Source organism: Pseudomonas sp. D3-27, from assembly GCF_051132165.1.
Classification (GTDB): domain Bacteria; phylum Pseudomonadota; class Gammaproteobacteria; order Pseudomonadales; family Pseudomonadaceae; genus Aquipseudomonas.
On record NZ_CP071667.1, the window covers coordinates 57,672 to 288,357 of the forward strand.

The following is a 230,686-nucleotide window of genomic DNA, read 5'->3' on the forward strand; positions in this document are numbered from 1 at the left end:
CAGAAATTGCCACATCTAAACCACCTTCGTGATTACATTTCTGTCAGCTTGGCCGCGTGCCCAATCGTTCAGCAGTTTTTATGATCCATCGCTTTGGCTTTGCTTTCAGCGACAGGCGGTTGAGCGCTCTGCGTTTGAGCTACTTGGTACGATTCCATCGAATTCGTCCTGGCCACTTCCATACGTGCGAAAGTCCGGTCACCGCCGCCTTCAGCCATGGCCAGAGTGGAAACAGTCAGCGCTGCGACGACGAACAAGGTTTTGATGGTGTTCATATGGGCTATCTCAGGTGTGTGAAAATATCCCCTCTGAATCACATCATGGATTGGACTCTTTGGGGGTGAGCAATAGGCTCAGTTGGACTATAAGAGACATCCCCTGTCAGGAAGCTTAGGCCAAGATTACAGTTGTGTCAGTTTGGGATATTTTTCTTGATCGAATATGAGATTGAAGTGTAATCATTGCTTGGTTTTCGTTAGCTCTTACGGAGGCGATGCTTTTAGGTCTCTGCATTAAAATTAATAGAAGACTTGTATGCGCTGCTGCAAGCTGAGTGTCGATGAGCAAAAAGATAGTAATACCACCGAGGGTAATTAATTGTGAGTATTAATTTTGAGAAAGCATTAGGCTTCGCAGAAAGAGCGTTAGTTTATCGCGGCCAAAGAGCTGAGATCTTGAGTAACAATATCGCCAACGCTGACACTCCGAACTTCAAAGCCCAGGACTTGGATTTTTCTGCTGTGCTCGCCAGCCAAACAAAAGAACCTGCTACCACTGCGTTTTCTTTGAAAACAACAAACGCAAAGCATTTTCTTAAGAAAGAATCGGCAGTGGCTGTGTACGGGCGCGACTTGCTTTACAGCACACCGGCTCAACCTGCCTTGGACCAAAATACTGTCGATCAGCAGGTCGAGGTCGCAAAATACACGGAAAACGCGATACGTTTCGATGCCGCTTTTACTCGGTTAAATGGAGCATTCAAGGGTTTGCTCAAAGCTCTGCGCGGTGACTAGCAGCGTAGGCGCATGCGAGCCAACTTTGGCCGATACAGCGGCTCAGGTACTTTCGGATTCAAAGGTATTCACCTCCAGACGACGCTCTACTCAGGAACAGGAGTCTCCGTTCAACGGCTGATCTTGGAAGGAAAACCAACCGCCTCCACAGCTTTACGAAGCTGTTCCGCGTTTTCGCTACTTTCAACACTCACCTTCCCGGTTGATCGATCGACGGAGACCGTAGCGTTGTTGTCCAGTGCCTGGATCGCTCTGGTGATTTTGCCGACGCAGCTGCCGCAACCAATGCCTGATACATCTAAGACGACCATGTTAATTACCCTCGTGCTGAGCGGTGTCTTTTCCCCGCAACGACAGCATCGACGTTGACACCATGGCAAGGTCAACGATTATCTGATCAAGTTCGTGAGCGTCATCGACGCTCAGTCAATTCGACTATTCCTCAACCTCAATGCATTGAATACTACAGATGCAGAACTGACGCTCATGGCTATAGCAGCGATCATTGGCGACAGGAGGTGCCCCGTCAATGGATAGAGCAAACCAGCGGCAAGAGGTATACCCATTGAGTTGTAGAGAAAAGCGAAGCCCAAATTCTGGCGCATGTTTTTAACTGTGGCGACTGAAAGAGCTCGTGCTCGTAAGATCCCCATCAGGTCACCTTTTACCAGCGTGAGTTGCGCGCTATTCATCGCCACGTCAGTCCCCGTTCCCATGGCTATCCCGACATTTGCTCGCGCTAGGGCCGGAGCATCGTTGATCCCGTCACCCGCCATGGCCACTTTTCGCCCGTGTTGCTGTAGATCTGCCACCAGGCGCTCCTTGTCATGGGGTTTGACTTCACCGTGGACCTCTTCAATCCCCATTTCCCTGGCGACAGCCCGAGCGGTAGTAAGCCCGTCCCCAGTAGCCATGATGATTTTCACGTTGTGAGCCTTAAGCTTGGTGACGGCCTCTTTTGAGGTTGGCTTGATCGGATCTGATACGGCCAACAGTCCTGCCAATGCGCCGTCGACTGCGAGGTAGATAATACTAATGCCGTCAAGTCGCAACACCTCAGCGCGCTCTTGTAGGGAGTTGGTGCTCACGCCTGCGGCTTCCATCAACGCTGTGTTCCCCAGCTGGAGCTTTTTGCCATCGACAACGCCACTGACCCCGATACCCGAATCAGACTCAAAGGATTCGGGCTTGGTGAGCTTGATGTTCTCGGCTCGGGCGTGATCGACGATCGCATGTGCTAAAGGATGCTCGCTACCTTGATCAAGGCTGGCAGCCAAGTGAAGGACGTCGTCGGGATTGAAGGTGGGAGTGGCTTCCACGCTGTGAAACACGGGCCGTCCCTCTGTCAGGGTGCCTGTCTTGTCAACAATCAGCGTGTCGATTCTGCAAAGGCTTTCAATTGCACTGGCATCTCTGAACAAAACACCCATGCTGGCTGCCTTACCTGTCGACACCATGATCGACATAGGCGTAGCAAGTCCCAACGCACAGGGACAAGCGATGATCAGCACGGCGACAGCGTTGATTAGACCAAACACCCAACTGGGCTCAGGACCGAAAAGCCCCCAACCGATAAATGTCATTATCGCAATCGTGATAACACCCATCACGAAGTAGCCGGCAATCGAGTCGGCCATTCGTTGCATCGGCGCCTTGGAACGCTGAGCTCTCGCGACCATCTGTACGATCTGAGACAACATGGTTTCGGCACCGACCTTCTGCGCCTCCATTACCAGGCTTCCATGCGTATTAAGCGTGGCGCCGATCAGGCTATCTCCAGCTTTCTTCATTACCGGGACTGGCTCGCCAGTGAGCATCGACTCATCCACCGCACTTTCACCCTCAAGTACCGAACCATCAACTGGCACCTTTTCACCTGGTCTCACCCGTAAGTGGTCTCCCAGGTGCACATGGGTGAGAGGAATGTCTTCCTCCTGGCCACTGGCATTGATCCGACGTGCAGTTTTGGGCGAAAGGCCGAGAAGAGACTTAATGGCGGCGGAAGTTTGTGATCGGGCTTTGAGCTCAAGGATCTGGCCAAGCAACGTGAGCGAGATGATGACCGCTGCCGCTTCGAAGTAAACGCCGATACGTCCATCTTGTATGAAATTGGCGGGAAAACTTTCGGGGAAGAGCGTTGCTATGACGCTGTACAGATAAGCTGCGGCGGTGCCCAACCCAATCAGAGTCCACATGTTGGGACTGCGATTTTTAACCGAGGCCAGTCCCCTTACAAAAAAAGGCCATCCTGCCCACAAGGTCACGGGTGTCGCCAGAGCGAACTCAATCCAGTTTTGAGTCGAACCATGAAGAAGTTGTAACGAGTGACCCGCCATCGCGAGCACGGTTACGACCACGGTTAAGGGCAGCGACCACCAGAAGCGGCGATTGAAATCCCGGAGTTCAGGATTTTCTTCTTCATCAAGCGCCGGCATGACAGGCTCTAGTGCCATGCCACATTTAGGACAGTTACCGGGTCCGGTCTGCCGTATTTCAGGATGCATCGGGCACGTAAATTCAGCGCCCGTTTGTACCGCAGACTCGGGCGTTGTGCTGCCTGACTCGTCGCGCACCACGTGGCCACTGTAGCGCTCAGGGTCCGCTCGAAACTTCTCCTGGCATTTCAGGCTACAGAACCGATACGTCTGTCCCTGGTAAGTCTCAGCAAATTTACTCGACGAAGTGACTGCCATTCCACACACCGGGTCATGTAGATCAGCATCATCCCGGGAAGCAGCATGGGTGTGATTATGGTCGTGATGGCCAGATGTGGTAGGCATGTCTATTCCCCTTGTAAGGTGCTACTAGAAATGAGCATATTCAGTACAACGGTGATTTGCGGCGCCACAGTGGTGCGGTGATGTTTGCGCCCGGACCCAGGCTGAGTAAGCGTTGCTATGTTCCTTGCGACATAGCGTAGCCAACTCTTGCGTTGGGCCGGCAGAAACAGCCGACTCCGGTTTATTTCAGATCAAACTCGCCGACCATTCCCGATTGGTAATGCCCCGGCACGTTGCACGCAAACTGAAGCCCTGCACTGTCGTTGAAGGTCCAGATCAGCTCTTGGGTTGCGCCAGGCTCAATCAGGACACTGTTAGGGTCGTCATGCTCCATTGCCACCATCTTCATTCCGCCCATGCCGTGGCTCATGCCGCTCATCTTCCCGGTACCGGTAGGGCTCAGTGTTCCGTTCTCGAACATACTTGCCATTTCTTTCTGGTGTGCTACATGAGCAGCGGCTTTGCCGATGTTGAACTCATGCAGCAGCGAACCCTCGTTGTGTAGGACAAAGCGGACTGTTTCACCAGGTTTTACGTCGATGCTTTTAGGCTTGAAAAAAATGTCGCCCATCTCGACCTCTACCGTGCGGGTAACGTCAGAGGCCACACCAGGCTGGCCTATGTCGTCTTGTTCATGCCCTGCATTGGCCATAGCCGTGGCAGCGAAAAACAGGGTCATAGCTGCGATGAACGGGGTAGCGAGCGTAGTTTTCATGGTGACCTCAGGAATACGTGGGGAACATTGGCTATGCTAATGATGCTCAGCTGCCAGCTAACTGACTTGGGCATTACTTCTTTGTCAGTTTTATAAATAGATACGGCGTCCAATTGACGCCGCAACAAGATGCTGACAAGTACTTATCCAGGGGCGTTTATTGATGGTTTCCTGAAAGCATCAATTTGTGCTCGCGCTGCATCTGGCGCAAAACGTCATCGACGATTTTGTCGTGCTTCTCCATCCAGGCTAGATGCTGCTGCGGTGACATTGAGGCATCTGGGTGATCGTTGTGGAGTTGGCTCATGATGTCTCCAAGCATCTTCATGTGCTCTGCCATGTGGATGTGACGCTCTCCTTCAGGGGCTTGTTCAGCTTTCATCAACGTGGCTTCGGCCTTTTCGCGCAAACCTTCCATACGCTCAATCACACGATCTCCACCGCTTTCAGCCCACACAGAAGCCGAGACGAGTATCGAGCTTACAAAAAACAGCATTTTCAGGCGGTTCATAGGGTTAGCTCCTCATGAGGGAATCCGACTTCCATACGATTCATCGCTCAGAGGTCGGTCGAGCACCAATGAAGTGCTCATGTCTGAACCCTAGCCAGCACTCGCTGACATCTACCTGAAGCCAAGATTACTTTTCTGTCAGTTGCTGGTTGGCTGCCAGTTTTCGTTGCAGACTTCGCTTAACCATTATCTGAGAACGACCTCATGAGACTTCTTGTCGCTGAAGACGAACCAAAAATAGGTATCTATTTGCAGCAAGGGCTCAACGAGGCCGGGTTCAATGTCGACCGGTTCACGAATGGAAAAGAGGCGCTTCAGCACGCTTTGAGCGAAGCCTATGATCTGCTGATTCTCGACGTCATGATGCCGGGTTTGGATGGCTGGGAAGTCCTGCAGAAGGTTCGCGCTTCCGGGAAAGACGTCCCGGTGCTTTTTCTCACTGCCAGAGACCGCGTTGAAGACCGAGTGAAGGGACTTGAACTCGGTGCGGATGACTATCTGATCAAACCCTTCGCGTTTTCTGAATTGCTTGCTCGAGTCAGAACGTTGCTGCGTCGAGGTAGCAGCGCACCTTCGCAAACCTTTATGAAACTGGCTGACCTTGAAGTGGACCTGCTCAAGCGACGAGCCATCCGAGGAGGCAAACGCATAGACCTTACGGCCAAAGAGTTCGCGTTGCTTGAGCTTCTGCTGCGTCGTCGAGGGGAGGTGCTGCCAAAATCACTTATCGCCTCCCAGGTTTGGGATATGAACTTCGACAGCGATACCAATGTTATCGAGGTTGCAGTGAGACGGCTCAGGGCCAAGATAGACGACGATTTTGAGGTCAAGTTGATTCATACCTCAAGGGGAATGGGTTACATGCTCGATGCACCAGATTCGGAGTCGTGATGAACCGGATGTCCCTGACGACTCGTATGAGCCTGATGTTTATGCTCGCGGTAACGGCCGTGCTCACGGTCGCCGGACTCAGTTTCAATAACCTCAGCCGGCATCATTTCAAGATGCTGGATCAGCAGGCGTTGTACGAAAAACTCCATTCGACCCAGCGGATCTTGTCCGGGCTGAGCAACATCGATCAATTCAGCGAGGCTAAACCGGAGTTAGAAGCGCTGCTGGGCGCACACCGTGATTTGACTGCACTTATCATCGATGGCGACGGCAAGGTGCTGTTTGCGGATCCCGGCCCGGTCGACGTTCCGAAGGCCTTTCGCACAACCACAAACACAACCGTCTGGGAATGGCGGGAGCAAGAGCAGATGTTCCGTGGTGTGACTGCGCAATCCGTAGTGACGGGACAAGAAAAGCCATTAACTGTCATGTTGATTTTTGACGTGACGCAGCATATGTCCTTTTTCGAGACGCTCGAACGATGGTTTTGGATAGGGTTGGTGATCAGCGCATTGGTCAGTGCTGCACTCGGCTGGATGGTCGCTAGCAGTGGCATGCGGCCTATCCGCCAGGTCACACGGGTTGCTGCCTCCATGTCAGCAAAATCACTCAAGGAGCGTATTCCCCTGGCACCCGTTCCGAAAGAGCTTCAACAGATGGTGTTGTCGTTCAACGCCATGTTATCCAGGCTCGACGATGCGTTTGTCCGGTTATCCAACTTTTCGGCAGACATTGCCCACGAACTACGGACCCCCGTGAGCAACTTGATGACCCACACTGAAGTGGTGCTTTCAAGAAAAAGAAACATCGAGGACTACGAAGACAATTTGTACTCCAATCTTGATGACTTGAAGCGCATGAGCCGGATGATTGATGACATGCTTTTTCTGGCGAAGTCAGACAACGGTCTAATTACCCACGAGAACAAGCCAATAGACCTGGTGGCGGTCGTGGAAAAATTGCTTGAGTACTATCGCCTCTTGGCGGATGAACGCGGGATCGAGCTCAAGGTTTCAGGACGGGGGAGCGTGCGAGGTGATGTCCTTATGCTAGACCGGGCTATTTCAAATCTGCTCTCAAATGCGCTGCGCTATACCTATGAAGGGACGTCAATCAGTGTCGATATTCAGCACAAGGACGCGTCGGTAACGGTTGTCGTGGAAAACCATGGTCAGCCCATTGCCCCCGAACACCTTGAAAAGCTGTTTGATCGTTTTTATCGCGTGGACCCAGCGCGGCGAGAAGGAAGTCCAAGCAACGCAGGGCTAGGTCTGTCGATTACCCGATCAATTGTCGAGGCGCACAATGGCAAGATCTGGTGTACGTCAGGCGACGGAAAAACGGCTTTTCATCTTGAATTTCCGGCCGTCGATTCCACGGTTAGCTGAGCGACAAAACATTTGGGACCAACGGCGTCTTGGCGTTCTGCGTTTGCTACGCCTCTGCGAATTTGCGGAGCGAATTAACTCCCCGGTCCTGCGGTACGCTGTCTCTTTTCCAGCCCTTGCTACGCTCAACGATTAGATGCCAAAACTCGGATCAAGCTGACTGAAATGTAATCGAACAGTTTGTGATCGTGTGGCATCGTGTTCTCGCACTGTGACGTTAGGGCTAGCGAGTTTCTCCTGTTCAACTTGGCGAAGAGGACGGGGGCTCCGAGTTAATCAACAGTGGTTTTTTAACGAAATTAAAAACTAGTTCCTCCCAAAAAACCTCGAATCAACAGCGCTTGCTGTGAGGAGTCTTGCATGTCATTCCTTAAAACTACGTCCGTGGCGGTTGCAATCACTGCTGGTTTGCTTCTGAGTGCAGTGGCCCAGGCACATCCAAAACTACTTTCTTCCACTCCGGCAGAAGGCTCGGATGCGGCGGCTCCGTCGAAAATCGAACTGCATTTTTCTGAGAATCTCACCACTCAATTCTCCGGTGCAAAGCTGATCATGACCGACATGCCAGGCATGCCTAACTCACCCATGGGTGTAAAGGCCGCCGTCGCTGCTGGTGGTGATCCGAAAACGATGGTGATTACGCCGGCTGCCCCGCTGACCACCGGTACCTACAAAGTTGAATGGCGTGCAGTGTCTTCGGACACCCACCCGATCACCGGCAACTTTTCATTCAAAGTGAAATGATCCATGAGCGACTCATTAAATATCGTGGTTCGCTTTGCTCTCTATTTTGACCTGATGTTGTTATTTGGATTGGCCATATTTGGCTTGTACAGCCTCAGGGGAAAAGAGAGGGTATCGGGCACGGTCTTGAACTTTGAGTCGCTTCTTTACGGTACCTCTGTTGCAGGTGTAGCTCTGTCCCTTGCTGCGATGTTGTTGCTTGCAAAAGCAATGAGCGGTGTATCGGAGCTTATGGAGCTACATCATCACATTTTTGAAATGGTCATCATGGGCACCGATGTTGGGTTGACCTGGATGGTTCGGATAGCCGCCTTGGTGGGGGCAATTCTGGGCGTCGCGTTGAATAAACGATTTCCGACACCCAGCCTCTGGATCGTCACCGTCTGTGGAGCAATCGCGTTGGCCACGCTAGCCTGGACAGGGCATGGTGCCATGGACGAAGGCAGCCGCCGCTACTGGCATTTTCTCAGCGATATTTTCCATTTATTAGCGGCAGGTGGCTGGTTGGGTGCTCTAGCGGCCTTCGCCCTACTGCTGCGGTTGAAATCACTGAAGGGTGAAGAGGAAGCACGAATTCTTGCCCGCGTGCTGACTGGCTTTGAGTCGGCCGGCGGTGTGATCGTTGCGATCATAAGCGTAACGGGAGTCGTTAATTACCTTTTCATCGTCGGTCCCAACCTTGATGAGGTCATGCTGAGTACCTATGGTCAGTTGCTGTTTTTGAAGATCCTGCTCTTTGCTGGAATGATCGTTTTAGCCACGCTGAACCGCTTTCACTTAAGCCCGCTATTGGAGCGCTCAGTTCGCAATGGTCAATACTCTGTAGCGGTCAATGCCTTGCGCCGCAGCATGAAATTCGAATTCCTGATGGCAATCCTCATCATCTGTCTTGTCGCATGGTTAGGCACGCTAAGTCCTGAAATGGAAATGAGCGCGCAATAGAGGTTACTGGCAGCTAACCAAGAAGCCTAGAACGTGATTGTTAGCACCATTTCTACTGGCTACACTTCAGCCCATGACACGCTATCTACGGCTTTGCCTGATTTTCCTGATTAGCCTGGCGCTTCCCTTCAGCGGGATGGCGGGTGTTCAGGCGCCGACAGAGCCGTGCCCGATGCAAACCATGGGCATGGCGATGATGGACGGCATGGGCCAAGACTGCTGCCATGACATGAAAAGCCCAACCGAGCACGGTAAACCCTGTAAGCCGGGCCAGGAGTGCAAGACTGGCGGCATGCTGCAAGTCTCCATCATCAAGCCTCCGGTGACCCTGTCGAGCCCCCTCGAAGCGTCCATCTCCATAGATTCCCATCCTGTCCAAACTCCATCAGGGGTATGGCGACCTCCCCGCATTTGATTCCTGTACCACACTGAGCCTCATTCCGCGTCATGCGGGATGGCATATCTGCGCGCATGTCTCATGAGGCGCGCGGTGGATCATCACAGGAATCGTGACCATGAAATCCAAGTGCTATTGCACAGGGTGGCCCCTCGTGACCATATTGGCGGCAAGCGTACTGGCCTTGCCGAGTCTCGCTGCTGCATTGACACTCGATGAAGCTTTGCAGCTGGCTGAAAACAATGCGCCGTCGCTGACTGCACAAGATGCAAAAATTCGTGCTGCCAATAGTGCAGCCATCCCAGCCGGGGAACTACCCGATCCCAAGTTGCTGGTAGGTATACAGAACTATCCCATTGGGGGGCCGGATCGCTGGAGCATCGATCAGGACTTCATGACCATGCAAATGGTCGGCGTGAGTCAGGAAATGCCGAACAGCGCCAAACGAAAAGCCCGGATCGAGGTTGCTGATGCAGCCATTGACCGCGCTGCCGCCGAGCGTCAGGTCGAACGTCTGAAGGTTCGTCAGGCCACGGCGCTGGCCTGGATCAGCAGCTATTCCGTTGAGCGTAAAGACGCGCTGTTCCAGGACTTCTATAGGGAAAACCGCCTGCTGGCCGATACTGTCCGCGCCCAAATTGCCGGTGGCCGCGCTCAACCTGCTGATGCCGTCACGCCCAGACAAGAGGCGGCACAATTGGAAGAGCGGCAAGACGATCTCATTCGTCAAAGAGCGCAAGCCCGAGCGGCCCTGAAGCGCTGGATTGGACCAGCCGCGAACGATAAACCTCTGGGCAGCTTGCCTGAATGGCCTGTAGAAGCCTCTGGTTACTCTCATAAGGTTCAACATCACCCAGAATTGGCTGCGTTTGCACCAATGACCCGCGAAGCGCAGGCCAGGGTCCGCGAGGCCGAAGCGGAAAAGCGGTCTGATTGGAGCTGGGAAGTCGATTACCAGCATCGCGGCCGAGAGTTCGGCGACATGGTCAGCGTGCAATTTTCATGGGATCTACCGCTGTTTCCAGATTCACGACAAAACCCCAAAATTGCAGCCAAGCACGCGGAACTCAACCAGCTTGAGGCTGAGCGTGAAGTCCTTTCACGCGAGCACACCCAGCAACTAGAAGATCAGGTGGCCGACTATGAGCGCCTGAATCGCGCCGTCCATCGATCCCAGAGCAGTCTGCTCCCTTTGGCTAAAGAAAAGGTCGAGCTCACTATGGCTAGCTATCGCGCCGGCAGGGGCGATTTGAACTCCGTCGTGGCCGCTCGGCGCGAGCTTATCGAAGCCCGTCTTAGGCAGATTGATGTTGAAGAGCAGCGTGCTCTCACCAGCGCTCGCCTGTATTTCGCCTATGGGGAGTCCGCTCAATGATTTCTGGGACATGGAAAGGGTTTTTTGTTGTCAGCATCTCAATTGCTTTGGGCGTTGCCGGCGGTTACTGGTTGGCCCAGCCGAGGGTGAGCGCAGTGCCGGACGCAGCATCGGAGCAGAAGCCGGAGTCCTCAGTCGATCGCAAGGTTCTGTATTGGTACGACCCCATGTACCCACAACAGAAATTCGATAAGCCGGGTAAGTCGCCCTTCATGGACATGGAGATGGTCCCTCAGTACGCGGATAGCAAGGGGGACAGCGCCACTGTTCGCATTGATCCAAGCCTGACCCAGAATCTTGGCGTGCGACTGGCTACTGTCAGTCGAGGTGTGTTTGGTTCGAGTCTGGATGTTGTGGGTGTATTGACCTTCAACGAGCGCGACGTTGCCGTCATCCAGGCCCGTACGGCGGGTTTCGTCGAGCGTGTGTATGCCCATGCTCCTGGCGATGTGATCAAAGCCAACGCCGCCTTGGCGGATATTCTTGTCCCGGAGTGGTCTGCGGCTCAGGAGGAGTTTCTCGCACTCAAGCGTAGCGGCGATGCGGGCTTGCTGGCAGCGGCTCGCCAGCGTTTGCGGCTCACCGGGATGCCGGCGGCATCGATTGCTCAAGTAGAGCGCAGTGGCAAAGTCCACCCAAACCTGACCCTCACCAGCCCCATCAGTGGGGTGTTGCAAGAACTCGATGTGCGCGAAGGTATGACAGTGGCTGCCGGCGAAACACTGGCACGCGTGAATGGTTTGAATAACGTCTGGCTGGCTCTGGCGGTCCCGGAGACTGAATCCGGGTCGATCCAGCTGGGACAAGTGGCTGAGGCGCGTTTGCCCGCGTTCCCAGGCGTCGTGCTCAATGGCGTGGTAAGCGCGATTCTTCCAGAAACCAATCCCGATAGTCGCACCCTTCGCGTGCGCGTCGAATTGCCTAACTCGGAAGGCCGTCTCAGGCCGGGTATGACCGCACGCGTGAGCCTTAATCGCGCGATGGAGCAAAGTGTGCTGTGGGTGCCGAGCGAGGCAGTCATTCGCACCGGTCGACGTGCCTTGGTGATGCTCGCTGAAGACGCCGGTCGCTATCGTCCCGTGGAGGTGCAACTTGGGCAGGAAAACGATGGCAAGACGGCGATATTGAAAGGGTTGGAAGAGGGCCAGAAAGTGGTTAGCTCTGGCCAGTTCCTGCTCGACTCAGAGGCCAGTCTTAAGGGCATCGTTGCCAAATCAGAGGAACCTTCACCCACCAGCGCAGCCGCCGCCGGTTTGCATGAAGCGGATGGGCAAATCGTTGAGATCAACGATAAAGAAGTCACTCTCGCTCACGGCCCTTTCAAGACGTTGGGCATGCCTGGCATGACGATGACGTTCCCGCTCGCCACTCCCGCTCTGATGCAGGGCCTTAAAACGGGCGACAAGGTCCGGATAGGTGTGAATCAGACCGACGACGGATTGCGTGTTGAGCGTCTGGACAAATCAGGGGGCCAGCCATGATTGCTGCCCTTATTCGCTGGTCAGTAACCAACCGATTCCTTGTGCTACTGGCGACGCTGTTTATAACGGCCTGGGGCCTTTGGTCGGTGCAGAGCACGCCCATTGATGCGCTACCAGACTTGTCCGATGTGCAGGTGATCATCCGCACCCCTTATCCGGGACAAGCACCCCAGATTGTCGAGAACCAGGTCACCTATCCGTTGGCCACCACCATGCTCTCAGTGCCAGGTGCCAAGACGGTGCGTGGTTATTCGTTCTTCGGTGACAGCTTTGTCTATGTGCTGTTCGAAGACGGCACTGACTTGTATTGGGCTCGCTCGCGGGTGTTGGAGTACTTGAGCCAAGTACAAAGCCGCTTGCCGGCCAGCGCCAAGCCAGCGTTGGGGCCAGATGCGACAGGCGTAGGATGGATCTTCCAGTACGCGCTGGTGGATCGCACTGGCGGGCATGATCTGGCGCAGCTACGCGCACTTCAGGACTGGTTCCTCAAGTTTGAACTCAAGACCCTGCCCAATGTGGCGGAAGTGGCCACTGTGGGCGGCATGGTCAAGCAGTACCAGGTACAGCTAGATCCGCTCAAATTGGCCAGCCTTCGTATTACGCAGGCCGAGGTGAGCGAAGCGATCAGCAAGGCCAATCAGGAAACGGGTGGCGCGGTGCTGGAGATGGCAGAGACCGAGTTCATCGTGCGTGCATCCGGCTACCTGAAGACGCTCAATGATTTTCGGGCGATCCCACTCAAGCTGGGATCGGGCGGTGTGCCGGTGAACTTGGGTGATGTCGCCACGATCCAGTTGGGGCCGGAGATGCGCCGTGGCATCACCGAACTCGACGGCGAAGGCGAGACGGTTGGCGGCGTGGTGATTTTGCGCAGCGGTAAGAATGCTCGCGAGACCATTGCGGCGGTCAAAACCAAACTCGACGAACTGAAAAGCAGCCTGCCGGCCGGGGTGGAAATCGTCACCACCTACGACCGCAGCAAGCTGATCGACCGTGCTGTGGAAAATCTCAGCCACAAGCTCATCGAAGAGTTCATCGTTGTCGCATTGGTTTGCGGGATCTTTCTTTGGCACCTGCGCTCGTCCCTGGTGGCGATCATTTCCCTGCCGGTCGGTGTGCTGATGGCCTTTATTGTCATGCGCTACCAAGGGATTAACGCGAACATCATGTCCTTGGGCGGGATAGCCATCGCCATCGGCGCCATGGTCGATGCTGCTGTGGTAATGATCGAAAACGCACACAAGAAGATTGAGGCCTGGCACGTAGCCAATCCTGGTGAGGAACTGAAGGGTGAGCGTCATTGGCATGTAATGACCGAAGCAGCGACTGAAGTTGGACCAGCTCTATTCTTCTGTTTGTTGATCATCACCCTTTCGTTCATTCCGGTGTTCACCCTGCAAGCGCAAGAGGGGCGGTTGTTCGGCCCGCTGGCTTTCACCAAGACCTACGCCATGGCCGCAGCAGCAGGCTTGTCAGTGACCTTGGTGCCGGTGTTGATGGGCTATTGGATTCGAGGACGGATTCCTAGTGAAAAAAATAACCCGCTGAACCGCTGGCTCATCCGGATCTACCAGCCGGCTCTGGATGCAGTGCTTCGGCGACCGAGGGTCACGCTGCTGGTGGCGGCATTGGTGTTTTTTAGTGCGCTATGGCCAATGTCGCGCTTGGGTGGCGAGTTTCTTCCGCCTTTAAATGAAGGCGACCTGCTCTATATGCCTTCAGCGCTGCCCGGATTGTCCGCGCAGAAAGCGGCGCAGCTGCTCCAACAGACTGACCGCCTGATCAAAACCGTGCCGGAGGTCGAACATGTCTTCGGTAAAGCGGGACGTGCCGAAACTGCCACCGACCCGGCGCCGCTGGAGATGTTCGAAACCACTATCCAGTTCAAGCCGCAGGAGCAATGGCGCCCGGGCATGACTCAGGAAAAACTGGTGGAGGAGCTGGACCGAGCGGTGCGGGTTCCTGGGTTGACCAATATCTGGATACCACCGATTCGCAACCGAATCGACATGCTGGCTACGGGGATCAAAAGTCCCATTGGCGTAAAGATTGCCGGTACCAACCTGACGGAGATCGATTCCGCGACACAGGCGGTCGAGCGAGTGGCCAAGGGCGTACCCGGTGTCAGTTCGGCTCTGGCCGAGCGATTGACCGGTGGACGTTACATCGACGTGGATATCGACCGAAAAGCCGCCGCCCTATACGGACTGAATATCGCCGATGTGCAGTCAATCGTGGCCGGCGCTATCGGCGGTGAAAATGTCGGCGAGACCATTGAAGGGCTTGCACGCTTCCCTATCAACGTCCGTTACCCTCGGGAGTGGCGGGATTCGCTTGGCGCTTTGGAGCAGTTGCCAATTTACACCCCGCTAGGCAGCCAGATCACCCTTGGCACAGTGGCGAAGATCAAGGTCAACGACGGGCCGCCGATGCTCAGAAGTGAAAACGCACGGCCTTCAGGCTGGGTGTACATCGACGTGCGCGGCCGGGACATTGCCTCCGTTGTCGCCGATTTGCGCCGGCTCGTCAGCGAGCAGGTCAAGTTGCAGCCCGGCATGAGCCTGAGCTACTCAGGTCAGTTCGAATTTCTTGAGAGGGCCAACGCACGACTAAAACTGGTGGTCCCTGCCACGCTGCTGATCATCTTCGTGCTGCTTTACCTGACATTTGCCCGGTTTGACGAGGCCCTGCTGATTATGGCCACGCTGCCATTTGCCCTCACGGGCGGTGCATGGTTTCTTTATCTTTTGGGATTCAACCTGTCGGTTGCCACCGGGGTGGGCTTTATCGCCTTGGCCGGCGTTTCTGCCGAATTTGGCGTGATCATGCTGCTCTACCTGAAAAATGCCTGGGCCGAGCGTCAAGACGTCGGTGACAACACAGAACGCGGGTTAATGGCTGCGATTCGTGAAGGCGCTGTGCAGCGCGTTCGACCCAAGGCCATGACCGTGGCGGTGATTATCGCTGGTTTGTTACCTATACTTCTGGGAAGCGGTACCGGCAGCGAGGTGATGAGCCGCATTGCCGCCCCGATGATTGGCGGTATGGTCACGGCGCCCTTGCTGTCGCTGTTTGTCATTCCGGCGGCCTATCAGCTCATGCGCCGTCGAAACCTATCCGCTGAGCTTGGCAGGGACTGACGCGTAGAGAATGTACAAAAGGGGGGCTGCTTTTGCGGCTTCGTTTGAGCTGCACAGCTCGTTCTCATCAGTCCTGTTCGCGATATGTATTGAAATTAGCGAGTTTATGTCTTTTGCATAAACTCGCTAATTTCGATACATACGCTGTGGTCAGTGCCATTACCCACCAGCACTTGCCTGAAAACGAACGCTGCCACCACTGCGTTTCGATGAGCCAAGAATTCATTCTGGCTCACAGCCGACTCAACATTCGTCACCCACAGATCTCTCTTGAAATTGAGGCAAATGACCTTAATATGATCTTATCTTGCCATCATCGTTTTCAATCATGGATGTTTCTCGGGGGTAGGTCGGAATGGCAGAACAAGAAGACGCTAAGCCCGCAAGCGGGCGCTTCAACACAAATGATGAGACGAAGCGGATCGTATGGACACAGACCGCTGGTCATTGTGAACTGTGCGGTACGGATCTGACGTTCGACTATCGTGCCGGCAAGCCAATGAGATGGGGCGAAGTGGCGCATATTCTGCCCGCCAGTCCCAAAGGCCCTCGGGGACGCGCCGATCATGATGCTGAGGCGCACACAAACGATACCGCTAATCTGATGCTCCTGTGCCCAGGTTGTCATGACAAAATTGATCGTGACGCAGATGGGTATCCTGAAAATGATTTGAGTGGTTTACACCAAGCGTACCTGGAACGCATCCGACTCGCCGCAACGACCCCCGATGGTGGTAGAGCCATTCCTCTCATCGTCCAAAGTCAGCATTTTCAGACAATCAACGATATTCCCGTTCGCGATCTGTTGACTGCGATGTCCGCCGAGGGATTAACCGCCTTCGATCAAGGCATCAAAATCACTTTCCCTGCGCCCGGACCACGCGGCCGCGACACTACCTATTGGCAGAACGTCAAAGACAGCATCCACTATGAGCTGGAACAGCAACTCAAGCGTCGCGGCGGCACCTACGGCGATTCGCCTGCGCTGGCAGTAGTCGGCTTGGCCGACATCCCGGCTTTGATGATGCTGGGCCAGAGTATCGGCGACCGTTCCAAGCGCTTGCTCTTCTCCTTTCACCGCGAACATCGTTTGCGCTGGCCCGATCAGTCCGCTGAGCCGCCCGTTTATTTGTTTACACCTCCCCCCGAAGGCGACGGGCCACTGGCGCTGGTGCTTTCTATTTCTGCGCAAGTCCCAGTTCGCGACGTGACCGACGCTCTGCCCGGTGCACGTATTGCAGAGCTGGCGATCCCAGAACCAAGCTATGCGATGGTACAGAACCGTCGAGTGATTCATGCCTTTCGCGACGCACTTCAAATACGACTGAGCCAGCTTGAAGCTCTGACTCCTGACCCTATCCACGTCTTCGCCGCTATTCCTGCGGCATTGGCCATCGAGTTTGGCGCGTTGCTCACAACGCAGCATCAACATACGTACCTGATCTTCGATCGGGACAAAGAAAACCATGATCGGTTTACGCAAACACTGCAATTGGGCTCGGTGGCCCAGGAGGCTAGGTAAATGCTATTGAGCAACGAACAGACCAAGCGCAGCAGTTGGGAATATTTTCTGCTTCGCGCCGCGCGGGAGATCTCGCTGTCGGAAGCGCAGTACGAAAAAATCAATGACCGCTACTCCCAACTGGAAAAAATCCTCTCGGCTTCCGACAACCCGCTGCTCGCTGAGGCCCATATCTTCGTTCAAGGCTCGATGCGGCTGAAAACGACTATCAAGCCAATCCCCGGCGCGCCTGCGGATCTGGACACCATTGATGCGGACGCGATTATCTGGCTCCCTCACGCTCAAGGCGCTAGTGCGAAGGAAGTTCTAGAGGCGATTGAGCAGCGTTTTAGGGAAGGTTCCCGCGTTCAGGAAGAAGTTAAACAGTTACGTCGGGGCATCCGCATCGTTTATGCCGACGAAAATCCAGGCTTCCACATCGACGTCACGCCTGCCCGCGCAATCAACGGAAATGGCGAAGCAAACGGCGAGGGAAAGCTGGAGGTTCCGGATCGGGTCACAGGGTGGAAAGCAAGCAGCCCTATCCCGTACTCGAATTGGTTACAGGTTGCCTCCGCCCAGGAAATCTCTCTGGAAAGCTTGGTAGTTGCCAAAAGCCAGCGGATGCTCGATGCCGCGACACAAGATCCTTTGCCGCATTATCAGGATTACATCGATCAAGATCCCCTTCGTGCGACCATAAAGCTGCTCAAGCGGCATCGCGATGAATGGGCCATCAACACAAGGAGTGCTGATACTCGCCCCATATCTGCGGTCATCACCACCCTGGCCACTCACGCATATCTGGATGTCGTGAAGGAATCGCAGTCGAAGCCTTTGGCTCCGCTCGATGCAATTTTGGAAATCGTCCGCAGAATGCCGCAGCACATCGCGCATAGAGGTAACGATTGCTTTGTCTGCAACCCTGCCGATAACGGCGAAAACTTTGCAGAAAAGTGGAATCGACCAGGCGAAGGGCAAGGCTATCGCCAGGCATTTGCCAAGTGGCATGCGGACGCCAGTGCATCCGTATCATTGGGTTTGGAAAGTTTTGAATCCAATGATTCCTTTGCCGAGGCAGTAAAAAAGAATTTCGGTATAGCACCGGCATTCATTACAGCAGTGAACAATGAGATCCCTGCGAATTGGACCATGCCCGGTCGACCGGATGGCACTACTCGAAATTCTGCTTCGATGGGTTCGCTCTTCGGAGGGGCCAGCGGTGGCGCAACCTCTCAGTCGAGCGTAAAGCCAGTTGGACGCCTTGGCTGATCCTATTACGACGCCGTTGCAGCGCGGAATCGTCGCACTGCGAAATACCCTAGGTCAGGACGCTGCCGATGCATTGCTCCAGCCCGCACCCATGCGGGCTGACGAAGCGGCGTCCTTTTACTTTCCCTTGCCCATCGATTACACGGGGCAGGAGCGGCGACTGCGTATTGGTTTCCCCTCCAATTTTCCCCGTGGGCTTTTGCGGCTGAACGTCGAACCCTCTCCATGGCTGGTTTGGCCGCATGCCACCAGGTCGGGGCTTTGCCTTCATGGCTTTCAGGAACGCCCCATCATGGGCTCCCCGGAGGTTGTGGTAGAGGACAGCCTTGCTCGCTTGGCACAGATCGTTTCGTTGTCCAAGATGGGATCAAGCCAGGCAACGCGCGATATCGAATTTCAGAATGAGATCACTACCTACTGGTCTTTTCAGCACGGTCAGTCATTCCAGAACCTTTTACTGTTGGATCGACCTCAGGCCGCCTCGCAGTTGTTTGCACTCAGCGATCCGCGCCGGGCTGTGCCATCCGGTCAGGAAACGGTTTGGTTAGCATCGAACGTAGCTGCACTCAAAGGGCATTACCGACGGGTTGTCGGGCGTTCCACTGTCATTCGCGCGGCTGAAACTCCCGGTTTTTACGTCAAGCTTCAGACTTATCCGGATATCCGCACCCCGGATCCAGAAGATTTATTGCCGTGGCTAACGCCCCACCTTAAACCCGACGATGCCGAGCAATTGCTGGCATGGTTTGAGCAGAATGGAACGTTGGCGAGTCGATGGATTGTTCTGGAGCTTCCAGGAGGGGCAGATGCTCCAACATACTGCCTCAACGTGCGCTCGCTCGGCGTACAGCAGGAGCGGGGGGCAAAGTTTGGCCTGCGTACAGCGCGGCGCCGGCCAGCTATCGCAAATGCACATCCACCGGCGCTCGTCCGAGCAACTACCCTGGACGTGCTTGATCGAGCGTCCATTCTGTCCCGCGATATAAGCGGCACTGCGCAGCACCTTGAAAATGCTCGAGTCGTTTGTGTTGGCGTTGGCTCGTTAGGCAGCGCAGTGGCAATACAGTTGGCACGATCCGGTGTCGGCCACCTTACTCTCATCGATCCTGACACCTTGGTGTCAGCCAATCTGGGAAGGCACGTTCTGGGAGCGGATAGTCTAGGGAGACTGAAAGCTTCAGCGTTAAGGGACAAGATTCTGTTAGATCTTCCGACGACAGAATGCACCGCATATTCAACTTTTGCCGAAGTGGTAATGAGCAGCAAACCAGAAGTGTTCGATAACGCAGATCTGGTGGTGATCACGACAGCAGACTGGCAGTCGGAAGTCACTGTATGGCGAGTCAAATCCAGCGGCGCTCCTTGGGGGCTTGTACAAGCCTGGAGCGAGCCGCATACCCAAGTAGGTCATGCGCTATTTGCACCAGCCGGCACCTTTGATGGCCGTCATCTATTCACGGACGTCGGCGATTTCGTGCATAGATTCACAGAATGGCCGGGAGGAGGCGTTGTTCCGCTGCCCGCCTGTGGGGAGAGCTTCATTCCAGGCGGGTCACTGGGGATGACCAATATCGCCTCTATGGTGTCGCACACGGCCCTACGCGCATTGACTGGCAACATCGCCACTGCATCTTGGATCAGCAGCATTTACAGACCTGAAGATGTGCTGAGCCTGGGAGGCCGATACCAAGGGCCCAAACTGCCAGTGGGGGCGCAGCAAATCCTACTCGAGCGTGGATGGCCGGAAGATAAGGACGAAACGGTATGACGGATATCGCATGGCGCTGGCGATGGCCGGAGGTGAATTCCGAGCTATTGGTGTCCCAAGCTGTCGCGGACATCTTGGTTAGTCATCGGCAGGGCCTTTTTGGCGTGGAGCGAGGGGGACAGTTATTCGTCAACCCGGTTGATCCGAAAGGGTTGCTGCTGGCCTTAGCCACGGTGCCCCATCGCGCCGATCGATCAGGCTGGTCTTGGCTAGAGTTGGATGCGGAGCGGTGCCGCCAGGAGATCCAGGCTGCCAACGAACAAGGGTTACGTCTGGTAGGGTATTGGCATACGCATCCCCAGTCCGTTCCGGTGATCTCTCCAGCAGACATCGGCAGCTTCTCCAAATTCGCTGCACGTTACACGCAGGATCTGCCGCGCCCGATAGCCGTTATTGTCGGCAAGTCCGAAAAACCCGAAGGTATCAAGGCGTGGTCGTTCAGGGACGGCAGATATGTTGAGGCCACCTGGGTCAGATGAGCTTTAAGTCCGTGAGGGTGGAAGGCAGGTCAGCGTTTACCTTTACCCGCTAGCATCAGGGCGAAGAGCTCTGCCTGAAAGCGGGCATCATCCAATGCGTTATGGTTCGGCTCGCTGAGTGGCTTCAGCGCAGCGTTCATCTTGGATGATTTTGTTTCCTGCCAGCTGCAACCTACAGCGCCCATAAAGTAGGCCTTCATGTCGATAGCGGTAAAACCAAAGGGGTTAGTTTCCAAGTATTTATGAAAGTAGTAGTTGACGAATGACCAGTCAAACGGTGCATTGAGTCCTACGAAAATGACCTTTTGCCCCGTTTTACAGGACGACTTCAGCCACTTATCAAATGTCAGCATCGCCTGTTGCGGAGCGAGGCCATCGCGCTCCAGCTTCTCCAAACTCAGCCCCGATACTGCCAGCGCTTCGGGGTCGTGTTTCGGACTGTCAGGTCGTAGTTCAAGATAAATGGACGTTTCAGGTTGGGCTACAAGACAAGCTCCAATGGAAAGCAGACTGTATTCGCCTGGTATAGGCCCAGACGTCTCGACATCGACGGAAACATAAAGCTCATCAGGGTGCATTTCATATCCTTTCGTGTAGTTACCTGATCACGCTCAGGCTTAGCCATGTGAAGGTGGAAAGGCAGGTATTGCCGTTGACCCATTTTTTGCCCTTTCACTCGCTATCTGGCGTTCGAGCAGCGGCAGCGCCTGTCTGTCAGCGGAACGCCGGTTCCTTTGGTCAGCTCTGCGCCCAAGCATAATGATGTGTGTCATTCTGATGGCGGATGAGGGCCGGACGATCATGAGTGAAAACGAGCGTTGGATAGTCAAGTGCCAAAAAACTGAGGACGGTACTGGCGACATCATCATCGATCTGCCTCAAGAGTTGCTTGACCAAATGAGGTTAGGTGTTGGGGACGACCTGGAGCTAATGGTAGCGAATGGCACATTAGTGCTAACGCCCGTGCACAACGCAACATCAGTGCGGCCCATGGTTTCTGTCGTCCTGCGTCAGGATGTCTATCATGCTTATCGCATGCGTCTGGAGAGGCTTCTTCATATCTCTGTCAATGCCTCGGATCTGGACATTCACGACATGATAGTAGCTGGCTTCTCGGTCAGCCTGATCAAAATGCTTTGTGATGATGGAACCTTAAGCGACCAAGAGCGCGACAGAATCATTCAACCCAAAACGCTAAAAACAAGATTGTCAGCCAATCAGCTTTTAACGCTGCCTGAGAGCGATCGCCTTTTCCGGTTTGTACATATTACCGCCATGGCCGAGGTGATCTTCGGTGACAAAGTTAAGGCCAAACAATGGCTTTCCAAACCCAAAGCCCGCTTTTTGGGAGAAAGCCCATCGTCGTTGGTCGCTACAACTTTTGGCACACATTTAGTCGAAGAAATGCTGATTCAAGTGTCGGAGGGCATGTCATTTTGAGCTTCTCGTTCGAATCGGTTTTTTGATCGGCAGGAGGTAGTCATGAATTTGGCAGATTATATTTCAGTGCTTTCTTGTGGTGAGAAAATAGACGGATGCCAACTCACCACCCCAGATGCTGTAGCGCTCGCCCGCCTGCATTTCCCTTCCCGTGCCTATTGTCTTGTTGCTGATTGGGCGATATTGGATCTCGACGTCACAACAAGTCAGCGGAAAGCCATTACGGATAGAGAGCTGATTCCTGCTCTCGTTTACGCTTCGACCGTTATCCAAGACAGTAAAGGCCGCTTCGCACCTGGTGATTGGGTCAAAACGACACTGGGTGTTTCCTTCATCCACGACTGCTTGTTTCTAACAAAAAACACCGTTTACGTGCTGATGGGGGCCGGTCGAAGGTTGCGCACAGGTTTAGACATCGCACTGAGCCTGTGCTGAAAACTCTATTCCGAACGGGTGAGTGCCAAGTCGCGCTCGCATAGCGTTTCGGCATGAACGAACGCCGACGCTGTTGTGTCAATCTATGTTGTTACCAATCGGGTACCGTATTTGAAATGTGACGCGCGTGTGTCAGTCTATGTTGCTGTTGTGTGGATCCCGGATCATCCTACAGCCCCCGGTTTACTTGAGGGTCTGTGTCAAACTATGTTGTAGGTAACCAGCTCAATCGAGCTCAGCAGCTTCGCGGGTGGAATGTCACAAACACAATAATGGTTTCGATACCTCAAATGGACCGAAGGTTGACCCGTTTGGAAAGCTCCTCCGCCGACTCCTTGCGCTCGGAGTAGCGGTCAACCAAATAGTCCTGGCGATCGCGCAGCAGCAGCGTGAACTTCATCAGTTCTTCCATCACATCGACCAACCGATCATAGAAGGACGAGGGCTTCATACGCCCGGCATCGTCGAATTCCAGGAAGGCTTTAGGTACCGAAGACTGGTTAGGGATAGTGAACATGCGCATCCAGCGGCCTAACACTCGCAACTGATTCACTACGTTGAAGGACTGCGAACCGCCACAGACCTGTAGCACCGCCAGGGTCTTGCCTTGGGTTGGGCGCACGGACCCCATCGCCAGTGGTACCCAGTCGATCTGTGCCTTGAAAACGGCGCTCATCGAGCCGTGGCGCTCAGGCGAACACCACACCTGGCCTTCGGACCATTGCATCAGCTTACGAAGCTCAAGCACCTTTTCATGTGAGTCGGGAGCGTCATCCGGCAACGGCAGCCCGGACGGATCGAAAATGTGGACCTCGGCGCCGAGTTCCTCCAACAGGCGGGCTGCTTCCTGGACAAGAAGACGACTGAATGAGCGCTGACGGGTTGATCCATACAGTAGGAGCATGCGCGGTTTGTGAGTAGAAGGATCCTTGGGCTCCAGCCGCTCAAGCGACGGGAGATCAATCAGCTCTGATTGAATATTCGGCAGGTTGTCGTTCATTTCAGTCTCCATTGATCCAAGGATCAGAGCGAGCCGATGCGGGCTAGCTCTCCTTTCAATTCATCCGGGCTCATTTGTTGCAAAGGCAGCGCAAAGAAAGCGCGTACCCGTTCATCAATTTTCGCCACAGTGTTTTGGAAGGCTTCCTCGATCTGCGCCTCGCTCCCCGTTGCCGCAGAGGGATCGGCCAGGCCCCAATGGGCTTTGAGTGACGGGCCGAAGAAGATCGGGCAGGCCTCGCCGGCTGCGCGATCGCACACGGTAATGACGATATCGGGGGGGGCGCTTTCGAAGGCATCCGACGCCTTGCTCGAAAGACCGACAGTGGGAATACCGGCGGCTTGCAGTGTTTTCAGTGCCCGCTCATTGACCTTGCCGCTGGGAAAGCTGCCTGAACTGACGGCCTCCATACCGGAGGGTGCCAAGTGATTGAACAACGCCTCGGACAGAATGCTGCGGCAGCTGTTGTGGGTGCACATGAACAAGACTTTCATTAACCATCTCCGGTTCAAAAGCTCAGGCGGATGGCCAATGCGGCCAGGGTGGCAAGCAGGATTGGCAACGTCAGGACGATGCCGGTGCGAAAGTAATAGCCCCAGGTGATGACGATGTTCTTGCGCGCCAGCACATGCAGCCACAACAAGGTGGCGAGGCTGCCGATAGGAGTGATTTTCGGTCCCAGGTCGCAGCCGATGACGTTGGCGTAGACCATGGCCTCGCGGATGACACCGGTAGCCTCTGTGGAGTGGATCGACAGCGCCCCCACCAAAACAGTGGGCATGTTGTTCATGACCGACGAAAGACCTGCGGCCAGCAGCCCTGTCCCAAACGCCGCTCCCCACACGCCATAACCAGCGAAGACATTTAGAATTTGCGCCAGGTAATCGGTGAGGCCAGCGTTACGCATGCCATAGACCACGAGATACATGCCCAGCGAAAACACTACGACCTGCCAAGGTGCTTCTCTTAGTACCTTGCGAGTCGAAATAACGTGCCCACGGGCGGCGATCAAATAAAGAATAAACGCACAGACGGCCGCTATGGCGCTTATCGGGACGCCCAGCGGCTCGATAACGAAGAAACCGATCAGCAACAAACCCAGTACCCACCAGCCTGCAATAAACGTCGCCTTGTCGCGGATGGCTGCCTCGGGGGCCTTCAACTGATCAAGCTCATACGTACGTGGCAAATCGTTGCGAAAGAACCACAGCAGCATGACCAGGGTCGCTGCGACGCTGACCAAGTTCACCGGCACCATGACGGCAGCGTACTCGCTGAAGCCGATGTTGAAATAATCAGCGGAAACAATATTCACCAGATTGGATACGACCAAAGGCAAGCTCGCGGTATCAGCGATGAATCCCGCCGCCATGACGAACGCCAACGTAGCGGCCGGCGAAAAGCGCAGGGCCAAAAGCATCGCGATGACGATCGGAGTCAAAATCAGCGCCGCGCCGTCATTGGCGAACAGGGCCGATACCGCCGCCCCCAGCAGGATGATGAAGGCGAACAATTTACGACTGCTACCGTTGCCCCAACGGGCCACATGCAACGCCGACCACTCGAAGAATCCCGCCTCATCCAGCAACAGGCTGATGATAATGACGGCGATGAAGGTTGCAGTCGCATTCCATACGATCTGCCACACCACGGGGATATCGGACACGCTCACGACACCTGCCAGCAGCGCCACGAGAGCCCCTAGAGCGGCGCTCCAACCCACACCCAAACCTTTTGGCTGCCAGATGACGAGAACAATCGTCACCAGAAAAATCAGAAATGCGATCAGCATGAGTACTACTCTGTCAGCGGAAGAAAAGGTCAGGCACAGGCGGTCAGGCTCTGCGGCCGCTCGCCCATTTCTGCGAGACGCAGCGCATCGGTGCTCAACCATTCCTTGTTCGCATCAACAATTCCCTTGAGCATGACGCCCACCCATTCAGGCAGAGACGGGTGTAGCCGGTAATAAACCCATTGACCTTGGCGCCGGTCCATGAGGACTCCCGCTTCACGCAGTTGTGCCAGGTGTCTGGAGATCTTCGGCTGACTCACGTCCAGCGCGCAGGTGAGCTCGCATACGCAAAGCTCGCCCTCACGGGCAATCAGCAAGGTCATCCGGGCTCGGGTTTCGTCAGCAAGACACTTGAAAAGGGCGAGGGGTGTCAGGGGTTCCTGCATGTGGCCTCCTGGGAAATGCGTGGCTCATATCTGGAAACGGGAATATACGTTTATTGGAATATGCGGTAAATCAGATATTCAGCCTGTCCTAGGTCACATCTTCTGACCGACACGGCGCCCGAGTTTTTCGAGGCTCGGGGATACGAGCGCAGAGATCGCTCCCAAGCGCCGGAGGTGATTTCCAACTCCGAGGAATTCACAGCGCTCTGCCCTGCATCGGCGGTTTATATGGTGAAGGAATTTGCTGACGTGACCCTGTCATTACCAGCGCAAAGTTGCTTCAACGAACGTCAGTGAGTTCGTTCTCAAATGGCCGAAATGTCGCGCTGTACCGATCCCGAGGTTGCTGGGGCGATTTAAATCTTTTTTGTTCCATGTCTCGTCTACTCCTAGCGGCCGCGAATCAGGACGGGTTGGGACCCCCTTTGTTATGCAGGCACAAGTAGTTTTTCCAGCGATCAGAAGCCCCCAGGCTTGAGCACTAACCCCCTGAAACCCAAGGGTTTATTCTTGGGCTGGGAAAAGGTCCGGCTCGTCCTTGGGCAAACGCGCTACGGAGGGCCCTCTGATTCGCGCCTTTCCTGTTTGTCGCTTTCCTCATGGGCGAGTGAACAACTGCGTTGACAATGCCGGGCATAGGTGTTGATATTCAGTCGTACGACAACGTATGACATTAAAAAATAATAAAAACGAAAGGCGCAGTCATGGTTTCCACACTTGCAGCCCATCCATTGCAGATCGTGCCAGCCTCGGCCACTGATGCGCTGCCGCCACGCTTCGCGTCGGCGCTTGAAAACCCTTTCGCCTGCTTGCAACCACAACCCGATTCCTCCCTCGCATCCCTTTATCGACATCGTCCGTCCCGCCAGGCATCTAGCGTTGGCGCAGGCGCTGCTCGAGCCGTTTCCCCCTCACACTGAATGGCAGTATTTGGAGAACAACAATGAAGAAAAAACTCTATGCCTCACTGCTCGCGTCTTTCCTGAGCCTGACTGCCGGGACGGCGATCGCTGCCGATGCCAGCGACTGGCCAAATCGTCCGATACAGGTGGTGGTGATCGCCAACGCTGGCGGGGACACCGATTTCAACGCACGCATGATGGCCAAGTACTTCACCAAGGTCACCGGCAAGACCATGGTGGTCACCAACATGGCCGGCGGGGGCGGCACCATCGCCGCCGATGCGGTGAAGAGCGCGGCGCCCGATGGCAACACCATTCTTTTCACCCACACCGGCCAGTTGATCGTCAATGAAGTGGCGGGGCTGTCCGAAGACCGTTTCGATGCGTTTGATATCTCCTGCATCGCTGGCGTCGACAAAGGCGCGGTGTTCGTCTCGGCCAAGAGCTCGGGCATCGACAGCCTCGACCAACTGATTGAAACAGCCAAGGCCAAGCCCGGCACCATCACCTACGGCACCGAGATGGGCAACTTCTCCCACCTGCAAGGCTTGATGTTTGAAAAGCTCGCCGGCGTGAAATTGAAAATGGTGGACAGCGGCACCGTCTCGGAAAAGATCGTCGCCTTGCTGGGCAAGCGGATCGATCTGGGGGCCATCAGCTATGGTTCGGTCCAGGATTACATTTCCAGCGGCAAGATGACCGCCCTGGGCCAACCCAACGCCGAGCGCAACGCGCTGCTGGGTGACGTCAAGACGTTCAAGGAGCAAGGCGTGGACCTGGTTCTGGACAAGCCTTACGTCGTCGCGTTCCCGAAAGGCACCGACCCGGCCATCGTCAAGAAAATGGCCGACACCATGAAAAAAATCACCGAAGAACCTGAATACGCCGAAGAGCTGAAAAAGTCGTTCAAACAGCCGGTCAGTTTCCAGGGCACCGAAGAAGCCATTGCCACGTTGAACAAAACCCGCGACAGCTTCATGCAGTTCAAGGACGAGATGCGTAAGGCTAAATAATCTGCGTAGCGGCTCGGGCGCACGCCTCGCTGGCAGGCACCCGACGCCCCGTCCTTCCAAGCAAGAGGAGCCTGTATGGATTCCTATAAAAGAAACGAGCTGATCGCCGGCCTGGCCATGCTCGGCGCTGGCGTGGCTTATCTGGTGTTGACCTTGAACCTGCCACGTCGCGGGACGGTCGATGCCGCGTTTGTGCCCTGGGTGCTCGCCGTGTCGCTGTGCCTGTTGGGCGCGCTGCAATTGTGGGCTTGGCGAAAGCTGCCGAACAAAAGTGCCGAACCCGCGGAAAAACCCGAGGCGATCGATTACCCAACGGTCTTCAAATCCCTGGCGTTGGTGCTGCTGTATACAGCGCTGATGGAGCCGGTGGGTTTCGTGATCACGACTGTGCTTTATCTCTATGCCCAGTTCATCGTACTGACCCCTGCGGAACAGAAAATCAAGCACCTGCAATACGGGCTGATCGCGGTCGTCTCGTCGGTGTTGATCTTTTACATCTTCCGCCATGGCTTCGACTTGCTCCTGCCGGTCGGTTTATTGGATTTCTAGGGGACGGCCATGATTGAACTCATGCAACAAGGCTTCGGGGCCATACTCACACCCTACGTTTTCATCATCATCCTCCTTGGCGTGGCGGTGGGGATTGTCTTCGGTGCGGTGCCCGGGCTATCAGCCACCATGGCCATCGCGCTGTGTCTGCCACTGACTTATTCGATGGGGCCTGGCACGGGCCTGGCCCTGCTGGTCGCGCTGTTCGTCGGCGCCACCTCGGGAGGGTTGATATCGGCGATATTGCTCAACATACCGGGAACGCCGGCCTCCATTGCGACGACGTTCGATGGCTGGCCGTTGATGAAACAAGGCCACGGCGTCAAGGCCCTCGGGATTGGCGTGGTGTTCTCGTTCCTGGGCACGATTTTCAGCATTGCCGCGCTGATGTTCATCGCCCCGATCCTGGCTGATCTGGCGCTGAGCTTTGGCCCACACGAATATTTTTCCATTGCGATTTTCTCGCTGACGTTGATCGCTACGCTGTCCACCGGCTCCTTGGTCAAAGGGTTGTTTGCCGGTGCCCTGGGCTTTGCCTTCTCCACCGTGGGGATCGCCCCGGTCGAGGCCATCCGCCGTTTTACCTTTGATCTGCCGAGTCTCAATGGCGGCTTTGCCATGCTCACGGTCATGATCGGTATGTTCGCGGTTGCCGAAGTGCTGAAGTTCGCCGAAAGCGCACGCCTGAGCCACCGGGCCAAACCGCAGCACGTCAGCATGAAAGGCGTGAAAGGCTTTGGTTTCTCGATGAAGGAATTCGTCGGCCAGCTGCCCAATGCCACCCGTTCATCCCTGATCGGCCTGGGTATTGGCATCCTGCCCGGCATCGGTGCCGGTACGTCGAACATCGTCTCTTACATCGTTGCCAAGAAACGCTCCAAGACCCCGGAAGAGTTCGGTAAAGGCAAGATCGACGGTGTGGTGGCCAGCGAAACGGCAAACAACGCCGGTATCGGTGGGGCGATGATTCCGCTGCTGACTCTTGGCATTCCCGGCGATACCACCACAGCGGTCATGCTGGGTGGCTTCATGATCCACGGGATCCAGCCCGGGCCCCTGCTATTCATCAGCCAGGCACCGTTGGTCTACACGATCTTCGCCGCGCTGATCCTCGCTTCCGTGATGATGCTGGTGCTGGAGTTCTATGGCCTGCGCATGTTCATCAAATTGCTGGCGGTGCCCAAGCACATCCTGTTGCCGATCATCCTGGTGCTCTGCGTCGTCGGCGCCTTTGGCTTGAACAGCCGGATCTTCGACGTCTGGGCGGTGCTGCTGTTTGGCTTGCTGGGCTATGGATTCGTCAAGAGCGGTTTGCCGATCGCGCCTTTCATCATTGGCTTCATTCTCGGTCCCATGGCGGAAACCAACCTGCGCCGGGGCCTGATGTTGTCCGATGGGAATTTCAGCGGCTTCCTCGCCAACCCTATCTCGGCCGGTTTCCTGATTTTGGCCGCCGCCTCGATTTCCTGGCACCTGGTTACCGTGATCCGTCAAAAGAAAAGCGCCGCCATCGAGTTGATGCGCAGCTAGTCCAGCGCATCCATCCGCTCTCGCTGCTGCCACGCCGTCAAGCGTGGCAGCAACTGAACCGATACGCCCGGAGATCGACATGCAAGACCTGACTCACTCGCCCTCGGCCGATGATGACCGTATCGCCTGGATTCGTGTTGCTTCGGTTTTCCTGCCGCTGGCAAATCCTATCAGTGACGCCAAGGTGCTGACCGGTCGGCAAAAGCCGATGACCGAGATCGCCATGCTGTTCGTCGAAATCCAGACCAGGGATGGCCATCATGGCCTGGGATTCAGCTATTCCAAGCGCGCCGGCGGCCCCGGGCAGTTTGCCCACGCCCGGGAACTTGCCCCTGGCCTGATAGGCGAGAATCCCAGCGATATCGCCAAGCTCTGGGACAAGCTGTGCTGGGCCGGGGCTTCGGTGGGCCGCAGCGGCCTGGCGACCCAAGCGATTGGCGCCTTCGATGTGGCGCTTTGGGACCTGAAAGCGAAGCGGGCCAATCTCTCATTGGCGCGACTGCTCGGAGCCCACCGTGATTCGGTCCAGTGCTACAACACGTCCGGCGGTTTTTTGCATACGCCGCTTGAGCAATTAATGATCAATACCGACATCTCTCGAGAAAAAGGCATTGGCGGTATCAAGCTCAAGGTGGGCCAGCCGGATCAGGCGCTGGACCTGCACCGTGTCAGCACCATCCGCAAGCACCTGGGTGATGCGTTCCCGCTGATGGTCGATGCCAACCAGCAGTGGGACCGGCCCACCGCGCAACGGATGTGCCGTCAGTTGGAACAATACAACCTGGTGTGGATCGAGGAACCGCTCGATTGCTATGACGCCGAAGGTCATGCCGCCCTGGCCCAGCAATTCGACACACCGATCGCCACCGGCGAGATGCTGACCAGCGTGGCCGAGCACAGGGAATTCATAAAACTGCGCGCCGCCGATTACCTCATGCCCGATGCGCCGCGTGTCGGCGGCATCACGCCTTATCTGAAAGTCCAGGCAGCGGCTGAACAAGCGGGGCTGATGATCGCGCCACATTTTGCGATGGAGCTGCATATCCATCTAGCCGCCACCTACAGTCGCGAGCCTTGGGTCGAACATTTCGAATGGCTGGAGCCGTTATTCAACGAACGCATGGAAACCCGCGACGGAAGAATGCTGGTGCCGACCCGGCCTGGCCTTGGGCTGTCGTTGAGCGAACGTGTGGCGGGATGGACGGCGGACCAGGTTGAGATCGGGCGGCGTCCATGATCAGTTCGATGAGGAGCGCGGCATGGCGTTGAGTCCTGAGTTTATCCACAGCATCGAGCAGGTGGTGGGTGCCGCAGGCGTGGTACGGGATCCGGCGCTCATGGCCAGCTACCTGACAGACTGGCGCAACGCCTATCAAGGCCAGGCCGCGTTGGTAGTCAGGCCCGCCACCACCGAGGAGGTGGCGGCAGTGGTGCGGCTTTGCCATGACGCGAGGGTGGCGGTGGTGCCCCAGGGCGGCAATACCGGTTTATGCGGTGGCTCGATTCCGGATGCTTCCGGCACTGAGCTGGTGTTGTCCCTGACCCGGATGAAACGCATCCGCGACATCGACCTGGCCAATGAAACCGTCACGGTCGAGGCGGGGGGCATCCTGCGGCAATTGCAGGAAGCCGCCAGTGAGGCCGGGCGCCTGTTCCCATTGTCGCTGGGGGCGGAGGGCAGTTGTACGGTAGGCGGCAATCTGGCGACCAACGCGGGCGGTACAGCGGTGCTGCGCTACGGCAACATGCGCGAACTGACGCTGGGCCTGGAGGTGGTATTGCCGGACGGGCGAATCTGGAACGGCTTGCGTGGCTTGCGCAAGGACAACACCGGCTACGATCTCAAACATTGGTTCATTGGCTCGGAGGGTACGCTGGGCATCATCACGGCGGCGGTACTCAAGTTGTTCCCGGCCACCCACAGCAAGGCCACCGCCTGGGTCGCGCTGCCCTCGCCGCAGGCGGCGGTGGACTTGATCGGCCATGTCCGTGGCCTCTGCGCAGACCGTTTGACAGGCTTCGAGATGATGTCGCGCCAGAGCGTGGAGTTCGTCCTGGAACATGTTGCCGGCTGCAGCGATCCCTTGGCGGAGCCACACCCGTGGTATGCGTTGATCGAACTGCGCGACACGGTGCCCGATGCGCCGCTGGCCCAATTGCTTGAAACCGGGCTCGGCCATGCTTTCGAAAAGGCTTGGGTCCTGGATGCAGTCATCGCCAGCAATCATGCCCAGGCCGCTGCGTTGTGGGCCCTGCGCGAGGGTATCTCCGAAGCACAGAATCATGAGGGGCCCAGCCTCAAGCACGATATCAGTGTGCCGGTCAGCCAGATCCCGGCATTCATCGAGCATACCGACCGGGCCTTGCAAGACCAGTTTCCCGGCGTGCGCATTGTGTCCTACGGCCACATGGGCGACGGCAACCTGCACTACAACATCAGCAAACCGCTGGGCCACGCCGATGCCGCGTTCAAGTCGCAGGAGCAGGCGATCATGAACGTCATCTACCGGATGACCAGCTCCTACAACGGCAGCATCAGTGCCGAGCACGGGCTTGGACAAGCCAAGCCCCGGGCCGCGGCCCAGTTCAAGGACCCGCTGGAAATGGAACTGATGCGGGCCATCAAGCGCACGCTGGATCCCCTGGGGTTGATGAACCCAGGCAAAGTGTTCGCCGCTGGGCTGGAGTGACCGGGCCCGGCTCTGCTAGCCTGCCGGTTTGACACCGGACATGGAGGGTGGAATGACACAGGCCATCAGCACCAAGGATCGCGTGCGCATCAAGCACGTCGAAGTTCTCTCGGACAATTGGTACATCCTGCGCAAGACGACCTACGACTACCTCGGCCGCGATGGCCAATGGCGTGAATTGGCGCGTGAAACCTATGATCGCGGCAACGGCGCCACCATCCTGCTTTACAGCAAGGCCAAGCAAACGGTGGTGTTGACCCGGCAGTTCCGCTTCCCGGCGTTCGTCAACGGGCACGACGGCTTGCTGATCGAAACCTGCGCCGGCCTGCTGGATAACGATGATCCACAAACCTGCATCCGCAAGGAAACCCAGGAGGAAACCGGGTACATCGTCCAGGACGTGCGCAAGGTGTTCGAGGCATTCATGAGCCCGGGATCGGTGACCGAGCGCGTGCATTTTTTCGTCGGTGAATATTTCGACGAGGACAAGCAGCACGAAGGAGGAGGGCTCGAGGCCGAAGGTGAGGAGATCGAAGTATTGGAAATGCCGCTCGACCAGGCCCTGGGCATGATCGAGACGGGGGAGATCTGTGACGGCAAGACCATCATGCTGTTGCAGTACGCCAAGCTGCATCGGTTGCTCGATTGACGCCGGTTTCAGCAGTTGGCGACCCAGGCAGCCTGTTTGCTGATCTCGCCGCTGCCGAACCTTTCGCGATAGGCGGAGGGAGCCAGGCCTACCGCGTTGCGGAAGGCCGCGCGAAAACTTTCCACTGACCGGTAGCCACAGGCGTGTGCGATGCCGGCGGTGTTCTGGTCCGTGCTTTCCAGCATTTCCCTTGCCCGGTTCAGCCGTTCCTGCTGCAGCCAGACCTTGGGCGACAGGCCGGTTGTCTCAATGAAACGCCGCAAAAACGTGCGCTCGCTCATCGCCACGCGAGCCGCCATGTCGGCCACGCTCAGCGGTTGATCGAGGTTCTCGCGAATCCATTGCAGCACGCGCGTCAGCTCGTTGCGCGGTGACTTGCACACCGGCGCGACGATGAATTGCGATTGCCCGCCGGTTCGTTGCGGCGCCATGACCAGGCGCCGCGCCACCGAATTGGCGATATGCGTGCCGAAATCCCGTGCGATCAGATGCAGACAGGCGTCAATCCCGGCGGCGCTGCCGGCTGAGGTGATCAGTTGCCCCAGATCGACGTAGAGCACGTTGGGGTCGACCTTGATGCTGGGGTATCGCTCGGCCAGTTCCTGGGAGAATTGCCAATGGGTGGTCACGGTCTCGCCGTCGAGCAGCCCCGTGGCGGCGAGCACGAAGACCCCCGAGCAGATCGACAGCAAGCGTGCCCCGCGGGCGTGGGCTCGCCTAAGGGCCTGCAACAAAGCCTCTGGAGGCGGCTCGAGACGACTGCGCCAACCGGGCACGATGATGGTCTGTGCGGTTTCAAGCGCTTCCAGGCCGGCATCGACGGAAATCTGCAAGCCCCCCAGCGCGTGCATCGGGCCCTGGTCGACCGCGACGATGCGATGGGTGTACCAAGGGACGTCCAATTCTGGGCGTGGCAGCCCGAATATCTCCAGGGCGATACCGAACTCGAATACGCAAAGGCCCTCATAAACGAGGATTGCCACTGTTCCGGGATGAGCGTGCATTTGGCGTAAATTCACCGATTATTGTCGTCTGCTGCACTGTAGCGGACGATCCCATGCCCCTACAATCGCTGCCAGGCAATCAGGAAAACCAAGACGGCCGCACCCCACAAAGGTGACTGTCGCATTACCGGTACCCCACCCCATCGCGCCGGTAGAGGATTGTCACTTCCAGATTTATTCCTGCTTCTACAGAAGTTCGATAAGTGCGAGCTGCGCGAGTGTGCGCATCTGATTGATTTCTGTTAACGACGCTGCCAACGGATTTCGGCGGTGTCGAGGAGTTGTCAGTTGTAACCGGATTAACCTGGACGTTGTAAGGGAATGGACTATGTTGCTGATCCAGATTCTGTTTGTGATGTTGTCAGCAAAACTTTTGGGCGCGGTATTCAATCGCTTGGGGCAACCTCAGGTTGTTGGCGAAATGATAGCCGGCTTTGTATTGGGGCCTGTTGTACTCGGTCAGTTGTTTCCCGCCTTCCATCAGCAGCTATTTGACAGCACTGCCATTACCCAACTGAAAGTATTGAGTGAACTGGGCATCTTGTTGTTCATGTTCGTCATTGGTGCCGAGTTTCGCTTCCCTCTCAAGCAAAGCAAGACCGGCTTCAAGGCCATGGTCATCGGCGCTTTCAGCATAGTGATCCCTTTTTCCCTCGGCGCCGCGATAGCCCCTTGGCTGTTCGAGCATTTCGCCACGCCCGGAACCTCTCGGTTGGGTTTCGTCCTGTTCATCGGCACCGTGTTCTCCGTGACCGCTTTTCCAGTTCTGGCGCGGATCCTCAAGGAGCGAGGCATGCTCGGCACGCAAACAGGTGCGATTGCCTTGCTGGCTGCCGCCATGAGCGACGTGGTGGCGTGGATGTTGGTAGCAGCCGTCGCCATGGTGAATGGCCAGGACGACAACTGGATGGCCCTGGGTTTGCGAGGCGCCTGTCTGTTGTCGCTGGTGGTCTTTTCGTTCCTGGTGCTCAAGCCGTTGCTGGCGCGCTGGCTCGCCGCTGAAGGAAAACTCGCGCAACCCATGGTGCTGGTGGCGCTGCTGGCCGGAGTGATGATCTACGGCAGCCTGACCCACGCGCTGCAAGTACACGCCGTGTTCGGGGCTTTCCTGTTCGGCCTGTGCCTGCCACGGGACCAGGGCCTGCTGGACATGATCATCGAGCGGCTGGAACACGTGTCGTTGATCATATTGATGCCGTGCTTCTTCGCCCTTGCAGGTTTGAGCACAACCTCCTCGGCCTTCTCGGGCCTTGGCGTCTGGGTGCTGCTGGTGATCCTGGTGGTGGCTGTTACCGGCAAAGTGGCCGGCAGCGCCCTGGGCGCCCGGCTGGTGGGATGCTCCTGGTCCGATTCCCTGACCGTCGGGGCACTGATGAATACCCGCGGGCTGATGGAGCTGGTAGTGCTCAAGATCGGCCTGGACATGGGGATCATCGGCAGCGAGCTGTTTACCGCCCTGGTGGTGATGACCATCGTCACCACGCTGATGACCGGCCCGCTGATGAATCTGCATAACAAGAAAGTTGCGACCGGCACTCCGTCAATGGCGAGAGTGTCATCCCCCAACGGATTTGTAACACCGACCGATAACAATGGAATGGAGCGATAAATGAGCGAACAAACATCCAGCTTGGTCATTGAAGCCATGGAGCAACAACTGGCCAGGCATTTCCAGGCTATTTTGCAAGATGAAAACCGGATGAAGCAGATTCGTAATGAATTTCGCCGCGACGGTTATTTCAACTTCAAGAACTTTTCCTTTCTGCCAAAAAGAATCCTGGAAAACGTTCACACCGAAGTTCATGCCTTGCTGGATGAATATTCGGTACGTCGCGATGTTACGGTTCCTTCCACCGGTAATACTTACCGCAAGATGTACAACGTCAACCAACCAGAGATCGCCGAGGGCGGGACGTTCATCCCTGCGCTCTACCAATCGGAGTCGCTGCGCAATTTTCTCGGCAACATCGCGGGCGATGACTTGGCGTCCTGCTGGGAGCAAGAGCAATACCTGATCACCAAGCTGAGCCACCCGGGCGATACCCACGGCTGGCATTGGGGCGATTACCCCTACACCATGATCTGGATCATCGAAGCACCCGAGGACCCGGCGATCGGCGGCGTGCTGCAATGCGTGCCACACAGCGAGTGGGACAAGCAGAACCCGCAGATCTGGCAGTACATCCTCAACAACCCGATCAAGTCCTACCACCACCTCAAGGGCGATGTGTATTTCCTCAAGTCCGACACCACGTTGCACCACGTCGTGCCGATCCAACAGGAAACCACTCGGATCATCCTCAACACCTGTTGGGCAAGCGCCCATGACCGGCGAACCGACGTCGCCCACGAAAGCATTGAAGTGATCTGGGACACCAAGGCCCGGAGCACCGAAGAAGCCTGACGGCAACCGGCCGGGCGGATGGGTGTCCGCCCGGTTCATATTTCAAAATCAACGTTGCCCCCGGGGCTCAAGGAAGCAGGCCATGTCCATTACCCAAGAAACATTTCAGTCCGAAACCGCTTACGTCGTGCGCAACGAAGGTGTCGACCTGGAACTTCAATCGTTCATGGATGAGCAGATCGACTACATTCTCAAGCATCGAGCGACCGAACATCCGTTCCTCAATGCCTACGCCCAGCACGGCCTGCCGCCGGAGCAAAGCAAGGTGCTGTACCTGGAAACCCTGCATTACTTTAAGTACCTGCCGTTCTACGTGTGTGGCATTTCCACCATCACTCGTGACGAAGCGGTGCTGCGCACGATCGCGTTCAATGCCCGCGACGAACTGGGTGAAACGCACTCCCACTCCGACCTGTATCGCAAGTTCCTGCACGACAAGGGCATCAGCGAAGAGCAGATCGAAGCCTACAAGTGCTTGCCCAGCACCCAGGCCTTGAATGACGGAATTTGCGCGCTCTACAGCAAGCCGCCCCTGCAAAAGGCCCTGGGCGGATTGTTCGCCGACGAGGCGATGTCGGCCTCGATGGTTTCCAAGTACAACGATGGCCTGATCAAGGAAGGCGTCAGCGAGCGTGGACGGTTCTTCTGGACGCTGCATATGGAAGTCGAAGTCGGGCATTCCAACGCTGTGTTCAACGTCATGGAAAAGCACCTGCAAACACCGCAAGAGCGTCGCCTGTTCGCCGAAGGCATTGAACAGTACCTGCACCTGATGGAAGTGTACTGGGATGGTATCGAGCGCAAACTCAACGCCGGAGGACGTCAATGACCGCCAAGAATGAATCCGGACAAGGCGTCGCCTTCGGGCTCGGCGCCACGCTGCTCTGGGGCTCGTACCCGCTCTGGTACAAGCCGCTGGCCGGGCTCGATGCCTATCATCTGCTGTCCTGGCGGGTCGTCTTCGCCGAGCTGTTTCTCCTCGCCCTGGTACTGTTGACCGCCCGGGTAGGAACGTTGCGTTCGACCCTCAAGACGGTGCGTCCGGCGAATGTGCTGACAGTGTCGGCGGTCCTCGGGCTGTGGTGGCTGATGTACATCTACGGGATCATGACTGGGCGCGTGCTGGAGGTGGCTTTCGGCTATTTCCTCAGCCCGATCATGAGCATGGTGGTCTCGCGGGTCATCTTCAAGGAGCGCCTCACGTCATTGCAGACCTGGGCGATATTCCTGGCCGTCACTGGCGTGACGCTGATGGCGTTCGAACTGCTGAACCTGCATTCCTTCCCGTGGATCGCATTGGTCATCGGCTTCTGCTATTCCTTCTATGGCATTTTCAAGAAAAAGGTCCCGGGCGATCCGGTGGTCATCCAGACCTTGGAAATTGCCGTACTGTTGCCGTTCGCGGCGCTGTTCCTGCTGCTGGCCCAAGCCCAGGGAGTAGGGCATCAGTTCCTGCAATCGGGCACCCGCGACGTGTTGCTGATCGCGACGGGCCTGATCACGGTGCTGCCGTTGTGGTGGTACAGTCTGGCGGCCAAGCAGTTGTCGATGATCACGCTGGGCTTCTTGCAGTTTGTCCCGCCAATTTGCAACTTCCTGTTGGCGGCGTTCGTTTATGGTGAACCGGTCTCATCGTTGAAACTGGCGGCGTTTTCGTTCATCTGGCTGGCGCTTGCATTGTTCACGTTGAATTCCATTCGGGTCCAGCGTGCAGCGGCAGCCGCCAGGTTGTCCGTGCAAATGCGTACGGCATGACATACCCGCCTGCGCCGTCTACAGCGGCGCGGGTTTTTCAGGATAAGGGAATCGAAATGAAGAAAGTCGCCGTGGTGGGTTGCACCGGTGCAGTGGGCATGACCATGCTGCAATTGCTTGAAGAAACCGACTACGAAGTGGTCTGCATGGCCTCTGAGCGTTCGGCCGGCAAGCGCTTGAAGGCTGGCAATACCGAGCACCTGATCGAGCCTTTTTCGGTCGAAGGCTGCGCTTCGTGCGATATCGTCTTCCTGTGCGTTTCCGGATCGTTTGCCTTGGAATATGGCGAGCGCCTGGCTGAAAACTCTTATGTCATCGATAACTCATCGGCTTTTCGTTATCACCCAGACATTCCGCTACTGGTACCGCCGATCAATGGTCAGCGCTACAAGGGCGAAAAGCTGATCGCCAACCCCAACTGTTCCTCGGCCATTGCGCTGATGGTGCTGGGGCCGTTGCACGAAACCTTCGGGCTCGAAAGCGCGATCATTTCCACCTACCAGGCCGCCAGCGGCGCGGGGCAGCCGGCCATGCTCGAGCTGCGGGAAAAGGCCAAGGCGTTCAGCGACTACGGCGACCAGGACGGTAGCGAGAATTTCGCCCATAACCTGGCGTTCAACGTCATCCCTCAAGTCGATTCGTTCGAAGACAACGGCTACACCCGCGAAGAGATGAAAGTGGTCTGGGAGCTGCGCAAGGTCCTGGGCGAACCGGAGCTGGCCATCAGCACCACGGCGGTGCGGGTGCCGACCCTGCGCTCCCATGCCGAGAGCCTGAGCCTGCGCTTCAAGAAACCGGTGCAATCGCTGGCCCAGGTGCGCGAGTTGCTAGCGGCTGCGCCGGGCGTCGAAGTGGTGGACGAACCCCAGCAGGGCGTTTATCCAATGCCCATGACATCGACCTACAAGCATGCGGTCGAGGTTGGCCGGATTCGCTACAACCTGATCTACGGCGAACACGGCTTGGACCTGTTCATCAGCGGCGATCAGTTGCTGCGGGGCGCGGCGTTGAATGCCTTCGAGATCATGCAACTGGTCAGTGACTGATCGAACCAGGCATTGAGTGAACCTGACGCGCAACCGCCCCCCAGCGGCTGCGCGTTTTTGCTTTCAGCTGGACTGCGCCTCGCTGTCGTCCTGCATGTCATCCAGATATTCCGGTTGGTCGGTCTGGTCGGGCAGCTCGGTCACAACGCTGAAGTCGCTGATTTCGATAGCGCCCACACCATGACCCAGCAAGTGGAAAGAGAACGCCTTGCGCGGTTGCGGGTTGTCGAAATGGATGTCCATCACCAGCGGTTGATCCATGGTAACCGCCACGTCGGTGGGCAAGTCCATCGGCACGTCCTGCTCGAATTCCTTGGCCTTGAGTGAAATGTACGCGGCGTGGCCAGTGTCCACCGCGCGAATGGTCAGGCTGACGCGTGTGCGGGTGCCCTTGGGCATTTCCAGGTATTGGGCGCCGATCAGGTTGTCGGTCCAATCGTTGGAAACCTGGGCGGGCAGCGGGATTTTTTCGTTGCTGCCAAACTGGTAATGCTGGTTCAGGGGCGTCGCCAGCAGCGTTTGGTCCAGGGCGGTGGCCCGCGCGGCGATCAGCCGGGCGCGCTGGCCGCTGTATTGCCCGGCGTAAGTGGCGCGATCGGCGATGAAACCCTCGCTCTTGTAGTCACGGCAGCGTTGCAGGAAATCACATTCGGTGAAGGTGCCCTTGCCATCGTGATAGCGCAGCTTGCCGTTGGTGAACGACATGATTTCCCGGCCCGTCGCGTAGTGCCTGAACATCGAGCGGCCGGACAGGGACGTTGGCACGTCGAAACCGAAGTAATCGAGCACCGAAGCGGTCAGGTCGACATGGCCATGCACCCCTTGCTTGATTGCCGGCAAGGGCTCTGGTGCCAGAGTCAGGTTGAAACCCCAGGACGATGCCAGGCGCACGTCGTCGATGCCATGGGACTCGTCCGAGGTGATGACCACCAGGGTGTTGTCCAGATTTCCCTGGTGTTCAAGGCTCGTCAGGAAGACGTCCAGCGCGTCGTCCAGATAGCCCACAGCCGCCTGCTTGGCGGTGTCGTAGCGCTCCAGATAATCGTCCGGTGCCGAGTAGGGTTGGTGCGTGCCTACCGTCAGCAGGGTGAGCATCCACGGCTTGTCCGCTTGTTGCAGTTGCCCGACGTAATCCAGCGCGCCTTCGAAAAAGGTCTTGTCATCCTTGCCCCAGGGAAACTCCAGGTAAGCCGGTCGAGTGAACCACTCCATGCCCAGGGTCGTATCGAAGCCGATATGCGGCATGATCCGGTCCTTGGCCATGAACCGCAGCCCGGCACCTTGCAGGAAGTGGGTGGAGAATCCGTGCTTGCGCAACTGGGCGGGCAGGCAGGCCTGGTTGCGCTGGGTCTGGTTCAGCATCTCGACGCCCTTGGGCGTGCCGTTGTCGAGTTTGTCGTAATCCCCGCACAGCATCGCGTACAGGCCACGGATGGTCTGGTGGCTGTGCAGCACGTAGTCGGGCGTGTTCATCCCGCGCTCCGACCAGGCGCTGAGGCGCGGCATCAGATTCGCGTGATAGCTGCTTTGCAAAGCCTGGCGGTTGGTTTCCAGATAGGCACCCGGAATGCCTTCCAGGGCGATGATCAGCACATTGCGCGCGCGGCCCGGGGCGGCAAGCAGCTTTTGCCCCTCCAGGTCCAGGCGGGTCAGCCCTTCCATGGGGGGAAGCGGTTCCGGCGTGTTGCCCGCCAGCCACTGCTCCAGATGTTCTTGCCCGGCGGCGACGCTGGCGGTCATGAGCTGGTGGGGCAGGTTGAACAGGTTCCACTGATCCGCCTCGCTGGGGCGCCAGCTTTGAACGCCGGCATGGGCCAGCAACAGCATTGTCGGCATGGCCCAGGCGTGGCGCGGCAAGGGCGGGGCCTGGCGGCTTCGATTGGCCCACTGGACGGCCAGGCAAAGCACCAGGGCTGTCAACATGACTGCCGCGAGCCAGGGATGCGCGAAGCCGCCGCTGCTGGAGTTCTCGACGAATTGTGGGTCGGTCAGGTACTGGATGTCCGCAGGCGTTGGCATCCGCCCGACCGCGTTGACCAGCTCGATACTGGTGAGCGTCAATACACACCATGCCAGCAACACGGGCAAGGCCAGCCACCAGGGACGCCGATAGAGCAGGACGACCAGCAGGGTGCCCATGGCGATATCCGAGAGATAGCCCAGCGGGTCGGACCAGCCCAATGCGACGCGCAGTCCCATGGGGACCAAGAGGACGCATCCCGCCAAGGCGATGAGGCGCGCGAGGGGATGAGTCAGGGGGCGGTGGACAATATTCACGGAAAACGGCCTTCGGGTCTAACCAATCACACACCTTGCGGGAACGGCTCGCTCCCACAAGATTTCATTTAATGGTCATGAGTTTTTCATAACAGTGTGCTGGATGGTATCAAGCCCAGTAGCCATTGTTGGCCTATGGCCTCGCGGCTGGCTACGGTTCGCTTGCCAAGCCCCCTACAATGGCGTCCGCCGCGGCTTTTCGGCGTGTACAAAACTTGTATCAGGATTTCTCATCGGAGGATGGATGGACAGGTTCCAGGAAATGCAGGTGTTTGTCGCCGTGGCCCAGGAGTCGGGATTCTCATCGGCTGCGCGACGCCTGGGTTTGTCGGCGGCCAGCGTGACGCGCGCAGTGGCTGCGTTGGAGCAACGCATCGGTACGCCGTTGTTGGTACGGACTACACGCAACGTCTACCTGAGTGAAGCCGGCCAGCGCTTTCTCGATGACAGCCGGCGGATCCTGGGCGACCTGCAGGAAGCCGAGGATTCCGCCGCGGGCAGTCACGCCCAACCCCGCGGGCAATTGACCATCACGGCACCCGTGCTGTTCGGACAGCTGTTTGTCACGCCATTGCTGGTGGATTATCTGGGTCGCTTCTCCGAGGTCTGCGTCAACGCCTTGCTGCTCGATCGCACCGTCAGCATGGTGGAGGAGGGCATAGACGTGGCCGTGCGCATCGGCGAGCTGCCCGACAGCAGCCTGCACGCCGTACGTGTCGGTGAGGTGCGGCGGGTGGTGTGTGGCTCCCCGGATTTCTTTGCCCGCCACGACCTTCCGCGGCACCCTCAAGACCTCGAGCGGATGCCGGTGGTGTCTTCATCGGCGATCGGCCAGATCAAGAACTGGACCTTTGTCGAGGCCGGCCAGCCATTGTCCGTCCGGCCCGCGCCGCGGCTGGTGGTGACGGCCAATCAGGCCGCCATCACTGCGGCGTGCCAAGGCTTGGGGATGACGCGGGTGCTGTCTTACCAAGTGGCCGGCAACCTGGCTGCCGGTGAGCTGGAAATCGTCCTGGAGGAATTCGAGCTGCCGCCCCTGCCGATCCACGTGGTGTATCAGGGCGGGCGCAATGCGTCGGCGCGGGTGCGCAGCTTTGTCGACTTCATGGTCGGCGCGTTGCGAGAACACCCGGCCTTGAAAGGCTGACGCATTGTTTCGCCAGCAGAAATAATGGATTGCGTTTGCAGGTGATTCCACAGCGTCGGGCTTGGGCAGAAGATGGGCCATCGACGCCGTTCTGCTGATGGCGTCATCTCTGAGCGGAGTCGACCATGAACCCTATCAAGCTCTATCACTTTCCACTCTCGGGCCACGCCCACCGTGTGCAGCTGATGCTCTCGCTACTCGATCTGCCTGTGGAGATCAGCTTTGTCGACCTGGCCAAGGGCGCGCACAAACAAGCGGATTTCCTGGCGATCAACCCGTTTGGCCAGGTGCCGGCCATTGATGACAACGGCGTGGTACTGGCTGACTCCAACGCGATCCTGGTGTACCTGGCAAACAAGTACGGCCAGGGCCGTTGGCTGCCAACGGACCCGGTCGGCGCCGCTCGCGTCCAGCGCTGGTTGTCGGTAGCCGCCGGGCCACTGCATGCCGGACCGGCCACGGCGCGGCTGATCACGGTGTTCGGTGCCTCTCATAATGCCGAAGAGGTGATCGCCCGTGCCCACAGCCTGCTCAAAGTCATCGACCAAGCCCTGGCCAACAGCGCCTATCTGGTCGGCGACGCCCCGACCATTGCCGACATCGCCAGTTACAGCTACATCGCCCACGCGCCCGAGGGTAATGTTTCGTTGCAAGACTATCCCCATGTGCGCGCATGGCTGGCGCGGATCGAAGCCCTGCCTGGCTTCGTCGGGATGCCGCGTACGGCTGCGGGATTGCAGACAGAAGTCTGAGCGCCTGGCCGGTTATGGCGGGGGCAATGCCCCCGCCAGCGGTTTCTGAAGGAACCTGGAAGGGTTAATCTGCCAACCTTTCTCGGTTGGCTGCGTTTCATGACTTTTATCCACAGGCTGGCGCTGGTCTTCGCCGCGTTGTTCCTGAGCGGCTGTGACCAGCCCGCGCCTGCCGTCCTTGATCAACAGCTCTATGTCTGGCAACGCCAGTGGACGCCGGCCCACGAAGGCGCGCTGCGCCAAAGCCACGGCGATTTTTCCAGCTTGCGGGTGTTGGCGTTGCAGGCGTTTCCGGGAGCTGGCTGGAGCCGTGCGCGTATTGACCCCGCATTGCTCAAGGCTGACGGCCGACCGCTGGTTGCGGTGATTCGTCTGGACGGCCAGCTCAGATCTCTGGACCAGGACGATGTGATCGCACAGATCCAACAGTTGCTGGCCCACTGGCGGGCCCAGGGCCTGGTGCCGATGGGTGTGGAAATCGATCACGATGCGGGCACTGCACGGCTACCGGCGTACCGGACCTTTCTCACCCGGTTGCGACAAACCTTACCCACCACGCTACAGCTCAGCATCACGGCGCTGCCGGCCTGGCTCGATAGCCCCGAGTTGCCTGAATTGTTGGCGACCGTGGACAGTAGCGTCTTGCAGGTCCATGCGGTCAGCGATCCTCGCCAAGGTCTGTTCGATGCGCAACAGGCCAGGCGTTGGGCCGAACGCTGGGGCGAGATCACCGCGCGGCCGTTCTATTTGGCCTTGCCGGCGTATGGTGTCGCGCTGCTGACCCAGGAAAACGGTGCGCCCGTGGTGGAAAGCGAAGTGCCTATCGACCGGGGCGGCGAACGCCGGGAATTGCGGGCCGATCCACAACAGGTCGCCGACCTGACGGCAAAGCTGCGCGCCGAACCGCCTGGGCACCTGGCCGGAATCGTCTGGTTTCGGTTACCGCTGCCGGGAGATCGACGGGCATGGAGCCTGGCCACCCTTGGCGCGGTGGCCCGTGGCGACAGGCTCCACAGTCGTATGGCGGTGCGCATTGACGAGCAGGACGGCCTCTACGATATCTGGCTGGTGAACCAGGGCAATCTCGACAGCGCTTGGCCCCAGCGGCTGACGCTGACGGTGGGCGCATGTGACGGGGTCGATGCCCTGTCGGGTTATGCATTGCAACATACCCCCGGAGTGCTTACCTTCACGCGCATTCAGGAAGGTCGCCTGGCTGCCGGTGCCCAACGGGCGATCGGCTGGGCGCGCTGCACAAAAATTGACCAAGGAGGTTTCAATGTCTACCCGTAAGTGGCCTCGTCGCCTGCTATGCCTGAGCCTCAGCCTGCCCATGGGCCAGGCGCTGGCCTGTGGACCGGAGTTCCCCATGCGCCTGCTGGATAACCGGGCCCAATCCTTGGCGGAGTTGCCCGAAGGCAGCTTTCGTTTCGAGGTCAGCCGTCTCGGTCAGGCCATTGCGGGGCTGAAGCCAACCACGGATGCGACGCGCAACCCCGACTACAGTTATGACGATGTGGCCTCCTACGTTGAACAACGCAACAAAGCCGAACAGCTCGGCCTGACGCCACCGCAACAAGCGGTGGTAGAGCGGCTGCGAGCAGTGGGCGATGTTGAGCAGGTCGCCAGCGAAGCGGCGAACCTGCCCGCCGAGCTGCGCTTGTACGCGGTGGGCGCGGCGGCTTTCAACGCTGGCGATCACCAGCGCGCCGCCGAATCATTGCAACAATTGCTGGCGCTGCCCGCCGACGAGCGCCGCCTGCGCAGCACCTGGGCGGCCTATTCCCTGGGCCGCGCGTTGTTCGCCATGAGCACCGAGGCCGGTCGCGGCGACCCCACTATTTTGCGGGATCAGGCGCGCCAAGCCTTTCGCCAGGCCCGAGAGTTGAGCGTCGCCGGTTTCAGCGACCCGTTGGAACTGGGCGTCGCCAGTCTCGGTGAGGAGGCCAGGGTGGCCTATACCGCCGATGACTGGGACAGTGCCATCGGGCTGTACGCGACCCAGAACCTGCAGGGTTCTCCGGTCGGCTACAGCTCGTTGTTGCAGTTGGCGAGTAGCCTGAAGCTCGAATCCGACGAGCGCCTGAGGGAATTGCTCAAGACCAAAGGCGTCCAGCGCCTGGCGACGGCGTATTTGCTCAGCCGCGTCGGCTGGTGGGACGGCGAAGAGCCATCCGGCGAGAAACAACTCGTCAAGTTGCTGCAGGCCAGCGCCCGGGGCAACCTGGACGATGCGGATCGCCTGGCTGCGGTGAGTTATCAACACGGCGACTACTCCGGCGCCAAGGCTTTCGTGGATAAAGCCGCCGACACTGGGCTGGCCTGGTGGGTGCGCGCCAAACTCGCCCTGCGCGACGGAGACAAGGTTGCTGCGGCGGCGGCTTATGCCAAGGCCGCCCAGGCATTTCCGAAGGAGGAATCCTGGGGCGATCGACGCACGCCGGACTGGGACTACGAGACGGTCCAGCCCAAGTGCCGGGTCGAAGGTGAAAGCGCGATCCTAGCGTTGCAGCGTGGTGATTACCTGCAAGCGTTCGATCAGCTTTATCGCGGCGGCAACAATTATTGGTATGACGCCGCGACGGTCGCCGAGCGCGTGCTGACGGTCGATGAACTCAAGCAATACGTAGACGCCCAGGTTACGGCTCCGCCGCCATTGAGCCAGGAAGAGCGGGACAATTATGTACAACTGTCGGTGCCGGCGAAACTGCGTAACCTGCTGGGTCGTCGTCTGCTGCGCGAGGGGCGCTACGACGAAGCACCGGCGTATTTCGACAGCGTTCAGCTGCAGGTAAGTGCCGAATATTACGGGCAAATGCGCAAGGATGCCGAGTCCAAATGGTGGCCGACCGGACGCGCCAAGGCGTATTTCCTTGCGTCCACGGTAGCGCGCGACATGGGCATGCAGCTGCTCGCTTATGAGATGGCGCCGGATTACGCCAGTCTGGAAGGCAACTACAGTTTTGAACCAGTGGAACTGAAGGTTGGCCCCTTATTGTCTGAAGGCGAGGTGCAAAGGCAACAGGCCAGCGCAGCCGAACCGGACCAGCGATATCACTATCGGTTTGTCGCCACTGCATTGGCGAGTCGGGCGGCGGACAATCTACCCCATACCAGCCAGGCGTTTGCAGCGGTGCTGTGTTATGCATGGAGATACAATTCAAGCCCTGAAGAGCAGGGAGCGTTGTACCGGCGGTATATAGAGGAAGGGCCTTACGTGGAATGGGGATGGCATTTTGGGGAGTTATGTCCATTTCCGGACTTTGACAAGGCAGACAAGCGCTATGTCACGCAGGCGCTGAGTCCGATTCGCTCGGCGTTGCGGCCCTATAAAATCTGGGTGCAAGTGGGCAGCGTAGTGCTGGTTGTAGCCGTTGGGCTGGCATTGATCAGCCGTCGCCAGCGCAAGGCACGGTTGGCGGCGCGCTGATTGTGGAGGCGAGCCTGTTTGCGATGAGGCTGAGTCAGTAGGTGTGGATGAGACTGACCTGACGCCATCGCGAGCAAGCTCGCTCCCACAGGAATGCGGCGCTACATCTGCGTCGCCATTCCTTCCACATTCATCGCCGCCTGGCGCAATGCCTCCGAGCGGGTCGGGTGCGGGTGGCAGATCAGGGCGATGTCTTCGGCCGAGGCGCCGAACTCCATCGCTACGCAGTATTCGCCAATCATTTCGCTGACGCTTGGGCCAACCAGATGCACGCCGAGGATCTCGTCGGTGTGCTCATCGGCCAACACTTTGGCGAACCCTTCGGTTTCGTGATTGATCTTCGCCCGGCTGTTGGCCGTAAAAGGGAATTTCCCGACTTTGTAGGCGCGGCCCGCAGCCTTGAGCTGTTCCTCGGTCTTGCCGACGCTGGCCAGTTCCGGCCGGGTATAGATCACGTTGGGGATCAGGTCGTAATTGACCTCGCCGGCCTTGCCGGCAATCTGCTCGATGCAGGCCATGGCCTCGTCTTCGGCCTTGTGGGCGAGCATCGGCCCGGACGTGACATCGCCGATCACCCAGACACCGGGCGCCTCAGTGCGGTGGCGCTTGTTGGCGAGCAGGCCACGCGGGTCGGTCGTCAACCCGACATTTTCCAGCCCCAGCCCTTGTGTGTAAGGCCGGCGGCCAATGGCGACCAGCACGTAATCGGCGTCCAACGTCTGCGCGTTGCCGCCTGCTGCGGATTCGACCTGTAACTGCACGCCGTTGGCCGAGGACACGGCGCCAGTGACCTTGGCCCCCAGCTTGAATTGAATGCCCTGTTTCGCCAGGGCTCTCTGCAAGGTCTTGCCGGTGTCCGCATCCACACCCGGGCAGATGCGATCGAGGTATTCCACCACGGTCACTTCAGCGCCCAGGCGTCGCCAGACTGAGCCCAGTTCCAGACCAATGACCCCCGCGCCGATGACCACCAGGTGACGGGGCACTTCGCCGAGGGACAATGCGCCAGTGGAATCGAGGATGCGCCGGTTATCGACCTCTACTCCGGGCAGTGGCGTCGGCTCGGAGCCGGTGGCGATAACGATGTCCTTGGCGCCGAGTTCAACCTTGCCGCCATCGCCGCCGGTGACGCTCACCTTGCCGGGCCCATCGATATGGCCCCAACCCTTGATCCAATCGACCTTGTTTTTGCGAAACAGAAACTCGATGCCCTTGGTCAGGCCCGCCACGCTTTCGTCCTTTTGTTTCATCATCTGAGCGAGGTCGAGGGTAGGGCTGACGTTGATGCCCAGATTGGCAAATTCCGCGCCCTTGGCCGCTTCGTACAGCTCAGACGCGTGGAGCAGTGCCTTGGAGGGCATGCAACCGACGTTCAGGCAGGTGCCGCCCAGCGTTGCGCGGCCTTCGATGCAGGCGGCCTTCAAGCCCAACTGCCCGGCCCGAATCGCTGCGTTATAGCCGCCGGGACCGCCGCCCAGAATGATCACATCGTAATCGCTCATCACTGTTCTCCCGCCTCGTCCAAAAAATTATGTACGTAATATGAGCGTTTCCGGAGATTACGGTCAAGGCTAAAGTCACCAGGGCTGGCCGTGAAAAATTCAACACGGAAATTTCACAGCACCGGTTATAAAGTAACGAACGTAGCGGAGCGGTGGCGGTTTTATCCACAGCCCTGAATTTGGTTTTTCCACATGCGCTGGGATGACATGCAAGTCGATCTAGAAATCGAAGGGGCACGGGTGGCCGAGTGGCCGCGCTTTCAGCGTGCTGCGCTCCAGACACGCCGCTTGAAGCGGATCGCGTTGGCGCTGGCCGGCCTGGCGGGATTGGGCCTGGCACTGGCGTTTTTCATCGGATTGTTCTCGCCGCAATCCTTGTGGCCTGCCCTGTTGGTCAGCCAAAGCGCCGGCCTTATTGTGTTGTTGGCGGGCCTGCAATCGGCCGGGTGGGTGACGCGTTGGCGCAGCGAGGCGCTGGCGCCTGCGGTGGACAACGCACTTGTTGAAACCGAGCCGGTTGAAGACTCGGATTGGTATGAGCGGATGCTCGAGGGGATCAGCGCCCGCTGGGTCGGTCTGCTGAAGCAAATCGGGGCGCCCGCGTTGTGGCTTTCTGGTTGGGCGCTCCTGGCGTTGCTGAGCCTTGAGCAAGCCTGGAATCTAGATTTGCCTGCTGCATCGCTTGGGGTGTCGGCGAGTGTCGGGGCGGTGGTCTCGTTATTGCTGGCGTTCAGCTTGCTGGTGTTTGAACGCCAACTGGCCCAGCAACCGCCAATCGAGTGGCCGGAAGCCTTGCCATTGGCACAGCTCGCGCGGGTGGCGATCGCCGTGCTTGTCCTTGGCGCATTGTGCCTGCTGTTCGCCGCCGATACGTCGATCTGGCCGACGCGCCTGGGAGTGTTGATCGGGGTGTTGCCAGGGCTGGTCGCGGTGGAGCTGCTGTTGCGCGCCATACTCTCCTTATTCAGCCCGCGCCGCGACTCCCTCGAGCCGACGCTGATGGGTCGCAGCTTTGTCGCCGATCTGCTGCGCTGGCCGCCGCAACCGTTGCTGGTCTTGCAGCACGAGTTGCACAACCGTTTCGGCATCGACCTGCGTCAGATCTGGGCGTTCAGCTATATGCGCCGGGCATTCTTTCCTGTGCTGGCGCTGGTGGCGCTGGTGGGCTGGTCGCTCACCGGCGTGCATGAAGTGGCGTTGCAGGAGCGCGGAATCTACGAGCGATTCGGCGAGCCGGTGCAAGTCCTTGGCCCAGGCCTGCATGGGGGCCTCCCTTGGCCGTGGGGCAGGGTGCTCAAAGTGGAAAATGGTGTCGTGCATGAATTGGCGACCAGCGTTGGCGATAGCAACGCGCTTGTGCAAGCGGAACCGGCCGAAGGACCGGCGCCGGTCAACGCCAATCGGTTATGGGACGCCACGCATGTGAACGATAAATCCCAAGTCATCGCCAGCCGGCGTGCCGATAAACAAAGCTTCGAGATCGTCAACATGGATGTGCGCTTTGTATATCGCATCGGCCTGACGGATGCCGCAGCGCTTGCTGCGACGTACAACAGTGCCGATGTGCCAACGATGATCCGCAGCACGGCCAGCCGCATCCTCGTGCATGAATTCGCATCGCGCACGCTGGACGGTTTGCTGGGCGCGGACCGGGTCAGCCTGGCCGACGAAATCGGCCGTGCGGTGCAGGCTGACTTGCAATCGTTGGACAGCGGCGTTGAGATTCTTGCGACAGTGGTCGAGGCGATCCATCCTCCGGCTGGCGCGGCGAATGCCTATCACGGTGTGCAAGCGGCGCAGATCGGCGCGCAGGCATTGGTCGCCCGGGAGCGCGGCGCCGCGGCTGAACAGACCAACCAGGCGCAACTGCAAGCCAGCATCGCCCATGACCAGGCCCAAGCCACGGCGAGGGAAATCAACGCCGCCGCCGAAGCCGCGGGCCTGCGCTTCGATGCCGAACGCCAAGCCTATGCGAAGGCAGGCCACGCCTTCCTCCTTGAGCAGTACTTCAGCCAACTGAGCCATGGCCTGGACAAGGCCAATCTGCTGATTCTCGATCATCGCGTGGGCGGCAGCGGCAACGCGCCGACCCTGGATCTGCGCACTTTCCCGCTGCCGGCGGACCCTGCGTCGCCACGTAACCCTGTCCTGCCAGGAGCTGCCCATTGAGCCAGTCTTCGTCACACGACCATCACGACCACGGCCATGTTGGTCATCACCACGGGCATCATCATCACCACGGCGACCCGCAGCAGGCTGGTCCGTTTCCCTGGAGGCGCATGGGCTGGGCAACGCTGTTGGTGGTGTTTGCCATAGCGGCTGCCAGCCTGGTGCAAGTGCGCTCGGGGGAGGCCACCGTTATCACCCGTTTTGGCAACCCGGCGCGAGTGCTGCTGGAACCGGGCCTGGGCTGGCGCTGGCCGGCGCCATTCGAAGCAGCGGTCCCGGTGGATTTGCGGTTACGTACCAGCTCCAGCGGATTGCAGGATGTCGGTACTCGCGATGGGCTGCGAATCATTGTTCAGGCCTATGTCACTTGGCAGGTGCAAGCGGACCCGGAAAATGTGCAGCGTTTCATGCGGGCAGTGCAGAACCAGCCAGACGAAGCCGCACGGCAAATACGCACGTTTGTCGGCTCGGCGCTGGAAACCACGGCCGCCAGTTTCGATTTGGCGAATCTGGTCAATACCGATGCCAGCCAAGTGCGCATCGTCGATTTTGAAACCCAACTGCGTCAACAGATCGAGCAGCAACTGCTGACAACCTACGGTGTGCGGGTCTTGCAAGTGGGCATCGAGCGCCTGACTTTGCCTTCGGTAACGCTTACCGCAACCGTGGACCGCATGCGTGCCGAACGAGAAACCATCGCCACGGAGCGCACCGCCATCGGTAAGCGTGAAGCAGCACAAATTCGTTCGGCGGCTGAACGTGACGCGCGAATCATGCAAGCCGACGCCACCGTCAAAGCTGCCGAGATAGAGGCACAATCTCGCGTGGAGGCAGCGCAGATCTATGGAAGGGCCTATGCGGGTTCGCCCCAGCTTTACAATCTGCTTCGCTCGCTGGACACCTTGGAGACCATCGTCAGCCCGGGCACCAAGCTGATTCTGCGCACAGACGCGGCGCCATTCCGGGTGTTGGTGGACGGCCCTCCTTCACTGGAACCCAAGGGCGGGACCCAGCCATGAGTTTGGTTCCACGTGGAACAAACGAGCTGTCCAGTCCATGGATTCAGGCCGGACGCCTGTCGTTCCTTGCGCTTTACACGGTCACTGTCCTTGCCGCGTTGGCCTGGTTATTCGCCAACGTGCGGCAGGTTGCTCCGCAGGACCGCGCGATGGTTTTGCACTTTGGCGCACTGGATCGTGTCCAGAACGCGGGACTTTTATGGGCATGGCCTCGTCCCGTGGAACAGGTGATCCTACTGCCGGCGGCGGATCGAGTCCTGGAACGCCGCGTAGAAAATCTGCTCCGCTCGGATGCGGCGCTACAGGCCGATCGAGTGGCCAGCTTCGCTTCGCCAGTGACGGATGCCTTGGCGGGTTCTGGTTATTTATTGACCGGTGACGCCGGCGTGGTGCAGCTGGACGTGCGGGTTTTCTACAAGGTCACCGACCCTTACGCGTTCGTCCTGCAAGGCGAACATGTCTTGCCGGCCCTGGATCGGTTGGCGACCCGCAGTGCCGTGGCTCTTGCCGCAGCCCGGGACCTGGACACGATCCTGGTGGCTCGCCCCGAATTGTTGGGTAGCGATAGCCAGGCCGCGGAGCGTCGCGAGCGCCTTCGTGGCGATCTGGTGCAAGGTATCAACCGGCGACTCGCTGATCTTGCCGCGACAGGGCAGGGGTTGGGAATCGAAGTGGTGCGAGTCGACGTGCAGTCGAGCCTGCCCGGGCCTGCCGTGGGGGCTTTCAACGCAGTACTGACCGCCAGCCAGCAGGCCGACAAAGCTGTCGCCAGCGCCCGTACCGAGGCGGAAAAACAGACCCAGTCAGCCCGCCAGGAAGCCGACCGGGCCTTGCAGGTGGCCCATGCCCAGGCTGGCGAACGGCTCGCCAAAGCGTCGTCCGACACCGCTTCGGTGTTCGGCTTGGCCAAGACCCAGGGTAGCGATCCGCAGATGCCGTGGCGGCTGTACCGTGAACGCATGCCTGAAATCCTGCGTCGGGCCGGGTCGGTGACCACGGTCGATCCGAAAGACGATTCCCGCTTGATTATCCAAGGAGCCGGGCAATGACCGCTCAAGCCACTGCCGCACCGATGTTGTCTTCTGCCGAACAGCATGCAGCCGCTCGGCAGCTGACCTTGGCGATGCTCGCACTCGGTCTGCTCGCCTTGGGCCTGGCATGGCGCGGTTGGTCGCCAGGGCAAAACGGTGTCAGCCAGTTGTTGTTGGGTGCTGCCTCGTTGCTGGTAGCGGTGCCGGTAATGCGTTCCGCCTGGTACAGCTTGCGGTATCCGAGCTTGCATGGGGTCACGGATCAACTCATCGCCTTGGCAATGCTTGGGGCCTGGGCCACCGGCGATCTGCTGACGGCCGCGCTGTTGCCCATCATCATGATCTTCGGTCACGTGCTGGAAGAACGCAGTGTGATCGGCTCCCAGGAAGCCATCCACGCCCTCGGCCAGTTGACCCGAAGCCAAGGTCGCAAAGTGCAGGCCGACGGCTCGGTCATCGAAGTCGATAACGGCACGCTACGACCAGGCGATGTGGTGGAGGTTCGCGCCGGTGACAGGGTGCCTGCCGACGGGCGAGTCTTGTCCGGGCAAGCGAGCCTCGACACCGCGCCCATCACGGGCGAGTCCGTACCTGTGGAGGCGGTCGCGGGGATGGATGTGTTTGGCGGCGCGATCAACCTCGACGGTCTGCTGCGCCTGGAAGTGACGCGCATTGGCGAAGCGTCGACGCTGGGCAAAGTCATTGCCCTGATGCAAAACGCCGAGCGTTCCAAGCCGCCGATTACCCGCTTGCTCGAACGCTACGCCGGTCGTTACCTGGTGCTGGTGTTGCTGCTGGCGGCGGTGACCTGGTTTGTCACGAACGATGCCCAGGCGATGCTCGCGGTCCTGGTGGCGGCGTGTCCCTGCGCCTTGGTGCTGTCAGCGCCGGCAACGGCCATTGCCGGGATTGCGGTGGCTGCACGTCACGGGATCCTGATTCGCAGCTCGGCTTTCTTGGAGGAGCTGGCCGACCTGACTTCGCTGGTCATCGACAAGACCGGAACCTTGACCTACGGCACATTGCAACTGCAATCGATACAAGGCGCCTCGGCGGATCGCTCCGAGCTGCTGCCTTTGGCCGCCAGCCTCGGATCGGCCAGCAGTCATCCGGTCAGCCGAGCGCTGGCAGGGCAGGTGGCTGCGCAACATTATCTGCCGCTTAGCGATGTACACGAACGCCAGGGCCTGGGCGTGGTGGCCATGACCGGACGGGGCGAAGCCGCACTTGGTCGTCCCGAGTTGTTCGCCCGGCTGGGAATCGAGACGCCGGCCATTCCCGAGCATGACGGCCCAATCGCCGGCTTGGCCCTCGATGGGCAATTTCTCGCCTGGTTGCTGCTGGCCGACAGCGTCAAACCAGAAGCGCGGGCGGCCATGGCCGAGTTGCGCGAGCTTGGCCTGGGTCGCCAATTGTTGTTGACCGGAGATCGCCAAAGCGTGGCGACTGCGTTGGCGCAGCAGGTTGGTATCAACGATCTGCAAGCGCAGGCTTTGCCGGAAGACAAACTTAAACGGGTCATGGCCGAAATCGGTCACGGCTTCCGGCCGATGGTGGTGGGTGACGGGATCAACGATTCCCTGGCGCTGAAGGCCGGGGTGGTGGGGGTCGCAATAGGTGCCGGCGGGGCGGATATCGCGCTTGCGTCGGCGGATATCGTCCTGATTGGCAGTGATCTGAGGCGCCTTGGAACCTGTGTACGGTTGAGCCGGCAGTGCCGACGCACGTTGCAGGTCAATGTCATTATCGGCCTGGGCTGGACGCTCGCTATCGTTGCCTTCGCCGCATTTGGCTGGCTGGGCGCGGCGGGCGCGATGATCGCCGCGTTGCTGCACAACTTGAGCACCCTGTTGGTGCTGGGAAACGCTGGGCGTCTGCTGCGGTTCCAGGAACCGCTGTTGAGAATCTAACGAGCGAGCTGGAGCGAACTGTTGGCGGCGTCCGCAGTCACTTACGAGAGGGCACTCCTTCGCCAGCAGTCACTGCTAAAACACAGCTGGTAACAGGGCGATAGAAAAAGGCTATAAATTCGATAGCCTGCTATTTTTCTAGCATGGTCTACCCTCATTTCAGACGTCTGAAACAAGGGGGGATTTTTCATGCTCGCTCAACTTCCGCCGGCCTTACAGAATCTGCATCTACCGCTTCGTTTGCGGCTCTGGGATGGCCATGAGTTCACGCTCGGTGCCGATCCCAGCGTCACGATTGTGGTCAAGGACCCTCAAGTGGTCGCGCAATTCACCCACCCCAGCCTGGATGCACTGGGTGCAGCGTTTGTCGAAGGCAAACTCGAGCTTGAAGGCTCTATCAATGAAGTCATTCGTGTATGTGACGAGCTGAGCCAGGCCCTGGTGGACGAAGACGACAGCAACTTGCCGGTGCGTACTGTCCACGACAAGGAAACCGACGCCAAGGCGATCTCCTATCACTACGACCTGTCCAATGCGTTTTATCAGCTCTGGCTCGACAGCGACATGGTGTATTCATGCGCTTATTTCGAGACCGGCAGCGAAACCCTCGAACAAGCGCAACAAGCGAAATTCCGCCATTTGTGCCGCAAGCTGCGCCTGCAACCCGGAGACTATCTGTTGGACGTTGGCTGTGGCTGGGGCGGGTTGGCGCGTTTCGCGGCGCGGGAATTCGGAGCCAAGGTGTTTGGCATTACCCTGAGCAAGGCGCAGCTCGCCCTGGCTCGGGAGCGGGTCAAGGCTGAAGGCCTGGAAGATCAGGTGGAGCTGCAGTTGCTGGACTATCGGGACCTGCCCCAGGACGGACGTTTTGACAAAGTGGTCAGTGTCGGCATGTTCGAACACGTGGGGCACGCCAACCTGGCCCAGTACTGCAAGACGCTGTTCGGTGCCGTCCGTGAAGGCGGCTTGGTGATGAATCACGGTATCACCGCCAAGCACACCGATGGCCGTCCGGTAGGGCGCGGGGCGGGCGAATTCATCGAGAAATACGTGTTTCCCAATGGTGAGTTGCCGCATCTGTCGATGATCTCTGCCGAAATCAGCGAAGCCGGGCTGGAAATCGTCGATGTAGAAAGCCTGCGCATGCACTACGCGCGCACCCTCGATCATTGGAGCGAGCGTTTGGAGGACAACCTCGAAGCCGCGTCCAGGGAAGTACCGGAGCAGGCCTTGCGAATCTGGCGGCTGTATCTGGCGGGCTGCGCCTACGCGTTCGCCAAGGGCTGGATAAACCTGCACCAGATTCTCGCGGTCAAGGCCCATGCCGATGGCAGCCATGAATTGCCTTGGACTCGCGACGACATTTACACGCCTTAAAGAATCGGCGAAATGAGCCGGGCGATTCGCATGCCGATTTTTTGCAGGCGGTGGGTCTCCCGGCTTTCTTGTTTGGCCACTTCGTGGGCTTGGGCAAAATCCTTCTCGAGCATTTGCTCCACTTCGCTGGCAAACGCGATATCAACGGTCAGCAGCATGACTTCGAAATTCAATCGAAACGAACGGTTATCCAGGTTCGCACTGCCGATCGCGCTTATTTCCTGATCGATCAGTACGACTTTTTGGTGCAGGAATCCTGGCTCATAACGAAACACCCGGACGCCGGCCCGCACCGCTTCGAATGCATAGAGGCTGGACGCCGCGTAGACGATTTTGTGATCGGGCCGCGAAGGTAGCAGGATACGCACATCCACGCCGCGCAAGACGGCCAGGCGCAGCGCCGCGAAAACCGCTTCGTCAGGGATGAAGTAGGGCGTGGTGATCCAGATTCGCTCGTTTGCAGCGTGGATCGCTTCGACGAAAAACAATGAGCAGGTTTCCTGCGCGTCCGCCGGACCGCTGGCCAGCAGTTGGCAGAGCACGCCGCCATCCGGATAGGTGTCCGGCAGGATCAATGGCGGCAACGCACGGGCGGCCCAGAACCAGTCTTCCGCAAAGGATTCCTGCATGCTCGCCACCACGGGGCCGCGCACTTCGACGTGGGTGTCGCGCCATGGGGCCAACGGAGGCTTTTCGCCCAGGTATTCGTCGCCCACGTTGTGACCACCGACAAACCCCAGGACGCCGTCCACGGCCACGATCTTGCGATGGTTGCGGAAGTTGACCTGGAACCGGTTCAACCAACCGCTGCGGGTGGCAAAGGCTTTCACATGGACGCCGCCGTCGCGCAGTGCCTGGACATAACGGTGGGGCAGGGAGTGACTGCCGATACGGTCATAAAGCAGGTATACCGCCACGCCCTCGGCTGCTTTCTTCAACAGTAACGCGTGCAAGCGTTGGCCGAGACGGTCGTCATGGATGATGAAGAATTGGATCAGAATGGCTTCCCGCGCACTTTCCATGGCCTGGAAAATCGCCTCGAACGTGGCGTGGCCATCCACCAGCAGCCGCACCTGGTTATTCGCCAGGCAAGGCGCGCGTCCGAGCTTCGGCATGGCGCGCAAGGAAGCATAAGCGTGGGACGCGCGGGCTGTGAGCGCCTCTTCGACCCAAGGCCGCCAGTTCAGCTCGGAGATCGCCTTGCGCATCTCTTCGTTGGCCTGTCGTCGCGCCTTGATGTAACCGTCGAAAGTACTGCGGCCAAAAACCAGGTAGGGAATAAGCGTCAGATAAGGGATGAACACCAGTGACAGGGCCCAGGCGATCGAGCCTTGGGCGGTTCGCACGGTGAGTACCGCATGGACCGCAGCGATGGAACCGAGGGTGTGGAGCAGCGCGATCAGGTAACCGAAAACATGCGGGCCGTAATAGTCCATGGGGCAGCCGTGCTCCTGAAGTTTCAATGCTTAACAGACCATGTTACGCAACGAATGTCGCTAATTAATTCACCTGTGCTTGCCTGAACCGAAGCTTGCGGGCAGCGTCTAACGGCCACTTGTCCTCTGGAGTTTTCGCAATGAAAGTTCGCCTGCTGGGTTTGGCCTTGGCCATTGGTTTCTCGGTTCCTGTAGCGGCTCATGCGCAGATGCTTCAACCGGGCCTGTGGGAACTGACGACAAGCAACATGAAGGTCGATAACCAGAATCTGCCTGACCTGCAATTGATCCTCGGCCAGTTGCAGAACCAGATGACGCCCGAGCAGCGAGCGATGCTGGAAAAGCAAGGCATCACCATGGGGGGTAAAGGTATTCGGGTTTGCCTGACGCCGGAGCAAGTCCAGACCAACGACATCCCGCTGCAGGATCCGCAGTCAGGGTGCAAGCAGCAGATCACCGAGCGGACCGGCAACCAATGGAAGTTTCGCTTCAGTTGTCCGAAAGCCCAGGGCAGCGGCATCGCGACCTTCCAGAGTGATCGCGAATTCACCACCAAGGTCAATGGCACGTTCAACGCCACGGGCATCCAGCAGAACGGTAGCCTGGATACCCGCGCCGTGTGGCTGGGGCAGGATTGCGGAACGGTCAAGCCGAGGGCTTGATTTCAGGGCTGGCTCAACGCTTCGTACAGGGTGTTGAGGTTGTACTCGAACAGGCCGGTAAACGTGCTCGCGGGTCCGCTGGCGGCGAGGGCGTCGGAGTACAAGGTGCCGCCGATGTGCGCGCCGCTTTCATCGGCAATTTGCTTGAGCAGGCGTGCGTCCTTGATGTTTTCCATGAACACCGCTTTGACTTTGGCCTGGCGGATTTGCGTGATCAAGGCGGCGACTTCGGCAGCCGATGGCTCGCGTTCAGTAGACAAGCCTTGCGGTGCCATGAAATCGATGCCGTAGGCTTGGCCCAGGTAACCGAAGGCGTCGTGAGAAGTGACGATCTTGCGATTGCCGGGTGGCAAAGCGGTGAACTTCGCCTTGGCTTCGGCGAGTAGGGCATGGATCTTTTTCAGGTACGCCTGGCTGTTACGTTCGTAATCGGCCTTGTTGGCCGGGTCGGCTGCTTCCAATGCCTTCGTGATGTTGCCGACGTAGAGCACGGCGTTGGCAAGGTTGTGCCACGCATGCGGGTCTGGGATGGTCTCCCCGTCTTCGTCCAAGGAACGTGGAATCACGCCACGGCTGGCACTGATTACCGGCGCGGTGGTTTCGGTGCTGGTGACCAGGCGATCCAGCCACGGCTCGAAGCCCAATCCATTCTTGATGATCACCTTGGCTTTCAGCAGCGCCTTGGCATCGTCTGGGGTGGGCTCGTAGGTGTGTGCATCGGCGTCGGGACCGACCATGTTGACGATCTGAACGTGTTCGCCGCCGACCTGTTGGGTCATGTCGGCAAGGATGCTGAAGCTGGTGACAACCTGCAGCTTTTCGGCAGCAGGGGAGGACATGGACACCATCAAGCTGAATATCAGGAGCAGGGCGCGCATCGGCAAAACCTCATTGGGATGTGAGCAAAGGCGGGCGGCGCAGCAAGCCATGCACCGGACCGAATACTACGGACAGCAAATAGAGCACGCCCGCCACCAGTACGATGGCCGGTCCGCTGGGCAGCGAGAAGTAGAAGGACAGCAGCAGGCCCAGCCACACCGAAAGGCAGCCGAACAGTGCGGCCAAAGCCATCAGGGTCGGCAGGCGGCGGCTCCAGAACCGAGAAGCCGCGGCAGGCAACATCATCAGGCCCACAACCATCAGCGCTCCGATGGCCTGGAAGCCGATCACCAGGTTCAACACCACAAGTGTCAGGAACACGCCGTGGGCCAACGGACCCAGACGACTGACTGTCCGCAGAAACAAGGGGTCCAGGGTATCGAGCAACAGCGGGCGATAGATCAGCGCCATTGCACCCAGGCTTGCGGCGCAAACCCAGAGCATGCCGGTGAGTGTCGGACTGTCTACTGCTAGTGCGGAACCAAATAACAGGTGCAGCAAGTCCAGGCGTTTGCCGGCCATGCCGAGAATCAGTACGCCGGCCGCCAGGGATATGGGATAGATCGCCGCCAGGCTGGCGTCCTCTCGCAGTCCAGTGCGGCGGGTAATCCACGCTGCGAGCCCGGCCATGCTCAGGCCGGCCCCCAGGCCTCCGACGGTCAGGACAGGCAGGCTCAACCCGGCGAACCAGAACCCGAGCGCTGCGCCCGGCAGGATGCCGTGAGCCACGGCATCACCGATCAGGCTCATCCGCCGCAGAATCAGAAACACCCCTAGTGGAGCCGTGCTGCACGCCAGTACCAGTCCGCCCAACAACGCCCGGCGCATGAACAGGAAATCCAGGAAGGGCTGCCATAGGTGGGTTGCGCTGAGCATCAGGCGACCTGCGTGTACTGAGGCCGTTCGATCAAGTCGACGCTGCGACCCAATGCGCAACCTGTAGGACTGATCAGCAAGGTGTGGGGAACATGCCGATGTACCGCAGCGAGGTCGTGACAGACCACCATTAAGGTCCGACCTTCTCGGTGCCATTGGTGAATATGTTTCCACAACAGCGCCTGGCCCATTTCGTCGAGCGCAGCATGAGGCTCGTCGAGCAGCAGGACGGGTGCCTCGGCCAAGCTCAACCGGGCGAGCAGGGAACGCTGTAGCTCACCACCCGACAGAGCCATCAGCGGGCGATGTTCGAGGCCGCTTAGATTCCAATCGTCCAGGACGGCCTTGAGTCGCTGGTTTCGGGTCGCGGGATTTTGTCGAAGGCCCCATGAGCCTGCTGCAACCAGCTCTTGCAGGCTGATCGGGAAATGCCGGTCCAAGTGTTGTTGCTGGGGCAGGAATGAAACACCGCCGCGCCGAGGCACATTCAATGAGGCTGTTCCCGATAGCGGCTTTTGCAACCCGGCCAGCACTTTTAAAAGGCTGCTTTTTCCGGAGCCGTTGGCGCCGATGATGGCGGTCAGGCTGCCTTCAGGTCGTTCCATGTCCAGCGGGGGCGTGAGCGGTTGACCCGGCGCACCCCATCTCAAGGCTTGGCAACGAATCATGAGGCCTCCCGTACCCAGTGACTCTGGGCGACGGCATCGTGGGCATGGAGGCTTTCAGCGTGAACCACTCGCACGTCAAATGAGGAGATCCAGGGCATCTTTTGCAACGCGACGTTCAATCGACGCGCAGCGTCTTCACAGAACATCAGGTTCTGGCCGTTGGCCAGGGCAAAGGCTTGTTCGTCCGCACGCTTCACAGCGGTTTGTACAGCGGTGCCCAGGGCAGCCTCGGCCTCGTTGATCAGAGCCAGCCATGGTAATTCACGGATATCGATGTTCAGCCGCACTTTCAAGGTGGCGAGGCTGCGTTGGCTATGAGGGGTAGCGACGATGCCTTTTGATGTGCCCAGCCAAGCGAGCACGTCGGCATGCTCGAGCGCTTTGTTTGCAAAATCCTCGATGAATTGTTGCTGAATGAGCTGACGCGCAAGCGCTGCCGAGCAGGGACAGGTGGATGAATACGGAACCTGAATCTCAAGTTCCACGTGGAACATCGAATCGTCCAAGTGAGCGTCCACCTTGGTGGGGTACAGTTTCCACCCAGCAAGAGGGCTGATCAAGGCGGAGCGTTTGTACATGAGATCCGTCTTCAGGCTAAGCGAGGCGCGCCGGGACAATCCCCCATGGCTATCAAGGAAGCTCTGTAAAATCTGTCGTAAAAGAGACGGCGAAAGTGGGGAGTTTTCGAGCGGCTCCAGCGCCAGATACAAGCGTGACATATGGATGCCACGAGCTTCGCCATCATCGAGGCTGACGCCCGCGTCAGCAGTTGCGCTCAAGCGTTGACCGTCGATCAACAGCGGTACAGCAATGCCGCACATGCCGACCCAATCTAGCGGCAAGTTCTGGCGAGATGCCTGTGCCGCGACGTCTGGCAGAGTTAACGCATTCATCTTGAAGGTCCAGAAGAGGTTCGCTTGAATGTTATAGTATAACAATAAGTGCGACGAGGCCTTTTTCATGAATGCTTTTTCATGGGCAGCGTTCCACGTGAAACATCAGCGTTTCGGTTGCTCGCACCCGCTCATACGGCCGCATACAAACCGGCCACCGCCCCCGCCGGAGCTGGAAAAGCGATTGATAGTGGTCCAACCCACGCGCCGGCTATATCCAACCCAGGCTTCGCCATCAGAAGCAAACCCGGTGAAAAACGTCAGCTGACCATAACGGCTATTTGTCTGGGACCAATAGCGCCGTCCGGTAGCCTCAAAACCTCGTAAATAAAAGGTATTTCCTGCCGTGAAAACGCTGTAGGCATTGCCTTGTGCATCGACGCACGCGAGCAGATTGGCGCTGCGCGTGCAATTGGCCGGCGTGGGAGGGTGAGCCGAAGCACCCACTGAAAATAGCAATAACAGCCCTATCGGCAAAAGATTCGAAAAGCTCAGCATACGGTGTCGCCCATGGAAATCGTTTGGTCAGCTTGCACTGTTATACTATAACATGTATATCGACCAGCCTTTCATCGAACCAATGCCTGAAGACTCCCCGTGAATAACGGCGTCCCAACGAGGATCCTCTGATGACCAAGCGTCTCCCTGTGACCGTGCTTTCCGGATTTCTCGGTGCCGGAAAAAGTACCCTGCTTAACCACGTCCTGCGCAATCGGGATAACCTTCGCGTTGCCGTCATCGTCAACGATATGAGCGAGATCAACATCGATGGAAGCGAAGTCCAGCGAGACGTCAGCTTGAGCCGGTCGGAAGAGAAACTGGTGGAAATGAGCAACGGATGCATTTGTTGCACGTTGCGTGAGGACTTGCTTGAAGAAGTCGGGCAACTTGCCCGGGAAGGGCGCTTCGATTATTTGCTGATCGAATCCACAGGCATCTCCGAACCGTTGCCGGTGGCCGAAACCTTCACGTTTCGTGACGAGGAGGGCCGAAGCCTGGCCGATGTGGCGCGGCTCGACACCATGGTGACGGTGGTCGATGGGGTGAATTTCCTGCTGGATTATCAGGCCGCGGAAAGCCTGGCGTCACGGGGGGAAACTCTGGGCGAGGACGATGAACGCTCGATCACCGACCTGCTGATCGAACAGATCGAGTTTGCCGACGTGATTCTGATCAGCAAGATCGACCTGATCAGCCAACACGAGCGGGAAGAGTTGACCGCGATTCTGCAGCGTCTCAACGCCCAGGCGCAGATCATTCCAATGGTCATGGGGCAGGTACCGCTGGGCCGTATTCTCGACACCGGCCTTTTCGACTTTGAGCGCGCCGCCCAGGCGCCTGGCTGGCTACAGGAACTGCGTGGCGAGCATGTACCTGAGACAGAGGAATATGGCATTGCCTCGACCGCCTACCGGGCACGTCGGCCGTTTCATCCCCAGCGTTTCTTCAACTTCATCGACCGTCCGTGGCCAAATGGCAAGCTCCTGCGCTCCAAGGGGTTCTTCTGGTTGGCCAGCAAACCTGAGGAGGCGGGGAGCTGGTCCCAGGCCGGCGGCCTGATGCGCCACGGATTTGCCGGGCGCTGGTGGCGGTTCGTACCAGAAAACCAATGGCCGCAGGACCAAGAGAGCACAGCGGCCATCATGAAGAACTGGTCTGTAGCCACCGGCGATTGCCGTCAGGAGCTGGTGTTTATTGGCCAGGACATCGACTTTGGTCAACTCACCGCCGAATTGGACGCCTGCCTGCTCACCGACGAGGAATTAGCCCTTGGTGTCGAAAGTTGGCGGCTATTGTCCGATCCATTCGGCCCATGGCATGAAGAGGCGGCAGCGTGATGCTGGCGCCGAGTCTGAAAAGGGCATTGCAGGTACAGCAGGCCCAAGGCGATACACCGGAGATACTCACGAAGATCCTGGACGACGGCACCAACCTGGCGGTCTGGCAACGTCAGCTTCCCGCGCACATCGGCGATTTCGCGGCACTGGTACTTGCGTTGGACCAGCCATTGACCGAATCACGGGTGCTCGACTTGCCGGATGATGACGCCCAGCCAGCGCTGCAAGGCCTGGCTGCAGGCTTCAGCGACCTGCACGGCTATGAAGGCTTTATCGCCGACGTCTCTTGGCTGGTTTGCGCATTTGCTTGCCTGTTGGGGGCGCAACGGGTCGGTCTGCGTCTTCGCACGTTGGACAAGGCCATGTGCCCGCGCTTTCACGTTGATCACGTACCGGTGCGGCTGCTGACCACCTATGGGGGCGTCGGCAGCCAGTGGCTCAAGGAGGGCGTCATGGATCGCCAGCGCCTGGGGCAACCTGAGGCCGAACCGGTGGATCCACAAGTGATCGAGCGGTTCTGTTGCGGTGATGTCGGCTTGCTTAAAGGCGAGAAATGGCACGGCAACGAGGGGTTTGGCCTGATCCACCGCTCACCGGAACCCGCCCCGCAAGAGCGTCGCCTGATTCTCACGCTGGACTGGTTGGCTTAAGGCTTGAGCCAGGTGCCCTGGCTTTGCCCTTCGCAAAATGGCTGCAGGTAAGCGGCATCGGTCGCCACGCCGTAGTAGTGAATATCCTGGCGGTAAGGCATATTGGCGACCTGAGCGTTGCGGCAAACGCCGAACGCGCCGCCGGGGCACTGATCGACGTATTGCACCTCGACCTTCTGGCCGGCCAGGTTTGGCTGGCAGAAGCCATCGGCAAACAGCTTCTGCGGAATGTTGCGGTTCTGCTGGCAGACTTTCACATCGAGCCGCTCCGCCTGGCTGTGAACCACGCAAGCCTGGGCCAGTACCTGGTTCGACGTCAGCGCCAGTAACAACCAGCCGATCATTCGCATGTTCACCTCCATCGAAAGCCGTCGATTATGTTGCAGCACATCCCCACTCATGTCATAGCCGGCCCTTTGGGCGCCGGCAAGACCAGCCTGATCAGGCATCTTCTGGCCCAGCGCCCGGCCAGCGAGCGCTGGGCGGTGCTGATCAACGAGTTCGGTCAGATCGGCCTGGATGCCGCGTTACTGACCCAGGCTGGCGATGGTATCGCACTGGGCGAAGTGGCCGGCGGTTGTTTGTGCTGCGTCAACGGCGCGCCGTTTCAGATCGGTCTTGGGCGTCTACTGCGCAAGGCTCGGCCGGATCGGCTGTTTATCGAACCCTCGGGCCTCGGCCATCCGGTGCAGTTGGTGCGGCAGCTGAACGAAGCACCCTGGCTTGGTGTACTGGCGGTGCAACCCTGCGTGCTGGTGTTGGATGCCCAGGCGATGGCGGACGGCAAGCCGTTGCCCGATGCGCAGCGACAAACCCTGGCGGATGCCGGACTGCTGGTGCTGAACAAATCCGAGACCCTTACGCAAGCCGACCGGGAACGGCTGGCGATGCAACTGCCAGGACGGACGCTGTACTGGACGCAGCACGCAGCGTTGCCGATCGACCAATTGCCTGGCCTGGCGGCTCGGGGCAGCGAGGCTGTGGATAACTTGAGCCTGCCCAAAAGCCTGGGTCGAATGGCGGCCATATGGACCGACCCGGCGGTGCCGATCCGCCTGTATCAACAGCAGGAGGGCGGCTGGAGTATCGGCTGGCGCTGGCACCCCAGCCAGCAATTCGACGCAGCGGCGCTTACGCATTGGCTGAAAGATCATCACTGGAAGCGCGCGAAGATGGTTATCCACAGTGCCGACGGTTGGGTTTCAGCGAATGCATTGGAAGCGGCGGCACTGCAATGGCAAGCCAGTGAATGGCGCGAAGACTCGCGGATCGAGCTGATATTCGACCAGCAGCAAGACATTGATCGCCTGCAAACGGGTCTGTTGATTGCTCGGTGCACCTGAATCAGCTTTGCTTCAAGGCTTCCATTTGTTGTGCTCCTGACGCCACTGGCTCAGTTCGATGACTTCAGCCCTGGGCCGGGTCTGCACCGGCTCAACTGGCGTGGGCGGGGCGTCTTCGAAGGGCATCGGGTAGGGAGCCAGTTCGATATGCGCGCTGTGGGCACCGAACTGAGTGATGGTGCCGGTATGACGGGTCTCGCCCGTCACTGTGAATTCGAAATTATAGATACGTGCCAGGCGCCGCCGTCCGTTGGCGTCCTTGACGAATCCGATCTTTCGCAGCGCCACGTTGCCGTCCAGCAGCTCGATCTTCAGGTTGGCGCAATGTTGCATGACCCTCGCCAAGGCTCGTTCGCGCAAGCCATGGTTGTGCCACAGCCAGGCGCCGCCGGTAGCCAGCAGCATCAGCACGAAAATGTTTCCAAGGGTCAGCATGAACGAAGAGCTCCAACAAGTTGCCGTCAGCTTAACTGTGTCGCCGGTCTGTCGTACAGGCTGCGTTTAGTCGCATACTGCGCGGCTTGAATTTCAATCGTTTTACGGACATTTCCCGCATGAAACGCACGCCCCATCTGCTTGCCATACAGTCCCACGTGATATTCGGCCATGCCGGCAACAGCGCCGCCGTGTTTGCGATGCAGCGGGTCGGCGTAAACGTGTGGCCGCTCAACACCGTGCAGTTTTCCAATCACACCCAATACGGGCAGTGGGCCGGTGAAGTGCTCCCGCCGGACCAGATACCGCTGTTGGTAGAGGGTATCGCGGCCATTGGCGAGCTGGGCAATTGCGACGCGGTGCTGTCCGGTTATCTGGGTAGCGCAGCCCAGGGACAGGCGATCCTGTCGGGTGTGGCGCGCATCAAGCGTTGTAATCCCAAGGCGTTGTATCTGTGCGACCCGGTCATGGGGCATGCGGAGAAGGGCTGCATTGTCGCGCCCGAGGTGGGCAGGTTCCTGCTGGAAGAGGCCGCTGCCGTGGCTGACATCATGTGTCCTAACCAGCTGGAGCTGGACAGTTTTTCCGGCCGCAAGGCGCAATCACTACTCGACTGCCTGGCGATGGCCCGTGCGCTGTTGGCCCGTGGCCCGAAAGTCGTGCTGGTCAAGCACCTGGCTTATCCCGGCAAGCCCGAAGACAGCTTCGAGATGCTGTTGGTCACGGCTGAAGGCAGCTGGCACTTGCGCCGTCCATTGCTGGCGTTCCCCCGCCAACCGGTCGGAGTCGGCGACCTGACGTCGGGGCTGTTCCTGGCGCGGATACTGTTGGGAGACAGCCTGTCGGCAGCCTTTGAATTCACCGCTGCGGCCGTGCATGAGGTGCTGTTGGAAACCCAGGCGTGTGCAAGCTACGAATTGCAGCTGGTCCGCGCCCAGGACCGTATTGCCCATCCTCGCGTGCGATTCGAGGCCATGCCGATCAGCCTTTGATCGCTGTGGGAGCGAGCTCGCTCCCACCTTGATTTCGACGGCGGGTTACGGCCCGTCCGCCTTGATTTCCTGATAACGCCTCTCCAGTTCCTGGCGAATCTGGCGACGTTGCTGCGCTTGTTCGTAGCGGCGCTTCTCTTCGCTGTTCTGCGGTTGCAGCGGCGGGACGGGCGCGGGCTTGCGCTGGTCATCCACCGCTACCATGGTGAAGAAGCAGCTATTGGTATGGCGAACCGAGCGCTCACGAATGTTCTCGGTCACGACTTTGATGCCCACTTCCATCGAGGTATTGCCGGTGTAGTTCACCGACGCCAGGAAGGTAACCAACTCGCCGACATGAATCGGCTCGCGAAAAATCACCTGGTCTACCGACAATGTCACCACGTATCGGCCGGCATAGCGGCTGGCACAAGCGTAGGCCACCTCATCCAGGTACTTGAGCAAGGTGCCGCCATGGACATTGCCAGAGAAGTTGGCCATATCGGGGGTCATCAACACCGTCATCGACAGCTGGGCGTTTCCGGGTTCCATAACGTTCTCACGGTTCAAGGCAGCAGTTTCGAGGGCGCGCCTCTGCGGGCGCTGGAATGTGGTTAGCGGGTTCAAACCACTCATATCGGGACGCTGCGCCACGACTTGCCGTCACGCTTGGGTGGATCTGTTTCCATATATTGCACCGTTTTTTTGTAAGAAGTCCCGGTGTTAACCTGCAAAAAACCCGTCATGCCGGGTATTCCTACAAAAGAAACGGACGTACCCGACTTCACCTGGAGTCGTTTCGACAAGGAGCCCCACAATGCACGCCATCAGTTTCATTCAAGACCTGGCGATCATCTTGCTGGCGGCCGGGTTGGTCACCGTACTGTTCCATCGTTTCAAGCAACCGGTGGTGCTGGGCTACATTGTCGCCGGCTTTATCATCGGCCCGCATACGCCGCCGTTCGGCTTCATTCACGATGAAGAAACGATCAAGACCCTGGCCGAGCTCGGCGTGATCTTCCTCATGTTCTCCCTCGGCCTGGAGTTCAGCCTGCGCAAACTGTTCAAGGTGGGAGCCACGGCGTTTATCGCTGCGTTCCTAGAGATCGTATTGATGATATGGATCGGCTATGAAATTGGTCGCTGGTTCGACTGGAGCGCCATGGACTCGCTGTTTCTCGGCGCGATCCTCGCGATTTCCTCAACCACGATTATCGTCAAAGCCTTGAATGACCTGAAGATGAAAAACGAGCGCTTTGCGCAGTTGATCTTCGGGGTATTGATCGTCGAGGACATTCTCGGCATCGGTATCATCGCTTTACTGTCGAGCATCGCTGTCAGCGGCACCGTAAGCTCCAGCGAGGTGTTTTCCACGGTCGGCAAGCTGTCGCTGTTCATGATCGTCGCGTTGGTCGTCGGCATCCTGCTGGTGCCGCGATTGCTGGCGTACGTGGCGAAGTTCGACAGCAACGAGATGTTGTTGATTACCGTACTGGGGCTTTGTTTCGGCTTCTGCCTGCTGGTGGTAAAGCTGGAATACAGCATGGTGCTTGGGGCGTTCCTGATCGGTGCGATCATGGCCGAGTCTCGACAATTGCTGAAGATCGAGCGATTGGTGGAGCCTGTGCGCGATCTGTTCAGCGCAATATTTTTCGTGGCTATCGGGCTGATGCTCGATCCGGCCATTGTGCTTCAATATGCGTGGCCGATCGCAGTCATTACCTGCGCGGTGGTATTGGGCAAGATATTTTCTTGTGGTCTCGGCGCCTTTGTCGCGGGAAATGATGGACGCACCTCTCTACGAGTCGGGATGGGGCTTTCACAGATTGGCGAATTTTCTTTCATTATCGCTTCGTTGGGGATGACCCTGCAGGTGACCAGCGATTTCCTTTATCCGGTCGCTGTGGCTGTCTCGGTGCTCACGACATTGTCGACCCCTTATCTGATTCGGGCCGCTGATCCGTTGTCGGTCAGATTGGCGTCGGCAATGCCGCAGCGATTGACGCGCGTGCTGGGCATGTATGGAGAATGGTTGCGCAGCATCCAGCCACAGGGTGAGGGAGCCATGCTGGCTTCCATCATCAGGCGCATCATGCTGCAGGTGGGTGTCAACCTGGCATTGGTGATCGCGATTTTTGTCTCGGGGGGGTATTTTGCCGAACGAGTGTCTGCCTATCTGCAAGACTGGATCAGCGATCCGAGCTGGCAGAAAGCGTTGATCTGGGGCGGCTCGCTGTTCCTGTCGCTACCGTTCCTGATCGCGGCGTACCGCAAGCTCAAGGCGTTGTCGATGCTGCTGGCGGAAATGGGTGTAAAGCCGGAGATGGCCGGCCGCCACACCCAGCGCGTGCGTCGCGTGATCGCCGAAGTGATTCCGCTCCTTTCGCTGCTGGTGATTTTCCTGCTGCTGGCAGCCTTGTCAGCCAGTATCTTGCCGACCAACAAGCTGCTGGTATGGATCGCAGTGGTCGCGATTGCCTTGGCGGCCCTGCTTTGGCGCTGGTTTGTCCGCCTGCATACACGAATGCAGGTGGCCTTGCTCGAAACGCTGGACAATCACAAGGGATCGTCCGGGCATTGATCAGCGCCGGACGCTAGAGCATCAACTTTCCAACCAGACATCCCTTGCCCAGTGCCATACCGATTCCCACGTTTCCTCGGCGATCAGCTCCTCTTCTGCCTGCCATAGCACTACGGTGCCGTCTTCTTCGACACAGTAGTAGTCATCGCCGTCCTGGCAGATCGGAATCAGGCTTCGATCAACACCGGCATCCCAGGCATTGGCGGCCACATCCGGCAGGTAGGTATGGGACTGCGGATCGGTAACGGTCACCGGCTCCAGGCTGCCGTAGACGACATCGCTGACGGTGAGCAAAAACTCCCGGAACACGAACGGGATATCGATGAACAGCTGCTCTTCGATTTCCACCAGCAAGTCTTCGTCGGGCAATTCCAATGGAACCGGTACGGGTTCGTTGGCTTCGCGTAATTGTTCGATGATTTCTTCCACGTCCGGGATCCTCTTTCTCGATGGCGCGGTTTTATAGGGCGGTTTATACAGTAGCCCGCTGTAGATGCAACCGCGAAATAGAAAACCCCGGCAAGTGCCGGGGTTCTTTTATTTCAACCTGCGAAACGCGCAAAGGTTCAACCGTTCTGGCGGATACCTGCGACCAGCCAAGGCTGGTTTTCGCCTTGGGCACGTTCCATGTTCCAGCTTTCGCTGAACGCTTCACCTTGGTCGAAGCGAGAGTCTTTCGACACGCCGACGAAGGTCAGGGTGGCGATAGTCTTGTCGGCGCGATCGTCGACGCCTTCGAGTTGTATCTGGAGGTTATCGATGTAGGTGGACTGATAGCCATCACCCAACTCGGCCCGCTCGCGCTTGAGGAACTCCAGCAATTGCGGGGTGACGAACTCGGCGATCTTGTCCATTTCGTTTGCGTCCCAATGCTGCTGCAGGGACATGAAATGGCTGCGTGCCGCTTCGATGAAGCGTTCTTCGTTGAACCAGGCAGGTGCGTTGATCACCGGGCGCGCCACTGGAGCAGCCGCGCCACCGAAGATCGAGCCACCGGCAGGTTGTTGGTTGAACACTTCACGCTGCATCGGCGCATGGCCGGCCGGAGCGAATTGCTCCTGCTGCTTGCGACGACGGGCTGCGATGAAACGGAAGACCAGGAAGGCAATGACCGCCATGATCAGGATGTCGAAGATCTGCATGCCCTGGAAGCCGTCGCCCATGAACATGGAAGCGAGCAGACCACCGGCCGCGATACCGGCCAGGGGGCCGAGCCAGCGCGAAGCGCCGCTGGCCTTGGTGGCCGCGCCAGCAGCACCTGCCGCGCCCGCGGTGGCGGCAGTGGACCCGGCGGCAGACGACGGCGCCATCTGGCTGGTCTGATGAGTCGGGGCTGCGCCCGAACTTTTACCACCGCCAAAACGCTTGGCGGCATTGGCGTCGATGGCCATCGTCAGGCCGATGCACAACGCCATGGCGATGCTAAGAAAACGTTTCATATAAAGGCATTCCCATTTGTGGATAGCACGCGCGCCATGTTGCACAGGTGAACTGTTGCTGGCTAGCAGCAGAGTGTTTCGGGCTTTTGCGTGACAGCCAAGGTTCAGGTTCGGCTCGCGCAAGGAGCCTTGTTCGCTTTGGGCTGTAGGAAAGGTGAACAAGTTCTATCGGAAATATTTAATGTTTCCAGAATAATTGTGGGAGCGAGCAAGCTCGCTCCCACAAAGGGGATTACCGAGGCTTTTAGATCGCTTCCAACTTGGCATACCCCAGCATCAGCCATTTGCTGCCTTCGCTGAAGTTGACTTGGACCCGAGCCTGGGCACCGGCGCCTTCGAAGTTGAGAATCACGCCTTCGCCGAATACCGAATGTCGGACGGCCTGGCCCAGGCTGAAGCCGGTTTCCGGGATGTCGCTGCCGCCAAACAGGCTGCTGGTGCCTTGTTGCTGACTGCCGCCGAACGGTCGACTGACACTGTTGGAAAGACGCACTTCCTGGATCAGACCCTTCGGCACTTCACGTACGAATCGCGACACTTTGTTGTAGGTCTCGCTGCCATACAAACGTCGGGTTTCAGCGTAGGTCATCACCAGGTTCTGCATGGCACGCGTGATGCCGACATAAGCCAGGCGCCGTTCCTCTTCCAGGCGTCCGGGCTCCTCCAGACTCATCTTGTGGGGAAACAGACCTTCTTCCATACCCACCAGGAAGACGTAGGGGAATTCCAGGCCCTTGGCGCTATGCAGGGTCATGAGCTGAATGCTGTCTTCATGCTCGTCCGCCTGGGTGTCGCCGGCCTCCAGGGAGGCGTGGCCGAGGAAGGCCGACAACGGCGACAGGTCTTCATCTTCTTCGGTGTTTTCGAAGTTGCGCGCAGCGCTGACCAGTTCCTCAAGGTTTTCCACCCGGGCCTGGCCTTTCTCGCCTTTTTCAGCTTCATGGTAGGCAATCAGGCCGGACTGCTCGATGACGGTCTGGGTCATCAAGTGAAGGGGCATTTCCCCGCATTTGGCGGCCAGGTCTTCTATCAGGTCCATGAAAGCCTTCAGGGCGCCGGCGGCACGGCCGGTGACGCCTTTGTTGTCCACCAGCTGGCGCATGGCTTCCCACATCGACACATGGCTGTGACGGGCATGGTCGCGAATCGCCTCGACGGTTTTCTCGCCGATGCCCCGCGTCGGCACATTGATTACCCGCTCCAGGGCCGCGTCGTTGCCTCGTCCTTCGATCAGGCGCAGGTAGGCCATGGCGTTCTTGATTTCGGCGCGTTCAAAGAAGCGCTGGCCGCCATAGATACGGTAAGGGATCCGTTCGCGAAGCAAGGCCTCTTCAAGCACTCGCGACTGGGCGTTGGAGCGATAAAGGATGGCGATGTCGCTGCGGGCCAGGCCGGTTTTCAACGCGCTCTCGATGGTTTCCACCACATAGCGGGCCTCATCGTGTTCGTTGAACGCGGCGTAGAGATTGATCGCCTCGCCTTCGTTGCCCTCGGTCCACAACTCCTTGCCCAGGCGACCGGTGTTGTTGGCGATCAGGGCGTTGGCGGCCTTGAGGATGCCAGCGGTGGAGCGGTAGTTCTGTTCCAGGCGAATCACCTCGGCGTCGGGAAAGTCCGCCGAGTACTGGTGGATGTTCTCGATCTTGGCGCCACGCCAGCCGTAGATCGACTGGTCGTCGTCGCCCACGACCATCAGGCTGTCGCCGCCCTTGGCGAGCAGGCGCAACCACGCGTATTGAACGGCGTTGGTGTCTTGGAATTCGTCCACCAGGACATGCCGGAAGCGCCTCTGGTAATGCTCCAGCAGCCCCGGGTGGTCACGCCACAGGTCCAGCGCCCGCAGCAACAGTTCCGAGAAGTCGATAACCCCCGCACGCTGGCAGGCCGCCTCGTAGGCTTCGTAGATGCTGCGCATGGTTGCCAGGAACAGGTCACCGCTGGCCTGGATATGCTGCGGGCGCAGGCCTTCGTCCTTCTGACCATTGATGAACCACTGAGCCTGGCGGGCGGGCCAGCGTTGTTCGTCCAACCCAAGTTCGCGAATCACGCGCTTGACCAACCGTTGTTGATCGTCGCTGTCCAGGATCTGGAAGGTCTGGCTCAGGCCGGCTTCCTGCCAATGGGCGCGCAACAGGCGATGGGCCAGGCCGTGGAACGTACCGACCCACATGCCAGCCGGGTTGATGCCCATCAACTGTTCGATGCGATGGCGCATCTCGGCGGCAGCCTTGTTGGTAAAGGTGACCGACAGGATCGAATGGGGCGAGGCGTTCTCGACCTGGATCAACCAGGCGATACGGTGCACCAGCACTCGGGTCTTGCCGGAGCCGGCACCGGCCAGGACCAATTGACGGCCCACGGAGGCAGCAACTGCCTGGCGTTGGGCATCGTTTAGGGAGTTCAGCAGAAGGGAGAGATCATCGCGCATCGAGGCATTCTAGGGTGCGGCGCCACCTCGGGCAAACCGAGCTTTGCATTGGCCGACAAAACACCGCCTGCGGACGACCGGTCAGTCAGCGCCCGCAAGCATCGGCGGGGCTCGGTTACGGTGGCCGGCGCGCAATTGGATCCGCGTTTTTTCAGTATTTTTATGAACCAGGGCAGTGTGGGATGGCCTTTGGCTTGTGTATGCTCGGTGATCGTTTCGGGCTCACCATGCTCCCCTGAATAAGAACAAGAACAACATTTATGACCTTCAATTCCGATCTGGCAGGCCCGCGTGTAGAGCCGCGGATTATCTGCAAGCAGTACGCCACGGAAATGGCGGTCGAACGCACCAGGTTGTTGTACCAGGGCTCGCTGCTGCCCACATTGTTCATGCTGATCAACGGTCTGGTCTGCGCGGCGCTGCTGTGGGAGCCTCAGCGCTATTTCCTGGTCAGCGTGTGGCTGGTCTGGTTACTGTCGCTGGTCGCGCTGCGGGTGATCCAGGTGGCCGCTTTCGATTCGGCGATACCAAGCCGCCAGGCCCACCCGGTCTGGTTGCGCATGTTTCTTCTGGGCTCGGCCATGACCGGCCTGACGCTGGCCGGTGCGGGCATTGCCCTGGTGCCGGCAGACAGTTTCCAGCAACAGGCTTGGGTGTTCGGCCTGATCGGCGCCGCGACCCTCTCTGCCAGTGTCGCTTACGCCGTGAGTCTACCGGCGTTCCTGTCCTTTACCTTGCCCTGTCTTTTGCCGGCTATCGCTTATCTTTTCTGGGGGCCGGACGAGCATCAACGTGGCTGGGGTTGGCTCGGGCTGGTGGTGCTGGTCTCGCTGAGCGTGGTGGCCTGGCAGGTCAACCGGCTGATACAGAACGGGATGTTGCGACGGTTCCAGAACCAGGCGTTGATCGAGCATTTGCAGCAGGCACAAAGCCGCGGCGCGCAGCTCAACGAGGCGTTGGCCCGGGAGGTCGAACAGCGTCGCTCCGCCGAGGCCCAATTGCGCACGGCGCAGGTTGGCCTGGAGGCGCGGGTAGCGCAGCGCAGCCTCGAACTGGAGGCGGCCAGCCAGGCCCTGGTCAAGAGTGAAGCGCGCCTGGCGTTGGCCCTCAAGGCCAGTGAGCTGGGGTTGTGGGACTGGAACCTGCAGACCGACGAGGTTCATCACACCCAGCTCAAGGAGCTGTTTGGCCTGGAACCTGAATACATCACGGCCATGCTCAGTCATCTCACCCCGCGCCTGCATCCCCAAGACCTTCCGGCACTCAAGCGTGCCCTTGTCGAACATCTGAAGGGCCGCAGCGAGGATTACCAGATCGAATACCGCGTGCGCCACGGCGACGGCCATTGGGTCTGGATCGAAGACCGCGGCCGGGCCGTGGAGCGCAGCGCGAATGGGCGGGTACTGCGCATGGTCGGTACGCGCCGCAACATCAGCGTCAGCAAGGAGCTGGAACAGCAGCGCCAACTGGCCGCCACGGTGTTCGAGGCCGCCAGTGAGGGTATCGTGATTTTGGATCCCAATTACGCGCTGCTTGCCGCCAACCAGGCGTTTACACAAGTGACCGGCTTCGATATCGCGGACATGCTGGGGCGCAATGTGGTTGATCTGCCTTGCAGTCGCGACGCGCGTCGGCACTATCCGGTGATTCGCCAAGCGCTCAAGCAGCACGGCACCTGGCAAGGCGAGCTGGTTGAGGCGCGCGCCAACGGCGAGCTCTACCCACAGTGGCTCCAGTTGAATGTCGTGCGGGACTCGCGGGGAAATATCAGCCATATAGTCGGTTTCTTCGCCGATCTTTCAGCGCGGCGCGAATCCGAAGAGCGGATGCGCTATCTGACCCATTATGACGAGCTGACCGGGCTGGCGAACCGCTCGCTGTTCCGTGAGCGCTTGAACGAAGCCCATCAGCGGGTGCGCCAGGGAGGACGGCGTAGCCTGGCCTTGCTGCACATCAACCTCGACCGTTTCAAACTGCTCAACGACAGCCTCGGCCATGACATCGCCGACCAGCTTTTGCAGAAAATGGCTCGGCGCCTGATCAACGCATTGCCCGAAGCCGACACCATCGCCCGGCTGTCCGGCGATGAGTTTGCGGTACTGTTCGACGCCTACGGCAATCTTTCGAGCCTGGCGCGAGTGGCGACCCGACTGGCCACCAAGCTTCGCGTGCCGGTGACGATCGATGGTCACGAACTGGTGGTCAGCGCCTCCATAGGCATCAGCCTGCTGCCGGATAACGCGCGGGAAATTTCCACCATGGTCAGCCAGGCCAACATGGCCATGCAACACGCCAAGCACTTGGGCGGGAATAATTTCCAGTTCTACACCGACAGCCTGCAAGCCAGCACGCTGGAGCGTCTGCAGTTGGAGAACCAGTTGCGCAAGGCGTTGGAAGAACAACAACTGAAAGTGTTCTACCAACCCAAGCTATGCCTGGCGACGGGGCGTCTGAATGCCGCCGAAGCGTTGGTGCGCTGGGAGCATCCGAGCATGGGCCAGATTCCACCCGGGGAGTTTATCGGTCTCGCCGAAGAAACCGGGCTGATCGGTCCGATCGGCGAGTTCGTGCTGCGCCAGGCTTGTTGGCAGGCGTGTGAATGGCAGCGCCAGGGGCTGGAGTCCATTCGTGTCTCGGTCAACCTTTCGGTGCATCAGTTGCGCCAGGGCAAGTTGGTCAGCCTGGTGCGCCAAGTGCTCGAAGAAACCGGCCTGGCTCCGCATTATTTGGAGCTGGAACTCACGGAGAGCCAGTTGCTTGACAGCGTCGAGCACATCATCGCTACGTTCCAACAGCTGCGGGATCTGGGAGTCAAGCTGGCCATCGATGACTTTGGCACCGGTTATTCGTCCCTGAGCTACCTCAAGCGCATCCCGGTGGATTACGTGAAGATCGACCAGGCCTTCGTTCGTGGGCTGGAGGAGGGGGGCGAGGACGCGGCCATCACCCGCGCGATCATTGCCATGGCCCACGGACTGTCGCTCAAGGTTGTGGCCGAAGGTGTCGAGCGGGAGGGACAGCTTGAGTTCCTGAAGAATGAGCACTGCGACGAAGTCCAGGGTTATCTCATCAGTCGACCGGTTGGAGCCGAAGGCCTCGCCCGTCTGCTGCGGGAGCAGGGATAGGATTGGACTTGGCGTGCGCCGAGCCTGCGAGACGGCTACAAGGAGCGTCGCCCGCCAAAACAAGGGGCAACAAGGTCAATTCAGTTACGTATTGGACAGGCGAAGAGCCGATTCTTGTAGTATAACTACAAGCCTGCTACATCCCGGCACCTGCCCATAACAAGAGTCCAGCCCCTTGAACCTGTTGCAACACATTGCCCAGTCACGCCACTTGCTGCGCAAATCGGAGCTGAAAGTCGCCGATCATGTACTGCTTGATCCCGCGGCCGTGATGCACAGTTCCATGGCCGATCTGGCCCACAGCGTTGGCATCAGCGAACCAACCATCGTGCGTTTTTGCCGGGCTATCGGTTGCTCGGGTTTCCAGGACTTGAAGCTCAAATTGGCGCAAAGCCTGGCGGCCGGTGCCAGTTTCGGGCAATTCGCTATTCATGAAGACGATTCGGTCGCCGACTATAGCCTGAAAATTTTCGACACGACGCTGCACACCCTGATGGAGGTCCGCGAGAAACTTGACCCGGTCGCGCTGCAGAAAGCCGTGACGGCAATGTCCCAGGCCCAACGTGTCGAGTTCTACGGGTTCGGCGCCTCGGGTGCGGTGGCGGCCGACGCCCAGCACAAGTTTTTCCGGTTGCTGCTGACGGCGGCGGCTTATTCCGACCCGCACATGCAGGCCATGTCGGCCGTCACGTTGAAGCCGACCGACGTGGCGATCTGTATTTCCCAGTCGGGGCGCTCCAAGGATCTGTTGATCACTGCCAATCTGGTGCGTGAAAGCGGCGCCTCGCTGATCACCTTGTGTCCGAGCCAGACACCGCTGGCTGAGCTCTCCACCGTGAACCTGGCGATCGACGTGCACGAAGACACGGAAATCTATACGCCGTTGACGTCGCGCATTGCCCACCTGGTAGTTATCGATGTGCTGGCGATGGGCGTCGCCATGGCGCGTGGCCCAAGCCTGGTCAACCACCTCAAGAGCGTGAAGCGCAGCCTTCGCAGCTTGCGGTTGTCACCCAAGTCGGTGAAGGCGCTGGACGACTGAACGAGGCCTTGGAAGTCAGGGTTTTTGGGCGAGGGAGCAAGCTCCCTCACCACGGGGCATTTGGCCGAATTCATCGTTCTGTAACGCTCGCGCCGCCAAACCGTCATCCCTCACCGTCATCGTGAAGCTCCCGTATACGTCTTGGGAGTCTCGACATGACCCAGTCCTACGAAGAACGCAGCGCCGCCAAAACCCGTCGCCAGCAGGAAGACCAGCGCCGCATGGCGTTCCGTCGTGCCATCGAAGACCGCTATGAGCAGCGTCAGCTCCTGGCGCAAATAAGCGAATATCCTGACCTGATGGAAATCAATTACTGGCAGGCAACGCCGGCGGTTTCCCGTCGAAACGCTCAACCAAGCCGATGATCTGCGCACGTTCGCCGCGAACGAATGCCAGAAACGCATGAGCCACCGGTGACAGGCGCTTGGCCCGGGCCTGTACAAGGCACCAGCTGCGATACAGCGGCAGCTCCTCCACCGGCAACTCGATGAGCGCGCCGGACGACAATTCCCGGCTCACGGCGTGGCGCGTCAAGAGCGCCACGCCCAGCCCGGCCACCACGCATTCACGCTGGGCTTCGGCAGACGCCACCTCCAGCGTCTGGGTGAAATGCACCCGTTTCTCCTTGAAATATTCCTCACAGGCCAGCCGCGTGCCTGAACCCGGCTCGCGCAACAGCTGCGTATAGGGTTCCAGGTCTTGCAAGCGCAATGAGCCCATGTGGCACAGCGGATGATCGGGCGGCGCCACCGCAACGATGGGATTATTGAGAAACGGCAGAAACTCCAGGCCCATGTCCTGGGGCACCATGGACATGATCACCAGGTCATCCCGGTTATCCGAAAGCCTGCGGATGACTTGGCCGCGATTGACCACCGTAAGGTTCAGGTTGACCTCCGGATGCTGGCGCTTGAACGCGGCGAACAGATGCGGGACGAAGTACTTGGCGCTGGACTCCACCGCAAGCTTCAGCTGGCCTTGCAGCGAGCCCTGCATGTCGGAAAGCTGCATATCGAGGTTTTCCAAACGCCCGAAGATATCCCGGCTGGCGCGTTGCAGCGCTTCGGCGGCTTCGGTCATGTAGAGTTTTTTGCCGACATACTCAAACAACGGCTGGCCGATCAGCTCTTCCAGGGATCGAATCTGTAGGCTAACGGCCGGTTGCGTGAGAGACATTTCATCCGCCGCACGGCTGTAGGACCTCAGATCGCACACCTCATTGAAGATTTGCAGCTGACGCAACGTCATACGCATCAATGACTTACGCATTTTTCAAGCACTCTGGTCCGAGACTGATCACCCAACTATAAGTGTTTGCTTATGCGTGACCCAATAATTATTCATTTTTGTTAATCCCCAGCCAGGACTAGTGTGGGGCTGCGACCAATTGTTACATCTGGTCACGCGTCGGCCTGGATCCCAGGCCGTGGTATCACCGGCTCAAGGGAACCTCCAATTGGTAACAAAGATCCTGATCGCCAACCGTGGTGAGATTGCCGTCCGCATCGTGCGCGCCTGCGCCGAGATGGGCATTCGCTCGGTCGCGGTCTACTCCGACGCGGACCGCCATGCGCTGCATGTCAAGCGCGCGGACGAGGCCCACAGCATTGGCGCCGATCCGCTGGCCGGTTACCTCAACCCGCGCAAATTGGTCAACCTCGCCGTGGAAACAGGCTGCGATGCCTTGCACCCCGGCTATGGCTTTCTGTCGGAAAACGCCGAGCTGGCAGATATCTGCGCTGAACGCGGAATAAAATTCATCGGTCCGTCGGCGGAAGTCATTCGGCGGATGGGCGACAAGACCGAAGCGCGCCGCAGCATGATCAAGGCGGGCGTACCGGTGACGCCAGGCACCGAAGGCAACGTCGCGGGCATCGAAGAAGCCCTGGCCGAAGGCGACCGAATCGGTTACCCGGTAATGCTTAAGGCTACGTCCGGTGGCGGCGGTCGGGGTATCCGTCGCTGCAACAGCCGCGAAGAACTCGAACAGGCCTTCCCGCGTGTCATCTCCGAAGCCACGAAGGCGTTTGGATCGGCGGAAGTGTTCCTCGAAAAATGCATCGTCAATCCCAAGCACATCGAAGCGCAGATCCTGGGCGACAGTTTCGGCAATGTGGTGCACCTGTTCGAACGGGACTGCTCGATCCAGCGCCGCAACCAGAAGCTGATCGAAATCGCCCCCAGCCCGCAACTGACCCCCGAACAGCGTGCCTATATCGGCGACCTGTCTGTGCGCGCCGCCAAGGCTGTCGGTTACGAGAATGCCGGTACCGTTGAGTTCCTGCTCGCCGAAGGCGAGGTGTACTTCATGGAGATGAATACCCGGGTCCAGGTAGAGCACACCATTACCGAAGAAATCACCGGTATCGACGTGGTGCGCGAGCAGATTCGCATCGCCTCCGGGCTGCCGCTGTCGGTCAAGCAGGAAGACATCCAGCACCGCGGCTTTGCGTTGCAGTTCCGCATCAACGCCGAGGACCCGAAAAACAACTTCCTGCCCAGCTTCGGCAAGATCACCCGCTACTACGCCCCGGGTGGCCCGGGCGTGCGCACCGACACGGCGATCTACACCGGTTACACCATTCCGCCGTTCTACGATTCGATGTGCCTGAAGCTGGTGGTCTGGGCGCTGACCTGGGAAGAAGCGATGGACCGCGGCTTGCGGGCCCTGGATGACATGCGCCTGCAAGGGGTCAAGACCACCGCCGCGTATTACCAGGAAATCCTGCGCAATCCGGAGTTCCGCAGCGGCCAGTTCAATACCAGCTTCGTTGAAAGCCATCCGGAACTGACCAACTACTCGATCAAGCGCAAACCCGAAGAGCTGGCCTTGGCCATCGCCGCCGCCATTGCCGCCCACGCAGGCCTGTAAGGAATCATGACAATGTCCAAGAAGATCCACGTAACCGACACAATCCTGCGCGACGCCCACCAATCGCTGCTCGCCACTCGCATGCGCACCGAAGACATGCTGCCGATCTGCGACAAGCTCGACAAAGTCGGCTATTGGTCGCTGGAAGTCTGGGGCGGCGCAACCTTCGACGCCTGCGTGCGCTTTCTGAAGGAAGACCCGTGGGAGCGCCTGCGCCAACTGCGTGCGGCGCTGCCCAACACCCGCCTGCAAATGCTCCTGCGCGGCCAGAACCTGCTGGGCTACCGCCATTACAGCGACGACGTGGTCAAGGCGTTCGTGGCCAAGGCTGCGGTCAACGGCATCGATGTGTTCCGTATCTTCGATGCGATGAACGACGTGCGTAACCTGCGGGTCGCCATCGAAGCGGTGAAGGCTGCCGGCAAGCATGCCCAGGGCACCATCGCCTATACCACCAGCCCGGTGCACACCATCGACGCGTTCGTGGCCCAGGCCAAGCAGATGGAAGCCATGGGTTGCGACTCGGTGGCGATCAAGGACATGGCCGGCCTGCTGACCCCATATGCCACTGGCGAGCTGGTGAAAGCGCTGAAGAGCGAGCAATCGTTACCGGTGTTCATCCACTCCCACGACACCGCCGGCCTGGCCGCGATGTGCCAGCTCAAGGCCATCGAAAACGGTGCCGATCACATTGATACCGCGATCTCCAGCTTCGCCTGGGGCACCAGCCATCCGGGCACCGAGTCGATGGTTGCGGCCCTTAAAGGCAGCGAGTTCGACACCGGGCTGGACTTGGAACTGTTGCAGGAAATCGGCCTGTACTTCTACGCCGTTCGCAAAAAATATCATCAGTTCGAGAGTGAATTCACCGCGGTGGACACCCGCGTCCAAGTCAACCAGGTTCCGGGTGGAATGATTTCCAACCTGGCCAACCAGTTGAAAGAGCAGGGCGCACTGAACCGCATGAACGAAGTGCTGGCGGAAATCCCACGAGTACGCGAAGACCTCGGCTTCCCGCCGCTGGTGACCCCGACCTCGCAGATCGTCGGCACCCAGGCGTTCTTCAACGTATTGGCCGGTGAGCGCTACAAGACCATCACCAACGAAGTGAAGCTCTACCTGCAAGGCGGATACGGCAAGGCACCTGGCGCGGTGAACGAGAAGCTGCGTCGCCAGGCCATCGGCAGCGAAGACGTGATCGATGTGCGTCCGGCCGACTTGCTCAAGCCGGAAATGACCCGGTTGCGTGGTGAAATCGGTGCCTTGGCCAAATCCGAGGAAGACGTGCTGACCTACGCGATGTTCCCGGACATCGGGCGCAAGTTCCTCGAGGAGCGTGAAGCCGGCACCTTGACCCCCGAAGTACTGCTGCCTATCCCAGAGGCGGGCAGCGTGAGCTCCGCTGGCGGCGAAGGTGTACCGACCGAATTCGTCATCGATGTCCACGGCGAAACCTATCGCGTCGACATCACCGGCGTAGGCGTCAAGGCCGAGGGCAAGCGGCATTTTTATCTCTCCATCGATGGTATGCCGGAAGAGGTCGTGTTCGAACCGCTCAATGAGTTCGTCAGCGGCGGCAGCAGCAAGCGCAAGCAAGCCACCGCGCCGGGCCACGTCAGCACCACCATGCCAGGCAACATCGTTGATGTGCTGGTCAAGGAGGGCGACGTGGTGAAGGCCGGCCAAGCAGTGCTGATTACCGAAGCCATGAAAATGGAGACCGAAGTCCAGGCCGCCATCCCAGGCAAGGTCACGGCGATTCATGTAGCCAAGGGCGACCGGGTCAATCCGGGCGAAATCCTGGTGGAAATCGAAGGCTGATCCGAACAGCCGCGATATAACGTTTTACCTCGGGGGAGCAGGTGCTCCCCTTTTTTTGCCCGTTAGAACGCCATCCGCCATTGCCCGGTCAACGCGCCGTTACGGTTGTCCTGGCCCGTTTCTGCGCTGTAGCTCAACCCCAGGGTGTGACGTGGCGACATGGCCAGGTCCAACCCCGCTTGCAAGAGCAGGCTGTCCCGGTCCAGTTCCACCCCTTGGATGATGTAGGTGCTGCCACCGTTAGCCAGGCGTTGATGGGAGCTGCCCCTGATGTCGCCGTATAGGTGTTTCCAGCCGACATCCACGCGTGGCGTCAACCGCATGCCTTGGTCGAACGCAAAAGGGTGGGCGATACGCAGGCCGAGATCGCTGCTGAAGTGTTCCTGGCTCTGGTCGTGGTATTGCAATGCAGCATCGCCACCTTTTTCTGCATAGGCGTCGCGTTGGTAGCGTTGGTAACCCACCTGGATGTAGGGCTCCATATCGAAGTGTCCGACGTCCAGGTTGTAGCCGACCTGTCCAAAGATCTGTTGTGTCGTGGCGTCGTAGCGACCCTTGAGGTGATCCCTGAAACCATTGAACCCAACATGGCGTTTGGTGCTTCCGTCATGGCTGCCATAAACGGCACCCAGGCGCAGGGCCACTGGCCCGTCCTGGCGCAAGGCATAGGCACCCACCAGCCAACTGTCGAGCGCGCCGTCGAATTGATAGCTGTCCAGCCGTGTCTGGGTTTTGCTGCCGATGACGCCCAGGCGCCAATCGGGGCTGACGGCCCAGTCGGTTCCCAGCATCAAACCTTTGGTCGAATGCTTCAGGGCAAGGCTGCCCAATTGCTTGGCGAGGCTGCCGTTGTTGCCGATGGCCTGGACCCAGACCTGGCCATTGCCATGCTCACCCGTCGGGTTGTTCCGGCCCATGGCGGAGAGCATTCCCGAGCTGATCGGTGCGACGCTGCTTAAAGTCGCACTGCCCAGGTCTGCCGTGTCGTAACCGCCCAGTTGGTCGATGGCATCGGCGGCGGTGGCCATGTTGGTACCGAGCAGGGCGTTGATGGCGGCGTTGGGTTTGGGGTTGGCTGCCACTTTCGCGGGTTCGTTGGGATATGACGCGGGATGACGGGTTTGCGATTCTGTGGCGGATATTTGTTCAGCGGGTAAAGCGACGGCGGGGCCAGCCTCCGTTGCTTCGGCATGGTGTTCCACGATACTGCCTATAACCGCTTGGCTATTAACCGTGGGCGCGATCTCGTTGGGCACCTTGTCCTTAAGCGCAAGGGTCAATCCTACTTCTCCCGTGGCGTACTCAGGTGTTGCCGTCATCAAGGCCAGTTCGTTGATGACGTTCCCGAACTTCCCTTCGACTTTTTGCGCTTTTATCACGACGTGTTTGTTCTCAGCGATGGACTCGCCCGACAGAGACGTGATCTTCAACGTTGCATTGCCTAACGTCGCGGTACCGCCAACCTTGATCGTGGCGCCGCCTTTCTCCGCGTCGACTCCATAAGCCAGCGTCGCGCTTTTGGACAGCTTCAGGTCATGGGTAACCGAGGGGGCACCCATGACTGGACCGACTTCAACCAAACCCGTCACATCCAGCGCGTCGACCGTCCCGTTGCCGCTGAACGTGCCGTTTTTTCCAACGAACACAGGCCCGGCCACGGTACCTGGGTTATGGAATACGCCAAGCACATGCACCGCGCCCGTTATCTGACCGGTGTTGGCCAGCTTTGCCTTTGAGTCAACCAGGCTTGCACCGGTGAGCGCGCCACTGTTCAACCATTCGCCTTGCTTGAGGTACAGATCCTTGAAGTTGCCGGTTGGGCCGATTACGCCTCCCTTGCTGATATCCAACTGCAGAACATTGGTACCGCCGCCGCCGTCAGTGGGCCCGAAAAGTTCGCCTTGCTTGCTGACAATTACAAGGTCATTGCCGTCGCTCATCGATAGGGGCGCTTCCTGGGCCTTGGTGACCGGTTCGATGTTTGTATCCGGCGCCGCCGCGAACGCTTTGAGCCTCGCCTGCATCTTCGCGGTTGTTTCAACGGGGCGGGGGTCCTCGGTAACTGACTGGGCCATCGAAACCTCGGCACAGCCGAGGGCCAAGGTTATTGCCAAGGCAAGATGGTGGGGCAGGAATAGGTGTTGGGTAGGCATTGAATGCGACCTGTAGTGGAGAAGGTCGCACTCTAAAAATTCACCGAAAGCGGCGATGCCAGCCATCTTCTCGCCGCAGAGGCGAATTGGCGGATGAAGAGCGTAGGCCGGTCGTGCTCGGTTCCCTCCATCGTCGCGATGGCTGGCGGAGCCTGTAGCTTTACCCTACAGCAGGTTCATACACGATCGATTAGCTGCGCTTTAGGTAAGCCTTTCCATAATGCCGCTCCATCCGCGCTTGAATCAGCTCCAGCGCAATGGACATCAGCCAGTAAATAATCGCGGCCGTGGTCAGCATTTCGATATAGCGATAGCTGGAGCGACCATAAGATTGCGCCAGGAACATCACTTCCCAGACGCCCATCACCGAGATCAGGGAGGAGTCCTTGAGCATGGAGATGAATTGGTTGGTGGCCGGCGGGATGATGGTGCGCATGGCCTGGGGCAGGGTGACGCGCCAGAAGATCACGGTTTCGCCCATGCCCAGGGCGAGGGAGGCTTCGCGTTGGCCGGGGGGAACGCCGAGGATGCCGGCGCGGAAGATTTCGCTCAGGTAGGCGCCGTAGTTCAATGACAACGCGATGATGCCGGCGGCAATGGCGCCAGGAACGATGCCCAGCTGGGGCAGGCCCAGGTAGATCAGCAAAATCTGGATCAACAGCGGGGTGCCGCGAAAGAACGACGCATAGAAGCTGGCGATGCCGAACGCCACCGCACTGCTGGACAGCCGCGCCAGCGCGGTGATGAAGCCCAGGAGTGACGACGCGACGATCGAGCACAGGCACAGGAACAACGTCAGCACCGCGCCCTGCAGGAAGCCGTTGGCGGCCAGATGCAAACCGAGCAGGTTCGGCAGTTTGTCGAGGATGATCGAGAACTTCAGGTCGAAGCTCAGGAAAAAACTGGCGAACAGCACCAGCATGACCGCCCACGTCAGGTACAAGCGTGTGCGAAAGCCGAAGATTTTATGCAGGCGCGACTCAGTCACCGGTGGCGGTAGCTGGACAGGAGGCGGAATGGAGGTCATTGGCTGATGTCGGCGCCGATCCATTTTTGCGAGAGCTTGCTCAGGGTGCCGTCCTGTTTCAGTTGGGCGAAGACTTCTTGCACCTTGCTGTTCCACTCGGCGTCACCCTTTTCGATGGCGACCGAGTTTGGCTCGGCATACAGTGCTTCGCCAGCGAGTTTGAAGCGCTTGTCTTCGGTCAGGCGTGGCTGAGCGGTCACCAGGTTGGTCAGCACCGCGTCCAGGCGCACTCCGGCGCCCAGGCCGAGGTCTTGGAACGCCACGTTATCGGTGTCATACGGGGCGATCTGTACGTTCTCGAATGGATAGCTCAGTTGGGTATCCTCGGCGCCTTCGATCACCAGGTTCTTGTTCAGGTAGCTCTCGTAGCTGGAGGCGCTGGTGAGGCCGACCTTCTTGCCGCTCAGATCCTTGGCGCCATGGATGCTGTCGTCCTTGGCGTTGACCACGATGACCGCTGGCGAGGCGTAGTACTGCACCGGGAAATCGAACACCTCGGCGCGGGCCTTGCTCGGTGTCATGGAGCAGATGCAGATATCGTAGCGCCCGCTCCAGCGACCGGCCGCAATCACGTCCCAGGACGGCGTTTCCAGGCGCAGCTTCACACCCAGTTTCTGCGCGACGGCTTTGGCGACGTCCACGTCGAAACCGTCAAGCTGGTTCTGGTCATTGAGGAACGAGAAAGGGGGATAGCTTTCCATCAACACGCCGACGAGCTCTTTTTTCTGTTCGATACGATCCAGGGTGATACCTGCGAGCGCTTGGGAAGACGCAGCCAGCAGACCCAGGCCCAGGGCCAGCAACGGTTGAAATTTCATGGGCGATCCCTGGTTGGAAAAGAGGTTGTGATTGGCGAAAGAGTGCGCATTAAATAGTTATAAGAACTACTCCGGTAGTGAGTATTTTTCATAAGTTTATGAGTGAATCGCATATGGGCGTAGCAACAGTCATTCTCGATGGCGGCATGGGCCGTGAACTGCAACGCCGTGGCGCGCCGTTTCGACAGCCCGAGTGGTCGGCGCTGGCATTGAGCGAAGCGCCCCAGGCAGTGGAAGATGTCCATGCCGCTTATATCGCCAGCGGCGCCAACGTGATCACCAGCAACAATTACGCCGTGGTGCCGTTCCATATTGGCGAGGCGCGTTTTGCCGCCGAAGGTCAGGCACTGGCGGCTTTGGCCGGTGAACTGGCGCGGCGGGCGGTGCAGGCTTCAGGCAAAACCGTACGAGTGGCCGGGTCGCTGCCGCCGCTGTTCGGTTCCTACCGTCCCGATCTGTTCGATGCGTCCCGTGCAAGTGAGCTGCTGGCGCCTTTGGTGGCGGGACTAGCGCCCCACGTCGACCTGTGGCTGGCAGAAACCCAAAGCTCAACGGTCGAGGCACGAGCCATCCGTGCCGGGATCCCACGGGATGGCAAGCCGTTCTGGCTCTCGTTCACCTTGAAAGACGAGGACACGGATGAAGTGCCGCGCCTGCGTTCCGGTGAACCCGTGGCGGATGCCGCGGCCGTCGCAGCGCAGCTGGGCGTCGAGACGCTGTTGTTCAACTGCAGTCAGCCGGAGGTGATCGGTGGCGCCATCGATGCCGCGCGGCAGACGTTCGAGCGCCTGGGCGTGAAAATCCACATCGGTGCCTACGCCAACGCGTTTCCGCCGCAGCCCAAGGAGGCGACCGCCAACGACGGGTTGGACCCGTTGCGCGACGACCTCGATCCACCGGGGTATCTTCAGTGGGCAACGGACTGGCAAAAGCGCGGGGCCAGTCACCTGGGGGGCTGCTGCGGAATCGGGCCGGAACATATCGCCGTCCTGGCCCAACGATTGGGTTGAGAGGCGTGGCGGTTGGCCGAGGAATTGGCCGACCGCTTGTTCACCCGCGCTTACGATTTCCTACCCAACGCGGCAGGGACGCCATACATATGTATGTCAACGCTGCCTCGCCGGCACGATAGGTTTGCGGACTTTCCAATCAACCCTTGGACAGTCCAATGCTCCCCGAACCAACCGATAAACCCAGCCCTTTACCGAGCGTCCGAGCCGGCTTTGGCAGGTGCATTGGTGGACAGCCTGATAAGCGAGGAAACCCGTGCCCACCAACTGCTTATGGGGGCTTATGCGGTGAACCAAGGGGAAACCCAGCAATTTCTGCAGCGCTTCGGGTTTTCAGGCAATCGGGCCGAGCATAGTCGTTTGAGTTTCGCACGCCACGTGAGTCATCGAGGGGAAATACCCGAATGGGCCTGGCAGTATGCCAAAGAGGGGGCGACGCCCGAATCCCTCGTTAAATTTCTGGCCAAGAGGCTTGCGCCAAAAGCGGAGTGATCCAATCGCCATCACATGGCTGACTCGCGAGAATGTCTGTCACAGTTACTCATGCGCAGCAGCCTCGCAACGCTACGGAAACTTACGTTTACATATGTATATAGCAGGCTCAGGTTGCCCATATATATGTATGGCTTCACGGCGGTGGCGGGAGGATAGGGTCTGGGTTCTTTAATCAAACAAACGGACCCTCCATGACCCTTTTGCTTAACGATGAACCAGGCGTGCCGCGCCAGGCGCCGCCCGTCACCCTTGCACGCATTGATCCATTACCTGACGGCGATGCATTCGAGCCGCACAAGTTTGCCGATCAGTGGTTGCTGGAGTTGGGATTGCTGGGCGATACACCGCTTCGTGTGACCTACCAGGAAGTTGAAGCTGTCGATTCGGCTGCTGAAGATAAAACCGCATCGGTTCCCTTGCGTGCCGCTGTCACTCAGGGTTTTCTCAAGGCCTATCAAAGCGAGCCAATTGCTGCCTACGCGGCTTTTCATCGATGCGAGGATTGGATCGAGTATCCCCACAGAAGCCATATGAAGCGGGATTTTTCGGCACTTCGTATCGACGGCTTTGTGCTTCCAAGAAACCTGTTGCAGAAGTTGCAAGCAGGCGTGCCTCCGGGCTACAGGGGGCCTGGGCTCGCTTTGGAGGCCGACTCCGTCAGTCAAGACGCCTCGCTGGCCCCTCAGGAAGAAGCTCGCCATAAACAGCTGAAATGTCTGGCCACCCATAAAGCTGACCTGAATCGTTTGTTTGCAGGCTTGCCCACGTTCGACACGGCGTTGAAGAATCTGCTGGTCGATTCGATCAGGAAAAAAATCGAGCCGGACAAATTCCGTGGCGCAGCGCGACAGGCGATCGACCCGGACAATTGTTATGTGAATCACTTCACGACAGATTCACTTGGGGCGCGCTCATTGGTTTCTTCATTGAGTTTCAGCGAAGTCATGATGGACTGTTTGTCCACTGATGAGTCTCCTGTATACGCCCAGGGAAGCGTGGGTTTTTTCACTCGCTCGGACACGGTGCAAGACACCGACAGCCTATTCGTCGACCCGATGGATGCTCGAATCCTGGCGGCCATGACGTCGGCGTTCCGTATTGAGAACCCTACAACCAATAACCACCTGAGGCGTCAGTTCCTTGATGACCTGGCGGCATTTCGCACGAAGGAGACCCTGAGAGACGCGCTCGACCCGGTTATCCCCTCCACCGCGCAAGATGAGTTGGTCCTCAGACTTTCCCAACGATTCCTGTATTTATTGGATTTATACAAAGCCGATCGAGATCCCACTGCACGGCTAACCCATGGGGAGCGGAACCTGCGCAATGACGAGGATCGCCTGCTGAGCATCATCACGACCCACCCTTCAGAGGCGGCCAGGGGAAGTTTGATGAGGAAAGAGCATCTTCCCCATGTATATAAGGTCATGCTTGAAATGGAGGGCGACTTGTCGCAGAAGTGGCCGGCCGCGATGGTGATAAAGCAACGTGATCAGCCGGCTTTATTCCTGTACTCCATGGAGAGGGGGATAGAGCGGTTCGATGAGTTCCGGGAGTTGGTGAATTCGGTAACCCCGGTCTATCAAGGGCAGCAGCGCAAAATCAAAAGTATTGATCAGGCGCTTCCTGAGCATGTTTTCGAGCGGGCAGCCAAAGACCTGCTTGATCTTCAGTACGCGTCGTTACAAGCCGTTCTGAAAGCACCGGAACTTGTGCAGTTCGATTTGGCCCGCTTTGCTCTGGATGCTGAGAAAGCGCTGCAACTTCCGATGCTGGCGCTTGACGGTGTGCTGGTCGCCCGAAGCGAAACCTTGCTCAAAAACAGTCGCCCGGACGCCTACAGAGCCGCGACGGTTGTGCACAAACGCATCTATCGCATCTTGGAAGAGCAGGCGCTGACGGCTGAAAGTGAAATTGCCAAAAGACGCGTTCAGACAATATCGGAATTCAGTCGCGAAAAAATCGTCGCCTATCTCCGGGAGCAACTGCACAAGGAGATTGACCCCGATCCAGACCGGACATTGACTACCTTGTTTCAAGGTCGCGCCTGTACGTTGAACGACTCGCGACTGACCAGCTTGACCCAATTGATGATCGACAATACGCGCCCTGCGCAGTACCCGAATGCAATGAAGGAAATCCGGCCGGTCTATCTTGTCGATAAGGACGGCCAACCGATCAGTCACCCGCTGACCCGTCTTTTGATTCTTTTAACGGGGCCTGAGCTTGCCAGGATGGCGACGAGTCTTGATATCGGTGACCGTTACGAGACGTACCTCAAGGAAAAGATGAATGCGCCGGACTACAAGGAGGCCTGGTGGGATGCTTACCTGGCCAATATGTCCCTCAAGGGCTACGAAGTCGTCCTCAAAGGTGATGTACTCAAAGAGACCGCGACGGATGTCAGTGTCCATCCAGCACGCACCGAAAAACGGGTTGTTCTCTGGCAGGATGCGGTTATCCAATCATCGAAGGCAAAGGATCGCGTAAGAGTACAGGGAAGGGAGGTACATGTTTACGGTCTGCTGCTGGGCGGGACCGTAGGCGCGGGAGGACAGCACGGCACCTTGGGCAACGCGACCAGTGTCGACGGTGTGCTGATTTTTTCAGATCAGGACGGGCCGACAATACAGGGAACCGTTGGCGTCTATTTTCCGGACAGTCCCGGTGGAGATGATCTGCATGAGTTTGCCAATCTCAATGATGGTGTCGCGGATCTTCTTCAACGGGAGGAATGGCAGGTCTATTTCGCTTCCCGCATCGCCACCAACAATCCTCAAGAACTGAAGCAGATTTTCGGGACGCGAAGCGGTCGACCGTTGGCGCGTGGCTCGTTGATCGGCGGCGATCTGTCTGAAGCGCTCCATGGGGCGCATGTGAGATTTCGAATTGCCCATGCCGATCATCGTTCCAACAGCAACCGCAACATCCTGCACCAAACCATTTTCAACCTGACCGTGATGGCGTTCGAAACGCTCCTGGACGTGGTTTCGTTTCTGGCACCCGCTTACGCCGCGTTGCAGCTGTACCTGATGGTCGCCAAGACCGGCCAAATCCCGCTTCACCTGAACATTGTCAAATATCTGATCCGCTCCGGCATCGCGCCGCGACCTATCGGCGGTGCGATGGGCACCTCACGAAATAGATCGTTTTCCCGGGAGGTATTGGCCCGTCTAAACCAACAGGAAAAACCGATTGGGTTGCCATTGGAACAAGCAATCTACGGTCCCTACGCGGTGAAGGATGCTACGGTTATACGAGGGCTGACCCCGGACGCTGGTGGGTTTTACCGCGTTACCGTTCGGGATGCAGCGACAGGCGTCGTCACCGCTCGCCCAGTGTATGTGCGACAACCGGGGGCAATGGTGCTCCGCGTGCACGACAGTACGAAGCTGAACGCAACCGAGGCGACTTTGGTCGACCCAGTCTCAGGGTCGAGTATCCGCTCCAGTGGTGTGATGAGGAGCACCGTGGCACGCATGCCAGATGGGGAATGGCGTGCGGTCGGGTTCGGCCGCGGAGGTGGCGGGGAACGTTCAACGCGGCAGGGCCCCTCAGGTTCGAGAACGGGTGGCCAAACGCTCGAGGACATGATCTCTGTGCTGGAACAGCCCGGCCAATGGGATTTTCTCCTGATGGATATCGTTCCCGAACTCGTGCCCCATATTCCAGGCTGGCCGCAGAACAGGGGCTTGGTCATCATGGATGTCAGGCCCGGGAGGCTCCCTTCCACCTTGCGGCTCTCGCGCCAGGCAGGCCCTGAACGTTTGTCGAGCAGTCCGGATTACGCCACGGATGTCGTGGTGAGACGGTCGAGCGACAACCACTATGATCTGGTCCAGGCAGATCGTGTCATCACAATTCGAAGCACCGGTGACTGTTTCTTCTCGGCTGTTACCCAGGGGTTGGACGAACTTGAGGGGAGGGTCGTTTTCACCCCAACAGAGTTGCGCCTGGCGTCGGCAGGATACATTCGCCAAAACCTCGAATCGTTTCGCCACTTGGAGCTTCAGGACACCTCCCGCCCAATGCGGCAACCGGCTGGTCAGAGCGAGGAGGCGGTCGCGAAGGCGAAACAGGTGTTAGCGAAAACGGAGGCCACGCTTGAAAATCTCCTGGGCAGGGAGACCGTGGAAGTTTTAACGAGCCTGATCGCTGGCGCGCGCAACCCATATAAATTGTTTGGATCGCCTCGGCTACATCTGTCGCTGCGTGCAGGCTTGACAGCCGTCGGTGTCTCCTCGTCGGAGCTCTGGAGGCAAATCGAGCAACTGACTCCGGCCCGGCCTTTGTATGGACTGGCAACCTCTTTCACCCCCTACACACCCGCCGAAAGAAGCGTTGTCGAAGAGCTCCTGGATATGACGCTGGTCAGCAGCGTGGGTGGGAGAACGATCGATCTTCTGGCCAGGGATGGCTATTTTCAGTTGAACCGGGATTCCATTCATATCTTGCTTGAGTACGGCGTCGATATCGACGAGTGGCATAAGTTCTATCCCAAGAACCCGAACGCATATATTCCGAGCAGCGAGGCGGCTGCCGGGGATGTGCGGGGGCTCCTTAACGGCAGGGAACTGGTACACCCACATCAGTTGGCCGAGATCGCCAATACCCTCAAGGTAAATCGAGGCGAGGGAAGGCTGATCAATGAGTTGATAGAGTTCTTTCGTTATAAAAAAATGGTCGGACGAACCGTCGGCTTGCTTCGAGGTGCGCTTCGCAACAGAAGCAGGTTATTGGCCAGGGCTGAGCGAGTTCTGGTTTCTCGCGTGATCGCAACCAATCTTGGCGGTGCTTTGGCCGTATCTGTATTTTCAAGGTGGATAAGTCATCCGTCCCTCGGTTCAGCGAAGCTGGATTTTATTGCCAGGTATGCCGACACCCGTGCTCAGGAGCTATTGGATACCGGCAATATCGATATCCGGTGGATCCACTTGTTCACGGACAAGACGCTGAGAAATATCGAAATGCATTCAGGATCTCTGGCGGCTTTTATCCGTTTCTTGGAGCCGGCAAGCGCCAGAGATATCGGTATGGCGAGTATCGCCAAGCTGCTGAGCGGCTCTGATGGCGTTCCGTCGAACTCCAGAATCGTTATGCTGCTCGACATCCCTAACTTGTTGGCTAATCTGACCAATAATTTTACCCGAGAGGAGGCCAGGAGTATTTGGAGAGAGTTGATCAGCCCGTACTACAGTGACTTGAATATTTACGACGCGCTTGGGCAGGTTCGCCCATTGAACTCCGAAGCGAATTTCACATCGGCATTGATCAATGCTCTGCAGCAGGATGTGGCACGCGCGCATCAGCTGATTGACAGAGTCTTTGCCGATCCCACGACCTCGGCGCAGGTACTGAATCATCTCTATCGCTTCGACTTTACTGCGAATCGAGCGGAACACAGTCTTTTGATGTTTGCCGAATACGTGGGTTGTTATAACCGGATACCGGACTGGGCATGGCAATACAAAATATATAAAGAGTGATGCAACGATGGCTATCGCAAGGTCACTCGCGATAGCCATCTGCTCTTGCTCAACGGCAAGCAGCCAAGCTTCGGACCTGCCCGCCTTCGCGTTGATTTTCTTCGCTCAGCCATCGTTCAAATGCCGCTCCGATCGCCGGCCACTCCGAGTCGAGCATCGAATACCACGCCGTGTCGCGGTTCTGGCCCTTGACGACCATGTGCTGGCGGAACACCCCCTCAAACGTGAAGCCCAGCCGCTCGGCGGCATATTTGGAGCGGGCGTTGCCGTTGTTGCACTTCCATTCGAGGCGACGGTAGCCGAGGGCGAACGACTCCTTGGCCAGCAGATAAACCGCCTCGGTGCTTTTCGGCGATCGCTGCATCGGCGCGCCAAAAGTGACGTGGCCGATCTCGATGCGGCCGTGGGCCGGCACGATGGACATCAGGCTGAGGATCCCTTGCACCTCGCCGCTGGCACGGTCGATCACGCTGAAAAAATACGGGTCGGTGTTGGCTGCATGGTTGTCCAGCCAGGCGTCGAAGTCGCCACGAACCTTGAAGGGACCGTAGGGCAAGTAGTCCCAGAGTTTCGGATCGGCCCCGGGGCCTTCGAGGGCTTGCCAAAGACCCTCGGCATGACGCGCCGGGTCGAGTTTTTCCAGGCGGATGAATCGCCCTTCGAGCAAGCGCGTAGATGGCGCCGAGACACCTTTCCAATCGGTAAGCGGGGTCGACATGCAGTGCTCCTTACAAGGCTTTGCGAAATTGAATGAAGCCTGGGCGTTCGGCGATGCGTTCGTAGAGTTGGATCGCGGTCGTGTTGGTCTCGTGGGTCAGCCAGTGGACCTTGGCACAACCGTCGGCCTTGGCCGTGGCATAGACGAATTCGATCAATTGCCGACCAACACCGGTGCCCCGACTTTGCTCGGTCACCAGCAAGTCCTGCAAGTAGCAGGAGTTCTCTATGCTCCAGTTCGAGCGGTGGTAAATGAAATGCACCAGGCCCACCGCCGTATCGCCGTGCCAGGCGAGGGCGCCGTGGGTTGGTTCGCGATCGTCGAGCAGGCGCTGCCAGGTGCTGTGGGTCACCGCTTCCGGCAGTTCGGTGTTGTAGAACCGTAGGTAAGCCTGCCATAGCGGCAGCCAGGCAGCGTGGTCTTCAGCAGTGACGAGGCGGATCTCGGTGTGGCTCATGTTCACTCCTTGGTGGATGCATCAGGCATAAGGCGTGACAGCGCCTGATCTTGCGGATCGGTGCTCGTGGCGAGACCGTTGCGCACTCCGGCGATATCTTCGGGGCTGCGGTTTTGGCTGAGCTTGCGTTTGCCTTCCAGGCGCTGGATAGGCAGCGAAAAACCAACGATGGCCTTGAGCATCGCTTCGACGTACTCGGCCGGTGCATCATCGAGTTTCCAGGGTTGGGCGCGGCCGGTTTCGTGACGTTCGGTGAGGGCGCCGACTACTTCGCGCAGGCGATGGGCGTCGCTGAAAACTTCGGCTGTGCCATAGGCGTGTACGGCCAGGTAGTTCCAGGTCGGCACCACTTTGCCGTGTTCGGCCTTGCTGGGGTACAGGCCCGGGCTGACGTAGGCATCGGCGCCGGGAAATATCACCAGGGCCTCGGCCCCGGCCTCCAGGTCGCGCCATTGCGGATTGGCCCGGGCCATGTGCCCGCGCAGGCTTCCGTGGGGACCCTGTCGCGTATCCAGCAGCAGCGGCAAGTGGCTGGCCTGTAGGCCGTGTTCACCCTGGGTGACCAGTACGGCCAAGCGGCACTCGTTCATCATTTGATGTAACTGGGGTATGTCTTGGACGGCGAAGGCTTTTGGGTTGTACATGAAAGTTTTTCCTTGGCGAATGCCAGCATCCTAGGCAGGCTATTGGTCTGTTGTAAGAGCCACTCCAGGCCAGTTTGATAGGTCCATTCCTGAGGCTGTGTGAATGAACAACCCCGTGCCGCCGCTGTCGTTCAACCCCGCTGGAATCGAACTGGATCGCCGCCACGGGCTCGGCCGGCAGCTTTATCAGGCATTGCGGGCCCGCGTCCTGGATGGTCGCCTGGCAAGCGGCACGCGTCTGCCAGCTAGCCGCGACCTGGCGGCGGCCTTGTCCATTTCCCGCAACAGCGTGGTGCGTGCGTACGACCAGCTCTATGCCGAAGGTTTTATCGAAGGACGCGTCGGTGACGGAACCTATGTGGCGAATCTGTCCGCAGTGGCGTTGCCGCTGAAGAAATTATCCACAAAAGCATCCACAGGCTTTTCAACAGGCTTACCCACAGGTTTATCCACAGAATGGCTCGATTTACCTGTGGGCCCATCCAGTAAAGTTATCCACAGCGACGCGCTGCTACGTGTCGAAAAGCATCATCTGGCCCAGCCGCCGGCGGGACCACCGCGCGCATTCCGGGTGGGTGTGCCGGCCTTCGACCTGTTCCCTTTTGATGTCTGGGCCAAGCTGAACGGGGCTTTCTGGCGCAAGCCGGATCTTCAACAGCTGTGCTACGGCGATTCTCAAGGAGACGAACGCTTGCGTGGCCTGATTGCGGCTTACCTGCGCAGTTCGAGGGGCCTGCAGTGCACGGCTGAACAAATTGTGATCACCAGCGGCGCGCAGCAGGGCATCAGCCTTTGTGCACAGCTGTTGGTAGATCCCGGTGACGTGGTGGCGGTGGAAAACCCAGGTTATCGCGCTGCGGGGCATGCGTTTGCGGTGGCTGGAGCCGACGTCCGAGGCGTGCCGGTGGACAGCGATGGCTTGGATTGCGCGGCGCTCGCGGCGTTGAGCCATTGTCGGCTGACCTATGTCACGCCCTCCCATCAATACCCGACCGGGGTGGTCATGAGCCTTGCGCGGCGGCTGGAGCTGCTGGGTTGGGCCGAACGCAACGACGGCTGGATCGTCGAGGACGATTACGACGGCGAATACCGCTACAGCGGCGCGCCGCTGGCGCCGTTGGCCGCGCTGGATCGCCAGGGCCGGGTACTTTACGTCGGCACCTTCGGCAAGGTGGCGTTCCCGGCCCTGCGCCTGGGTTATCTGGTGTTGCCGCCGGGCCTGGTCGACGCCTTCGCCCGACGGCGCGCCGTGGATGTGCGCCACTCCGAAGTCAGCACCCAGGCCGTGATGGCCGAGTTCATGGCCGCCGGGCATTTCCAGCGACACATCAGGCGCATGCGTCGGGCGGCCCTGGCTCGGCGGGATGCGTTGTTGGCGGGTTGGCCCAAGGCTGTCGAGGGTGTTGGCGCCATGCCCACGGTCGTCGCCGGGCTGCATGTCACGGTACCTGTGGACAGCATCGAGCGTGAACGGGAGCTGATTGCCAAGGCGGCCAGCGTCGGCGTGGAGATCAATGGCCTGAGCGGCTATTGGTTGCCTACCACGCCTGCGCAGGTCCGCGCCGGGCTGGTGCTGGGGTTCGCGGCAGTCCCGCCCGCGGCGATCGGCACGGCGCTGGCGAGCCTGGCTAAGGCCTGGGATGTCTGACGGCCCGCGGCCGGGACATCAATCGCAGGCCAGGCTCGGCTTCATGGCCGTTTCTTTGGAAAGAACACCTGTATGGCCTGATCCACGGCAATTTCGCTGCGGTAACGATCAATCAATTGACGTTGGTTCAATCGATCCAAGGAGATGTCTGCCATGCCTGACTTGACCTGCTCAGGGGTTCTCAGGTGTGCCGAAAGAAACTTGAGGTCGACCCCCCAAAAGGTGGAGTAGTGAAAGTCCGCGAACCATAGCGGCTTGCCGCTTTGCTTGTCCTGAATTTCATACCGGTCGAGGTATCTCTTTCCCGCCGGGGTCTTGATGCGCTTTCGGTCGATTCGTTTAGTCACGTGGATGAGGTTTCGTTCGTTCAGCCAAGTGACGCCGCTCATGTTGGGCGGGCTTCGTTTGACGAGCCCCAGTACGGTCTCGTGTTCCTCGGCGCGTAGCGCCGTCGCTTCGCTCTTGAGCTGCAATCGCAAGGATTCGGCGGAACTCCGTTCTTCTGGCGCAAGTTCGACCGTTTCGTTCCTGGCCCGGTCGAGCGCCTTTTCGATTGCATTGGCGACTGTATCGAACCGGCTCGCATGGGCGCCCATGATCAATGAAATACCGGACGGTGTACGGTCTGGCTGCTGCAAGTCATTTTGGACTTGTGTTTTGAATGCAGAGAGTCCTTTGATCAGGGCTTTGCCTTTCTTGACGCTGGTTTTCAGGGAGGGGATCGCCGGAGGTTCGTTGGTCTCAATATGGGGGACCCATTCACCGGTTTCTTTGCGGTGGAATAAAGCGATCATTTCACCGGATAACGGATTCCTCACCTCGACCCAACCCGTTTCTTCGTACGAGCTGGACAGGCGAGCCACGCCGCTGACGACTCCCCAGAAGCGGCCCCTGATAAATTTCCTCCTGGAGCGGGGGCGTTCCTCATGCACAGTCAGCGATTGTCTTTCATTGCTTCGCTCGTCGAGGGCCTTGGCCAGATGACGCAACGCTCGCTCTTTTGCCTTGGTTATTCGATTACCCAGATGCTTGAGTTGTTGAGTGTTAGCACTGTCCTGGTATTCGTTTCCCATGTAGTCCAGGTGCTCCCGGATGGCAGTGAACTGTTCCGTCAGGCTGCCGAGTGCATCGATTTGTTCGTCCAGCCGGATCTTAGTTGTTTCATCGAGCGCCTCGCGCAAGGTTTGGAAGGCCACCATCGCATTGTCGATCAGTCGGTCAATCTCCAGCCAACCTTCGGGCATTGTTTTAACGCTGTCGAGGGTCAGGCAGAGGTGGCGATACATTTCCAATTGAAGAATTCGTAGATCGTCACTGGTGTAGGAAGGCATTTTTCTGCGGTATTCGCGCACAAACTCAAAGCCTCCGAGCCCGAGTTTCTTGAGCTTGGAAAAGCGTGTCTCAATATATTCCAGACGCTCGATCATGTTGTCACCGAGCTGAATCATGCTGTTGGCAGCATCGACGTGTCGTTGCTCGCGCATTTGGAAGCGAGGGGTGATCATGACCCTCGCCTGCGCCATGGCGGGCAGAAATTGTTCCCGCAATATGTCCATGTCAGCGAAAGTGAAATTTATTTGCGCGTTCAGGTAACCAAGGCTCACGCGCGGAGCATCCGGCCTCGCCTGGAAGACCGGCCACTCCATCAAAGCGCTCAATGCCCGTTCATAGTTTTGCCGCTGCGTTTGCAGGGAGACTCTATAAGCTTCAGCAAAAATGTCCCTGGTATCGGCCGATGCCCGCTCCATGTTTTGAGCACCGATATTCAGCGCCCATTCGTTATACGTTCTGCTTTCCTCAAATTTATTGAGTTCGGCAAGCAATTCGATGTTGCGGCGTTGTGCCGCGACGACGACTTTCTGCCTGACGCCTTTCGATCCGCTGCCCTTTAATCGCAAGCGACTATCGATTCTCCACTGGTCACGCTCGTCCCGGAGCAAGGGGGGGCCGGAGCGTGTGTCCTTGATGATGCTGACCTGCTCGCCCTCGACGCTGACTTCAAAACACTGGCTCGCCAGCTTTGCATACCACTTCCCATTTTTCGGGTAGAGGCCTTTGAACACGCCTTCGCTCTCGGGTTGCCCGAGGTTATCGGGCGCATCGATGCTGAAGCTAGCGAGAAGCCCGGCGTGACTGCCGGATTTACCCATCAAGGCGCCACTGGTATGGATGAACTCGTAGTGCTCTTGTGACAGTTCTTTTTGCACGAGTGGCGAAAGTGTCTCGATGCTGAGTTTGGGTAAGGGTGTTGGCACATTTGCTTTCGGGGCCACCTCAGGCGCTTCTGTTGGTCGCTCGCGGTTGCCGGCTTTGGAACGATCGATAGCAATATTGGCCACGCCTAACGCTACGTTCAACAGTAAATCAACGACGATCTCCCACTTGGGCTGGCCCTTGCGCTCTCCGTCGTCCTGCGCTATTCGGTCCACGTCCTCCAGTATCTGCCAGAGCCAGGTCGCGGTGTTCGCCGTGGTGCCGAGATAGGGCAACGCCAGATTGAAAATCAACCACCCCGCCTGTTTGAACGACTCCCAACGGCTCTCGCTGTTGGAAACCGATTGTTTATCGGCGAGTGTCACCAGGGCGTTGGCGTTGGCCTTGAACAACAGCGGCATGAAATCGGCTCCCAAGGATTCGTCGCTTAAGGTGATGGGCCCCGCGTTGGCTAATGATGTGATGGGGGTCGCCACGAACTCCAAAACGGCCCAGGGCGAAGGCAGGGCGCCCGGGAAAACCAGTCGGCTGTAAGTGTCCCGCACCCCATCGGGCAGCCACGCCAGTACCGATTGGCGCAACGTGGCTGACTGCTTGATGGCATAGAGCAAATTGCTGAACGAGGGGAACTGGCACAGCTGCGGTTCGAGTAGAGGGCGGTAGAGCAGACAGGGGCCGGCGCTGGGTGTCTGCGGGCCGATCACAAACATATTGGCCACGATGTCCTCGGAAATACCGAGCTGCAACTCTGGCACGAACGCCAGCTTGCGCAGGACAATGGCTTGCCCGTCAACCTTGCGGTCGGCTTCCAGCGGCTCCATCAGCGCCGCGACGTAACGACAGCCGCGATCATCGATATCGCCCAACCCCTTCAATTTACTTTCCAGCGCAAGCAGGGGCAGTTGTATGCGTAGCTGTGAACTGAACAGGCGCTCTCGACGGGACGATTGCGTTGGATCGTCGAGTAGTTTTCGTTTGATCAGCTCTGGATAGACGCGACCGATATCGATCTGGGTAATAAGGCGCTCAAGGTAGTCCACCGTCACCCATTCGGGAAGCTCGGTCCCGTCCACGGACTTCACGGTTTTGTTGCCCTGTGGAAGCGCAATCAGGTTTTGCAAGGCGAGATCGATTAAGTTGAACTCGGTTGTGTCGAACTTGAACGGAACGACAAAGGTCCCCCAGACCACCGGGCTTGTTATCTCGATGACGATTGTTTCCGGTTTCAGAGTCGAAACATCGCTGTGGTCGGATTGCATCTGGGTTTTCAAGGCATTTGACGCGTAGTCCTTGATCGAAGGGATATCGTCCAGGTAAGTTTCGCCGGCGTGGGAACTGCCCAGCGCCGACAGGTTTTTCATGTATTGAGCGAACAACGTCTGGTCGGCTACTGGTGCGTTGCGTAACCAATCGGGTATCTGCTGCTTCAACCACGCCTCGCCTGGTCCGACCGCGATTCCACTGATGGGTATTTCGGGCTCAGCAGCGACAGCGTCCGACTCCGCACGAGGGTTTCCGAGCACCCTGACCTGCACACCAATAAGTCCACAGGCTTTGCTGTCGAAAATGTTTGCGCGCGGTTCATAGAGCCGCCAGCGTATCGCGGTGGTGGGGTGAGAGAGCGATAGATGATCGGTAAGGGACTGGCCCAATGCGTCACGTGTCTCGAACTTCTCATAACCGCTGTACAACGAGTGCGTAAGGATGACCTCCTTGTCATCGATCTGACCGATCAGGACGACCAGCGAGTTCTCGTTCAAGCGAGTGACCTGAGTGTCAGCGACTGCATCGACGTCGACCAGGTACGCGTGGCTTTGGAATTTATCCTTACGGTCTTGCGGGTCGGGGTACAGGTAAAGTTGCCTGGCCATGGCACATTCGTCCGCCGTCCAGCCCTTGATTTGCCGTACGTCCCAGAATTTGCGCAAGGTATTGGACAGCTCATGCCAGCGGGCACCGTAATGAGCGAATGGCATGTTCCAGTACGCCAGTTGTTGTTCCTGGTTGGCCTTCAACATCGCGGGCGCCAGCTCATTGATCAACCTTCCGATTTGCTCGATGCGCACCGGCAAGTGCACTTCGGGTTCGGTAATCGGCAGCCGGGTCAGGAAGTGCAAACCTTCGATCAATAAGCTCGGATTTTCTTGGCCTGTCTGATCGGCCAGTAAGTTGCTCAGTGATTCATAACGGGTTGGCAGCGCTACGATTTCACCGTCGACGATGTCCCAGGCCGGTTCGGCGAGGACGGTTGTGTAGGGGTCCAGGTCCAAGGACGGGTAAAGGTCCTTGAGCGCACCTTGCAGGAGCCCGGCGGCCACTTCCGGGTAGGTGGGGCCTGCTAGCAATTGGTTGAGCAATGCTGCCTTGATGCTTGTATCGGACGTAGGGTCTGTGTCGGTCGAGTCGAGTGCCATTTGCGTGTCCCTCCTTGAACATGAAAAAACCGAAGCCGAACGCTTCGGGTTTTTCATGTTAGGGAGGCACGGACTGGGGGAGGTGGTAACTATGTATAGGCCGACGTATGACCTTGGCGCCGATACGACGTGGTTACTGGCCGGATTTGATTCGCGTCCAGGCTCGCGTGCGTGCGCGCTCGGCATCCCTCGGCAACGGTTGAAGCGTATACAGCGTCGCCATGGCCGCTTCGGTCGGGTACAGGTTGGAGTTGCCGCGGATCGCTGGGTCGACGCTTTCGGTAGCGTCTTTGTTCGGGTTCGGATAACCGACAAAATCACTGATCGGCGCGATCACCTGCGGTTGCAACAAGTAATTGATGAAGGTGTAGGCGTCGTCCGGGTTTTTCGCCCCTTTAGGAATGGCGAGCATGTCGAACCAGATCGGCGCGCCCTCCTTGGGCAGGCGCATGTCCACCGTCACGCCGTTCTTGGCTTCCTTGGCGCGGTTGGCCGCCTGGGAGAAGCTGCCGGAATAACCGACGGCCACGCAGATATCGCCGTTGGCGATATCCGCCATGTATTTGGAGGAGTGGAAATAGGTGATGTAGGGCCGAATCTTCAACAGCAGCGCTTGGGCCTTGGCGTAGTCCGCCGGCTTATTGCTGTTGGGGTCCAGGCCTAGGTGCTGCAAGGCCAGGGGCAGGATTTCCGACGGCGAATCGAGCAAGGCCACGCCGCACTGCTTGAGCTTGCTGATGTTTTCTTCCTTGAAGATCAGGTCCCAGCTGTCCACCGGCGCGTTTTCACCCAGCGCGGCCTTGACCTTGTCCGGGTTGAAGCCGATCAGGATGGTGCCGTACATGTAAGGCACGGCGAATTTGTTGCCTGGGTCGTTGGCCTCGATCAGCTTCATCAGCTTGGGATCGAGGTGGTTCCAATTCGGCAGCTTGCTGCGATCCAAGGGCTGGAACACCCCGGCTTCGATCTGCTTGGCCAGAAACACGTTGGACGGCACCACCACGTCGTAGCCAGCGTTGCCCGTCAGCAACTTGGCCTCCAGGGCTTCGTTGGTGTCGAAAATGTCGTAGATCAGCTTGACCTGGCTGTTCTGCGCCTTGAAGTCATCCAAGGCCCTGGGCGTGATGTAGTCGAACCAGTTGTAGACGCGCAATGTGCGCTCCTCGGCCTGAGCGGCGCCACACAGCAGCGCGGCGCACAGGGCCGGGGCCATCAAACGCTTGAGTCTGTTCATGCTGTTGTTCCTCATTGGGCGCTTTGGAAACCTTCAAGGACGTTCACGGCGTTGATGCCGATTTCTGCCACTGCGTAGCCGCCTTCCATCACGAACAAGGTCGGTTTGCCGAGGGCGGCGATGCGTTTGCCCATCGCCAGGTAATCCGGGCTGTCGAGCTTGAATTGCGAGATCGGATCTTCCTTGAAGGTGTCCACGCCCAGAGACACGACGATGACATCGGCATCGTAGCGTTGGACTTCGCCGCAGGCTTGCTCCAGCGCGGCGCTCCAGGTTTCCCAACCCGAGCCCGCCGGCAAAGGGTAGTTGAAGTTAAAGCCCGCGCCGGCACCTTCGCCGCGCTCATCTTCGTAGCCCAGAAAGAATGGGAACTCGGCCTCCGGGTGGCCGTGGATCGACGCGAACAGCACGTCGCTGCGCTCGTAGAAAATCGATTGGGTGCCGTTGCCGTGGTGGTAGTCCACGTCGAGGATCGCAACCTTTTTGTGCCCCTGGTCAAGAAAGGCCTGTGCTGCGATGGCGGCATTGTTGAGGTAGCAATAACCACCCATCAAGTCGCTTGCAGCGTGGTGTCCCGGTGGGCGACACAACGCGAAGGCGCTACGGGCGCCACGCTGGATGTCGGCCTGGGCGGTGAGGGCGACCTGGGCTGCGCTGTACGCCGCTTGCCAGGTACCGGCGGTAATCGGCGCTCCTCCATCAAAGCTGTAATAGCCGAGCTGGCCGTGCAGGCTGGTCGGGATCACCGAGCGCAAGGTGCGGGCCGGCCAGGTGTAGGGCAGCAGGTCACCGTCGCGATTGAACTCGGTCCAACGCTCCCAGGCGCCCTTGAAAAATTCCAGGTACGCCGGGCTGTGGACACGCTGGATCGGCGCGAGGCCGAAGTCCTTCGGCGCCTCCACCGGCCCCAACGCCCGAGCCTTGACCCGCTCCAACACATGGTCGGCCCGGGACGGCATTTCGAAACAGGGCATCAACTGCCCATCCATCAATTCGCAGCGTCCGTGGTGCAGGTGGTGATCGTCTGAGTAGATCGTCAGCATTCTTGTTCTCCGCAGGGCTGATTCGTTGGAACACAGTCTTGCGGCGCGAAGCGTTTCGGAGAACGGCAGGAGAGGCCAAAAGGGGATCGAAATGGCCAAAAGGTTTGACCGTAAATCGCCCCTTGTTGGCGCGGGTGTGAGCCGATTCGGGGCGTGGACGGGTTCGCAGTTTCACAACCCGTGGCGAGGGAGCTTGCTCCCGCTGGGGGGCGAAGCCGCCCCAACCGATCCAACGCGTTTCTATAGATAATCCGCGTCAGCCGGTTTGCGACGGCTACGCCGCCGAGCGGGAGCAAGCTCCCTCGCCACGGGGATCGTGTTGAAGCCAACTTTCACGCCCTGAACCGACTCGGCGCCACGCCGCTCCAGCGCACGAAGGCATGGCGAAAGCTCGCTGTTTCACTGAAGCCAAGCAGTTCGGCGATCCGGTAGATCGGCAGCTGATCCTCGCAGAGCATCTGCTTGGCCCGCTCGAAGCGCAGTTCATCGAGCAGTTCTTGATAGCTGCAACCCAGGTCCTTGAGGTGCCGGCGCAGGGTGCGCGCCGAGCAGTTCATTTGCTCGGCCAGGCCTTCCAGGCCCGGGGCGGCGTCCAGTTGCGCGCCGAGCAGTTGGCGAATTCGTCCCAGCCAGGCTTGGCGGCCGGTGAATTCAGTGTTTTGCCGCCGGCAACGTTCGGCCATGGCTTGATGGGTGATGGGGTCGGCCAGCGGCAAGGGTTGTTCCAGCCAGTGGCGATCGAAGGCGAAGGCGTTGTCGAAGCTGTCGAAGCGCACCGGGCAGTCGAACAGGTAGGCGTAGCGCGCCTGGTAGTCCGGCGCCGAGTGTTCGAAGCGCGCCGCGCGCAAGGGCAGCGGGTGACCGAGCAGGTCGTTGCAGATCACCTTCAGCGACACCATGCAGAACTCGGCGTTGAACACCGCCAGGGCCGGGTTCTCCCGGTAGTCGCCGGCGCTGAGCCAGATGTGCTCGCCGTCGTCCTCCAAGGCCAGCTCGAAGAGTGTTCCCAACAGCGCCGGGTAGCGCAACGCCAGGCGCAAAGCGTCACCTAAGGTGGCACTCGTGAGCAGGGCGTATCCCAGCATGCCGTAGGAAGAAACGTGCATGTTACGCCCCAATTCCAAGCCAATGTCGCGCTTGAGGGCCACGGCGTTGGCACAGACCTGCATCTCTTGGTTGGTGGTGATGCGCGTGTCGGCCCGGCTCAAGTCCGCCGTGCTGATGCCGCTGCCGGCCAGCAATGCATCACTGGGCAGGCCATCGTGCTTGAAGGCATCGAGTACCAGGGAGACGGCGTTGAGGGTGGTGAGGTGGGAATGCAACATGGTCCGTTTCCAGCCTGGGGAGACGGGAGACGGAGCAAGTTGTATGCCGGCCCAGGACCGCAAAGCGGCCACTAAACCTTGTGGGAGCGAGCTTGCTCGCGATGACGGTGTGTCAGTCGAGGCAGACGTCGACTGGCTGCCGCTATCGCGAGCAAGCTCGCTCCCACAGGGTTAACAGAGCGTCAGATCAACTCGCCACACAGATCCAGCTCAACCAGCCGGCGAACCTCATCCACCGGCAACCCCGCGCCAATCAATGCCTGCAACTTGCCGAACGCCGCCTCGCGGGTCATGCCGCCGCCGGACAGCACGCCAACGCCGCGCAAACGGCTGCCGGCTTCGTACACGTCCAGCTCGACGCCGCCTTCATGGCACTGCGTCACCGCCACGACCACCACGCCGCTGTCCCGCGCCCGTGCCAGGCTGGTGAGGAACGCCGGGTTGTCGCTCGGCCCGGTGCCGCTGCCGTAGCACTCCAGCACCAGGCCCTGGATGCCGCTGCCCAGCAGGCCATCGATGATCTCGGCACCGATGCCGGGAAACAGCGGCAGCGCCGCGACATTCGCCAAGTGTTTGGGCTGGTTGTAATTCAGCTGCGTTGGCAGGGAAGCCGCCTTGATGCCCCCGCCCTGACGTTCCAGACGCTTGAACGGATGACGGCCGAAGCTGCGCACTTTCGCGCAACGGGTCGGCGCAAGCAGTTCACCGTGGAAATAAAGGTGTACGCCCGGCGCCAGGCCTTGGCCCAGGGCGACCAGCGCGCCGCTGAGGTTTTCCCAGGCATCGCTGTCGGTCACGCCGGCGGGCAGCATCGAACCGGTGAAGCAGACCCGCGCATGCAGGCCCAGCAACTGGAAGCTCATCGCAGCGGCGCTGTAGGCCAGCGTGTCGGTGCCGTGGAGGATCAGCACGCTGTCGCAGCCTTGCACATCCACGGCATCGACCACCGCTTCGCGCAGTTGCTGCCAGTACGCTGGCGTCATGTTGGCGCTGTCGATCAGCGGTGCCATTTCCCGGAAGCGCCACTGGGGCACGACCAGTTCGGGTTGGCTGTGCAGGTAGTCGCGCATCCGCGCTTCGAAGCCGGATGCCGGGGCCAGGCCGTTGGCGCTGGCTTGCATGCCGATGGTGCCGCCGGTGTAGAGCACCATGACGTGCTGGGCGGCAGGATAGGTCGAGGCATTCATGGGAAGTTCTCCGAGGACGAAAACAGCAGCTTCACTCGCTGCCGCAACATAGGGTCGAGCATGACGCCGACCTTATGTTGTGTCACGCCGGACGCAGGGGATGCGCCCGGTTTTTTTCCAACAGACCGTTGATCAGCGTTGCGCTGCAGCCAGGCTTGCCGGAGCGTTGCCGGAATCGGCGGCAGGCGCCGACGGGCTCGCTGGCCAGGCTTTGCGGTCCAGGTCCAGGTCAGGGAACTTGCTCGAATCGAAGACAGGCACCTTGATGCCGGCCGAGCGCTGGTCGTCGTAGTCGCGCAGGATGCGCATGCCGACTTTGAACAGCAGGAACAGCGCGATCAGGTTCACGAACGCCAGCAGGGTCATGGTGATGTCGGCGAACGCGAACACGGTGCCCAGGTTCTCGATGGCGCCCCAGAAAATCAGTGCCAGGACCAGGGTGCGATACGCCATCAGCGCCTTGCGGTTTTCACCCAGCATGAAGCGCAGGTTGTTTTCGCCCAGGTAGTAGTTGTAGAGGATCGAGGTGAAGACGAACAACGACAGGGCCACGGAGATGAAGACCCGGCCCCAGTCACCGACCACGGCCGCCAGGGAGTTCTGGGTCAGGGCAATGCCGTCGCCTTCGAAACCTGGAGTGTAGAAGCCCGACAACAGGATCAGCAGCGCGGTGCAGGTGCAGATCACGAAGGTATCCAGGAACACGCTGAACGCCTGGACCACGCCTTGGGCGACCGGGTGCTCGACGGACGCAACGGCCGCGACGTTAGGCGCGCTGCCCAGGCCGGCTTCGTTGGCGAATACGCCACGCTTGACGCCCATGACAATGGCGCTGCCAATCAGGCCACCGAAAGCCTGGTCCAGGCCAAAGGCGCTCTTGACGATAGTCGCCAGCATGCCCGGCACGTGTTCGAACTGCAGCACGATCACGTAGAGGGTCACGGCGATATACGCCAGGGTCTTGACCGGTACCAGCAGGTCGGCCACTTTGGCGATACGCTTGATCCCGCCGATGAACACCAGGCCCAGCAATACCGCCAGGCCCAAACCGGTGTAGGTGGTGTCGAGGCCAAAGGCGTTGTTCAACGAGTGAGTCACGGCGTGGGCTTGCAGGCCGTTGAAGGCGAAGCCAAAGGTGATCAGCAGCAGGAATGCCATGATCATGCCCAACCAGCGCTTCTGCAGGCCGTGCTGGATGTAATAGGACGGGCCGCCACGGTACTGGCCTTCGGAGTCGCAGCGCTTGTAGAGCTGGCCGAGGGAGCATTCGAAGAAGCTGCTGGACATGCCGACCAGCGCGGTCACCCACATCCAGAACACCGCACCCGGACCACCGAGGGTCACGGCAATGCCGACACCGGCGATGTTGCCCGCGCCGACGCGGCCGGCCAGGCTGAGCATCAAGGCCTGGAACGAACTGAGCTGGTCGGTGCTGCTTTTCAGGCTGTCACGGAACACCGCGAACATATGAAAGAAATGACGGAACTGGACGAAACGCGAGCGGATCGTGAAGTAGCCACCGAGCCCGACAATGAGCGCGATCAGCACTTTCCCTGAGAGGAAGTCGTTGATGACTTCGAGCATGAGTATTCCTCGCTGTTTTTTGTTAAAAGCAAATGCTGGCCATTTGGAAACATCGTGTTACATCCGTCGGCACGCGGCTCGACAGAGGGGGCGATGTTTCGTCCCGGTCCACTTCGCGGGTTTGTTATTAGTTCGGTTTTCGCATGTTTCGAGGCCTCGTTGACGACGACCACCCATGCGAAGAGGGGCGGCACTATACCTATCAGTGCGACGCCCGTCTGCACAGTTGTGGTGCATACGACGAAACGAACCCTTTTATCTCCTGGCCTTTCGGTCAGGTTCCTGAAGGAGCAAGCCGGTTCGCGATGGCTGGCGACGCGGGGTACAACGGCAGCGCGTCGTTGTTTGTCGCGAGCAGGCTTGTTCCTACAAATTTCGCTGGCGCCTCAGTTGACGGTTAAAAAAAAGGGCTTGGGGTACGAGTCCCCAAGCCCTCAAAAGGTGAGAGGTGTCTAGTCCCTCGACCTGGTGAGCGGTGGTGGCGTCGATCAAGCCTTGAGCGGGACCAGACGCGGAGCAATCATGTTTTCCGGGCGCAGGATGTCGTCGAGCATGGCGTCGTCGAGCAAGCCTTCTTCGCGCACCAGCTCCAGCACGCCGCGGCCGCTTTCCAGGGCAACACGGGCGATGCGGGTGGCGTTTTCATAGCCGATGTACGGGTTCAGGGCGGTGACCAGGCCGATCGAGTGCTCGACCAGCTCGCGGCAGCGCGCTTCGTTGGCGGTGATGCCGACGATGCAGTGCTCGCGCAGCATGTCCATGGCCCGTTGCAGCAGGCGGATCGAGTCGAAGATCTTGAAGGCGATCAGCGGCTCCATCACGTTCAGTTGTAGTTGGCCGCCTTCGGCCGCCATGGTCAGGGCCAGGTCGTTGCCGATGATCTGGAATGCCACTTGGTTGACCGCTTCCGGAATCACCGGGTTGACCTTGCCCGGCATGATCGAGCTGCCTGGCTGGCGGGCCGGCAGGTTGATTTCGTTGATGCCGGTGCGTGGACCGCTGGACAGCAGGCGCAGGTCGTTGCAGATCTTCGAGAGCTTGACCGCGGTGCGCTTGAGCATGCCGGAGAACAGCACGAAGGCGCCCATGTCGGAGGTGGCTTCGATCAGGTCGGCGGCCGGCACCAGCGGCTGGCCGCTGATGGTTGCCAGGCGCTGTACGGCCAGGGCCTGATAGCGTGGGTCGGCATTGATGCCGGTGCCGATGGCGGTGCCGCCCAGGTTCACTTCGGTCAGCAGCTCGGGCGCCAGGGTCTTCAGGCGCGCCAGGTCTTCGCTCAGGGTGGTGGCGAAGGCACGGAATTCCTGGCCGAGGGTCATCGGCACGGCGTCTTGCAGTTGGGTGCGGCCCATTTTCAAGACGTGGCTGAATTCCTCACCCTTGGCGGCAAACGCCTGGATCAGGCTGTCGAGGCTGGCCAGCAACGCGTCGTGGCCCAGCAGCAGACCCAGGCGGATCGCGGTCGGGTAGGCGTCGTTGGTGGACTGCGCCATGTTCACGTCGTTGTTGGGGTGCAGGTACTGGTATTCGCCCTTCTGGTGACCCATGGCCTCCAGCGCGATGTTGGCGATGACTTCGTTTGCATTCATGTTGGTCGACGTGCCGGCGCCGCCCTGGATCATGTCCACCACGAATTCTTCGTGGAAATCTCCGCGGATCAACCGTGCACAAGCTTCGCTGATCGCGGCGTGCTTGGCTTCGCTGAGCTGGCCCAACTCACGGTTGGCGTCAGCGGCGGCTTGCTTGACCATTGCCAGACCGACCACCAGTTTTGGGTAATGCGAGATCGGGACACCGGAGAGACGAAAGTTGTTGATCGCTCGTAGGGTCTGGATGCCGTAATACGCTTGCGCCGGTACTTCGAGTACGCCAAGCAGGTCTTTTTCTGTGCGGAATGATGCAGCGGAGGACATGATGGAAATCATCTCAATAAGGACCCGGTCAGAGCCGGAACGCTGTGAATCCTAGGCTTTCAGAAAAATTTGGGCCAATGCTGTTAAACACTGGCCTATGCATATTCGGCATAATGCCCGTGTGACGCCGACAGTGCGGCGAGCGTGTGACCTGTTTTGGTGCGTCCCTCGGGAGGACGGTAATGAATCTAGAAAGCAAATGGCTCGAGGACTTCAGTGCCTTGGCCGCGACGCGCAGCTTTTCCCAGGCGGCCGAACGCCGCTTCGTGACGCAACCGGCCTTCAGCCGACGGATCCGCAGCCTTGAAGCGGCGCTGGGGCTGACGCTGGTCAACCGCTCGCGCACGCCGATCGAATTGACGGCGGCGGGGCAGTTGTTTCTGGTGACGGCGCGCACGGTGGTCGAGCAGTTGGGCGAAGTGCTGCGGCATCTGCATCATCTCGAAGGCGGGCAGGGAGAAGTCATCCAGGTGGCGGCGGCCCACTCCCTGGCGCTGGGCTTCTTCCCCCGTTGGATCGCTCAACTGCGTAACGAAGGCATGAACATCGCCACGCGGCTGGTCGCCACGAACGTCGGCGATGCCGTGCACGCCTTGCGCGAGGGCGGTTGTGACTTGATGCTGGCTTTTTATGACCCCGATTCAGCCATGCAGATGGATCCAGAGATTTTCCCTTCGTTGCACTTGGGCCAGACCGAGATGTTGCCGGTGTGCGCGGCCGATCCACACGCAAGGCCGTTGTTCGACCTCGAAGGCGAAGCCAGCGTGCCGCTGTTGGCCTACAGCGCGGGGGCATTTCTCGGGCGTTCGGTGAACCAATTGCTGCGCCAGCGTGCGCTGCGCTTTACCACGGTGTACGAGACGGCCATGGCCGACAGCCTGAAAAGCATGGCCCTGGAAGGGCTGGGCATCGCCTGGGTGCCTCACCTGAGCGTGCGCAACGAACTGGCCCGGGGCGAGCTGGTGATCTGCGGCGGGGCGCAATGGCATGTCCCGCTGGAGATCCGCCTGTACCGCTGCGCCCTGGTGCGCAAGGCCAATGTGCGGTTGCTGTGGCGCAAGCTCGAGGGTGGGGTAGTGCAGGGTGTCACGGGATCTTGATAGCACTGCAAACCCTGTGGGAGCGAGGCTGCTCGCGATGGCGGACTAGCAGGCAATACTTGCTCGACTGATACACCGCTATCGCGAGCAGGCTCGCTCCCACACAGGGATTTGCAATGCTGCAACATTGACTTCTAAGTCAATAAAACCACCGCTTCAGCACAAAAGGCAGATGGTCGGCGAAAGTGCGTTTAATCCTTCGTTTTCGGTATACTGCCCGGCCTTCGGTCGGTTCATCCGGCCATCATTCGTACAACAAGCCACGCCGGTTTCCTGCGTGGCTTGTTGTTTTTTGACGCGCCCCAGGGCGCCCAGAGAGAAGAGGCACGACGATGAGTGCACTGGTTGGCGTGATCATGGGCTCCAAGTCCGATTGGTCCACCCTTAGCCACACCGCCGATATGCTGGAAAAGCTCGGCATCCCTTACGAGGTGAAAGTGGTGTCTGCCCACCGTACCCCGGACCTGCTGTTCCAGTACGCCGAAGAAGCCGACGCGCGTGGCATCGAAGTGATCATCGCCGGCGCCGGTGGTGCGGCCCACTTGCCAGGCATGTGTGCGGCCAAGACTCATTTGCCAGTACTGGGCGTGCCGGTGCAGTCCTCGATGCTCTCGGGTGTCGATTCGTTGCTATCGATCGTGCAGATGCCGGCCGGCATTCCGGTCGCTACCCTGGCCATCGGCAAGGCCGGCGCGATCAATGCCGCCCTGCTGTCGGCGAGTATCCTGGGCGCCAAGCATCCCCAATTTCATACCGTGCTGAAAAAATTCCGCGCTGAGCAGACAGACAGCGTCCTGGACAATCCGGACCCACGCATTGCCTGAGGTTGTTGAAGAATGAAGATCGGTGTAATCGGTGGCGGCCAGTTGGGTCGCATGTTGGCCCTGGCGGGTACGCCGCTGGGGATGAACTTCGCTTTCCTGGACCCGGCGCCGGACGCCTGTGCCGCTGCCTTGGGTGAACACCTGCGGGCCGATTATGGCGACCAGGATCACTTGCGCCAATTGGCCGATGAGGTCGACCTGGTGACCTTCGAGTTCGAAAGCGTCCCGGCTGAAACCGTGGCCTTCCTGTCCCAGTTCGTCCCGGTCTACCCGAGCGCCGAAGCCCTGCGTATCGCCCGCGACCGTTGGTTCGAAAAGAACATGTTCAAGGACCTGGGCATCCCGACGCCGGCCTTTGCCGACATCCAGTCCCAGGCTGACCTGGAAGCCGCGGTCGCTTCAATTGGCCTGCCGGCCGTGCTCAAGACCCGTACCCTGGGTTACGACGGCAAGGGCCAGAAAGTCCTGCGCAACCCTGAAGATGTCGCCGGCACTTTTGCCGAGCTGGGCAGCGTCGGCTGCCTGCTGGAAGGTTTCGTGCCGTTCACCGGTGAAGTCTCGCTCATCGCCGTGCGTGCCCGCGACGGTGAAATCCGCTTCTACCCGCTGGTGCACAACACCCACAAGGACGGGATTCTCAAGCTGTCCGTCGCCAGCACCGACCATCCACTGCAAGCCCTGGCCGAAGACTACTCCAGCCGCGTGCTCAAGCAGCTTGACTACGTTGGTGTGATGGCGTTCGAGTTCTTCGAAGTGGACGGCGGCCTCAAGGCCAACGAAATCGCCCCGCGTGTCCACAACTCCGGGCACTGGACCACTGAAGGCGCCGAGTGCAGCCAGTTCGAAAACCACCTGCGGGCGGTCGCTGGGTTGCCGCTGGGGTCGACCGCCAAGGTCGGTGAAAGCGCGATGCTGAATTTCATCGGCAAAGTGCCGGACACCGAGAAAGTCCTGGCAATCGCCGACTGCCACCTGCATCACTATGGCAAGGCTTTCAAAGTGGGGCGCAAGGTTGGCCACGCCAACCTGCGTTGCGCCGACCGTGCCACGCTGGCCCAGCAGATCATCAAGGTCGAAACGCTGATCGCCGAACAATAGTCTGCAACGGCGGTGGAACCATTCATCGGCTAACCTCTCTCATGGCTAAGTGCCAAAACCCGATCAGGGTTTTGGCTTAGCGTTCAATCAGAGGGAAATGCCATGGGAATCATCGGAACCATTTTAATCGGCTTGATCGTTGGCCTGCTCGCACGCTTCCTGAAGCCCGGCGATGACAGCATGGGCTGGATCATGACTATCCTGCTCGGTATCGGCGGTTCGTTGGCGGCCACTTACGGCGGCCAGGCCCTGGGCATCTATCAGGCCGGCGAAGGCGCGGGCTTCATCGGCGCCCTGGTGGGTGCCATCGTGTTGCTGGTGATCTACGGCCTGATCAAAAGAAACTGATCAAACCTGATGAAGCCCTCTCCGCGCGGCGCACGGAGAGGGCTAAACTGCCCGGCGTTTCATTCCATTCATTGCCGAGCCCTTTCATGCGCCGTCTAGTGTTGACCCTTCTTTTGCTGGGCAGTGGCCTGGCCCACGCCGCCGAGCTACCGGAAACCGACTGGCTCGAACTGATGCCCAAGTCGGACCAGAAAGCCCTCGAGGCGATGCCCGAGATCGATCACGACTCCCCCGAAGCCAGTGGCACCTTCACTGAAAAAGGTGGCTTGAAGCAAAGCAAAGGCTTGCCGGCGGTGATGTACTCGACCAAGACCGTGGCGTCAATGAATGACAAGCACCTGCGCATTGGCGGCTATCCGGTTCCTTTGGAGGCCGACGCCAAAGGCCGCAGCACGTTGTTTTTCCTGGTGCCTTACCCGGGCGCCTGCATCCACGTTCCCCCGCCGCCGCCCAATCAATTGGTACTGGTGCGCTATCCCAAGGGCGTGAAGCTCGACGACATCTATACGCCGCTGTGGGTCACCGGCACCCTGAAGATCGAGAAGGTCGACAACGACCTGGCGAGCGCGGCGTATGCGCTGGATGCGGAGAAGGTGAGGGTGGTGCAGGAGGCGGATTTGTGACCGGCCGGTTGACCTGACACAGTTCCAATTGTGGGAGCGAGCTTGCTCGCGATGGCGATACGTCAGTCGATGCAGGTGTTGACTGTCAGTCCGCTATCGCGAGCAAGCTCGCTCCCACAGTAGCCTTGCGGTGTCAGAGCGGCTTGCTGCAAATACTCACGCCAAGGGTATGGCTGGCGTCCGGCAACAACGTCACCGCATCATCCATCACGTTGGCCGTCTCGATGCAAAGCATGCGCTGCCAGCCATCGTCGGCCATGTCGCTGAAGGCCTTGGCGCGATCGGTCCAGGGGTTCCAGATCACCGCCGAGCGTGATCCGCTTGCGGTCAGTTCTATGCGTCGATTCCAATGGGGGTCGACGATGCTCAGTGTCGGTGGGGTATCGAGATAGATACGGTCGGTTTCACCGACGAAGCGCAGGTCGCCCGCCTGGGTGTGTGTATTCCAGTCGTCCAGCGTCTCGATGTAGTCCAGGCCGTCGACCCCGTCGACCTGTACGTTGCGCACATCGCTGACCGCGAAATAGCTGTGCAGCGCCTGGCTGAGGCTGACGGTCTCGCTGCCTCGGTTATGGCTGGTGAGGCGGATATGCAGTTGCTCATCCATCACGATGGTCAGCGTCAGGTCGACCTGATGGGGCCACCCAGGCAGGCCGTTTTCCGGGTAGGGCAGCATGAATTCGATTTTCAGGCGCTCGCCCACGGCCTCGATGCCTTTCAATTCCCAATCCATCGCTCGCACCAGGCCGTGGGCCGTGGCCGGTTCATTGCTGACGCGCATGGCCTGGATGCTGTCGGGGTTGCGGGTCAGGTTGCCGAACCAGGGCCAGCACACCGGCACACCGGCGCGGATGCTCTTGCCCGCCTTGAACGTAGCCTGGTCATTGAGCCAGATCAGCGGCGGCTGGCCATCCACCTGATAGCTGAGGATATGCGCGCCTTGCTGGGCCACCAGCAACTCGGCCTGACCGTGGCGGATGCGCCAACCGTTCAGTTCATCCAGTTTGACGGCTTCGACATTGGGCGTAGGCATGGGACGCATCTCGTTCAGGAACATGGACTGCAATGGACCGCAAAACGGCCCCCGCGTTTAACGGGCGCGTGGTGGAACCGAGCGAGTGCGGCCACTGCCGTCGATGGCGACGAAGACGAACACCGCTTCGGTGACCTTGCGCCATTCGCTGGACAACGGATCATCGCTCCACACCTCGACCATCATCTGGATCGAGCTGCGGCCGATCTCCAACGCCTGGGTATAGAAGGACAACTGCGCACCCACCGCCACCGGTACCAGGAACGCCATGCGATCAATCGCAACGGTCGCCACGCGGCCGCCCGCCACCTTGCTGGCCATCGCAGTGCCCGCCAGGTCCATCTGGGACACCAGCCAGCCGCCGAAAATGTCGCCGAAGCCGTTGGTATCACGGGGAAGCGCGGTGATTTGCAGGGCCAGGTCGCCTTGCGGGATTGGATCTTCTTGTTCGAGCTCTATCATGCCGGGGGTGCCTCTGACCCGTAACTCTGTCTTGTCTTTCAGGTGAATAGCCGTCTTTGTAAAAAACGATTCAGCCCGAACTGCCACGTTCGTCACGTTTTTCGTAAAGGCGCGCCAAAGGGAAACTCTGCGAAACCGGCTGATCTTGTACTACATCACCAACGGCGTTTTCGCACAGCAACCCCTTACAGAGTGTCGCAAGGTTGCGAGTATATCGGGCGATAGACGTCGAGACGACCACTGGGTTCTGATTTTGACTGTCAATTACGCGCCTCTATGTGCTTTTTCGAACAATTTGCTATCGTGCCGAACCTGCCCGGGCTCTCATCAGTGTTGTCGGGCCGAGAACCGACTATAAGAGAAACCCTTGCCATGACCACTGCGCCTTCGAGCACGGCGACGCCCGCACAACCTGCCCGTCCGCTGACCCGTAACGACTACAAGACCCTGTCGCTTTCTGCCCTGGGCGGCGCGCTGGAGTTCTACGATTTCATTATTTTCGTGTTCTTCGCCACCGTGGTCGGCAAGCTGTTCTTCCCCGCTGAAATGCCCGAATGGCTGCGCCTGATGCAAACGTTTGGCATTTTTGCCGCCGGATATCTGGCCCGGCCGCTGGGCGGGATCATCATGGCTCACTTCGGCGACCTGCTGGGGCGCAAGAAAATGTTCACCCTGAGCATTTTCATGATGGCCGTGCCGACCCTGATCATGGGTTTGTTGCCGACCTACGCGCAGATCGGCATGTGGGCGCCGATTCTCTTGTTGCTGATGCGCGTGATCCAGGGGGCGGCGATCGGTGGCGAGGTACCGGGGGCCTGGGTATTCGTTTCCGAGCACGTGCCGGCGCGCCACATCGGCTACGCCTGCGGCACCCTGACCTGCGGCCTGACGGCGGGGATTCTGTTGGGTTCGTTGGTCGCCACCGCCATCAATAGCATTTATACGCCGGTGGAAGTGGCGGATTACGCTTGGCGAATCCCGTTCCTGCTGGGCGGCGTGTTCGGCCTGTTTTCGGTGTACCTGCGTCGCTGGCTGCACGAAACCCCGGTGTTTGCCGAACTGCAATTGCGCAAGGCCTTGGCCGAAGAAGTGCCGTTGCGCGCCGTGCTGCGCGACCATCGTGGAGCCATTGTCATTTCCATGCTGTTGACGTGGCTGCTGTCGGCCGGCGTCATCGTAGTCATCCTGATGACCCCGACGGTGTTGCAGACGGTGCACCACTTCAGCCCGACTACGGCGCTGCAGGCCAATAGCCTGGCAATCGTATTCCTGAGTTTCGGTTGCATTGGCGCCGGTGTATTGGCCGACCGCTTTGGTGCCGGCCGGGTGTTCGTGTTTGGCAGCGGTTTGTTGTTGATCACGTTCTGGGCCTTCTATCACAGCCTGTTCACTCACCCTGAGTGGCTGTTCCCGCTCTACGCCTTGAGTGGCTTGCTGGTGGGCACCATCGGCGCAGTGCCCTACGTCATGGTCAATGCCTTCCCGGCCGTGGTGCGCTTCAGTGGGCTATCGTTTTCCTACAACCTGGCCTACGCAATCTTCGGCGGTTTGACGCCAATGATCGTGACCCTGCTGTTGAAAGAAAGCCCGATGGGGCCGGCGTATTACGTCGCGATCATCTGCGGCATCGGGATGGTGATCGGTGGGTATCTTTGGAAGAAAGGCCGCTAAGCGGCGCCGAACAGCCCTGTGGCGAGGGGATGAATCCCTTCGCCACAACATCCTGCAAACCTCAATGCTGGCCTTTCATCCAATTGTCATATTTCAGCCATAGAGTGTTCACACGGCTTCCCAATACTTGGCCGACTTAACACACCTATCTGCTAGGAGTAAGGCATGAAACTGAAGCGTTTGATGGCGGCAATGACCTTTGTCGCTGCTGGCGTTGCGACTGCCAACGCGGTTGCCGCTGTTGACCCTGCGATCCCGAGCTACACCAAGACCACTGGTGTGTCGGGCAACCTGTCCAGCGTCGGCTCCGATACCCTGGCCAACCTGATGACCTTGTGGGCCGAGAACTACAAGAAAGAATACCCGAACGTAAACATCCAGATTCAGGCCGCCGGTTCCTCCACCGCGCCACCCGCACTCACCGAAGGCACCGCCAACCTGGGCCCGATGAGCCGCAAGATGAAAGACAACGAGCTGCAGGCCTTCGAACAGAAATACGGCTACAAGCCAACCGCTATCCCGGTTGCCGTGGACGCCCTGGCCGTGTTCGTGCACAAGGACAACCCGATCAAGCACCTGACCATGGCCCAGGTCGATGCGATCTTCTCCTCGACTCGCCTGTGCGGCGCCAAGGCTGACGTCAAGACCTGGGGCGACCTGGGCGTGACCGGCGACCTGGCCAACAAGCCAGTCCAGCTGTTCGGTCGCAACTCGGTGTCCGGCACCTACGGCTACTTCAAGGAAGAAGCCCTGTGCAAGGGCGACTACAAGCCAAACGTCAACGAGCAGCCGGGTTCGGCTTCGGTTGTGCAGTCGATCAGCAGCTCGCTTAACGGCATCGGCTACTCGGGTATCGGCTACAAGACCGCCAGCGTGAAAACCGTTGCCCTGGCCAAGAAAGAAGGCGGCGAATTCATCGAAGACACCGAAGAAAACGCCCTGAACGGCAAATACCCGTTGTCGCGTTTCCTCTACGTCTACGTCAACAAGGCGCCGAACAAGCCTCTGGCCCCGCTGGAAGCCGAGTTCGTGAAGCTGATCCTGTCCAAGCAAGGCCAGGAAGTCGTGGTCAAGGACGGCTACATCCCGGTTCCAGCCAAAGTTGCCGCCAAGGCACTGGCTGACCTGGGCCTGCAGGAAGGCGGCAACGTCGCCAAGCAGTAACACCTGAGCCCGGGCCAACGCCCGGGCTGCGGTGGGAGTGCAGACCACTGCCACCGCCCAATTTTCCCATCCGCTGCCGCTTCTAGCTGGCGGCGGATTTGTTGCGTCACTTCACTGTCATCTTTCTGTCATACAGGATCGCTAGGGTGTGCGCATGAATGATCTGGCCAACTCCACAATGACTACGACTTCCCCCCCCAAGCGCATTGACTTCAATACGCCTGAGCTGCAACGCAAGCGCCGCATTCGTGCGCTCAAGGATCGCCTGACCCGCTGGTACGTGCTGGTGGGCGGCCTCGCCGTCCTGGCGGCCATTACCCTGATTTTCTTTTTCCTCGCCTACGTGGTGCTGCCCCTGTTCCAGGGCGCGGACCTGACCGCCAAGGATTCGATCACCCCAGCCTGGATGCAAGACGCCGGCAAGCCGCTGATGATCGCCATCGAAGAGCAGAACCAAGTGGCCATGCGGGTCTCCGACAAGGGCCAGGCGCTGTTCTACAACCTCGACAGCGGTGCCGAACTGCGCCGCGTCGACCTGCCGGTTCCGGCCGGCGTCAGTGTGACGTCCATTGGTGAAGACCAGCCCGGCAGCCCATTGGTGGCGATCGGCCTGTCCAACGGCCAGGCCCTGGTGTTCCGCCACACTTATAAAGTCAGTTACCCCGATGGCAAGAAAACCATTTCGCCCGCGATCGAATACCCGTACGGCGAGGCGCCGATCGCGCTGAACGAGCAGGGCGCGGCTTTGGAACACGTCAGCCTCAACGCCACCGATTCGACGCTGCTGCTGGCCGGCTCCAGTGGCGCGCAGCTGTATGTGCTGTCGCTGACCAGCGAAGAAAACATGATGACCGGCGAAATCACCAGCGAGCAGACGCGTATCGACCTGCCGCAGATGACCGAGCCGGTGAAGAACATTTTCGTCGACCCGCGCCAGCAGTGGTTGTACGTGGTCAACGGTCGCGCCCAGGCCGACGTGTTCAGCCTGCGGGAAAAGAGCCTGAACGGTCGCTACAAGCTGCTGGAGAACGCCGATGCCCAAGTCACCGCGGCCGCCCAGTTGGTAGGGGGGATTTCGCTGATCATCGGCGACTCCAAGGGTGGCCTGGCCCAGTGGTTCATGGCTCGCGATCCGGACGGTGAATCGCGCTTCAAACAGATTCGTACTTTCCAGATGGGCAGCGCGCCCATTGTCGAGATCAGCGCCGAGGAACGCCGCAAGGGTTTCGTGGCCCTCGACACCGCCGGCAAGCTCGGCGTGTTCCACAGCACCGCCCACCGCACCTTGCTGGTGGATCAGGTAGTCGACGGCCAAGGTCTGTTCGGCATGTCCCCACGGGCCAACCGCCTGATCGTGGAGCAGGGCGGCAAGCTGCAACCGTTGATGCTGGATAACCCACACCCGGAAGTGTCCTGGAGTGCGTTGTGGAGCAAGGTCTGGTACGAAAACTACGACGAACCCAAATACGTCTGGCAATCGACCGCCGCCAACACCGACTTCGAACCCAAGTTGAGCCTTTCGCCGCTGACCTTCGGCACCTTGAAGGCCGCGTTCTACGCGATGCTGCTGGCCGCGCCGCTGGCGGTTGCCGCCGCGATCTACACTGCCTACTTCATGGCGCCGGGCATGCGCCGCAAGGTCAAACCGGTGATCGAGCTGATGGAAGCGATGCCGACGGTGATCCTCGGCTTCTTCGCCGGCCTGTTTCTGGCGCCGTACGTCGAAGGGCACCTGCCGGGCATCTTCAGCCTGCTGATGTTGCTGCCGATCGGCATCCTCGTCGCCGGCTTCGTCTTCAGCCGCCTGCCGGAATCCATTCGCCTGCGGGTGCCGGATGGCTGGGAAAGCGCGCTGTTGATCCCAGTGATCCTGTTCGTGGGCTGGCTCTCGCTGTACATGAGCCCGTACCTGGAAGCCTGGTTCTTCGGCGGCGACATGCGCATGTGGATTTCCCATGACCTGGGCATCACCTACGACCAGCGCAACGCCTTGGTGGTGGGCCTGGCGATGGGCTTCGCTGTCATCCCGAACATCTACTCGATTGCCGAAGACGCCGTGTTCAGCGTGCCGCGCGGCCTGACCCTGGGCTCTCTGGCCCTCGGCGCCACGCCGTGGCAGACCATGACTCGCGTGGTGATCCTCACCGCCAGCCCGGGCATCTTCTCGGCGCTGATGATCGGCATGGGCCGCGCGGTGGGCGAGACCATGATCGTGCTGATGGCCACCGGTAACACGCCGGTCATGGAGATGAACCTGTTCGAAGGCCTGCGCACCCTGGCGGCCAACGTGGCGGTTGAAATGCCTGAGTCCGAAGTCGGGGGCAGCCATTACCGCGTGCTGTTCCTGTCGGCCTTGGTGCTGCTGTTGTTCACCTTCGTCATGAACACCCTCGCCGAGCTGATCCGTCAGCGTCTGCGCAAGAAATATTCGTCGCTTTAAGAAAGGTAGAAGTCTGTGAAACAGAACTCCCTGAAAGGATGGTTCAAGAGCGGCGCCCCTGGCGTCTGGATCAGCGGTGGCGCGGTGTCCATCGCGGTCATCATGACCATTGGCCTGCTGGCGGTGATTGCCGTGCGCGGCCTCGGCCACTTCTGGCCGGCGGACCTGATCCACGCCAATTACAACGTGCCGGGCATGCCTGCGCACCTGGTGGTAGGCGAAGTCGTACAGAAAGAAGAAGTGCCTCGCGAGCGCCTGAAAAGTGCTGGCCTGCCGGTGCCGGACGAAGGCCCTGAGTTCATGACCCGTGAATTGGTCAAGGTCGGCAACCGTGACCTCAACGGCACCGACTTCACCTGGATCGTCGGCGACTGGCTGACCAACCAGACTACACCACCGGAGCTGATGGCCCTTGAGCGCCGCGAGTGGGGCAATTTCTACGGCTACCTGGTCAACGTCAAGGAACAAGGCAAGGTCATCGCCGAGGGCGAAGCGGCGTGGCCGCAGTTGCAGGCGCGTATCGAGCGGGTCAACCAACTGGCCGACGAGCTCAAGACCCTGGAAAAAACCGACATCGGCGCGATCAACGCTGGCCTGGAGCGCATCCGCCTGCACGGTCGCAAGCTGGAGCTGGACGGCAAGCTCGACGCCGCCGCCCAGGCCGATCTGGAAAGCGAACGCGCCGAACTCAACGCTCGCTACAAGGACATCGAGGCGCGCCTGGCCGACCTGCATGGCCAGTTCAACCGCGACAGCCTGACGGCCCGCGATGCCAACGGCAAGGAAGTGGAAATCGAAATCGGCAAAGTGGTGCATGCCTACCAGCCAAACGGCATGGGCACGCTCACCAAGCTGGGTTTCTATTTCAGCAAGGTCTGGGAATTCCTCAGCGACGATCCGCGTGAAGCCAACACTGAAGGCGGTATCTTCCCGGCGATTTTCGGCACCGTGATGATGACCCTCATCATGGCAATGATCGTGACGCCGTTCGGCGTGCTGGCGGCGGTTTACTTGCGTGAATACGCGCGCCAGGGGACGATGACCCGTCTGATCCGCATTGCGGTGAACAATCTCGCCGGTGTCCCGGCCATCGTCTACGGCGTGTTCGGCCTGGGCTTCTTCGTCTACGTGCTGGGCGGTTCGGTTGACCGACTGTTCTTCCCCGAAGCCTTGCCGGCGCCGACTTTCGGTACCCCAGGCCTGCTCTGGGCATCGTTGACCCTGGCGTTGCTGGCGGTGCCGGTGGTAATCGTCGCCACCGAAGAAGGTCTGGCAAGGATTCCACGTACCGTGCGCGAAGGCTCTCTGGCCCTCGGCGCGACCAAGGCCGAGACCCTGTGGAAAATCGTCCTGCCGATGGCGAGCCCGGCGATGATGACCGGCATGATCCTCGCGGTGGCCCGTGCCGCTGGCGAAGTTGCGCCGTTGATGTTGGTGGGCGTGGTGAAACTGGCGCCGTCGCTGCCGCTGGATGGCAACTACCCGTACCTGCACCTGGACCAGAAGATTATGCACCTGGGCTTCCATATCTATGACGTCGGCTTCCAGAGCCCGAACGTCGAGGCAGCCCGCCCGCTGGTCTACGCCACGGCGCTGTTGTTGGTGCTGGTGATCGCGATCCTGAACCTGTCGGCGGTGTGGATCCGTAACCACCTGCGCGAAAAGTACAAAGCACTGGATAGTTGATTACACATCGATTTCCTGTGGGAGCGAGCCTGCTCGCGATGGCATCACCTCGGTTCTAAAATCAGACCGAGTCGCCTGAATCGCGAGCAGGCTCGCTCCCACACATACACAAATTGGCCTGGCCACTCATTGGCCAACCGAACCGAATTTGTTAGCACAGGGAGCCTCCCATGCAACACGAAGCACACACACACGGCATCAACATGTCGGCCCTGGGCCGCGACAAGCAGAGCTTGAACCTGGCTCAGGAAACCGTCGCCATCGAAGTGCCCGGCCTGAACCTGTTCTACGGCCAGAAGCAGGCGTTGTACGACGTCAGCCTGAACATCCCGAAACAGCGCGTCACCGCGTTCATCGGCCCGTCGGGCTGCGGCAAGTCGACCTTGCTGCGCACCTTCAACCGCATGAACGACCTGGTGGACGGTTGCCGCGTCGAAGGCGAGATCAACCTCTACGGCAACAACATCTACCGCAAGGGCGAAGACGTGGCCGAGCTGCGCCGCCGCGTTGGCATGGTGTTCCAGAAGCCCAACCCGTTCCCGAAAACCATCTACGAGAACGTGGTCTACGGCCTGCGCATCCAGGGCATCAACAAGAAGCGGGTCCTCGACGAAGCCGTGGAATGGGCCCTCAAGGGCGCGGCACTGTGGGACGAGGTCAAGGATCGCCTGCACGATTCGGCCCTGGGCCTGTCCGGCGGTCAGCAGCAACGTCTGGTCATCGCCCGCACCATCGCGGTGGAGCCGGAAGTCCTGCTGCTCGACGAACCTTGCTCGGCACTGGACCCGATCTCGACACTGAAGGTCGAGGAGCTGATCTACGAGCTCAAGTCCAAGTTCACCATCGTCATCGTGACCCACAACATGCAGCAGGCGGCGCGTGTGTCCGACTACACCGCGTTCATGTACATGGGCAAGCTGGTGGAGTTCGGTGACACCGATACCTTGTTTACCAATCCGGCCATGAAGCAGACCGAGGACTACATCACAGGTCGCTATGGCTAGCCCTAGAGCCGCAAGCGTCAAGCTGCAAGCGGCAAGTAAAAAGCGATCCGAGTAACGACACACATCAGCTTGCAGCTTGAAGCTTGCAGCTCACAGCTTTTGCGGAGCAAAACCATGATTTCGAAGGAAGGCCTCACTCATCACATTTCCGCGCAATTCAACGCCGAGCTTGAAGAGGTGCGCAGCCACCTGCTGGCGATGGGCGGGCTGGTGGAAAAGCAGGTCAACGACGCGGTGACCGCGCTGATCGAGGCTGATTCCGGCCTGGCCCAGCAGGTGCGCGAGATCGATGACCAGATCAACCAGATGGAACGCAACATCGACGAAGAGTGCCTGCGCATCCTTGCCCGTCGCCAGCCGGCCGCTTCCGACCTGCGCCTGATCATCAGCATCTCCAAGTCGGTGATCGACCTTGAGCGGATCGGCGATGAAGCCACCAAGATCGCCCGTCGTGCCATCCAATTGTGCGAAGAAGGCGAAGCCCCGCGCGGTTACGTCGAGGTTCGCCACATTGGCGACCAGGTGCGCAACATGGTCCGCGACGCGCTGGACGCCTTTGCCCGTTTCGACGCCGACCTGGCGCTGTCGGTGGCGCAGTACGACAAGATCATCGACCGCGAATACAAGACCGCCCTTCGTGAACTGGCGACCTACATGATGGAAGACCCACGCTCTATCTCGCGGGTCTTGAGCATCATCTGGGTGCTGCGTTCCCTGGAGCGTATCGGCGATCATGCGCGCAACATCTCCGAATTGGTCATCTACCTGGTGCGTGGCACCGATGTGCGCCACATGGGGCTCAAGCGGATGAAGGAAGAAGTGGAGGGCACCCCGTCCGAAACCGCTAATGTTCCCGGTGAAACTGACGATAAGTAAGATTGCCAAGAAAAGCGCCCGGCCTTCTGGTCGGGCTTTTTTTTGCGCTTTTTTTAGTCGAAAGCAGCACCCCGCGAACGAAAAGTCCCGGCGTGACTGAAGCTTTTTGGCAATATGCCATCAGTAAGGCGGTATGCTTGCCGGGATTTTTTAGAGGTGTATCTGGATGAGTAAGGTCAGTGTGTTGGTCGTGGACGATGCTTCGTTCATTCGTGACTTGGTGAAGAAGTGCCTGCGCAACTACTTCCCAGGTATCCGCATTGAAGACGCGGTGAACGGCAAGAAAGCCCAGGCCCTGCTGGCCCGTGAAGCGTTCGACCTGGTGCTGTGCGACTGGGAAATGCCGGAGATGTCCGGCCTGGAACTGTTGACCTGGTGCCGCCAGCAGGACAACCTCAAAGGCATGCCCTTCGTGATGGTGACCAGCCGTGGCGACAAGGAGAACGTGGTCCAGGCCATCCAGGCCGGCGTATCCGGCTACGTCAGCAAGCCTTTCACCAATGAACAGCTGCTGACCAAGGTCAAACAGGCCCTGAACAAGGTTGGCAAGCTCGACACACTCATGAACAGCGCGCCGACCAAGATGAACTCGGCGTTTGGCAATGACTCCCTCAGCGCCCTGACCGGTGGCAAGCCCCCGACGGCGGCTGTTGCGTCGGCCCCCGCCGCCCCTGTGCCCGCCCCAGCTGCTCCAGCCCGTGGTTTGCTCAACAGCCCGCCGGTCAAGGCACCGGCCGCCACCGCTTCGCCGACCAACCGTGGCCAAGGCCAGTTGCGCCTGTCCAGCGGCACCCAGCAATGCGTGATCAAGGCCCTGAGCCTCAAGGAAGCGCTGCTGGTGGTCAAGCGCACCGATACGCTGCCGCAAGTGCTGGAAAGCTCGGTACTGGATATGGAACAGGGCGACAACGCCGAGACCGCTCGTCTGAACGGCTACCTGCACGCCATCGTCGCCCATGAGCAGACGCCCGACAGCGAATGGTTGCAACTGACCTTCCGCTTCGTCGACAAAGACCCGCAGAAACTCGACTACATCTCCCGCCTGATTGCCCGTGGCACGGCGCAGAAGCACTTCGTACCGGGCGCCTGATACGGCGGCGCCCCTCAGACCGCTTTCGTCGGATCGCCGCCCGGAGCAAGCTCGCTCCCACACTGATCTGTGTTTGTCACAAAATTTGTGTCCGCAGCAGATCCCTTGTGGGAGCGAGCCTGCTCGCGAAGAGGCCATCAGCTCCAACACCGACCGCTGATCCATTTTTGAAACATCTGCCGACTACGCTGGTCCATCCCAGCTGCTAGGCTGCTTTGCAGGCCTTCATTTCGACAGAATTCTTGCCCATGCTCGTGCCGTTGTTGTTCGCCTGTGGTCTCGTCCTGGCCGCCACCCCGGCCCTGGCCATGACCATCTACAAATCCACCGATGCCAATGGCGTGGTTTCCTATAGCGACCGCCCCAGCAAAGGCGCCCAGGTGTTCGTGTTCCGTGATCGGATGGTCGAACGCCTGGAGCGGCAGGTGTTCCTCGATATCAAGAAGCAGAAGGGCGCGGACGCGGTTTACGTGCGCAATGACCTGTATGCGCCCGTCGAGATCGAGCTGAGTTTCGTCGGGTTGCGCAACGTCAGCGGGGCGCCGAGCCGGCCGATTCGTCGGGTGATGCCGGCGCGCAGCAACCTGCGCCTGGCGCTGCTCACCGCCACCCGGCCCGGCAGGCCCCTCGTGTACACCCCAAGGTTCGAATATTCCCTGGGCGACCCGGCAGGCACCGCGCAGGCGTATCGCTACCCGCTGCCCTGGGTCGGCGGGCCGTTTCGATTGAGCCAGGGTGCCAATGGCCAATACAGCCACTACGGTCCCAAGAACCGCTACGCCATGGACATCGCGATGCCCGAGGGCACGCCGATCATCGCGGCGCGGGGCGGCGTGGTGGTCAAGACCGAAAACTCGCAGACCGGACGCGGCACCGACCCTTCCGGCAACTTCGTGCGCGTGCTGCATGACGACGGGACCATGGGCGTCTATCTGCACCTGCAAAAGGGCTCGGTGAGCGTACGGGAAGGGCAGCGGGTGGCGGTCGGTACGCCGTTGGCGCTCTCGGGCAACACCGGCAACAGCTCCGGCCCGCACCTGCATTTCGTGGTGCAGCGCAATACCGGGTTGGGGCTGGTGTCGATTCCCTACCAGTTCAACCAACCGGTGGGCGACCTGCCCAATTTTGCGGTGGGTAAGCAGTAGACGTTCGCGGGGGCTTTTCGTGGCGAGGGAGCTTGCTCCCGCTGGGCCGCGAAGCGGCCCAAAAAGCGACGACTGCTGCGCCCGAAGCGTCGGACCGGCCGAGCGGGAGCAAGCTCCCTCGCCACAGGAGGCCCGCCGGGACGGTCAATCGAGCATCAACACCTTCGCCAGGATGATCTTGGGCCCCTTCATCTTCTTGATGATGATCCGCAGGCCTTCGACTTCCAGCACTTCTTCCTCTTCCGGCACGCGCTTGAGGGTTTCATAGACCAGCCCGGCCAGGGTCTCGGCCTCGATGTGGTCCAGGTCGATCCCCAACAGGCGTTCGACCTTGAACAGCGGCGTGTCGCCGCGCACCAGCAGCTTGCCCGGCTGGTAGGCCAGGATGCCGCGCTCGGCCTTGCGGTGTTCGTCCTGGATGTCGCCCACCAGCACTTCCAGCACGTCTTCCATGGTCAGGTAGCCGATGATGTTGCCATCGGCCTCTTCGACCACGGCGAAGTGCGAGCCGCCCTTGCGGAATTGTTCCAGTAATTGCGACAACGGCATGTGCCGCGACACGCGCTCCAATGGCCGGGTCAGTTCGGCCAGGTTGAACGATTCGGGAATGTGATCCAGGGCCGCCAGTTCCAGCAGCAGGTCCTTGATGTGCAGCAGGCCGACGAACTCCTGGCGCTCGCTGTCGTACACCGGATAACGGCTGAACTTGTGGCGGCGGAACATCGCCAGGATTTCCTTGAGCGGCGCGTTGAACTCCAGCGTCACCAGGTCTTCCCGGGAGTTGGCCCAGTCCACCACTTCCAGCTCTCCCATTTCCACGGCGGAAGCCAGCACGCGCATGCCTTGGTCGCTTGGGTCCTGGCCACGGCTGGAGTGCAGGATCAGCTTCAGCTCTTCGCGGCTGTAGTGGTGTTCATGATGAGGCCCGGGCTCGCCTTGGCCGGCGATGCGCAGGATGGCGTTGGCGCTGGCATTGAGCAGGTAGATCGCCGGGTACATGGCCCAATAGAACAGGTACAACGGCGCGGCCGTCCACAAGGACAGCAGCTCGGGTTTGCGAATCGCCCAGGATTTGGGCGCCAGCTCGCCGACCACGATGTGCAGGTAGGAAATGATGAAGAACGCAGTGAAGAACGACACGCCCTTGATCACTTCCGGCGACTCGACACCGATCGCGCCCAGCAACGGCTCGAGGATATGGGCGAACGCCGGCTCACCGACCCAGCCCAGGCCCAGGGAGGCGAGGGTAATACCCAGCTGGCAAGCCGACAGGTAGGCGTCGAGCTGGCTATGGACAGTGCGCAGGATATGCCCACGCCAGCCATGCTGCTCGGCGATGGCCTCGACCCGGGTCGAGCGCAGCTTGACCATGGCGAACTCCGCCGCAACGAAAAATCCGTTGAGCAGGACCAGGATCAAAGCAAAGAGAATCATGCCGAATTCGGCGAAGAGCGTAACGAGGGACAAGCCAGGGGAAGGGTCCATGATGGAGTTTTGCAGGTTCCGTAAGTGCGTAAGGTTCGAAATCAGTGCCTGAAAAGGCAGGCATAAGTCAGCCAATGTAGCGGCTGACTTGGCGATTGCCTAGAGGGAAGGGCTGGTCGGCGTCACTCGTCGCGGTTGGGAAGGCGCGTGCGAACCACCTGTGCTGGAGCGAAATGGCAGGTGAAGGTACTGCCGTGACCGGGCACGCTGCTGATTTCCATGCGTGCACGGTGGCGCAGCAAGACGTGTTTGACGATGGCCAGTCCCAGCCCCGTGCCGCCGGTGTTGGAGTTGCGGCTGGAGTCGACCCGGTAGAAGCGTTCGGTCAAGCGCGGCAGGTGCTTGCTGTCGATGCCGATACCGGAATCGCGCACGCTCAGGTGCGCGCCCTGTTCATCGCCCCACCAGCGGACGTGGATCCGTCCTTGTTCGGGCGTGTACTTGACCGCGTTGAACACCAGGTTGGAAAACGCGCTGCGCAGTTCCGCCTCGCTGCCTTTGAGCTGGACGGCCGGGTCGGCTTCGAGGGTGATGGCCTGTTGCTTGGGGCCGGACAGTTCCTGTGCATCCTCGACGATGATCTGCAGAAGTTCGTCGATGGGTACCGGCTGGTTGTCCGACGGGTAATCGGTGGCTTCCAGTTTCGCCAGCAGCAGCAAATCGTTGAGCAAGGTCTGCATGCGCCCGCCTTGTTGCTGCATCTGCTGCAAGGCCCGGCTCCAGCGCGGGTTCACTTCCTCGACGTTGTCGAGCAAGGTTTCAAGGTAACCGCAGATCACCGTCAGCGGGGTACGCAGCTCGTGGGACACGTTGGCGATGAAATCCTTGCGCATCTGTTCCAGCTGATGGATGCGCGTCACGTCCCGCACCAGCATCAAATGCTCGTTGTTGCCGTAGCGGGTGATGTAGAGCTGGATGCGCAATCGATCGTTGGTGGGCGAAGGGATTTCCAGCGGTTCGGAGTAGTTGTCCTGCTCGAAATATTCCTTGAACCGCGGATGGCGAACCAGGTTGGTCACCGGTTGGCCACTGTCCTGGGGGGTCTTGAGGCCCAGCAGGGTTTCGGCGGCGCGGTTCCACCACTCCAGGTTGCCTTCGCTGTCGAGCATGATCACCGCGTCTTTGAGCGCCGCGGTGGATTCCTGGACGCGGTCGATCACCGCTTGCAGGCGGCCACGAACGCGCTGGTCGCGCCGTTGCAGATGATAGATGCTGTCGAACACCTCGCCCCACAGGCCGTAGCCATCGGGCGGGGCTTCGTCGGGTTGGTGCAGGCGCAGCCACTCATGCAGGCGCAGCAATTGCTTGAGGGTCCAGGCAAGGTAAAGCGCCAGCCCCACGGCCAGGCTCCAGCCGTAATATCCGGTGATCAGGCCGATCAACAGGCATCCGGTAACCAGCAACAACATATGGCGGATGAGGGTGCCATGCCAGTTTTGATTCACGTGAACGCGCGTCCTTGTCAGCTTGTCGGGCGGTAAGGGCTCGTATCAGGCCTTTGTCGAGAAACGATACCCGGTGCCGCGCACGGTTTGTACCAGATTCTCGTAGGCATCGCCGAGGGCCTTGCGCAGGCGCCGGATGTGCACGTCCACGGTGCGTTCCTCGACGTACACGTTGCCACCCCAGACCTGGTCCAGCAGCTGCCCGCGGGTGTAGGCGCGCTCCTGGTGAGTCATGAAGAATTGCAGCAGGCGGTATTCGGTCGGGCCCATCTCGGCGGGCTTGCCGTCGATGGTCACCCGGTGGCTGATCGGGTCGAGCAACAGGCCGCCGACTTCGATGGGCGCTTCGCCATCCGTCGGCCCGGCACGACGCAGCACGGCCTTGAGGCGCGCCACCAGTTCCCGAGGGGAAAACGGCTTGGTGATGTAGTCGTCGGCGCCGACTTCCAGGCCCTGGATCTTGTTGTCCTCTTCGCCCTTGGCGGTGAGCATGATGATCGGAATGTCGCCGGTCAGCTCATCGCGCTTGAGGCGCCGCGCCAATTCGATGCCAGACGTGCCGGGCAGCATCCAGTCCAGCAAAATCAGGTCCGGCTTGCGGTCGACGATGATGGCGTGGGCCTGTTGGGAGTTCTCTGCTTCCATGCAGTCATAGCCGGCCATCTCCAACGCAACGGCGATCATCTCGCGAATGGGCGCCTCGTCGTCGACGATCAGAATGCTCCTGCCAACCATGGGTTAATCCTCTTGTCATTTAACTGTCTTGCGCCGCATTAGATAACGGAATTATTGCAGTCGTGTGACAGTTATTTCCTGAGGCGGCAGCAAAGGGGATCCTGGACTACGCTTTGAGTCCGAATCCTGACAACTGCAAAGGAAGGTTTCCATGACGCGCGTGAATGTTTCTCTCAAAGCCCTGCTGATATCTGCTGCCCTGGTTCTGCCTGGATTGGCGATGGCTGCCGAGCCTGCAATGGAGAAGGATGGCATGTTCACTGACCACAAGGGTATGACCCTTTATACCTTTGCCAAGGACTCGGCCGGCAAGTCCGCATGCAATGGCCAGTGCGCGGTTAATTGGCCGCCGCTGATGGCCGAGAAAGGAGATGAATCCAAGGGGGACTGGACCGTGATCAAGCGTGACGATGACTCGATGCAGTGGGCCTACAAGGGTAAACCACTGTACACCTTCGTAATGGACAAGGAGGCCGGAGACATGACTGGCGACGGCAAGATGGACGGTGCATGGAAAGTGGCCAAGACTAAATGACCTTCGGCGTTCAGATTGCGCTTGTGGAAGCTTGCTCCCGCTGGGCCGGTCCGACGCTTCGGGCGAAGCGGCCCCAAGGTTCAGCGGTCGCTGCCAGACCGAGCGGGAGCAAGGGCATGCCACCTCGACCCTCAGACGCTTGTTCCTTCCCGTTGATCGGTCGCCTGCAAGAAATCCGCGATGGACTCGGACAGTGGCCGTGAATCGCCGCGTTCCAATATCGTTTTGCGTAGCGCCTTGCCGGTCTTTCGGTCAAACAACCCGTTGCGCTTGAAGCGCTTGAATATGGTCTTGGCCAGGGTTCGGGACCAGGCGTAGGCATAAATCCCGGCGTCATAGCCCGTGACCATGTAATCCAGGCCATTGGGCCAGCGTTCGTTCTCGAACGCCGGCAAATGGCCGACTTGCTCGCGGACCTGATCGAACACTTGCTGGGGCGTCCGCCCGTCGCCGTGGCTGCGGTGCAGCTCCATGTCGAATAACGCAGCGCGCAAAAGCCCCGCATCGACCCAACTGGTTTGGGTCTTCAGATACGTCAGCAATCGGTCGGCGACTTCGTTCGGCAACGATGCCCCGGTCTGGTGGTGCTTCGACACTCGGATCAGAAATTGTTTGGAGAAGCACCATCGTTCGAACAGTTCGCCAGCGAATTCGGCGGCGTCCCGACTGAGCTCGATGATGCCCGACACGTCGCGGTATTCGACCCGGCTCAACACATGGTGCAGGCAATGTCCCAATTCGTGAAAAAGCACTCGTAACTGACGATGGTCCAGCAACAGCGGGGTCGCAGCGGAGCCTTGTGGCAACCAGCCGTTCAGCACTGCCACAGGATAACGAGGCCGCCCCTCGGCGGTGATGCGGCGGTTTCGCAGGGTGCTGGTTTGTGGAAAGCCATTCTGGTCCGCGTGTTCGAAAGGGTCGAAATAGAAATAGCCAACGGTTTCGCCTCGCTCGCTGACCTCGAAAAGCCGCACCTGCGGGTGCCAGGTTGTCACGTCCGCACGCTCGATGATATCCACGCCAAACAGGTCCCGGGCGACCAAAAGCAACCTTGCGAACGTCGGCTCCAACGGGAACCAGGCGCTGACGTCCTGTTCCGAAACGCCGGCCGTTTGCCGACGAAGCTGCTGGGCCAGGTAGAGATAATCCCAAGGCTCCACCTTGCTGAAGCCTTGCGTCCTGGCGAATGCATCGAGCTGCTTCTTGTCCTCGTCGAACGAGGCTTGGTGCTGTTCGAGCTGCCCGTTGAGAAATGACAGGACCTCCTCTGGCGAATGTGCTTGCTCCGGCTCGATCGCCATCTGCGCGTAATTCGAATAACCGAGCAGCGTCGCGAATTCATGGCGATCCTTGAGCAACTGGCGCAGCACTCCGCCGTTGTCGTAAATCCCGGCATGGGGTCCTTGATCCGAAGCGCGCGTGCTGTAGGCGATGTACATTTGCTTGCGCAGGCTGGAGTCGTCGGCATAGCGGGTGACGATGCGAAACGATTCATCGTCAAGTGTCAGCAACCAACCGGACTGGCCCTGTTCGCGCGCTTGCCTGGCCATTTGCTGCTTGAACGCAACGGGCAGCCCGCCCAATGCTGCTTCATCCTGGAAGGACTTGCTCCAGGCCTTGTTTGCCTCATGCAAGTGTTCCAAGAACAGGCTTCGCGCACCCTCCATACGCGCCTTCAAATCTTCCAGGGTTTCCTGCGCGGCGGAGCCCATCCCGTCCCGGTGCCACTGCCGCAGGATTTTTTTCAGCGTTCTTTTCCTGACCGGGGAAAAATGCACGGCGATCTCACTGTCCGCCAGGCGCTGGTAAAGTTGAAACAATTGGGTATTGCGCAGCAGCGATCGCTGGAAATCATCCAGGCGCTCCTCGCAGTCGAGTGAAGCCCGCGCCCAGGCCTCGCCACTTCTGGTGGATGCCATGCGGTCCAGTACATAGCCGAAGCCTTTCAGTCGCCCGTGGATTTCGTCCATCGCCAGCACCAGGTCGTCCCAGGTCGGGAAGGGGGCCTGGGTCTCGATGATCTCGGCGACCTTGGCCCGGCTCTCGGCAAGAATCTGGTCAAGGGCCGGGGAGAAGTGTTCGGCCTGGATCTTCGAAAAGGGCGGCAGGTCGTAAGGCTGCAGCAGGGGGTTATCAGCGTGTTGCATGGGGGCTTCCTGTCAGTCGGACGTGTCAGGTCAGTCTGATCAGGAAAGGGGGCAACCTTGCGGTAACTATGTATCGCTTCCGGGCCGAGCGGCCCGGAAGGTGATGCCGAAGATGTCAGTCGGGTTTTTTCTTCAATTTCGGGTTGGGAAAAAACTGCACCGCCTGGACTTTCGCATCGGGCGTCTTGAGCGCCGATGTGTTGACCCGGGTGCCCAATTCCTTGGGCACCGACAGGCCTTGCTCGTTGAGCGTGTCGGAATAACCGCAGGCCACGCATTCGCGATGGGGCACGCCGTCTTCGTTCCACATCATCAACTTGTCCGGCTCGCTGCACGCCGGGCAGACCGCCCCGGCAATAAAGCGTCGTTTGGTAATCACAGGCCCCTCGCTCATGCTGCCGCGTCCTCGCTCAGGCCGCTATGACGCAAGAGTGCGTCAATCGACGGCTCGCGGCCACGGAAGTCGACGAACAGCACCATTGGCTCCTGGGAGCCGCCGCGCGCCAGGATCGCTTCGCGGAAGGCGCGACCGGTGTCGGCGTTGAGCACACCGTCCTCTTCGAACTTGGAGAACGCATCGGCCGACAGCACTTCCGCCCATTTGTAGCTGTAGTAACCCGCCGCGTAGCCGCCAGCGAAGATGTGCGCAAAACTGTTCGGGAAGCGGTTGTAGGCCGGCGGACGCATCACCGACACCTCGTCGCGCACGCCTTCGAGCACTTCCAATACGTTACGGCCGTCGCCGTGGGTGGCGTGCAGCTCGAAGTCGAACAGCGAGAACTCCAACTGGCGAACCATCATCAGGCCGGACTGGAAATTCTTCGCCGCGAGCATTTTCTCCAGCAGGTCCTGGGGTAGCGGTTCGCCGGTTTCATAATGGCCGGAAATCAGCGCCAGGCCTTCGGGTTCCCAGCACCAGTTTTCCATGAACTGGCTAGGCAGCTCCACGGCGTCCCAAGCCACACCGTTGATGCCGGACACGCCGGCATGTTCGACGCGGGTCAACAGGTGATGCAGGCCATGGCCGAACTCGTGGAACAACGTGGTGACTTCGTCGTGGGTCAGCAGCGCCGGCTTGCCGCTGTCGGCCGGGGTGAAGTTGCACACCAGGTTGGCGACCGGGCTTTGCAAGACGCCGTCGACGGTGCGGCGGCGATCACGTGCGCCGTCCATCCAGGCGCCGCCACGCTTGTTGGCGCGGGCATAGAGGTCGAAGAAGAATCGGCCGACGTGCTGGCCGTTTTCCTTGATCTCGAACAGGCGCACATCCGGGTGCCAGCTGTCGAAGCCCTTCAGCTCGGCGATCTCGATCCCATAGAGGCGCTGCACAATGGTGAACAGGCCGCTCAGCACCTTATCGATCGGGAAGTAGGCGCGCAGGGCTTCCTGGGCGACGCTGTAGCGCTGCTGGCGGAGTTTCTCGCCATAGAAGCCGCTGTCCCAGCTTTGCAGGTCGGGGCAGCCCTGTTCGGCGGCGAACGCTTTCAGTTGCTCCAGGTCCTGGGCGGCAAACGGTTTGCTGCGCTTGGCCAGGTCACGCAGGAAGCTGAGCACCTGGTCGCTGGACTCGGCCATCTTGGTCGCCAGGCTCAACTCGGCGAAATTGGCGAAGCCCAGCAGGTGGGCCAGTTCCTGGCGCAGGTCGAGGATCTGTTCCATCACCGGGCCGTTGTCGTTCTGACCGGCGTTCGGGCCCTGGTCCGAGGCGCGAGTGCAGTAGGCCGCGTAGACTTCTTCGCGCAGGGCGCGGTCTTCGGCGTAGGTCATCACGGCGTAGTAGCTAGGGAATTCCAGGTTGATCAGCCAGCCATCCAGCCCTTTGGCCTGGGCGGCGGCAGCCATTTGCGCCTTGGCCGAGTCGGTCAGGCCGGCGAGGGCGGCCTCGTCCGTGACGTGCTTGGTCCAGGCCTGGGTCGCGTCGAGCAACTGGTTGGAAAAGCGGCTGCCCAGCTCGGACAATTTGCTTTGCACTTCGGCGTAGCGCTTCTGCTGCTCGGGCGGCAGGTCGATGCCCGACAGGCGGAAATCGCGCAGGGAATGTTCCAGGATGGTTTTTTGCGCCACATCGAAACCGGCCGCCTCGGGGCTGTTCGCCAGGGCTTCGAAGGCCTGGAACAGCTCGCGGTTCTGGCCCAGTTCGGTGGAGTAGGCACTGAGCGCCGGCAGGCATGCCTCGTAGGCTTCGCGCAGTTCGGGGCTGTTGCGCACGGCGTTCAGATGGCTCACCGGGCTCCAGGCCGCGCCGAGGCGATCGTTGAGCTCGTCCATCGCCAATACCAGGCCGGCCCAGGTAGGCTGCTTGACTTGGGTCTTGAGAATTTCGGCGATGGCGGCACGGTTGTCAGCCAGGATCTGCTCGATGGCCGGTTGCACGTGTTCGGCACGGATCGCCGAGAATGGCGGCAGGTCGTAGGGCTGCAAAAGAGGGTTGTTCACGCTCACGGTTGACACCTTCGCTGGAAGAAACATGGGCCCATCTTAATTACAATCGACCTTCACCGCAGCTAGCAGCGCCTATCACCCGATAAGAGAGAGCCTATCGTGACCCTTCGCACGTACCAGAATCACAGCCCGCGGCTTGCCCGTGGGGCTTTTGTCGACAGCACCGCGGTGGTGATCGGCGACGTCGAAATCGGCGAAGACAGCTCCGTCTGGCCGCTGACGGTCATCCGCGGCGACATGCACCGCATCCGTATTGGCGCGCGCACCAGCGTCCAGGACGGCTGCGTGCTGCACATCACCCACGCCGGCCCGTTCAACCCCGATGGCTTTCCGTTATTGATCGGCGATGACGTGACCATCGCCCACAAAGTCATGCTCCATGGTTGCGCCGTCGGCAGTCGAATTCTGATCGGCATGGGCAGCATCGTCATGGACGGCGCGGTGGTCGAGGACGACGTCATCATCGGCGCCGGCAGCCTCGTGCCGCCGGGCAAGCGCCTGGAGAGCGGCTTCCTATACGTCGGCAGCCCGGTGAAACAGGTCCGCCCCCTGACCGACAAGGAACGCGCATTCTTCACCTACAGCGCGGCGAACTACGTAAAGCTCAAGGACCTGCATCTGGCCGAAGGCTACGACCAGCCCTGAACCGTCCCGCCACTGCCCAGGAATTTTCATGCACTACCAGACTGTACTCTTCGACCTCGACGGCACCCTTACCGACCCCAGGGAAGGCATCACCCGTTCGATCCAGTTCGCCCTGAGCAAACTGGGCATCGACGAACCCGACCTGACCCGCCTCGAACACTTCATCGGCCCGCCTCTGTTGCAGGCTTTCATGCAGTTCTACGGCTTCGATGAAGCGAAAGCCTGGGAGGCGGTGTCTTTCTATCGCGAGCGCTTCAAGGTCACCGGCCTGTACGAAAACCGCGTGTTCGATGGCGTCCTGCCGCTGCTGGAAACCCTCGCCGACCAAAATCGGCAGCTGTACATCGCCACGTCCAAGCCCTGGGTTTTCGCCCGGGAAATTGCCCGCCATTTCGACTTCGCCAAGCACTTCAAAGTGATCTACGGCAGCGAACTGGACGGCACCCGCACCGACAAGGTCGAGCTCATCGCCCATCTCATGGCCGAAGAAAGCCTGGACCCGGCCGCCACCCTGATGATCGGCGATCGCAAACACGACCTGATCGGCGCCCGCAGCAACGGCCTGGACGCGGCAGCAGTGGGGTATGGGTTTGGCAGTTTCGAGGAATTGAGCGCGGAAAACCCGGTGCACCACTTCCAGACGTTGGATGAGCTGCACCGGGCATTCCTGCGAACCTGATCAAGACATCGACAAAGCCTGACAGCCTGCCTAAGGCCCGTGGCGAGGGAGCTTGCTTGCGCTGGGCCGCGCAGCGGCCCTAATAATCTTGCGTTCGCTGCGCAACCGAGCGGGAGCAAGCTCGCTCGTCACGGGACCGAGGGCGTCGTTGGGCCGTCCTTCTGGGTGCTACCTAAAAATGAGACTGGCGTCATGGCCTCGAAAACGCTCTCTCCAGGCACCTTGATTGTTGCCATTCATTGCTTGAAGATCTCTCGCTCGTTGATGCCTCCCTCTGCCTGGAAACGACCCGAATCATGACGCTCTACCGCCTCCACGAAGCCGATCTCGACATCCCTGACAGTTGGCAGGACCAGAGCATCAATATCTTCAAGCTGCCTGCCGTTGGCGGTGCCAAGGAAGCCAGTTTCGTCATCAGCCGCGATCCGAGCCGGGGCGATACGCCGTTCAACGACTATGTCGACCAACAACTGGCGAGCGCCGAACAGCAGTTACCGGGTTTCAAGCTGATCAAGCGTTGGGATTTCTTGCTGCACGAGCGCGCCGCAGTGTTGCTTGATTACAGCTGGCAGCGCGAAGGGCGAGAGTTGATGCTGCGCCAGGTGTTTATCGACCGCCAGCCCGTGGGGCTGATTACCACGCTGACGACAACGCCGAACGACCTCGTGTTTCACGAGCCGGCCTGGAAAGCGGCCATGCATTCCTTCAAGGTCTTGCCGGCGACCGCCTGATCATTCCAGGAAGAAGACAACGCAATGGACATGCTGGCTGCTGCGCGCCTTGGCGATGAAATAGCCCACGGTTTTGGTGTCGCCGCGATGGTCGCCGGTGCCGTGGCCGGGGCATTGATCGGCGCGGCGGTGGTGGCGGCCACCGTGGCGACCGGGGGCGTGGCGCTGGCAATCATGGCCGGTTCGATTGCCGCCGGCGGGTTGTCGATGTTCCAGATCCTCAAGGGCCTGAACACCATTTTCAACTTGCCCGAGCCCACGACAGGGGCGTTGATCATGGGCAGTCTCAACGTGCACATCAACCGACGCAATGCCATGCGCGCTGGTGTCGACATGTCGGCCGGTTGCACGGGGCTGCCGATGAACCATCCGATCTGGCCGTTCCCGGTGCTGATTGCCGAAGGCAGCGCCACGGTCTACATCAATGGGAAACCGGCGGCGCGGTTGCAGAGCAAGATGGTCTGCGGCGCCCACATCAAGACTGGCAGCGCGAATACATTCATCGGCGGGCCGACGGTCTCGGTGGCGTTTGTCCTCGACATCGAAGGCTGGCTGCACACCGGACTTGAAGCATTGGGGTTGGTGGCCATGGGCGCTGCCGCCGTGTTGGCGGCGATGGCCGGAGCGGCGGCTTTTGCCGGGTTCGTGGTCATCGGTGGCGCCATGATGGGCGGCATGGCGCTGCTGGGCGACCTGGGCGACCGCCTCGGCCCCGGTTATCGCGATCTGCTCCAAGGCATCGCCGGCATGGCGCTGCTGGGGCTGGGGCCGAAAATGGCGCGTCTCGGCGCGGGGCCAAAACCGCGTGTCGCGGCCTACAAGCCAGGCACGACCGAGGCCGATATCATGGCGATCCCCAAGGGCAGCCGGCCACCGCCGAGCGACTATCTCGAAGGCCCGTACATCGACAAGCACCTCAAGACCTTCGAGGATGAGGGCGGCAGTTTCCTCTTCACCGCCGACGATATTTCCAACCCCAAATACGGGTCGTTCAACCCGAACAAGTTCGTCATGGCGAAGTCGGACCTGAACGCGGTGGTCGCCGAGTACAAAAAAACCGGCGACGTTTCGGTACTGGAATCGGCCTTGGGTTACGATCCGGGGTCGCTGGTGGGCAAGGACATCTACATGATGAACCTGGACAAGCCCAAGGTGCTGATGCCGACCGGCAACGAGGGCGGTGTGAACTCCCTATGGCGACCCGGCGGCCTGACCCATCCAGGCGGCATGCGCGAAGCCGTGCTGGACAACGTGCCCATCGCCCACGGCAACGACATCAATGCGCTGATGACGACCCGAGACGTAGTGAGAATCCAATGAACAACCCGCAAGACAACGTGCTGCTGTTGGCCCTCGCCAATGATGAATTGGATAAATTCCTGGTGGGCGAGCCGTTCTACTTTCTCGAGGCCAAGAACGACAACGACGAGCCCCAAAACGTAGTCGCGGCGTTCGACCGGTTGATCATGCCCTACTGGCTCCAGACCCATGACCCGAGTTTCCCGGCGCGATTCGTGGCGGGCCTGTTGCGGATGCTGGCGACATATCCAGACCGGACACGGGCGATCTACATCGCTGCCGATTGGGTCTGGTATTACCGTTTCTGCCAGGACAAGCAGCGCCAGCAGCCGCTGGGCCCCTACGGCGATCTGTTCGACGTGGACATGGGCGGCGTCGCCTTGGCCCTCAAGCGCCTGTTGGAAAACCACAAGGCCGAACTGGTGGCCGATACGCGGTGGGCCGGTGCGGCGTGGAACAGCCCGGACGGCATGTGGACGCCCTTGATGCGTTCGGCGGTGATGGTGCGGGACAAGTTGGGCGGGCCGGATTTCGTGCCGGCCAATATCTGAGCCGGCCATTGCCTGGTCAGGACAAAAAGCCGACATCGCAGGTACGAAGCCGCTCTGTAGCGAGGGGTTCACGCCTGCGCATCAAAACGTCAACGAGCCCTTGATCGTCGCCCAGTGCGCTGCCTCGGCATCGCCCAGCTTCTGGGCTTTTACATAGCTCAAGGCAAGCATCTTGCGCGTGCCCGGCAATACCAGCGCCAGTTGATACTGGAAGACCTTCTCGTTGCCCTTGTTGAACTGGCTGCGCAATTCAATGGCTTCGACTTCCTGGTTCGCACCCACGCGCAGGGTGGCGCCCGGCTGGCAGCGCAGGTCCTGGACTTGTTTCTCCAAGCGCTTGAGCTGCTCGTCGAGATTGCTTTGCAAGGTTTCACCCTCGGCCAGCAGGCTGCGGCTGACGATCAGCGACGTGCCCAGTTCAGGAAACTTGAGGATATTGATCGAGGCGTCGAGCAACTCGGCGGGCGGCAGTTGCAGCTGGAATTCGTTGAGGCGGTAAGTCATGGTGCTTGGTTCTCTGAATTAGCCCTTGGGCGCCGGGAACGCGGCGGCGACGTTCGCGTCGATGCTGGCCTTGACGCCCTGACCGTCCGGCGTGGCGCCGGGGCCGCCGCCATTGTTGAGGTGCAGCACGCCGCCGGTGTTGAATTCGGCATCGCCGCTGGCGTAAAAGCTGATTTGCACGCCGGTCAGGTTGATCTGGCCGCTGGCGTTGAGCTCCAGGATGCTTTCACCGCACACCAGGCGCAGGTTCTCGCCCACTTCGATGACGTAGCTCTGGCTGATGCTGTCGGTCTTGCGCTGGCCCACCGACAAAATGTCCTCCTGCTTGACGATGCGCAGGCGGTTGTTGCCGATGGTCACGGTTTCGTTGTGGCCAATGCTTTTGTTGCGGTCGTGGCCCACCGAATGGCTTTCGTCCACCTCGACCACGATGTCCTGGTTGCGCTCGGCGTGGATGTACAACTGCTCGGCGCCTTTCTTGTCTTCCATGCGGATTTCGTTGAAGTTCGCCGGCGTGCCGCCTTTGCTCGAACGGCTCTTCATGCCGCTCTGGGTGGCATTTTCAGGCAGGTCGTAGGGCACGGTCTGCTCGGCGTTGTAGACACGACCGGTGATGATCGGCCGGTCAGGGTCGCCCTCGAGGAAGCTCACGATGACTTCCTGGCCGATGCGCGGAATCTGCATCGAGCCCCAGTTCTTGCCGGCCCAGGACTGCGACACGCGAATCCAGCACGAGCTGTTTTCGTTGGATTGGTCGTGCCGGTCCCAATAGAAGTGCACTTTCACCCGGCCGAACTGATCGGTCCAGATTTCCTCGCCCTTGGGGCCGACCACCAACGCGGTCTGCGGTCCCTTGACGATGGGCCGGTGGGTGATCGCCATCGGCCGGAAGCTCTGTTGGGCGTCGATACAGGTCAGGCTGCTTTCGAACTGTGCCGAAGGCGCGCCGACGCCGCTCTCGCCGCTTTCCTGGGAGATGTAATAGCGCGCGCCGACGATCAGGTATTCGCGGTTCTGGTCCTGTCGGGTGAAGCCGGTGAGGCTGAACAGATGCCCCGACCCCAGGCCCCGGGCGTTGCCCGCCAGCTCGACCTGCTCGTGCTGGGTCTGCAAGGCTTCGATTCGGGTGCGGGCGTAGTGCTCGCCGTCTTCGCTTTGCACGTAGGTGCCCGGGTAATCGAACAGCGGATAGTCGCCGGCAGCGTGCGGGCGGGGCATGGCCGAGCGCACGTCGATGCGCGCGCTGGGGCGCTGGAAATCATAGTCGTTAAGCTCCAGCGAACCCGGCTGGACTTCCTGAGCCAGGTGCCAGTCGTGGATATGGTCGCGCTCGCGCTGCTGCTCGTTCTTCGGGTAGTAAGGCACCGATCCATAGCCGGGCGCCGTGGTGTGGGCGCCGTAGGCGTCGGCCAGCACCAGCACATGACGGCCCTGTTCATGGCGGAAAAAGTAGTAGATGCCTTCCTGTTCCATCAACCGACTGACGAAATCGAAGCTGGTCTCGCGGTACTGGACGCAGTATTCCCACTCGCGATACGGGCGGCTGAGGGTGTCTTCGAAGTCGGAAAAACCCAGGTCGCGAAACACCTGCTTGATGATCTGCGGGATGGTCAGGTTCTGGAAAATCCGGCAGTCGGAAGTGCGTGTCAGCAGCCACAACCAAGGGCGCAGCGTGGCCTGGTAACTGGCGAACTGGCCCTGGTCGACGTTCTGGCTGAAGCGCGCAACGATGCCGTGGAAATGCCGTTCGCCGCCACCGTCCAGCTGAACGCTCACGCACATCGGTTTGCCGAGCACCTGATTGAGGTCGATGGCGTTGTCCAGCGAGTGCAGCTGCAACTCATAGTTGAACAGCCGCCCCAGCTCTTCGCCGCCGCCCATGTCCTTGAGCAACAACACCTCGGGCCCCAGCGGGCTGGTGATCTTGGCCAGGCGTGAGGCTTGGTTGAATAGCATCGGTGATCTCATGTAAAGGGTAATAACTGACGGAACCGAATAGCCCTTGTGGGAGCGAGCCTGCTCGCGAAAGCGGTGTGTCAGTCAACAAGGATGTCACTGAAAGATTGCATTCGCGAGCAGGCTCGCTCCCACAGGGTCGTGCGGTGTTACCTGAAGTCAGGCCGCATCGCTGAAATCGTACTTCAGTTCATTGTCCACCGCGCTGATCCGCACGCCGGCCATGGCCTTGCCTTCGAGCATGCGGGTGAGAAACTCGCGGCTCATGTCCGGCAGCAGGCTGTTGGTCAGGATGGTGTCGATCATGCGCCCGCCGCTTTCGGTTTCGGTGCAACGCGAGACGATCAGGTCGATCACCGCGTCGTCGTAGTCGAAGGCCACTTTATGGGTGCTCTCCACGCGCTTCTTGATGCGGTTGAGTTGCAGGCGGGTAATGGCCTTGAGCATCTCATCGCTGAGCGGGTAATACGGGATCGTCACCAGGCGACCCAGCAGCGCCGGCGGGAAAATTTCCAGCAGCGGTTGGCGCAGGGCTTTGGCGATCTCTTCCGGCTCGGGCACGTTCTGCGGGTCCTTGCAGACCTGGGCGATCAGCTCGGTGCCGGCGTTGGTGGTCAGCAGGATCAGGGTGTTCTTGAAGTCGATCACCCGGCCTTCGCCGTCTTCCATCACGCCCTTGTCGAATACCTGGAAAAAGATCTCATGTACGTCCGGGTGGGCTTTTTCAACCTCGTCCAGCAGCACCACGCTGTACGGTTTGCGCCGCACGGCTTCGGTCAGCACGCCGCCTTCGCCGTAGCCGATGTAGCCCGGTGGCGCGCCCTTGAGGGTGGACACGGTGTGGGCTTCCTGGAACTCGCTCATGTTGATGGTGATGACGTTCTGCTCGCCGCCGTACATGGCTTCGGCCAGGGCCAGGGCGGTTTCGGTCTTGCCCACGCCGGAGGTGCCGGCGAGCATGAACACGCCAATCGGCTTGCTCGGGTTGTCGAGGCCGGCGCGGGAGGTCTGGATGCGCTTGGCGATCATCTGCAAGGCATGGTCCTGGCCGATGATGCGTTTTTTCAGGTGCTGGTCGAGGTTGAGCACGGTTTCCAGTTCGTTGCGGGCCATGCGGCCCACCGGGATACCGGTCCAATCGGCAACCACCGAGGCCACGGCCTGGTAATCCACGGTCGGCAGGATCAGTGGGTTTTCACCTTGCAGGGCGGTCAGGCGCTGTTGCAGGTCCACCAGTTTCTCGCGCAGGGCGTGGCTTTCGTTGTCAGAAGCTTCGCTGCGGTCTTCGCTGTCCACCGCGCCGACGCGCTCGCGCAGGGTGGCGCGGGTTTCCAGCAATTGGTCCACCAGGGTTTTCTCTCCGGCCCAGCGGCTTTCCAGCTCCGCCAGACGCTCACGTTCGGCGCCCAGCAGGCTTTCGCTCTGGGTCTGGCGGCTGCCGATGGCCACGCCGATGGCGTGCTCGCGGGCAATGATTTGCAGCTCGGTTTCCAGCGCTTCGATACGGCGGCGGCTGTCGTCCACTTCGGCGGGCACGGCGTGCAGGCTGATGGCGACGCGGGCGCAGGCGGTGTCCAGCAGGCTCACGGATTTATCCGGCAACTGGCGCGCGGGAATGTAGCGGTGGGACAACTTGACCGAGGCTTCCAGGGCTTCGTCGAGGATCTGCACCTGGTGGTGTTTTTCCATGGTCGAGGCCACGCCCCGCATCATCAGCAGGGCTTTGTCTTCAGACGGTTCGGCGACTTGCACCACTTGGAAGCGGCGGGTCAGGGCGGGGTCTTTTTCGATGTGCTTCTTGTACTCGGCCCAGGTCGTGGCGGCCACGGTGCGCAAGGTGCCGCGGGCCAGGGCCGGCTTGAGCAGGTTGGCCGCGTCGCCCGTGCCGGCGGCGCCACCGGCACCCACCAGGGTGTGGGCTTCGTCGATGAACAGGATGATCGGCTTGGGCGAGGCCTGGACGTCTTCGATGACCTGGCGCAAGCGTTGTTCGAATTCGCCTTTCATGCTCGCGCCGGCCTGCAACAGGCCCACGTCGAGGCTGCGCAGCTCCACGTCCTTGAGGGACGGCGGCACGTCGCCGGCGACGATGCGCAAGGCAAAGCCTTCGACCACGGCGGTCTTGCCCACGCCGGCTTCACCGGTGAGGATCGGGTTGTTCTGCCGACGGCGCATGAGGATGTCCACCAGTTGGCGGATCTCTTCGTCACGGCCGACGATGGGGTCGAGCTTGCCGCTGCGGGCCTGCTCGGTGAGGTCGACGGTAAAGCGCTTGAGCGCTTCCTGCTTGCCCATGGCGCTAGGGGCCATCGCGCCGCTGGCCTCGCCCGGCACCGCGCCGGCGTTGAAACCGTCGCTGGCGGCCAGGGCGTTTTCCGGCGAGTCGCCAACGTATTCATCGAAGCGTTCGCTCAAGGCTTCAACCTTGACTTTGTCGAACTCCGACGACAGGCCCAGCAGCGCGTGGCGCAGGCTCGGCGTCTTGAGGATGCCCAGCACCAAATAACCGGTGCGCACCTGGCTTTCGCCGAACATCAGGCTGCCGTAGACCCAGCCACGTTCCACGGCTTCTTCAACGTGGGAGGACAGGTCGGTGATCGATGTCGAACCGCGTGGCAAACGATCCAGTGCCTCGGTCAGGTCACGGGCCAGGCGCGCCGGCTCGATGTTGAACTGGCGGATGATGCGGTGCAGGTCCGAGTCCTGCAGTTGCAGCAATTGATGAAACCAGTGGGCCAGCTCCACATAAGGGTTACCGCGCAATTTGCAGAACACGGTGGCGGCTTCGATGGCTTTGTAGGCCACGCTGTTGAGTTTGCCGAACAACGCGGCGCGACTGATTTCACCCATGCTCATGGCTCCTTGAGGTCTGTGAGGTGTTGGCCTGTTCGGCGTAGTGCCGGGCCAGTATTAGATCGTTGGCATCTTTTTCAGGTCGTCCCAGCCAGGTGTTGAAGCCCAGGCGGAAACGGCCATTGAGTTGTAGTGGGGGCACTTCGGGCTGTTCCAGCACCAGGTTCAGGTCCCAGTCCAGCTCGTGTCCCAGGTATTCGGCGACCCAGGCCACCAGCTCGTTGAACGGTTGGCTGCCGGGCAGCATGCCCATGTAGTCATCGAGCTTGAGCGGGCCCAGGCGAATGCGGAATTTGTGCTGGCGGTCCCACACGAAACGGCCCAGGCAGAAGTCCACGCCCAACTGATGGGCGCTGACACCGACGCGGCTGCGCTCCGGCAGTTCCAGCCACTGGCCGACGTATTCTTCGATTTCCACCGGCAGGCCGAAATACTCGCTGAGGATCGCCTTCAGGCCGTCCGGATAACGGGTTTGCGCCGAGAGGTGGCCACTGTAGTGCAGCTTCGCCGTGTCGGGGATCAACCCTTGGTTGAGCAGGCTCGGCATGCCCCGGCCGCTGAGTGCCGCCAGGCGCGCCGACCAATAGTCATCGTCCGGGCGATCGTGGCTGACGGTCGGCCGCGCTTCGGCCCAGGCCCGGTAGAACAGGCTGAGCAGGCGATGGTGAAACACGTCGAGGAAGCGCTTGCTGGTGCTGTCGCCATTGTTGCGCTGGCGTTCGCGCACGTATTCGGTGATGTGCAGCGGCATCGGGCCGTTGGGGCCGCCGAGGCCGAAGAAGAACTGTTCCAGGCGCGCCGGCGCGCCGTCCACGCCCGGTTGCACCGAGGCCAGGGTCGCCGGGGCGAAGGTACAGTCGGCCTGTTGCCCGAGGCGCAACGGGTCATCGGCCAGGCGCAGGGAATGGCCCAGGCGCGGCAGTTCGGGGGTTTCACATTCGATGCGCCGCAACGCCTGGAAAAAGTCGTATTCCCAGGGTTCCTGGTGCATCGCCTCCAGGGTACTCAAAGGGTCGGACGACGTCCGGGCTTGGCTTTCCATCGCATGATCTCGCCGCGTTCGGTGGTACGGATCACCGTCTCGGTAAAACTGTTGATCGACACGTAGCGTGCCAGGAAGCGCTCCAGTACCGCGCCGAGCAGGAACACCCCGGTGCCGCGAAACGCGTTTTCATCGAATTCCAGGATGATCTCCAGGCCACGCCCAAAGACGATCGGGCCGGGCATCGGCAGGCGTCGGGTGCAGGCCTTGCTGCTGACCTCCCGTAAGCCTTCGATCTGCAATTGCAGCGCGGCGTCGTTGCTGTCGCCGTACAGTCGCAGCAGCTCACGCAGGGCGGCGGCGCCTTGGCCCTGTTCGCTCAACGACAGGTAGTTCAGGGACAACTGGCTGATCAATCGCCAGGCCTTGGCGTCATGGGCATGGCTGGCCCGTGGACGACTGGGACCTGCCACGCAACGCACCGCGCCCACCGGCGCACTGTCGGCCAGGGTGAAATCGGTCTTGCCGTTGCCCACGCTCATGAACAGCGGAAGATCGCGGTTGGTGCACAGCGCGGTCACCCCCAGCTGGCGCAAGTCGTGGCGATAGGGCGCTTGCTGGCTGTCCACCAGGCTGACAAAGGTCTCGCTGCCGACGTAGGTCGAGCGCGGGCCGTTGCGGCGCTGGTCGCTGGACAGCACGCGCGGCTCACGGCGTACCGTGTAATAGGCTTTGTCGCGGCCATAGCGGGACGGATCGCGCACGGCGTAGAACGGCAGGAACGGTTGCTCCGGCCCGGTGCCGTGGCCGGTCAGCCCCGTCAGCGAATGCACTTCGAAATCCATCGGCCGGGTGCGGTCGGCGATCACGTGATGTTCGTTGACGCGGTCCGACAAGTGAATGCGGTCCAGGCGCTTGGGAAACAGGTTGATCGCCGGGGTGCAGAACGGCAGGAACTGCGAAGCGCCAACGCTGCCTTCCAGGCTCGGATCGTGACGGTCGAACAGCACGATCAATTCCAGCTCCTGGCCTTCGCAACGCTTGACCGCACGGCTGAGCTGGGTGAAGTCGACGAACAGGAAACGATGGGGCAGGGCGAAGTATTCCTGCAACAGGCGATAGCCCTGGAACGCCCGCGACACCACCGGCAATGCGGCCTCGGCGTCATCGAAGCCTTGGGAACGCAATGCATCCTGGGGCAACCGCTCGACCCAATTGCCGCCGGGCTGGCGCGCGAACACCGCGCAGGCGTTGCCCAGCAGTTGTTCGTAAAGGCGGAAGGGCTGTTCGTCGGCGCCGCTGAGGTACAGCGGCAGGTTGTCCAGGGCCAGGCTGTTGAACGGCAGCTCGGCGCCGGTGCGCAGGGTCAGGCGCAGGCCGGCCTTGGCTTTCGGTTCGCTGGCGGCCAGGCGCCCGAGCACGGCGGACGGGTTGCCGAAATATTCGGCCTGGCTGACCTGCAACGGCCACAACGTCACCGGGTGAGCGGTGCGGTACTCGCAGCAAGTCTGGGATTCGCGACCTAGGGCGGCGCGCAGTACGGTATCGCGGGGCAGCGGGAAACCGCTGCTCAGCGAGCCTTCGTCCGGGTCGGCCTGCATCTGCACCACGGTCATCGACGGCGTCGGCGCCAGGTAGTGCGGGTAGGCGATTTCCAGCAGGTTGTGGGTGAAGGTCGGGTACTCGGCGTCGAGCTTGAGTTGTACCCGCGCCGTCAGATAGGCGAAGCCTTCCAGCAGGCGCTCGACATACGGGTCGGCGCAGTCCATCCCGGCCAAGGTCAGCCGGCTGGCGATCTTGGGGTATTCCTTGGCGAACTCCGCGGCGCTTTCGCGCACGTGGTGCAGTTCCTGGTTGTACAGCTCCAGCAGGCGCGGGTTCATGGGCGTCTCCGCTGGTCGGCGTTGACGACGCGCACGTGGCCGGTTTCCAGGTCCAGGTCGGTTTGCAGCATCAGGCGCAGCGGCACCGGCTGCGCCCAGAGGTCGCCTTCGATCTCGAAGCTCAGGGCGTTGTGGTTCATCTCGGCCGTCGCCCGGGCTCGCACGCGCAACGTGTGACGCAGGATGCGCGGTTCGAACGTGGCGATGGCCTGATGGATCAAGGTTTCCAGGGCGGCGACGTCGACGTTCGACGCGCTGTTGCCCGCCAGCGCCGGCAGGCCGAAATTCACCACCGACGTGCCCGCCGGCGTGTGCAGCGTGGCATCGCCGTCGAGCAGCGAGGTGGTGTTGAGCAGCCACGCCAGGTCACGCAGCACCGAGGCTTTCAATTGCGTCAGAGAAAGCACGCGCTTGTCGGCGCTTTCCTTGGGGTTGGTCGGATCGTCGTCGGTCAGCCGGTCCAGCAGGGACGGTTGCAAGCGATCGCGGGTGGCGATTTCGGTTACCACGTGAATGGCGCTACGTACATTTTCTGGTCCGCTCCCGGGCCGCAGAATGCATAGATGCTTACCGGAGCTGCTTCAAAGCCCTGCGGCATCTGACGGATAGCCTGCATCTTGGTGATGCAATCGCGACTGGGCGCGGGCATTTGCTCGCTACGCCAAACCGCAAATATCGGTACTTCGTTGAACTTCTCCACGCGCAGCTGCTGCTTGTCCAACATAAAGCTGCAGGGCCATTCCATATCCAATTGCATGCGGCTCTGGTCGGGTTTGAGCAGTGCGCACTGGCCTTGATCGTCAATCAGGCTAAGTGCTTGCCCAGCGAAAACAGCTCGGGTTGCCGTCGTCTCGGTATGTTCGGCACATGCGCTCAGGCAAACCAGATTCATCGCCAGGCAAGCAGCGAGCAGGTGCTTTTTCATCATGTCAGCTCCCAGAACCAGACAGCCTTGGACCTGTAGAAAAGATCACCGGTTTGAGTCACGCCCCGGTTCCATAGATCGATGTGATCGCCGGTGCGGTTTTCCTCGGTCTGGCCCTGTTGCCGATAACAGTCTTTGAAGAATATCAACCCGGTCTTGCTCATCAACTTCTGCCGGTCGGCGGCGCTATTGCTGAGGATGGTAGGACGCCCCAGATGGTGCTTCCACAACCAGTTCGCCAACGATTCGGCGCCCCTGGCGTGTTCATGGGCACACTTGGGTTCGGTGTAGGTGAATTTATTGACTTTGATAGTCTTCTCGGCATTGAGCGTCACGCTCATGCGTATGGCGCACTGGTTGGCCCACGGACCGTCGCAAGGCTTTGCATCGGGATGGGTTATCCGCAAATCGGAATACGCTTTCCACAAATTGATAAACGCAGGCTTGGCCATGACTCAGACACCGGGCAGGAAAGGATGGGATGCGAGCAAGCACCAAACACCCCCGGCGCGTGGCGCCAGGGGCGTGTTCGATTACACCTTGACGTTCTGACGGATGTTCCAGCCGAACTTGACCGGGCCGCCTTCCTTGGTGCCGTCGGCTTTCTGCGGCTGGTAGTCCACCAGCACCTTGGCGAAGTTCAGGGTGACGTTTTCGGTCAGGCGATCATCGCCACCCGAGCCGCCGGTGCTCAGGGAAGTGATCAGCACTTCTTCCAGGTTGATGATCATGTACTCGACCTGGTTTTCGCCGCCGGCCTTGCGCACGGTCAGCTTGACCTTGTCGACGTGCTTGCCGCTGGCGCAGTGCATCATCAGGTTCGGTGAAGCCTTGTCGACGTACTTGGTCAGAGACAGGTCCTGGATGCTCACCTTGCCCGCGCCACCGCCACTGCCCACGTGCATGTTGCCGGTCTGGGACATGCCCCAGCTCCAGTTCAGGACGTCGATCTCGTCCTTGTGGACCTTGTCCATGGACTCGCCCTTGATGTCGCCGATCTTGATGAAAATATCAACAGCCATGTTTTCTCCCTGTGTGGTCTCTACCACGTTGTTTGGTTGACGCTGACCTTGCGAAATCTGTGTTCGGAACAGCCACGGTGATCTCCTGTGGGAGCGAGGTTGCTCGCGATAGCGGAGTGTCAAATACAGCCATGACAACTGATCCACCGCAATCGCGAGCAAGCTCGCTCCCACATTGGCCTTGCACCGTTCAGTAAATCTTTACGCGCCCTTGGCCGAAGGCAGTTTCGATACCAGGCGCAGCGACACGGTCAGCCCTTCGAGCTGGTAGTGCGGACGCAGGTAGAACTTGGAGTTGTAGTACCCCGGGTTGCCTTCGACTTCTTCGACGATCACTTCGGCGGCAGCAAGCGGGTGCTGGGCCTTGGTGGTCTCGGTGGAGTGCGCCGGATCACCGTCGACGTAGTTCAGGATCCAGTCCTGCAACCAGCGCTGCATTTCGTCCTTCTCTTTGAAGGAGCCGATCTTGTCGCGCACGATGCACTTGAGGTAGTGGGCGAAACGGCAGGTGGCGAACAGGTACGGCAGGCGCGCGGCCAGGTTGGCGTTGGCGGTGGCGTCCGGGTCGTCGTATTCGGCCGGTTTCTGCAGGGACTGGGCGCCGATGAACGCGGCGAAGTCGGTGTTTTTCTTGTGCAGCAGCGGCATGAAACCGTTCTTCGCCAGTTCCGCTTCACGGCGGTCCGAGATAGCGATTTCAGTCGGGCACTTCATGTCCACGCCACCGTCGTCGGTCGGGAACGTGTGGGCCGGCAGGTTTTCCACTTCACCGCCCGACTCCACGCCACGGATGCGCGAGCACCAGCCGAAGTGTTTGAAGGAACGGTTGATGTTCACCGCCATCGCGTAGGCAGCGTTGGCCCAGGTGTACTTGGAGCTGTCGGCGCCGTCGGTGTTTTCTTCGAAGGCGAAGGCTTCCACCGGGTCGGTCTTGGCGCCGTACGGCAAGCGCGCCAGGAAGCGCGGCATGGTCAGGCCGATGTAGCGCGAGTCTTCCGACTCACGCAGCGAACGCCAGCCGGCGTATTCCGGCGTGGTAAAGATCTTGGTCAGGTCGCGCGGGTTCGACAGTTCCTGCCAGGAGCCCATGCCCATCACGGTTGGCGAGGCAGCGGCAATGAACGGCGCGTGCATCGCGGCGCAGACTTTCGACAGTTCGCCCAGCAGTTCCACGTCCGGTGGCGACTGGTCGAAGTAGTAGTCGCCCACCAGGCAGCCGTAAGGCTCGCCGCCGAACTGGCCGTATTCTTCTTCGTACATCTTCTTGAAGATCGGGCTCTGGTCCCACGCGGTGCCCTTGAATTTCTTCAGGGTCTTGTGCAGGTCAGGCTTGGAGATGTTGAGTACGCGGATCTTGAGCTGCTCATCGGTCTCGGTGTTGTTGACCAGGTAGTGCAGGCCACGCCAGGCGCTTTCCAATTGCTGGAAATCCGGGTGGTGGATGACCTGGTTGACCTGGGCGGTGAGCTTGGCGTCGATGGCGGCGATGATCGACTCGATCGACTTGATGGCGTCGTTGGACACCAGGTCGGTCTGCGCCAGGGCCTGTTCGGCCAGGGTGCGCACGGCGGTCTCGACGGCTTCGCGGGCACGTTCGGTCTTGGGTTTGAATTCTTGCAGCAGCAGCGAGGCGAACTCGCTGGTTTCTTCGGTGGCGCCCAGGTTCTGGGGCTGATTGTCGCGTACCAAATCGTTCATGATCGTTAGTCCTTAAGCCTTGGGCTCTGCGTCGGCGGGCTTCGGCGCGCTCGCCAGGGCCTGCAACAGCGCTGGGTCCTTGATCGCCTTCATGATGATTTCCTCGGCGCCGGTCTTGCCGTCCATGTAGGTCAGCAGGTTGGCCAATTGGGTACGCGCTTCGAGCAGCTTGTTCAGCGAGTCGATCTTGCGCGCCACGGCTGCCGGGCTGAAGTCGTCCATGCTTTCGAAGGTCAGGTCCAGGCTCAGGTTGCCTTCGCCGGTCAATTCGTTAGGCACATGGAACGCCACGCGCGGCTGCATGGCCTTGAGGCGCGAGTCGAAATTGTCGACGTCGATCTCGAGGAACTTGCGATCGGCCACCGGTGCCAGAGGCTCGGCGGGCTTGCCGGCGAGGTCGGCCATTACCCCCATGACGAAGGGCAACTGGACCTTTTTCTCGGCGCCGTAGAGCTCGACGTCGTACTCGATCTGCACTCGAGGCGCGCGGTTGCGCGCGATGAATTTCTGAGAACTTTGCTTCGCCACGTTGCTGCTCCTGGTCGCTTGAGCGACGGTGTTGGCGTCATCGGGAGGTACCTATGACGTGACTGCGTGATCCGCTCGCTTTTTATTCGCTTTCCGGGCCGCGCAGGTTTTCAAATTGACTCATGCCGTCGGGAATCAGATTGCGCACGATCGCCGCGAAGTCGGCGTGCACCAGATTCTTCGCCCGATTCAACAGCACCGGCAGCGGGCTGGAGGGCTCATGGCGGGTGTAGTACGCCAGGATCCGGTCCAGGCTGCGCAGCACGTCGTCACGGTTGTTGATTTCCCCCGGGACGGTACTGCGGGGCGCGCCTGGTGAGCTGGTGTATTCGACGGGTGCGGTGTCGTCGGTTTCGACAGGATCGGCAAGGTCGCTGTCGCCGCTCTGCGGGGCGAACTGACCGAGAATCTGCAACGCCATTTTCAACGGCTGCTTCAAAGGGCCGAGGTCCACGCCTTGGGCGGAACCGACCTGGTCGCTGACCTGCTGTTCGATGGCTTCGGCGGCGCTGCGGGCTTCCAGCAGGGCGGCACGGATGACTTCCAGCTGCTCGGGGTCGCTGTCGAGCAGGGCGCCGGCGAGCTGTTCGGCGCCGAGACTTTCATCGGGGAAACTTTGCAAGCCGCTGGCATTGGCGGCGGCGCGCAGGCTGACGGCGCCGAACGTTCGCGAGCGGGCCAGGATGCTCTCGCGCAACAGGCGAATGGTGACGTCCGACGTCAGGCCGGCGAGGGCATTGATGCGCACGGTGGGGTCGTTGTCGTCATCGGCGTCCAGGCGCGGGTGCAGGTCCGCCCAGTATTGCTTGAGCAACTCGCTGATCAGCGTCAATGCGCGGGCGAGGCCGGGAATGCCTTCCAGGGCCAGGGAGCTCTGCAACAGGAAATGAGTGATGCGCAGGTCTTTGCTGCGCTGCAACAGGTCCAGGCTCTGCTGCTGGATGCTGCGCCATTCAGGGGGTTCGGCGGGCAGGATCGAATCGCCCATGCTGCGTTCGGGCTGGCCTCGGGAATCACGTTCCAGGCGCAAGAAATCCGCGTCATATTCCAGGTCTTCACCGCAAGGCGAATTCGCGGAAACGGCGGCGAGCAACAAAGGCACATCCACTTGGATCGATCTCCCTATCACCCGCTGAAGAAGTCGGGCAGTGCACACGCAAGTTTCGGATGAAACTTCACATGTTCCTTGAGGATAATGGCGCTATAAGAGCGAGATGATCTTAAAGTGCCATCATGTATATTCAACAAGTTGTGCATTTTTGGTGTAGTACTTATCCGTTGTCAAGGTAAGCTATTTCGCCGATGTGACAGTTGTGAGGCGCTTAACAACCCGCGCGACTCGTAGGTCGAAGCAGGCACTGGAACAGGTTTTTTTGTCACGCAGGCCGGTTAAGATCAGCGATCATGCTGGCAAAAAGCCGTTCCGGTCGCAGGCAAGGATCCTATGTCGCATCGACGGGGCCCCGTTCTTATGTATCGCCAGCGACAAGAAGTATTCAGCAAGGAGGCGAGATGCCGCTGTGTTTGACTATCACTAGTTATCACAAGATTACCCCCGGACAATGTTCTGAAAAGACTTTGGGTCAGGGCGTGATGGCAATTGGCCGTAGTTCCGATAATGATTGGGTTCTGCCAGATCCGGAACGCCTGGTCTCGGGCAAGCATTGCGTTATCCAATACAAGGACGGGCGTTATTACTTGACCGATAACAGCACTAACGGTGTGGAGTTGGTCAAGGCCGGTATTCGCCTGCGCAAAGGCAATAGCGAGCCGTTGCAGGACGGCGAGATCATCCGCATTGGCGATTATGAGATCCAGGCGCGGGTCGACTTCGACCTGCCGATGACCGATAGCAATCCGTTCGCCGAAGCCCCCAGCAGTTTCGAAGCCTTGATGGGCCGTCAGAACGCATCCGTGAAAACGCCTTCGTCGATGCCCGTCGCCATGCCGGCCCACTTCCAGGGCGTATCGTCCATGGACACGCTGCCCGACCTGTTCGACTTCCTCACCCCGCCCAGCGTCCCGCCGGCCACCCAGTCGGATCATGTGCCTGCCGAGCAGCACGATTTCCGTGCGCCTACGCCGATCCCCCGCCCGACCCCCCCGCCTGTGGCTGAGCCGGTGTTCGAGCCAGTGGCGGGAACGCCGGCACCGGTCATTCCGGCAGACTGGGATCTGTTCAGCGACAAGCCAGCGCCCGTGGCACCGATTCCCGTCGCGCCGCTGCCCGAGCCGGTACCCGTACCGGCAATCCCTGTGGTTGAGGTCGTTGCGCCGATTGAATCCGCGCCGCGACCAGAAGCGCCCGTCAGCCGCGTCGAACCGACGACCTCCCCGGTGCAAACCTCTCAACCCGACCTGCTCCAGGCTTTCCTGCGCGGCGCCGGGCTGGATCAGTTGCGCCTGGACAAGGCCAACGCCGAGGCGCAGATCGAGAGCATCGGGCGCAGTTATCGCTTGATGGTCGAAGGGCTGATCGATGTACTGCGCGCCCGCAGCAGCCTCAAGGGTGAATTCCGCATCCAGCAGACGATGATCCAGCCGGTGGAAAACAACCCGCTGAAGTTCGCCCCCAATGTCGATGAGGCCCTGCTGTTGCTGTTGCGCCATGGCAACCAGGCATTCATGGCCCCGGACGAGGCGGTGCGTGACAGTTTCGATGATCTGCGCGCCCACCAGTTGGCGGTCATGGCCGGCGTGGAAGCGGCGATCAAGCATTTGCTGGCGCGCTTCGAGCCGGCGCAACTGGAAGAACGCATGGCCAAGCCTGGTGGACTTTCAGGCATTTTCAGCGGCTCGCGACAGGCCCAGTACTGGCAGCAATTCACCGAGCTCTACAGCAACATTTCCCGGGAAGCCCAAGAGGATTTCCAGGACCTGTTCGGTCGTGAGTTCAGCCGCGCATACGAAGAGCACAGCACACGACAGCGACGCCGTTGAGCGGCGCCGCCTTAACGATACTGATCAAGACAACAACGGATAGCTCAAACGTCATTGAGGACGCAGGATGATCCCCAGGTTTTTACTCGCAGTCGCCGTAGCGCTTCTGCTGACGGCGTGCGCCAAGGATGCGGCCCAACCCCAGCCCGAAGAAGCTGAGGCCGACACCGCCGCCATCGAGCTGCACTTCCATTCCATCGCCGGGCTCAACCCCGGTGCCTCCGGCCAGCCAGCGCCGGTGCGGGTGCGTATTTTTGAACTGAAGAATGCGGCCACTTTTGGCCGCGCCGATTATTTCGCCTTGGCCGAGCGGGCCCAGGCGACGCTCGGTGCGGACCTGATCGACCAGGACGAAGTGCTGATCCAGCCGGACCAGCAATTGAGCCTGAAACGTGAGCTCGACCCGGCCACTCGGCACATCGGAATACTGGTGGGCTATCGCGAGTTGGACCAGTCGCTATGGCGCACGGTGATGAATGTACCGGCGCGCGAATACACCGAATACCAGATCAGCCTCGACGTGCGCGCCGTGCGCAGCGCCGTCGTCGTTCCCCCATCCAGCCCTGCCCAATAAGGAATCGGAGCCCCCATGTCCTGGAACAATCGCGTGGTCTGGTCGGAAGGCATGTTCATTGGAACGCAGCACTTCCAGCAGCATGACCGTTACCTGGAAAACCTCATCGACGCCCGCAGCCGCCCCTTGTCGGCCGGTGCCTGGGGTTTTTCCGAATTGCTGATCGACCAGGGCCTGCTGGCCCAGGGCAAGCTGGCCATCCTCTCGGCGCGGGGCCTGCTGCCGGACGGCACGCCGTTCAACATTCCCCAGGATGATTTGGCGCCGACCCCACTGAACATCGACGACAACCTGCGCGATGGCGTGGTGTACCTGGCGTTGCCGCTCAAGCGCGCCGGTGCCCGCGACACCGTGGACGAAGGTGAAGACCTCGGTGCTGCGCGTTATGTCAGCCAGGTGTGTGAAGTGCGCGACGACAACGCGCCGTTCGAAAACCGCGCGCCGGTGGCCGTGGGTTCCCGGGCGTTGCGCTTGTTGACCGAACAGGATGGCATCGGCGACTACGCCGCGATTGGCGTGGTGCGCATCAAGGAAAAACGCGCCGACCGGGCCCTGGTCCTCGACGACAGCTACATTCCACCGCTGCTGGATGTGGCGGCTTCCAAGCCACTGGCGGCGTTTCGCAGCGAACTGCTGGGCCTGCTGCATCAACGCGGTGAAGCCTTGGCCGGGCGGGTGGTGGCCTCGGGGGCCGGTGGCGCCTCGGAGATCGCTGATTTCATGCTGCTGCAACTGGTCAACCGCGCCCAGCCGCTGATCCAGCACCTGAGCCAGTTGACGCCGCTGCACCCCGAGCGCTTCTACAGCGAACTGGTCAGCCTGGCGGGAGAATTCTCGACCTTTACCGCGTCAGCACGGCGGCCGCAGCCCTATCCGCAGTACCAGCACGATGACCTGGCGCTCAGCTACGCGCCGGTGATGCAGGCCTTGCGTGAGGCCCTGTCGATGTTGATCGACAGCAAGGCCACGCCGATCCCGATTGTTGAAAAAGCCTACGGCATTCACGTGGCGATGCTGGCCGACAAAACCCTGCTCGACAGCGCCAGTTTCATCCTGGTGGTACGCGCCGACGTGCCCGCCGAAACCCTGCGCGGCCGCTTCGGCCAGCAGAGCAAGGTCGGCTCGGTGGAGCACATCCGTGACCTGGTCAACCTGCAATTGCCGGGCATCGGCCTGCTGCCGTTGCCGGTAGCGCCACGCCAACTGCCGTACCACGCCGGTTCCACCTATTACGAGCTCGACCGAGGCAGCGATCACTGGCAGCAGTTGAGCAACTCCGGCGGCTTTGCGTTCCACATCGCCGGCCAGTTCCCGGGGCTGAACCTGGCGTTCTGGGCGATCCGAGGATAAACCGCGATGAGCAACGACGATCGTACCCAGTTCATGCCGACGCCCGGTGGCCGCGGCGCGGATCCGTTCCGTCCGGACCCGGCACGCCAACAGCCGACGCCCGCGCCGTTGTCGATGCCGGCCGCGCCGGTCCTGACCGGCAAGGCCCAGGGCCTCAACCCGTTGGAAGGCGCCGCCGGCCCGTTGCTGGCCCTGCTGACGCGCTTGCGCAACACCATCGCCCACCCGGCGCCGGCCAGCTTGCGCGCGCAACTGTTGGCCTACCTGCGCCAGTTCGAAGAGCGCGCCGAGGCCGCCGGCGTGGTGCGCAACGACGTGTTGCTGGCCCGCTACGCCTTGTGTACCGCCCTGGATGAAGCGGTGTTGAGCACCCCATGGGGTGGCACCAGCGATTGGGGCAAGCAAAGCCTTTTGATCACCGTGCATAACGAAGCCTGGGGCGGCGAGAAGGTGTTCCAGTTGCTTGAGCACTGCCTGCAAAGCCCGCGCGAGCGCTTGTATCTGCTGGAGCTTTTGTACCTGTGCATGTGCCTCGGGTTCGAAGGCCGTTATCGGGTAATGAACGACGGCCGCAGTCAATTGGAGGCGTTGCGCGAGCGTACCGCGGGCGTCATTCGCAGCGCTCGTGGCGACTACGAGCGCGAGCTGTCGCCGCACTGGCGCGGTGTCACCGTGGCCCGTGATCGCCTGGCGCAATTCATGCCGCCGTGGATCGCCCTGGCCATCGGCGCGGCGCTGCTGCTGGCGCTGCTGTTCGGCCTGCGCATGAAGCTGGCCTCCGACGCCGAGCCGGTGTTCAAGAACATCCACTTCCTCGGTGAAATCCCGGTGCAGACCATCGACCGTCCCGTGGTCCAGCCCAAAGTGATCGAGCGCCCACGCCTGGCCGGTTTCCTCGCCGATGAAATCCGCTCCGGCAAGGTGGCCGTGGAAGACGCCGTCGATCGCTCGGTGGTGACCATCCGTGGCGATGAACTGTTCGCCTCCGGCAGCGCCAGCATCAAAGACGATTTCCAACCGCTGATGCTGCGCATCGCTGACGCGGTGCGCAAGGTCAAGGGCCAGGTGCTGGTGACTGGCCACAGCGACAATCGCCCGATCGCCACCCTGAGATTCCCGTCCAACTGGGCCTTGTCCGAGGCGCGTGCCCGGTCGGTGCTGGACATTCTTTCGGCCAAGACCGGCCAACCCGAGCGCTTCAGTGCCGAGGGCCGCAGCGACACCGAGCCGCTGGCGTCCAACGCCACGACCGAGGGGCGCGCACGCAATCGACGGGTTGAAATCACAGTGTTGGCGGAGGGGGTCGAGTGAAGGCGTTTTTCAGTTTCATGATCCGCTGGGTCATTCCATTGCTGGGCCTGATCGCCCTCAGCCTGATCATTTGGTTCGTTGGCCCGCTGCTCGATTGGCTGGTGCCTGAAGGTCGCCGCTGGGCGTTGATCATTCTGGTGTTCGCAGTGTGGATCGCCTACCGGGTGTTGCGCATTATCCAGGCTCGGCGCCAAGCCGCCGAAGTGATGCGCAGCCTGGCCGCGCAGACGCCGCCGGACCCCACCAGCATCGCCACCGCCGAGGAACTCGAAACCCTGCGCCAGCGCATGGACGAAGCCTTGGCGTTGCTCAAGAAAGCCAAGCTCGGCGGTGACGAGCGGCGCAACCTCTACGAGCTGCCGTGGTACGTGATCATCGGCCCGCCCGGTTCCGGCAAGACCACCGCGCTGGTCAACTCCGGCCTGCATTTCCCGTTGGCCGCGCAGCTCGGCGCCGGTGCGGTGCGCGGCGTCGGCGGTACGCGCAATTGCGACTGGTGGTTCACCGACCAGGCCGTGCTGCTCGACACCGCTGGCCGCTACACCACCCAGGACAGTGACGCGGCCGTCGACAAGGCAGCATGGCTGGGCTTCCTCGGCCTGCTGAAAAAACAACGGGCACGTCGCCCCATCGACGGCGCGTTCATCGCCATCAGCCTCTCGGACCTGCTGCTGGGCAGCGACGCCGAACGCGCGGCCCACGCCGCGGCGATTCGCTTGCGCATCCAGGAGTTGTACACCCAACTGGGCGCGCGTTTCCCGGTCTACCTCATGCTCACCAAGCTCGACCTGGTGCCAGGCTTCATGGAGTACTTCGATAGCCTCAGCAAGGAAGAACGCGCCCAGGTCTGGGGCATGACCTTCGCCCTGGACGATGGCAAAAGCAACGACAGTCCGTTGGCGCACCTGCAAAGCGAATTCGCCCTGTTGGAACAGCGCCTGAACTACCGCTTGGTCGAGCGCTTGCAACAAGAGCGCGACCCGGCGCGGCGCGACCTGATCTACGGCTTCGCGCAGCAGTTCGGTGCGTTGAAGGATTGCCTGCAAAGCTTCCTCGACGGAGTGTTCAAACCCAACGCCTTTGAAGAGCGGGTATTGCTGCGCGGTGTGTACTTTACCAGCGGTACTCAGGAAGGCAGCCCGATCGATCGTCTGATCGGCTCCATGGCCCAGAGCATGAACCTGGACCGCCAGCACCTGGCGCGCCAGACCGGCACCGGACGCAGCTACTTCATCGAAAAACTGTTCAGCGCCGTGGCGTTCGCCGAGCGCGGGCTGGTGGGGGTGGACCCGAAAGTCGAGCGCCGGCGCAAGTGGATCGCTCGTGGCGTGCTCGCGTCAACCGTCGTGCTGGTGTTGGTGGTCAGCACGTTGTGGTGGGTCAGCTATCGCGCCAACCAGGCCTATATCGCCCAGGTCGACCAGAAGGTCGCGCCGCTGGGCCAGACCGTGCAGAACCTCAGCCCGGCCCAGCGCGACGTGCTTGCGGTGTTGCCGCTGCTCAACGCCGTGAAACACCTGGCCGACGACGCCCCCGATTGGGCTGAAGGTTTGGGCCTCTATCAGGGCGACATGCTGGAAGCCGAGTCCGGTAGCGTCTACCGCAAGCTGTTGATCGCGGTGTTCGCGCCACGCCTGCTGACGCGCATCGAAGAGCAACTGCACAGCGGCGGCAATTCGGACTTCCTCTACGAAGGCTTGAAGGCCTATCTGATGCTCGCCGATAACGAGCATTACGACGCCGACTTCATCAAGGCCTGGATCGCTTTGGATTGGGATCGCAGCTTGCCACGGGACTTGCCAGCCGAGCAGCGCCAAGCCCTGACCGGACATTTGCAGGCACTGTTCGAACGGCGTCCGCCGACCGCGCGCCTGGACCCACGGCTGATCGAAGACCTGCGCCGCCAGTTGCAACAGTTGCCGGTGGCCCAGCGCGTCTACGACCGCATCAAGCGCCAGAAGCTGCCAGAAGGCATTCCGGACTTCCGCATCAACGAAGCCGCCGGGCGTGACGCTGCGCTGGTGTTCAGCCGCAAGAGCGGCAAGCCGTTGGGCGAACCGTTGAGTGGGTTCTTCACGGTCAAAGGGTATCGCCAGGGCTTTTTGCTCAGCAGCCTGAGCCAGACTGGCACCTTGGCTGAAGAGCAATGGGTGCTGGGCCATGAAGAGGCCGACCAACAGAACGTCGCCAGCCTGGCCGCCGATGTGCGTCGCCTGTATTTCCAGGACTACATGCGCCAATGGGACGCCTTGCTGGCCGACATCGACTTCGTGCCGATCACCAGCGTGGCCCAGGCCGCCGATGTGCTGCGGGTGATTTCCGGCCCGACCTCGCCGCTGAAAAAACTGCTGGTGGCAGTGGCGAAGGAAACCGACCTGCAACAGGATGAGCGCCTGCTGGCCGCCCAAGGTGCGCCGGTGGAGGGCAGCGTGGACAAGCTCAAGGAGCGCCTCGGCAGCGTGCTCGGCCAGGAACAGGCGACGTCGAACGCGCCGACGGCGAGCGATGATCCGATCACCGCGCATTTCGCCGAGCTCAACAGCATCGTCAACAAGAACGAAGGCGAACCGGCGGCCATCGACGGCCTGTTGTCCGACATGAACGCGCTGTACGTGCAAGTCAGCGCCATGGTCGGCGCCAGCGGCGATGCCTTGCTCGGCGAGGCCAAGAACCAGGCGTCGGCCGCCGCTACCCGGTTGAGCCTCAACGCCGAACGCCAGCCGCCACTTGTGCAGGGCTTGGTCAAGTCAGTGGTCAATTCCACCACCAACACCATGATGGGCGGGGTGCGCAATCAACTGAACGCGGCCTGGACCAGCGAAGTGGTGAACATCTACCGCCAGTCCCTGGCCGGGCGTTACCCGATGTCGCCAGGCAGTGCGCGGGACGCCACCCTTGATGACTTCGGCCAGTTCTTCGGCGTCGGCGGGGTGATGGACAACTACTTCCGCAAGTACCTGCAACCGTACGTGGATACCTCGACGCAAACCTGGCGCTGGCAGCCGGGCGCGGCGCAGAAGCTCGGGATTTCTCCTGGCGTGTTGCAGACCTTCCAGCGCGCGGCGACCATCCGCGATGCGTTTTTCCGCTCCGGCGGCACCCAGCCGATGGTGCGCTTCGAGCTCAAGCCGGTGGCGATGGATTCGACCATCACCCAGTTCCTGCTCGACCTCGACGGTCAGCAGCTGAGCTACGACCACGGCCCGAGCCGCCCGACCGCGTTGCAGTGGCCGAACCCCGGCAGCATCGGCGTGGTGCGGATTTCGATCATGCCACCTTCCTCCAGCGGTCGTTCCGGTATCACCCTGGATGGGCCATGGGCCTGGTTCCGCCTGCTGGAACAATCGGACCTGACCGCCGGCAACTCGCCGGATCGCTTCAACCTGCGCCTGCGGGTCGATGGCGCAAGCGCCTCTTATGAGCTGCGGGCCAACAGTGCTTTCAACCCGTTCAAGAGCCGCGTGCTCAGCGGCTTCAGCCTGCCGGAGCGTCTATGAGTACGCCGGGCTTCTATGGAAAGTTGGCCAGCCGCGGGGATTTCGTCAGCCGAGGCTTGCCCCAGAGTTTTATCAAACCGTGGGACTCCTGGCTGGCGGCGGGTTTGCTCGCCAGCCAGAGCAGCCTCGGCGAGCGTTGGTTGGACGCCTATCTGGTCAGCCCGCTATGGCGCTTCATGGTCGCGCCCGGCGTGTGCGGCCCGGACGCTGCCGTCGGGGTGGTGATGCCCAGCATCGACCGGGTCGGGCGCTATTTCCCGCTGACCGTCGCGGTATTGATGGACGCGGAGGCGGACCCAGCCTCGGTGGTCGGTGGCGCGGACGACTGGTTCGAGCGAGTGGAGAGCCTGTTGCTGAGCACATTGAGCGTGGAAGCCAGTTTCGAAGCGTTCAGCGAAGAGCTTGAAACCCTTGGCAGCCCAATGTGCCTGCCGCGCACCTTGAGCAGTCGCTTCGCCAGCCTGCATCGTTTCGATGCCACCGATCCGCAGCGAAGGATGAGCGCCCTGGCCGAGTCGGCCTGTGAAGGCGCAAGCCTGTGGTGGGGCCTGGGTTCGGAGCGCATCGCGCCCGGTTTGATGCGCTGCCAGGGATTACCGGCGGCGGCTGATTTTGCGCAATTTTTGCTCGGCCAAGAAGGTGTTGTGTAGATGCGTCCAAGTGCCGGAAAAGCAATCAAGTCTGCAAGCAAGAGCCACGTCGGCATGGTCCGCCAGGTCAACGAAGATGCCTGCCTGGACATGCCTGAAAACGGCCTGTGGGTGGTCGCCGATGGCATGGGCGGGCACGCGGCGGGCGACTATGTCAGCAGCCTGATCATCGACAGCCTGCGCAGCATTGCCGTGGGCCGTTCCCTGGATGAATACATCGCGGCACTGCAAAGCGACCTGTTGCGGGTGAACGCCGCCGTGCGCGAAGAAACCGCCAACCGTGGCGTGACCATGATGGGCAGCACCGTGGTGGTACTGGCCGCCCGCGACCTGCGCGGCATGTGCCTGTGGGCCGGTGACAGCCGGTTGTATCGCCTGCGCGATGGCGTGCTCGAAAGCATTTCCCGGGACCACAGCTACGTCCAGGACTTGCAAGACAGCGGCCTGCTCAGCGAAGCCGAAGCCCGCGTGCATCCACGCGCCAACATCGTCACCCGCGCCATCGGCGTCGAGGCGCAACTGAACCTGGCGCTGGCCGAATTGCTGCTGGTGCCCGGCGACAGCTACCTACTGTGCAGCGACGGCCTGACCAAGACCGTCGAGGACGAGGAAATCCGTGAAGTATTGAGCCACGACGAGCCCGGCGAGATCGCCAGTAGCCTGGTGTCCCTGGGCCTGATGCGCGGCGCGCCGGACAACATCACCGTGGTCGTCGTGAAGGTGCCGTCATGAGCTTGACCCTTAACCTTGTCATCCCCGGTTACGACATCGACGGCGAGATTGGCGAAGGCGCGATGGCCAGCGTGTACCTGGCGACCCAGCGTTCGCTGGAGCGCAAGGTGGCATTGAAAGTCATGGCGGCAGCCCTGGCCGCCGACCCGACGTTTTGCGAGCGTTTCCTGCGCGAAGGCAAGACCCTGGCGCGCTTGTCCCACCCGCACACGGTCACCATCCATGACATCGGCAACGTCGGTGAGCTGTATTACATGGCGATGGAATACCTGCCCAACGGCACGCTCAAGGAACGCATCGCCGCGGGCCTGACGCCGGAGCAGGGCCTGACCTACATTCGCCAGATCGCCTCGGCCCTTGGGTATGCCCACGGCTTGGGGTTGGTCCACCGCGACGTGAAGCCGGCCAACATCCTCTTTCGCGCCGACGGCACGGCGGTGCTGTCGGACTTCGGCATCGCCAAATCCCTGGACGACCGCACCCAGTTCACCCAAGCCGGTTTCGCCGTTGGCACACCGAGCTACATGAGCCCGGAACAGGCCCGTGGGCAAGACATCGACGGTCGCGCCGACCTGTACGCCTTGGGCGTGGTGCTCTATGAAATCCTCGTCGGCAAGTTGCCGTACACCGGCAACGATGCACTGTCCACGGCCCTGGCGCACCTGACCGAGCCCTTGCCGGAACTGCCGGTGCACCATGGCCGTTACCAGGACGTGCTGCGCAAGTTGCTGGCGAAGGATCCGGCGGAGCGTTTCCCGGATGCGGCGGCGCTGCTGCGGGCGCTGGATAACTTGCCGGAGCAATCGTCGGAAGCGACGCTGATCCGGCCGTTGTCGTTTGAACTGCCGGTCGTGCCGCCTGCGGTGGATGACCTGGCGGGCTTGACGCCCATGTCCATCGACATTCCCAGCGGCCCGGCTTACTCGCCGCCACAACCCAAGCCTGTGCCACCGCCGCTCAAGCCAACAGCGCAATCCACGGTTTCGGAGCAACGCAAGGGTCCGGTGTTTGCCCTCGCGGCTGTTGCGGTGGCCGTGGCGTTGGCGCTGGGTGGCGCGGGTTATTGGTGGTTGTCTGGCAATGACGGCAAAGAGATGAAAACGCCGATTGCCAAGACGACCTCGGCCAAGCCCCCGGAAGTCACCCCGCCGAAAGCCCCTGACGTACCTGCGGTCAAGCCGCCCGTGGCGACCGAGGCCGATGGCGGCCAGCGTCCGCTGCTGATGGCTGGCAAGAAAACTCTGTTCCAGCGCGTGCTCAGCAAACCGGGGGCCAAGTTGGCCGCCGAGCCTGGCGCTGCGCCGGGTAAGGCGTTGCCGGCGTTCTCCGTGCTGTACGTCTACCAGCGCAAGGACGTGGACGGCAGCGCCTGGGTGCGCGTCGGCGCCGCCACCGACGGGCGCAGCGACGGCTGGTTGCCCGCCGCTCAGGTCAGCGATTGGAAACAGAGCCTGGTGCTCAAGTTCACCGAGCGCTCCGGCCGTGCGCCGGTGATGTTCCTGCGTCAGCCCGGCGAAGTGGAAAAGCTACTGGCCAACCCGGCCGCCGCCAAAAACGCGTTGCTCAAAGCTCAGCAGAACCCCCAGGACGATCAGCAAGTGCTGGCTCTGGAGCCGGCCGCCAGCGCCGTGCCGCAGAATCAGTTCTATCTGCTGCCAATCTTCGATTCCCGCGAGAGCTTCGACGATAACGGACAGCCGGTGCAGTTGCTGAACGTGGCGTCCATCGACCCTGGCACCGCCCAAAAGGCTGCGACCAACACGCCGGTCACCGCCGCCAACGCCGACGCGTTCCGTACCGCCGTGGTGCTGGTGGTGGACACCACCGTGTCCATGCAGCCCTACATCGATCAGGTCCGTGACGTGGTGCATCAATTGCAGACTCGCATCGGCGAACGTGGCGAGCTTGATAGCGTCAGTTTCGGCATGGTGGGTTTTCGCAGCAGCATCAAGAAAACCCCAGGCCTGGAATACACCGCCAAGACCTTGATCACCTTGGAACAGGGCCGCGACCCGCAACGCTTCCTGGAGATGGCGCGGCAGGTCAAGGCATCTACCGTGTCGAGCCATTCGTTCAATGAAGATGCGTTTGCCGGTGTCATGGAGGCGGTGGAAGGGATGGACTGGTCCGGCTACGGCGGGCGCCTGATCCTGCTCGTCACCGACGCCGGTGCGCTGCGCAAGAACGACCCATTTGCCGCCACACAAATGAACGAGGCCGAAGTGCGCCAGGCGGCATTGGGCAAGCAAATCAAGATATACGCCCTGCACCTGCTCAGCGACGCCGGCAAGAAAACCCACGCCGGCGCACAGTCCCAGTACCGCACACTGACTGCCGACGCCAACCCGCAAATCGGTGACCTGTACATTGCGGTGCCGGGTGCCGACGTACGTAAGTTCGGTGATCGGGTCGACGAAATCGGCTCGGTGTTCGCCGACCTCGTCCACCAGGTGCGCAGCAACAAGCCGCAAAGCGTGCCGCTGCTCAGCGCCGCGCCGAGCCTGGCCGACAAATCGGCAGCGGTCGGCTACGCGATGCACATGGACTTCCTGGGGCGCAAAGCCGCCAGCCAGGCGCCGCAATTGGTCAGCGCCTGGACCGCCGACCGCGACCTGACCAACCCGGCGCTGCCGGCATTCCAGGTCTGCGTGATGCTGACCAAGCTGCAACTCAACGACCTGCAGCAATCGCTGAAGCTCATCGTCGACGCGGCCCGCAAAACCCAGAGCTCGCCCAAGGATTTCTTCCAGGAAATCGCCAGCGCCAGCGCCTATATGAGCCGCGACCCATCGGCCCTGCGCAAAGGCGGCAACCTCGCCACGGGTGGGATTCTCGGCGAGTACCTGGAAGGGCTGCCGTACCGCAGCAAATCGCTGAACATGACCCAGGATTTGTGGCTGTCGTTGAGCGTGGCCGAGCAGGAGGATTTCATCGACGAGCTGGAATCAAAGATCCGCCTCTACGAAACCTTCCACAACGACCTCGCCAATTGGGTGCGCTTCGGCGATGCCGAGCCGGGCGACGCCTTGTACCGCGTTCCGTTGTCGACGCTGCCGTGATGCTGAACCTGAGCGCAGTGCACAAGAGCCGGGGCGCCGGTGGCCAACGCTACAGCCTGGTGATTCCACGGCTGCAACTGCGCGCCGGTGAACAGCTGGCGGTGGTCGGTCCCAGCGGCTGCGGCAAGAGCACCTTGCTGGACTTGCTGGCGCTGGTGCTGGCGCCGGATCAGGCGGGGCAGTTCGACTTCACGCCGGCCAACGCGCCGCTGGACATCGCCAAACTGTGGCGCACGTCGCAACAAGGCACCTTGGCTGAGTTGCGCGGCCGCCACCTGGGCTATGTTCTGCAAACCGGTGGCCTGCTGGGCTTCCTGGACGTACGCGGCAACATCGCGTTGTCGCGCAAACTGCTGGGCTTGAAGGATGACGGCAGCGTGAAGCGCCTGGCCGGACAATTGGACATTGCCGATCAACTGGACAAGAAACCCGCGGATCTTTCCGTCGGCCAGCGCCAGCGGGTCAGTTGCGCCCGCGCCTTGGCCCATGGCCCGCGCCTGCTGCTGGCCGACGAACCGACCGCCGCCCTCGACCCGCTGAACGCCGAGCGCGTCATGCAGTTGTTGGTCACCCAGGCCCGCGAGCAGGGTGTCTGCTGTGTGGTCGCCACCCATGACGAGGCGCTGGCCCGCGCCAGCGGCTTGCAAGTGCTGCGCATCAGTTGCCGCCGCGATGCCGACGGCGGCGTCACCGCTACGCTCGGGGAGGCCTGCTGATGCGCGGCGCGCTGGTGGCTTCCCTGGCCTGGCAGGATTACCGCAACGACGCTTGGCTGTCGGCGTGTTCGGTGCTGGCGTTGGTGGCCGTGGTGGCGCCGTTGCTGGTGCTGTTTGGCCTGAAGTTCGGCCTGGTCAGCAGCCTGACCGAGCGTCTGGAACGTGACCCGGCTACCCGGGAAATCATCCCGTTGGGCGGTGGCCGTTTCAGTGCCGCCTTCGTCGAGCAATTGGGACAGCGCAGCGACGTCGCCTTCGCCTTGCCGCGCACCCGACAGATCGCGGCCACGGCGGATCTGAGCAGCGAGGCTGCCGCCGTCACGGTCGAGATGATTCCCACGGCCGCTGGCGACCCTTTGTTCGATCGCCTGCCGGTACCGCAGGGCTTGGATCAAGTGGTGCTCAGCCAGACCGCCGCCGAGAAACTCGGCGCCAAGGCCGGTGATTGGTTGCAGGCCGGTTTCGGCCGGCAAGTGGCCGGTCGCAGCGAGGCGCAGCGCACTCGCGTGCAGGTGATGCATGTGCTGCCACTGGAAGCCTTCACCCGGGACGGCCTGTTTGCCCCGCTGGCGTTGCTGGAGGCCGCCGAGGATTACCGCGACGGCCGTGCCGTGCCCGCGTTCGGCTGGCCGGGCGATGCAGTGGGCGAGGTTGGGCAGCGGGTCTATCCGGCGTTTCGCCTGTACGCGCGCAACCTTGGTGATGTCGAGCCGCTGCGCCAGTACTTCGCCGGGCAGAACCTGTTGGTGTCGACCCAGGCCCAGACCATCGCACAGGTGCAATCGTTGAGCCGCAACCTGTCGATCGTGTTCTGGATCATCGCCGGGTTGGCGTTGGCCGGCGGGTTCGCAGCGATTTTTGCCGGGGCCCTGGCAGCGGTGGAGCGCAAGCGTCGGGAGCTGTCGGTGCTGCGCCTGCTGGGCGTGTCCACGGCGGCGCTGTTGTTGTTCGTGGTGTTGCAGGCGCTCTACAGCGCCACGTTTGCGGCCCTGCTGAGCGCCGGGCTGTATGGCCTGGCGCAGTCGGGCCTCAATTATTTATTTGCGCAGATGCCCGGCGAGTACGCCAGCCATCTGCTGGTGCGTCATTACACCTTGGCCCTGGTGGCCGTGCTCGGCATCAGCGCCGTCGCGGCGGCGTGTGGCGGCTGGCGGGTGGCGCGCATCCAGGCATGTGAAGGAATTCGCGATGTATAAGTTATTGGGCGCCGCCGTGGCGCTGAGCCTGGCCGGTCTGGTCTGTGCCGATGAAGGCACGGACAAGCTGGACAACCCCAAGCCGTTGCCCGACGACGTCAGCCTGCCGCTGCCGTGTGAAGGGCAAATGGTGTTTCGCTACGTCTACATTCTTGCCCAAGGGACCCTGGACGACCGCGAGATCAGCCTCGGCTACCCGTTCAGCGAAGGCGAGGCCGGCTACCAGCAGTCGTTCATTTCCGGCTACCGGCGTGACTTCATCAATGGCCAGTTCACCCTCAAGGATTTGCCCAAGGATTGGAACAAGACCATCACGCCGTTGATGCCCAAGACCGACGCCAAGACGCCGCTCAAGCCGATGCTGTACTTCATCGGCAAATACGAAGTCACCGCTCGCCAGTACGCTCAGGTCATGGCCCAGGCGCAATCCCTGGCCAGCGGCGAGCCGGCGCCGGCCTGCGAAGCCTTGCAAGCCGAGTTGCCCCAGGGTATGGCCGGGCGCTTGCCGAAGGTGAAACTGTCGAAATTCGAGGCCGAGCGCTTTGCGGCGGTGTACAGCGCCTGGCTGATGAAATACCACAAGGACCTGCTGCCAGTGAGCGGTCGCGGCGCATCCGCCGAAGACGGCGGCCTGGGCTTCGTGCGTCTGCCCACCGAAGTGGAGTGGGAATTCGCCGCCCGAGGTGGGCAAGCTGTGAGCCGTCAGGACCTGGAAGGGCGCTTGTTCCCCCGGCGCCTTGAAGGCAGTGAAAGCGACGGGCCGCTGGCCGATTGGGCAGTGTTCAACCAAGTCGCCGGCGGCACGGGCCAAGCGGCGCGTTTGATGCCCATCGGCACCAAGTTGCCGAACCCCATCGGCCTGTTCGACGTGGTGGGCAACGCCGCCGAAATGGTCCAGGAATCATTCCAACTGGTGCACGCCGGTCGCCGTCAGGGCGCCTATGGCGGCTTCGTGGTCAAGGGCGGCAACTACCTGGAAGGCGAGGGCACGTTGTTCACCGGCATGCGCCGCGAGTACCCGTTGTTCGCCGCGGACGGCACCGAGCAAAACAACGAAACCACCGGTTTCCGTGTGGCTGTCGGCGCGTTGTCGGCGCCGCGTTCGCGCTACAAGGAACTGTTCGCCCAGTGGCAGAAAGAGGGCCGGCTCGCGTCCCTGACCGACGCCATCGACGACGCCGAAGACCCGACCAAGCGCCTGGACAGCATCATCGCCGCCAGCGCCGACCCGCGCCTTCAAGCGGAGTTGGGCCTGGTCAACGAAGAGCTCAAGCGCAACGTCTCGCTCATCGCCCAACAGCGCGAGGAAGCGGCGGGCAACTTGATCCAGTCTTCGGCCCTGGTGGCCGAGACCATCAACAACTACAACATTCGCCTGACCAACCTGCAGAACAGTCGGCAGGCGGCCCTGGATGCCAAGGACGACGCCAGCGCCACGCTGTTTGCCACGGCCATTGAAAATGGTCGCAGTGCGCTGGACGGCGCGGTGGCGATCTACATCGACAACCTGGCGACCGGCACGCGCTACACCGATGCCGTGATCCAGGCGCAATTGCAGCGCATCAAGGAAGAGCTTGAGCGCAAACCGGTACTGGGCAAGAGCCTGGTGGCGCGTGCAATGTTATTCGTTCGCCATGTCGGGGATTATCGTCAGCAGAAACGAGCCGACCCGGCGGCGATATTGAAGCAATTGCTCGCATCGAGCGCTCAGCGGTCTTGAGTGTTCGTTGTCAGCGAGCTTGGAAGGGACTCAGGCGGCGATGGGGCCGTGCTGAGCTGGTCAAAACTTAAACGAGAACACAACTATGCTTTTCTCCCGTAAACCTTTTGCTTCGGTTTCCAAGCGTCATTTGCTGATGGTTGCTGTGGGCTTCAGCACCGTACTGACTGGCTGCGCTTCGTCGCCGACGTCCAAGGTCGCTTCGAGCACCAAGGTCGAGTACTACCCCAACTGCTACGAGCCGGTGCAGCACCTGCGCTCCACCGAAGGGAACATGACCAAGTCGGTCGTCACCGGCGCAGCCGTCGGTGCCGTCGGTGGTGCGCTGCTGGGCGCCTTGACCGCCGACAAGGAAGACCGTGGCCGTAACGCCGCCATCGGTGCCGCGGGCGGCGCCTTGGCCGGTGGCGCTACCGGTTACTACACCGAGCGCCAGAAGCAGATCGCCGATGACAACATGCGCATCGCCTCCTACGCCGCCGACGTCAGCAAGAGCGCTTCGGACATCGACCGCAGCACCGCCTACGCCAAGGCGTCGCAACAGTGCTACCAGAACGCGTTCAGCAAACTGGTCGCCGACCGCAAGGCCAAGACCGTCAACGACACCGAAGGCCGCAAGCGCCTGGCGGAAATCGTTGCCGGCCTGAAAGAATCCAATGACCTGATCGTCGCGGTGAACGGCAAGGCTTCCGAAGACCTGAACAACTACACCCAGGCCTACGAGAAGGACCTGCAGCAAGTGGGTGTGCAGCGTACTGACGTGGTGACCGTGGCCACTGCTGACACCACGCAGGTTGTGGCGGCGCAGACCAGCACCAAGACCAAGAAAATCGTGAAGCCGGCGAAAAAGAAAGAACTGCCAGCCGTGCCGAAAGAAGCGGTCGCCACCGAGAAAACCCTGCAGACCGCCAAGGCCAAGCAGGATGAAAGCAAGCAGGTTGCCAGCGCGGGTACTACGCAGGTGAACAGCATGTGCAAAAACCCGGACCTGGGCGACTGGGCTCCGGTGCCTTGCCCGAATGTTTGATCGGGGGCATATCCGTTGCTGCGGTGATGGCGGCTGGCGGTTTCGCCCTTACGGCGACTCACTTTTTTTCAGACGCCAAAAAAAGTAAGCAAAAAAGGCTTGGCCCCACCACTCGGTGCCTCGCCTAGGCTCGGCATGCCCTCACTCCGGCATTGCTCCGTGGGCCCGCCGCGAAGGGTCATCCATGACCCAGCGCGGCTAACCCGGCATCCATGCCGGGTTGCCCACTCCACAATGCCTGCGCTCGGCCATCGTGGTTAACGGGGCCCGTAGATCAAAAGCCAAGCCGAGGCGGCCTTGAAGCCGACCTGGCTCTCGGTGGGACCGCGTTTCCCCTGTGGGAGCGAGCTTGCTCGCGAAGGCGGCCGTTCAGCTTGCATCGATAGCGACTGATCGACCGCTTTCGCGAGCAAGCTCGCTCCCACATTTGTTTTGTGGTGACTGAAATATTTGCGACAACCCCGATCCCTTGTGGGAGCGAGCCCGCTCGCGAAGGCGTCGGTTCAGCTTGCCACTATGTCCGTCCTATCCCTTGGCTGCAGACGCCGCCACCCCCTTCGTCTCCAAATGATCCAACGCGCGCTCGACCAACAACTGAACCCCATCGGCCATACGGCTGATCGCCAGGGCGATGCAGCGGCGTGATTCATCGATGTCGTCGGCCAGGTCGGCGGCGATGGTGCTGATGGAGAGCAGGTCTTCGGAGGCGTTGGCGAGCAGTGTTTCGGTGTCGATGTGGGGGGAGACGATGAAGAGCTGGTCTTTATCGGGTTCAGGCGGTGAGGCGGGGTGGGGCTTTAGGTAGTAGTCGAGGGCGCGGGTGGTGGCGTCTTCGAGGCGTTTTTCTTCAAGTTTTTCGACGCGGGATTTGTGTTCGTTTTGCGGGGGATTTGGAGTTGCCTTGAACATAGTGAAGCTCCTGAGAGATGGAGCCGACACCCTTCGATTGCACTTCGAAAAAAGGTGGCAGCTGTACGTAGGTGTGCAAGACCGGTCTCAGGTACCCGGCAGACCCGAAGGTCTCCCACGCGCAGCCGCCATAACGATCGGCGAGCATAGAAAAATGCTCGACGAATAGCCATAACCGAATGCACCTGAGATCGGACTTGCACGTCCGTGTCACCGTTTTTTGCGATGACGAATAGAGGTTAGCCGCGCTCGGTTGCCCTGCCTAGTTCATGAACAGCCCGGTGTTTTGAAGGAAATCTCCGACGGGTCTGAAGGCCATGGAATGCCCCTTCTAAACATGACTTGGCAGTCATCGTGCGCAAAATGCGGGCGATCTTCCTTAAACCGGATTCGATGATGGCGTTCCGCTGGGGAAACGATAAACTGCGCCAGCCGTTCATTTTTCTCACGAGGCTGTGCCAATGAAATTTCGTTTCTTGCTGTGGATGCTGGGGTGGTTGATGGGCAAGGCCAGCCGCACCAATCCAGCCTTCCAACAACAGCTGGGCGACAAGGAGCTGGTGTTCCAGCTGCAAACCCTGGACGGCAAGATCGCTCGGTATTTCACCGTGAAGAACCAGCGCATCACCAGCCAGTCGGGTGTTTATCCAACGCCGGCCTTCGCCATCGCGTTCAAGGACGCTGCCTATGGCTTTGCCACGATGCAGGCGAAGAACAAGCAACTGGCGTTCATGACCGGGATCCAGGACAAGTCGATCCAGATCAAGGGTAATCCGGCGCTGGTGATCTGGTTTCAGGGGTTGATGAAGTATTTGAAGCCGAGGAAGGCTAAAGCCTAGTGGATGATTGTGGCGAGGGGATTTATCCCCGCTGGGCTGCGAAGCAGCCCTAAAACCTGACTCCTCGGTTATGCAGGCTTACCGCAGTTAGCCTTTTTGGGTCTGCTGCGCAGTCCAGCGGGGATAAATCCCCTCGCCACAGAAGCTCAACTGCCTGGGCCAGTCATCAATGGCTGAACTGCGAAGCCAATTCCCGCAGTAGCACCTCGGCTTCAAGCACCTTGCTCACCACATCATTGGCCTTTTCCCGAGTCAGCCCAACGCGTTCGAGCAGGGCATCGGGGATGTCCTCATCCGGTCCGGAGCCGATGCTGCGTGAGCGCAGCAGGCGTACGGCCAGGCACACCAGGTTCGGGTAGGCGGCGTATTCGCCGTCGTAGTGGGGGTCGTGCTGGAAGCGCAGGGCGGTGGCCAGTTCGTCGGGCATGTCCCAGTAGCGCATCAGCCAGGCGCCGATCTGCTCGCGGCTGATGCCCAGCAGGTGTTGCTCCACATAGCTGTGGCACAGGTGCGGGTTGACTTCCAGGTGCCGGCAGATCAAGGAGAAATGCGGCGGGAAGACGTGGGCCAGCAGCAGGTAGCCAAAGTTGTGCAGCAAGCCCGACAGGTAGGTCAGGCCGCCCTCCGGGCGCTGGGCGCGTGGCATGGCGCGGGTCAGGCCTTCGATGACGGCGGCGGTGTAGATCGATTGCTGCCAGTACGGCGTGGTGTGTTGCGGGTGGTCCTTGGGCAGGCTCAGGGTCTTGCCCAGGGCCAGGCCCAGCGCCAGGTTGATCACCAGGTCGAAGCCCAGCACCCGGACGATGGCGTCTTCCACCGAGCGGATCTTGCCCGGCGATGCGTAATACGGCGATGCGGCCCAGCTCACCACTTGGGCGGCCAGTGCGGGGTCGGTTTCGACCACGCCGGTGATGTCGTCGATGGTGGCGTCAGGGTCGACCCGCAGCTTGATGATTTTTTGCGCGGTTTCGGCCAGCGGCGGGATCTCGATGGTCTCTTCCAGCCGTTGCTGGATACGCCGGGCGGTGAATGCCTGGACGGCTTGGGTGATTTCCTTGCGGTCGTCATCCGGGCGGTCCAGGTTCGGGGAGATATTGCCCAAGGGTTCGCCAAACGTCGCGGCGCTGGCCTTGGTGAGCATGGTCTTGAAGGCTTCGCTGGTGACTTCCAGCAGCAGCCCCGGCTCGCCTGAGTTGATCAGCAGCTTGGGCTCGCGCAGCAAGCCTTCTTCGTACAGGCATGGCGAGCTGGTCAGCGCGGGTAGGCCCGGCAGGAGGCTTAGGCTGTGCTTGCCCAGCATTCGCTCCAGGCGCTCGGTCGGCACCGCCGTGAGTTTACGGCCAGTGAGTTCGGCCAGACGGTTGAGGTCCAGCAACTGATTTTGTGGAAACAGGACCATGAGCGCGCCGACGGCATCGTGCAGCAGCACGGCTTGCACTTTGCGAGCAGGATTCAGGCCCGGTCGCTCGATGATTTCGTCGAAGGCGATGCCCAGTTTTTCGAGCAATTGCCGAATAACAGACGGAGCGTGCGGGGTTACGGGGACGAGGGCAGCTTCGGTCATGGTCGGTGTCCGTATTCTACAAGTGGGTCAGTATAACCAGCTTGTCCAGAAGGCGCGTCCAGAAAACTGAGCGCGTGCTCACACTTGGCCGTATTGCTGCCCATGGCGCAGCCAGCGATCCAGCAGCGGGCTCACATGGTCGGGCCAGCGCTCCAGCAGCGCCTGGGCGGCGTCGCGAACCGCCGGGAGCAGGTCGGCGTCGCGCATCAGGTCGGCCACCTTGAATTGAAGCAGACCGGTCTGGCGCGTGCCGAGCATTTCGCCTGGGCCGCGCAGTTCGAGGTCTTTTTCGGCGATCACGAAACCATCATTGGTTTCGCGCATGATCCCCAGGCGCTGGCGCCCGATCTGTGACAGCGGCGGGTGATACAGCAGCACGCAATGGCTGGCGGCACTGCCCCGGCCGACCCGGCCGCGCAGCTGGTGCAACTGCGCCAGGCCCAGGCGCTCGGGGTTTTCGATGATCATCAAGCTGGCGTTGGGAACATCGACGCCGACCTCGATCACGGTGGTGGCGACCAGCAGTTGCAGGACGCCGGCCTTGAACTCGGCCATGACCGCCGCTTTTTCGGCAGGCTTCATGCGGCCGTGGATCAGCCCGACTTTCAACTCGCCGAGGGCGGCGGTGAGGTCTTCAAAAGTAGTCTCGGCTGCCTGGCAGGTCAGCTCTTCCGACTCTTCGATCAGGGTGCACACCCAATAGGCTTGCCGGCCTTCGGCGCAGGCGCTGCGTACGCGCTCGATCACTTCGACCCGCCGGGTGTCGGTGACCAGCACGGTATTGACCGGCGTGCGACCGGGAGGCAGTTCGTCGAGGATCGAGGTGTCGAGGTCGGCGTAGGCGCTCATCGCCAGGGTCCGTGGGATCGGCGTCGCGGTCATGATCAACTGATGCGGGCACATGCGCCCGCCGACGCCTTTCTGCCGCAGGGCCAGGCGCTGTTGGACGCCGAAGCGGTGTTGTTCGTCGATGATCACCAGGGCCAGGTTCTTGAACTGCACTTCGTCTTGGAACAGAGCGTGGGTGCCGACCACCATCGGCGCGCCCTCGGCGATTTGCGCGAGGGCGGCGGCGCGGTTCTTGCCCTTGAGCTTGCCGGCCAGCCAGGCGACTTCGATGCCCAGAGGTTCGAGCCAGCGCTGGAAGGTGATGAAATGTTGCTCGGCCAGGATCTCCGTGGGCGCCATCAAGGCCACTTGATAACCGGCCTCCAACGCTTGCAGCGCGGCGAGGGCGGCGACCACGGTCTTGCCGGCGCCGACGTCGCCCTGGATCAGCCGCAGCATCGGCTCTGGCTGGCTCAGGTCGTAGGCGATTTCGTTGCCGACCCGCTGCTGCGCGCCGGTGGGGGTGAAACCGAGGTTGGCCAGGTAACGGGCCGGCAGCTTCGTCGCCTTGGGCATGGCCGGGGCGCGCAGCGAGCGCAGGCTTTCGCGCAGGCGTTGCTGGGACAGTTGATGGGTCAGCAGTTCTTCAAAGGCAAGGCGATGCTGGGCCCAGTGATGTCCGAGAGCGAGCTCTTCCACATCTGCATCGGCGGGCGGGTGATGCAGATAGCGAATCGCGTCGGCCAGTGGCGCGAGCTGATAGTCCCGGGCCAACTCCTTGGGCAGCCAGTCCGGCAGGCTGGTGGGGCCGAGCATTGTCAGGGTCTGCTGGCAGAGTTGGCGCAGGCGCTGTTGGGTCAGGCCTTCGGTGAGCGGGTAGACCGGCGTCAGGGTTTCCGCGACGGGCGGCGGTTCGTCGCCGGTGATGGCGCGGTATTCCGGATGATAGATCTCCAGCCCCGAGGCTCCGGGCCGCGCCTCGCCGTAGCAGCGCACGCGGGTGCCACGCTTGAGGCCTTCCTTTTGCGCATTGCTGAAATGATAGAAACGCAGACTGAGCCCGCCGGTGCCGTCCTGCAGGCGCACCACCAGGCTACGACGCCGGCCCATGACCACGTCGGCGCCGCTGACGGTGCCTTCCACCACTGCATCCTGTCCAGGCCGCAAATGGCCGATGGGCACCACGCGGGTGCGATCCTGATAACGCAGCGGCAGGTGGAACAGCACGTCCTGGAGGGTTTCCAGGCCGACCTTGGCCAACTTTTCGGCCATGGCTTCACCGACACCCTTGAGTGCCGTGACCGGCACTTTCGACAGCTCAGTCATGGCCACGGCTTACTTGGCGGCGGGCGGCTTGGCCACGGAACACAGGCGGATCGAGTCGGCGAGGATCTCGATGGCCTTGGGTCGCGGGAAGCTGGCGCGCCAGGCAATGGCAACGGTGCGGAACGGCACGGGCGCTATCAATGGGCGGACTTCGATCACGCCGGGGGAGTAATGATGGCTGTCCACCGCCGACAGCGGCAGGATGGAAATGCCCAGGCCGGAAGCAACCATGTGGCGAATGGTTTCCAGAGAGCTGGATTCCACCGTGGTGTGCTTGGCACCTTCGCTGCCCTTGGTCAGCGTCGGGCAGGCTTCCAGCACCTGGTCGCGGAAGCAGTGGCCTTCGCCCAGCAACAACAGGCTCTTGTCGTTGAGCAGACCGGCGTCGATGGTTTTTTTCTGGGTCCAGGGATGCTGGGCCGGCATCAGGACGTAGAACGGCTCGTCGTAGAGCGGCAGGGTCAGGACATCGGCTTCGTTGAACGGCAGGGCGATGATGATTGCGTCCAGCTCGCCGTTGCGCAGCTTGTCGCGCAGCACGTGGGTGAAGTTTTCTTCGATGTACAACGGCATCTGCGGGGCGACCCGGTGCAGTTGTGGAATCAGGTGCGGAAACAGGTACGGGCCGACGGTGTAGATCGCGCCGACTTTCAATGGGGCGGTCAGCTGGTTCTTGCCGGCCTGGGCCAGCTCGCGAATGCCCTGGGCCTGTTCCAGGACCTTTTGCGCCTGGGCCACGATGCCTTCACCGACCGGGGTCAGGCGCACCGCGCTTTTGCTGCGCTCGAAAATAAGCACACCGAGTTCGTCTTCAAGCTTTTTCACACCCACCGACAGTGTCGGCTGGCTGACATGGCAACGCTCGGCCGCATGGCCGAAATGCTGCTCTTGGGCGAGGGTCACGATGTAGCGTAATTCTGTGAGGGTCATGGCGAAACGTCCGTGAAGTTGCGAGCCAAGCATACCGGCTGCAATCGATAGACGCACGTTATCAGACTGGAGGCGCGCGGCGACACTGTCGAATGTCTGATGTGGCGAGGGGATTTATCCCCGTTGGGCTGCGAAGCGGCCCCAAGAACAGGATTGGCGACGGGAAAGCCGGGGGGCATGTCAGCTTTTTTAGGGCCGCTACGCGCCCCAGCGGGGATAAATCCCCTCGCCACAAATAAGAAGCCCCTGAAACAGGGGCTTGCAATTAGAGGTCAGCGCCGGCGCTTGTCGATGGAGTACAGGAACGGCGCCGTCAGCTCGACCGTGCCGTTGGTCAGCAGGTCGGCCGGTGGCTTGGGCAGCGGTTGGGCGCGACGGATCATGTCCAGGGTGGCCCGGTCCAGATCGGCGTTGCCTGACTTGCCCACCAATTCGAAGGACAACACGTTGCCTTCGGCATCCACCACGAACCGCAGGCGGTTCATGCCTTCCTTGCCGCGTGCCTGGGCGCTGGCCGGGTACTTCTTGTATTTGCCCAGGTGCGCCAGCAGTGTGCCTTGCCAGCTCGCCTTGGCCGCCATTTGCGCGGGCGACGGGCCTGGGGCCGGTTGTGCGGACTTTTCGGTCGGCGCCTGGGTGGGCTGAGTGTCGGCGGGCTTTTGCTCCGACGGCGTTTCCTTCGGCGGCTCCGGTTTTTTCTCCACCGGCTTGGGCTTGGGCGGCTGGGGCTTCGGCTTGGGCTTGACCGGCTTGGGCACGGCGATTTCCGCCTTCGGTGCTTCGGCCAGTTTTGGCAATGGCAGCTCTTCCACCGGCTCCGGAGGCGTCGGCGGTGTGACGACTTTCGGCGGTGCAGGCGGTGGCGGGGCAGGAACTGGCGCCAGCTCGACCATCATCGCCTGGGGCGGCAATTCGAGGGGCGGACGCGTCGTCCAGTTCAGCGCCAGCGCGATGGCAAGCGCGTGCACGCCCAGCACCACGGCGAGGCTACCGCTGTAACGCGTCAGTTTTTGGCGCGTCGTGATCATTTCTTCGGCGCCGTCTCGAGTCCGACCAGGCCGACCTTCAAGTAACCGGCGCCGCGCAGGGCGTCCATCACGCTCATCAGGTCGCCATAGTCCACGCCTTTGTCGGCCTGGAAGAAGATCGTCGTGTCTTTCTTGCCCTGGGTCTTGGCATCGAGGGTCGGGCCGAGGCTCTCGACCTTGATTTCCTCTTCGCCCAGGAACAGGCGCTGGTCCGCCTTGACGCTCAGGAACACCGGTTTCTCGGGCCGTGGCGACGGCTTGGCCGTGGACGCGGGAAGGTCAACCTTGATGTCCACGGTGGCGAGCGGGGCGGCCACCATGAAGATGATCAACAGCACCAGCATCACGTCGATGAACGGCGTGACGTTGATTTCGTGGTTCTCGGCCAGATCGTCGTCTGCGCCTTCTTTCAAATGCAGGCCCATGGCCGATTACCCCACTTTCACCATGTGTGGTTGCGAGCCACGCTCGGGCGGCAGGTGATCGAGGTCGCGACTGACCAGCAGCAGGACTTCGGCCGAAGCGTCGGAAACCTGGGCCTTGTAGCCGGCGATGGAGCGGGCGAAGACGTTGTAGATAACCACCGCCGGGATGGCCGCGACCAGGCCCAATGCGGTCGCCAGCAAGGCCTCGGCGATACCGGGGGCAACGACGGCAAGGTTGGTGGTCTGGGTCTTGGCGATGCCGATGAAGCTGTTCATGATCCCCCACACGGTGCCGAACAGGCCGACGAACGGCGCAGTGGAGCCGATGGTGGCGAGCACGCCGGTGCCGCTGCTCATGTTGCGACCGCAGGCCGCGACCAGGCGCTCGAGGCGGAAGCTCACGCGCTCCTTGATGCCCTCCTTCTCGCGGCTGTTGGCCGACAGGCGCATTTCTTCGAGCGCATCGTGGACCAGCAGGTTGGCGAGTGTGCCTTCCTTGCCGGCGGTGGCACTGGCTTCCTTGAGAGTGGTGGCTTTTTTCAGCGCGGCGATTTCACCCCGCAGGCGACGCTTGGCGCCAAGCAGTTCAAAGCCCTTGGCGATCCAGATCGTCCAAGTGATGATCGAGGCGATGGCCAGGCCGATCATCACGGCTTTGACGACCACGTCGGCGTTTTTGTACATGCCCCACGGCGACAGGTCGTGGGCCATGCCCAGGGTATTGTCGGCTTCGAGCACTTGAGGCGCCTCGGCCTCGACGGCCTGGCTCGGATCGGTGGCCACGGGCGTTGCAGCAGGTGCGGCCGGGTCCGCCGGTGCCTGGGTGGCAGCAGGCGTGGTGGCGGGGGTCGATGCGGGCGTCTGCGCATCAGCGAAGGCGGCGCTCGGCGCCAGCATCAGACTGAGCAGCAAGGCTGCCACGGCGCCCCAGGCGCGGGGTCGGTTGGTTGGCGAAGCGGAAGAGAAAGAACGTGTCATGCTGGCCGGACCTGAGAATAAAAGAAGGTTGATGTTCTTCCAGGCCTCGTGAGGCCGAGAACAAAAGTGGCGAGCATTATTGCAAGTAATTCTTGTTAACAAAAGTAATACAGTAACTTTTTTTGCTTCATGGCTAGCCGCTCGTCCAATGCGAAGGCTAGTCTGCGGCTTTCCCAGAGGAGTTCTTGATGTCCGCGCCTTCTGTTTTGATCGCCGGTTGTGGCGATATAGGCGGCCGCCTGGCGAGCCAGCTCGTGGCCGAACATTGGCGGGTCCATGGCTTGCGGCGTACGGTTTCGAACCTGCCGGCCGGGGTTGTCGGAGTCGCGGGGGACCTGTTCAGTGCGCAGTGTCCCGTCGACTGGCCTGTGGGGTCGTTGGATTATCTGGTGTACAGCGCCGCCGCTACCGATCATGACGAGGCGGGCTATCGTGCCGCTTATGTCGAAGGGTTACAGCATGTGTTGGGCTGGCTGGAACAGCATGGCCAGCGGCCCAAACGATTGCTCTTTGTGTCCAGCAGCAGCGTGTATGGACAGCAGGGCGGGGAGTGGGTGGACGAAAGCTCGCCCACCGAGGCGGGCGGTTATTCCGGGCGAGTGATGCTGGAAGCCGAGCAGGTGGCACTCGACAGCGGCATCCCGGCCAGTCGCATACGCCTGACCGGCATCTACGGACCGGGGCGGGAATGGCTGCTGAGCCAGGTGCGCCAAGGCTATCGCGTGGTGATCGACCCGCCGCTCTATGCCAACCGCATCCACGCCGACGATGCCGCCGGCCTGCTGGCGTTTCTGCTGAAAGCTGATCATCAGGGCAAGACGCTGGAAGACTGCTACATCGGCGTCGATGACACCCCCGCGCCGCTGGCCGAGGTGGTGGGTTGGTTGCGTGACTACATGGGCGTTACCGAATGGGCCGACGACGCCAGCGTGCGCCGCGCCGGCAGCAAGCGCTGCAGCAACGCCCGGGCCAAGGCGTTGGGCTGGACGCCGCGTTATCCGAGCTTTCGCGAGGGGTATGCGGCGATTCTGGAAAGTCGTTGCTGATTCGCCTGACAGCCCCAAACCAACTGTGTGAGCGAGCTTGCTCGCGATGAGGCCCTAACAGTCAACATCAAGGTTGACCGTTACACCGCCATCGCGAGCAAGCTCGTTCCCACAGGGGGCACACCGGGTTATCGCTTTTCAAGCACCCATTTGCGATCACCCGGCGTGAACGATGGCATTTCATCCGCCAGCGCCGCGTTCACGGTCTGGAAGATTTCCAGTTTCTTGCCGTCGCGGGAAAAAATCCAAGTGTTGCCCTGACCGTTCTGTTGCAGCCAGATGTTGTCGTTGCCACCGCTCATGGAGGCGCAGTCGCCGGCCAGGCACAAGGCGTAGCGATCAGTGCCCGGCAAGCCGCTGACTTGACCATCGGGCTGGAATTGCACGGTGGCGCCCTGGCCAGGCCCTTCGGCGATGTTCCAGATGCCGCCGAGATAAGCCGAATACAGGGCGCGCTCGAAACTGGCGCCAATCGGCGCGCCTTCCGGTACCTGTACTTGGGCGCGGTCGAACACTTGCTGTGGTTCGTTTTCGGTGGCGGCCTGGCTCAACTGGTCGCCGTCGCGCTTGAGTTCGCTGGCCGAGCTGCCGTAGAAGTCGACTTTCCAGGCGCCGTCTTCTTCGCCCTGCAACTTGCCTTCGACATTCTCAAAACCATTGGTGTAACGCGCCTGGCCAGCCCGGGTGTTGACGTCCCATTCCAGGTTCGGGCCATAGGCCTGCAATGCTTCGCGAAGCGGGCCGCCTTTGGCGGCAGCGTCGATGGCGGCCTGGTTGATCCAGGTGCCGCTGATGTCACGGTCTGCAGGGTCGCTGGCGCAGCCGCCCAGGAGCAGGGCGAGCAGGGAGAAAGCAAGCGCTTTGCGCATGGTGGAATCCTTTCAGAACGAAAACGGCGCAGCGGGAAAGGCTGCGCCGGGCGTTTTACTCGATGACCAGGATGGCATCCATCTCGACCTGGGCGCCTTTTGGCAAGGCAGCCACGCCAATGGCAGCGCGGGCAGGGTAAGGCTGGTCGAAATACTTGCCCATGATCTCGTTGACCTTGGCGAAGTGGCTCAGGTCGGTGAGGAAGATGTTGAGCTTGACGATGTCCTTGAACGAGCCGCCGGCAGCTTCGGCCACGGCTTTCAGGTTCTCGAACACTTGCACGGTCTGGGCTTCGAAGCCCTCGACCAGCTCCATGGTTTTCGGGTCCAGCGGGATTTGCCCCGACATGTAAACGGTGTTGCCCGCCTTGATCGCCTGGGAATAAGTACCGATGGCGGCCGGGGCCTTGTCGCTGGAGATAACGGTCTTGGTCATTCATGACTCCTTGTAATGAGGGCGAGTGAGACGCTATGCGCGCATGCGAGTGATGCGGATGACCCCTGTCAGGGCGCGCAGTTTCTTGATCACGCGGGCCAGGTGTACGCGGTCGTGCACGCTGACCACCAGTTGGACGACGCTGATGCGACCGTCGCGTTCGTCCATGCTGATTTTCTCGATGTTGCCGTCGGCGGCGTTGACGCTGCTGGCCAGCAGTGCGATCAGGCCGCGCTGGTGCTCCAGCTCGACGCGCAGTTCGACATTGAATTCGCCGGTGACATCCTTGGCCCACGAAAGCTGGATGCATTTTTCTGGGTTGTGGCGGATTTCGCTGATATTGCGGCAGTTGTCCAGGTGCACCACCATCCCTTTGCCGGCGGACAGATGGCCGACAATCGGATCGCCAGGAATCGGCGTACAACACTTGGCGTAACTGAGGACCAGGCCTTCGGTGCCGCGAATCGCCAGCGGACCTTCAGGGCTCGGCAATTGTTCGCCTTCGCCGAGCAGTCGGCGGGCGACGACGTAGGCCATGCGATTGCCCAAACCGATGTCCTCGAGCAGATCTTCGATCAATTCGAGACGGTATTCGTGGAGCATGACCTGTACGCGCTCGGCCGGGATCTTGTCCAGGGAACTGTCGAAGCCGTTCAGTACCTTGTTCAGCAGGCGTTCGCCCAGGCTGATGGACTCGGAGCGACGTTGCAGCTTCAGCGCATGGCGGATATGCGTGCGGGCCTTGCCGGTGACCACAAAGTTGAGCCACGCCGGGTTGGGGCGCGCGCCGGGGGCGCTGACGATTTCCACCGTGGAGCCGCTTTGCAGCGGTTCGGACAACGGTGCCAGGCGACGATTGATGCGACAGGCAATGCAGCTGTTGCCGACGTCGGTGTGCACGGCGTAGGCGAAATCCACCGCTGTGGACCCTTTGGGCAGCTCCATGATCCGGCCCTTGGGCGTGAAGACGTAGACCTCGTCCGGGAACAGGTCGATCTTCACGCTCTCGATGAATTCCAGGGAATTGCCGGCCCGTTGCTGCATTTCCAGCACGCCTTTGACCCACTGCCGCGCGCGGGCGTGAGTGCTCTTGGGTTGCTCGTCGCCACTGGATTTGTACAACCAATGGGCGGCGATGCCGTTGTTGGCCATCTCTTCCATTTCACGGGTGCGGATCTGGATTTCGATCGGTACGCCGTGCATGCCGAACAGCGTGGTGTGCAGCGACTGGTAACCGTTGGCCTTGGGAATCGCGATGTAATCCTTGAAGCGCCCAGGCAGCGGTTTGTACAAATTATGGACAGCACCCAGCACGCGGTAGCAGGTATCGACCTTGTCGACGATGATCCGGAACGCATAGACGTCCATGATTTCGTTGAAGGCCCGGCGCTTGCCGCGCATTTTCTTGTAGATGCCGTACAGGTGTTTCTGCCGCCCGCTGACTTCGCCTTCGATGCCGTCGATGGCCAGACAGTGGCTCAGGGACTCTTCGATCTTGTTGACGATTTCCTTGCGATTGCCCCGGGCGCGCTTGACGGCCTGGTTGATGCGCGCCGAACGCATCGGGTGCATCGCCTTGAAACCCAGGTCCTCGAACTCGATGCGAATTGCGTGCATGCCCAGGCGATTGGCGATGGGTGCGTAGATTTCGAGGGTTTCCTTGGCGATTCGCCGGCGTTTCTCGCCGGACAGCACTTCCAGCGTGCGCATGTTGTGCAGGCGGTCGGCGAGCTTGACCAGGATCACGCGGATATCGCGGGCCATGGCCATGGCCATTTTCTGGAAGTTTTCGGCCTGGGCCTCGGCCTTGGTCTCGAAGTTCATCTGGGTCAGCTTGCTGACCCCGTCGACCAGTTCGGCCACGGTTTCGCCGAACTGCGCTTGCAGCGCTTCCTTGGCAATGCCGGTGTCTTCGATCACGTCGTGCAGCATGGCCGCCATCAGGCTCTGATGGTCCATGTGCATGTCGGCAAGAATATTCGCCACCGCGAGCGGGTGCGTGACGTACGCCTCGCCGCTGCGGCGGCGCTGGCCGTCGTGGGCTTGTTCGGCGTAGAAATAGGCTCGGCGGACCAGGTTGACCTGGTCCGTGCCGAGGTAGGCCGATAAGCGATCGGCGAGGGCGTCTATGCTCGGCATGATAGTGACTCCTGCCGTGTGCTGTGACCCCGCGCCGTGCTACGTCGACCAGGCATAGGCTTAGACCGCCTCGTTGGACTCGTCCTCGAACGCTGCGAACAGCGGTTCGTCTTCAACGATTTCAGCGTTGGCGATGAACTCGTAGCTCATCAGGCCTTCGGCGATTTCACGCAGCGCTACCACGGTAGGCTTGTCGTTTTCCCACTGGACCAATGGCTCTTTGCCGCCGGTGGCCAGTTGACGGGCACGCTTGGTAGAGAGCATGACCAGCTCAAAGCGGTTTTCCACGTGTTCTAGGCAGTCTTCAACGGTTACGCGGGCCATGGTATTCCTCGGAGCGAATGCAATATGCGCGCTGCCCGGTTGGGCGAGCGGACTCAACAGTTTAAAAAAACACCAGCGTTTAGGGAAGCGCTGATTTTTTGATCAAACCCCTCGGCGCGCTGCGAGTACCAATGTAAAGCCGTCGCAGCGGTTTTGGGAAGGGCTGTTCAGCCCAGCAGTTCAGCCAAAAGCTTGCCGAAACGTTGCTGCTGGCGCTTCTGTTGCAGCTGGCTGGCGCGGAAAATCGCCTTCAGGTCGTCCAGCGCGTGGGCAAAATCGTCATTGATGATCAGATAATCGTAATCGACGTAATGGCTCATTTCGCTGACCGCTTCACGCATCCGGCCTTCGATGATTTCATCGCTGTCCTGGCCGCGGTTGGTCAGGCGTTGGCGCAAGGCTTGCTGGCTCGGCGGCAGGATGAAGATGGAGCGGGCCTGGGGCATCAGCTTGCGAACTTGCTCGGCGCCTTGCCAGTCGATTTCCAGGATCAGGTCGTGGCCTTCGTCGAGGGTTTGCTGGAGGTAGCTCTGCGAAGTGCCGTAGAGGTTGCCGAAGACTTCGGCGCGCTCGAGAAAGTCGCCGTGCTCGGCCATCCTCACGAACTCTTCACGGTCAACGAAGTGATAGTTCACGCCATTCACTTCGCCCGGGCGCATGGCGCGGGTGGTGTGCGAGACCGAGACGCGGATCTGCGGCTCGGCATCGATCAATGCCTTGACCAGGCTGGTCTTGCCAGCGCCCGAGGGCGCGGAAATGATGTAGAGAGTGCCGGTGCTGTGGGTCATGTCGGGTTAGCCTTACTCAATGTTCTGCACTTGTTCGCGCATTTGCTCGATCAACACCTTGAGGTTGACCGCCGCCTGCGTGCTGCGCGGGTCGAAGGCTTTGGAGCCCAGTGTATTGGCTTCGCGGTTGAGCTCCTGCATCAGGAAGTCGAGGCGGCGACCGGCCGCACCGCCGGATTTGAGCACCCGGCGAACTTCGATGATGTGGGTGCTCAGGCGATCCAGTTCTTCGGCCACGTCGCTTTTTTGCGCGAGCATGACCATTTCCTGTTCCAGGCGCTGCGGGTCCAGCTCGGCCTGCATGTCGGCGAAGCGGTCGAGGACTTTCTGGCGTTGGGTGGCGAGCATTTGCGGGACCAGTTCGCGCAGGGTGACGACATCTTCTTCAATAGAGGTCAGGCGCTCGTTGATCAGACGGGCCAGCTCCGCGCCTTCACGCTCGCGACCCGCCTTGAGTTCCTTCAGCCCTTGAGTGAAGAGTGCCAGCGCCTCGGCATTCAGCGCTTGGGGATCGCTCGCATCGCCGACCAGCACGCCTGGCCAGGCCAGTATTTCCAACGGATTGAGGGCGGCGGGGTTCTTGATCAAGCCGGCGACGGTTTCTGCGGCCGCGACCAGTTGCGCAGCGCGTTCGCGATCGACCTGCAGCGTCTTGCCACTGCTTTCTTCGGTGAAGCGCAGGGTGCATTCCAACTTGCCCCGGGACAAGCCCTGGCGCAGCGCTTCGCGCACGCTGCCTTCCAGATCGCGGAAGGATTCGGGCAGGCGCAGATGCGGCTCCAGGTAGCGGCTGTTGACCGAGCGCAATTCCCAGCTCAGCGTGCCTTGGGCGCCGGCCTTTTCGACTCGGGCGAAGGCGGTCATGCTGTGCACCATGGGGATTCCTCGCAATGCAAGCCGGCCACAATCGGTCGTCGTGGGGCCTGGGGTCTGTGGGTTGATGCTGAAGGACAGCAAAGGCGCAGGATTGTAGCGCAGTGCGACGCAAGCGCCCAAACAGCTCCGGTAACAAAGCGCTGCAGCCCGTCGGCCGGGGCTTTGAGCGCGTTCGTCCGTCGCGTTGGATTTTTAGACCTGCCTTATGGCAGCGCACGGCTTTATAATGCCCAGCAGTTTTCCGTCCCCTGTACAGGTGTTCCCTATGAAACGTCCAAGTGGTCGCGCTGCCGATCAGCTTCGCTCGATCCGCATTACCCGCAACTACACCAAACACGCCGAGGGATCTGTACTGGTCGAATTCGGTGATACCAAGGTCATCTGCACCGTCAGCGTCGAAAACGGCGTGCCTCGCTTCCTGAAGGGCCAGGGGCAAGGCTGGTTGACCGCCGAATACGGCATGCTGCCGCGCGCCACCGGCGAGCGGAACCAGCGCGAGGCCAGCCGTGGCAAGCAGGGCGGCCGGACCCTGGAGATCCAGCGATTGATCGGCCGTTCCCTGCGCGCTGCGCTGGACATGTCCAAGCTTGGTGATGTGACGCTGTATGTCGATTGCGATGTGATCCAGGCTGACGGCGGCACCCGCACCGCTTCCATCACCGGCGCGATGGTTGCGTTGGTCGACGCCTTGAAAGTGATCAAGAAACGCGGTGGCCTCAAGGGCGGTGACCCGCTCAAGCAAATGATCGCCGCGGTGTCGGTGGGCATGTACCAGGGCGAGCCGGTGCTGGACCTGGACTACCTCGAAGACTCCGCCGCCGAGACCGACCTGAACGTGGTCATGACCAGCGCTGGAGGCTTCATCGAAGTCCAGGGCACTGCCGAAGGCGCGCCGTTCCAGCCGCAAGAATTGAACGCTATGCTGGAGCTGGCGAAGAAAGGCATGACCGAAATCTTCGAATTGCAAAAGGCCGCGTTGGCCGACTGATTGTTGTGCGCTTCAGACAAGGAGAATGTCATGAGTGATGAGCAAGTCCTGTTGCCCCAACCGAGCAAAGAAGCGCGGCAATGGGCAATGTTTTGTCACCTGTCTGCACTGTTGGGAATTTTCATTCCGTTCGGTTCGCTGATCGGGCCGCTGGTCATCTGGCAGCTCAAGCGTGAGTCCGACCCGTTCATCGATGCCCAGGGCAAGGAAGCGCTGAACTTCCAAATCACTGTGGCTATCGCTGCGGCGATCAGCTTGCTGCTGATGATCGTGGTGATCGGTTTCTTCCTGTTTGGCCTGGTCGCCATCGGTGCGCTGGTGCTGACCATTATTGGCGGTGTGAAAGCCAATGAGGGGCAGCCGTACCGATATCCCTTTACCTGGCGGTTGGTTAAATAGCGAACAGCGCTGCGATATAAAAATGCCCCGGTTATCGGGGCATTTTTATTAGGGGTGCGAAACTTGGTGTTTCTATAAAAACAATCGGAAAAGTCTGATAACGCTTCGTAGAAATGGATTCTTGCTTGATGTGATTCCATCACTGATGGAAGTATCGAAACAAGAAGTTAAGAACTCAGAGATTGATGTCACAAAACCGTTCATTGCAACAGCCGTCGTGTCCAGCTGCGCATGGTCTCTTGTAGGTATATTGCCGCTCTTAAACTTTTAGTCACAACTGATCGATGCTCGCGTGGCCCATATGCTTGGCATCGATAGTCTTCGGTTGATAGAGTCGCTCCAAGCAATATTCTCCGTGAAATATTTCGATATATTCAAGCCATTGAAGGCGTTTGAATTAAAGACCAATCAGTGTTGAGCATTCAACCTGCTCAAGTGGCGTGTCCAGGTAAAAAGTTCGCCCTTGAATAGATACAGAAAAGATGGATATTCATGTTTCAGCTCGATTTCTACGGCACGCTTGTCGCCGCCTCCCTGGTACTTTTACTGGGGCGTGGGCTTGTGGGCCGTGTTGGTTTTCTGCGTGTCTACAATATCCCCGAGCCTGTAGCAGGCGGGCTGGTAGTGGCTTTGGTTCTTTTGGCTTTGCGCGCACTTGATATTGAAGTTCGGTTTGATACTTCGTTGCAAACGCCATTGATGCTGGCTTTTTTCGCCACGATCGGCCTGAGTGCGGATTTCGCCAGTCTGAGAAGAGGCGGGCGCGTGGTGGGGATTTTCCTGTTGGCGGTGACCGGCTTGCTGGTGGTCCAGAACGCCATGGGCATCGGGCTGGCAAAAGCGCTGGGGCTCGACCCCTTGATGGGATTGCTGACCGGCTCGATTAGCTTGGCGGGCGGCCATGGAACAGGCGCAGCGTGGGGAACGGTGTTCAGTGAGAAATACGGCCTGGCTTCCGCTTCCGAACTCGCGATGGCTTCTGCGACGTTTGGCTTGGTGTTGGGCGGTTTGATCGGTGGTCCGGTTGCTCGCCTGCTCATCAAGCGTGTCCAAGTGCCCGGTTGCCTTGAGTCGCAAAAGCCTCGCGCGCCCAAGGGGTTCGAGCAGCCGAACGAAGAACGCTCGATCACGCCGTTCTCGTTCATCGAGACACTTGCTCTTATCGCTGTCAGCCTGTTGGCTGGCACGCTCCTGAACGGGCAGCTCCACGGTACCGCATTCGAGTTGCCGACGTTCGTTTGCGTCCTGTTCGTGGGGGTAATCTTGCGCAACGGTCTTTCGGCGCTTGGCTTGTATCAGGTTTTCGAGCGTGAAGTGTCTGTGCTTGGCAACGTCAGCTTGTCGCTGTTCCTGGCGATCGCCCTCATGTCGCTCAAGTTGTGGGACCTGGCGTCACTGGCCTTGCCAATCTTCATCATTTTGGCAGTCCAGACGTTGATCATGGCTTTGTTTGCGATTTTCGTGACGTTCAGGCTGATGGGTAGCCACTACGACGCCGCGGTCCTGGCGGCAGGGCATTGCGGTTTCGGGCTGGGGGCTACGCCGACGGCGATTGCCAACATGCAGGCGGTGACTCAGCGCTACGGACCCTCGCAGATAGCGTTTCTGGTGGTACCCATGGTGGGAGCGTTCTTCATCGATATCGTCAACGTCATCGTCATCAAGCTGTACCTTGCCCTGCCGTTATTTGCCGCGGCTTGAAGCCTGAAGCGGATACATGCTCCAAAAAAATACCCGTATCTCGCGATACGGGTATTTTTTGACCGGTCGGCCTGAAGCAGCTCGTCGATACGCTTAGATCGTCAGCGTCCAATCGTAGTCCACGATCAGCGGCGCGTGCTGCGAGAACCGTGGCTGGCGCGGCAGGCGGGCGCTGCGTACGAAGCGGCGCAGCCCAGGCGTCAGCAACTGGTAGTCGAAACGCCAGCCGAGATTGAGCATCTCGGCCTGCTCGTTGTCCGGCCACCAGCTGTACTGGTCGCCTTCGCGGCTGACTTCACGCAGGGCGTCGACATAGCCCATGTTGCCAATGATCTCGTCCATCCAGGCCCGTTCCGGCGCCAGGAAACCAGGAGATTGCTGGCTGTCGCGCCAGTTCTTGATATCCAGCTTCTGTTGCGCCACGTACAGCGAGCCACAATAAATGTACTCGCGACGTTTGCGCCGCTGTTTATCAAGGTAACGGGCGAAGTCGTCCATCAACTTGAATTTCTGATTCAAATCTTCATCGCCGTTCTGCCCCGAAGGGAGCAGTAAGGTCGCGATGCTGACCTTGTCGAAATCGGCTTGCAGGTAGCGCCCGTAGCGGTCCGCCGTCTCGAAACCGAGACCGTTGATGACAGCCTTCGGTTGCAGCCGCGAGTACAAAGCCACGCCACCCTGGGCGGGGACTTCAGCATCGCAGGCATAAAGGAAGTAACCATCCAGTTGGAAGGCTGCATCGTCCAGTTCAAAGGCGGAGGCGCGGGTGTCCTGCAGGCAGATGACGTCGGCATTCTGTGCTTGCAGCCAACTGAGCAAACCACGCTCCACTGCAGCCTGAATACCATTGACGTTCACACTGATGATCCGCATAAATGGCCCCAAAAATCACGTGCGTGTATGATACACGCCGTGTACCTATTTAGCTAAATCCGCGGTATTTGAGGCTTTTTTTCATGCAGGCGTATCAGCGCGATTTCATTCGCTTTGCCATCGATCGCGGTGTTCTGCGCTTCGGTGAGTTCACCCTCAAGTCCGGGCGCACCAGTCCGTACTTCTTCAACGCCGGCCTGTTCAACAGCGGCACCGCCCTGGCGCAGTTGGGTCGGTTCTATGCCGCGGCCATCGTCGAGAGCGGCATCCCGTTCGACGTATTGTTCGGGCCCGCCTACAAAGGCATCCCGCTGGCCGCCACCACCGCCGTCGCCCTGGCCGAACACCATGGCCGCGACCTGCCCTGGTGCTTCAACCGCAAGGAAGCCAAGGCCCATGGCGAGGGCGGTAGCCTTGTCGGCGCGCCGCTGACCGGCGATGTGCTTATCATCGATGACGTCATCACCGCCGGCACCGCCATTCGCGAAGTGATGCAGATCATCGCCTCGCAAGAAGGCGCCAAGGCCGCCGGCGTGCTGATCGCCCTGAACCGCCAGGAGCGCGGCAATGGTGAGCTGTCGGCAATTCAGGAAGTTGAGCGCGACTTCGGCATCCCGGTGATCAGCATTGTCTCGCTGAACCAGGTGCTGGAATTCTTGGCCGATGATCCGCAGCTCAAGCAGCATCTGCCGGCGGTTGAGGCTTATCGGGCGCAGTTTGGCGTCTAAGAAGCCCGATGATTTTGATCTTGTGGCGAGGGAGCTTGCTCCCGCTGGGTCGCGCAGCGGCCCCAATATTTTTGCGATCGCTGCGCAATCGAGCGGGAGCAAGCTCCCTCGCCACAGAAGCTCATCTGAAAGTTAAATAAAAAAAGACCCCGCTCAACCAGGTTGAGCGGGGTCTTTTTTTTGCAGGTATCGCTTAAGGACGCTTGCGATTGCTGATCAACGTACCCACGCCGGTATCGGTGAAGATCTCCAGCAGGATCGCATTCGGCACGCGACCGTCGATGATCAACGAACTTCCCACACCGCCCTGTACCGCTTCCAGCGCGCAACGAATCTTCGGCAGCATGCCGCCGTAGATGGTGCCGTCGGCGATCAAGTCGTCGACTTGCTGGGTCGACAAGCCGGTCAGGACCTTGCCGGTCTTGTCCATCAGGCCGGCAATGTTGGTGAGCAGCATCAGCTTCTCGGCCTTCAGCGCCTCGGCGACCTTGCCGGCCACCAGGTCGGCGTTGATGTTGTACGACTCACCGTTGGCGCCCACGCCGATTGGCGCGATGACCGGGATGAAGTCGCCCTTGACCAGCAAATTCAGCAGGTCGGTGTTGATGCCGACCACTTCGCCCACCTGGCCGATGTCGATGATTTCCGGCTGGGTCATCTCCGGGGTCTGGCGCGTAACGGTGAGCTTCTTCGCGCGGATCAGCTCGGCGTCCTTGCCGGTCAGGCCGATGGCGCTGCCGCCGTGACGGTTGATCAGGTTGACGATGTCCTTGTTGACCTGGCCGCCGAGCACCATTTCCACTACATCCATGGTCTGTGCGTCAGTGACGCGCATGCCGTCGATGAAATGGCTCTCGATGGAGAGGCGCTTGAGCAGGTCGCCGATCTGCGGGCCACCACCGTGCACCACCACCGGGTTGATGCCCACGGCCTTCATCAGCACGATGTCGCGGGCAAAGCCGGTTTTCAGCTCCTCGCTTTCCATCGCGTTGCCGCCGTACTTGATCACCAGGGTCTTGCCGACATAGCGTCGGATATAAGGCAACGCTTCGGACAGGACCTTGGCGGTGTTGGCGGCGGCTTCGCGTTCGAGGGTCATTCAGGGCTCCGGTGGTGATTCAAAAATCAGAACGGTAGTTGGAGATCGGGTGCAACACGTTTGAGTTGGGTGTGGAACACGTCCTTGATGCGCTGCAGTTCGGCCTCGTTGTCGGCCTCGAAGCGCAGCACCAGCACCGGCGTGGTGTTGGAGGCGCGAACCAGGCCCCAGCCTTGTGGGTAGTCGACCCGCACACCGTCGATGGTGGTCAGTTCGGCGCCTTCGCCCCACTGGGCATCGTGCAGTGCATCAATGATGCTGAATTTGCTCTCTTCGGTCACATGGATATTGATTTCCGGCGTAGAAATATCGTTCGGGAAGGTTGCGAACAGTTCTTCCGCAGTGGATTTTTCCTTGCTCAGAATCTCCAGCAGGCGTGCCGCGCTGTAGATGCCGTCATCAAAACCGAACCAACGCTCCTTGAAGAAGATGTGGCCGCTCATTTCGCCGGCCAGCAGGGCACCGCTCTGTTTCATTTTCTTTTTGATCAACGAATGGCCGGTTTTCCACATCAGCGGACGGCCGCCGTATTCCTTGATCAGCGGCACCAGGCGACGGGTGCACTTCACGTCGAAGATGATTTCCGCATCGGGGTTGCGTGCCACGACGTCCTTGGCGAACAGCATCAGCAGGCGGTCCGGGAACACGACGCTACCGGTCTCGGTCACCACGCCCACGCGGTCGCCGTCGCCGTCGAAGGCCAGGCCCAGGTCGGCATTGGTTTCCTTGACCTTGGCGATCAGGTCTTGCAGGTTTTCCAGCTTGCCCGGGTCCGGGTGGTGGTTCGGGAAGTTGCCGTCGACTTCGCAAAACAGCGGGATAACTTCGCAGTTCAGGGCTTCGATCAGTTGAGGGGCGATCACGCCAGCCGCGCCGTTGCCGCAATCGACCACCACTTTCAGGCGGCGAGCGAGCTTCACGTCCTTGACGATCTCATCGTTGTAGCGCGGGAGGATGTCGACCTTGGTCACGCTGCCCTGGCCGCTGCTCAAGTCATTGGTCTTGAGGCGGGTGTGCAGGGCCTGGATCTGCTCGTTGGCGAGGGTGTCGCCGGCGATGACGATCTTGAAGCCGTTGTAGTTCGACGGGTTGTGGCTGCCGGTGAGCATCACGCCGGATTTACCAGCCAGCACGTTGGCGGCGTAGTACAGCGCCGGTGTTGGCACCAGGCCGACGTCGCTGACATGGCAACCACTGTCGGCAATGCCCTTGATCAATTGCTCGACCAGTTCCGGGCCGGACAAACGACCATCGCGGCCGACGTTCACGTTCGGTTCGCCCTGGGCCAGGCTCTGGGAACCAATGGCGCGGCCAATCCAGTAAGCGGTTTCAGCCGTCAGGGTTTCCGGCACGACGCCACGGATGTCGTAGGCGCGGAAGATACTGTCAGGAAAGATCGGGGCGATTGCGGCTGGGGTGTTCATGGGCGGGCGCTCTATCAGGAAAGTGACTGGACACGCCGACAGGGGCGTCGGCAGGCTCAAGCTGAAGGGTATGACGGCGTTTTTGGCAGAGAGTTCGCGGTGGGAGCGTGCCATGAGACAGCGGTATCCCGGTCTGAACCGTCTAAAACCTTGATTCCCGGTGGGAAACCTTGTCGCCAGCCGTTGCGCATTTTTCGTCCTGAAACAGAAGCTTAATAAAGCAGCTAGGCAAGGTGCCCGGCTGCAACGCAGTATCAATGACTGCCGGAATGCCCGAAGCCGCCGGCGCCACGTTGGCTTTCGTCGAATTCCTGGACCAGTTCGAAGTGGGCCTGGACCACTGGCACCAGCACAAGCTGAGCGATGCGTTCGCCCACTGCGATGTTGAAAGCGGTCTGGCCACGGTTCCAGCAGGACACCATCAGTTCGCCCTGGTAGTCCGAATCGATCAGGCCGACCAGGTTGCCCAGCACGATGCCGTGCTTATGGCCCAGGCCCGAGCGTGGCAGGATCAGCGCGGCAAGGCCCGGGTCACCGATATAGACCGACAGGCCGGTCGGAATCAGCAGGGTCTGGCCCGGCTCCAGGACGGTGTCCTGCTTGAGCATGGCCCGCAGGTCGAGGCCGGCGGAGCCCGGTGTGGCGTACTGCGGCAATGGAAATTCGTTGCCGATGCGTGGGTCGAGGATCTTGGCTTGTAGAGCGTGCATTGAAATTAAACCTGGTTCAGCCGTTCGGCGATGAAAGTGATCAGTTGGCGGGCGATCTTGCCCTTGCTGGTCTGGGCGAAAAGCGTGGCGTGCAACTGGCGGTCGATCACGCTGCAGGCGTTTTCCTCGCTGTTGAACCCAATGCTCGGGTTGGCGACGTCGTTGGCGACGATCAGGTCCAGATTCTTGTCCTTGAGCTTGCGCGCGGCGTAATCGAGGAGGTGTTCGGTCTCGGCGGCGAAACCCACACTGAACGGACGGTCGGGGCGGGTGGCGATGGTGGCCAGAATGTCAGGATTGCGCACCATTTGCAGGAGCAGGCCGTCGCCGCTCGTAGGGTCTTTCTTCAATTTTTGCGGGGCGACGACTTCAGGCCGGTAGTCCGCCACTGCCGCCGAGGCGATGAAGAGGTCGCACGGGATGGCCGCTTCGCAGGCGGCAAGCATGTCCCGGGCGCTGACGACGTCGATGCGCGTAACCCGGTCTGGGGTCGGCAGGTGCACGGGGCCGGTAATCAGCGTCACCCGGGCGCCAGCCTCTACGGCGGCTTCGGCCAGGGCGAAGCCCATTTTCCCTGAGCTGTGGTTGGTGATGTAGCGCACCGGGTCGATGTTTTCCTGGGTCGGCCCGGCGGTGATCAATACGTGCTTGCCCGTCAGGGCTTCGCGCTTGAAGCAGTCGGCGGCGCATTGGGCCAGGTCGGTGGCTTCTAGCATGCGGCCCATCCCGACATCGCCGCAGGCCTGGCTGCCGGAAGCTGGACCGAAGATTTTCAGGTTGCGACTTTCAAGCAGTTCCAGATTGGCCTGGGTGGCCGGGTCGCGCCACATGGCCTGGTTCATGGCCGGTGCCACGGCGACCACCGCGTCGGTGGCGAGCACCAGGGTGGTCAACAGGTCATTGGCGATGCCCTGGGCCAGGCGGGCGATGAGGTCGGCCGTGGCCGGGGCGATCAACACCAGGTCGGCCCACTTGGCCAGTTCGATATGGCCCATGGCGGCTTCAGCCGCCGGGTCAAGCAGATCCAGGTGGACCGGGTGGCCGGACAGGGCCTGCATGGTCAGCGGCGTGATGAATTCACTGCCGCCACGGGTCATGACGACCCGCACTTCCGCGCCCTGGTCGATAAGCCTGCGAACCAGCTCGGCGCTCTTGTAGGCGGCAATGCCGCCGCCGACGCCCAGAACGATGCGTTTCCGATACAGCCGCTGCATAGGCCTGCCTTTCGATTTCAGTGGTCAGCGCAGAGCGAAACCCTTGGCGTGAGCTGCCTGGGTGAAAATCGCCTGCAAAAAAGATGGGCTAAGATATCACAGCGTCCGCTATGGAACAGCGGCGCCCACTATCAGGGAGATGCCATGAGTATTCGGGATTGGCCCGTGGCCGAGCGGCCGCGGGAAAGGTTACTGGCATCGGGAGCGGAGAGTCTTTCGGACGCCGAGTTGCTGGCGATTTTCTTGCGCACGGGAGTGGCGGGCAGAAGCGCGGTGGATCTGGCGCGACACCTATTGAGTCAATTTGGCTGCCTGCGCGCGCTGCTTGAAGCGGACCAGGTTACGTTCAGCAGTCAGATGGGCCTGGGCCCGGCGAAATTCGCACAGTTACGGGCAGTTCTCGAAATGGGCCGGCGACATCTGGCAGAGCGGATGCGGCAAAAATCAATGCTTGAGGATCCGCAGGCTGTTCGTGACTATCTGAAGTCAATGCTGCGCCACGAGCCTCATGAGGTTTTTGGTTGTCTGTTCCTTGATTCACGGCACCAGGTGCTGGCGTTTGAAGCACTGTTTCGCGGCTCGATCGCCACGGCCACCGTTCACCCTCGGCAAGTGGTCAAGCGGGCCCTGGCCCACAATTGCGCTGCCGTGATCCTGTGCCACAACCACCCCTCCGGCAACACCGAGCCCAGCCAGGCCGACCGAATGCTCACCGAGCGGCTTCAGGAGGCGCTGGAGCTGATCGATGTGCGGGTGCTCGATCATTTCATCGTTGGCGATGGGGAGCCACTGTCCATGGCGGAGTATGGGTGGATGTAGGTTCGATCTGACGAACAAGACCCTTTGTGGGAGCGAGCTTGCTCGCGATAGCGGTTGCTCAGTCAGCATTGATGTGTCTGATGCGCGGCTATCGCGAGCAAGCTCGCTCCCACAGGGGGGCTGTGGGGCTGGGGTTACTTGAAGCTGACCTTGGAGTAATCCTGGCGCCCAAACGGGCTCACCGCATACCCCTGCACATCCTTGCGGGTCAATGCGAAGGCGGTCGGGTGCGCCAACGGCAGCCAAAGGGCCTGCTGCTGGATCTGAGCCTGTGCCTGTTCGTAGAGCTTGGTGCGGACACCTTGCTCGCCAGTGGTCTTGCCAGCACTGATCAGCTTGTCCAGGTCCGGGTTGCAATAACGGGCGAAGTTGGTGCCGGACTTGACCGCCGCGCAGGAAAATTGCGGCGTGAGGAAATTGTCCGGATCGCCGTTATCACCGGCCCAGCCCATGAACAGCAGGTCATGCTCGCCAGCCTTGGCGCGGCGGATCAGCTCGCCCCATTCGATCACGCGGATTTCCGCCTGGATGCCGATTTCCGCCAGGTCCGATTGCAGCAGTTGGGCGCCAAGGCTCGGGTTGGGGTTGAGCAGGCTGCCGGAAGGGCGAGTCCATATGGTGGTCTTGAAGCCCTCTTTCAACCCGGCCTTGGCCAGCAGGTCCCGAGCTTTGGCCGGATCATGGGCATAGCCGGGCAGGTTTTTGGCGTAGCTCCAGGTGTTTGGGGGGTAAGGACCGTTGGCCGCTTCGGCGGTGCCTTCGAAAACGGTCTTGAGGTAGCTGGGCTTGTCAAACGCGAGATTGATAGCCTGACGGACTTCAGGTTTGTCCAAGGGGGGATGCTGGCTATTAATCGCCAGGAAGGCGGTCATGAAGGCGTCAGTCTGTTCCACTTTCAACGTAGGCTCTTGCTTGGCGGCCTGTACGTCCAACGGCTTGGGCGACAACGCGATCTGGCATTCATTGCGCCGCAGTTTCTGCAGGCGAACGTTGGCGTCCGGGGTGATGGCGAAAATCAGGGGGTCGACCTGAGGCTTGCCGCCAAAGTATTCGCTGTTGGCCTTGTAGCGGATCGAGGCGTCTTTCTGGAAACGGCTGAAAATGAACGGGCCGGTGCCAATGGGCTGGCTGTTGAGTTGTTCCGGCTTGCCGGCCTTCAGCAACTGGTCTGCGTATTCGGCTGAATAGATTGACGCAAAGCCCATGCTCAGCGTCGCCAGGAAGGTCGAGTCGGCATGGTCCAGTGTGAATCGCACCGTTAGCGGGTCCAGGGCGTCGATTTTTGTGATCAGCGACGGCAATTGCATGGATTGAGCGTGTGGGAAGCCACTCTGCGCCACTTTATGCCAAGGGTTGGCGGGATCCAGCATGCGGTCGAAGCTGAACTTGACGTCTTCGGCGGTCAAGTCGCGGTGCGGTGTGAAATAGTCGGTGTGGTGGAACTTGACCCGAGGACGCAGCTTGAACACATAGGTCAGTCCATCGGGCGACACTTCCCAGCTGTCGGCCAGGCTCGGGACCACTTTCCCGCTGGCCGTATCGAAGTCCACCAGGCGGTTCATCAGCACGTCGGCCGAAGCATTGGTGGTGGTCAACGAGTTGTATTGAACGACATCGAACCCTTCCGGGCTGGCCTCGGTACATACGCTCAGGGCGGCGGCCTGGACCAGAGGGCTGATCAGCAGAGGGGCGAGCATCAGTGGTAGGGCAGCGAGGCGCATGATTTGATTTCCTGTGCAGGTCGGAGGCCCATCTGCGAGTGCAGTCTGGAAAAGGTCTACCCTAGTGGGCTCGCCTGCAAATGACTATCCCCATTTTGCATTTTCCGGCACTCTTTCCTGCGCTTCGCAGGAGGTGCCCTGGGTTGGAACCCGGCATCGATTGAAAAAAACCTGCGCGCCGCGACGAGCGGTAAGGCCATCGCCGGCCCTTGCCCCAGCCGCCCGGGGCTGCCGATTGATGATTTCCAACGAAGACAAATCACACCGGCTGTTGTTGTGCTGGGGTCTTTCTGGTATAAAGCAGCGCTCTTTTCTAGGGGCCCGGTTCCTTCACTGTAGGTGTAGCCGGTAAGACCCTTAAAGAAACGCGGCGCCTGGCGCCAAATGACTGAGAGATTAAGCGGCCAACCCATGCCGGGTTGGGCATGTGGTTTTAGAGGGCTGAGGCATGTCGAGAGTCTGTCAAGTTACCGGTAAGGGTCCGGTGACTGGGAATAACATTTCCCACGCAAACAACAAAACCCGTCGTCGTTTCCTGCCGAACCTGCAGCATCACCGCTTCTGGGTTGAAGAAGAGAAACGTTTTGTACGTCTGCGCGTATCTGCCAAGGGCATGCGCATCATCGACAAGCGTGGCATCAGTGTCGTGCTGGCCGAACTTCGTCGCGATGGCAAGGTTTAAGGGAGCTAATCATGCGTGAATTGATTCGTTTGATCTCGAGCGCCGGTACTGGTCACTTCTACACTACCGACAAGAACAAGCGTACTACCCCGGACAAAATCGAGATCAAGAAATATGATCCGGTTGTTCGCAAGCACGTGATCTACAAGGAAGGCAAAATCAAGTAATTGATTTTTCCTTCTTTACGAAAAAGGCCCGTATCGCGAGATACGGGCCTTTTTTGTTAACGGTGTCTTGTCTGTCAGGGCGCCCTCGCGAGCAAGCCCAGACAGCACAAAACCCTCAGGCCTTCTGCTCGAACACCACATAAATCTTGCGGCAAGGCTCCAGCACTTCCCAGGTGCCCTTGAACCCGGCCGGAATCACGAAGCGATCGCCCGCCCGAAGTGTCTTGGCATTGCCTTCGGCATCCCGCAGCACCGATACGCCCTGAACGATTTCGCAGTATTCGTGTTCCGTATAGTTGACCGTCCACTGGCCGACCGCACCTTCCCAGACCCCGGCATTCATCTGGCCGCATGGGCTGTTGTAATGATTGAACACCGCCTGTTCAGGATCACCCTTGAGTATTTTGGTGGGGTCCGGGCGATAGCGTTCGGGGGTAGTGTTGGCCTGGCTGAAATCGACGATGTCCTGAATATGCATGCAAGTGATCCCCGGAGATAGCGTGGAAGGCCTCGAGTCTATGTTTATTAAAACGAACATCGCAAGGCCGTTTGCCAGCGTTATGTCAAATATATTGAAACATTAGCGGCGGCTGGTTTAGGGTGGCGGATGTTCCGTGCCGATAACAGCGCCGAAAACGGGCTGGCCGGGCAGAATTCTTGAGCGCTGCGGGTGCCGCGGCGTTCCTACCCAATAAGAGGAGGACACTCGCATGACCACCCTGACTCGTGCCGACTGGGAACAGCGTGCCCGCGACCTGAAGATCGAAGGCCGCGCTTTCATCAACGGCGAATACACCGATGCGGTGTCCGGCGAAACCTTCGATTGCCTCAGCCCGGTCGATGGCCGCCTGCTGGGCAAGGTCGCCAGCTGTGACGTGGCCGATGCCCAGCGCGCCGTCGAAAATGCTCGCGCCACGTTCGATTCCGGCGTCTGGTCGCGCCTGGCGCCGAGCAAGCGCAAAGCCGCCATGATTCGCTTCGCCGGGCTGCTCAAGCAGAACGCCGAGGAGCTGGCCCTGCTGGAAACCCTGGACATGGGCAAGCCGATCAGCGATTCGCTGAATATCGACGTGCCCGGGGCCGCCCAGGCGCTGAGCTGGAGCGGTGAAGCCATCGACAAGATCTACGACGAAGTGGCCGCGACGCCCCACGATCAGTTAGGCCTGGTGACCCGCGAACCCGTCGGCGTGGTCGGCGCCATCGTGCCGTGGAACTTCCCGCTGATGATGGCTTGCTGGAAGCTCGGCCCTGCGTTGTCCACCGGTAACTCCGTGGTGCTGAAACCATCGGAAAAATCCCCGCTGACCGCGATCCGTATCGCCGCCCTGGCAATTGAGGCGGGTATTCCCAAAGGTGTGCTGAACGTTCTGCCGGGCTACGGCCATACCGTTGGCAAGGCGCTGGCCTTGCACATGGATGTCGATACGCTGGTATTCACCGGCTCGACCCGGATCGCCAAGCAACTGATGGTCTATTCCGGAGAGTCCAACATGAAGCGCGTCTGGCTGGAAGCCGGCGGCAAGAGCCCGAACATCGTGTTTGCCGATGCCCCGGACCTGCAAGCCGCCGCCGAATCCGCCGCCAGTGCCATTGCCTTCAACCAGGGCGAAGTCTGCACCGCCGGCTCGCGCCTGCTGGTGGAGCGTTCCATCAAGGACACCTTCCTGCCGCTGGTGATCGAGGCCCTCAAGGGCTGGAAGCCTGGCAACCCGCTGGACCCGGCCACCAATGTCGGTGCCCTGGTCGATACCCAGCAGATGAATACCGTGTTGTCCTACATCGAGGCCGGTCACAGCGACGGCGCCACGCTGGTGGCGGGCGGCAAGCGGATCCTCGAAGAGACCGGCGGCACTTACGTTGAACCGACGATCTTCGATGGCGTGAGCAACGCAATGAAGATCGCCCAGGAAGAAATCTTCGGCCCGGTATTGTCCGTCATCGCCTTCGACAGCGCCGAAGAGGCCATCCAGATCGCCAACGACACGCCATACGGCTTGGCTGCCGCGGTCTGGACCAAGGACATCTCCAAGGCCCACCTGACCGCCAAGGCGCTGCGCGCCGGCAGCGTCTGGGTCAACCAGTACGACGGCGGTGACATGACCGCGCCGTTCGGTGGCTTCAAGCAGTCCGGTAACGGCCGGGACAAGTCGTTGCATGCGTTCGACAAATACACCGAGCTGAAGGCGACCTGGATCAAGCTCTGATGAAATGACGGCTCCGGATCCGGTTCGGGCCCTCAAGTAGCGCTAGTCCCCTGTGGGAGCGAGCTTGCTCGCGATCAGCGGTATGACAGTCGACGACATCGTTGAATGTCGCGCCGCCATCGCGAGCAAGCTCGCTCCCGCATTGGTTTTGAGTGATTGCTACAGGAGCAGGTAAATGCGTTGGGCGACTTATTTCGCCGTGTTGGCGTCTGTCCTGAGTGTCGGCCTGGCCCTGGGCGTGAGCATGCCGCTGGTGTCGCTGCGCCTGGAGGGCTGGGGTTACGGTTCGTTCGCCATCGGCGTTATGGCCGCCATGCCGGCCGTTGGGGTGCTGGTCGGGGCCAAGGTATCGAGCCGACTGGCGGCGCGCTTCGGCACGGCGGCATTGATGCGCCTGTGCCTTTGGGGCGGGGCGCTGTCCATCGGGTTGCTGGCGCTGTTGCCCAGTTATCCGGTGTGGTTGCTGCTGCGGCTGTTGATCGGCGTGGTCCTGACGCTGGTATTCATCCTTGGCGAGAGCTGGATCAACCAATTGGTCGTCGAACAATGGCGCGGCCGGTTGGTCGCGCTGTACGGCAGCAGCTATGCGTTGAGCCAACTGTCCGGTCCGTTGCTGCTCGGCGCCCTTGGGACCGACCACGACTATGGCTTCTGGGTGGGCGTCGGCCTGCTGCTGGTCTCGCCCTTATTGTTGCTTGGCCGTAGCGGGGCGCCCAGCAGTGAAGCCAGCAGTGTCACCTTCAAGGATCTCTGGGGCTTTTGCCGGGGCTTGCCGGCGATTGGTTGGGCCGTGTCGTTGTTCGCCGCCTTTGAAGCCATGATCCTGACGTTACTGCCCGTCTATTGCTTGCGCCAGGGCTTCAGCGCCGATGTCGCACTGGCGATGGTCAGCACAGTGGTGGTCGGCGATGCCTTGCTGCAATTGCCCATCGGTGCCCTGGCCGATCGTCTTTCGCGTCGCTCGCTGTTCACTGGCTGCGCGGTGGTCTTGATGTTGTCCAGCCTGGCAGTGCCGCTGCTGATCGACACGCTCTTCATCTGGCCGCTGTGGGTGCTGTTTGGTGCCAGCGCGGGAGGGCTGTTCACCTTGTCGCTGATTTTGATCGGCGAGCGTTATCGCGACGATGCGCTGGTCCGGGCCAACGCTCATATTGCCCAGCTTTGGGGCATTGGATGCCTGGTTGGACCTTTGTTGGCGGGGGCGGGCAGCCAATGGATCAGCGGGCACGCGCTGCCCCTGTTCATGGCTGCGGGGGCGTTCGGGTTGGTGATTCTGTTGTTGCGACAAGGCGCGTTCGGAGCGACACAGCCCGCCTGAAGTTAGAAGAGGCCGGCGACGAGGGAGCTTGCTCCCTCGCCACAAAGGCGGACTGCCAGAAAAGCAGTCAACCCTCAGAGCATGCTCTCAAGCCCGATCGTCGTGGCGAACCAGGCATTGAACCGGCGCCACCAACTGCCTGGCTCGCGGTCCAAGTCGTGTAGCTTGCCGTTGTCTTCGGTGGTCCATACCATTCTTCCCTCTTCAAGCCGCGCTTGATAACTCAGGGTCGGCGCCATCCCCTGTAACGCCAGCTCGCGCACCTGGTCGGCAAGCTCCGGGCTGTCCACCAGGACACCGACCTCGGTGTTCCACAGGACCGAACGCGGGTCGAAGTTGAACGAGCCGATGAAGGACTTCTGCCCGTCGAAGATGATCGCCTTGCTGTGTAGGCTGGAGTCCGACTCGCCGTAGGATTTGCTATAGAACAGATGTGGGCTGCTGCCATTGTCGCCCGGCTGTCGTCGCAGTTCGAACAGGCGCACGCCGTGCTGCAACAGGGCCTTGCGATACGGCGCGTAGCCGCCGTGAACAGCGGGCACATCAGTGGCTTCCAGGGAGTTGGTCAGCAGACTCACCGATACGCCGGCATCGGCGCGACTGGTCAGGTACACCAGGCCCGGCTGGCCGGGGACGAAGTAGGCCGAGATCATGATCAATTCCTTGCTCACTCCGGTCAGCTCCGGCCCCAGTTGCGTTGTCAGCAGCAATTGGGGGTCAGGCTCATCCCTTGACAGTACTTTGCTAGGCGCGTCCCACAATGCCTGGTTCCAGGCCCAGATCAATTGACTGCGCCAGGTGTCCAGGCGTGGCTGGGTCTTGTAGGTGGTCAGCTGTTGATACAGCGCCTGGTTTTCCTTGTGCGTCTGATCAAGGGACGCTTGCAGGCGCAAGCGGCTGTCGGCCAAGTCCTGGGCAGTGGGCCGATGGGACATGAACTGCTCGATGGGCTTGCTCAGGGCGCTGTTCCAATACTGGTCGAAGCTATGTCCCAGCTGCTCGGCCACCGGCCCGACGCCGAGCAGGTCGATGTCGGTGAAGTTCAGGTTGGGTTCGGCATCGAAATACTCATCCCCCAGGTTTCGGCCTCCGACGATCGCCATGCTGTTGTCCGCCAGCCAAAGCTTGTTGTGCATCCTTCGATGCTGCAACGACAGGTTGAACAGCCGCCCGAGGCCGCGGGTCACGCCGGTGGCGCGGCCAAGATGCAAAGGGTTGAACAGGCGGATCTGGACGTTGGGGTGGGCAGCGAGCGTCGCGATGGTCTCCTCTTGCCCGTCGCTGGTGGTGTCATCCAGCAAGATGCGCACGCGTACGCCCCGGTCGGCGGCCTTGAGCAACTCGTCCACCAGCATTCGCGTGCTGATCCCGTCATGGACGATGTAGTACTGCAAGTCCAGGCTGCTTTGAGCGTTGCGGATCAATTCGGCCCGGGCGGTGAAGGCCTCGGAGCTGTCCGACAGTAGACGAAAGCCCGAGCGGCCCTCGTGAAGAGCGGCTTGGGCCTGGACTGAGCGACCGAAGGTCGAATGCTCCGCCGCTAGCGCCTGGCTGGGCTCGCGAGTGATATCCAGGCTCGCGCAGCCGCAGAGAGTCGTGGCGAGCAACAGAGCGAATGTCAGGGGAACGTGGGGTTTCAAGTCGAATCATCCCGGGTCGTTGCGAAGGAGTATGGCACGGCTTTTTGATCCGTCATGCCTGCGAGATGCGATGCCCCTTGGGTGTGGGACACCGCCTCCAAGGCCAAGAGAGCCACGCGTTTTGCTGAAAAACATGGCGCGTCGAGGAGCCTTTTCCTACAGAAAAATCCCATCTGGTAGGCAACGATACGCAGGCATTGCTGCCGGTGGCTGGTTTCCTTCCCTGATAGCCATCGCATGACTCCACTCCCTCCCATTCCACAGGTAAGTAATCATGAAAAAAATATTCCTGGCCAGCATGCTGGCTGCTGCTTCCACGCCCATGATCGCCCAGGCGGCCAGTGTTGATTTGAATGTAACTGGCCGGGTCATTCCGACCTCCTGCGTTCCGGCATTTGCCGGTGGTAGCGATGTCAACCTAGGCCGGATTTTTTCGTCCACCCTGGCCCCCGATCGGCAGAACGATCTTCCTCAGCGGGACGTCAGCCTGCAAATCACCTGCTCCGCTCCGGCGGCCGTGGAAATTGCCGTGACTGACAACCGCGGTGCTTCCAAAGTGCCGGGCCTGTCCTTCAACGGAAGCCGAGGCGATGATCTGTATTACGGCCTGGGTAGCACCCAGGGGGTCGGCATCGGTGGTTTCGGTTTGTTGGGTGGCCAGCCTCGGGCCGACGGCGCTTGGCAGTCACTGCTGCTACGAACGGCGGCCAATCCGGGCTGGAGCGTGCCGACCAATGGTTTGGTGACCAATGCGCCAACGACTTACTCCTGGGGGGGTAGCCCGGCAGCCGGTCCCGCACCGGCTCGTCTTCACACCTTCCCGATGAAAGTCGCCGCGGTCATTCGCGCCACGTCCGAATTACCGGCTACCACCGATGACTTCGATCTCGACGGTTCGGTTACGTTCGATGTGTTTTACCTCTGACTCCTGGCGCATGCGACGCGTGATGCGCGTCTGAAGGGCTATCGATTCGCCTGAGGAGCCGTGCTCCTGCGGGTAGGTTTGATGCCGACGAGACGTGCCTGGCATGTCTCGGTCGGTGCCTCTGGAGATTTCCATGTTTGTTCGAAATTGCTCGCTGTGGACGAGTGCGATGGCAGCGCTGTGCCTGCCATTCATAGGCCTTGGCGCCCAGGCGGCCGGAATGGTCCCGGAAACGCCGGTTGTGATTGTCGACCAGGGCATAGGGGAGGCGACCCTGAATGTCAGGAATACGGACGATCAACCGGCATTGCTCTATAGCGCTGTCCTTGACCTTCCGCAGGACAAGGAACCGTTGCTCCTGGTCAACCCTCCCGTGGCTCGACTGGAACCCGGCCAGAGCCAGCAAGTGCGTTTTATCCTTCACAGTGCCGCTGTCTTGCAGACGGAGCGGCTCAAGCGCGTCGTGTTCGAGGGCATCAAAGCGCGTCCGGCGGCGAGCGGCGCACAAATCTCCATGGGCGTGCGCCAGAACATCCCGGTGATTATTCGTCCGGCTGGCCTGGCAACGGAGCGAATGCCTTGGAAATGGCTGGTCTGGAGCGCCAGGACCGGTGAGATAAGCGTGAGCAATCCCAGCCCCTATGTTGTGAGGCTGGCACGGTCGGTGAGTCTGATTCCCGGTGGTGCAACACTGGATATCGGCCGTACCTATATCCTGCCGGGGGAAACGCTGGCGTTCGCCACGCCATCGAGCCTGGGCACACATGTCCGGTTGTTCCCAGCCACCACCTACGGGTTTGCCGCTGGTAGCCACGACGCACGCTTGAGCTTGCAGTAGTGGGCCTGGGTGTCTTCTGGCGGCCTGTCGGCAGCCTGGTCCTGATGTCGATTGCCTGGACCGAAGCCTCGGCACAGGCGTCCGATGAATTTGACCGTTCGGTGCTCGAAGCCCGGGGGATCGATCCGAATGTCGCCGAGTACTTTCGCAGCGCCGCGCGGTTTGCCGCAGGACGCAACCGCGTCGCCCTGAATGTCAATGGCGTACCTTCCGGGCAGATCTTCGTGACGTTCGATGACGAAGGGCAGTTGTGCGCCGATGCGAACTTGTTTGAGCACGTGGGAGTCGCCGCGCCGTCGAACGTGAATCCAGGCGTTGATGAGGCGCTTTGCCTGTCTGCCGTACAAGCGTTGGCCGGCTTCCAGGTGCAGCTTGATCCGGGACAGAACCTGGTTTCAGTGGTGGTGCCCGCCGACTTGCTGGCGACGCCAGGGCAGCGTCCCGGCGGCTGGGACTCCGGAGGGGTGGCGGGTGTGTGGAATTACGATGCTCTGGTCATCGACGGTTCCGCTGCGGGGCAGTCCAGCCACTATCGCAGCTTGGGCACTGAGCTGGGTTTCAATGCCGGAGATTGGGTCGTACGCAGCCGCCAGAATTACACGTCGTTCCAGGGCGTGACGCGTTTCGAGACGCTGTACACCCAAGCATCCAAGACCTGGGAGCGATTTGGCGCGCAGGTGCAGTTGGGCCAGTTGAACATGCGTTCCTCGTTGTTTTCCACGGGCCCGTTCACCGGGGTGCAAATCTTCCCGGAAACGGCGCTTTCCGCGGATGCGGGTGGGCTGGGCGCGGGATCCGAGGTCCAAGGGTTGGCCTATTCGACGGCCCGAGTCGAGGTCCGTCAGAGTGCCATCGTGATCTATACCACTCTGGTCCCCCCCGGGCCGTTCACCTTGCGCGACCTGCCGCTGATCAGTGATAGGTTGGATCTGGAAGTCAGCGTGTTCGAAGAAAGCGGTGAGCGTCGCGACTTTCATGTGCCTGCCGCGCAAGTGCGTCCCGCGAGACTAGGCACCCTGCCCAGTTATGGATTGGCGGCAGGCAGGATCCGGCAGATCGGGCGTGACCATGACACCCCGTCATTTTTTGCCGCCAGCCGGGACTGGCGATGGGGCCCTCGGACGCAGACGAGCGCAGGGTGGATGGGGGCCGACGGTTACCAATCCATTGGATGGGGCGTTTCTCAAGCGCTGACCCCAGCGACCGTGCTGACCCTGCAGCAGCTCGGTTCACGCACGACACGAGGCATCGGCGGCCAAGAGATCCAGGCCACACTCAACACGACGCTGGGCGACGGGCTATCGGTCGGTTTGACAGCGGGCCAGCGCAGCCCTGGGTTTCGATACTTGTCTGAGGCCGGGCGTGATGCCGTTGGAGGTGACCCGTTTGCCCGCGCGGCCAATCACTGGAGCCTATCGCTGAGGAGAGCGGATCCGGCATGGGGTGCGCTGAGCGGATCATTGGCTCGCTATCAGGGCGGGGGTGGAAAAGCTCATTCGAGGGTCAGCGCGGCATGGTCGCGGGGTTTCGACTGGGCGACGTTTTCGCTGAGCCTTGAACACGACAGGTTTGAGCAAGCGGGTAGATCAGGTGCGTTCGTCAACGTGGGTGTGCCCCTGGGACGCAACCGAAGAATAAGCACTTCTGTACGTTACGATGATTCGAGAGGAGTGCGCAGTGGCGCACGTTATTCGGAGCAGGTCAGTGACAGCCTTGGCTATAGCATCGGTGCCGATCGCTTCGCCGACGACCGGAACGACTTCAACGCCAGGCTTAACGCCGTGCCCCGTTATACCAGCGCAGAACTGGGGTATTCCCGGAGCAGCGCCGGCGCGCGCCATTATGACCTGACGCTACGCGGGGGGTTGGCTTTGCACGACGAGGGCGTGACGCCTTCGCCGTATCCGCTGCGCGACACGTTTGGCCTGCTCAAAGTCGGCGACTACGCCGGAGTCAAGATTGGAACGCCCCAGGGGCCCGTCTGGACCGATGGAGCCGGGCGTGCGGTGGCGGCTGAACTGCCGCCTTACCAGGCGAGCCGTGTTGAAATCGACACGGTTAGCCTCCCTCGCAACATTGAGGTGCCAAATGGTTACCAAGAAGTGCGGGCAGCGCGCGGCGCTGTGCCGCGGCTCGACTTCCAGGCCGCCAGGGTTCGTCGCTTGTTGCTATACGTGCGCAACGAAGAGGGGGTGCCCATGGCCAAGGGCCTTGGGGTTTACGACCACGCGGGTCAGTACTTGACGACGGTGGTCGATACGGGCCTGGTATATCTGGAGGATGCCCCTGTCGTGGCAAAACTCTCTATAGCGCTTGCCGATGAGCAAATCTGCCGCTTGGAAATCGATACTCGCCAGATGCCGGCATCCTCAGCGCCTATTGATCGTCTTGAGGTGGCTTGCCAGGTTGGCTGAGCGTACCTGCACCGCCGATCATTCAGTGAGCGATGAGCTTCATTGGACGTTGGCGACATCGCTCAACAGCTTGCTCGCGGCGGCACCCACCTTGCGTACAGCATCTTCGATTTGCGCCGTTGGCTTGGCAGCGTAGTTCATGCGCAGGCAATTACGGTATTTGCCAGATGCCGAGAAAATACTGCCGACCGCGATCTGGACCCCTTGGTCATGAAGCATGCGGTTGAGCTTCAGCGTATCGAAGCCTTCCGGCAACTCGACCCAGAGCATGAAGCTGCCACGAGGGCGGCTGGCGCGGGTGCCCTGGGGGAAATATCGGCTGACCCAGTCCATCATTACGTCGCGATTGCGCTGGTATTGCCCGCGCATGCGGCGTAAATGCGGCTCGAAATGACCAGCCTTGAGAAACTCGGCAATAGCGATCTGGGGCTGCGGCGCGGTAGATCCCGTGCTGATGTACTTCATGTGCAGCACCCGTTCCAGATAGCGGCCGGGAGCAACCCAACCCACTCGCAGGCCCGGCGCCAAGGTCTTGGAAAAAGAACTGCAGAGCAGGACGCGCCCATCTTCGTCGAAAGACTTTATGGTGCGCGGACGCGGGTAGGTGTAGGCCAGTTCGCCATACACATCGTCTTCGATAATCGCCACATCAAAGCGCTGTGCCAAGGTCAGGAGGGCGCGTTTGTTGGCCTCGGGCATGATGTAACCCAACGGGTTATTGCAGCTAGGGGTCAACTGTATGGCCTTGATCGGCCATTGCTCCAACGCCAGTTCCAAAGCTTCCAGGCTGATGCCAGTGAGTGGGTCGGTGGGGATTTCCAGGGCTTTCATGCCCAGGCCCTTCAGCGTCTGCATGGCGCCATGGAAGCTGGGTGAATCCACCGCGACGATGTCACCTGGCTCGCAGGTGGCGCGGACGCTCACTGACAGCGCTTCGTGGCAGCCGGTAGTGACAATCAGATCGTTGGCGCCCAGTTGGCAGCCGGAGTCCAAGGACAGCCGGGCGATCTGTTCCCGCAGTTCCAGGTTGCCATAGATGTTGTCGTAATACAGGCCGGGCATGTCTTGCCGTCGGCTGATCTGCGCCAGGCTGCGAAGTAATGGCTTCATGGTTGGCGAATGGATATCCGGCATCCCGCGACCCAGCTGCACCACGTCTTTGCGCGGTACGGCGCGTATCAGTTCCAGCACTTGGTCCCATTGTGAAATGTCCACCGGGCGCTGGGCTGGACGGCCCACCGCCGGCAGGTCCGGCAGTTCCCGGCTGACCGGCACGAAATAGCCAGACTTGGGTTTCGGCATTGCCAGCCCGCTGTCCTCCAGCACGCGATAGGCCTGCTGGACCGTGCTCAGGCTGACCCCGTGTTCGGTGCTCAAGGCGCGCACCGACGGCAGCCGGTCACCGGGGCGGTAGAAGCCTTGTTCGATACGGGTGCCGAGCAGCTCGGCGAGGTTCACGTACAGCGTCATGGTGCGTTCTCAGTGAAGTGGGAAAGCGACAACCAATACAGTTGCGGCGCAAAACTTCGATTCAGTGCCGAAAACGCCGATTCTGTATGCTTATAAAAGACATCGCCTGAATCTGTATTGCTTTTGGCCGTCCGCGCATCATGAAAGCTCTGGCTACCCAAGTAAACAGGAGCGATCAAAAATGAACGGCTTGAGCGATGTACGGCTGACGTTACACAGTCAGGAACTGGCGGCTGGGCAGGAAAAGGAGCTGCGCAGCGGGGCTTTGCGCAATGCGCCAGCCGGCCTGAGTCGCTGGGGACTGTTCTGGCATCGTTTGCATACACGCAAAGCCCTGTTGGACATGTCGACCGAACAGTTGCGTGATATTGGACTGAGTCGGGAGCAGGCGCGGGCGGAAGGCTTGAAGCCGTTCTGGCGGATTTGAATCGATAAGAAACCTGTGGCGAGGGAGCAAGCTCCCTCGGCCCCTGTCACACCAGTTCTTTCAATCTATGCCACAACATCCCCAATGCCAGCAGCGGTGAGCGCAAATGTTTGCCCCCTGGGAATGTTATGTGCGGCACCTTTGCAAAAAGATCGAAGCCACCTCCCTGTTGCCCACTGATTGCTTCGGCCAGCAGTTTGCCCGCCAGGTGCGTGGCGTTTACGCCATGGCCCGAGTAGGCCTGAGCGTAATACACGTTCGGCTGACCCTTGAGGCGGCCGATCTGTGGCAAGCGGTTGGCGCCGATGCCGATCATCCCGCCCCATTGATAATCGATTTTCGCGTCCGCTAACTGAGGGAAAACCTTGAGCATTTTCGGACGCATATAGGCGCCGATGTCCTGCGGATCGCGCCCGGAATAATGACAAGCCCCGCCGAACAACAAGCGGCGATCCGCCGAAAGCCGGTAATAATCCAGCGCCACCCGCTGATCACAAACGGCCATGTTCTGCGGTAATAGCGCATGTGCCTGAGTTTCGCTCAACGGCTCGGTCGCGATGATGTAGCTGCCGGCCGGCAGCACTTTGCCGCTCAACTCCTGGTTCAAGCCATTGAGGTAGGCGTTGCAGCCCAGCACCAGGGTATTGGCGCGGACCGAGCCGTGCTCGGTATGTACTTTTACTTGATGGCCATAGTCGATGCGGGTGACGGCTGATCGTTCGAACAGTCGAACTCCCAATTGCTGGGCCGCCATGGCTTCTCCCAGCGCCAGGTTGAGCGGATGCAGGTGACCCGAACCCATGTCGACCAAGCCGCCAACGTAACGATCCGAGCCCACCACGCTGTGCATTTCGTCAGCGCGCAGCAGTCGGGTCTCGTAGCGGTAGCCCAGGCTGCGCAATTCTTCGGCGTCTTCGGCGAAGCCCTCGAGGTCGCCGGGTTTGTTCGCAAGGTCACAATAACCCCAGGTCAGGTCGCAAGAAATCTGAAAGCGCTCGACTCGTTGTCGGACGATTTCCACCGCCTCAAGCCCCATCAGTTTCATCTGACGGACGCCGTCGTTACCGACGACCGAAGCAAACTGGTCGAGGCCGTGCCCAACGCCGCGAATCAACTGGCCGCCGTTGCGTCCGCTGGCACCCCAGCCAATTTTATGTGCTTCGAGCAACACCACGCTCATCCCGCGCTCGGCCAGTTCGATGGCCGTGTTCAACCCGGAGAACCCGCCGCCCACCACACAGACGTCCGCGATCAGCTCGCCTTGCAACACCGGATGGTCCGGCTGCGGCAGGCTGCTGGCGGCGTAATAAGAGGCGGCGTGCGCGTGGCTCGGGACAGGTTGCTGAACACGGGCGTTCATGTGCGTAATCCTGATTGATGTGTTTGAGAAATTTTACGGAGCATAAGCCGTGCTTTCCTCCATCGGCAACTCTGGTCGGCTGACGCTGTCTGGCCTGCGCCTTTTGAGGCAGAATCCAAGGCTGTCCCGACCCGGTACTCGCCTCGATGAGCTGCAACAGCCAAAAAATCCGCACGCTGCGTCAGCAGATCCCTACGTTTGAGTGCGTGCCGGGCTGTCACGACTGCTGCGGCCCGGTGACCACCTCGCCCGAGGAAATGTCCCGGCTACCGCGCAAGACCCGCGCCGAACAGGACGCCGCCATGGAAGCGCTCGATTGCGTGCACCTGGGGCCGAACGGTTGCACGGTCTACGACGAGCGGCCGTTGATCTGCCGTCTGTTCGGCACCACGGCGACCTTGCCATGTCCCAATGGTCGACGGCCGGTGGAGCTGATCCACCCGCGTGTCGAGAAGCAGATTCATGAGTACATGGCGAGTACCCGGCAGGTGTTGGTCTAGGCCTCTCAATCCGGGATCGGCAGGTTCAGGCTCTCCTTCACTTCTTCCATCACGATATAGCTCTTGGACTCACGCACGTGGGGCAGCTTGAGCAGGATGTCGCCCAGCAGCTTGCGGTACGAGGCCATCTCGGAAATCCGCGCCTTCACCAGATAATCGAAGTCGCCCGACACCAGGTGGCATTCCAGGACGTGTGGCAATTTCAGCACTGCGCGTCGGAATTCTTCGAAGGTATCGCCGGACTTGTAGTCGAGGCTGATCTCGACAAACACCAGCAGGCTGCCCTTCAGGTGCTGCGGATTGAGCCGGGCGTTGTAGCCCATGATGATGCCTTCGCGCTCCAGGCGCCGGACCCGCTCGGTACATGGCGTGGTGGAGAGACCGACCTTTTCGCCCAGTTCGGTGAAGGAAATCCGCCCGTCCGCCTGGAGGATGCGCAGAATGTTGCGGTCGATCTTGTCCAGCTCGCGCTTGGTCTGGGTATTGGTACGCACAGGTGATGCGCCTCCATGAAAAGGGTTTTTGCCGAGAATTCTCGCCAAATATAGGGATTTATATAGTGAAAAGCACTGGCTGATCTTTTTTACACTGCGCCCATCTAAGCTTTGTACAACAAACGTCAGCGGTCATCCGCGATGAGGATTCAACATGCGCGTTCTGGTCTTGGGTAGCGGCGTCATCGGTACCGTCAGTGCTTACTATCTGGCCCGTGCCGGGTTTGAAGTGGTGGTGGTCGACCGTCAGCCGGCGCCGGCCATGGAAACCAGTTTCGCCAACGCCGGCCAGGTGTCGCCGGGTTACGCCTCGCCGTGGGCCGCGCCAGGTGTGCCGCTCAAGGCCATCAAGTGGCTGTTGCAGCGTCACGCGCCGTTGGCGATCAAGGCCACTGCCGACATCGATCAATACCTCTGGATGGCGCAGATGCTGCGCAATTGCACTGCCAGCCGCTACGCAATCAACAAGGAGCGCATGGTCCGCCTGTCCGAGTACAGCCGTGACTGCCTGGACGAGTTGCGCGCCGAGACCGGCATTGCCTACGAGGGCCGCAGCCTGGGCACTACTCAACTGTTCCGCACCCAGGCCCAGCTCGATGGCGCGGCCAAGGACATCGCCGTGTTGAAGGAGTCTGGCGTGCCGTTCGAAGTGCTCGACCGCGCAGGCATCGCCCGGGTCGAGCCGGCGTTGGCCAACGTCACCGACATCCTCGCTGGTGCGCTGCGCCTGCCCAATGACCAGACCGGCGACTGCCAGATGTTCACCACCCGCCTGGCGGAAATGGCTGTCCAGCTCGGCGTGCAATTTCGGTTCGACCAGAATATCGAGCGCCTGGATTTCGCCGGTGACCGCATCAACGGCGTCTGGATCGACGGCAAGCTGGAAACAGCCGACCGCTACGTCCTGGCCTTGGGCAGCTACTCGCCACAGTTGCTCAAGCCCCTCGGTATCCGCGCGCCGGTGTATCCGCTCAAGGGCTATTCCCTGACCGTGCCGATTACCGACCCGGCGATGGCGCCGACCTCGACCATTCTCGATGAGACCTACAAGGTCGCGATCACCCGGTTCGACAACCGTATTCGCGTCGGCGGCATGGCCGAAATCGCTGGATTTGACCTTTCGCTGAACCCGCGTCGGCGCGAAACCCTGGAGATGATCGTCAACGACCTTTATCCTCGGGGCGGCGACCTGGCCCAGGCCAGTTTCTGGACAGGCCTGCGCCCAACTACACCGGACGGCACGCCTATTGTGGGCGCTACCCCGTTCAAGAATCTGTTCCTGAACACTGGCCACGGCACCCTCGGTTGGACCATGGCCTGTGGTTCCGGTCGCCTGCTGGCGGACCTGATGGCGAAGAAAAAGCCACAGATCAGCGCCGAAGGCCTCGACATTTCCCGTTATGGCAGCAAACCCCAGGAGTCCGCAAAACATGGCAATCCAGCGCCAGCTCACCAATGACTGCTTGAGTGTTTCGGCCGCGCTGCCCTGACAGCTGTCAAAACTCTCCCTCTCCCGGCGCTGTTGGTGGTTGATGCTGTCAGCCTGCGCCGGTTTTTTTATCCATGACTGCCTAGAAGCGTGCCGCCATGCGTCCTGCCCGTGCCCTGATCGACCTCCAAGCCTTGCGTCATAACTATCAATTGGCCCGCGAAGTCACGGGGGCCAAAGCCCTTGCGGTGATCAAGGCCGACGCCTATGGGCACGGGGCGGTGCGCTGCGCCGAAGCCTTGCAGGAAACGGCCGACGGGTTTGCCGTGGCCTGTATCGAAGAGGCCCTGGAGCTGCGAGCGGGCGGTATTGGTGGACCGATCCTGCTGCTGGAAGGATTTTTCGAGGCCGATGAGCTTGCCTTGATCGTCGAACATGATTTCTGGTGCGTGGTGCATGCGTTGTGGCAACTCGAAGCGATCGAGCGCGCGACGCTGGGCAAGCCGATCACGGTCTGGCTCAAGCTCGATTCGGGTATGCATCGGGTCGGATTGCATCAGGACGAGTTCCAGCCGGCGTATCGTCGCCTCCTGGCCAGTGGAAACGTGGCGAAGATCGTATTAATGAGTCACTTCGCCCGTGCCGATGAACTGCATGACCCCAGCAGCCTGCAACAATTAGCGGTATTCGAGCAGGCCCGCCAGGGCCTGATGGCAGAGGTCAGCCTGCGCAATTCTCCGGCGGTGCTGGGTTGGCCGCAGATCCCCAGCGACTGGGTGCGGCCCGGCATCATGCTGTACGGCGCAACGCCTTTGGAGGAGGCCAATGCCGTTGCTTCGCGCCTGCAGCCGGTCATGACGCTGGAGTCTAGAATCATCAGCGTGCGCGAGCTTCCCGTCGGCGAGCCCGTGGGTTATGGCGCACGCTTTGTCACGGCGCAACCGACACGCGTGGGCGTGGTCGCCATGGGCTACGCCGACGGCTACCCGCGCCAGGCGCCCAACGGCACGCCGGTGCTGGTGGACGGGCAGCGTAGCCAACTGGTCGGGCGGGTATCGATGGACATGCTGTGCGTGGACTTGACCCATATCCCCCAGGCCGGGCTCGGCTCCACGGTCGAGCTATGGGGCAAAAATGTCCTCGCCAGCGACGTGGCGATGGCTGCCGGCACGATTCCCTACCAGATATTCTGCAACCTGCGGCGGGTGCCAAGGCTCTATTCCAAGGGGTGAGGCTGAGCGCGATCTACCGAAAGTCGCTTCACCGCACAGGATTCGGGCCAAAGTGTTGTAAATACTGAACGCTGTCGCCATGATAACGCTCACTTTACACACAACCTGATTCCCTGGAGGCTCCAGCATTGGACGTCGGTGAACGACTGCAATCCATTCGTAAACTCAAAGGCCTTTCCCAGCGTGAACTCGCCAAGCGCGCGGGCGTCACCAACAGCACCATTTCGATGATCGAGAAAAACAGCGTGAGCCCCTCGATCAGCTCGCTGCGCAAGGTCCTTGGCGGGATTCCCATGTCCATGGTCGAGTTTTTCTCCGAAGAAATCCTCCAGGAGAAACCGACTCAGATCGTCTACAAAGCCAACGAACTGATCGACATCTCCGATGGCGCCGTGACCATGAAACTGGTGGGCCGGGCGCATCCGAGCCGGGCGATTGCGTTTTTGAACGAAATCTATCCGCCTGGCGCCGACACGGGCGACGAGATGCTCACCCACGAAGGCGAAGAAACCGGGATCCTGGTGGAAGGGCGGTTGGAATTGGTGGTGGGCGCCGAAACCTTCGTGCTCGAAGCCGGTGACAGCTACTATTTCGAAAGCACCAAGCCCCACCGCTTCCGTAACCCGTTCGACGTGCCGGCGCGACTGATCAGCGCAGCCACACCGGCCAATTTCTAGACCAAGAGGCGCCGAGCCCGCAGGGGCAAAGGCGCCCGAAGGTTGGCCTGTCATGACAAACAAGACCCTTGCGACTTTGGGGTTGTTTCGGAGTGACAGGCTTACCGCTATACTTGCGCCCGCCTGCAAACCGTGGCCGCAGGCGTGACTAGCCACCATTGAGGGTGTACGCGTGAACCTAATTATGAAAATGCTGGCTGCACCAGCAACCGTATTGGCCCTATGGGCTGCGAGCGCTCAAGCGGCGCCCAACGATGACATCGCCAAGCGCCTTGAACCCGTCGGCCAGGTTTGCGTCCAGGGCAAGGAATGCAAGGGGATGGAAGTGGCTACAGCGGCGGGCGGTGCCGGCGGTGCCAAGGCGCCAAAAGACGTCATTGCCAAACATTGCAACGCTTGCCACGGTACTGGTCTGCTGGGCGCGCCGAAAATCGGTGACAAGGCAGCCTGGAAAGAACGCGCCGACCACCAGGGCGGTCTCGATGGCATCCTGGCCAAGGCCATCACGGGCGTCAACGCCATGCCGCCTAAAGGCACCTGCGCCGATTGCACCGATGATGAACTCAAAGGCGCCATCAAAGAGATGTCCGGTCTGTAACAGGCATTCATCTTCCGCAAAAAAGCCGCTTACGAGCGGCTTTTTTGTGCCTGGGATTTTTTTCCGGACTGGTCATCGCAACCAAGACCCGGCAAGCTCGGTCCAACCCACATTCATGGAATGTCCCGGAGGGTCGGATGGTGCAGTTGTGTTCAATCGAACAGGCGGTGGATGACGTACTCGAGCGTCTGCCCGCGCATATCCACCTCGGCATGCCCCTTGGGCTGGGCAAACCCAATCTGTTCGCCAACGCGCTGTACCGGCGCATCGCGCAACTGCCCGAGCGACAGCTGACCATTTACACCGCCTTGAGCCTGGGGCGGCCGACCTTGGGCGATGGGTTGCAGAAGCGCTTCCTCGAACCCTTCGTCGAACGGGTCTTTGGCGATTATCCCGAACTCGATTACCTGGCCGACCTGCAGCGCGACAGCCTGCCGGCCAATATCCGCGTCCAACAATTCTTCATGCAGCCCGGCAGCCTTTTACACAGCGCGTCGGCCCAGCAGGACTATGTCAGCAGTAACTACAGCCACGCGGCCCGGGACATCAACGGGGCAGGCTTGAACCTGATCGCCCAACTGGTGGCGAGCGACCCGGAGCACCCGGATCGCCTTAGCCTGAGTTGCAATCCGGACATTACCCTGGATCTGTTGCCGATGATCGCCAAGCGGCGCGAGGCGGGGGAGACCATTCTCCTGGTGGGCCAAGTCCACAGCGACTTGCCGTACATGCCCGGTGACGCGGAAATCGGCATCGATGGCTTCGACTTGTTGATCGACGAGAAGGACAGCCACACGTTGTTTTCCACGCCCAACATGCCGGTGGGGTTCCAGGATCACTTGATCGGCCTGCATGCCAGCACCCTGGTGCGCGATGGCGGTACGTTGCAAATCGGCATCGGCTCCATGGGCGACGCACTGACAGCGGCACTGCTGGCGCGCCAAGCCGATAACGCCGGTTACCAGGCTCTGTTGGCGGAACTGAACCTCAGCCAGTGGGCGCAATTGATCGAGCGCGAAGGCGGGGTCGAGCCTTTCGCCAAGGGGTTGTATGGTTGCAGTGAGATGTTCGTCAACGGTTTGCTGGTGCTGGCGGAAGCAGGAATTATCCGGCGCAAGGTCTACCCCGACGAGCCGACCCAGGAGCGGGCCATTGCCGGAACCCTCGACGAGGCGGCGCAACCCGATGGCATCTGCATTCATGGCGGATTCTTCCTCGGCCCGCGCAGTTTCTACGAGCGCTTGCGCGAGTTGCCGCAGAGCCGTCTGCTTGAATTCAACATGACGCGTATCAGCTACATCAACGAGCTGTACGGCCAAGAGCAGCTCAAGCGCTTGCAGCGCCTCGATGCTCGGTTCATCAACACGGTCTTCACCATGACTTTGATGGGCGCGGGAGTGGCTGACCAATTGGAAAACGGGCGGGTGCTCAGCGGCGTCGGTGGGCAGTATAACTTCGTCGCCCAGGGCCACGCGCTGGAAGGGGCGCGTTCGATACTGCTGTTGCGTAGCTGGCGGGAATCGGGAGGGGTGGTCAGTTCGAACATTGTCTGGGAATACGGTCACTGCACGATTCCACGCCATTTGCGTGACATTGTGGTAACCGAGTACGGCATCGCCGACCTGCGGGGCAAGACCGACGCCGCGGTGATCGAGGCGTTGCTGAACATCAGCGATTCACGCTTCCAACCCGGATTGATCGAGCAAGCGCAAAATGCCGGCAAGCTGCCGAAGGACTTTCGCCTCGATCCACGCTTTGCCGACAACACCTCGGAGCGTTTGCAGGGGATCCAGGCGCGGCATCCCAACCTGTTTCCGGAGTACCCGTTGGGCTGTGATTTCGATGAGGTCGAGCGGGACTTATTGCGGGCGCTGAATTGGCTGAAAAGCAAATTCAAGCTCACCGAGATCCTGGATCTGGGCAAAGCCGCCCTGGATGCGCCGCAGCCCTGGGAATATGCCGGGCATCTGGAGCGAATGCAGCTGACGAGCCCGGAGGGGCTGAAGGAAGAGCTGTATCAACGGCTGTTGCTGGCGGGGCTCAAGGCGACCGCGCCTTAGAAATCGACCATCCCCTGTGGGAGCGAGCAGGCTCGCTCCCACAGGGGAATGGGTATTAGTCGAGGAAGGTCACAACCCCACCCGCCAACGACTTCACCCGGGCCAACGATTCGACGCGATAGCCCTGGGCATCCAGTTCGGCGCGGCCGCCCTGGAACGACTTCTCGATCACGATCCCCAGCCCGGCGACGGTGGCGCCGGCCTGCTTGATGATGGAAATCAGCGCCTGGGAGGCTTTGCCGTTGGCCAGGAAATCATCAATGATCAGCACGCGGTCGCTGCTGGTCAGGTGGCGCGGGCTGATGGCGACGGTGCTTTCGGTCTTCTTGGTGAAGGAATACACGGTGGCCGACAGCAGGTTCTCCGTCAGGGTCAGGGACTGTTGCTTGCGGGCGAAGATCACCGGCACGCCAAGATTCAGCCCGGTCATGATCGCCGGGGCGATGCCCGAGGCTTCGATGGTGACGATCTTGGTGATGCCCGAATCCTTGAACAGTGCGGCAAATTCATCACCGATCAGCTTCATCAACTGCGGATCGATCTGGTGGTTGAGAAACGCATCGACCTTCAATACCTGGTCGGACAGCACGATGCCTAGCTCTCGGATTTTCTGGTGCAGGGCTTCCATGAAGCCTCCTCTGGGACGCGTTCAGCGCCTGAAATAGTGGAAAATTCTAGCGCTTCAACATCGCGCGTATATCCGCCAAGGCACTGTTGCCGCGAACGGCTTTGACCTCTGTCGGCGTATCGTCGTTGCCTTCCCAGGCCAGGTCGTCCGGCGGCAACTCATCGAGGAAGCGGCTCGGGGCGCAGTCGATCACTTCGCCGTATTGCTTGCGCTTGGCGGCGAAGGTGAAGGCCAGCGTCTGGCGTGCCCGGGTAATCCCGACGTAGGCCAGGCGCCGTTCTTCTTCGATGGTGTCGGCCTCGATGCTGGAACGGTGCGGCAGGATTTCTTCTTCCATGCCCATGATGAACACGTAGGGAAACTCCAGGCCTTTGGAGGCGTGCAGCGTCATCATCTGCACACCTTCGGCGCCTTCTTCCTCTTCCTGCTGGCGTTCGAGCATGTCCCGCAGCACGAGCTTGCCGATGGCGTCCTCGACGGTCATGTCGCCGTCTTCGTCTTTTTCCAAGGTGTTCTTCAACGCCTCGATCAAGAACCAGACGTTGCTCATGCGGTAGTCGGCGGCCTTGTCGCTGGAGCTGTTGGTGCGCAGCCAGTTTTCGTAGTCGATGTCCATGACCATGCTGCGCAGCGCAGAGATCGGATCTTCCCCGGCGCACTGCTCGCGGACCTTGTCCATGAAACGCTTGAAGCGCGCCAGGCGATCGGTGAAGCGGCTGTCCAGATGCTCGCCAAGGCCGATTTCGTCGGTGGCGGCGTACATCGAGATCTTGCGCTCGGTGGCGTAGTTGCCGAGTTTTTCCAGGGTGGTCGAACCGATTTCCCGGCGCGGCACGTTGATCACCCGCAAGAAGGCGTTGTCGTCGTCCGGGTTCACGATCAGGCGGAAGTAGGCCATCAGGTCCTTCACTTCCTGGCGGCCGAAAAAGCTGTTCCCCCCCGACAGACGATACGGGACCTGGTGATGCTGCAGTTTCAGCTCGATCAGCTTGGCCTGGTAGTTGCCGCGGTACAGGATCGCAAAATCGCTGTACGGCCGGTCGGTGCGCAAGTGCAGGCTGAGGATTTCCATGGCCACGCGCTCGGCTTCGGCGTCTTCGTTGCGGCAACGGATCACGCGGATCTCGTCGCCGTGGCCCATCTCGCTCCACAGTTGTTTTTCGAACTCATGGGGGTTGTTGGAAATCAGCACGTTGGCGCAGCGCAGGATCCGGCTGGTGGAGCGGTAGTTCTGTTCCAGCATCACCACTTTGAGCGACGGGTAGTCTTCCTTGAGCAGCATCAGGTTTTCCGGCCGCGCGCCGCGCCAGGCGTAAATCGACTGGTCATCGTCGCCCACCACGGTGAACTGGTTGCGTTTGCCGATCAGCAGTTTCACCAGCAGATACTGGCTGGCGTTGGTGTCCTGGTATTCGTCCACGAGCAGGTAGCGGACCTTGTTCTGCCATTTCTCGAGGATGTCGGCGTGGTCCTGGAACAGTTTGACCGGCAACAGGATCAGGTCGTCGAAGTCCACCGCATTGAACGCCTTGAGCGTGCGCTGGTAATGGGCGTAGACGATAGCGGCGGTCTGTTCCTTGGGGTTGCGGGCGTTTTCCAGTGCTTCGGGCGGCAGGATCAGGTCGTTTTTCCAGGCGCCGATCATGTTCTTGATCTCATCCACGCCGTCGTCGCCGGAATATTCCTTCTGCATGATGTCGGTCATCAGGGCCTTGACGTCGGCCTCGTCGAAGATCGAGAAGCCCGGTTTGTAGCCCAGCCGCGCATGTTCCTTGCGGATGATGTTCAAGCCCAGGTTGTGGAAGGTGCAGACCGTCAGGCCGCGACCTTCGCCGGCGCGCAGCAGGCCGCCGACCCGCTCTTTCATTTCCCGGGCGGCCTTGTTGGTGAAGGTCATGGCGACGATGTACTGGGCGCGGATGCCACAATTCTGGATCAGGTGCGCGATCTTGCGGGTGATCACGCTGGTCTTGCCGGAGCCTGCACCGGCGAGCACCAAAAGAGGGCCGCCGACATAGTTCACGGCTTCTTGCTGCCGGGGGTTGAGTCGGGACATGACAGGGTTCAGGGAGTCGTTTGCGAAATGGGCCGGCATTTTAACAGGCTCTGAGAATTGTGCTGCCCTGTCCGACTTGTGACGTTGCGCATCATTGCAATTGCCGCTTTCGTCACTTTCCCTCAGGATGCGGACGGAAATTGGTTCCAACGTTCGTTTTTTGAGATGAAAAAGCTTCAAAAAGCGGGTATCTGAGAACCATTGGCATTGGTGATTGCCCATCGGCGCGTCATAATGCCCCGCGCCTACCACCTTGCAGAGTCTAGGGAGTCAGCTTGTCCACGCCTGTCGAACCCTTGCGTTTGCTGTTGTTGGCCGAAACGCCTGAGTGGTCAGCGATATTGCGCGAGTGCCTGGCGCCCATGGGGCCCTCGGTCGTGTTGATCAGCGCCCCGAACTGGGACTCGGTCAGCAGCTTGTTCGAGGACAACCGCAACGCGGTGCTGCTCACCGTTGCCGCCCTGCAGCCGGCACCGGGTCGTTGTCGTTTGCCGACAGTTCTGTTGCTCGAGCATGAACCTTCGGTTTCCCCGGATGGCGTCAGCGACTGGCTGGTGCGCGACGCCCTCGATGAGGCGACCCTGCGTCGTTGCCTGCGTCACGTGCGCGAGCGGGGGATGCTCGAAAACACCCTGCAACGGCTCGCCGAGCAGGACCCGTTGACAGGCATCGCCAACCGCCAGGGTTTTCAGACCTTGCTGGCGGCTCGCCTGGCTGAAAACGAAGGCCGTGGCCTGGCCCTGGGTCACCTGGACCTCGACAATTTCCGCCACGCCAATGACGCCCTCGGCCACCAGGCCGGCGATCGGCTGATCCTGCAGGTTGTCTCGCGGCTCAAAGGCGCGCTTGAGGCCGGTGATCAGCTGGCACGGCTGGGGAGCGACGAGTTCGCCTTGTTGATCGACACCCGCCGGGCGCCTCAGCGAGCGGAGTGGATGGCCGAGCGCATCATCGAAGCCATGGCCGAACCCTACTGGGTCGACGGTGAAAGCCTGTTGATCGGTTGCAGCCTGGGCATTGCCCACGCCCGGGCGCAAGCCGGTGCGGACCCCTTGATGTGGCACGCCCACATCGCCATGCAGCAGGCCAAGAGCACCCAAGGCTGCACCTTTCATATCTTCAACGAGCGCATCAACCGCAACGCCCGCAGCCTCGCCGACCTGGAAAGCGAGCTGCGGCGGGCGTTGCGACGTGATGAGCTGGAATTGCATTACCAGCCTCGGCTGAACCTGGCAGATGGCACGATTGTCGGCCTCGAAGCCCTGGTGCGCTGGCGCCATGGCGAGCGCGGCTTGTTGCCACCGAGTGAGTTCGTGCCGCTGGCCGAGCAGAGCGGGCTCATCGTGCCGTTGGGTTACTGGGTGATTGCCCGGGCCCTTCGGGACATGCAGGACCTGCGTGAACGTGGGCAGGCGCCGTTGCACATGGCGATCAACCTGTCGTTCCGGCAGTTCCAGGACAGCCAGTTGCTGCCGACCCTGAGCCGGTTGATCGCCGAACGGGGTGTCGAGGCCCAATGGCTGGAGTTCGAGCTCACCGAAACCGCCGTGATGCGTCGCAGCGAACTGGTCAAACAGACCATGGATGCCCTGGGTCGCCTGGGGGTACGGTTCTCCCTGGATGATTTCGGCACCGGATTCTCCTCGTTCGTGCACCTCAACAGCCTGCCCATCGCCCTGCTCAAGATCGACAAGAGCTTCGTCGGCGGCATGGAGCAGCGCGAAGAGAACCGCAAGCTGGTCCACGCGATGATCAACCTGGCCCATAACCTCAACCTCGAGGTGGTGGCCGAAGGCGTCGAGACCCGCGAGCAACTGGAGTTGCTGCGCGGTTTCGGATGCGACCAGGTGCAGGGGTTCCTGATCAGCAAGCCGTTGCCGCTGGCGGAGTTGGTTGAATACCTGATGTCCGAGGGTGATCAGCAGTCGATGCTGGAAATCAGCTAACCCAAAACCCGGTGGGAGCGAGCTCCCACAAGGGGCTTTGTTTCATTTGGCCTGGATCGCTTCGAAACCTTGCTGTCCCGGCTCGCTGCGAATCATCCGCTTCATCTTCCACTCGAACGCCAACGTCAGGCTCACCGCCGCGCAGGCCAGGCCCAGGGCGAGGCCCCACCAGACGCCGGTCGGGCCCCAATGCAAATGGAACGCCATCCACCACGCCGCCGGCGCGCCGATCAACCAATAGCAACCCAGGCCCACCAGAAACGTGGTCTTGGCGTCCTTCAATCCGCGGATGCAACCCATCGCGATGGTTTGTGTGCCGTCGAACAGCTCGAACCACGCCGCCACGGCCAACAGGCTCACCGCCAGGTCGATGACCGCGCGGAACGCCGGGTCCTCATGGTCCAGGAACAGGCCGATCAATTGATTCGGCAGCAGCCAGAACACCATGGCGAACGCCAGCATGGCGGCCGCGCCAAAACCAATCCCGACCCTCCCGGCCAGGCGCGCCATGAGCAATTGCCCGGCACCGTAATGCTGGCCGATACGCATGGTGATGGCGTAGGACATGCCCGCCGGAACCATGAAGGCCACCGAGACGATTTGCAGCGCGATCTGGTGGGCCGCCAGCGGCGTGCTGCCCATGGTGCCCATGCACAGGGCGGCGAATGCGAACAGGCCGACTTCCACCGCGTAAGTACCACCAATCGGCAAGCCCAGTCGCCACAGTTCCTTGAGGTATTGGCGATTGGGTCGCGACAGGCCGGCAAGCAATGGATAAGCGCGGTAGGCCGAGTGCCGATGAATGTGCCAGGCCAGCGCCAGGGCCATGCAGTTGGCGACGATGGCCGTGACCAGGCCGATCCCCATCAGGCCGAGCTTCGGCAGGCCGAACATGCCGGTGATGAGCGCATAGTTGAGAAGGAAGTTGGCCACCGTGCCGCCGAGGCTGATCACCATCACCGGCGTGGCCCGCCCGATGGCGCTGGTAAAGCCACGCAGGGCCATGAAACTCAGGTAACCGGGCAGGGCGAACGGCAGTGCCAGCAGGAATTGCCCGGCAGAGAGCACGTTGGTTTCGGTCTGGCCGAACATCAACAGCACCGGCTTGAGATTCCACAACAGCAGGCCCGCCACCAGCGCCATCAACCACGCCAGCCATAGTCCGGCCTGGGTCAGCCGGGTGGCGCCTTCGATGTCGCCCGCGCCCTGGCGGATCGCTACCAGGGTGCCCACCGCCGCGATCACGCCGATGCAGAAAATCGATACGAATGAATAGCTCGCCGCCCCGAGCCCGCCGCCGGCCAGGGCTTCGGGGCTCAGGCGAGCCATCATCAGGGTGTCCGTCAGCACCATCAGCATGTGCGCCAACTGCGAAGCAATCAACGGTCCCGCCAGGCGCAGGATGGCCCAGAGTTCGGTACGCACAGGATGCCGCATGATCATCACACTCCATGTTCCAGCAAGGCAGTAAGACGAAGATTCTCGGCCCTCCCGCCGGATTGCACAAAAGGATAAAAAAGATCGCTGGCATGATTAAAACTCATGCTGAATGGGTTTCTGGTAGGGTTTGCAAACCACGCCATGGAGCTTTTGCGATGTCTCGCCGTCTTCCTCCGCTTTATGCGCTACGGGCATTCGAAGCCGCGGCGCGCTACAGCTCGTTTACCCGCGCCGCCGAGGAGCTGTCGATCACCCAGAGCGCCGTCAGCCGGCACATCCGCACACTGGAAGATCACTTTGCCTGTCGACTGTTCCAGCGCAGCGGGCGCAACCTGCAACTGACCGAGTCGGCGCGCCTGCTGCTGCCGGGCGTGCGGGAGGGCTTCATGGCGCTGGAGCGGGCTTGCCACACATTGCACGGAGAAGACGGCATCCTGCGGATGAAGGCGCCATCGACCCTGACCATGCGCTGGCTGCTGGCGCGCCTGAGCCGCTTTCGCCATCTGCAACCGGGCAACGAAGTGCAGCTGACAAGCGCCTGGATGGACATCGACTCGGTGGATTTCAATACCGAGCCCTTCGATTGCGCAGTCCTGCTGGGCAATGGGCATTTCCCTGCGGACTGGGAGGCCAGCCTGCTGTTTCCCGAGGAGTTGATACCGGTCGGCGCTCCGAACCTGCTCAATGACCAACCCTGGGATGTGGCGCGATTGGCCAAGGCCGAGCTATTGCATCCCACTCCGGATCGCCGCGACTGGCGCAATTGGCTGCAGCGCATGGGCTTGGCGGACAAAGTCTCGCTCAGGGGCGGTCAGGTGTTCGATACCCTGGAACTGGGCATGATCGCGGCCGCGCGCGGCTACGGCGTATCCATGGGCGATTTGTTGATGGTGGCCGAGGACGTTGCCCAGGGGCGCTTGAGCCTGCCATGGCCAACCGCTGTCGCCAGCGGCGAGCATTACTACCTGGTCTGGCCGAAAACCCGGCCCGGGGGTGAACGTTTGCGCCGGCTCAGCGACTTTCTCCAGAGCGAGGTGAAGGCCATGCAACTACCTGAGGTCAAGCGCCTGGGCTGAAACGTTGCAGTCGCCGTGCTAGCCACTTGGTATTATTCCTTCCAAAGCCCTCAAGTATTCGGCGTTACGGCCGAAGGTGAACATAGAACCTTCGTTCAGAAAGGGCCAATACCTACCTCATCGAATCAGATGCCGAGCGTGCGATGTGATCAAGATGATCCAGTCTCTCGGCCAGGAGCCGTCATGTCTCAACCTCGTGCCCGGATCGCCTCACAGCTAGGCCTTGCCCTTGCCGTGATACTGGCGGTCGTGATCTCCGGCAGTACTGTCTTTGCCTTGCGTTCGCTTGACGCTGCAAACCTTTCTACCCGTGAAGAGCATCTCGCGAGCGAAGCGCGGCTGATGGCCGATCAGCTCAACACGTTCCACAGCACGTTGCGCGAAAGCACCCAACGGCTGGCGGGTCTGTTCGAAAAGCGTTTCAGCGCCGGCTTGAGCGTGCATCCGGACCAGCCGGTGACGGTGGCGGGCGTTCAGACGCCTGGCTTGAGCCTTGGCAGCGAAGTGTTGAACAACAATTTCAAGGAAGTGGATGATTTCAAGACGATGACCGCCGGCGTGGCCACGGTATTCGTGCGCAGCGGCGACGATTTTGTCCGCGTCAGTACATCCGTCAGCAAACAGGACGGTACGCGCGCCATCGGTACTGTGCTCGACCGCGCCGGACCGGCCTACGGCCCGGTGATCAGCGGCCAGAGCTACATTGGCCGGGCGTTGCTGTTCGGGCGCTTCTACATGTCGCAGTACACGCCTGTACGTGATGGCAGCGGCAAGATCATTGCCGTGTTGTACGTAGGATTCGATTACACCGATGCGCAGAATGCGCAGTTCGAAAACCTCAAGCGCTTCCGAATCGGACAGACCGGTTCGCTGGCGTTATTGGACGAGCAGAACAAATGGTTGGTGCCGCCGGCCGGCGTGCAGGCGCTGGACCGTGCTACCGCGGCCATCACAGCGTTGGTCAAGAAGCCTGGCAAGGGTGCTTTCTGGGACGACACCGCGGAGGAGTTCTATAGCGTTGCCGTGCCGTTCGAGGGCGGGCCCTGGTCGGTCGTGGCGAGCATGCCGAAAACCGAGATCAACGCAGTGACCTGGAACGTCGGTACGCAACTGGCGATCGGCAGTTTGCTGGCGATGTTGCTGGCGGTCGGTGCGGCGGTATGGCTGTTGCGCAGCAAACTGGCTCCCCTCGGTGACTTGGTGCGTCAGGCCGAAGCCTTGGGCGCCGGCGACCTGAGCGTGCGCCTGAATGTGTCGAGCCACGACGAGATCGGCCAACTGGCCCGTGCGTTCAACCAGATGAGCCAAGCCTTGTCGACCATGGTCGAGCACATTCGCAAAGCCTCCCAAGAGGTCAACAGCCGTGCCCAGGCGCTCTCCGGATTGTCCAGTGGCGCCTATGAAGGGATGGAGCAACAGTCCGGCGAGATCACCAGCATGGCCGGGGCGGTGGAAGAATTCAGCGCCACCTCCCTGAACATCGCCGACAACATGGGCAATACCGAGCGCCTGGCACAGGACAATGCCCAACAGACTCGCATCGGCCGTACCTCGATGGACGAAGCGTCATCGTCCCTGGAACAGATCGCGGGCGCCTTGAACAGCACTGCAACGGTCATCAACACGCTGGGCCAGCGATCCCAGGAGATCGGTGGCATTGTCGGTGTGATCACTTCGATCGCCGAGCAAACCAACCTGCTGGCGTTGAACGCCGCCATCGAAGCTGCACGGGCGGGCGAGCAGGGTCGTGGTTTTGCCGTGGTAGCTGACGAGGTTCGGAGCCTGGCCTCGCGCACTCGCCAGGCCACTGACGAAATTTCCGGCATGATCAACAGCATCCAGCAGGAAACCGGCAACGCCATCAGTACCATGGAGAAGGGCAACCTGCTCATGCAGGAAGGCTTGTCGCGTAACGCCAACGTGGCCTCGGCCCTGGCGCGTATCGATGAGCAAAGCCGCTCGGCCGGCCAGCAATTCGCCGCGATCACTACGGCTACGCAGGAGCAAAGCAGCACCGCGACCCTGCTCAGCAGCAACCTGCAGAGTATTGCCATGGCCAACAGCGAACAGCGCGAAGTGGTTTCGAACCTGGCGATCACCGCCAAGGAACTGGAAAAACTGGCGCAGGACCTTCGCAAAGAAGTCGATCGGTTCCGCTGAAACCGTCCCCTCACGAGCAAGCCAACCCAATCCCGTTGCGAGGGAGCTTGCTCCCGCGGGCCTGCACAGCAGGCCCGCGCCTTTTCAGGCAGACCTTATCGTCGCGTCTTGCGACTGCTGCGCAGTCGAGCGGCAGCAAGCTCCCCCCCGCCACCGGTTCTAGGCTGCATAGGCAAAAAATCACCGCGAGCAAGCTCGTTTCCCGCAAAAAATCTCCAATCTGTAGCCGTGTACTTTTTCAGGTAGTTGCTGTTTTTTGGCTTGCTGAAACGTTTCTTCAAGTCTATAAAAACCGCACAACTCCAACAAAAGGCCGTCTCCATGAATTCCCTAAGACTCTTCGTTGCCCTCGGCGCCTTGGGCGTAGCTTCCCATGCGATGGCGTGGGATTACGTACTGCTCGACTCCGATAAAGCCGCCCAACCCTGGCAAATCACCAGCCAACAACTGGGCGTGAAAACCGATAAGCCGTTTTCCGTGACGATGCGCACCCTCCACGGGGGGCGTCAGGAAGGCGTGAGCATTGTCGACATCGACAACGGCACTCTGAAGCTGTCAGTCGTCCCTACCCGTGGCATGAACGTGCTTCAAGCCTCGGTCGGCGATGTGCGCATGGGCTGGGATTCGCCGGTCAAAGAAGTGGTCAATCCAGCATTCATCGAACTCAACGGCCGAGGTGGCCTGGGCTGGCTCGAAGGCTTCAATGAGTTGGTGACCCGCTGCGGCTATGAGTGGATCGGCCACCCCGGCATCGACAACGGTGAGCTGCTGACCTTGCATGGGCGCGCCGCGAACATTTCGGCGAACAAAGTCACCTTGCACATTGATGAAAAGCCACCTTACGCCATCACCCTGCGAGGCGAGTTGAAGGAGCAGGCGTTCAAGAAGGTTGACTTCTCGGTCCAGACTGAATTGGTCACCGAGCCCGGCAGCGTGACCTTTTCCCTCAACGACACGCTGACCAACAATGGCGATTATCCAAAGGAATACCAGGCGCTCTATCACAGCAATTTCAGCACGCCATTCCTGGAGCAGGGGGCCCGCTTCGCCGCCCCGGTCAAACAGGTTTCGCCGTTCAACGACAAGGCCAAGGGCGACCTGAAGGATTGGACCACCTATCGAGCTCCCACCAAGGACTACGATGAAACCGTTTACAACGTCGTGCCTTACGCCGACGCCAAGGGCGATACGCTGACCGTCCTGCACAACAAGGCCGGTAGCCTCGGCGTTTCCGTGGGCTTCAATACCGGGACGCTTCCGGTGTTTTCCCTGTGGAAAAACACCGATACCCAAGGCCAGGGCTACGTGACCGGCTTGGAGCCAGGTACCAGTTTTTCCTATAACCGCCGCTACCAGCGTCCGCTGGGCCTGGTGCCCAGCATCGCACCGAAAGAGCGCAAGCAGTTCCAGATCCACTACAGTCTTCTGGCGGACAAGGGGGCCGTGGACAAAGCCCTCAAGCGCATTGATGACATCCAGGGCGATCGAAAAGTCGAGGTGCGAGACACACCGCTGGTGGACCTGAGCAAGCCGTGACCTGTTTCATGGCGTTGCGGGCCGGTATTGCAGGGCTTCGGCCAGGTGCTCGCGGCTGATCCGTTCCAACTGCTGAAGGTCGGCCAGCGTGCGGGCGACCTTCAGCAAGCGGTGGGCGGCTCGCAGCGACAGGGACAGTCGTTCGCAGGCGGTTTCCAGCCACGCCTCGTCGGTCGAGGACAGTTTGCAATGGCGGCGCAGCCCCGGTAGATCGAGGAATGCGTTGGCACAGCCTTGGCGGGTTTGCTGGCGTTCCCGGGCTTCGGCCACCCGCTCGGCCGCGGTGGCGGTGTCGTCACCCGGTTCGCCTTTGGGATTGAGCGCCGTGGCTTCCCGCGCCACAGTCAGGTGCAGGTCGATGCGGTCGAGCAAGGGGCCGGACAGCTTGTTGCGATAGCGCTGCACCATGTCCGGTGTGCACGAGCAGCGGCCGCTGGGCTCGCCAAGGTATCCACAGGGGCAGGGGTTCATGGCCGCTACCAACTGGAAGCGGGCCGGGAAGCGCACGCGATCGCGGGCGCGCGAAACCACGATATGCCCCGACTCCAAGGGCTCCCTCAAGACTTCCAATACCTTGCGATCAAACTCTGGAAGCTCGTCCAGGAACAGCACGCCGTGGTGGGCGAGGGTGATTTCCCCCGGTTGCGGCTTGGAGCCTCCACCCACCAGGGCAGGGCCGGACGCCGAATGGTGTGGCTGGCGGAACGGCCGTTGCGGCCAATGGCTCAAGGGCACGCAACTGGCGACCGACTGTATAGCCGCGACCTCCAGGGCCTCGCTTTCGGCCAGCGGTGGCAGCAACCCCGGCAAACGACTCGCCAGCAGCGTCTTGCCCGTACCGGGTGGGCCACTGAACAACAGATTGTGAGCTCCCGCTGCCGCGATCAGCAAGGCGCGCTTGGCTCCGGCTTGACCTTGTACTTCGCTGAGGTCGGGATAGGGTTTGCTGGCCGAGAGCAGCCCGTTGGACACAAAAGGCTCGACTGGGACGTGGCCGTTGAAATGCGCCACTGCTTCGAGCAGATGGTCCACGGCGATCACCTTCAGCCCTGACGCCAGGCAAGCTTCCTCGGCGTTGGCCCGGGGTACCAACAGCATGCGTCCAGCCTTGCGTGCCGCCAGCGCCGCGGGGAGCACGCCGCGTACCGGTCTCACGGCGCCGGACAATGCCAGTTCGCCGAGGCACTCCACGTCGTCCAGCATCAAGGTCGGCACCTGCACGCTGGCCGACAGGATTCCCAAGGCAATCGCCAGGTCGAACCGGCCTCCGTCCTTGGGGAGATCCGCTGGCGCCAGGTTCAGGGTGATGCGCCGCGCCGGGAAATTGAGCCCTGAATTGATGATCGCGCTGCGCACCCGGTCCTTGCTCTCCTTCACCGCCGCCTCCGGCAGGCCGACCATCGTCAGTGACGGCAAGCCGTTGGCCAGATGAACCTCAACGGTAACGGCAGGGGCTTCGACCCCCACTTGGGCGCGGCTGTGGACGATGGCGAGCGACATGAAGCGTTCCTTGACTGATGGAGAGCCGCATCCTGCGGCTCTTGAAGACTAGTCCGGGGAAACTGAGAGGGCGGGGCAATTGAAGGGGCAAATTTTCGCAGGATGTTGCGCAAGTGGGGGCATGAATGAACAACCGCCATTCAGGCGGTTGTTTTTCAATTGCCGTTACAGGCGGCGAGCCCCTGCCGGCGCTTTGGATGATCTGGTGGGCCTGGGACAAATCACGCGCTTAACGCCGCATCCCTGGCAAGAGGTGCTCACTCGTCCTTGGGGTCGAGTCGCGCCTCCAGCTCGGCCACCTTGGCTTCCAGGCTCTCCAGCCGTGCCCGGGTCCGGGCCAGCACGACCATCTGGCTGTCGAATTCTTCCCGGCTGACCAGGTCCAGTTTGCTGAACCCGCTTTGCAGCAGGGCCTTGAACTGGCTTTCGATTTCATTCTTGGGGAGTGGCGTGTCGCCGCTCAACAGGCGGGAGGCGTGGCCGCTCAGGGCGTCGAGGAGGTCTTTGGGCGCGAGCATGTCAGGTGTCCTGGAAACAATGGCGGGCAGTGTATCACGCAATGTCTATAGTCAATTCGCGGCTCGGGTTGCACGCTTTTCGCGCACGGCCCCGGGCATCACCGCACCGTTGTTGTGCGTATCGCTGCGGTTCGTGGTTCGGCGCAGGCCGGCGCAACGGGTAAAGGGTTGAAATCAGGGGGGTTGGGTACAGATGGCAAGCTTTCTGCTTAGTGGCTGGTGACCCATGCACTGATGCAGTCGCTGTGACGAATGCAGTGCAGCAGGCGGAGCGGGGAGTTTCGTCAGGAGTAGTCAGCTGGCACCGGTCGGGCAACTTGGGCCGACGACGCGTTACAAAGCCAGGCACTGCGCTTAGACTTGAGTCGGGTTTGTTTTCCTGGGGCAAGTCCACCAATTCGGGAGAGAGTTTCATGAAGCTAGTCACTGCCATCATCAAGCCGTTCAAGCTGGACGACGTACGCGAGTCGCTGTCCGAAATCGGCGTGCAGGGCATTACCGTTACTGAAGTCAAAGGCTTCGGTCGGCAGAAAGGTCATACCGAGCTGTATCGCGGCGCGGAATACGTGGTCGACTTCCTGCCCAAGGTGAAGATCGATGTCGCCATCGACGACAAGGATCTTGATCGGGTCATCGAGGCGATTACCAAGGCCGCCAACACCGGCAAGATTGGTGACGGAAAGATCTTCGTGGTCAATCTGGAACAGGCCATTCGCATCCGTACCGGCGAAACCGATACCGACGCTATCTAAGCCGTCAAACCCAACGCCCCAGGAGAAAACAATATGACTCTGCGTAAATTCGCAGGGCTAGGAGCCCTGTTGTCCTTCGTAATGCCTGGCCTGGCCATGGCGGAAGAAGCGGCAGCCCCAGTCCTCAACTCCGGCGACACTGCCTGGATGCTGACTGCCACGATTCTTGTCCTGTTCATGACCATCCCTGGCCTTGCGCTGTTCTACGGCGGCATGGTTCGGTCGAAAAACATTCTTTCGGTGATGATGCAGTGCTTCGCCATCACCGGTCTGATCAGCGTCCTGTGGGTCATCTACGGCTACAGCATCGCGTTCGACACCACTGGCATGGAACAGGGCGTC

The 230,686-nt window shown here is 60.4% G+C and carries 195 protein-coding genes and 1 pseudogene (1 of these 196 running past the window's edge); 108 read left to right on the forward strand and 88 right to left on the reverse strand.

What is annotated here, in order from left to right; genetic code table 11:
• Positions 1–68 precede the first annotated feature (68 nt).
• Positions 69–275 (reverse strand): co-regulatory protein PtrA N-terminal domain-containing protein, encoded by a 207-nt coding sequence (locus tag J3P92_RS00285; protein ID WP_019816895.1) that lies wholly within the window; start codon positions 273–275, stop codon positions 69–71.
• Between the two features lie 324 nt (positions 276–599).
• On the opposite strand from J3P92_RS00285, the gene flgB reads away from it, so the two are divergent.
• Positions 600–1,013 (forward strand): flagellar basal body rod protein FlgB, encoded by a 414-nt coding sequence (gene flgB, locus J3P92_RS00290; RefSeq protein ID WP_099586122.1) that lies wholly within the window; start codon positions 600–602, stop codon positions 1,011–1,013.
• A 110-nt stretch (positions 1,014–1,123) separates the two neighbouring features.
• On the opposite strand, the gene J3P92_RS00295 is transcribed toward flgB, so the two are convergent.
• From J3P92_RS00295 to J3P92_RS00310, 4 genes are all read right to left on the reverse strand, one after another.
• The gene (locus J3P92_RS00295) at positions 1,124–1,324 is read right to left on the reverse strand and encodes a heavy-metal-associated domain-containing protein (RefSeq protein WP_099586121.1); all 201 of its coding nucleotides are present in this window, start codon (positions 1,322–1,324) and stop codon (positions 1,124–1,126) included.
• Positions 1,325–1,435: 111 nt separating this feature from the next.
• Positions 1,436–3,793: a heavy metal translocating P-type ATPase gene (locus tag J3P92_RS00300; RefSeq protein ID WP_434649538.1), complete on the reverse strand. Its 2,358-nt coding sequence runs from the start codon at positions 3,791–3,793 to the stop codon at positions 1,436–1,438.
• A gap of 181 nt (positions 3,794–3,974) precedes the next feature.
• The gene (locus J3P92_RS00305; RefSeq protein WP_099586119.1) at positions 3,975–4,508 is read right to left on the reverse strand and encodes a cupredoxin domain-containing protein; all 534 of its coding nucleotides are present in this window, start codon (positions 4,506–4,508) and stop codon (positions 3,975–3,977) included.
• A 157-nt stretch (positions 4,509–4,665) separates the two neighbouring features.
• Positions 4,666–5,019, reverse strand: coding sequence for a co-regulatory protein PtrA N-terminal domain-containing protein (locus J3P92_RS00310; protein WP_099586118.1), 354 nt, complete (start codon positions 5,017–5,019; stop codon positions 4,666–4,668).
• A 204-nt stretch (positions 5,020–5,223) separates the two neighbouring features.
• On the opposite strand from J3P92_RS00310, the gene J3P92_RS00315 reads away from it, so the two are divergent.
• The 12 genes from J3P92_RS00315 to J3P92_RS00370 all read left to right on the forward strand — a co-directional run bounded on the left by J3P92_RS00315 (position 5,224) and on the right by J3P92_RS00370 (position 20,397).
• Positions 5,224–5,910: a heavy metal response regulator transcription factor gene (locus tag J3P92_RS00315; RefSeq protein WP_019816984.1), complete on the forward strand. Its 687-nt coding sequence runs from the start codon at positions 5,224–5,226 to the stop codon at positions 5,908–5,910.
• The gene (locus tag J3P92_RS00320; RefSeq protein WP_434649542.1) at positions 5,910–7,298 is read left to right on the forward strand and encodes a heavy metal sensor histidine kinase; all 1,389 of its coding nucleotides are present in this window, start codon (positions 5,910–5,912) and stop codon (positions 7,296–7,298) included. Before J3P92_RS00315 ends, J3P92_RS00320 begins: the two co-directional genes overlap by 1 nt.
• 360 nt (positions 7,299–7,658) lie before the next feature.
• Complete coding sequence (copC, locus tag J3P92_RS00325) at positions 7,659–8,042, forward strand: copper homeostasis periplasmic binding protein CopC (protein WP_024014909.1); 384 nt, start codon at positions 7,659–7,661, stop codon at positions 8,040–8,042.
• A gap of 3 nt (positions 8,043–8,045) precedes the next feature.
• A complete protein-coding gene (gene copD / locus J3P92_RS00330; RefSeq protein ID WP_434649545.1) occupies positions 8,046–8,984 on the forward strand; it encodes a copper homeostasis membrane protein CopD in 939 nt (312 codons plus the stop codon).
• 73 nt (positions 8,985–9,057) lie between these two features.
• On the forward strand, positions 9,058–9,399 hold the full coding sequence (locus J3P92_RS00335) for a hypothetical protein (protein ID WP_434649547.1): 342 nt from the start codon (positions 9,058–9,060) through the stop codon (positions 9,397–9,399).
• Between the two features lie 100 nt (positions 9,400–9,499).
• A complete protein-coding gene (locus tag J3P92_RS00340) occupies positions 9,500–10,756 on the forward strand; it encodes a TolC family protein (protein WP_434649549.1) in 1,257 nt (418 codons plus the stop codon).
• On the forward strand, positions 10,753–12,237 hold the full coding sequence (locus tag J3P92_RS00345) for an efflux RND transporter periplasmic adaptor subunit (protein WP_434649552.1): 1,485 nt from the start codon (positions 10,753–10,755) through the stop codon (positions 12,235–12,237). The genes J3P92_RS00340 and J3P92_RS00345 overlap by 4 nt, the downstream gene beginning before the upstream one ends.
• Complete coding sequence (locus J3P92_RS00350; RefSeq protein WP_434649554.1) at positions 12,234–15,377, forward strand: efflux RND transporter permease subunit; 3,144 nt, start codon at positions 12,234–12,236, stop codon at positions 15,375–15,377. The genes J3P92_RS00345 and J3P92_RS00350 overlap by 4 nt, the downstream gene beginning before the upstream one ends.
• Before the next feature lie 355 nt (positions 15,378–15,732).
• Positions 15,733–16,899, forward strand: a complete 1,167-nt coding sequence (locus tag J3P92_RS00355; protein ID WP_434649556.1) for an SAVED domain-containing protein — start codon at positions 15,733–15,735, stop codon at positions 16,897–16,899.
• The gene (locus J3P92_RS00360; RefSeq protein ID WP_434649559.1) at positions 16,900–18,150 is read left to right on the forward strand and encodes a nucleotidyltransferase domain-containing protein; all 1,251 of its coding nucleotides are present in this window, start codon (positions 16,900–16,902) and stop codon (positions 18,148–18,150) included.
• Positions 18,134–19,918 carry a HesA/MoeB/ThiF family protein gene (locus J3P92_RS00365; protein WP_434649562.1) on the forward strand — a complete coding sequence of 595 codons (1,785 nt, stop codon included), beginning with the start codon at positions 18,134–18,136 and terminating at the stop codon, positions 19,916–19,918. Before J3P92_RS00360 ends, J3P92_RS00365 begins: the two co-directional genes overlap by 17 nt.
• On the forward strand, positions 19,915–20,397 hold the full coding sequence (locus tag J3P92_RS00370; protein WP_054068364.1) for a Mov34/MPN/PAD-1 family protein: 483 nt from the start codon (positions 19,915–19,917) through the stop codon (positions 20,395–20,397). Before J3P92_RS00365 ends, J3P92_RS00370 begins: the two co-directional genes overlap by 4 nt.
• A 29-nt stretch (positions 20,398–20,426) precedes the next feature.
• On the opposite strand, the gene J3P92_RS00375 is transcribed toward J3P92_RS00370, so the two are convergent.
• Positions 20,427–20,975: a 3'-5' exonuclease gene (locus J3P92_RS00375; RefSeq protein ID WP_434649565.1), complete on the reverse strand. Its 549-nt coding sequence runs from the start codon at positions 20,973–20,975 to the stop codon at positions 20,427–20,429.
• Between the two features lie 223 nt (positions 20,976–21,198).
• Between J3P92_RS00375 and J3P92_RS00380 the strand changes: the two genes are divergently transcribed.
• Both J3P92_RS00380 and J3P92_RS00385 read left to right on the forward strand, forming a co-directional pair.
• Complete coding sequence (locus J3P92_RS00380) at positions 21,199–21,837, forward strand: antitoxin Xre/MbcA/ParS toxin-binding domain-containing protein (RefSeq protein WP_232849647.1); 639 nt, start codon at positions 21,199–21,201, stop codon at positions 21,835–21,837.
• A gap of 42 nt (positions 21,838–21,879) precedes the next feature.
• Positions 21,880–22,272, forward strand: coding sequence for a DUF6957 family protein (locus tag J3P92_RS00385; protein WP_434649567.1), 393 nt, complete (start codon positions 21,880–21,882; stop codon positions 22,270–22,272).
• A 286-nt stretch (positions 22,273–22,558) separates the two neighbouring features.
• Here J3P92_RS00385 and arsH read toward each other — a convergent pair whose 3' ends face one another.
• From arsH to J3P92_RS00405, 4 genes are read right to left on the reverse strand one after another with little or no spacing between them, the layout of a single operon-like run.
• Positions 22,559–23,272 carry an arsenical resistance protein ArsH gene (gene arsH, locus J3P92_RS00390; protein ID WP_434561496.1) on the reverse strand — a complete coding sequence of 238 codons (714 nt, stop codon included), beginning with the start codon at positions 23,270–23,272 and terminating at the stop codon, positions 22,559–22,561.
• Positions 23,273–23,295: 23 nt separating this feature from the next.
• Positions 23,296–23,766 (reverse strand): arsenate reductase ArsC, encoded by a 471-nt coding sequence (locus J3P92_RS00395; RefSeq protein ID WP_434649570.1) that lies wholly within the window; start codon positions 23,764–23,766, stop codon positions 23,296–23,298.
• A gap of 14 nt (positions 23,767–23,780) precedes the next feature.
• Entirely contained in the window at positions 23,781–25,064 is a 1,284-nt protein-coding gene (locus tag J3P92_RS00400) for an arsenic transporter (protein ID WP_434561498.1), read from the reverse strand.
• 29 nt (positions 25,065–25,093) lie between these two features.
• Positions 25,094–25,450, reverse strand: a complete 357-nt coding sequence (locus J3P92_RS00405) for a metalloregulator ArsR/SmtB family transcription factor (RefSeq protein WP_420766064.1) — start codon at positions 25,448–25,450, stop codon at positions 25,094–25,096.
• A 943-nt stretch (positions 25,451–26,393) separates the two neighbouring features.
• Between J3P92_RS00405 and J3P92_RS00410 the strand changes: the two genes are divergently transcribed.
• From J3P92_RS00410 to nudK, 6 genes are all read left to right on the forward strand, one after another.
• The gene (locus J3P92_RS00410; protein WP_420766066.1) at positions 26,394–27,365 is read left to right on the forward strand and encodes a tripartite tricarboxylate transporter substrate binding protein; all 972 of its coding nucleotides are present in this window, start codon (positions 26,394–26,396) and stop codon (positions 27,363–27,365) included.
• Between the two features lie 75 nt (positions 27,366–27,440).
• Positions 27,441–27,914 carry a tripartite tricarboxylate transporter TctB family protein gene (locus J3P92_RS00415; RefSeq protein ID WP_420766067.1) on the forward strand — a complete coding sequence of 158 codons (474 nt, stop codon included), beginning with the start codon at positions 27,441–27,443 and terminating at the stop codon, positions 27,912–27,914.
• Positions 27,915–27,923: 9 nt separating this feature from the next.
• Complete coding sequence (locus tag J3P92_RS00420) at positions 27,924–29,444, forward strand: tripartite tricarboxylate transporter permease (protein WP_420766068.1); 1,521 nt, start codon at positions 27,924–27,926, stop codon at positions 29,442–29,444.
• Between the two features lie 79 nt (positions 29,445–29,523).
• Entirely contained in the window at positions 29,524–30,681 is a 1,158-nt protein-coding gene (locus J3P92_RS00425) for an L-talarate/galactarate dehydratase (RefSeq protein ID WP_434649572.1), read from the forward strand.
• Positions 30,682–30,703: 22 nt separating this feature from the next.
• A complete protein-coding gene (locus J3P92_RS00430) occupies positions 30,704–32,134 on the forward strand; it encodes an FAD-binding oxidoreductase (RefSeq protein ID WP_434649573.1) in 1,431 nt (476 codons plus the stop codon).
• Positions 32,135–32,186: 52 nt separating this feature from the next.
• Positions 32,187–32,783 (forward strand): GDP-mannose pyrophosphatase NudK, encoded by a 597-nt coding sequence (gene nudK / locus J3P92_RS00435; protein ID WP_420766071.1) that lies wholly within the window; start codon positions 32,187–32,189, stop codon positions 32,781–32,783.
• A gap of 8 nt (positions 32,784–32,791) precedes the next feature.
• Here the strand turns inward: nudK and ftrA are convergent, their stop codons facing one another.
• Positions 32,792–33,787: a transcriptional regulator FtrA gene (ftrA, locus tag J3P92_RS00440; RefSeq protein WP_434564170.1), complete on the reverse strand. Its 996-nt coding sequence runs from the start codon at positions 33,785–33,787 to the stop codon at positions 32,792–32,794.
• Positions 33,788–34,142: 355 nt separating this feature from the next.
• On the opposite strand from ftrA, the gene J3P92_RS00445 reads away from it, so the two are divergent.
• From J3P92_RS00445 to J3P92_RS00465, 5 genes are all read left to right on the forward strand, one after another.
• Positions 34,143–35,396, forward strand: a complete 1,254-nt coding sequence (locus J3P92_RS00445; RefSeq protein ID WP_434651208.1) for a cation:proton antiporter domain-containing protein — start codon at positions 34,143–34,145, stop codon at positions 35,394–35,396.
• The gene (locus J3P92_RS00450) at positions 35,397–36,191 is read left to right on the forward strand and encodes a HalD/BesD family halogenase (protein WP_420766072.1); all 795 of its coding nucleotides are present in this window, start codon (positions 35,397–35,399) and stop codon (positions 36,189–36,191) included.
• 82 nt (positions 36,192–36,273) lie between these two features.
• Positions 36,274–37,020 carry an iron-containing redox enzyme family protein gene (locus J3P92_RS00455; protein ID WP_420766073.1) on the forward strand — a complete coding sequence of 249 codons (747 nt, stop codon included), beginning with the start codon at positions 36,274–36,276 and terminating at the stop codon, positions 37,018–37,020.
• Complete coding sequence (gene rarD, locus J3P92_RS00460; RefSeq protein ID WP_420766074.1) at positions 37,017–37,946, forward strand: EamA family transporter RarD; 930 nt, start codon at positions 37,017–37,019, stop codon at positions 37,944–37,946. The genes J3P92_RS00455 and rarD overlap by 4 nt, the downstream gene beginning before the upstream one ends.
• 56 nt (positions 37,947–38,002) lie before the next feature.
• Entirely contained in the window at positions 38,003–38,992 is a 990-nt protein-coding gene (locus tag J3P92_RS00465; protein WP_420766075.1) for an aspartate-semialdehyde dehydrogenase, read from the forward strand.
• A gap of 63 nt (positions 38,993–39,055) precedes the next feature.
• Here the strand turns inward: J3P92_RS00465 and J3P92_RS00470 are convergent, their stop codons facing one another.
• Complete coding sequence (locus J3P92_RS00470) at positions 39,056–41,269, reverse strand: LTA synthase family protein (protein ID WP_434649575.1); 2,214 nt, start codon at positions 41,267–41,269, stop codon at positions 39,056–39,058.
• Positions 41,270–41,513: 244 nt separating this feature from the next.
• Between J3P92_RS00470 and J3P92_RS00475 the strand changes: the two genes are divergently transcribed.
• The 4 genes from J3P92_RS00475 (at position 41,514) to J3P92_RS00490 (ending at position 46,598) form a co-directional block, all read left to right on the forward strand.
• Positions 41,514–42,416, forward strand: coding sequence for a LysR family transcriptional regulator (locus J3P92_RS00475; protein WP_434649577.1), 903 nt, complete (start codon positions 41,514–41,516; stop codon positions 42,414–42,416).
• 125 nt (positions 42,417–42,541) lie between these two features.
• The gene (locus J3P92_RS00480; RefSeq protein ID WP_434561516.1) at positions 42,542–43,168 is read left to right on the forward strand and encodes a glutathione S-transferase family protein; all 627 of its coding nucleotides are present in this window, start codon (positions 42,542–42,544) and stop codon (positions 43,166–43,168) included.
• A gap of 99 nt (positions 43,169–43,267) precedes the next feature.
• A complete protein-coding gene (locus J3P92_RS00485; protein ID WP_434649579.1) occupies positions 43,268–44,461 on the forward strand; it encodes a DUF3142 domain-containing protein in 1,194 nt (397 codons plus the stop codon).
• Complete coding sequence (locus tag J3P92_RS00490; protein ID WP_434649581.1) at positions 44,448–46,598, forward strand: hypothetical protein; 2,151 nt, start codon at positions 44,448–44,450, stop codon at positions 46,596–46,598. Before J3P92_RS00485 ends, J3P92_RS00490 begins: the two co-directional genes overlap by 14 nt.
• 101 nt (positions 46,599–46,699) lie before the next feature.
• Here J3P92_RS00490 and lpdA read toward each other — a convergent pair whose 3' ends face one another.
• On the reverse strand, positions 46,700–48,100 hold the full coding sequence (gene lpdA / locus J3P92_RS00495) for a dihydrolipoyl dehydrogenase (protein ID WP_434649583.1): 1,401 nt from the start codon (positions 48,098–48,100) through the stop codon (positions 46,700–46,702).
• A gap of 207 nt (positions 48,101–48,307) precedes the next feature.
• On the opposite strand from lpdA, the gene hflK (J3P92_RS00500) reads away from it, so the two are divergent.
• The 5 genes from hflK (J3P92_RS00500) (at position 48,308) to cfaB (ending at position 55,606) form a co-directional block, all read left to right on the forward strand.
• Positions 48,308–50,269, forward strand: coding sequence for a protease modulator HflK (gene hflK / locus J3P92_RS00500; protein WP_434651210.1), 1,962 nt, complete (start codon positions 48,308–48,310; stop codon positions 50,267–50,269).
• On the forward strand, positions 50,266–51,288 hold the full coding sequence (gene hflC, locus J3P92_RS00505; protein ID WP_434649585.1) for a protease modulator HflC: 1,023 nt from the start codon (positions 50,266–50,268) through the stop codon (positions 51,286–51,288). The genes hflK (J3P92_RS00500) and hflC overlap by 4 nt, the downstream gene beginning before the upstream one ends.
• Positions 51,285–52,337: a protease modulator HflK gene (gene hflK, locus J3P92_RS00510; RefSeq protein WP_434649587.1), complete on the forward strand. Its 1,053-nt coding sequence runs from the start codon at positions 51,285–51,287 to the stop codon at positions 52,335–52,337. The genes hflC and hflK (J3P92_RS00510) overlap by 4 nt, the downstream gene beginning before the upstream one ends.
• Positions 52,334–54,229, forward strand: a complete 1,896-nt coding sequence (locus tag J3P92_RS00515; RefSeq protein ID WP_434649589.1) for a heavy metal translocating P-type ATPase — start codon at positions 52,334–52,336, stop codon at positions 54,227–54,229. The genes hflK (J3P92_RS00510) and J3P92_RS00515 overlap by 4 nt, the downstream gene beginning before the upstream one ends.
• Positions 54,230–54,418: 189 nt before the next feature.
• Positions 54,419–55,606, forward strand: coding sequence for a C17 cyclopropane fatty acid synthase CfaB (gene cfaB, locus J3P92_RS00520; protein ID WP_420766085.1), 1,188 nt, complete (start codon positions 54,419–54,421; stop codon positions 55,604–55,606).
• Here cfaB and cls read toward each other — a convergent pair.
• Positions 55,603–57,042, reverse strand: coding sequence for a cardiolipin synthase (gene cls / locus J3P92_RS00525; protein ID WP_420766086.1), 1,440 nt, complete (start codon positions 57,040–57,042; stop codon positions 55,603–55,605). The genes cfaB and cls overlap by 4 nt on opposite strands.
• A 140-nt stretch (positions 57,043–57,182) precedes the next feature.
• On the opposite strand from cls, the gene J3P92_RS00530 reads away from it, so the two are divergent.
• Positions 57,183–57,704: a DUF3617 domain-containing protein gene (locus J3P92_RS00530; RefSeq protein ID WP_420766087.1), complete on the forward strand. Its 522-nt coding sequence runs from the start codon at positions 57,183–57,185 to the stop codon at positions 57,702–57,704.
• A gap of 2 nt (positions 57,705–57,706) precedes the next feature.
• On the opposite strand, the gene J3P92_RS00535 is transcribed toward J3P92_RS00530, so the two are convergent.
• The 5 genes from J3P92_RS00535 to J3P92_RS00555 form a co-directional block, all read right to left on the reverse strand.
• Positions 57,707–58,582 (reverse strand): metal ABC transporter substrate-binding protein, encoded by an 876-nt coding sequence (locus J3P92_RS00535; protein ID WP_434561530.1) that lies wholly within the window; start codon positions 58,580–58,582, stop codon positions 57,707–57,709.
• Between the two features lie 10 nt (positions 58,583–58,592).
• On the reverse strand, positions 58,593–59,459 hold the full coding sequence (locus J3P92_RS00540) for a metal ABC transporter permease (protein WP_434649591.1): 867 nt from the start codon (positions 59,457–59,459) through the stop codon (positions 58,593–58,595).
• Positions 59,459–60,127: a metal ABC transporter ATP-binding protein gene (locus J3P92_RS00545; protein WP_420766090.1), complete on the reverse strand. Its 669-nt coding sequence runs from the start codon at positions 60,125–60,127 to the stop codon at positions 59,459–59,461. Before J3P92_RS00545 ends, J3P92_RS00540 begins: the two co-directional genes overlap by 1 nt.
• Positions 60,124–61,020: a GTP cyclohydrolase FolE2 gene (gene folE2 / locus J3P92_RS00550; RefSeq protein WP_434651212.1), complete on the reverse strand. Its 897-nt coding sequence runs from the start codon at positions 61,018–61,020 to the stop codon at positions 60,124–60,126. Before folE2 ends, J3P92_RS00545 begins: the two co-directional genes overlap by 4 nt.
• 105 nt (positions 61,021–61,125) lie before the next feature.
• Positions 61,126–61,518 (reverse strand): glutamine synthetase, encoded by a 393-nt coding sequence (locus tag J3P92_RS00555; protein ID WP_434649593.1) that lies wholly within the window; start codon positions 61,516–61,518, stop codon positions 61,126–61,128.
• A 131-nt stretch (positions 61,519–61,649) separates the two neighbouring features.
• Between J3P92_RS00555 and zigA the strand changes: the two genes are divergently transcribed.
• Both zigA and J3P92_RS00565 read left to right on the forward strand, forming a co-directional pair.
• Positions 61,650–62,858, forward strand: a complete 1,209-nt coding sequence (gene zigA / locus J3P92_RS00560; RefSeq protein ID WP_434649595.1) for a zinc metallochaperone GTPase ZigA — start codon at positions 61,650–61,652, stop codon at positions 62,856–62,858.
• Positions 62,858–63,508 (forward strand): DUF1826 domain-containing protein, encoded by a 651-nt coding sequence (locus J3P92_RS00565; protein WP_434649597.1) that lies wholly within the window; start codon positions 62,858–62,860, stop codon positions 63,506–63,508. Before zigA ends, J3P92_RS00565 begins: the two co-directional genes overlap by 1 nt.
• Here the strand turns inward: J3P92_RS00565 and J3P92_RS00570 are convergent.
• Complete coding sequence (locus J3P92_RS00570) at positions 63,505–63,858, reverse strand: NADH:ubiquinone oxidoreductase (RefSeq protein WP_420766095.1); 354 nt, start codon at positions 63,856–63,858, stop codon at positions 63,505–63,507. The genes J3P92_RS00565 and J3P92_RS00570 overlap by 4 nt on opposite strands.
• A gap of 27 nt (positions 63,859–63,885) precedes the next feature.
• Here J3P92_RS00570 and J3P92_RS00575 point away from each other — a divergent pair, with 27 nt between their 5' ends.
• Positions 63,886–64,851, forward strand: coding sequence for a CobW family GTP-binding protein (locus J3P92_RS00575; RefSeq protein ID WP_434649599.1), 966 nt, complete (start codon positions 63,886–63,888; stop codon positions 64,849–64,851).
• Between the two features lie 12 nt (positions 64,852–64,863).
• Here the strand turns inward: J3P92_RS00575 and J3P92_RS00580 are convergent, their stop codons facing one another.
• A complete protein-coding gene (locus tag J3P92_RS00580; RefSeq protein ID WP_434649601.1) occupies positions 64,864–65,286 on the reverse strand; it encodes a DUF3301 domain-containing protein in 423 nt (140 codons plus the stop codon).
• Between the two features lie 119 nt (positions 65,287–65,405).
• Here J3P92_RS00580 and pdxY point away from each other — a divergent pair, with 119 nt between their 5' ends.
• Entirely contained in the window at positions 65,406–66,278 is an 873-nt protein-coding gene (gene pdxY / locus J3P92_RS00585; protein WP_420766098.1) for a pyridoxal kinase PdxY, read from the forward strand.
• A gap of 45 nt (positions 66,279–66,323) precedes the next feature.
• On the opposite strand, the gene J3P92_RS00590 is transcribed toward pdxY, so the two are convergent.
• Positions 66,324–66,809 (reverse strand): acyl-CoA thioesterase, encoded by a 486-nt coding sequence (locus J3P92_RS00590; protein ID WP_039593237.1) that lies wholly within the window; start codon positions 66,807–66,809, stop codon positions 66,324–66,326.
• Positions 66,810–67,074: 265 nt separating this feature from the next.
• Between J3P92_RS00590 and J3P92_RS00595 the strand changes: the two genes are divergently transcribed.
• Positions 67,075–68,838 (forward strand): cation:proton antiporter, encoded by a 1,764-nt coding sequence (locus J3P92_RS00595; protein ID WP_434608761.1) that lies wholly within the window; start codon positions 67,075–67,077, stop codon positions 68,836–68,838.
• 21 nt (positions 68,839–68,859) lie between these two features.
• On the opposite strand, the gene J3P92_RS00600 is transcribed toward J3P92_RS00595, so the two are convergent.
• The 3 genes from J3P92_RS00600 to uvrD all read right to left on the reverse strand — a co-directional run bounded on the left by J3P92_RS00600 (position 68,860) and on the right by uvrD (position 72,705).
• Positions 68,860–69,267 carry an SMI1/KNR4 family protein gene (locus tag J3P92_RS00600; protein ID WP_003187120.1) on the reverse strand — a complete coding sequence of 136 codons (408 nt, stop codon included), beginning with the start codon at positions 69,265–69,267 and terminating at the stop codon, positions 68,860–68,862.
• A gap of 137 nt (positions 69,268–69,404) precedes the next feature.
• Positions 69,405–70,277 (reverse strand): Tim44 domain-containing protein, encoded by an 873-nt coding sequence (locus tag J3P92_RS00605; protein WP_434561548.1) that lies wholly within the window; start codon positions 70,275–70,277, stop codon positions 69,405–69,407.
• Positions 70,278–70,521: 244 nt separating this feature from the next.
• Positions 70,522–72,705, reverse strand: a complete 2,184-nt coding sequence (gene uvrD / locus J3P92_RS00610; protein WP_420766101.1) for a DNA helicase II — start codon at positions 72,703–72,705, stop codon at positions 70,522–70,524.
• Between the two features lie 260 nt (positions 72,706–72,965).
• On the opposite strand from uvrD, the gene J3P92_RS00615 reads away from it, so the two are divergent.
• The 3 genes from J3P92_RS00615 (at position 72,966) to J3P92_RS00625 (ending at position 77,237) form a co-directional block, all read left to right on the forward strand.
• Positions 72,966–75,830 (forward strand): putative bifunctional diguanylate cyclase/phosphodiesterase, encoded by a 2,865-nt coding sequence (locus tag J3P92_RS00615; protein WP_434649604.1) that lies wholly within the window; start codon positions 72,966–72,968, stop codon positions 75,828–75,830.
• A 175-nt stretch (positions 75,831–76,005) separates the two neighbouring features.
• Complete coding sequence (gene hexR / locus J3P92_RS00620; protein WP_003187110.1) at positions 76,006–76,872, forward strand: transcriptional regulator HexR; 867 nt, start codon at positions 76,006–76,008, stop codon at positions 76,870–76,872.
• Positions 76,873–77,027: 155 nt separating this feature from the next.
• Positions 77,028–77,237, forward strand: coding sequence for a PA3496 family putative envelope integrity protein (locus J3P92_RS00625; RefSeq protein ID WP_434561552.1), 210 nt, complete (start codon positions 77,028–77,030; stop codon positions 77,235–77,237).
• Here the strand turns inward: J3P92_RS00625 and J3P92_RS00630 are convergent.
• Positions 77,179–78,141, reverse strand: coding sequence for a LysR family transcriptional regulator (locus J3P92_RS00630; protein WP_420766104.1), 963 nt, complete (start codon positions 78,139–78,141; stop codon positions 77,179–77,181). The genes J3P92_RS00625 and J3P92_RS00630 overlap by 59 nt on opposite strands.
• 187 nt (positions 78,142–78,328) lie before the next feature.
• On the opposite strand from J3P92_RS00630, the gene J3P92_RS00635 reads away from it, so the two are divergent.
• Both J3P92_RS00635 and oadA read left to right on the forward strand, forming a co-directional pair.
• A complete protein-coding gene (locus tag J3P92_RS00635; protein ID WP_434649606.1) occupies positions 78,329–79,744 on the forward strand; it encodes an acetyl-CoA carboxylase biotin carboxylase subunit in 1,416 nt (471 codons plus the stop codon).
• Positions 79,745–79,756: 12 nt separating this feature from the next.
• Positions 79,757–81,565 carry a sodium-extruding oxaloacetate decarboxylase subunit alpha gene (oadA, locus tag J3P92_RS00640; protein ID WP_434649608.1) on the forward strand — a complete coding sequence of 603 codons (1,809 nt, stop codon included), beginning with the start codon at positions 79,757–79,759 and terminating at the stop codon, positions 81,563–81,565.
• Positions 81,566–81,627: 62 nt separating this feature from the next.
• Here the strand turns inward: oadA and J3P92_RS00645 are convergent, their stop codons facing one another.
• The 3 genes from J3P92_RS00645 to J3P92_RS00655 all read right to left on the reverse strand — a co-directional run bounded on the left by J3P92_RS00645 (position 81,628) and on the right by J3P92_RS00655 (position 85,563).
• Positions 81,628–83,718 (reverse strand): autotransporter outer membrane beta-barrel domain-containing protein, encoded by a 2,091-nt coding sequence (locus J3P92_RS00645; protein WP_434649610.1) that lies wholly within the window; start codon positions 83,716–83,718, stop codon positions 81,628–81,630.
• A 190-nt stretch (positions 83,719–83,908) separates the two neighbouring features.
• Positions 83,909–84,745: an amino acid ABC transporter permease gene (locus J3P92_RS00650; RefSeq protein ID WP_434649611.1), complete on the reverse strand. Its 837-nt coding sequence runs from the start codon at positions 84,743–84,745 to the stop codon at positions 83,909–83,911.
• On the reverse strand, positions 84,742–85,563 hold the full coding sequence (locus tag J3P92_RS00655) for an ABC transporter substrate-binding protein (RefSeq protein WP_434649613.1): 822 nt from the start codon (positions 85,561–85,563) through the stop codon (positions 84,742–84,744). The genes J3P92_RS00650 and J3P92_RS00655 overlap by 4 nt, the downstream gene beginning before the upstream one ends.
• A 113-nt stretch (positions 85,564–85,676) precedes the next feature.
• Between J3P92_RS00655 and J3P92_RS00660 the strand changes: the two genes are divergently transcribed.
• From J3P92_RS00660 to J3P92_RS00670, 3 genes are all read left to right on the forward strand, one after another.
• Positions 85,677–86,573 (forward strand): homocysteine S-methyltransferase family protein, encoded by an 897-nt coding sequence (locus J3P92_RS00660; protein ID WP_434649615.1) that lies wholly within the window; start codon positions 85,677–85,679, stop codon positions 86,571–86,573.
• A gap of 228 nt (positions 86,574–86,801) precedes the next feature.
• Entirely contained in the window at positions 86,802–87,065 is a 264-nt protein-coding gene (locus J3P92_RS00665) for a hypothetical protein (RefSeq protein ID WP_434649617.1), read from the forward strand.
• A 194-nt stretch (positions 87,066–87,259) separates the two neighbouring features.
• Positions 87,260–92,554 (forward strand): hypothetical protein, encoded by a 5,295-nt coding sequence (locus J3P92_RS00670; RefSeq protein WP_434649618.1) that lies wholly within the window; start codon positions 87,260–87,262, stop codon positions 92,552–92,554.
• A 49-nt stretch (positions 92,555–92,603) separates the two neighbouring features.
• Here the strand turns inward: J3P92_RS00670 and J3P92_RS00675 are convergent, their stop codons facing one another.
• From J3P92_RS00675 to J3P92_RS00685, 3 genes are read right to left on the reverse strand one after another with little or no spacing between them, the layout of a single operon-like run.
• Positions 92,604–93,272 (reverse strand): GNAT family N-acetyltransferase, encoded by a 669-nt coding sequence (locus J3P92_RS00675; protein ID WP_420766112.1) that lies wholly within the window; start codon positions 93,270–93,272, stop codon positions 92,604–92,606.
• A 10-nt stretch (positions 93,273–93,282) separates the two neighbouring features.
• Positions 93,283–93,729, reverse strand: coding sequence for a GNAT family N-acetyltransferase (locus tag J3P92_RS00680; RefSeq protein WP_420766113.1), 447 nt, complete (start codon positions 93,727–93,729; stop codon positions 93,283–93,285).
• Between the two features lie 2 nt (positions 93,730–93,731).
• Positions 93,732–94,373: an FMN-binding negative transcriptional regulator gene (locus tag J3P92_RS00685; RefSeq protein ID WP_420766114.1), complete on the reverse strand. Its 642-nt coding sequence runs from the start codon at positions 94,371–94,373 to the stop codon at positions 93,732–93,734.
• 103 nt (positions 94,374–94,476) lie between these two features.
• Here J3P92_RS00685 and J3P92_RS00690 point away from each other — a divergent pair, with 103 nt between their 5' ends.
• Positions 94,477–96,021: a PLP-dependent aminotransferase family protein gene (locus J3P92_RS00690; RefSeq protein ID WP_434649620.1), complete on the forward strand. Its 1,545-nt coding sequence runs from the start codon at positions 94,477–94,479 to the stop codon at positions 96,019–96,021.
• Between the two features lie 41 nt (positions 96,022–96,062).
• Here J3P92_RS00690 and J3P92_RS00695 read toward each other — a convergent pair whose 3' ends face one another.
• From J3P92_RS00695 to aspA, 7 genes are all read right to left on the reverse strand, one after another.
• The gene (locus J3P92_RS00695) at positions 96,063–100,649 is read right to left on the reverse strand and encodes a dermonecrotic toxin domain-containing protein (protein WP_434649622.1); all 4,587 of its coding nucleotides are present in this window, start codon (positions 100,647–100,649) and stop codon (positions 96,063–96,065) included.
• Between the two features lie 133 nt (positions 100,650–100,782).
• Positions 100,783–101,883, reverse strand: coding sequence for a polyamine ABC transporter substrate-binding protein (locus tag J3P92_RS00700; RefSeq protein ID WP_434649624.1), 1,101 nt, complete (start codon positions 101,881–101,883; stop codon positions 100,783–100,785).
• A gap of 11 nt (positions 101,884–101,894) precedes the next feature.
• Positions 101,895–102,926, reverse strand: coding sequence for a histone deacetylase family protein (locus J3P92_RS00705; RefSeq protein WP_434608785.1), 1,032 nt, complete (start codon positions 102,924–102,926; stop codon positions 101,895–101,897).
• Positions 102,927–103,258: 332 nt separating this feature from the next.
• Positions 103,259–104,251, reverse strand: a complete 993-nt coding sequence (locus J3P92_RS00710; RefSeq protein ID WP_420766119.1) for an AraC family transcriptional regulator — start codon at positions 104,249–104,251, stop codon at positions 103,259–103,261.
• Between the two features lie 182 nt (positions 104,252–104,433).
• Positions 104,434–105,438, reverse strand: a complete 1,005-nt coding sequence (locus J3P92_RS00715; protein ID WP_434561578.1) for an asparaginase — start codon at positions 105,436–105,438, stop codon at positions 104,434–104,436.
• 132 nt (positions 105,439–105,570) lie between these two features.
• On the reverse strand, positions 105,571–107,022 hold the full coding sequence (locus J3P92_RS00720) for an alanine/glycine:cation symporter family protein (RefSeq protein WP_434608791.1): 1,452 nt from the start codon (positions 107,020–107,022) through the stop codon (positions 105,571–105,573).
• Between the two features lie 488 nt (positions 107,023–107,510).
• Positions 107,511–108,935 (reverse strand): aspartate ammonia-lyase, encoded by a 1,425-nt coding sequence (gene aspA, locus J3P92_RS00725; protein WP_030139110.1) that lies wholly within the window; start codon positions 108,933–108,935, stop codon positions 107,511–107,513.
• 182 nt (positions 108,936–109,117) lie between these two features.
• Between aspA and J3P92_RS00730 the strand changes: the two genes are divergently transcribed.
• The 5 genes from J3P92_RS00730 (at position 109,118) to J3P92_RS00750 (ending at position 112,928) form a co-directional block, all read left to right on the forward strand.
• Positions 109,118–110,035, forward strand: a complete 918-nt coding sequence (locus J3P92_RS00730; RefSeq protein ID WP_420767105.1) for a LysR substrate-binding domain-containing protein — start codon at positions 109,118–109,120, stop codon at positions 110,033–110,035.
• A 332-nt stretch (positions 110,036–110,367) separates the two neighbouring features.
• Entirely contained in the window at positions 110,368–110,859 is a 492-nt protein-coding gene (gene purE, locus J3P92_RS00735) for a 5-(carboxyamino)imidazole ribonucleotide mutase (protein ID WP_420767106.1), read from the forward strand.
• 12 nt (positions 110,860–110,871) lie between these two features.
• Positions 110,872–111,957: a 5-(carboxyamino)imidazole ribonucleotide synthase gene (locus J3P92_RS00740; protein ID WP_420767107.1), complete on the forward strand. Its 1,086-nt coding sequence runs from the start codon at positions 110,872–110,874 to the stop codon at positions 111,955–111,957.
• A 102-nt stretch (positions 111,958–112,059) separates the two neighbouring features.
• The gene (locus tag J3P92_RS00745; RefSeq protein WP_186611365.1) at positions 112,060–112,305 is read left to right on the forward strand and encodes a GlsB/YeaQ/YmgE family stress response membrane protein; all 246 of its coding nucleotides are present in this window, start codon (positions 112,060–112,062) and stop codon (positions 112,303–112,305) included.
• An 86-nt stretch (positions 112,306–112,391) separates the two neighbouring features.
• Entirely contained in the window at positions 112,392–112,928 is a 537-nt protein-coding gene (locus J3P92_RS00750) for a DUF3299 domain-containing protein (RefSeq protein WP_434649626.1), read from the forward strand.
• Between the two features lie 133 nt (positions 112,929–113,061).
• Here J3P92_RS00750 and J3P92_RS00755 read toward each other — a convergent pair whose 3' ends face one another.
• Together J3P92_RS00755 and J3P92_RS00760 are read right to left on the reverse strand one after the other, a co-directional pair.
• Positions 113,062–113,961, reverse strand: coding sequence for a D-hexose-6-phosphate mutarotase (locus J3P92_RS00755; protein ID WP_434649628.1), 900 nt, complete (start codon positions 113,959–113,961; stop codon positions 113,062–113,064).
• A 57-nt stretch (positions 113,962–114,018) separates the two neighbouring features.
• The gene (locus tag J3P92_RS00760; RefSeq protein WP_030139126.1) at positions 114,019–114,423 is read right to left on the reverse strand and encodes an acyl-CoA thioesterase; all 405 of its coding nucleotides are present in this window, start codon (positions 114,421–114,423) and stop codon (positions 114,019–114,021) included.
• Positions 114,424–114,795: 372 nt separating this feature from the next.
• Here J3P92_RS00760 and J3P92_RS00765 point away from each other — a divergent pair, with 372 nt between their 5' ends.
• From J3P92_RS00765 to J3P92_RS00800, 8 genes are all read left to right on the forward strand, one after another.
• Positions 114,796–116,094, forward strand: a complete 1,299-nt coding sequence (locus tag J3P92_RS00765) for an MFS transporter (protein WP_434649630.1) — start codon at positions 114,796–114,798, stop codon at positions 116,092–116,094.
• A gap of 165 nt (positions 116,095–116,259) precedes the next feature.
• A complete protein-coding gene (locus J3P92_RS00770; RefSeq protein ID WP_053127032.1) occupies positions 116,260–117,258 on the forward strand; it encodes a phosphate ABC transporter substrate-binding protein PstS in 999 nt (332 codons plus the stop codon).
• A gap of 406 nt (positions 117,259–117,664) precedes the next feature.
• Positions 117,665–119,698 (forward strand): ABC transporter permease subunit, encoded by a 2,034-nt coding sequence (locus tag J3P92_RS00775; protein ID WP_434651215.1) that lies wholly within the window; start codon positions 117,665–117,667, stop codon positions 119,696–119,698.
• A gap of 15 nt (positions 119,699–119,713) precedes the next feature.
• On the forward strand, positions 119,714–121,384 hold the full coding sequence (pstA, locus tag J3P92_RS00780; protein WP_420767112.1) for a phosphate ABC transporter permease PstA: 1,671 nt from the start codon (positions 119,714–119,716) through the stop codon (positions 121,382–121,384).
• Positions 121,385–121,554: 170 nt separating this feature from the next.
• Positions 121,555–122,388 (forward strand): phosphate ABC transporter ATP-binding protein PstB, encoded by an 834-nt coding sequence (gene pstB / locus J3P92_RS00785; protein ID WP_420767113.1) that lies wholly within the window; start codon positions 121,555–121,557, stop codon positions 122,386–122,388.
• A 114-nt stretch (positions 122,389–122,502) separates the two neighbouring features.
• Entirely contained in the window at positions 122,503–123,264 is a 762-nt protein-coding gene (phoU, locus tag J3P92_RS00790) for a phosphate signaling complex protein PhoU (RefSeq protein WP_030139132.1), read from the forward strand.
• A gap of 166 nt (positions 123,265–123,430) precedes the next feature.
• Complete coding sequence (locus J3P92_RS00795; RefSeq protein WP_434649632.1) at positions 123,431–124,354, forward strand: response regulator; 924 nt, start codon at positions 123,431–123,433, stop codon at positions 124,352–124,354.
• A 248-nt stretch (positions 124,355–124,602) separates the two neighbouring features.
• Complete coding sequence (locus tag J3P92_RS00800; protein WP_420767115.1) at positions 124,603–125,499, forward strand: peptidoglycan DD-metalloendopeptidase family protein; 897 nt, start codon at positions 124,603–124,605, stop codon at positions 125,497–125,499.
• A gap of 144 nt (positions 125,500–125,643) precedes the next feature.
• Here J3P92_RS00800 and J3P92_RS00805 read toward each other — a convergent pair whose 3' ends face one another.
• The 3 genes from J3P92_RS00805 to phoB form a co-directional block, all read right to left on the reverse strand.
• Positions 125,644–126,984 carry a hemolysin family protein gene (locus J3P92_RS00805; protein ID WP_420767116.1) on the reverse strand — a complete coding sequence of 447 codons (1,341 nt, stop codon included), beginning with the start codon at positions 126,982–126,984 and terminating at the stop codon, positions 125,644–125,646.
• A gap of 122 nt (positions 126,985–127,106) precedes the next feature.
• On the reverse strand, positions 127,107–128,393 hold the full coding sequence (gene phoR / locus J3P92_RS00810) for a phosphate regulon sensor histidine kinase PhoR (RefSeq protein WP_434651217.1): 1,287 nt from the start codon (positions 128,391–128,393) through the stop codon (positions 127,107–127,109).
• 81 nt (positions 128,394–128,474) lie between these two features.
• Entirely contained in the window at positions 128,475–129,164 is a 690-nt protein-coding gene (gene phoB, locus J3P92_RS00815; RefSeq protein ID WP_003177195.1) for a phosphate regulon transcriptional regulator PhoB, read from the reverse strand.
• A gap of 151 nt (positions 129,165–129,315) precedes the next feature.
• Between phoB and J3P92_RS00820 the strand changes: the two genes are divergently transcribed.
• A complete protein-coding gene (locus J3P92_RS00820; protein ID WP_434649634.1) occupies positions 129,316–129,699 on the forward strand; it encodes a COG4315 family predicted lipoprotein in 384 nt (127 codons plus the stop codon).
• Between the two features lie 131 nt (positions 129,700–129,830).
• On the opposite strand, the gene J3P92_RS00825 is transcribed toward J3P92_RS00820, so the two are convergent.
• From J3P92_RS00825 to prlC, 3 genes are all read right to left on the reverse strand, one after another.
• The gene (locus J3P92_RS00825; protein ID WP_434649636.1) at positions 129,831–131,846 is read right to left on the reverse strand and encodes a M3 family metallopeptidase; all 2,016 of its coding nucleotides are present in this window, start codon (positions 131,844–131,846) and stop codon (positions 129,831–129,833) included.
• A 115-nt stretch (positions 131,847–131,961) separates the two neighbouring features.
• Positions 131,962–132,240 carry a YheV family putative zinc ribbon protein gene (locus tag J3P92_RS00830; protein WP_420767120.1) on the reverse strand — a complete coding sequence of 93 codons (279 nt, stop codon included), beginning with the start codon at positions 132,238–132,240 and terminating at the stop codon, positions 131,962–131,964.
• Complete coding sequence (gene prlC / locus J3P92_RS00835) at positions 132,237–134,288, reverse strand: oligopeptidase A (RefSeq protein WP_434649638.1); 2,052 nt, start codon at positions 134,286–134,288, stop codon at positions 132,237–132,239. The genes J3P92_RS00830 and prlC overlap by 4 nt, the downstream gene beginning before the upstream one ends.
• Before the next feature lie 99 nt (positions 134,289–134,387).
• Here prlC and J3P92_RS00840 point away from each other — a divergent pair, with 99 nt between their 5' ends.
• From J3P92_RS00840 to J3P92_RS00860, 5 genes are all read left to right on the forward strand, one after another.
• On the forward strand, positions 134,388–134,933 hold the full coding sequence (locus J3P92_RS00840) for a gamma carbonic anhydrase family protein (RefSeq protein ID WP_420767122.1): 546 nt from the start codon (positions 134,388–134,390) through the stop codon (positions 134,931–134,933).
• A 28-nt stretch (positions 134,934–134,961) separates the two neighbouring features.
• Entirely contained in the window at positions 134,962–135,612 is a 651-nt protein-coding gene (locus J3P92_RS00845; protein ID WP_420767123.1) for an HAD family hydrolase, read from the forward strand.
• A gap of 296 nt (positions 135,613–135,908) precedes the next feature.
• Positions 135,909–136,343 (forward strand): DcrB-related protein, encoded by a 435-nt coding sequence (locus tag J3P92_RS00850; RefSeq protein WP_420767124.1) that lies wholly within the window; start codon positions 135,909–135,911, stop codon positions 136,341–136,343.
• 24 nt (positions 136,344–136,367) lie between these two features.
• Positions 136,368–137,663, forward strand: a complete 1,296-nt coding sequence (locus tag J3P92_RS00855) for a PAAR domain-containing protein (protein WP_420767125.1) — start codon at positions 136,368–136,370, stop codon at positions 137,661–137,663.
• Positions 137,660–138,193, forward strand: coding sequence for a hypothetical protein (locus J3P92_RS00860; RefSeq protein ID WP_420767126.1), 534 nt, complete (start codon positions 137,660–137,662; stop codon positions 138,191–138,193). The genes J3P92_RS00855 and J3P92_RS00860 overlap by 4 nt, the downstream gene beginning before the upstream one ends.
• Positions 138,194–138,274: 81 nt before the next feature.
• Here J3P92_RS00860 and J3P92_RS00865 read toward each other — a convergent pair whose 3' ends face one another.
• The 12 genes from J3P92_RS00865 to tssA all read right to left on the reverse strand — a co-directional run bounded on the left by J3P92_RS00865 (position 138,275) and on the right by tssA (position 151,652).
• Entirely contained in the window at positions 138,275–138,697 is a 423-nt protein-coding gene (locus J3P92_RS00865; protein ID WP_434561590.1) for a DcrB-related protein, read from the reverse strand.
• 18 nt (positions 138,698–138,715) lie between these two features.
• A complete protein-coding gene (gene tssI / locus J3P92_RS00870) occupies positions 138,716–140,653 on the reverse strand; it encodes a type VI secretion system tip protein TssI/VgrG (RefSeq protein WP_420767128.1) in 1,938 nt (645 codons plus the stop codon).
• A gap of 159 nt (positions 140,654–140,812) precedes the next feature.
• Positions 140,813–143,503, reverse strand: coding sequence for a type VI secretion system ATPase TssH (gene tssH / locus J3P92_RS00875; RefSeq protein WP_434608818.1), 2,691 nt, complete (start codon positions 143,501–143,503; stop codon positions 140,813–140,815).
• Positions 143,496–144,548, reverse strand: a complete 1,053-nt coding sequence (tssG, locus tag J3P92_RS00880; protein WP_434561594.1) for a type VI secretion system baseplate subunit TssG — start codon at positions 144,546–144,548, stop codon at positions 143,496–143,498. The genes tssH and tssG overlap by 8 nt, the downstream gene beginning before the upstream one ends.
• Positions 144,512–146,371 carry a type VI secretion system baseplate subunit TssF gene (gene tssF, locus J3P92_RS00885; protein ID WP_434608822.1) on the reverse strand — a complete coding sequence of 620 codons (1,860 nt, stop codon included), beginning with the start codon at positions 146,369–146,371 and terminating at the stop codon, positions 144,512–144,514. The genes tssG and tssF overlap by 37 nt, the downstream gene beginning before the upstream one ends.
• Positions 146,368–146,880: a type VI secretion system baseplate subunit TssE gene (gene tssE, locus J3P92_RS00890; RefSeq protein ID WP_420767132.1), complete on the reverse strand. Its 513-nt coding sequence runs from the start codon at positions 146,878–146,880 to the stop codon at positions 146,368–146,370. Before tssE ends, tssF begins: the two co-directional genes overlap by 4 nt.
• A complete protein-coding gene (locus tag J3P92_RS00895; RefSeq protein ID WP_434649640.1) occupies positions 146,874–147,299 on the reverse strand; it encodes a hypothetical protein in 426 nt (141 codons plus the stop codon). The genes tssE and J3P92_RS00895 overlap by 7 nt, the downstream gene beginning before the upstream one ends.
• Positions 147,296–147,748 carry a T6SS effector amidase Tae4 family protein gene (locus J3P92_RS00900; RefSeq protein WP_420767134.1) on the reverse strand — a complete coding sequence of 151 codons (453 nt, stop codon included), beginning with the start codon at positions 147,746–147,748 and terminating at the stop codon, positions 147,296–147,298. The genes J3P92_RS00895 and J3P92_RS00900 overlap by 4 nt, the downstream gene beginning before the upstream one ends.
• Before the next feature lie 81 nt (positions 147,749–147,829).
• Entirely contained in the window at positions 147,830–148,318 is a 489-nt protein-coding gene (locus J3P92_RS00905; RefSeq protein ID WP_420767135.1) for an Hcp family type VI secretion system effector, read from the reverse strand.
• A gap of 201 nt (positions 148,319–148,519) precedes the next feature.
• The gene (gene tssC, locus J3P92_RS00910) at positions 148,520–150,016 is read right to left on the reverse strand and encodes a type VI secretion system contractile sheath large subunit (RefSeq protein ID WP_030138240.1); all 1,497 of its coding nucleotides are present in this window, start codon (positions 150,014–150,016) and stop codon (positions 148,520–148,522) included.
• Between the two features lie 12 nt (positions 150,017–150,028).
• Positions 150,029–150,544: a type VI secretion system contractile sheath small subunit gene (gene tssB / locus J3P92_RS00915; protein WP_186633609.1), complete on the reverse strand. Its 516-nt coding sequence runs from the start codon at positions 150,542–150,544 to the stop codon at positions 150,029–150,031.
• 82 nt (positions 150,545–150,626) lie between these two features.
• Positions 150,627–151,652, reverse strand: coding sequence for a type VI secretion system protein TssA (tssA, locus tag J3P92_RS00920; protein WP_420767136.1), 1,026 nt, complete (start codon positions 151,650–151,652; stop codon positions 150,627–150,629).
• Positions 151,653–152,056: 404 nt separating this feature from the next.
• On the opposite strand from tssA, the gene tagH reads away from it, so the two are divergent.
• The 12 genes from tagH to tagQ all read left to right on the forward strand — a co-directional run bounded on the left by tagH (position 152,057) and on the right by tagQ (position 169,316).
• Entirely contained in the window at positions 152,057–153,484 is a 1,428-nt protein-coding gene (tagH, locus tag J3P92_RS00925; RefSeq protein WP_434649642.1) for a type VI secretion system-associated FHA domain protein TagH, read from the forward strand.
• Between the two features lie 67 nt (positions 153,485–153,551).
• Positions 153,552–154,058 (forward strand): type VI secretion system lipoprotein TssJ, encoded by a 507-nt coding sequence (gene tssJ, locus J3P92_RS00930; RefSeq protein WP_420767138.1) that lies wholly within the window; start codon positions 153,552–153,554, stop codon positions 154,056–154,058.
• Between the two features lie 15 nt (positions 154,059–154,073).
• A complete protein-coding gene (gene tssK, locus J3P92_RS00935) occupies positions 154,074–155,408 on the forward strand; it encodes a type VI secretion system baseplate subunit TssK (RefSeq protein WP_420767139.1) in 1,335 nt (444 codons plus the stop codon).
• Between the two features lie 6 nt (positions 155,409–155,414).
• Positions 155,415–156,719: a DotU family type VI secretion system protein gene (locus tag J3P92_RS00940; RefSeq protein ID WP_434649644.1), complete on the forward strand. Its 1,305-nt coding sequence runs from the start codon at positions 155,415–155,417 to the stop codon at positions 156,717–156,719.
• The gene (tssM, locus tag J3P92_RS00945) at positions 156,716–160,216 is read left to right on the forward strand and encodes a type VI secretion system membrane subunit TssM (protein ID WP_434649646.1); all 3,501 of its coding nucleotides are present in this window, start codon (positions 156,716–156,718) and stop codon (positions 160,214–160,216) included. Before J3P92_RS00940 ends, tssM begins: the two co-directional genes overlap by 4 nt.
• A complete protein-coding gene (tagF, locus tag J3P92_RS00950; RefSeq protein WP_434649648.1) occupies positions 160,213–160,866 on the forward strand; it encodes a type VI secretion system-associated protein TagF in 654 nt (217 codons plus the stop codon). The genes tssM and tagF overlap by 4 nt, the downstream gene beginning before the upstream one ends.
• Positions 160,867–161,598, forward strand: coding sequence for a PP2C family protein-serine/threonine phosphatase (locus J3P92_RS00955; RefSeq protein ID WP_434561609.1), 732 nt, complete (start codon positions 160,867–160,869; stop codon positions 161,596–161,598).
• Positions 161,595–164,657 carry a serine/threonine-protein kinase gene (locus J3P92_RS00960; protein WP_434649650.1) on the forward strand — a complete coding sequence of 1,021 codons (3,063 nt, stop codon included), beginning with the start codon at positions 161,595–161,597 and terminating at the stop codon, positions 164,655–164,657. The genes J3P92_RS00955 and J3P92_RS00960 overlap by 4 nt, the downstream gene beginning before the upstream one ends.
• Positions 164,657–165,373, forward strand: a complete 717-nt coding sequence (locus tag J3P92_RS00965) for an ABC transporter ATP-binding protein (protein ID WP_420767175.1) — start codon at positions 164,657–164,659, stop codon at positions 165,371–165,373. The genes J3P92_RS00960 and J3P92_RS00965 overlap by 1 nt, the downstream gene beginning before the upstream one ends.
• Positions 165,373–166,569, forward strand: coding sequence for an ABC transporter permease (locus J3P92_RS00970; protein WP_434649652.1), 1,197 nt, complete (start codon positions 165,373–165,375; stop codon positions 166,567–166,569). Before J3P92_RS00965 ends, J3P92_RS00970 begins: the two co-directional genes overlap by 1 nt.
• Positions 166,562–168,289, forward strand: coding sequence for a formylglycine-generating enzyme family protein (locus J3P92_RS00975; RefSeq protein ID WP_434649654.1), 1,728 nt, complete (start codon positions 166,562–166,564; stop codon positions 168,287–168,289). Before J3P92_RS00970 ends, J3P92_RS00975 begins: the two co-directional genes overlap by 8 nt.
• An 85-nt stretch (positions 168,290–168,374) precedes the next feature.
• Positions 168,375–169,316, forward strand: coding sequence for a type VI secretion system-associated lipoprotein TagQ (tagQ, locus tag J3P92_RS00980; protein WP_434649656.1), 942 nt, complete (start codon positions 168,375–168,377; stop codon positions 169,314–169,316).
• A 525-nt stretch (positions 169,317–169,841) separates the two neighbouring features.
• Here the strand turns inward: tagQ and J3P92_RS00985 are convergent.
• Positions 169,842–170,225, reverse strand: a complete 384-nt coding sequence (locus J3P92_RS00985; protein WP_434649658.1) for a DUF6124 family protein — start codon at positions 170,223–170,225, stop codon at positions 169,842–169,844.
• A 461-nt stretch (positions 170,226–170,686) separates the two neighbouring features.
• On the opposite strand from J3P92_RS00985, the gene J3P92_RS00990 reads away from it, so the two are divergent.
• Complete coding sequence (locus J3P92_RS00990; RefSeq protein WP_434649660.1) at positions 170,687–171,064, forward strand: helicase; 378 nt, start codon at positions 170,687–170,689, stop codon at positions 171,062–171,064.
• 166 nt (positions 171,065–171,230) lie between these two features.
• On the opposite strand, the gene J3P92_RS00995 is transcribed toward J3P92_RS00990, so the two are convergent.
• From J3P92_RS00995 to exbB, 6 genes are all read right to left on the reverse strand, one after another.
• Positions 171,231–172,628 carry an aminoacyl-tRNA deacylase and HDOD domain-containing protein gene (locus J3P92_RS00995; protein ID WP_420767150.1) on the reverse strand — a complete coding sequence of 466 codons (1,398 nt, stop codon included), beginning with the start codon at positions 172,626–172,628 and terminating at the stop codon, positions 171,231–171,233.
• A gap of 78 nt (positions 172,629–172,706) precedes the next feature.
• Positions 172,707–174,782, reverse strand: a complete 2,076-nt coding sequence (gene recG / locus J3P92_RS01000; protein ID WP_420767151.1) for an ATP-dependent DNA helicase RecG — start codon at positions 174,780–174,782, stop codon at positions 172,707–172,709.
• A gap of 9 nt (positions 174,783–174,791) precedes the next feature.
• The gene (locus J3P92_RS01005) at positions 174,792–175,712 is read right to left on the reverse strand and encodes a LysR substrate-binding domain-containing protein (RefSeq protein ID WP_434649662.1); all 921 of its coding nucleotides are present in this window, start codon (positions 175,710–175,712) and stop codon (positions 174,792–174,794) included.
• A 272-nt stretch (positions 175,713–175,984) separates the two neighbouring features.
• Positions 175,985–176,740, reverse strand: coding sequence for an energy transducer TonB family protein (locus J3P92_RS01010; protein WP_434561619.1), 756 nt, complete (start codon positions 176,738–176,740; stop codon positions 175,985–175,987).
• The gene (gene exbD / locus J3P92_RS01015; RefSeq protein WP_030142181.1) at positions 176,737–177,165 is read right to left on the reverse strand and encodes a TonB system transport protein ExbD; all 429 of its coding nucleotides are present in this window, start codon (positions 177,163–177,165) and stop codon (positions 176,737–176,739) included. The genes J3P92_RS01010 and exbD overlap by 4 nt, the downstream gene beginning before the upstream one ends.
• A 6-nt stretch (positions 177,166–177,171) precedes the next feature.
• Positions 177,172–178,143, reverse strand: a complete 972-nt coding sequence (exbB, locus tag J3P92_RS01020) for a tonB-system energizer ExbB (RefSeq protein WP_434608851.1) — start codon at positions 178,141–178,143, stop codon at positions 177,172–177,174.
• A 188-nt stretch (positions 178,144–178,331) separates the two neighbouring features.
• Here exbB and J3P92_RS01025 point away from each other — a divergent pair, with 188 nt between their 5' ends.
• Positions 178,332–179,189: an SDR family oxidoreductase gene (locus J3P92_RS01025; RefSeq protein ID WP_434649664.1), complete on the forward strand. Its 858-nt coding sequence runs from the start codon at positions 178,332–178,334 to the stop codon at positions 179,187–179,189.
• Positions 179,190–179,317: 128 nt separating this feature from the next.
• Here J3P92_RS01025 and J3P92_RS01030 read toward each other — a convergent pair whose 3' ends face one another.
• The 6 genes from J3P92_RS01030 to J3P92_RS01055 all read right to left on the reverse strand — a co-directional run bounded on the left by J3P92_RS01030 (position 179,318) and on the right by J3P92_RS01055 (position 184,621).
• Positions 179,318–180,058, reverse strand: a complete 741-nt coding sequence (locus tag J3P92_RS01030; protein ID WP_434649666.1) for a hypothetical protein — start codon at positions 180,056–180,058, stop codon at positions 179,318–179,320.
• Positions 180,059–180,113: 55 nt separating this feature from the next.
• Positions 180,114–180,494 carry a RidA family protein gene (locus J3P92_RS01035; protein ID WP_030142177.1) on the reverse strand — a complete coding sequence of 127 codons (381 nt, stop codon included), beginning with the start codon at positions 180,492–180,494 and terminating at the stop codon, positions 180,114–180,116.
• A 33-nt stretch (positions 180,495–180,527) separates the two neighbouring features.
• Positions 180,528–182,633: a bifunctional GTP diphosphokinase/guanosine-3',5'-bis pyrophosphate 3'-pyrophosphohydrolase gene (gene spoT, locus J3P92_RS01040; RefSeq protein ID WP_030142176.1), complete on the reverse strand. Its 2,106-nt coding sequence runs from the start codon at positions 182,631–182,633 to the stop codon at positions 180,528–180,530.
• Between the two features lie 60 nt (positions 182,634–182,693).
• Entirely contained in the window at positions 182,694–182,957 is a 264-nt protein-coding gene (gene rpoZ / locus J3P92_RS01045) for a DNA-directed RNA polymerase subunit omega (RefSeq protein WP_003177259.1), read from the reverse strand.
• A 167-nt stretch (positions 182,958–183,124) separates the two neighbouring features.
• Positions 183,125–183,745 carry a guanylate kinase gene (gene gmk, locus J3P92_RS01050; RefSeq protein ID WP_047735756.1) on the reverse strand — a complete coding sequence of 207 codons (621 nt, stop codon included), beginning with the start codon at positions 183,743–183,745 and terminating at the stop codon, positions 183,125–183,127.
• 12 nt (positions 183,746–183,757) lie between these two features.
• Positions 183,758–184,621: a YicC/YloC family endoribonuclease gene (locus J3P92_RS01055; RefSeq protein WP_420767156.1), complete on the reverse strand. Its 864-nt coding sequence runs from the start codon at positions 184,619–184,621 to the stop codon at positions 183,758–183,760.
• A gap of 265 nt (positions 184,622–184,886) precedes the next feature.
• Here J3P92_RS01055 and rph point away from each other — a divergent pair, with 265 nt between their 5' ends.
• The 3 genes from rph (at position 184,887) to gltS (ending at position 187,709) form a co-directional block, all read left to right on the forward strand.
• Positions 184,887–185,609 carry a ribonuclease PH gene (gene rph, locus J3P92_RS01060; protein WP_434561629.1) on the forward strand — a complete coding sequence of 241 codons (723 nt, stop codon included), beginning with the start codon at positions 184,887–184,889 and terminating at the stop codon, positions 185,607–185,609.
• Between the two features lie 30 nt (positions 185,610–185,639).
• A complete protein-coding gene (locus J3P92_RS01065; RefSeq protein WP_186615200.1) occupies positions 185,640–186,008 on the forward strand; it encodes a DUF4870 domain-containing protein in 369 nt (122 codons plus the stop codon).
• Positions 186,009–186,500: 492 nt separating this feature from the next.
• On the forward strand, positions 186,501–187,709 hold the full coding sequence (gltS, locus tag J3P92_RS01070) for a sodium/glutamate symporter (RefSeq protein WP_420767158.1): 1,209 nt from the start codon (positions 186,501–186,503) through the stop codon (positions 187,707–187,709).
• A 93-nt stretch (positions 187,710–187,802) separates the two neighbouring features.
• On the opposite strand, the gene J3P92_RS01075 is transcribed toward gltS, so the two are convergent.
• Positions 187,803–188,582, reverse strand: a complete 780-nt coding sequence (locus tag J3P92_RS01075; protein ID WP_013694557.1) for an exodeoxyribonuclease III — start codon at positions 188,580–188,582, stop codon at positions 187,803–187,805.
• An 83-nt stretch (positions 188,583–188,665) separates the two neighbouring features.
• Between J3P92_RS01075 and pyrE the strand changes: the two genes are divergently transcribed.
• Positions 188,666–189,310, forward strand: a complete 645-nt coding sequence (gene pyrE, locus J3P92_RS01080) for an orotate phosphoribosyltransferase (protein WP_060740059.1) — start codon at positions 188,666–188,668, stop codon at positions 189,308–189,310.
• Positions 189,311–189,503: 193 nt separating this feature from the next.
• On the opposite strand, the gene argB is transcribed toward pyrE, so the two are convergent.
• From argB to coaBC, 4 genes and pseudogenes are all read right to left on the reverse strand, one after another.
• The gene (gene argB, locus J3P92_RS01085; protein ID WP_030138216.1) at positions 189,504–190,409 is read right to left on the reverse strand and encodes an acetylglutamate kinase; all 906 of its coding nucleotides are present in this window, start codon (positions 190,407–190,409) and stop codon (positions 189,504–189,506) included.
• Between the two features lie 26 nt (positions 190,410–190,435).
• A pseudogene (locus J3P92_RS01090) lies at positions 190,436–191,851 on the reverse strand (phosphomannomutase/phosphoglucomutase); the annotation flags it as partial.
• Positions 191,852–192,087: 236 nt separating this feature from the next.
• Positions 192,088–192,543, reverse strand: a complete 456-nt coding sequence (gene dut, locus J3P92_RS01095; protein ID WP_030138214.1) for a dUTP diphosphatase — start codon at positions 192,541–192,543, stop codon at positions 192,088–192,090.
• Positions 192,544–192,548: 5 nt separating this feature from the next.
• Complete coding sequence (gene coaBC / locus J3P92_RS01100) at positions 192,549–193,757, reverse strand: bifunctional phosphopantothenoylcysteine decarboxylase/phosphopantothenate--cysteine ligase CoaBC (RefSeq protein ID WP_434649668.1); 1,209 nt, start codon at positions 193,755–193,757, stop codon at positions 192,549–192,551.
• Between the two features lie 144 nt (positions 193,758–193,901).
• Between coaBC and radC the strand changes: the two genes are divergently transcribed.
• Complete coding sequence (gene radC / locus J3P92_RS01105) at positions 193,902–194,576, forward strand: RadC family protein (RefSeq protein WP_420767176.1); 675 nt, start codon at positions 193,902–193,904, stop codon at positions 194,574–194,576.
• Between the two features lie 134 nt (positions 194,577–194,710).
• On the opposite strand, the gene J3P92_RS01110 is transcribed toward radC, so the two are convergent.
• A complete protein-coding gene (locus tag J3P92_RS01110) occupies positions 194,711–196,297 on the reverse strand; it encodes an ABC transporter substrate-binding protein (RefSeq protein WP_434649670.1) in 1,587 nt (528 codons plus the stop codon).
• Between the two features lie 448 nt (positions 196,298–196,745).
• Here J3P92_RS01110 and rpmB point away from each other — a divergent pair, with 448 nt between their 5' ends.
• A complete protein-coding gene (gene rpmB, locus J3P92_RS01115) occupies positions 196,746–196,979 on the forward strand; it encodes a 50S ribosomal protein L28 (RefSeq protein WP_003177273.1) in 234 nt (77 codons plus the stop codon).
• A gap of 11 nt (positions 196,980–196,990) precedes the next feature.
• Positions 196,991–197,146 (forward strand): 50S ribosomal protein L33, encoded by a 156-nt coding sequence (rpmG, locus tag J3P92_RS01120; RefSeq protein WP_003177274.1) that lies wholly within the window; start codon positions 196,991–196,993, stop codon positions 197,144–197,146.
• Between the two features lie 115 nt (positions 197,147–197,261).
• Here the strand turns inward: rpmG and J3P92_RS01125 are convergent, their stop codons facing one another.
• On the reverse strand, positions 197,262–197,624 hold the full coding sequence (locus J3P92_RS01125) for a cupin domain-containing protein (protein WP_420767161.1): 363 nt from the start codon (positions 197,622–197,624) through the stop codon (positions 197,262–197,264).
• Between the two features lie 232 nt (positions 197,625–197,856).
• Here J3P92_RS01125 and J3P92_RS01130 point away from each other — a divergent pair, with 232 nt between their 5' ends.
• Together J3P92_RS01130 and J3P92_RS01135 are read left to right on the forward strand one after the other, a co-directional pair.
• Positions 197,857–199,350: an aldehyde dehydrogenase gene (locus tag J3P92_RS01130; RefSeq protein WP_420767162.1), complete on the forward strand. Its 1,494-nt coding sequence runs from the start codon at positions 197,857–197,859 to the stop codon at positions 199,348–199,350.
• 175 nt (positions 199,351–199,525) lie between these two features.
• A complete protein-coding gene (locus J3P92_RS01135) occupies positions 199,526–200,668 on the forward strand; it encodes an MFS transporter (protein ID WP_420767163.1) in 1,143 nt (380 codons plus the stop codon).
• 74 nt (positions 200,669–200,742) lie between these two features.
• Here J3P92_RS01135 and J3P92_RS01140 read toward each other — a convergent pair whose 3' ends face one another.
• On the reverse strand, positions 200,743–202,308 hold the full coding sequence (locus tag J3P92_RS01140; protein ID WP_434649672.1) for a phospholipase D family protein: 1,566 nt from the start codon (positions 202,306–202,308) through the stop codon (positions 200,743–200,745).
• A gap of 274 nt (positions 202,309–202,582) precedes the next feature.
• On the opposite strand from J3P92_RS01140, the gene J3P92_RS01145 reads away from it, so the two are divergent.
• The 3 genes from J3P92_RS01145 to J3P92_RS01155 all read left to right on the forward strand — a co-directional run bounded on the left by J3P92_RS01145 (position 202,583) and on the right by J3P92_RS01155 (position 206,485).
• Positions 202,583–203,233, forward strand: coding sequence for a DUF1120 domain-containing protein (locus J3P92_RS01145; protein ID WP_434649674.1), 651 nt, complete (start codon positions 202,583–202,585; stop codon positions 203,231–203,233).
• Positions 203,234–203,366: 133 nt separating this feature from the next.
• Entirely contained in the window at positions 203,367–204,071 is a 705-nt protein-coding gene (locus J3P92_RS01150) for a fimbria/pilus chaperone family protein (RefSeq protein WP_434649676.1), read from the forward strand.
• On the forward strand, positions 204,071–206,485 hold the full coding sequence (locus J3P92_RS01155) for a fimbria/pilus outer membrane usher protein (protein WP_434649677.1): 2,415 nt from the start codon (positions 204,071–204,073) through the stop codon (positions 206,483–206,485). The genes J3P92_RS01150 and J3P92_RS01155 overlap by 1 nt, the downstream gene beginning before the upstream one ends.
• Positions 206,486–206,524: 39 nt before the next feature.
• On the opposite strand, the gene J3P92_RS01160 is transcribed toward J3P92_RS01155, so the two are convergent.
• The gene (locus tag J3P92_RS01160) at positions 206,525–207,955 is read right to left on the reverse strand and encodes a PLP-dependent aminotransferase family protein (protein ID WP_420767168.1); all 1,431 of its coding nucleotides are present in this window, start codon (positions 207,953–207,955) and stop codon (positions 206,525–206,527) included.
• Positions 207,956–208,136: 181 nt separating this feature from the next.
• On the opposite strand from J3P92_RS01160, the gene J3P92_RS01165 reads away from it, so the two are divergent.
• Positions 208,137–208,382: a DUF1127 domain-containing protein gene (locus J3P92_RS01165; RefSeq protein WP_420767169.1), complete on the forward strand. Its 246-nt coding sequence runs from the start codon at positions 208,137–208,139 to the stop codon at positions 208,380–208,382.
• A gap of 46 nt (positions 208,383–208,428) precedes the next feature.
• Here the strand turns inward: J3P92_RS01165 and J3P92_RS01170 are convergent, their stop codons facing one another.
• Positions 208,429–209,742 carry an NAD(P)/FAD-dependent oxidoreductase gene (locus J3P92_RS01170; RefSeq protein ID WP_434649679.1) on the reverse strand — a complete coding sequence of 438 codons (1,314 nt, stop codon included), beginning with the start codon at positions 209,740–209,742 and terminating at the stop codon, positions 208,429–208,431.
• 146 nt (positions 209,743–209,888) lie between these two features.
• On the opposite strand from J3P92_RS01170, the gene J3P92_RS01175 reads away from it, so the two are divergent.
• Positions 209,889–210,242, forward strand: a complete 354-nt coding sequence (locus J3P92_RS01175) for a YkgJ family cysteine cluster protein (protein WP_420767171.1) — start codon at positions 209,889–209,891, stop codon at positions 210,240–210,242.
• 5 nt (positions 210,243–210,247) lie between these two features.
• On the opposite strand, the gene J3P92_RS01180 is transcribed toward J3P92_RS01175, so the two are convergent.
• On the reverse strand, positions 210,248–210,736 hold the full coding sequence (locus J3P92_RS01180) for an Lrp/AsnC ligand binding domain-containing protein (RefSeq protein ID WP_003206849.1): 489 nt from the start codon (positions 210,734–210,736) through the stop codon (positions 210,248–210,250).
• Between the two features lie 154 nt (positions 210,737–210,890).
• Between J3P92_RS01180 and dadA the strand changes: the two genes are divergently transcribed.
• From dadA to J3P92_RS01205, 5 genes are all read left to right on the forward strand, one after another.
• The gene (gene dadA, locus J3P92_RS01185; RefSeq protein WP_420767172.1) at positions 210,891–212,195 is read left to right on the forward strand and encodes a D-amino acid dehydrogenase; all 1,305 of its coding nucleotides are present in this window, start codon (positions 210,891–210,893) and stop codon (positions 212,193–212,195) included.
• Positions 212,196–212,323: 128 nt separating this feature from the next.
• Positions 212,324–213,397 (forward strand): alanine racemase, encoded by a 1,074-nt coding sequence (gene alr, locus J3P92_RS01190; protein ID WP_434649681.1) that lies wholly within the window; start codon positions 212,324–212,326, stop codon positions 213,395–213,397.
• A 128-nt stretch (positions 213,398–213,525) separates the two neighbouring features.
• Positions 213,526–214,074, forward strand: coding sequence for a cupin domain-containing protein (locus tag J3P92_RS01195; protein ID WP_030138196.1), 549 nt, complete (start codon positions 213,526–213,528; stop codon positions 214,072–214,074).
• A gap of 184 nt (positions 214,075–214,258) precedes the next feature.
• Entirely contained in the window at positions 214,259–214,672 is a 414-nt protein-coding gene (locus J3P92_RS01200) for a c-type cytochrome (RefSeq protein ID WP_434611694.1), read from the forward strand.
• A gap of 137 nt (positions 214,673–214,809) precedes the next feature.
• On the forward strand, positions 214,810–216,732 hold the full coding sequence (locus J3P92_RS01205) for an acetyl-CoA hydrolase/transferase C-terminal domain-containing protein (protein ID WP_434649683.1): 1,923 nt from the start codon (positions 214,810–214,812) through the stop codon (positions 216,730–216,732).
• A 55-nt stretch (positions 216,733–216,787) separates the two neighbouring features.
• Here the strand turns inward: J3P92_RS01205 and J3P92_RS01210 are convergent, their stop codons facing one another.
• Positions 216,788–217,360, reverse strand: a complete 573-nt coding sequence (locus tag J3P92_RS01210) for a xanthine phosphoribosyltransferase (protein ID WP_420765163.1) — start codon at positions 217,358–217,360, stop codon at positions 216,788–216,790.
• 46 nt (positions 217,361–217,406) lie between these two features.
• Positions 217,407–219,416: a DNA helicase Rep gene (rep, locus tag J3P92_RS01215; protein WP_420765162.1), complete on the reverse strand. Its 2,010-nt coding sequence runs from the start codon at positions 219,414–219,416 to the stop codon at positions 217,407–217,409.
• 275 nt (positions 219,417–219,691) lie between these two features.
• Here rep and J3P92_RS01220 point away from each other — a divergent pair, with 275 nt between their 5' ends.
• Positions 219,692–221,362, forward strand: coding sequence for a putative bifunctional diguanylate cyclase/phosphodiesterase (locus J3P92_RS01220; protein WP_434561649.1), 1,671 nt, complete (start codon positions 219,692–219,694; stop codon positions 221,360–221,362).
• 42 nt (positions 221,363–221,404) lie between these two features.
• On the opposite strand, the gene J3P92_RS01225 is transcribed toward J3P92_RS01220, so the two are convergent.
• Positions 221,405–222,805 carry a NorM family multidrug efflux MATE transporter gene (locus tag J3P92_RS01225; protein ID WP_434561651.1) on the reverse strand — a complete coding sequence of 467 codons (1,401 nt, stop codon included), beginning with the start codon at positions 222,803–222,805 and terminating at the stop codon, positions 221,405–221,407.
• A 152-nt stretch (positions 222,806–222,957) separates the two neighbouring features.
• Between J3P92_RS01225 and J3P92_RS01230 the strand changes: the two genes are divergently transcribed.
• The 3 genes from J3P92_RS01230 (at position 222,958) to J3P92_RS01240 (ending at position 227,574) form a co-directional block, all read left to right on the forward strand.
• On the forward strand, positions 222,958–223,878 hold the full coding sequence (locus tag J3P92_RS01230; protein WP_420765159.1) for a LysR substrate-binding domain-containing protein: 921 nt from the start codon (positions 222,958–222,960) through the stop codon (positions 223,876–223,878).
• A 183-nt stretch (positions 223,879–224,061) separates the two neighbouring features.
• Positions 224,062–226,038: a methyl-accepting chemotaxis protein gene (locus J3P92_RS01235; RefSeq protein WP_434608886.1), complete on the forward strand. Its 1,977-nt coding sequence runs from the start codon at positions 224,062–224,064 to the stop codon at positions 226,036–226,038.
• Between the two features lie 321 nt (positions 226,039–226,359).
• Complete coding sequence (locus J3P92_RS01240; RefSeq protein WP_434649685.1) at positions 226,360–227,574, forward strand: aldose 1-epimerase family protein; 1,215 nt, start codon at positions 226,360–226,362, stop codon at positions 227,572–227,574.
• Positions 227,575–227,580: 6 nt separating this feature from the next.
• On the opposite strand, the gene J3P92_RS01245 is transcribed toward J3P92_RS01240, so the two are convergent.
• Positions 227,581–229,074 (reverse strand): YifB family Mg chelatase-like AAA ATPase, encoded by a 1,494-nt coding sequence (locus J3P92_RS01245; protein ID WP_434649687.1) that lies wholly within the window; start codon positions 229,072–229,074, stop codon positions 227,581–227,583.
• Between the two features lie 257 nt (positions 229,075–229,331).
• Positions 229,332–229,592 carry an accessory factor UbiK family protein gene (locus J3P92_RS01250; protein WP_420765155.1) on the reverse strand — a complete coding sequence of 87 codons (261 nt, stop codon included), beginning with the start codon at positions 229,590–229,592 and terminating at the stop codon, positions 229,332–229,334.
• 413 nt (positions 229,593–230,005) lie between these two features.
• On the opposite strand from J3P92_RS01250, the gene glnK reads away from it, so the two are divergent.
• Positions 230,006–230,344 carry a P-II family nitrogen regulator gene (gene glnK / locus J3P92_RS01255; RefSeq protein WP_002555808.1) on the forward strand — a complete coding sequence of 113 codons (339 nt, stop codon included), beginning with the start codon at positions 230,006–230,008 and terminating at the stop codon, positions 230,342–230,344.
• A gap of 33 nt (positions 230,345–230,377) precedes the next feature.
• Positions 230,378–230,686 carry the 5' portion of an ammonium transporter gene (locus J3P92_RS01260; protein WP_420765154.1) on the forward strand. 1,026 nt of this gene lie beyond the right edge of the window, so the window shows 309 of its 1,335 coding nt (coding positions 1–309); the start codon lies at positions 230,378–230,380; the stop codon falls past the right edge of the window.

What these genes read in the sequence shown, in the direction of transcription:
- J3P92_RS00285 (WP_019816895.1), bottom strand. Translation starts at nt 275, where the DNA reads ATGAACACCATCAAAACCTTGTTCGTCGTCGCAGCGCTGACTGTTTCC.
- J3P92_RS00295 (WP_099586121.1), bottom strand. Translation starts at nt 1,324, where the DNA reads ATGGTCGTCTTAGATGTATCAGGCATTGGTTGCGGCAGCTGCGTCGGC.
- J3P92_RS00300 (WP_434649538.1), bottom strand. Translation starts at nt 3,793, where the DNA reads ATGCCTACCACATCTGGCCATCACGACCATAATCACACCCATGCTGCT.
- J3P92_RS00305 (WP_099586119.1), bottom strand. Translation starts at nt 4,508, where the DNA reads ATGAAAACTACGCTCGCTACCCCGTTCATCGCAGCTATGACCCTGTTT.
- J3P92_RS00310 (WP_099586118.1), bottom strand. Translation starts at nt 5,019, where the DNA reads ATGAACCGCCTGAAAATGCTGTTTTTTGTAAGCTCGATACTCGTCTCG.
- J3P92_RS00315 (WP_019816984.1), top strand. Translation starts at nt 5,224, where the DNA reads ATGAGACTTCTTGTCGCTGAAGACGAACCAAAAATAGGTATCTATTTG.
- J3P92_RS00320 (WP_434649542.1), top strand. Translation starts at nt 5,910, where the DNA reads ATGAACCGGATGTCCCTGACGACTCGTATGAGCCTGATGTTTATGCTC.
- copC (WP_024014909.1), top strand. Translation starts at nt 7,659, where the DNA reads ATGTCATTCCTTAAAACTACGTCCGTGGCGGTTGCAATCACTGCTGGT.
- copD (WP_434649545.1), top strand. Translation starts at nt 8,046, where the DNA reads ATGAGCGACTCATTAAATATCGTGGTTCGCTTTGCTCTCTATTTTGAC.
- J3P92_RS00335 (WP_434649547.1), top strand. Translation starts at nt 9,058, where the DNA reads ATGACACGCTATCTACGGCTTTGCCTGATTTTCCTGATTAGCCTGGCG.
- J3P92_RS00340 (WP_434649549.1), top strand. Translation starts at nt 9,500, where the DNA reads ATGAAATCCAAGTGCTATTGCACAGGGTGGCCCCTCGTGACCATATTG.
- J3P92_RS00345 (WP_434649552.1), top strand. Translation starts at nt 10,753, where the DNA reads ATGATTTCTGGGACATGGAAAGGGTTTTTTGTTGTCAGCATCTCAATT.
- J3P92_RS00350 (WP_434649554.1), top strand. Translation starts at nt 12,234, where the DNA reads ATGATTGCTGCCCTTATTCGCTGGTCAGTAACCAACCGATTCCTTGTG.
- J3P92_RS00355 (WP_434649556.1), top strand. Translation starts at nt 15,733, where the DNA reads ATGGCAGAACAAGAAGACGCTAAGCCCGCAAGCGGGCGCTTCAACACA.
- J3P92_RS00360 (WP_434649559.1), top strand. Translation starts at nt 16,900, where the DNA reads ATGCTATTGAGCAACGAACAGACCAAGCGCAGCAGTTGGGAATATTTT.
- J3P92_RS00370 (WP_054068364.1), top strand. Translation starts at nt 19,915, where the DNA reads ATGACGGATATCGCATGGCGCTGGCGATGGCCGGAGGTGAATTCCGAG.
- J3P92_RS00375 (WP_434649565.1), bottom strand. Translation starts at nt 20,975, where the DNA reads ATGCACCCTGATGAGCTTTATGTTTCCGTCGATGTCGAGACGTCTGGG.
- J3P92_RS00380 (WP_232849647.1), top strand. Translation starts at nt 21,199, where the DNA reads ATGAGTGAAAACGAGCGTTGGATAGTCAAGTGCCAAAAAACTGAGGAC.
- J3P92_RS00385 (WP_434649567.1), top strand. Translation starts at nt 21,880, where the DNA reads ATGAATTTGGCAGATTATATTTCAGTGCTTTCTTGTGGTGAGAAAATA.
- arsH (WP_434561496.1), bottom strand. Translation starts at nt 23,272, where the DNA reads ATGAACGACAACCTGCCGAATATTCAATCAGAGCTGATTGATCTCCCG.
- J3P92_RS00395 (WP_434649570.1), bottom strand. Translation starts at nt 23,766, where the DNA reads ATGAAAGTCTTGTTCATGTGCACCCACAACAGCTGCCGCAGCATTCTG.
- J3P92_RS00400 (WP_434561498.1), bottom strand. Translation starts at nt 25,064, where the DNA reads ATGCTGATCGCATTTCTGATTTTTCTGGTGACGATTGTTCTCGTCATC.
- J3P92_RS00405 (WP_420766064.1), bottom strand. Translation starts at nt 25,450, where the DNA reads ATGCAGGAACCCCTGACACCCCTCGCCCTTTTCAAGTGTCTTGCTGAC.
- J3P92_RS00410 (WP_420766066.1), top strand. Translation starts at nt 26,394, where the DNA reads ATGAAGAAAAAACTCTATGCCTCACTGCTCGCGTCTTTCCTGAGCCTG.
- J3P92_RS00415 (WP_420766067.1), top strand. Translation starts at nt 27,441, where the DNA reads ATGGATTCCTATAAAAGAAACGAGCTGATCGCCGGCCTGGCCATGCTC.
- J3P92_RS00420 (WP_420766068.1), top strand. Translation starts at nt 27,924, where the DNA reads ATGATTGAACTCATGCAACAAGGCTTCGGGGCCATACTCACACCCTAC.
- J3P92_RS00425 (WP_434649572.1), top strand. Translation starts at nt 29,524, where the DNA reads ATGCAAGACCTGACTCACTCGCCCTCGGCCGATGATGACCGTATCGCC.
- J3P92_RS00430 (WP_434649573.1), top strand. Translation starts at nt 30,704, where the DNA reads ATGGCGTTGAGTCCTGAGTTTATCCACAGCATCGAGCAGGTGGTGGGT.
- nudK (WP_420766071.1), top strand. Translation starts at nt 32,187, where the DNA reads ATGACACAGGCCATCAGCACCAAGGATCGCGTGCGCATCAAGCACGTC.
- ftrA (WP_434564170.1), bottom strand. Translation starts at nt 33,787, where the DNA reads ATGCACGCTCATCCCGGAACAGTGGCAATCCTCGTTTATGAGGGCCTT.
- J3P92_RS00445 (WP_434651208.1), top strand. Translation starts at nt 34,143, where the DNA reads ATGTTGTCAGCAAAACTTTTGGGCGCGGTATTCAATCGCTTGGGGCAA.
- J3P92_RS00450 (WP_420766072.1), top strand. Translation starts at nt 35,397, where the DNA reads ATGAGCGAACAAACATCCAGCTTGGTCATTGAAGCCATGGAGCAACAA.
- J3P92_RS00455 (WP_420766073.1), top strand. Translation starts at nt 36,274, where the DNA reads ATGTCCATTACCCAAGAAACATTTCAGTCCGAAACCGCTTACGTCGTG.
- rarD (WP_420766074.1), top strand. Translation starts at nt 37,017, where the DNA reads ATGACCGCCAAGAATGAATCCGGACAAGGCGTCGCCTTCGGGCTCGGC.
- J3P92_RS00465 (WP_420766075.1), top strand. Translation starts at nt 38,003, where the DNA reads ATGAAGAAAGTCGCCGTGGTGGGTTGCACCGGTGCAGTGGGCATGACC.
- J3P92_RS00475 (WP_434649577.1), top strand. Translation starts at nt 41,514, where the DNA reads ATGGACAGGTTCCAGGAAATGCAGGTGTTTGTCGCCGTGGCCCAGGAG.
- J3P92_RS00480 (WP_434561516.1), top strand. Translation starts at nt 42,542, where the DNA reads ATGAACCCTATCAAGCTCTATCACTTTCCACTCTCGGGCCACGCCCAC.
- J3P92_RS00485 (WP_434649579.1), top strand. Translation starts at nt 43,268, where the DNA reads ATGACTTTTATCCACAGGCTGGCGCTGGTCTTCGCCGCGTTGTTCCTG.
- J3P92_RS00490 (WP_434649581.1), top strand. Translation starts at nt 44,448, where the DNA reads ATGTCTACCCGTAAGTGGCCTCGTCGCCTGCTATGCCTGAGCCTCAGC.
- lpdA (WP_434649583.1), bottom strand. Translation starts at nt 48,100, where the DNA reads ATGAGCGATTACGATGTGATCATTCTGGGCGGCGGTCCCGGCGGCTAT.
- hflK (WP_434651210.1), top strand. Translation starts at nt 48,308, where the DNA reads ATGCAAGTCGATCTAGAAATCGAAGGGGCACGGGTGGCCGAGTGGCCG.
- hflK (WP_434649587.1), top strand. Translation starts at nt 51,285, where the DNA reads ATGAGTTTGGTTCCACGTGGAACAAACGAGCTGTCCAGTCCATGGATT.
- J3P92_RS00515 (WP_434649589.1), top strand. Translation starts at nt 52,334, where the DNA reads ATGACCGCTCAAGCCACTGCCGCACCGATGTTGTCTTCTGCCGAACAG.
- cfaB (WP_420766085.1), top strand. Translation starts at nt 54,419, where the DNA reads ATGCTCGCTCAACTTCCGCCGGCCTTACAGAATCTGCATCTACCGCTT.
- cls (WP_420766086.1), bottom strand. Translation starts at nt 57,042, where the DNA reads ATGGACTATTACGGCCCGCATGTTTTCGGTTACCTGATCGCGCTGCTC.
- J3P92_RS00530 (WP_420766087.1), top strand. Translation starts at nt 57,183, where the DNA reads ATGAAAGTTCGCCTGCTGGGTTTGGCCTTGGCCATTGGTTTCTCGGTT.
- J3P92_RS00535 (WP_434561530.1), bottom strand. Translation starts at nt 58,582, where the DNA reads ATGCGCGCCCTGCTCCTGATATTCAGCTTGATGGTGTCCATGTCCTCC.
- J3P92_RS00540 (WP_434649591.1), bottom strand. Translation starts at nt 59,459, where the DNA reads ATGCTCAGCGCAACCCACCTATGGCAGCCCTTCCTGGATTTCCTGTTC.
- J3P92_RS00545 (WP_420766090.1), bottom strand. Translation starts at nt 60,127, where the DNA reads ATGATTCGTTGCCAAGCCTTGAGATGGGGTGCGCCGGGTCAACCGCTC.
- folE2 (WP_434651212.1), bottom strand. Translation starts at nt 61,020, where the DNA reads ATGAATGCGTTAACTCTGCCAGACGTCGCGGCACAGGCATCTCGCCAG.
- J3P92_RS00555 (WP_434649593.1), bottom strand. Translation starts at nt 61,518, where the DNA reads ATGCTGAGCTTTTCGAATCTTTTGCCGATAGGGCTGTTATTGCTATTT.
- zigA (WP_434649595.1), top strand. Translation starts at nt 61,650, where the DNA reads ATGACCAAGCGTCTCCCTGTGACCGTGCTTTCCGGATTTCTCGGTGCC.
- J3P92_RS00565 (WP_434649597.1), top strand. Translation starts at nt 62,858, where the DNA reads ATGCTGGCGCCGAGTCTGAAAAGGGCATTGCAGGTACAGCAGGCCCAA.
- J3P92_RS00570 (WP_420766095.1), bottom strand. Translation starts at nt 63,858, where the DNA reads ATGCGAATGATCGGCTGGTTGTTACTGGCGCTGACGTCGAACCAGGTA.
- J3P92_RS00575 (WP_434649599.1), top strand. Translation starts at nt 63,886, where the DNA reads ATGTTGCAGCACATCCCCACTCATGTCATAGCCGGCCCTTTGGGCGCC.
- J3P92_RS00580 (WP_434649601.1), bottom strand. Translation starts at nt 65,286, where the DNA reads ATGCTGACCCTTGGAAACATTTTCGTGCTGATGCTGCTGGCTACCGGC.
- pdxY (WP_420766098.1), top strand. Translation starts at nt 65,406, where the DNA reads ATGAAACGCACGCCCCATCTGCTTGCCATACAGTCCCACGTGATATTC.
- J3P92_RS00590 (WP_039593237.1), bottom strand. Translation starts at nt 66,809, where the DNA reads ATGGAACCCGGAAACGCCCAGCTGTCGATGACGGTGTTGATGACCCCC.
- J3P92_RS00595 (WP_434608761.1), top strand. Translation starts at nt 67,075, where the DNA reads ATGCACGCCATCAGTTTCATTCAAGACCTGGCGATCATCTTGCTGGCG.
- J3P92_RS00605 (WP_434561548.1), bottom strand. Translation starts at nt 70,277, where the DNA reads ATGAAACGTTTTCTTAGCATCGCCATGGCGTTGTGCATCGGCCTGACG.
- uvrD (WP_420766101.1), bottom strand. Translation starts at nt 72,705, where the DNA reads ATGCGCGATGATCTCTCCCTTCTGCTGAACTCCCTAAACGATGCCCAA.
- J3P92_RS00615 (WP_434649604.1), top strand. Translation starts at nt 72,966, where the DNA reads ATGACCTTCAATTCCGATCTGGCAGGCCCGCGTGTAGAGCCGCGGATT.
- J3P92_RS00625 (WP_434561552.1), top strand. Translation starts at nt 77,028, where the DNA reads ATGACCCAGTCCTACGAAGAACGCAGCGCCGCCAAAACCCGTCGCCAG.
- J3P92_RS00630 (WP_420766104.1), bottom strand. Translation starts at nt 78,141, where the DNA reads ATGCGTAAGTCATTGATGCGTATGACGTTGCGTCAGCTGCAAATCTTC.
- oadA (WP_434649608.1), top strand. Translation starts at nt 79,757, where the DNA reads ATGTCCAAGAAGATCCACGTAACCGACACAATCCTGCGCGACGCCCAC.
- J3P92_RS00645 (WP_434649610.1), bottom strand. Translation starts at nt 83,718, where the DNA reads ATGCCTACCCAACACCTATTCCTGCCCCACCATCTTGCCTTGGCAATA.
- J3P92_RS00650 (WP_434649611.1), bottom strand. Translation starts at nt 84,745, where the DNA reads ATGACCTCCATTCCGCCTCCTGTCCAGCTACCGCCACCGGTGACTGAG.
- J3P92_RS00655 (WP_434649613.1), bottom strand. Translation starts at nt 85,563, where the DNA reads ATGAAATTTCAACCGTTGCTGGCCCTGGGCCTGGGTCTGCTGGCTGCG.
- J3P92_RS00660 (WP_434649615.1), top strand. Translation starts at nt 85,677, where the DNA reads ATGGGCGTAGCAACAGTCATTCTCGATGGCGGCATGGGCCGTGAACTG.
- J3P92_RS00670 (WP_434649618.1), top strand. Translation starts at nt 87,260, where the DNA reads ATGACCCTTTTGCTTAACGATGAACCAGGCGTGCCGCGCCAGGCGCCG.
- J3P92_RS00675 (WP_420766112.1), bottom strand. Translation starts at nt 93,272, where the DNA reads ATGTCGACCCCGCTTACCGATTGGAAAGGTGTCTCGGCGCCATCTACG.
- J3P92_RS00680 (WP_420766113.1), bottom strand. Translation starts at nt 93,729, where the DNA reads ATGAGCCACACCGAGATCCGCCTCGTCACTGCTGAAGACCACGCTGCC.
- J3P92_RS00685 (WP_420766114.1), bottom strand. Translation starts at nt 94,373, where the DNA reads ATGTACAACCCAAAAGCCTTCGCCGTCCAAGACATACCCCAGTTACAT.
- J3P92_RS00690 (WP_434649620.1), top strand. Translation starts at nt 94,477, where the DNA reads ATGAACAACCCCGTGCCGCCGCTGTCGTTCAACCCCGCTGGAATCGAA.
- J3P92_RS00695 (WP_434649622.1), bottom strand. Translation starts at nt 100,649, where the DNA reads ATGGCACTCGACTCGACCGACACAGACCCTACGTCCGATACAAGCATC.
- J3P92_RS00700 (WP_434649624.1), bottom strand. Translation starts at nt 101,883, where the DNA reads ATGAACAGACTCAAGCGTTTGATGGCCCCGGCCCTGTGCGCCGCGCTG.
- J3P92_RS00705 (WP_434608785.1), bottom strand. Translation starts at nt 102,926, where the DNA reads ATGCTGACGATCTACTCAGACGATCACCACCTGCACCACGGACGCTGC.
- J3P92_RS00710 (WP_420766119.1), bottom strand. Translation starts at nt 104,251, where the DNA reads ATGTTGCATTCCCACCTCACCACCCTCAACGCCGTCTCCCTGGTACTC.
- J3P92_RS00715 (WP_434561578.1), bottom strand. Translation starts at nt 105,438, where the DNA reads ATGAATGCCTCGACCTATCCTGCCGCCCAGCACGTCATGGTGCTCTAC.
- J3P92_RS00720 (WP_434608791.1), bottom strand. Translation starts at nt 107,022, where the DNA reads ATGCTCGAAGTCATCAACGACTTCCTCTCAGGGAAAGTGCTGATCGCG.
- aspA (WP_030139110.1), bottom strand. Translation starts at nt 108,935, where the DNA reads ATGTCCTCCGCTGCATCATTCCGCACAGAAAAAGACCTGCTTGGCGTA.
- J3P92_RS00730 (WP_420767105.1), top strand. Translation starts at nt 109,118, where the DNA reads ATGAATCTAGAAAGCAAATGGCTCGAGGACTTCAGTGCCTTGGCCGCG.
- purE (WP_420767106.1), top strand. Translation starts at nt 110,368, where the DNA reads ATGAGTGCACTGGTTGGCGTGATCATGGGCTCCAAGTCCGATTGGTCC.
- J3P92_RS00740 (WP_420767107.1), top strand. Translation starts at nt 110,872, where the DNA reads ATGAAGATCGGTGTAATCGGTGGCGGCCAGTTGGGTCGCATGTTGGCC.
- J3P92_RS00745 (WP_186611365.1), top strand. Translation starts at nt 112,060, where the DNA reads ATGGGAATCATCGGAACCATTTTAATCGGCTTGATCGTTGGCCTGCTC.
- J3P92_RS00750 (WP_434649626.1), top strand. Translation starts at nt 112,392, where the DNA reads ATGCGCCGTCTAGTGTTGACCCTTCTTTTGCTGGGCAGTGGCCTGGCC.
- J3P92_RS00755 (WP_434649628.1), bottom strand. Translation starts at nt 113,961, where the DNA reads ATGCCTACGCCCAATGTCGAAGCCGTCAAACTGGATGAACTGAACGGT.
- J3P92_RS00760 (WP_030139126.1), bottom strand. Translation starts at nt 114,423, where the DNA reads ATGATAGAGCTCGAACAAGAAGATCCAATCCCGCAAGGCGACCTGGCC.
- J3P92_RS00765 (WP_434649630.1), top strand. Translation starts at nt 114,796, where the DNA reads ATGACCACTGCGCCTTCGAGCACGGCGACGCCCGCACAACCTGCCCGT.
- J3P92_RS00770 (WP_053127032.1), top strand. Translation starts at nt 116,260, where the DNA reads ATGAAACTGAAGCGTTTGATGGCGGCAATGACCTTTGTCGCTGCTGGC.
- J3P92_RS00775 (WP_434651215.1), top strand. Translation starts at nt 117,665, where the DNA reads ATGCAAGACGCCGGCAAGCCGCTGATGATCGCCATCGAAGAGCAGAAC.
- pstB (WP_420767113.1), top strand. Translation starts at nt 121,555, where the DNA reads ATGCAACACGAAGCACACACACACGGCATCAACATGTCGGCCCTGGGC.
- phoU (WP_030139132.1), top strand. Translation starts at nt 122,503, where the DNA reads ATGATTTCGAAGGAAGGCCTCACTCATCACATTTCCGCGCAATTCAAC.
- J3P92_RS00795 (WP_434649632.1), top strand. Translation starts at nt 123,431, where the DNA reads ATGAGTAAGGTCAGTGTGTTGGTCGTGGACGATGCTTCGTTCATTCGT.
- J3P92_RS00800 (WP_420767115.1), top strand. Translation starts at nt 124,603, where the DNA reads ATGCTCGTGCCGTTGTTGTTCGCCTGTGGTCTCGTCCTGGCCGCCACC.
- J3P92_RS00805 (WP_420767116.1), bottom strand. Translation starts at nt 126,984, where the DNA reads ATGGACCCTTCCCCTGGCTTGTCCCTCGTTACGCTCTTCGCCGAATTC.
- phoR (WP_434651217.1), bottom strand. Translation starts at nt 128,393, where the DNA reads ATGTTGTTGCTGGTTACCGGATGCCTGTTGATCGGCCTGATCACCGGA.
- phoB (WP_003177195.1), bottom strand. Translation starts at nt 129,164, where the DNA reads ATGGTTGGCAGGAGCATTCTGATCGTCGACGACGAGGCGCCCATTCGC.
- J3P92_RS00820 (WP_434649634.1), top strand. Translation starts at nt 129,316, where the DNA reads ATGACGCGCGTGAATGTTTCTCTCAAAGCCCTGCTGATATCTGCTGCC.
- J3P92_RS00825 (WP_434649636.1), bottom strand. Translation starts at nt 131,846, where the DNA reads ATGCAACACGCTGATAACCCCCTGCTGCAGCCTTACGACCTGCCGCCC.
- J3P92_RS00830 (WP_420767120.1), bottom strand. Translation starts at nt 132,240, where the DNA reads ATGAGCGAGGGGCCTGTGATTACCAAACGACGCTTTATTGCCGGGGCG.
- J3P92_RS00845 (WP_420767123.1), top strand. Translation starts at nt 134,962, where the DNA reads ATGCACTACCAGACTGTACTCTTCGACCTCGACGGCACCCTTACCGAC.
- J3P92_RS00850 (WP_420767124.1), top strand. Translation starts at nt 135,909, where the DNA reads ATGACGCTCTACCGCCTCCACGAAGCCGATCTCGACATCCCTGACAGT.
- J3P92_RS00855 (WP_420767125.1), top strand. Translation starts at nt 136,368, where the DNA reads ATGGACATGCTGGCTGCTGCGCGCCTTGGCGATGAAATAGCCCACGGT.
- J3P92_RS00860 (WP_420767126.1), top strand. Translation starts at nt 137,660, where the DNA reads ATGAACAACCCGCAAGACAACGTGCTGCTGTTGGCCCTCGCCAATGAT.
- J3P92_RS00865 (WP_434561590.1), bottom strand. Translation starts at nt 138,697, where the DNA reads ATGACTTACCGCCTCAACGAATTCCAGCTGCAACTGCCGCCCGCCGAG.
- tssI (WP_420767128.1), bottom strand. Translation starts at nt 140,653, where the DNA reads ATGCTATTCAACCAAGCCTCACGCCTGGCCAAGATCACCAGCCCGCTG.
- tssH (WP_434608818.1), bottom strand. Translation starts at nt 143,503, where the DNA reads ATGGGTGAAATCAGTCGCGCCGCGTTGTTCGGCAAACTCAACAGCGTG.
- tssG (WP_434561594.1), bottom strand. Translation starts at nt 144,548, where the DNA reads ATGGAAAGCCAAGCCCGGACGTCGTCCGACCCTTTGAGTACCCTGGAG.
- tssF (WP_434608822.1), bottom strand. Translation starts at nt 146,371, where the DNA reads ATGAACCCGCGCCTGCTGGAGCTGTACAACCAGGAACTGCACCACGTG.
- J3P92_RS00895 (WP_434649640.1), bottom strand. Translation starts at nt 147,299, where the DNA reads ATGATGAAAAAGCACCTGCTCGCTGCTTGCCTGGCGATGAATCTGGTT.
- J3P92_RS00900 (WP_420767134.1), bottom strand. Translation starts at nt 147,748, where the DNA reads ATGGCCAAGCCTGCGTTTATCAATTTGTGGAAAGCGTATTCCGATTTG.
- J3P92_RS00905 (WP_420767135.1), bottom strand. Translation starts at nt 148,318, where the DNA reads ATGGCTGTTGATATTTTCATCAAGATCGGCGACATCAAGGGCGAGTCC.
- tssC (WP_030138240.1), bottom strand. Translation starts at nt 150,016, where the DNA reads ATGAACGATTTGGTACGCGACAATCAGCCCCAGAACCTGGGCGCCACC.
- tagH (WP_434649642.1), top strand. Translation starts at nt 152,057, where the DNA reads ATGCCGCTGTGTTTGACTATCACTAGTTATCACAAGATTACCCCCGGA.
- tssJ (WP_420767138.1), top strand. Translation starts at nt 153,552, where the DNA reads ATGATCCCCAGGTTTTTACTCGCAGTCGCCGTAGCGCTTCTGCTGACG.
- tssK (WP_420767139.1), top strand. Translation starts at nt 154,074, where the DNA reads ATGTCCTGGAACAATCGCGTGGTCTGGTCGGAAGGCATGTTCATTGGA.
- J3P92_RS00940 (WP_434649644.1), top strand. Translation starts at nt 155,415, where the DNA reads ATGAGCAACGACGATCGTACCCAGTTCATGCCGACGCCCGGTGGCCGC.
- tagF (WP_434649648.1), top strand. Translation starts at nt 160,213, where the DNA reads ATGAGTACGCCGGGCTTCTATGGAAAGTTGGCCAGCCGCGGGGATTTC.
- J3P92_RS00955 (WP_434561609.1), top strand. Translation starts at nt 160,867, where the DNA reads ATGCGTCCAAGTGCCGGAAAAGCAATCAAGTCTGCAAGCAAGAGCCAC.
- J3P92_RS00960 (WP_434649650.1), top strand. Translation starts at nt 161,595, where the DNA reads ATGAGCTTGACCCTTAACCTTGTCATCCCCGGTTACGACATCGACGGC.
- J3P92_RS00965 (WP_420767175.1), top strand. Translation starts at nt 164,657, where the DNA reads ATGCTGAACCTGAGCGCAGTGCACAAGAGCCGGGGCGCCGGTGGCCAA.
- J3P92_RS00970 (WP_434649652.1), top strand. Translation starts at nt 165,373, where the DNA reads ATGCGCGGCGCGCTGGTGGCTTCCCTGGCCTGGCAGGATTACCGCAAC.
- J3P92_RS00975 (WP_434649654.1), top strand. Translation starts at nt 166,562, where the DNA reads ATGTATAAGTTATTGGGCGCCGCCGTGGCGCTGAGCCTGGCCGGTCTG.
- tagQ (WP_434649656.1), top strand. Translation starts at nt 168,375, where the DNA reads ATGCTTTTCTCCCGTAAACCTTTTGCTTCGGTTTCCAAGCGTCATTTG.
- J3P92_RS00985 (WP_434649658.1), bottom strand. Translation starts at nt 170,225, where the DNA reads ATGTTCAAGGCAACTCCAAATCCCCCGCAAAACGAACACAAATCCCGC.
- J3P92_RS00990 (WP_434649660.1), top strand. Translation starts at nt 170,687, where the DNA reads ATGAAATTTCGTTTCTTGCTGTGGATGCTGGGGTGGTTGATGGGCAAG.
- J3P92_RS00995 (WP_420767150.1), bottom strand. Translation starts at nt 172,628, where the DNA reads ATGACCGAAGCTGCCCTCGTCCCCGTAACCCCGCACGCTCCGTCTGTT.
- recG (WP_420767151.1), bottom strand. Translation starts at nt 174,782, where the DNA reads ATGACTGAGCTGTCGAAAGTGCCGGTCACGGCACTCAAGGGTGTCGGT.
- J3P92_RS01005 (WP_434649662.1), bottom strand. Translation starts at nt 175,712, where the DNA reads ATGACCCTCACAGAATTACGCTACATCGTGACCCTCGCCCAAGAGCAG.
- J3P92_RS01010 (WP_434561619.1), bottom strand. Translation starts at nt 176,740, where the DNA reads ATGATCACGACGCGCCAAAAACTGACGCGTTACAGCGGTAGCCTCGCC.
- exbD (WP_030142181.1), bottom strand. Translation starts at nt 177,165, where the DNA reads ATGGGCCTGCATTTGAAAGAAGGCGCAGACGACGATCTGGCCGAGAAC.
- exbB (WP_434608851.1), bottom strand. Translation starts at nt 178,143, where the DNA reads ATGACACGTTCTTTCTCTTCCGCTTCGCCAACCAACCGACCCCGCGCC.
- J3P92_RS01025 (WP_434649664.1), top strand. Translation starts at nt 178,332, where the DNA reads ATGTCCGCGCCTTCTGTTTTGATCGCCGGTTGTGGCGATATAGGCGGC.
- J3P92_RS01030 (WP_434649666.1), bottom strand. Translation starts at nt 180,058, where the DNA reads ATGCGCAAAGCGCTTGCTTTCTCCCTGCTCGCCCTGCTCCTGGGCGGC.
- J3P92_RS01035 (WP_030142177.1), bottom strand. Translation starts at nt 180,494, where the DNA reads ATGACCAAGACCGTTATCTCCAGCGACAAGGCCCCGGCCGCCATCGGT.
- spoT (WP_030142176.1), bottom strand. Translation starts at nt 182,633, where the DNA reads ATGCCGAGCATAGACGCCCTCGCCGATCGCTTATCGGCCTACCTCGGC.
- rpoZ (WP_003177259.1), bottom strand. Translation starts at nt 182,957, where the DNA reads ATGGCCCGCGTAACCGTTGAAGACTGCCTAGAACACGTGGAAAACCGC.
- gmk (WP_047735756.1), bottom strand. Translation starts at nt 183,745, where the DNA reads ATGACCCACAGCACCGGCACTCTCTACATCATTTCCGCGCCCTCGGGC.
- J3P92_RS01055 (WP_420767156.1), bottom strand. Translation starts at nt 184,621, where the DNA reads ATGGTGCACAGCATGACCGCCTTCGCCCGAGTCGAAAAGGCCGGCGCC.
- rph (WP_434561629.1), top strand. Translation starts at nt 184,887, where the DNA reads ATGAAACGTCCAAGTGGTCGCGCTGCCGATCAGCTTCGCTCGATCCGC.
- J3P92_RS01065 (WP_186615200.1), top strand. Translation starts at nt 185,640, where the DNA reads ATGAGTGATGAGCAAGTCCTGTTGCCCCAACCGAGCAAAGAAGCGCGG.
- gltS (WP_420767158.1), top strand. Translation starts at nt 186,501, where the DNA reads ATGTTTCAGCTCGATTTCTACGGCACGCTTGTCGCCGCCTCCCTGGTA.
- J3P92_RS01075 (WP_013694557.1), bottom strand. Translation starts at nt 188,582, where the DNA reads ATGCGGATCATCAGTGTGAACGTCAATGGTATTCAGGCTGCAGTGGAG.
- pyrE (WP_060740059.1), top strand. Translation starts at nt 188,666, where the DNA reads ATGCAGGCGTATCAGCGCGATTTCATTCGCTTTGCCATCGATCGCGGT.
- argB (WP_030138216.1), bottom strand. Translation starts at nt 190,409, where the DNA reads ATGACCCTCGAACGCGAAGCCGCCGCCAACACCGCCAAGGTCCTGTCC.
- dut (WP_030138214.1), bottom strand. Translation starts at nt 192,543, where the DNA reads ATGCACGCTCTACAAGCCAAGATCCTCGACCCACGCATCGGCAACGAA.
- coaBC (WP_434649668.1), bottom strand. Translation starts at nt 193,757, where the DNA reads ATGCAGCGGCTGTATCGGAAACGCATCGTTCTGGGCGTCGGCGGCGGC.
- radC (WP_420767176.1), top strand. Translation starts at nt 193,902, where the DNA reads ATGAGTATTCGGGATTGGCCCGTGGCCGAGCGGCCGCGGGAAAGGTTA.
- J3P92_RS01110 (WP_434649670.1), bottom strand. Translation starts at nt 196,297, where the DNA reads ATGCGCCTCGCTGCCCTACCACTGATGCTCGCCCCTCTGCTGATCAGC.
- rpmB (WP_003177273.1), top strand. Translation starts at nt 196,746, where the DNA reads ATGTCGAGAGTCTGTCAAGTTACCGGTAAGGGTCCGGTGACTGGGAAT.
- rpmG (WP_003177274.1), top strand. Translation starts at nt 196,991, where the DNA reads ATGCGTGAATTGATTCGTTTGATCTCGAGCGCCGGTACTGGTCACTTC.
- J3P92_RS01125 (WP_420767161.1), bottom strand. Translation starts at nt 197,624, where the DNA reads ATGCATATTCAGGACATCGTCGATTTCAGCCAGGCCAACACTACCCCC.
- J3P92_RS01130 (WP_420767162.1), top strand. Translation starts at nt 197,857, where the DNA reads ATGACCACCCTGACTCGTGCCGACTGGGAACAGCGTGCCCGCGACCTG.
- J3P92_RS01135 (WP_420767163.1), top strand. Translation starts at nt 199,526, where the DNA reads ATGCGTTGGGCGACTTATTTCGCCGTGTTGGCGTCTGTCCTGAGTGTC.
- J3P92_RS01145 (WP_434649674.1), top strand. Translation starts at nt 202,583, where the DNA reads ATGAAAAAAATATTCCTGGCCAGCATGCTGGCTGCTGCTTCCACGCCC.
- J3P92_RS01150 (WP_434649676.1), top strand. Translation starts at nt 203,367, where the DNA reads ATGTTTGTTCGAAATTGCTCGCTGTGGACGAGTGCGATGGCAGCGCTG.
- J3P92_RS01160 (WP_420767168.1), bottom strand. Translation starts at nt 207,955, where the DNA reads ATGACGCTGTACGTGAACCTCGCCGAGCTGCTCGGCACCCGTATCGAA.
- J3P92_RS01165 (WP_420767169.1), top strand. Translation starts at nt 208,137, where the DNA reads ATGAACGGCTTGAGCGATGTACGGCTGACGTTACACAGTCAGGAACTG.
- J3P92_RS01170 (WP_434649679.1), bottom strand. Translation starts at nt 209,742, where the DNA reads ATGAACGCCCGTGTTCAGCAACCTGTCCCGAGCCACGCGCACGCCGCC.
- J3P92_RS01175 (WP_420767171.1), top strand. Translation starts at nt 209,889, where the DNA reads ATGAGCTGCAACAGCCAAAAAATCCGCACGCTGCGTCAGCAGATCCCT.
- dadA (WP_420767172.1), top strand. Translation starts at nt 210,891, where the DNA reads ATGCGCGTTCTGGTCTTGGGTAGCGGCGTCATCGGTACCGTCAGTGCT.
- alr (WP_434649681.1), top strand. Translation starts at nt 212,324, where the DNA reads ATGCGTCCTGCCCGTGCCCTGATCGACCTCCAAGCCTTGCGTCATAAC.
- J3P92_RS01200 (WP_434611694.1), top strand. Translation starts at nt 214,259, where the DNA reads ATGAAAATGCTGGCTGCACCAGCAACCGTATTGGCCCTATGGGCTGCG.
- J3P92_RS01205 (WP_434649683.1), top strand. Translation starts at nt 214,810, where the DNA reads ATGGTGCAGTTGTGTTCAATCGAACAGGCGGTGGATGACGTACTCGAG.
- J3P92_RS01210 (WP_420765163.1), bottom strand. Translation starts at nt 217,360, where the DNA reads ATGGAAGCCCTGCACCAGAAAATCCGAGAGCTAGGCATCGTGCTGTCC.
- rep (WP_420765162.1), bottom strand. Translation starts at nt 219,416, where the DNA reads ATGTCCCGACTCAACCCCCGGCAGCAAGAAGCCGTGAACTATGTCGGC.
- J3P92_RS01225 (WP_434561651.1), bottom strand. Translation starts at nt 222,805, where the DNA reads ATGATCATGCGGCATCCTGTGCGTACCGAACTCTGGGCCATCCTGCGC.
- J3P92_RS01230 (WP_420765159.1), top strand. Translation starts at nt 222,958, where the DNA reads ATGTCTCGCCGTCTTCCTCCGCTTTATGCGCTACGGGCATTCGAAGCC.
- J3P92_RS01235 (WP_434608886.1), top strand. Translation starts at nt 224,062, where the DNA reads ATGTCTCAACCTCGTGCCCGGATCGCCTCACAGCTAGGCCTTGCCCTT.
- J3P92_RS01240 (WP_434649685.1), top strand. Translation starts at nt 226,360, where the DNA reads ATGAATTCCCTAAGACTCTTCGTTGCCCTCGGCGCCTTGGGCGTAGCT.
- J3P92_RS01245 (WP_434649687.1), bottom strand. Translation starts at nt 229,074, where the DNA reads ATGTCGCTCGCCATCGTCCACAGCCGCGCCCAAGTGGGGGTCGAAGCC.
- J3P92_RS01250 (WP_420765155.1), bottom strand. Translation starts at nt 229,592, where the DNA reads ATGCTCGCGCCCAAAGACCTCCTCGACGCCCTGAGCGGCCACGCCTCC.
- glnK (WP_002555808.1), top strand. Translation starts at nt 230,006, where the DNA reads ATGAAGCTAGTCACTGCCATCATCAAGCCGTTCAAGCTGGACGACGTA.